Source organism: Cognatundibacterium griseum (genome assembly GCF_014284195.1).
GTDB lineage: Bacteria > Pseudomonadota > Gammaproteobacteria > Burkholderiales > Burkholderiaceae_D > Undibacterium > Undibacterium griseum.
On record NZ_JACOGC010000001.1, the window covers coordinates 571,748 to 802,433 of the forward strand.

At 53.2% G+C, this 230,686-nt stretch carries 201 protein-coding genes, 1 tRNA gene, 1 other RNA gene and 2 pseudogenes (1 of these 205 only partly in view); 105 read left to right on the plus strand and 100 right to left on the minus strand.

Annotated elements, in window-relative coordinates; all coding sequences use genetic code 11:
- The first annotated feature begins 33 nt into the window (after positions 1–33).
- From H8K27_RS02570 to H8K27_RS02580, 3 genes are all read left to right on the plus strand, one after another.
- Entirely contained in the window at positions 34–375 is a 342-nt protein-coding gene (locus tag H8K27_RS02570; RefSeq protein WP_186861628.1) for a phage holin family protein, read from the plus strand.
- Positions 375–1,202: a methylenetetrahydrofolate reductase [NAD(P)H] gene (gene metF, locus H8K27_RS02575; protein WP_186861629.1), complete on the plus strand. Its 828-nt coding sequence runs from the start codon at positions 375–377 to the stop codon at positions 1,200–1,202. Before H8K27_RS02570 ends, metF begins: the two co-directional genes overlap by 1 nt.
- A gap of 159 nt (positions 1,203–1,361) precedes the next feature.
- Positions 1,362–2,144, plus strand: coding sequence for an oxygen-binding di-iron domain-containing protein (locus H8K27_RS02580; RefSeq protein ID WP_230418827.1), 783 nt, complete (start codon positions 1,362–1,364; stop codon positions 2,142–2,144).
- Between the two features lie 34 nt (positions 2,145–2,178).
- On the opposite strand, the gene H8K27_RS02585 is transcribed toward H8K27_RS02580, so the two are convergent.
- On the minus strand, positions 2,179–2,658 hold the full coding sequence (locus H8K27_RS02585; RefSeq protein WP_186861631.1) for an Lrp/AsnC family transcriptional regulator: 480 nt from the start codon (positions 2,656–2,658) through the stop codon (positions 2,179–2,181).
- 147 nt (positions 2,659–2,805) lie between these two features.
- Here H8K27_RS02585 and metC point away from each other — a divergent pair, with 147 nt between their 5' ends.
- Positions 2,806–4,020 carry a cystathionine beta-lyase gene (metC, locus tag H8K27_RS02590; protein ID WP_186861632.1) on the plus strand — a complete coding sequence of 405 codons (1,215 nt, stop codon included), beginning with the start codon at positions 2,806–2,808 and terminating at the stop codon, positions 4,018–4,020.
- Positions 4,021–4,142: 122 nt separating this feature from the next.
- On the opposite strand, the gene H8K27_RS02595 is transcribed toward metC, so the two are convergent.
- From H8K27_RS02595 to metK, 13 genes are all read right to left on the minus strand, one after another.
- Complete coding sequence (locus H8K27_RS02595) at positions 4,143–4,745, minus strand: energy transducer TonB (protein WP_186861633.1); 603 nt, start codon at positions 4,743–4,745, stop codon at positions 4,143–4,145.
- Between the two features lie 251 nt (positions 4,746–4,996).
- Positions 4,997–8,116: a pilus assembly protein gene (locus H8K27_RS02600; protein WP_186861634.1), complete on the minus strand. Its 3,120-nt coding sequence runs from the start codon at positions 8,114–8,116 to the stop codon at positions 4,997–4,999.
- Positions 8,117–8,221: 105 nt separating this feature from the next.
- Positions 8,222–8,692: a pilus assembly PilX family protein gene (locus H8K27_RS02605; protein ID WP_186861635.1), complete on the minus strand. Its 471-nt coding sequence runs from the start codon at positions 8,690–8,692 to the stop codon at positions 8,222–8,224.
- Complete coding sequence (locus tag H8K27_RS02610; protein WP_230418835.1) at positions 8,693–9,736, minus strand: PilW family protein; 1,044 nt, start codon at positions 9,734–9,736, stop codon at positions 8,693–8,695. It abuts the gene before it with no gap.
- Between the two features lie 2 nt (positions 9,737–9,738).
- Positions 9,739–10,326, minus strand: a complete 588-nt coding sequence (gene pilV / locus H8K27_RS02615) for a type IV pilus modification protein PilV (protein WP_186861636.1) — start codon at positions 10,324–10,326, stop codon at positions 9,739–9,741.
- Entirely contained in the window at positions 10,323–10,811 is a 489-nt protein-coding gene (locus H8K27_RS02620; RefSeq protein ID WP_186861637.1) for a GspH/FimT family pseudopilin, read from the minus strand. Before H8K27_RS02620 ends, pilV begins: the two co-directional genes overlap by 4 nt.
- A gap of 21 nt (positions 10,812–10,832) precedes the next feature.
- Entirely contained in the window at positions 10,833–11,270 is a 438-nt protein-coding gene (locus H8K27_RS02625; protein WP_186861638.1) for a type IV pilin protein, read from the minus strand.
- 559 nt (positions 11,271–11,829) lie between these two features.
- Positions 11,830–14,064 carry a penicillin-binding protein 1A gene (locus H8K27_RS02630; protein ID WP_186861639.1) on the minus strand — a complete coding sequence of 745 codons (2,235 nt, stop codon included), beginning with the start codon at positions 14,062–14,064 and terminating at the stop codon, positions 11,830–11,832.
- A 9-nt stretch (positions 14,065–14,073) separates the two neighbouring features.
- The gene (locus H8K27_RS02635; protein WP_186861640.1) at positions 14,074–15,831 is read right to left on the minus strand and encodes an ABC transporter ATP-binding protein; all 1,758 of its coding nucleotides are present in this window, start codon (positions 15,829–15,831) and stop codon (positions 14,074–14,076) included.
- On the minus strand, positions 15,821–17,572 hold the full coding sequence (locus H8K27_RS02640) for an ABC transporter ATP-binding protein (protein WP_186861641.1): 1,752 nt from the start codon (positions 17,570–17,572) through the stop codon (positions 15,821–15,823). The genes H8K27_RS02635 and H8K27_RS02640 overlap by 11 nt, the downstream gene beginning before the upstream one ends.
- A gap of 160 nt (positions 17,573–17,732) precedes the next feature.
- Positions 17,733–19,844 (minus strand): prolyl oligopeptidase family serine peptidase, encoded by a 2,112-nt coding sequence (locus H8K27_RS02645; protein ID WP_186861642.1) that lies wholly within the window; start codon positions 19,842–19,844, stop codon positions 17,733–17,735.
- Positions 19,845–20,026: 182 nt separating this feature from the next.
- The gene (locus tag H8K27_RS02650) at positions 20,027–20,902 is read right to left on the minus strand and encodes a M14 family zinc carboxypeptidase (RefSeq protein ID WP_186861643.1); all 876 of its coding nucleotides are present in this window, start codon (positions 20,900–20,902) and stop codon (positions 20,027–20,029) included.
- 73 nt (positions 20,903–20,975) lie between these two features.
- Positions 20,976–22,157, minus strand: a complete 1,182-nt coding sequence (metK, locus tag H8K27_RS02655) for a methionine adenosyltransferase (protein ID WP_186861644.1) — start codon at positions 22,155–22,157, stop codon at positions 20,976–20,978.
- A gap of 232 nt (positions 22,158–22,389) precedes the next feature.
- Between metK and H8K27_RS02660 the strand changes: the two genes are divergently transcribed.
- A complete protein-coding gene (locus H8K27_RS02660; RefSeq protein WP_186861645.1) occupies positions 22,390–23,247 on the plus strand; it encodes a lysophospholipid acyltransferase family protein in 858 nt (285 codons plus the stop codon).
- Positions 23,244–24,107, plus strand: coding sequence for an LpxL/LpxP family acyltransferase (locus H8K27_RS02665; protein WP_186861646.1), 864 nt, complete (start codon positions 23,244–23,246; stop codon positions 24,105–24,107). Before H8K27_RS02660 ends, H8K27_RS02665 begins: the two co-directional genes overlap by 4 nt.
- On the opposite strand, the gene H8K27_RS16650 is transcribed toward H8K27_RS02665, so the two are convergent.
- From H8K27_RS16650 to hppD, 3 genes are all read right to left on the minus strand, one after another.
- Positions 24,108–25,763: a methyl-accepting chemotaxis protein gene (locus H8K27_RS16650; protein ID WP_186861647.1), complete on the minus strand. Its 1,656-nt coding sequence runs from the start codon at positions 25,761–25,763 to the stop codon at positions 24,108–24,110.
- A gap of 409 nt (positions 25,764–26,172) precedes the next feature.
- Positions 26,173–27,051, minus strand: a complete 879-nt coding sequence (gene phhA, locus H8K27_RS02675; RefSeq protein WP_186861648.1) for a phenylalanine 4-monooxygenase — start codon at positions 27,049–27,051, stop codon at positions 26,173–26,175.
- An 81-nt stretch (positions 27,052–27,132) separates the two neighbouring features.
- Complete coding sequence (hppD, locus tag H8K27_RS02680) at positions 27,133–28,248, minus strand: 4-hydroxyphenylpyruvate dioxygenase (RefSeq protein WP_186861649.1); 1,116 nt, start codon at positions 28,246–28,248, stop codon at positions 27,133–27,135.
- Positions 28,249–28,447: 199 nt separating this feature from the next.
- On the opposite strand from hppD, the gene H8K27_RS02685 reads away from it, so the two are divergent.
- Entirely contained in the window at positions 28,448–28,960 is a 513-nt protein-coding gene (locus tag H8K27_RS02685; RefSeq protein ID WP_186861650.1) for an Lrp/AsnC family transcriptional regulator, read from the plus strand.
- Positions 28,961–28,972: 12 nt separating this feature from the next.
- Here the strand turns inward: H8K27_RS02685 and H8K27_RS02690 are convergent, their stop codons facing one another.
- The 4 genes from H8K27_RS02690 to H8K27_RS02705 form a co-directional block, all read right to left on the minus strand.
- Positions 28,973–29,650, minus strand: coding sequence for a GNAT family N-acetyltransferase (locus H8K27_RS02690; RefSeq protein WP_186861651.1), 678 nt, complete (start codon positions 29,648–29,650; stop codon positions 28,973–28,975).
- Between the two features lie 96 nt (positions 29,651–29,746).
- Positions 29,747–30,979, minus strand: coding sequence for a multifunctional CCA addition/repair protein (locus H8K27_RS02695; protein WP_186861652.1), 1,233 nt, complete (start codon positions 30,977–30,979; stop codon positions 29,747–29,749).
- A 2-nt stretch (positions 30,980–30,981) separates the two neighbouring features.
- Positions 30,982–31,695, minus strand: a complete 714-nt coding sequence (locus tag H8K27_RS02700) for a glutathione S-transferase family protein (protein WP_186861653.1) — start codon at positions 31,693–31,695, stop codon at positions 30,982–30,984.
- Complete coding sequence (locus H8K27_RS02705; protein ID WP_186861654.1) at positions 31,682–33,664, minus strand: lytic transglycosylase domain-containing protein; 1,983 nt, start codon at positions 33,662–33,664, stop codon at positions 31,682–31,684. Before H8K27_RS02705 ends, H8K27_RS02700 begins: the two co-directional genes overlap by 14 nt.
- 34 nt (positions 33,665–33,698) lie before the next feature.
- Here H8K27_RS02705 and H8K27_RS02710 point away from each other — a divergent pair, with 34 nt between their 5' ends.
- On the plus strand, positions 33,699–34,313 hold the full coding sequence (locus H8K27_RS02710; protein WP_230418838.1) for a 5-formyltetrahydrofolate cyclo-ligase: 615 nt from the start codon (positions 33,699–33,701) through the stop codon (positions 34,311–34,313).
- A 111-nt stretch (positions 34,314–34,424) separates the two neighbouring features.
- Here the strand turns inward: H8K27_RS02710 and ggt are convergent, their stop codons facing one another.
- The 7 genes from ggt to H8K27_RS02745 all read right to left on the minus strand — a co-directional run bounded on the left by ggt (position 34,425) and on the right by H8K27_RS02745 (position 41,705).
- Entirely contained in the window at positions 34,425–36,164 is a 1,740-nt protein-coding gene (gene ggt / locus H8K27_RS02715; protein WP_186861655.1) for a gamma-glutamyltransferase, read from the minus strand.
- A 155-nt stretch (positions 36,165–36,319) separates the two neighbouring features.
- Complete coding sequence (locus H8K27_RS02720) at positions 36,320–36,913, minus strand: 50S ribosomal protein L25/general stress protein Ctc (RefSeq protein WP_186861656.1); 594 nt, start codon at positions 36,911–36,913, stop codon at positions 36,320–36,322.
- 112 nt (positions 36,914–37,025) lie between these two features.
- Positions 37,026–37,988, minus strand: a complete 963-nt coding sequence (locus H8K27_RS02725; protein WP_186861657.1) for a ribose-phosphate pyrophosphokinase — start codon at positions 37,986–37,988, stop codon at positions 37,026–37,028.
- Positions 37,989–38,109: 121 nt separating this feature from the next.
- Positions 38,110–38,186 (minus strand) — tRNA-Gln (locus H8K27_RS02730).
- 53 nt (positions 38,187–38,239) lie between these two features.
- Positions 38,240–39,109 carry a 4-(cytidine 5'-diphospho)-2-C-methyl-D-erythritol kinase gene (gene ispE, locus H8K27_RS02735; RefSeq protein WP_186861658.1) on the minus strand — a complete coding sequence of 290 codons (870 nt, stop codon included), beginning with the start codon at positions 39,107–39,109 and terminating at the stop codon, positions 38,240–38,242.
- Positions 39,106–39,762 carry a lipoprotein insertase outer membrane protein LolB gene (lolB, locus tag H8K27_RS02740; protein ID WP_186861659.1) on the minus strand — a complete coding sequence of 219 codons (657 nt, stop codon included), beginning with the start codon at positions 39,760–39,762 and terminating at the stop codon, positions 39,106–39,108. Before lolB ends, ispE begins: the two co-directional genes overlap by 4 nt.
- 80 nt (positions 39,763–39,842) lie before the next feature.
- Positions 39,843–41,705, minus strand: coding sequence for a tetratricopeptide repeat protein (locus tag H8K27_RS02745; protein WP_186861660.1), 1,863 nt, complete (start codon positions 41,703–41,705; stop codon positions 39,843–39,845).
- A gap of 218 nt (positions 41,706–41,923) precedes the next feature.
- Here H8K27_RS02745 and mutM point away from each other — a divergent pair, with 218 nt between their 5' ends.
- From mutM to H8K27_RS02775, 6 genes are all read left to right on the plus strand, one after another.
- Positions 41,924–42,745: a bifunctional DNA-formamidopyrimidine glycosylase/DNA-(apurinic or apyrimidinic site) lyase gene (gene mutM / locus H8K27_RS02750; protein WP_186861661.1), complete on the plus strand. Its 822-nt coding sequence runs from the start codon at positions 41,924–41,926 to the stop codon at positions 42,743–42,745.
- Positions 42,746–42,859: 114 nt separating this feature from the next.
- A complete protein-coding gene (locus H8K27_RS02755) occupies positions 42,860–44,797 on the plus strand; it encodes a dynamin family protein (RefSeq protein WP_186861662.1) in 1,938 nt (645 codons plus the stop codon).
- Positions 44,798–44,841: 44 nt separating this feature from the next.
- Complete coding sequence (mutY, locus tag H8K27_RS02760; RefSeq protein WP_186861663.1) at positions 44,842–46,008, plus strand: A/G-specific adenine glycosylase; 1,167 nt, start codon at positions 44,842–44,844, stop codon at positions 46,006–46,008.
- A 187-nt stretch (positions 46,009–46,195) separates the two neighbouring features.
- A complete protein-coding gene (locus H8K27_RS02765; protein ID WP_186861664.1) occupies positions 46,196–47,701 on the plus strand; it encodes an alpha/beta hydrolase in 1,506 nt (501 codons plus the stop codon).
- Positions 47,698–48,528 carry an ABC transporter ATP-binding protein gene (locus tag H8K27_RS02770; protein ID WP_186861665.1) on the plus strand — a complete coding sequence of 277 codons (831 nt, stop codon included), beginning with the start codon at positions 47,698–47,700 and terminating at the stop codon, positions 48,526–48,528. Before H8K27_RS02765 ends, H8K27_RS02770 begins: the two co-directional genes overlap by 4 nt.
- Positions 48,528–49,691 (plus strand): ABC transporter permease, encoded by a 1,164-nt coding sequence (locus H8K27_RS02775; RefSeq protein ID WP_186861666.1) that lies wholly within the window; start codon positions 48,528–48,530, stop codon positions 49,689–49,691. The genes H8K27_RS02770 and H8K27_RS02775 overlap by 1 nt, the downstream gene beginning before the upstream one ends.
- A gap of 273 nt (positions 49,692–49,964) precedes the next feature.
- Here H8K27_RS02775 and H8K27_RS02780 read toward each other — a convergent pair whose 3' ends face one another.
- From H8K27_RS02780 to H8K27_RS02810, 7 genes are all read right to left on the minus strand, one after another.
- Positions 49,965–50,393, minus strand: a complete 429-nt coding sequence (locus H8K27_RS02780) for a lysozyme inhibitor LprI family protein (protein WP_186861667.1) — start codon at positions 50,391–50,393, stop codon at positions 49,965–49,967.
- 248 nt (positions 50,394–50,641) lie between these two features.
- The gene (rapZ, locus tag H8K27_RS02785) at positions 50,642–51,505 is read right to left on the minus strand and encodes an RNase adapter RapZ (RefSeq protein WP_186861668.1); all 864 of its coding nucleotides are present in this window, start codon (positions 51,503–51,505) and stop codon (positions 50,642–50,644) included.
- Between the two features lies 1 nt (position 51,506).
- Complete coding sequence (hprK, locus tag H8K27_RS02790) at positions 51,507–52,448, minus strand: HPr(Ser) kinase/phosphatase (protein WP_186861669.1); 942 nt, start codon at positions 52,446–52,448, stop codon at positions 51,507–51,509.
- A 41-nt stretch (positions 52,449–52,489) separates the two neighbouring features.
- Positions 52,490–52,963 (minus strand): PTS sugar transporter subunit IIA, encoded by a 474-nt coding sequence (locus H8K27_RS02795; RefSeq protein WP_186861670.1) that lies wholly within the window; start codon positions 52,961–52,963, stop codon positions 52,490–52,492.
- Positions 52,964–53,062: 99 nt separating this feature from the next.
- Positions 53,063–53,515: an EAL domain-containing protein gene (locus tag H8K27_RS02800; protein ID WP_186861671.1), complete on the minus strand. Its 453-nt coding sequence runs from the start codon at positions 53,513–53,515 to the stop codon at positions 53,063–53,065.
- Between the two features lie 288 nt (positions 53,516–53,803).
- Entirely contained in the window at positions 53,804–55,000 is a 1,197-nt protein-coding gene (locus H8K27_RS02805; protein WP_186861672.1) for a toxin-antitoxin system YwqK family antitoxin, read from the minus strand.
- Positions 55,001–55,019: 19 nt separating this feature from the next.
- Positions 55,020–55,244, minus strand: coding sequence for a hypothetical protein (locus tag H8K27_RS02810; RefSeq protein WP_186861673.1), 225 nt, complete (start codon positions 55,242–55,244; stop codon positions 55,020–55,022).
- 318 nt (positions 55,245–55,562) lie between these two features.
- Here H8K27_RS02810 and H8K27_RS02815 point away from each other — a divergent pair, with 318 nt between their 5' ends.
- Positions 55,563–55,808 carry a helix-turn-helix domain-containing protein gene (locus tag H8K27_RS02815; protein ID WP_186861674.1) on the plus strand — a complete coding sequence of 82 codons (246 nt, stop codon included), beginning with the start codon at positions 55,563–55,565 and terminating at the stop codon, positions 55,806–55,808.
- Here the strand turns inward: H8K27_RS02815 and H8K27_RS02820 are convergent.
- From H8K27_RS02820 to H8K27_RS02830, 3 genes are all read right to left on the minus strand, one after another.
- The gene (locus tag H8K27_RS02820; protein WP_186861675.1) at positions 55,779–56,759 is read right to left on the minus strand and encodes a recombination directionality factor; all 981 of its coding nucleotides are present in this window, start codon (positions 56,757–56,759) and stop codon (positions 55,779–55,781) included. The two genes, H8K27_RS02815 and H8K27_RS02820, sit on opposite strands and share 30 nt — an antisense overlap.
- Positions 56,760–56,892: 133 nt before the next feature.
- On the minus strand, positions 56,893–57,909 hold the full coding sequence (locus H8K27_RS02825; RefSeq protein WP_186861676.1) for a YqaJ viral recombinase family nuclease: 1,017 nt from the start codon (positions 57,907–57,909) through the stop codon (positions 56,893–56,895).
- A gap of 90 nt (positions 57,910–57,999) precedes the next feature.
- A complete protein-coding gene (locus H8K27_RS02830) occupies positions 58,000–58,959 on the minus strand; it encodes a DUF932 domain-containing protein (protein WP_186861677.1) in 960 nt (319 codons plus the stop codon).
- 40 nt (positions 58,960–58,999) lie between these two features.
- Between H8K27_RS02830 and H8K27_RS02835 the strand changes: the two genes are divergently transcribed.
- On the plus strand, positions 59,000–59,140 hold the full coding sequence (locus H8K27_RS02835) for a hypothetical protein (RefSeq protein WP_186861678.1): 141 nt from the start codon (positions 59,000–59,002) through the stop codon (positions 59,138–59,140).
- A gap of 60 nt (positions 59,141–59,200) precedes the next feature.
- Here the strand turns inward: H8K27_RS02835 and H8K27_RS02840 are convergent, their stop codons facing one another.
- Both H8K27_RS02840 and mtnP read right to left on the minus strand, forming a co-directional pair.
- Complete coding sequence (locus tag H8K27_RS02840) at positions 59,201–59,533, minus strand: hypothetical protein (protein ID WP_186861679.1); 333 nt, start codon at positions 59,531–59,533, stop codon at positions 59,201–59,203.
- 317 nt (positions 59,534–59,850) lie between these two features.
- On the minus strand, positions 59,851–60,717 hold the full coding sequence (mtnP, locus tag H8K27_RS02845; RefSeq protein ID WP_186861680.1) for an S-methyl-5'-thioadenosine phosphorylase: 867 nt from the start codon (positions 60,715–60,717) through the stop codon (positions 59,851–59,853).
- Between the two features lie 140 nt (positions 60,718–60,857).
- On the opposite strand from mtnP, the gene H8K27_RS02850 reads away from it, so the two are divergent.
- The 16 genes from H8K27_RS02850 to H8K27_RS02920 all read left to right on the plus strand — a co-directional run bounded on the left by H8K27_RS02850 (position 60,858) and on the right by H8K27_RS02920 (position 75,141).
- A complete protein-coding gene (locus H8K27_RS02850; protein ID WP_186861681.1) occupies positions 60,858–61,313 on the plus strand; it encodes a hypothetical protein in 456 nt (151 codons plus the stop codon).
- Positions 61,314–61,324: 11 nt separating this feature from the next.
- Positions 61,325–62,467, plus strand: a complete 1,143-nt coding sequence (locus H8K27_RS02855) for an FAD-dependent oxidoreductase (RefSeq protein ID WP_186861682.1) — start codon at positions 61,325–61,327, stop codon at positions 62,465–62,467.
- Positions 62,464–63,417: an HD-GYP domain-containing protein gene (locus H8K27_RS02860; protein ID WP_186861683.1), complete on the plus strand. Its 954-nt coding sequence runs from the start codon at positions 62,464–62,466 to the stop codon at positions 63,415–63,417. The genes H8K27_RS02855 and H8K27_RS02860 overlap by 4 nt, the downstream gene beginning before the upstream one ends.
- Positions 63,414–63,638: a nitrate/nitrite transporter NrtS gene (gene nrtS / locus H8K27_RS02865; RefSeq protein WP_186861684.1), complete on the plus strand. Its 225-nt coding sequence runs from the start codon at positions 63,414–63,416 to the stop codon at positions 63,636–63,638. The genes H8K27_RS02860 and nrtS overlap by 4 nt, the downstream gene beginning before the upstream one ends.
- Entirely contained in the window at positions 63,631–64,272 is a 642-nt protein-coding gene (locus tag H8K27_RS02870; protein WP_186861685.1) for an RNA polymerase factor sigma-70, read from the plus strand. The genes nrtS and H8K27_RS02870 overlap by 8 nt, the downstream gene beginning before the upstream one ends.
- On the plus strand, positions 64,266–64,469 hold the full coding sequence (locus H8K27_RS16655) for a zf-HC2 domain-containing protein (RefSeq protein ID WP_329604330.1): 204 nt from the start codon (positions 64,266–64,268) through the stop codon (positions 64,467–64,469). Before H8K27_RS02870 ends, H8K27_RS16655 begins: the two co-directional genes overlap by 7 nt.
- 839 nt (positions 64,470–65,308) lie before the next feature.
- The gene (locus H8K27_RS16435) at positions 65,309–65,590 is read left to right on the plus strand and encodes a carboxymuconolactone decarboxylase family protein (RefSeq protein WP_329604331.1); all 282 of its coding nucleotides are present in this window, start codon (positions 65,309–65,311) and stop codon (positions 65,588–65,590) included.
- 627 nt (positions 65,591–66,217) lie between these two features.
- Positions 66,218–67,192, plus strand: a complete 975-nt coding sequence (arsS, locus tag H8K27_RS02880; RefSeq protein ID WP_186861686.1) for an arsenosugar biosynthesis radical SAM (seleno)protein ArsS — start codon at positions 66,218–66,220, stop codon at positions 67,190–67,192.
- Entirely contained in the window at positions 67,189–69,339 is a 2,151-nt protein-coding gene (locus tag H8K27_RS02885; RefSeq protein ID WP_186861687.1) for an FAD-dependent oxidoreductase, read from the plus strand. Before arsS ends, H8K27_RS02885 begins: the two co-directional genes overlap by 4 nt.
- Positions 69,340–69,485: 146 nt before the next feature.
- Positions 69,486–70,160 carry a TIGR04283 family arsenosugar biosynthesis glycosyltransferase gene (locus H8K27_RS02890; protein ID WP_186861688.1) on the plus strand — a complete coding sequence of 225 codons (675 nt, stop codon included), beginning with the start codon at positions 69,486–69,488 and terminating at the stop codon, positions 70,158–70,160.
- Positions 70,073–70,780 (plus strand): TIGR04282 family arsenosugar biosynthesis glycosyltransferase, encoded by a 708-nt coding sequence (locus H8K27_RS02895; RefSeq protein ID WP_329604332.1) that lies wholly within the window; start codon positions 70,073–70,075, stop codon positions 70,778–70,780. The genes H8K27_RS02890 and H8K27_RS02895 overlap by 88 nt, the downstream gene beginning before the upstream one ends.
- A gap of 352 nt (positions 70,781–71,132) precedes the next feature.
- On the plus strand, positions 71,133–71,513 hold the full coding sequence (locus H8K27_RS02900) for a thioredoxin family protein (RefSeq protein WP_186861689.1): 381 nt from the start codon (positions 71,133–71,135) through the stop codon (positions 71,511–71,513).
- A gap of 13 nt (positions 71,514–71,526) precedes the next feature.
- Positions 71,527–72,261, plus strand: coding sequence for a cytochrome c biogenesis CcdA family protein (locus tag H8K27_RS02905; RefSeq protein ID WP_186861690.1), 735 nt, complete (start codon positions 71,527–71,529; stop codon positions 72,259–72,261).
- A 386-nt stretch (positions 72,262–72,647) separates the two neighbouring features.
- The gene (locus H8K27_RS02910) at positions 72,648–73,685 is read left to right on the plus strand and encodes a methyltransferase domain-containing protein (RefSeq protein WP_186861691.1); all 1,038 of its coding nucleotides are present in this window, start codon (positions 72,648–72,650) and stop codon (positions 73,683–73,685) included.
- Positions 73,686–73,705: 20 nt separating this feature from the next.
- Positions 73,706–74,785, plus strand: a complete 1,080-nt coding sequence (locus H8K27_RS02915) for an inorganic phosphate transporter (RefSeq protein ID WP_186861692.1) — start codon at positions 73,706–73,708, stop codon at positions 74,783–74,785.
- Positions 74,786–74,850: 65 nt separating this feature from the next.
- Positions 74,851–75,141, plus strand: a complete 291-nt coding sequence (locus tag H8K27_RS02920) for a DUF427 domain-containing protein (RefSeq protein WP_186861693.1) — start codon at positions 74,851–74,853, stop codon at positions 75,139–75,141.
- 828 nt (positions 75,142–75,969) lie between these two features.
- On the opposite strand, the gene H8K27_RS02925 is transcribed toward H8K27_RS02920, so the two are convergent.
- From H8K27_RS02925 to merT, 13 genes and pseudogenes are all read right to left on the minus strand, one after another.
- Positions 75,970–76,665 (minus strand): cytochrome c biogenesis CcdA family protein, encoded by a 696-nt coding sequence (locus tag H8K27_RS02925; RefSeq protein WP_186861694.1) that lies wholly within the window; start codon positions 76,663–76,665, stop codon positions 75,970–75,972.
- Entirely contained in the window at positions 76,665–76,931 is a 267-nt protein-coding gene (locus tag H8K27_RS02930) for a thioredoxin family protein (protein WP_186861695.1), read from the minus strand. Before H8K27_RS02930 ends, H8K27_RS02925 begins: the two co-directional genes overlap by 1 nt.
- Positions 76,928–77,344, minus strand: coding sequence for a heavy metal-responsive transcriptional regulator (locus H8K27_RS02935; RefSeq protein WP_186861696.1), 417 nt, complete (start codon positions 77,342–77,344; stop codon positions 76,928–76,930). The genes H8K27_RS02930 and H8K27_RS02935 overlap by 4 nt, the downstream gene beginning before the upstream one ends.
- 52 nt (positions 77,345–77,396) lie before the next feature.
- Positions 77,397–78,380 (minus strand): NHL repeat-containing protein, encoded by a 984-nt coding sequence (locus H8K27_RS02940; protein ID WP_186861697.1) that lies wholly within the window; start codon positions 78,378–78,380, stop codon positions 77,397–77,399.
- Between the two features lie 9 nt (positions 78,381–78,389).
- The gene (locus tag H8K27_RS02945) at positions 78,390–79,283 is read right to left on the minus strand and encodes a transporter (RefSeq protein WP_186861698.1); all 894 of its coding nucleotides are present in this window, start codon (positions 79,281–79,283) and stop codon (positions 78,390–78,392) included.
- Positions 79,280–79,609, minus strand: a complete 330-nt coding sequence (locus tag H8K27_RS02950) for a heavy-metal-associated domain-containing protein (RefSeq protein ID WP_222610569.1) — start codon at positions 79,607–79,609, stop codon at positions 79,280–79,282. The genes H8K27_RS02945 and H8K27_RS02950 overlap by 4 nt, the downstream gene beginning before the upstream one ends.
- Positions 79,610–79,755: 146 nt before the next feature.
- Positions 79,756–80,019 (minus strand): thioredoxin family protein, encoded by a 264-nt coding sequence (locus H8K27_RS02955; RefSeq protein WP_186861699.1) that lies wholly within the window; start codon positions 80,017–80,019, stop codon positions 79,756–79,758.
- A gap of 250 nt (positions 80,020–80,269) precedes the next feature.
- Positions 80,270–80,485: a DUF3330 domain-containing protein gene (locus tag H8K27_RS16440; RefSeq protein WP_329604338.1), complete on the minus strand. Its 216-nt coding sequence runs from the start codon at positions 80,483–80,485 to the stop codon at positions 80,270–80,272.
- Between the two features lie 12 nt (positions 80,486–80,497).
- Positions 80,498–81,139, minus strand: a pseudogene (gene merD / locus H8K27_RS02960) (mercuric resistance transcriptional repressor MerD); the annotation flags it as partial.
- 10 nt (positions 81,140–81,149) lie between these two features.
- Positions 81,150–82,802: a mercury(II) reductase gene (gene merA, locus H8K27_RS02970; RefSeq protein WP_186861700.1), complete on the minus strand. Its 1,653-nt coding sequence runs from the start codon at positions 82,800–82,802 to the stop codon at positions 81,150–81,152.
- Positions 82,799–83,044, minus strand: coding sequence for a mercury resistance system transport protein MerF (gene merF / locus H8K27_RS02975; RefSeq protein ID WP_186861701.1), 246 nt, complete (start codon positions 83,042–83,044; stop codon positions 82,799–82,801). Before merF ends, merA begins: the two co-directional genes overlap by 4 nt.
- A gap of 2 nt (positions 83,045–83,046) precedes the next feature.
- Positions 83,047–83,325: a mercury resistance system periplasmic binding protein MerP gene (gene merP / locus H8K27_RS02980; RefSeq protein ID WP_186861702.1), complete on the minus strand. Its 279-nt coding sequence runs from the start codon at positions 83,323–83,325 to the stop codon at positions 83,047–83,049.
- Positions 83,326–83,338: 13 nt separating this feature from the next.
- Positions 83,339–83,689: a mercuric ion transporter MerT gene (gene merT, locus H8K27_RS02985; protein ID WP_186861703.1), complete on the minus strand. Its 351-nt coding sequence runs from the start codon at positions 83,687–83,689 to the stop codon at positions 83,339–83,341.
- A gap of 330 nt (positions 83,690–84,019) precedes the next feature.
- Here merT and merR point away from each other — a divergent pair, with 330 nt between their 5' ends.
- Positions 84,020–84,445: an Hg(II)-responsive transcriptional regulator gene (gene merR, locus H8K27_RS02990; protein WP_186861704.1), complete on the plus strand. Its 426-nt coding sequence runs from the start codon at positions 84,020–84,022 to the stop codon at positions 84,443–84,445.
- 675 nt (positions 84,446–85,120) lie between these two features.
- Here the strand turns inward: merR and H8K27_RS02995 are convergent.
- The 5 genes from H8K27_RS02995 to H8K27_RS03015 all read right to left on the minus strand — a co-directional run bounded on the left by H8K27_RS02995 (position 85,121) and on the right by H8K27_RS03015 (position 94,610).
- Positions 85,121–88,291: an efflux RND transporter permease subunit gene (locus tag H8K27_RS02995; protein ID WP_186861705.1), complete on the minus strand. Its 3,171-nt coding sequence runs from the start codon at positions 88,289–88,291 to the stop codon at positions 85,121–85,123.
- Positions 88,288–89,868 carry an efflux RND transporter periplasmic adaptor subunit gene (locus tag H8K27_RS03000; RefSeq protein WP_186861706.1) on the minus strand — a complete coding sequence of 527 codons (1,581 nt, stop codon included), beginning with the start codon at positions 89,866–89,868 and terminating at the stop codon, positions 88,288–88,290. The genes H8K27_RS02995 and H8K27_RS03000 overlap by 4 nt, the downstream gene beginning before the upstream one ends.
- Positions 89,865–91,211 carry a TolC family protein gene (locus H8K27_RS03005; RefSeq protein WP_186861707.1) on the minus strand — a complete coding sequence of 449 codons (1,347 nt, stop codon included), beginning with the start codon at positions 91,209–91,211 and terminating at the stop codon, positions 89,865–89,867. Before H8K27_RS03005 ends, H8K27_RS03000 begins: the two co-directional genes overlap by 4 nt.
- Positions 91,212–92,001: 790 nt before the next feature.
- The gene (locus tag H8K27_RS03010) at positions 92,002–92,763 is read right to left on the minus strand and encodes a YiiX/YebB-like N1pC/P60 family cysteine hydrolase (RefSeq protein WP_186861708.1); all 762 of its coding nucleotides are present in this window, start codon (positions 92,761–92,763) and stop codon (positions 92,002–92,004) included.
- 833 nt (positions 92,764–93,596) lie between these two features.
- Complete coding sequence (locus H8K27_RS03015; protein ID WP_186861709.1) at positions 93,597–94,610, minus strand: site-specific integrase; 1,014 nt, start codon at positions 94,608–94,610, stop codon at positions 93,597–93,599.
- Between the two features lie 184 nt (positions 94,611–94,794).
- Between H8K27_RS03015 and H8K27_RS03020 the strand changes: the two genes are divergently transcribed.
- From H8K27_RS03020 to H8K27_RS03040, 5 genes are all read left to right on the plus strand, one after another.
- Positions 94,795–95,832: a DNA-binding protein gene (locus tag H8K27_RS03020; protein WP_186861710.1), complete on the plus strand. Its 1,038-nt coding sequence runs from the start codon at positions 94,795–94,797 to the stop codon at positions 95,830–95,832.
- A gap of 93 nt (positions 95,833–95,925) precedes the next feature.
- Complete coding sequence (locus H8K27_RS03025) at positions 95,926–97,188, plus strand: N-6 DNA methylase (protein WP_186861711.1); 1,263 nt, start codon at positions 95,926–95,928, stop codon at positions 97,186–97,188.
- A gap of 52 nt (positions 97,189–97,240) precedes the next feature.
- Entirely contained in the window at positions 97,241–98,926 is a 1,686-nt protein-coding gene (locus H8K27_RS03030) for a hypothetical protein (RefSeq protein ID WP_186861712.1), read from the plus strand.
- 3 nt (positions 98,927–98,929) lie between these two features.
- Positions 98,930–99,775 carry a hypothetical protein gene (locus H8K27_RS03035; protein WP_230418842.1) on the plus strand — a complete coding sequence of 282 codons (846 nt, stop codon included), beginning with the start codon at positions 98,930–98,932 and terminating at the stop codon, positions 99,773–99,775.
- Between the two features lie 10 nt (positions 99,776–99,785).
- Positions 99,786–100,400: an HAD family hydrolase gene (locus tag H8K27_RS03040; RefSeq protein WP_186861713.1), complete on the plus strand. Its 615-nt coding sequence runs from the start codon at positions 99,786–99,788 to the stop codon at positions 100,398–100,400.
- Positions 100,401–100,698: 298 nt separating this feature from the next.
- Here the strand turns inward: H8K27_RS03040 and H8K27_RS16690 are convergent, their stop codons facing one another.
- The 6 genes from H8K27_RS16690 to H8K27_RS03070 all read right to left on the minus strand — a co-directional run bounded on the left by H8K27_RS16690 (position 100,699) and on the right by H8K27_RS03070 (position 108,928).
- The gene (locus H8K27_RS16690) at positions 100,699–101,295 is read right to left on the minus strand and encodes a flagellar basal body rod protein FlgB (RefSeq protein ID WP_186861714.1); all 597 of its coding nucleotides are present in this window, start codon (positions 101,293–101,295) and stop codon (positions 100,699–100,701) included.
- A gap of 114 nt (positions 101,296–101,409) precedes the next feature.
- Positions 101,410–104,586 (minus strand): efflux RND transporter permease subunit, encoded by a 3,177-nt coding sequence (locus H8K27_RS03050; RefSeq protein WP_186861715.1) that lies wholly within the window; start codon positions 104,584–104,586, stop codon positions 101,410–101,412.
- Positions 104,587–104,600: 14 nt separating this feature from the next.
- Positions 104,601–105,863 (minus strand): efflux RND transporter periplasmic adaptor subunit, encoded by a 1,263-nt coding sequence (locus tag H8K27_RS03055; RefSeq protein ID WP_186861716.1) that lies wholly within the window; start codon positions 105,861–105,863, stop codon positions 104,601–104,603.
- Between the two features lie 8 nt (positions 105,864–105,871).
- Positions 105,872–107,176 (minus strand): TolC family protein, encoded by a 1,305-nt coding sequence (locus tag H8K27_RS03060; RefSeq protein WP_230418901.1) that lies wholly within the window; start codon positions 107,174–107,176, stop codon positions 105,872–105,874.
- A gap of 120 nt (positions 107,177–107,296) precedes the next feature.
- Positions 107,297–107,650 (minus strand): hypothetical protein, encoded by a 354-nt coding sequence (locus tag H8K27_RS03065; RefSeq protein ID WP_186861718.1) that lies wholly within the window; start codon positions 107,648–107,650, stop codon positions 107,297–107,299.
- Between the two features lie 147 nt (positions 107,651–107,797).
- The gene (locus H8K27_RS03070) at positions 107,798–108,928 is read right to left on the minus strand and encodes an MFS transporter (RefSeq protein ID WP_186862007.1); all 1,131 of its coding nucleotides are present in this window, start codon (positions 108,926–108,928) and stop codon (positions 107,798–107,800) included.
- A 299-nt stretch (positions 108,929–109,227) separates the two neighbouring features.
- On the opposite strand from H8K27_RS03070, the gene H8K27_RS03075 reads away from it, so the two are divergent.
- From H8K27_RS03075 to H8K27_RS03095, 5 genes and pseudogenes are all read left to right on the plus strand, one after another.
- A complete protein-coding gene (locus H8K27_RS03075) occupies positions 109,228–110,277 on the plus strand; it encodes a hypothetical protein (protein WP_186861719.1) in 1,050 nt (349 codons plus the stop codon).
- A 267-nt stretch (positions 110,278–110,544) separates the two neighbouring features.
- Positions 110,545–113,523, plus strand: a complete 2,979-nt coding sequence (locus H8K27_RS03080; RefSeq protein WP_186861720.1) for a Tn3 family transposase — start codon at positions 110,545–110,547, stop codon at positions 113,521–113,523.
- Between the two features lie 47 nt (positions 113,524–113,570).
- Positions 113,571–114,113, plus strand: a complete 543-nt coding sequence (locus H8K27_RS03085) for a hypothetical protein (RefSeq protein ID WP_186861721.1) — start codon at positions 113,571–113,573, stop codon at positions 114,111–114,113.
- Between the two features lie 22 nt (positions 114,114–114,135).
- Entirely contained in the window at positions 114,136–114,834 is a 699-nt protein-coding gene (locus H8K27_RS03090) for an adenylate/guanylate cyclase domain-containing protein (protein WP_186861722.1), read from the plus strand.
- A gap of 215 nt (positions 114,835–115,049) precedes the next feature.
- Positions 115,050–116,998 (plus strand): annotated as a pseudogene (locus H8K27_RS03095) (conjugal transfer protein TraG).
- A 426-nt stretch (positions 116,999–117,424) separates the two neighbouring features.
- On the opposite strand, the gene H8K27_RS03100 reads toward H8K27_RS03095, so the two are convergent.
- Both H8K27_RS03100 and H8K27_RS03105 read right to left on the minus strand, forming a co-directional pair.
- Positions 117,425–118,441: a YagK/YfjJ domain-containing protein gene (locus tag H8K27_RS03100; RefSeq protein WP_186861723.1), complete on the minus strand. Its 1,017-nt coding sequence runs from the start codon at positions 118,439–118,441 to the stop codon at positions 117,425–117,427.
- Positions 118,442–119,122: 681 nt separating this feature from the next.
- On the minus strand, positions 119,123–119,368 hold the full coding sequence (locus H8K27_RS03105) for a helix-turn-helix transcriptional regulator (protein WP_186861724.1): 246 nt from the start codon (positions 119,366–119,368) through the stop codon (positions 119,123–119,125).
- A gap of 605 nt (positions 119,369–119,973) precedes the next feature.
- Here H8K27_RS03105 and H8K27_RS03110 point away from each other — a divergent pair.
- Complete coding sequence (locus H8K27_RS03110) at positions 119,974–120,825, plus strand: ribbon-helix-helix domain-containing protein (protein ID WP_186861725.1); 852 nt, start codon at positions 119,974–119,976, stop codon at positions 120,823–120,825.
- A gap of 398 nt (positions 120,826–121,223) precedes the next feature.
- Here the strand turns inward: H8K27_RS03110 and H8K27_RS16695 are convergent, their stop codons facing one another.
- The 8 genes from H8K27_RS16695 to H8K27_RS03150 form a co-directional block, all read right to left on the minus strand.
- On the minus strand, positions 121,224–121,442 hold the full coding sequence (locus tag H8K27_RS16695) for a YeeE/YedE thiosulfate transporter family protein (RefSeq protein ID WP_186861726.1): 219 nt from the start codon (positions 121,440–121,442) through the stop codon (positions 121,224–121,226).
- 324 nt (positions 121,443–121,766) lie between these two features.
- Positions 121,767–122,087 (minus strand): c-type cytochrome, encoded by a 321-nt coding sequence (locus tag H8K27_RS03120; RefSeq protein WP_186861727.1) that lies wholly within the window; start codon positions 122,085–122,087, stop codon positions 121,767–121,769.
- A gap of 55 nt (positions 122,088–122,142) precedes the next feature.
- A complete protein-coding gene (locus H8K27_RS03125; protein WP_186861728.1) occupies positions 122,143–124,821 on the minus strand; it encodes an arsenate reductase (azurin) large subunit in 2,679 nt (892 codons plus the stop codon).
- A 10-nt stretch (positions 124,822–124,831) separates the two neighbouring features.
- Positions 124,832–125,410, minus strand: a complete 579-nt coding sequence (locus H8K27_RS03130) for an arsenate reductase (azurin) small subunit (protein ID WP_222610570.1) — start codon at positions 125,408–125,410, stop codon at positions 124,832–124,834.
- 12 nt (positions 125,411–125,422) lie between these two features.
- Positions 125,423–126,562, minus strand: a complete 1,140-nt coding sequence (locus H8K27_RS03135; RefSeq protein WP_186861729.1) for a cytochrome-c peroxidase — start codon at positions 126,560–126,562, stop codon at positions 125,423–125,425.
- A gap of 10 nt (positions 126,563–126,572) precedes the next feature.
- Positions 126,573–127,691, minus strand: coding sequence for a cytochrome-c peroxidase (locus H8K27_RS03140; protein ID WP_186861730.1), 1,119 nt, complete (start codon positions 127,689–127,691; stop codon positions 126,573–126,575).
- A gap of 178 nt (positions 127,692–127,869) precedes the next feature.
- On the minus strand, positions 127,870–129,237 hold the full coding sequence (locus tag H8K27_RS03145; RefSeq protein ID WP_186861731.1) for a sigma-54-dependent transcriptional regulator: 1,368 nt from the start codon (positions 129,235–129,237) through the stop codon (positions 127,870–127,872).
- On the minus strand, positions 129,230–131,515 hold the full coding sequence (locus H8K27_RS03150) for a PAS domain-containing sensor histidine kinase (protein WP_186861732.1): 2,286 nt from the start codon (positions 131,513–131,515) through the stop codon (positions 129,230–129,232). Before H8K27_RS03150 ends, H8K27_RS03145 begins: the two co-directional genes overlap by 8 nt.
- Before the next feature lie 507 nt (positions 131,516–132,022).
- On the opposite strand from H8K27_RS03150, the gene H8K27_RS03155 reads away from it, so the two are divergent.
- Entirely contained in the window at positions 132,023–132,160 is a 138-nt protein-coding gene (locus H8K27_RS03155) for a hypothetical protein (RefSeq protein WP_186861733.1), read from the plus strand.
- 309 nt (positions 132,161–132,469) lie between these two features.
- Here the strand turns inward: H8K27_RS03155 and H8K27_RS03160 are convergent, their stop codons facing one another.
- The 5 genes from H8K27_RS03160 to ilvA form a co-directional block, all read right to left on the minus strand.
- Positions 132,470–133,666, minus strand: a complete 1,197-nt coding sequence (locus H8K27_RS03160; RefSeq protein ID WP_186861734.1) for a tyrosine-type recombinase/integrase — start codon at positions 133,664–133,666, stop codon at positions 132,470–132,472.
- 166 nt (positions 133,667–133,832) lie between these two features.
- Positions 133,833–136,076: a diguanylate cyclase domain-containing protein gene (locus H8K27_RS03165; RefSeq protein ID WP_186861735.1), complete on the minus strand. Its 2,244-nt coding sequence runs from the start codon at positions 136,074–136,076 to the stop codon at positions 133,833–133,835.
- 125 nt (positions 136,077–136,201) lie between these two features.
- Positions 136,202–136,783 (minus strand): hypothetical protein, encoded by a 582-nt coding sequence (locus H8K27_RS03170; RefSeq protein ID WP_186861736.1) that lies wholly within the window; start codon positions 136,781–136,783, stop codon positions 136,202–136,204.
- 58 nt (positions 136,784–136,841) lie between these two features.
- On the minus strand, positions 136,842–137,690 hold the full coding sequence (gene queF, locus H8K27_RS03175) for an NADPH-dependent 7-cyano-7-deazaguanine reductase QueF (RefSeq protein ID WP_186861737.1): 849 nt from the start codon (positions 137,688–137,690) through the stop codon (positions 136,842–136,844).
- A gap of 15 nt (positions 137,691–137,705) precedes the next feature.
- Positions 137,706–139,241 (minus strand): threonine ammonia-lyase, biosynthetic, encoded by a 1,536-nt coding sequence (gene ilvA / locus H8K27_RS03180; RefSeq protein ID WP_186861738.1) that lies wholly within the window; start codon positions 139,239–139,241, stop codon positions 137,706–137,708.
- Between the two features lie 93 nt (positions 139,242–139,334).
- Between ilvA and H8K27_RS03185 the strand changes: the two genes are divergently transcribed.
- Positions 139,335–139,826 carry a YqaA family protein gene (locus H8K27_RS03185; RefSeq protein ID WP_186861739.1) on the plus strand — a complete coding sequence of 164 codons (492 nt, stop codon included), beginning with the start codon at positions 139,335–139,337 and terminating at the stop codon, positions 139,824–139,826.
- 244 nt (positions 139,827–140,070) lie between these two features.
- Positions 140,071–141,357, plus strand: a complete 1,287-nt coding sequence (locus tag H8K27_RS03190; RefSeq protein ID WP_230418844.1) for a haloacid dehalogenase-like hydrolase — start codon at positions 140,071–140,073, stop codon at positions 141,355–141,357.
- A 45-nt stretch (positions 141,358–141,402) separates the two neighbouring features.
- Here the strand turns inward: H8K27_RS03190 and H8K27_RS03195 are convergent, their stop codons facing one another.
- Entirely contained in the window at positions 141,403–142,191 is a 789-nt protein-coding gene (locus tag H8K27_RS03195; protein WP_186861741.1) for an SDR family NAD(P)-dependent oxidoreductase, read from the minus strand.
- Positions 142,192–142,468: 277 nt separating this feature from the next.
- Here H8K27_RS03195 and H8K27_RS03200 point away from each other — a divergent pair, with 277 nt between their 5' ends.
- The 10 genes from H8K27_RS03200 to pssA all read left to right on the plus strand — a co-directional run bounded on the left by H8K27_RS03200 (position 142,469) and on the right by pssA (position 154,231).
- On the plus strand, positions 142,469–146,446 hold the full coding sequence (locus tag H8K27_RS03200) for a DUF3683 domain-containing protein (RefSeq protein WP_186861742.1): 3,978 nt from the start codon (positions 142,469–142,471) through the stop codon (positions 146,444–146,446).
- Positions 146,443–146,877: an HIT family protein gene (locus H8K27_RS03205; protein ID WP_186861743.1), complete on the plus strand. Its 435-nt coding sequence runs from the start codon at positions 146,443–146,445 to the stop codon at positions 146,875–146,877. Before H8K27_RS03200 ends, H8K27_RS03205 begins: the two co-directional genes overlap by 4 nt.
- Positions 146,874–147,293: a gamma-butyrobetaine hydroxylase family protein gene (locus tag H8K27_RS03210; protein ID WP_186861744.1), complete on the plus strand. Its 420-nt coding sequence runs from the start codon at positions 146,874–146,876 to the stop codon at positions 147,291–147,293. Before H8K27_RS03205 ends, H8K27_RS03210 begins: the two co-directional genes overlap by 4 nt.
- Before the next feature lie 133 nt (positions 147,294–147,426).
- A complete protein-coding gene (locus H8K27_RS03215) occupies positions 147,427–147,900 on the plus strand; it encodes an energy transducer TonB (protein ID WP_186861745.1) in 474 nt (157 codons plus the stop codon).
- Positions 147,901–148,103: 203 nt separating this feature from the next.
- Entirely contained in the window at positions 148,104–148,838 is a 735-nt protein-coding gene (gene ubiE / locus H8K27_RS03220; RefSeq protein ID WP_186861746.1) for a bifunctional demethylmenaquinone methyltransferase/2-methoxy-6-polyprenyl-1,4-benzoquinol methylase UbiE, read from the plus strand.
- Positions 148,839–148,866: 28 nt separating this feature from the next.
- Positions 148,867–149,787, plus strand: coding sequence for a Tim44 domain-containing protein (locus tag H8K27_RS03225; RefSeq protein WP_186861747.1), 921 nt, complete (start codon positions 148,867–148,869; stop codon positions 149,785–149,787).
- Between the two features lie 208 nt (positions 149,788–149,995).
- Complete coding sequence (locus H8K27_RS03230; RefSeq protein WP_186861748.1) at positions 149,996–150,577, plus strand: ubiquinone biosynthesis accessory factor UbiJ; 582 nt, start codon at positions 149,996–149,998, stop codon at positions 150,575–150,577.
- Entirely contained in the window at positions 150,574–152,139 is a 1,566-nt protein-coding gene (gene ubiB, locus H8K27_RS03235; RefSeq protein ID WP_186861749.1) for a ubiquinone biosynthesis regulatory protein kinase UbiB, read from the plus strand. The genes H8K27_RS03230 and ubiB overlap by 4 nt, the downstream gene beginning before the upstream one ends.
- Positions 152,140–152,158: 19 nt before the next feature.
- Entirely contained in the window at positions 152,159–152,776 is a 618-nt protein-coding gene (locus H8K27_RS03240) for a methyltransferase domain-containing protein (RefSeq protein ID WP_186861750.1), read from the plus strand.
- Between the two features lie 96 nt (positions 152,777–152,872).
- Positions 152,873–154,231 carry a CDP-diacylglycerol--serine O-phosphatidyltransferase gene (gene pssA / locus H8K27_RS03245; protein ID WP_186861751.1) on the plus strand — a complete coding sequence of 453 codons (1,359 nt, stop codon included), beginning with the start codon at positions 152,873–152,875 and terminating at the stop codon, positions 154,229–154,231.
- 20 nt (positions 154,232–154,251) lie between these two features.
- On the opposite strand, the gene H8K27_RS03250 is transcribed toward pssA, so the two are convergent.
- The 3 genes from H8K27_RS03250 to H8K27_RS03260 all read right to left on the minus strand — a co-directional run bounded on the left by H8K27_RS03250 (position 154,252) and on the right by H8K27_RS03260 (position 157,329).
- Entirely contained in the window at positions 154,252–155,070 is an 819-nt protein-coding gene (locus H8K27_RS03250) for a substrate-binding periplasmic protein (RefSeq protein WP_222610571.1), read from the minus strand.
- Positions 155,071–155,223: 153 nt separating this feature from the next.
- Positions 155,224–156,387: a GNAT family N-acetyltransferase gene (locus H8K27_RS03255; protein ID WP_186861752.1), complete on the minus strand. Its 1,164-nt coding sequence runs from the start codon at positions 156,385–156,387 to the stop codon at positions 155,224–155,226.
- Between the two features lie 168 nt (positions 156,388–156,555).
- Positions 156,556–157,329, minus strand: a complete 774-nt coding sequence (locus H8K27_RS03260) for a substrate-binding periplasmic protein (RefSeq protein WP_186861753.1) — start codon at positions 157,327–157,329, stop codon at positions 156,556–156,558.
- A 357-nt stretch (positions 157,330–157,686) separates the two neighbouring features.
- On the opposite strand from H8K27_RS03260, the gene H8K27_RS03265 reads away from it, so the two are divergent.
- Positions 157,687–159,564, plus strand: a complete 1,878-nt coding sequence (locus tag H8K27_RS03265; protein ID WP_186861754.1) for a potassium transporter Kup — start codon at positions 157,687–157,689, stop codon at positions 159,562–159,564.
- Positions 159,565–159,659: 95 nt separating this feature from the next.
- Here the strand turns inward: H8K27_RS03265 and H8K27_RS03270 are convergent, their stop codons facing one another.
- On the minus strand, positions 159,660–159,968 hold the full coding sequence (locus H8K27_RS03270) for a single-stranded DNA-binding protein (RefSeq protein ID WP_186861755.1): 309 nt from the start codon (positions 159,966–159,968) through the stop codon (positions 159,660–159,662).
- Between the two features lie 125 nt (positions 159,969–160,093).
- On the opposite strand from H8K27_RS03270, the gene H8K27_RS03275 reads away from it, so the two are divergent.
- Positions 160,094–161,314 (plus strand): hypothetical protein, encoded by a 1,221-nt coding sequence (locus tag H8K27_RS03275; protein ID WP_186861756.1) that lies wholly within the window; start codon positions 160,094–160,096, stop codon positions 161,312–161,314.
- A 107-nt stretch (positions 161,315–161,421) separates the two neighbouring features.
- On the opposite strand, the gene H8K27_RS03280 is transcribed toward H8K27_RS03275, so the two are convergent.
- Together H8K27_RS03280 and H8K27_RS03285 are read right to left on the minus strand one after the other, a co-directional pair.
- Entirely contained in the window at positions 161,422–161,751 is a 330-nt protein-coding gene (locus H8K27_RS03280; RefSeq protein ID WP_186861757.1) for a DUF2322 family protein, read from the minus strand.
- 543 nt (positions 161,752–162,294) lie between these two features.
- Entirely contained in the window at positions 162,295–162,585 is a 291-nt protein-coding gene (locus H8K27_RS03285; RefSeq protein ID WP_186861758.1) for a DUF4148 domain-containing protein, read from the minus strand.
- A 262-nt stretch (positions 162,586–162,847) separates the two neighbouring features.
- On the opposite strand from H8K27_RS03285, the gene H8K27_RS03290 reads away from it, so the two are divergent.
- The 11 genes from H8K27_RS03290 to H8K27_RS03340 all read left to right on the plus strand — a co-directional run bounded on the left by H8K27_RS03290 (position 162,848) and on the right by H8K27_RS03340 (position 173,803).
- Positions 162,848–163,777, plus strand: a complete 930-nt coding sequence (locus tag H8K27_RS03290; RefSeq protein ID WP_186861759.1) for a LysR family transcriptional regulator — start codon at positions 162,848–162,850, stop codon at positions 163,775–163,777.
- A gap of 331 nt (positions 163,778–164,108) precedes the next feature.
- On the plus strand, positions 164,109–165,533 hold the full coding sequence (locus H8K27_RS03295) for a high affinity choline transporter 1 (RefSeq protein ID WP_186861760.1): 1,425 nt from the start codon (positions 164,109–164,111) through the stop codon (positions 165,531–165,533).
- 79 nt (positions 165,534–165,612) lie between these two features.
- A complete protein-coding gene (locus H8K27_RS03300) occupies positions 165,613–165,906 on the plus strand; it encodes an FmdB family zinc ribbon protein (RefSeq protein WP_186861761.1) in 294 nt (97 codons plus the stop codon).
- 42 nt (positions 165,907–165,948) lie between these two features.
- A complete protein-coding gene (locus H8K27_RS03305) occupies positions 165,949–166,557 on the plus strand; it encodes a DUF502 domain-containing protein (protein WP_186862010.1) in 609 nt (202 codons plus the stop codon).
- Positions 166,558–166,624: 67 nt separating this feature from the next.
- The gene (aspS, locus tag H8K27_RS03310) at positions 166,625–168,430 is read left to right on the plus strand and encodes an aspartate--tRNA ligase (RefSeq protein ID WP_186861762.1); all 1,806 of its coding nucleotides are present in this window, start codon (positions 166,625–166,627) and stop codon (positions 168,428–168,430) included.
- A gap of 318 nt (positions 168,431–168,748) precedes the next feature.
- Positions 168,749–169,540, plus strand: coding sequence for a CsgG/HfaB family protein (locus tag H8K27_RS03315; protein ID WP_408058411.1), 792 nt, complete (start codon positions 168,749–168,751; stop codon positions 169,538–169,540).
- 273 nt (positions 169,541–169,813) lie between these two features.
- The gene (locus H8K27_RS03320) at positions 169,814–170,293 is read left to right on the plus strand and encodes a cache domain-containing protein (protein WP_186861763.1); all 480 of its coding nucleotides are present in this window, start codon (positions 169,814–169,816) and stop codon (positions 170,291–170,293) included.
- A gap of 267 nt (positions 170,294–170,560) precedes the next feature.
- On the plus strand, positions 170,561–171,007 hold the full coding sequence (gene nudB, locus H8K27_RS03325) for a dihydroneopterin triphosphate diphosphatase (RefSeq protein ID WP_186861764.1): 447 nt from the start codon (positions 170,561–170,563) through the stop codon (positions 171,005–171,007).
- 7 nt (positions 171,008–171,014) lie between these two features.
- The gene (locus H8K27_RS03330; protein WP_186861765.1) at positions 171,015–171,821 is read left to right on the plus strand and encodes an endonuclease/exonuclease/phosphatase family protein; all 807 of its coding nucleotides are present in this window, start codon (positions 171,015–171,017) and stop codon (positions 171,819–171,821) included.
- A 3-nt stretch (positions 171,822–171,824) separates the two neighbouring features.
- A complete protein-coding gene (gene clsB / locus H8K27_RS03335; protein ID WP_186861766.1) occupies positions 171,825–172,988 on the plus strand; it encodes a cardiolipin synthase ClsB in 1,164 nt (387 codons plus the stop codon).
- On the plus strand, positions 172,985–173,803 hold the full coding sequence (locus H8K27_RS03340; RefSeq protein WP_186861767.1) for a DUF429 domain-containing protein: 819 nt from the start codon (positions 172,985–172,987) through the stop codon (positions 173,801–173,803). The genes clsB and H8K27_RS03340 overlap by 4 nt, the downstream gene beginning before the upstream one ends.
- 317 nt (positions 173,804–174,120) lie before the next feature.
- On the opposite strand, the gene H8K27_RS03345 is transcribed toward H8K27_RS03340, so the two are convergent.
- Entirely contained in the window at positions 174,121–174,750 is a 630-nt protein-coding gene (locus H8K27_RS03345) for a TetR/AcrR family transcriptional regulator (protein ID WP_186861768.1), read from the minus strand.
- A 264-nt stretch (positions 174,751–175,014) separates the two neighbouring features.
- On the opposite strand from H8K27_RS03345, the gene H8K27_RS03350 reads away from it, so the two are divergent.
- The 9 genes from H8K27_RS03350 to H8K27_RS03390 all read left to right on the plus strand — a co-directional run bounded on the left by H8K27_RS03350 (position 175,015) and on the right by H8K27_RS03390 (position 184,574).
- On the plus strand, positions 175,015–175,392 hold the full coding sequence (locus tag H8K27_RS03350; RefSeq protein ID WP_186861769.1) for an RNA-binding S4 domain-containing protein: 378 nt from the start codon (positions 175,015–175,017) through the stop codon (positions 175,390–175,392).
- Between the two features lie 309 nt (positions 175,393–175,701).
- Entirely contained in the window at positions 175,702–176,304 is a 603-nt protein-coding gene (locus tag H8K27_RS03355) for a TetR/AcrR family transcriptional regulator (RefSeq protein WP_176804307.1), read from the plus strand.
- Between the two features lie 105 nt (positions 176,305–176,409).
- Complete coding sequence (locus tag H8K27_RS03360; RefSeq protein ID WP_186861770.1) at positions 176,410–178,200, plus strand: acyl-CoA dehydrogenase C-terminal domain-containing protein; 1,791 nt, start codon at positions 176,410–176,412, stop codon at positions 178,198–178,200.
- A 211-nt stretch (positions 178,201–178,411) separates the two neighbouring features.
- The gene (locus tag H8K27_RS03365) at positions 178,412–180,799 is read left to right on the plus strand and encodes a 3-hydroxyacyl-CoA dehydrogenase/enoyl-CoA hydratase family protein (protein ID WP_186861771.1); all 2,388 of its coding nucleotides are present in this window, start codon (positions 178,412–178,414) and stop codon (positions 180,797–180,799) included.
- Positions 180,800–180,813: 14 nt separating this feature from the next.
- Positions 180,814–182,010: an acetyl-CoA C-acyltransferase gene (locus tag H8K27_RS03370; RefSeq protein WP_186861772.1), complete on the plus strand. Its 1,197-nt coding sequence runs from the start codon at positions 180,814–180,816 to the stop codon at positions 182,008–182,010.
- An 80-nt stretch (positions 182,011–182,090) separates the two neighbouring features.
- Positions 182,091–182,969 carry an alpha/beta hydrolase family protein gene (locus H8K27_RS03375; protein ID WP_186861773.1) on the plus strand — a complete coding sequence of 293 codons (879 nt, stop codon included), beginning with the start codon at positions 182,091–182,093 and terminating at the stop codon, positions 182,967–182,969.
- Positions 182,970–182,986: 17 nt separating this feature from the next.
- Complete coding sequence (locus tag H8K27_RS03380; RefSeq protein WP_186861774.1) at positions 182,987–183,763, plus strand: enoyl-CoA hydratase; 777 nt, start codon at positions 182,987–182,989, stop codon at positions 183,761–183,763.
- Between the two features lie 132 nt (positions 183,764–183,895).
- On the plus strand, positions 183,896–184,327 hold the full coding sequence (locus H8K27_RS03385; protein ID WP_222610592.1) for a DUF1801 domain-containing protein: 432 nt from the start codon (positions 183,896–183,898) through the stop codon (positions 184,325–184,327).
- Between the two features lie 73 nt (positions 184,328–184,400).
- Positions 184,401–184,574, plus strand: coding sequence for a hypothetical protein (locus H8K27_RS03390; RefSeq protein WP_186861776.1), 174 nt, complete (start codon positions 184,401–184,403; stop codon positions 184,572–184,574).
- Positions 184,575–184,588: 14 nt separating this feature from the next.
- On the opposite strand, the gene H8K27_RS03395 is transcribed toward H8K27_RS03390, so the two are convergent.
- Both H8K27_RS03395 and H8K27_RS03400 read right to left on the minus strand, forming a co-directional pair.
- On the minus strand, positions 184,589–185,773 hold the full coding sequence (locus H8K27_RS03395) for an MFS transporter (protein ID WP_186861777.1): 1,185 nt from the start codon (positions 185,771–185,773) through the stop codon (positions 184,589–184,591).
- Between the two features lie 46 nt (positions 185,774–185,819).
- Entirely contained in the window at positions 185,820–187,532 is a 1,713-nt protein-coding gene (locus H8K27_RS03400) for a thiamine pyrophosphate-binding protein (RefSeq protein ID WP_186861778.1), read from the minus strand.
- A 114-nt stretch (positions 187,533–187,646) separates the two neighbouring features.
- Between H8K27_RS03400 and rnpB the strand changes: the two genes are divergently transcribed.
- The 19 genes from rnpB (at position 187,647) to lpxC (ending at position 210,792) form a co-directional block, all read left to right on the plus strand.
- Positions 187,647–188,017: RNase P RNA component class A (gene rnpB / locus H8K27_RS03405), an RNA gene on the plus strand.
- Between the two features lie 253 nt (positions 188,018–188,270).
- Positions 188,271–191,462 (plus strand): EAL domain-containing protein, encoded by a 3,192-nt coding sequence (locus H8K27_RS03410; RefSeq protein ID WP_186861779.1) that lies wholly within the window; start codon positions 188,271–188,273, stop codon positions 191,460–191,462.
- A gap of 358 nt (positions 191,463–191,820) precedes the next feature.
- A complete protein-coding gene (mraZ, locus tag H8K27_RS03415; protein ID WP_186861780.1) occupies positions 191,821–192,249 on the plus strand; it encodes a division/cell wall cluster transcriptional repressor MraZ in 429 nt (142 codons plus the stop codon).
- Between the two features lie 9 nt (positions 192,250–192,258).
- Positions 192,259–193,218: a 16S rRNA (cytosine(1402)-N(4))-methyltransferase RsmH gene (gene rsmH / locus H8K27_RS03420; RefSeq protein WP_186861781.1), complete on the plus strand. Its 960-nt coding sequence runs from the start codon at positions 192,259–192,261 to the stop codon at positions 193,216–193,218.
- Positions 193,215–193,490, plus strand: coding sequence for a cell division protein FtsL (ftsL, locus tag H8K27_RS03425; protein WP_186861782.1), 276 nt, complete (start codon positions 193,215–193,217; stop codon positions 193,488–193,490). Before rsmH ends, ftsL begins: the two co-directional genes overlap by 4 nt.
- Positions 193,487–195,250: a peptidoglycan D,D-transpeptidase FtsI family protein gene (locus tag H8K27_RS03430; RefSeq protein WP_186861783.1), complete on the plus strand. Its 1,764-nt coding sequence runs from the start codon at positions 193,487–193,489 to the stop codon at positions 195,248–195,250. The genes ftsL and H8K27_RS03430 overlap by 4 nt, the downstream gene beginning before the upstream one ends.
- Positions 195,250–196,776: a UDP-N-acetylmuramoyl-L-alanyl-D-glutamate--2,6-diaminopimelate ligase gene (locus tag H8K27_RS03435; RefSeq protein WP_186861784.1), complete on the plus strand. Its 1,527-nt coding sequence runs from the start codon at positions 195,250–195,252 to the stop codon at positions 196,774–196,776. Before H8K27_RS03430 ends, H8K27_RS03435 begins: the two co-directional genes overlap by 1 nt.
- A complete protein-coding gene (locus H8K27_RS03440; RefSeq protein WP_186861785.1) occupies positions 196,776–198,173 on the plus strand; it encodes a UDP-N-acetylmuramoyl-tripeptide--D-alanyl-D-alanine ligase in 1,398 nt (465 codons plus the stop codon). The genes H8K27_RS03435 and H8K27_RS03440 overlap by 1 nt, the downstream gene beginning before the upstream one ends.
- 1 nt (position 198,174) lies before the next feature.
- Entirely contained in the window at positions 198,175–199,344 is a 1,170-nt protein-coding gene (gene mraY / locus H8K27_RS03445; protein WP_186861786.1) for a phospho-N-acetylmuramoyl-pentapeptide-transferase, read from the plus strand.
- Positions 199,345–199,398: 54 nt separating this feature from the next.
- Positions 199,399–200,901 (plus strand): UDP-N-acetylmuramoyl-L-alanine--D-glutamate ligase, encoded by a 1,503-nt coding sequence (murD, locus tag H8K27_RS03450; RefSeq protein ID WP_186861787.1) that lies wholly within the window; start codon positions 199,399–199,401, stop codon positions 200,899–200,901.
- Between the two features lie 83 nt (positions 200,902–200,984).
- A complete protein-coding gene (gene ftsW / locus H8K27_RS03455) occupies positions 200,985–202,118 on the plus strand; it encodes a putative lipid II flippase FtsW (protein ID WP_408058414.1) in 1,134 nt (377 codons plus the stop codon).
- Positions 202,115–203,197, plus strand: a complete 1,083-nt coding sequence (gene murG, locus H8K27_RS03460) for an undecaprenyldiphospho-muramoylpentapeptide beta-N-acetylglucosaminyltransferase (protein WP_230418846.1) — start codon at positions 202,115–202,117, stop codon at positions 203,195–203,197. The genes ftsW and murG overlap by 4 nt, the downstream gene beginning before the upstream one ends.
- Positions 203,194–204,579, plus strand: a complete 1,386-nt coding sequence (murC, locus tag H8K27_RS03465; protein WP_186861789.1) for a UDP-N-acetylmuramate--L-alanine ligase — start codon at positions 203,194–203,196, stop codon at positions 204,577–204,579. Before murG ends, murC begins: the two co-directional genes overlap by 4 nt.
- 21 nt (positions 204,580–204,600) lie before the next feature.
- On the plus strand, positions 204,601–205,560 hold the full coding sequence (locus tag H8K27_RS03470; protein ID WP_186861790.1) for a D-alanine--D-alanine ligase: 960 nt from the start codon (positions 204,601–204,603) through the stop codon (positions 205,558–205,560).
- 41 nt (positions 205,561–205,601) lie between these two features.
- A complete protein-coding gene (locus H8K27_RS03475) occupies positions 205,602–206,384 on the plus strand; it encodes a cell division protein FtsQ/DivIB (protein ID WP_186861791.1) in 783 nt (260 codons plus the stop codon).
- Entirely contained in the window at positions 206,381–207,613 is a 1,233-nt protein-coding gene (ftsA, locus tag H8K27_RS03480) for a cell division protein FtsA (RefSeq protein WP_176804120.1), read from the plus strand. The genes H8K27_RS03475 and ftsA overlap by 4 nt, the downstream gene beginning before the upstream one ends.
- 123 nt (positions 207,614–207,736) lie before the next feature.
- The gene (ftsZ, locus tag H8K27_RS03485; protein ID WP_186862013.1) at positions 207,737–208,936 is read left to right on the plus strand and encodes a cell division protein FtsZ; all 1,200 of its coding nucleotides are present in this window, start codon (positions 207,737–207,739) and stop codon (positions 208,934–208,936) included.
- A 229-nt stretch (positions 208,937–209,165) separates the two neighbouring features.
- The gene (locus H8K27_RS03490) at positions 209,166–209,672 is read left to right on the plus strand and encodes a peroxiredoxin (protein WP_186862014.1); all 507 of its coding nucleotides are present in this window, start codon (positions 209,166–209,168) and stop codon (positions 209,670–209,672) included.
- 184 nt (positions 209,673–209,856) lie between these two features.
- The gene (lpxC, locus tag H8K27_RS03495; protein WP_186861792.1) at positions 209,857–210,792 is read left to right on the plus strand and encodes a UDP-3-O-acyl-N-acetylglucosamine deacetylase; all 936 of its coding nucleotides are present in this window, start codon (positions 209,857–209,859) and stop codon (positions 210,790–210,792) included.
- Positions 210,793–210,854: 62 nt separating this feature from the next.
- On the opposite strand, the gene H8K27_RS03500 is transcribed toward lpxC, so the two are convergent.
- From H8K27_RS03500 to H8K27_RS03515, 4 genes are all read right to left on the minus strand, one after another.
- Positions 210,855–211,466 carry a class I SAM-dependent methyltransferase gene (locus tag H8K27_RS03500; RefSeq protein ID WP_186861793.1) on the minus strand — a complete coding sequence of 204 codons (612 nt, stop codon included), beginning with the start codon at positions 211,464–211,466 and terminating at the stop codon, positions 210,855–210,857.
- Positions 211,467–211,599: 133 nt separating this feature from the next.
- Positions 211,600–213,477, minus strand: a complete 1,878-nt coding sequence (gene dxs / locus H8K27_RS03505) for a 1-deoxy-D-xylulose-5-phosphate synthase (protein ID WP_186861794.1) — start codon at positions 213,475–213,477, stop codon at positions 211,600–211,602.
- A gap of 12 nt (positions 213,478–213,489) precedes the next feature.
- Positions 213,490–214,377 carry a polyprenyl synthetase family protein gene (locus H8K27_RS03510; RefSeq protein WP_186861795.1) on the minus strand — a complete coding sequence of 296 codons (888 nt, stop codon included), beginning with the start codon at positions 214,375–214,377 and terminating at the stop codon, positions 213,490–213,492.
- Positions 214,374–214,640: an exodeoxyribonuclease VII small subunit gene (locus tag H8K27_RS03515; protein ID WP_186861796.1), complete on the minus strand. Its 267-nt coding sequence runs from the start codon at positions 214,638–214,640 to the stop codon at positions 214,374–214,376. The genes H8K27_RS03510 and H8K27_RS03515 overlap by 4 nt, the downstream gene beginning before the upstream one ends.
- Positions 214,641–215,050: 410 nt before the next feature.
- On the opposite strand from H8K27_RS03515, the gene H8K27_RS03520 reads away from it, so the two are divergent.
- Positions 215,051–217,342, plus strand: coding sequence for a DUF1631 family protein (locus H8K27_RS03520; protein ID WP_186861797.1), 2,292 nt, complete (start codon positions 215,051–215,053; stop codon positions 217,340–217,342).
- Between the two features lie 9 nt (positions 217,343–217,351).
- Here H8K27_RS03520 and H8K27_RS03525 read toward each other — a convergent pair whose 3' ends face one another.
- Together H8K27_RS03525 and H8K27_RS03530 are read right to left on the minus strand one after the other, a co-directional pair.
- Positions 217,352–218,320, minus strand: coding sequence for a lipase secretion chaperone (locus H8K27_RS03525; RefSeq protein WP_186861798.1), 969 nt, complete (start codon positions 218,318–218,320; stop codon positions 217,352–217,354).
- 56 nt (positions 218,321–218,376) lie between these two features.
- Positions 218,377–219,321 carry a lipase family alpha/beta hydrolase gene (locus H8K27_RS03530; RefSeq protein ID WP_186861799.1) on the minus strand — a complete coding sequence of 315 codons (945 nt, stop codon included), beginning with the start codon at positions 219,319–219,321 and terminating at the stop codon, positions 218,377–218,379.
- A gap of 11 nt (positions 219,322–219,332) precedes the next feature.
- Between H8K27_RS03530 and H8K27_RS03535 the strand changes: the two genes are divergently transcribed.
- The 4 genes from H8K27_RS03535 to H8K27_RS03550 all read left to right on the plus strand — a co-directional run bounded on the left by H8K27_RS03535 (position 219,333) and on the right by H8K27_RS03550 (position 222,839).
- On the plus strand, positions 219,333–219,641 hold the full coding sequence (locus tag H8K27_RS03535) for a hypothetical protein (protein ID WP_186861800.1): 309 nt from the start codon (positions 219,333–219,335) through the stop codon (positions 219,639–219,641).
- A gap of 253 nt (positions 219,642–219,894) precedes the next feature.
- Positions 219,895–220,995: an aromatic ring-hydroxylating oxygenase subunit alpha gene (locus H8K27_RS03540; protein ID WP_186861801.1), complete on the plus strand. Its 1,101-nt coding sequence runs from the start codon at positions 219,895–219,897 to the stop codon at positions 220,993–220,995.
- A gap of 73 nt (positions 220,996–221,068) precedes the next feature.
- Positions 221,069–221,980, plus strand: coding sequence for a DMT family transporter (locus H8K27_RS03545; protein ID WP_186861802.1), 912 nt, complete (start codon positions 221,069–221,071; stop codon positions 221,978–221,980).
- Between the two features lie 13 nt (positions 221,981–221,993).
- Positions 221,994–222,839 (plus strand): sulfurtransferase, encoded by an 846-nt coding sequence (locus H8K27_RS03550; RefSeq protein WP_186861803.1) that lies wholly within the window; start codon positions 221,994–221,996, stop codon positions 222,837–222,839.
- Positions 222,840–222,918: 79 nt separating this feature from the next.
- Here the strand turns inward: H8K27_RS03550 and H8K27_RS03555 are convergent, their stop codons facing one another.
- Positions 222,919–223,692 carry a ZIP family metal transporter gene (locus tag H8K27_RS03555; RefSeq protein ID WP_408058415.1) on the minus strand — a complete coding sequence of 258 codons (774 nt, stop codon included), beginning with the start codon at positions 223,690–223,692 and terminating at the stop codon, positions 222,919–222,921.
- Between the two features lie 130 nt (positions 223,693–223,822).
- Positions 223,823–224,704 (minus strand): dienelactone hydrolase family protein, encoded by an 882-nt coding sequence (locus H8K27_RS03560; protein ID WP_186861804.1) that lies wholly within the window; start codon positions 224,702–224,704, stop codon positions 223,823–223,825.
- Positions 224,705–225,033: 329 nt separating this feature from the next.
- Between H8K27_RS03560 and H8K27_RS03565 the strand changes: the two genes are divergently transcribed.
- Entirely contained in the window at positions 225,034–226,731 is a 1,698-nt protein-coding gene (locus tag H8K27_RS03565; protein ID WP_186861805.1) for an L-lactate permease, read from the plus strand.
- Between the two features lie 84 nt (positions 226,732–226,815).
- On the opposite strand, the gene H8K27_RS03570 is transcribed toward H8K27_RS03565, so the two are convergent.
- Entirely contained in the window at positions 226,816–228,237 is a 1,422-nt protein-coding gene (locus H8K27_RS03570; RefSeq protein ID WP_186861806.1) for an MBL fold metallo-hydrolase RNA specificity domain-containing protein, read from the minus strand.
- Between the two features lie 498 nt (positions 228,238–228,735).
- Here H8K27_RS03570 and H8K27_RS03575 point away from each other — a divergent pair, with 498 nt between their 5' ends.
- On the plus strand, positions 228,736–229,524 hold the full coding sequence (locus tag H8K27_RS03575) for a hypothetical protein (RefSeq protein WP_186861807.1): 789 nt from the start codon (positions 228,736–228,738) through the stop codon (positions 229,522–229,524).
- A 207-nt stretch (positions 229,525–229,731) separates the two neighbouring features.
- Here H8K27_RS03575 and H8K27_RS03580 read toward each other — a convergent pair whose 3' ends face one another.
- The gene (locus H8K27_RS03580) at positions 229,732–230,130 is read right to left on the minus strand and encodes a cytidine deaminase (RefSeq protein WP_186861808.1); all 399 of its coding nucleotides are present in this window, start codon (positions 230,128–230,130) and stop codon (positions 229,732–229,734) included.
- Between the two features lie 232 nt (positions 230,131–230,362).
- Positions 230,363–230,686, minus strand: partial view of an isopenicillin N synthase family dioxygenase gene (locus tag H8K27_RS03585; protein ID WP_186861809.1) — the end only. Its footprint extends 516 nt past the window's final position; 324 of the gene's 840 nt are visible here — the last part of the coding sequence; the start codon falls outside the window, past its right edge; its stop codon occupies positions 230,363–230,365.

The window sequence follows — 230,686 nt, forward strand, 5'->3', positions numbered from 1 at the left end:
GGGAGTGTCCGGTCATTCTGAAGGAGAAAGTTGATGCGTCTGCTTGCAACCTGGCTGGTCAATGCGCTGGCATTACTCACGATTCCATATCTGATGCATTCTGTCTCCATTGACAGTTTTGGGACAGCTTTGCTGGTGGCGCTGGTACTGGGGCTGGTAAATACCATTCTGCGTCCGGTGCTGGTGATCCTCACTTTACCGGTAACTGTGATGACGATGGGGCTGTTTATTTTTATTATTAACGGGCTGCTGTTCTGGGCTGTTGCCAATCTGGTGCAGGGATTTCATGTTGCCGGATTCTGGTCGGCGGTTGGCGGTGCGTTGTTGTATAGCGTGATTTCCTGGACGCTCTCGACTCTTCTTTTACAAAAATAATGACTACGCATAATTTCAGCATTGAGTTTTTTCCGCCCAAAACTGAAGAGGGTGCAGAGAAGCTCCGGGTAACCCGTGCGAAACTGGGGGAACTCAAGCCTAAATATTTTTCCGTCACGTTTGGCGCCGGTGGAACGACGCAGCAAGGAACCCTCGATACCGTGATTGAAATCAGGCGTGAAGGTTATGATGCTGCCCCGCATCTGTCCTGTGTTGGCGGAACCCGGGATTCGATCCGCCAGATCCTGCAGCAGTATCAGGCGCATGATATCCGCCGGCTGGTGGCGCTGCGCGGCGATTTGCCAAGCGGTTATGGTATGGGCGGTGAATTCCGGCATGCCAGCGATCTGGTGGAATTTATCCGCGCCGAAACCGGTGACTGGTTCCATATCGAAGTGGCGGCTTATCCTGAAATGCATCCTCAGGCGCGTTCTCCGCAGGACGACCTGAATCATTTTGTCCGCAAAATGCAGGCCGGTGCCAATGCAGCCATCACGCAGTATTTTTATAATGCCGATGCCTATTTCCGGTTTGCGGATGAGGCCAGAAAAGCCGGCGTCAGCGCGCCGATTGTTGCAGGTATTATGCCGATCACGAACAGCAGCCAGCTGCAGCGTTTTTCGGAAATGTGCGGCGCAGAAATTCCGCGCTGGATACGTCTGAAGCTCAACAGCTACGGGGACGACAGCGCTTCGATCAAGGCGTTTGGGCTGGATGTGGTCACGCAGATGTGTGAACGGCTGTTGCAGGGCGGCGCGCCCGGTCTCCATTTCTACTCTCTGAATCAGGCTGCCGCCACTACAGCGATCTGGCAGCGCCTGCTCTGATTTTGCTGGTGATGCAAGCGGCAGGCGAAGCGTCTGCTGCTCGGTGATCACGCACCTATATCCTGATACCTTGAAATTGATGTAAGTCAATAATCAATACATAATTTTGATTACAATCAATTTATCCTTTTTGGGATGGCATCGGTTTCAGGAGATAAATTGGCGATCGAACTTTATAACGACGGTAAACACATCTGCGTGATGTTTAATGATCTGGTGAAAGATGCCGGAGATCATGCCGTACAGGCCAATCAGTTCCTGGTGGTGTCAGATGGTGAAGGCGCTCTGATCGATCCTTCCGGTCATCTGACTTATAACTCGCTGGTGCTGGCGATGCATAAATATTTGCCTAAGCAACAGCTGAAATATCTGTTTGCGTCACATCAGGATCCTGACATTATCGGTGCACTCGACAAATGGCTGTTCAGCACCGGGTGCAATTTATACGTTTCCAAACTATGGTCGCGTTTTGTCCCGCATTTCTGCAACCTGAACCGTGCCGATGGCCGGATTATCGGTATCCCCGATGAGGGAATGCCGGTGCATCTGCCAGACACCACGATCTATGCCGTGCCTGCCCATTTTTTACATGCGGAAGGTAATTTTCAGTTCTACGACAGCAAATCTAAAATCCTGTTTTCAGGTGACGTCGGTGCATCTATGGTGGATCCGGATGATATTCAGCGCCCAATCCGGACGAAGGATGATTTTTACCAGGAGCTGCATACCATGAGCGGTTTTCATAAGCGCTACATGGTTTCCAACAAAGTATGCCGTTTGTGGGCGAATATGGTCAGAAATATGGATGTCGAGATGATGGTTCCGCAACATGGGCGCTATTTTGTCGGTAAAGAAGCGATCCATGCTTTTCTGGACTGGATTGAAAATCTGCAATGCGGCATTGATCTGTTCACTCAGGAGCATTACCGCTTCCGGGTCTGATCGCTTGCGCTTCACAATTGACGAAGCGGGGCTATCAGTTTTTGCCGGACTTCAGAATGGCATAATCGAGCGGCAGTGCTGTGGTGCTTTTGATGACTTCCATCACAAAGCTGGAACTGACGTCCTGCAGGTCGGCAACTTTCACCAGTTTCTTATAGACCAGATCAAAGCCAGCCATGTCCGGCACATGCACTTTGAGTAAGTAATCAATATCCCCGCTCATGCGCAGAATTTCCACAATTTCCGGAATATCTTTGACGCCGGTAATAAATTTCTGCATCCATTTTTCATTATGCTGTGCCGCTTTCAACGTGACCATGACCGTCAGGCCAAGATTGAGCCGGGCTGGATCACACAACACAACATGCTGACGGATAACTCCCTCTTCCTGCAGTTTCTGCAAACGCCGCCAGCATGGTGTCGTGGACAAATGCACCGCCTGTGCCAGATCGCTGAGTGGGACGGATGCATCTTTTTGCAGTATTTGCAGAATTTCTAAATCTTTTTTATCCATTTTTAATAATTAGTAGAAAAATTTTCTGATTTATATATTCTACGTTGAAAAGTTTGGTAAAAAATTCTGACGCAGGATTGTTAGGATAATGCCTTCTTGGCCTGAGCCGGATTAAAGAATCCGGGGCCTGATATTGATGGAGTATTCATGCGCACACATACCAGCGATCTGCAAACTGCCACCCGCCTGACCCATGCCGGGCGTAAGGGAAAATCACACCATGGACCAGTCAATCCGCCGCTGGTGCGTGCTTCTACAATGCTGTTTCCCGATTGTGCTGCACTGAAGGAGGCGAACGGTACCCGCCGTTCCTACGGCCGTCATGCGACCGAGACCACGCTGGCGCTGGAGGAAGCGCTGTGCGCCGCTGAGGGGGCAGCAGCCTGCATGCTGACTTCTTCGGGATTATCCGCTATTACCACGACTTTGCTGGCCTTGCTCAATCCCGGAGATCATTTGCTGATGGCGGATACGGTATACGACCCGACGCGCCAGTTTTGCGATGGCCTGTTAAAACAGCATGGAATTCGCACCACCTACTACGACCCTTTGATCGGTGCCGGGATTGCCGCGCTGATTGAGCCGGAAACCCGTGTTGTATTTGTGGAGTCTCCCGGCTCTCTGACATTTGAAGTTCAGGATATTCCGGCGATTGCTGCGGCAGCGCATGCAGCGGGGGCGGTGGTCGTTTCTGACAGCACCTGGGCAACGCCGATTGGCTGGGCTTCTTTTAAGCTGGGTGTGGATGTGTCGATTCACGCAGCGACGAAATACATCGTCGGTCATTCCGATGCGCTGATGGGGGCAATTCTGACCAATGAGGCTTTGCATCAGCGTATCCGTGATACCTACCGGCAGCTGGGAATGTCTGTTGGTGGTGATGATGCAGCGCTGGCTTTGCGTGGCCTGCGGACGATGGCAGCAAGGCTGGCCGTGCACCGTGACAGCGCGCAGCAGATTGCCCGCTGGTTACAGCAGCAACCGGAGGTGGCGGAGATCCTGTATCCGCCACTGGAAGGGACGGCCGGTCACGCATTATGGAAACGCGATTTCCGGCCTGAATATGCCTGCGGTCTGATGGGCGTGGTATTCCGGCAGGATATTACGGAATCGCAGGTGGCGGCACTGATTGACCGGACGCAGTTATTCGGCATCGGTTTCAGTTGGGGAGGATATGAGAGCCTGATACTGCCGACCCGGCCAGCGAATTACCGTACAGTTAACGCAGAAAGCTGGCAGTCGCCGATGCTGCGTCTGCATGTCGGTCTGGAAGCGGTGCCGGATCTGATTGCCGATCTGCGGGCAGGTTTCAGTGCCATGCGCGAACTGCATGGCGAGGAAACGCTGTCAGTTGCCGGTTGAGTAGATGCAGCGGTGGTTCATTTTTATCCAAGCTGGTCTTGCCGCTGTTGATGGCAGGGGAATGCTGGTGTCAACATATCGGATGTTACTGCGCGACGCTGACTTTGCATGGTGTTGCGCCGTTAATCACCCGGTTTGACACTGGGCTCGCTGATCACGGTGATTTTTAATACGGCCTTCACCGCCTTGCCATTGATTTCCCCCGGTGTAAAGCGGGCATTCCGGAAACGCTGTGCGATCAGCCCGGAAAATGCGCGCGCATCCTCGCCCTCAACAGATTCCAGAACGTCGGCGACGGTACCGTCGCTATCAATCAGCAGCGTCAGTTCTGCTTTTCCTGCCACAGCCACTTCGTCGATCGCAGTGGTATTCAAGTCGATATCGGTGATGGGTTCCGGTAAGCGGGTCAGACTGCCCGCCGGGAAATAGTTTCCGGATAATGCGTTGTCAGTCAGCGGCTTTGCCTGTTCGCTGGACTTCTTTATGTTGGCAGCTGAGTTGTGCGTCTCTATCGGTTCTTCTTTCCCGGGTTGCACCGGTACGGCTGGATTCTGATTTTTATTGCTCGTCACAATGCGTATCCTCAGCCCTGACGATGTTGCTCCTTTGCCTGGCAGAGTTCTGATGGTGCCATAGGACGCGAAGTCTCCTCGCCAGAAAATCCACAGACATGCCAGATGCAAGGCCAGGGAGCACAATAAAAATTTCAGCAGACGTGCGTTCATGTGTGTGGCGGGGGTATTCGTTTGAACGCCTATTTTTTCACAAAATGCTGTTCCGGTGCCCGCTCAAAACGGGTGCGTACAACGAATGAGCGGCTGCAATGGTTTGATATGAATGGTGAGGCAGGTGTGGCGGGCTCAGGAGATGTCGTTGAACTGGGATTCATCCTGTTGTGAAACGCCCTGACAATGACGCCCTCAATGGCGATTGCTCATCGCATGAGGGCGTCAGCCGGGTAGCTTCTTCAGGAGGGTTAATCGATATTTCGCTGCCAGTATGTCCGGTAGCGGCGACCAAGTGTCGGTGCCGGTGGTGTAATGACTTTGGTGCCGCTGATCACACCCTGATAGGTCTTACCGTTAATCTGCACAGAGATCGGAACCGGGGTCGGAGGATATCCGCCGCCGGCACGGACGGAGTAGCGATCAGTAATGGTCAGTGTATGGCTCTGATTCACATCGAAGGTCGAAGCACCGTTCAGATAGTTCAGCATATAGATGCGTGCTTCACCAAGATTACCGGTACAGGTGTTGGTTGCTGCTGTCGCAGGTAAATTGGTGGCGAAAACAACGGTTCCTGCCAGAGTGGTTGAGCCACTTACCACTTTTTCGCCAGGACTCAGGGTGACATACCATCCGCTCGCCGCGGTCAGCGCAGTATTGGTGGCGGCAACCTGAGCTGTGGTGCCCATCTGCACGGTATCTGCGGTGACGTCATACAACTGGCCAGAGACGCCGGTGGTTGATCCTGCCACACCTTCAATAATCGGGGTGGCCCTGACTGCATTGAGGCTGTGATCATCCTTGATCATGTAATAGCGGTTCTGGATGGTGGTATCAAAAGGATGTTCACGATCACCGGAGCCGATCAGCAAAGAGTCGAAGTTGTTGCTAGAAGTGGCGGGGATAATATCCGGCGGATAAAGGAATTTCCGTGCATTGATGCCAGTGCCGCCGAGTGAGGCCAGTTGCGTGACGGTCCAGTTGGCAGGCATGGCGTCATTGACGTTGATGCGCCAGACGTTGCCGCCGGTGTCGGCCGCATAAATTCGGTCGATATTGCCGTCACCATCGGAGTCATACAGTGACACATTAGATGGAATGGCGTAACTCATGCCGGGTACAGTCAGATTGTAGAGTGCGCCTGATACGGAGGCGCCTGCCTGCCAGATCAGGGCACCAGTTGTTGCATCGAGCACCATCACACCGCGCCCCATGGTGGCAGTACTTTGTATGATAGTGTCATTTGCTGCCGGGTCATACCCCATTCCGAAAATCAGAACCGGATTTGCCTGATAACGCAGTTTTGCAACTCTCATGTCGGACCAGGTCTGGCCGAGTTCGGTGAATCCCGTATCGGAATTACTGTGCTTCCACAGGAATTTCGGTGCTGCCGGGTTGCTGACATCCAGTGCGTAAACAAAGCGGCCGCCACGTCGCATGGTGACAAACAGATAAGCCTTGTCGCCACGGGTGTAATCGATCTTGCCATCGCCGGCAGAAGAGTAGGTATATACCGTTGCTGACCCATCCATAAAGTACGGCTTGGGATTGGTTGGCGAAATCAGCGGAGAGTGATCTCGCATCCGTTTGAATTGCGGGAAATGCTCGGATGCGATGAAGCCCCATAGTTCACTGCCGTCATTATTGGAGGTATTCTGACCGCCTTTGACTGCATGCAGAATACCGTCATTGCCGCCGTAAAACAGCATGACGTCATCCGGAGTGCGGTTGTAGTTCACTACCGCCGGACGTGAATGCAATACGTCGCCATGATTAAAGCCGCGGATGTAAGCTGTTGTTGCAGCCGGGTCCGGATTGTCGTCCAGTTGCGTATTGCCGCCACGAACCCAGTTGATGATGGAATCATGGTCTGCCGTGCTTGCTGCACCCAGCATGGTATTGGTGATTGCGTTGTTACTGGTATTGAAAGGAGTGGCGGACAATAATGATCCGCCGGTGCAGTTCCCTGTACAGGTATAGATGTTGCGGCTGGCCTGGCTGGTTGCGTAGGTCGTGCGCAAGTATTGTGCTGCCGCTCCTTTTTCAACCAGATCACCATCCGGCGAGTCGGAGTTGCCGCCGACACCTTGCGAATTGACATAATAAGACGGATCCCAGAAGGTCGAAGCCTGGGTCCAGAAACTGACCGCACTGGGGTTGATAAATCCGGTAGTCTGGTTTTCGACCGGTGCACCAAGGCTGTCTGCGAGGAACAAGGTCGGTGGAGTGGTTGCGGTATCGACGCCGAGCTGATATTGCTTCAGATTGCCCACCCAGTTCGGGGCTGCCATCGCATCAGGGCGGAAAACACCCAGATATACCTGATTCAGATAGCTGCCGCGCACACTGACGGATACCGGCAGAGACGCGGATGCAAATACAGAGTTGACCGCCTGAATCTGGGCCAGAATATTTTGCAATGCAGTTGCCAGAGCCTGATCGCTGCCAGCCTGAAAGTATTGACCGCCGCCATTCTTGGCCATGTTTTTCATCATGGTTGTAAATGCCGGATTCTGCTGCGCATTGTAGGCATCAATCGTGTAAGTGGTGACAGAGCCATTGGTGGCGGCGACACTGCCGGGTGTCAGATCCGGACGAAGATGCAGGAAACGTGCCCAGGCAGACTGTACATCGGGAGTGGATGTGTAGTGGTAGGCCGTGAGCGTTGTCGCTGCCGGGTCACTGGCACTGGGTGTAGGAGGCAGTTGTCCCTGACGGTTGTTACCGATAAAAATAATGTAGGTTTTGGCGCAGCCGTTGGTATTAATGGGTGTGTTGTAGGCAGAACCATTCGCAGAACCTTTGTAAGCAAAGTTGCTGCTTAACCCTTCTCCTGCCGGAGTATAGGGCACGGAATTACCCGCATAGTCGGCATTTGCTGCCATACCGGCCCAGCTATTGGCGCCAGTCAGGTAAAGCCAGGTTTCGTATAAGGCATTGGCATAATCACCGGAGGACTGATTAATTTTTTCACTCGGCGAATTCACGTTTGCAGAGATATAGGAAACGATGTCCTGCAATGCGGCATTGTTGTTGCTGACACTCATGCTGCGCACACCGTAACGCACATAACCGCCATCTTTGGTGCTGACGTCAAACATCATCAGACCGACGTTGGCTGGCTGTTTGAGGCCGGCAACAAAATTTTTGATCGCAATCAGTTCAGCCTGTCCCTGTGTGGGTGAGCCAGACCATTTTTGGGATGCTTTGGACCAGTTCGCCGTGTTATCCAGGATGAAAATGATGTTCGGCGCTGGCGGTGTCACGCCGGGCGGCTGGTTAAAAATGTCTGTATCGGCAGCCTGGCTGGCAAGGGTGCTCAGTGCCATCGCAGCAAGCAATACCGTGTGGAAGAATCTTGGAAATTTCATCGCAAACTCCTGATGATGCGTTTCTGTATCGGTTCAAAATACGGGTGGCGGCATTGTTTGACGGTCAGTTCTGCCGCTCTGTCCTGCAGGTCACCCGTCAAATTCCTATGTGCAGGTTGCTGTTGCATCCATACGTACTTTGGCCCCCTGATGCAAGGTGACCGATGCACCGGTCCGGTTGTCGGTGACGACGGCTTTGATATCCCAGTAGGTGTCTTTTGGTGCCGACTGTGCAAAATCAACACTGTAACCTTCTACGGGGATCATTTTCAGGCAAACCGGTGCAGACGTATTGACGGTGTAATCAGGCACGCCGTCGTTATTAATATCAACACTGATCGTCTGAGCAACCGGTGCGTAAAAACTGTTCAGGTTACCCATGATGGTTTCAATCGCCTGTTGCGCCGCCGCTGCGGCTTCGTTCTTGGCCTGCATGTTGCCGACTGTCTTCAGGTTGGCATTACCCATCCGGATCGCCGACACCACCAGCAAAGTCAGGACAATCAGCATCACCAGGCTGACCAGAAAAGTCGCTCCGCGCTGATGCTTCTTTTGATAGATTGCTTCAGGGATCATTTATTCTCTCCGTCCACTGGGATTGACGGCGCGTACAGCGGCGGTATAGATGTGGCGCTTGTACGCATCGGAAAATGGCCCGACTGCACCGGCAAGCCCCATGCTGTACGTTCTGCTATCTACGTAACCAGTCGTTGCGTCACTGTTTCGCGCCAGCAGATTAACCTGTATCTCCATCACGTTGGGCCAGTCAGCCACACTGGGTGCGGTGACAAACGGTAATGCCGGAATACCTGAGCCTGTATTATCAATCCCATAGTCAAGCTGCATATTCTGGATGCCATCTACCAGTGGTGTCACGACGAGCGTGGCCGCACCTGAAGTGACGGACATTTCCAGCCGTTTGAGCGTTGGCACCGGATATCCATCATCTGCTGCGCCTGTGCAGGTGGTGGCGCCGGGGGCATAGACATTGCATGGACTGATGAAATAAATATGCTCCACGTATTTGCGTAATTCAGCCGGCGTAGTGGCATCTTTTTGTGTCAGGTTAAACACGCTGGTATCGCTGCCGGAGCCGGTCACTTTACCGTTCGGGGTCGTTTGTATGTAAATCTGGCCGGGAACTGCGGTGGAAATGGTGGGAAGCGTGTCATCTGCTTCCAGTCTGCGCACCACGAGGATATCGGTTCCGCTGACGTGATTGGCATCCGGCAGGCAGGTGGACAGCGGGTCGGGAACCGTTGTCGGCGCATCGTAACCCTGCAGCGGCATTGCCAGGGACGCATCAATGCTGGCGATATCGGTGGCGCAGGGGTTAGGTAGTGCGGTCAGGGCAGTAAGTGCACCTGAATACTGCCCGTAATATCCTGCATGCTGGATATCATCCTGCAGCAGCGTTAATGCGTAGCGCCCATTTTCGATCTGCCGTCCTGACTTATCGATTTCTGTGCGGCTACTGCTTTGTTGAGTGATCAGTATGGCAATTCCCGTCAGCAGCAACAGCCCGATGGTGATGGAAATCATTAATTCCACCAGCGACAGGCCAGCCTGAGAATGGGCGGTATAAGGTCGCGAAAGCGGGGAGGCGGTCGTATTCATCATAATCAATTCAGGTTGGCGATCTGCAAAGGCATACTGACAACACGCCGCATGGTTTCATCGCCATACAGGCCTTTACCGCAGGAAAGTCCGGAACCGGGTGCGGCAGTTTTTCCATTTCCTTGCCAGGCGATGCTGACCAGATAAGTGCCGCTCGCCGAGTCAAAACTGATGCAGCCGCGGGCGCCGATCATTGCTCCCAGATTTGCTGTGCCGCTTTGCTCTGCCGTACCGGTGAGTAAATTATTCCAGGCCGTCAAGTCATTATTGGCAAGGGTATAGGCTTCGACTGAACCTGACGAACACGAGGGTGTGACGCTGGAGCTCACCCCGAGGTATGGTGTGCCATTGACGGTATCAGTCGTGATTGCATAGCATGGCGCAGCGGTACGGTTGGCATTGATGCGGCCTGCCAGATCCTGCAGCAACACCAGCGCCTGGGCGCGCTGGTAAGACTCCATTTCGGAGCGTTGGCTCAACAGCATCAGGCCTACCAACCCCAAAAGACCCAGCATCAGAATCACCAGTGTCACCAGCACTTCGATCATGCTGTAACCGGCTTGAAGAGGGCGGGTTTTTTGATATAAGTTCATGAACAGGCCCCTTTTTTGGTATTCGGTAGCCCGCTCAGATTAATCGTGATGCAGCGCTGAGCCGCATTGGAGCTGGTGTTGCTGCTGATGCTGAATGTCTGATTGGCGGTTGCCTGAATGCGTCCGTTCGAGCTGTAAATAATGCTGGCACTCTGGCCGGCAATCGTCAGTCCGGGGACTGATTCATGCTGGTTCAGATTCACCGTCCCTGCATTGACTGCCCAGCCATTTTGCCAGCCACCGCTGGCTGCTGCGATGGTGACATTGCTGTTGCGCTTGATTGCTTCACTGCGTGCGAAAGTGAGTGTGTAAGACAGATCATAGGCCGCCGTTTTAATCTTTTGACCAGCAATAAAATCTCTGAACGCCGGGGCAGCGAGCGCCGACAGAATGGCTACGATGGCTATGGTGGTCAGCATTTCAACCAGTGTAAATCCATAGCTGCCGTAGTGTTGAGGTGGTCTTGAAGGATCTGGATTACACATGATTGAACTTTTCAATAATTTTTACCAGCAACTGGATACAGTACCTGTTCCGGTGATTCCCTTATTCCCCACCTGATCGATTGTTAAACTTCCGCACAGCGTATCCATGCTCAGCTGATTATCGATCGGCGTGGCCGTAATCGTATATGTCGGAGGCGTTGCCGAGTTATTGGCCGCTATCGTGACGTTATAATTTTTCGATACTTCGGTCGGAATATTGGTCAAGCCAAGCAGCGTCATCGTGGTCGCGTATTGCCGCGCATCCAGGTTGTATTGCTCCTGCTTATTGGCAGCACTCAGAATGAAACTTTGGGCGGCGGAGCGGTTTGTCTTGATGATGTGCTGGATGTAGGACGGATAAGCAATGGCTGCGAGTATTCCGACGATCGCCAACACGGTTAAGAGTTCGATCAGGGTAAAGCCTTGTATTCTGTCTGCTGCAGAACGATCTCTGTTCATTGCCGTCATCTCCGGTTATTCCATCATCCGCGCTGTTGGCGCAGAATGTTCCTGTGTAGATTATAGGAACAGATTGTAATGCTTTACAGCAATAATCTGACCAATGGCAGGTTTTGATGGATAAGTGGTTTGCTCAAGTAGACGTCTTTGTACAACAGCGGTATTCAGACATCCTGGCGACGATACCACTGCCTGATGCAGTAACAATAGTGAAAATTTTGATTTAAAAAAGCGGAATATTTTTTTGTAACATTTTATATCGGCTAATACACGACAATACCCGGACAGATAAGCGCTGTTGATGTTGATCTGTGGTCAACTCCGGCATATTTCTGAAAAATTCCAGGTTGCAGGAATCAGACGTTTGCGATGAGCCCACTATGCAGACCAGTATGCGGTGTGGTCCGGATATGCGAGGGATAGAAAATCAGAGGTTTCCCAACTGTCATTATCTTGTCATCGGGAATGTTTACAATTTGACCTATCCTACTGCTTCTCCTCCAAAGGTCAGGATGTTTGCCCGCAATGCGTATGTCATTGCGGGCATTTTTTTGATGCTTCAGGGTGGGCTGATACTGACTGTGTCCATGTCCAGTGTTTTGACTCCTGCACCGTTCAGGAATTCGGTATACATCCAGTCACCTTCGGCGTTGCTGACGCCGTCAGGCACAGGGCGCTGTAATTCCGGTTTGCCGTTCAGGCTGGCGCGCATGCTGTCTATCCAGATTGGCAGCGCGAGCGTGGCACCGAATTCCCGGCTGCCCAGAGATTTCGGATCGTCGTAACCCATCCAGGCGACAGCAACAATATTCGCCGCATAGCCGGCGAACCAGCCATCCACTGCTTCACTGGAGGTACCGGTTTTACCTGCCAGATCATGACGGCTCAGACGCACGCTCGCTGCCGCACCGGTACCGCTGCGGGTCACTTCGCGCAGCATGCTGTCGGTCACGAATGCATTGCGGGCATCAATGACACGCGTTTCATCGGCACCAACCGGTGGAACCGGGAACTCCTTTAGTACTTTGCCTTTGGCATCTGTGATTTTACTGATCAGCCAAGGTGTGATCTGATAACCGCCGTTCGCAAATACCGCATAGGCGGACGCCAGCTGCAACGGTGTGACTGATCCGGTGCCCAGTGCCATGGTCAGGTTATCCGGCTGTTTGTCTTTTGAGAATCCAAAGCGCGGCAGCCACTGATAAGCGGTGTTAATGCCGATGCACTTCAGAATGCGGACAGACACCACGTTTTTCGATTGCGCCAGGGCTGTGCGCATCGTGATCGGGCCATCGTATTTGCCATCGTCATTTCTCGGATCCCAGCGCAAGGCTTCTTCGCTGGTGGCCGAGAGCTGGACATCGTTAATCAGCGTTGCCGGGGTGAAGCCTTTTTCCAGTGCCGCAGAATAAATGAACGGTTTGATGCTGGACCCCGGCTGACGCCAGCCGCTGGTTACATGATTGAATTTCTTACGATTAAAATCAAAACCGCCGACCAGCGCCCGGTATGCGCCAGTGCCAGCATCCAGCGCCACATAGGCACCTTCTACTTCAGGTAACTGGGTAATGCCCCAATGTTTTTTGTTATCCTGAATGACGCGGATCACGGCTCCCGGAACAATTTTCAGATCTGACCTGGCATTGTTTTGCAAAGCGCCGGCGGCAAAGCGCAGGCCGTCGCCACTGATCTCAATACTCTCACCGGAAGCCAGCTCGGCCTTGATCAGCCTGGGACTGGCGTCGGTGACCACCGCTGCCAGTAATTTGTCGTTGGCGGGATGCTGGCGCAATACCTCATCAATCGCGTCATCTCTTTCATCCTCGTTCTGAGGCAGGCGGATAAAAACTTCCGGCCCGCGGTAGCCATGACGCTGATCGTAAATCATGATGTTTTTGCGCACGGCATCATAAGCCGCATCCTGGTCTGCTTTCAGCAGAGTGGTATAGACCTTGATGCCCGAGGTATAGGCGGCTTCCTTATATTCCGCAACGATCTGCTGGCGCACCATCTCCGCAACGTAATCTGCATGAGCGTCAAATTGCTGCCTGCCAGTGATCGTCAGATGTTCTTTGCTGGCCTGATCGTATTGCGCCTCCGTGATGACGCCTTTTTTCAGCATACTTTTTAAAACTAAAATCTGCCGTTCTTTGGCCCGTTGCGGATTGACGGCCGGATTGTGCCGGACCGGATTTTGCGGAATCCCTGCCAGCATGGCCGCCTCGGCAATCGTCAGCTGATCCAGTGACTTACCAAAGTAAGTACGGGCGGCACTGGAAAATCCGTGCGTGCGCTGGCCCAGATAAATCTGGTTCATATACAGTTCCAGAATCTGATCCTTGGTCAGCGCAGATTCAATGCGGAAAGTCAGCAGGATTTCCTTTGCCTTGCGGTTCAGGGTTTTTTCCTGTGTCAGAAAAAAATTCCTGGCGACCTGCATCGTGATCGTCGAGGCTCCCTGATGGAAGCCGCCACCCAGATCCGCCAGCAGCGCGCGTGTTGCACCGATAAAATCGACACCGTGATGCTCATAAAAGCGGGCATCTTCAATCGACAGCAGGGCATTTTTCATTACCGCAGGGATGTCTTTGATCGGCACAAAATCCCGGTGTTCTTCGCCGAATTCTCCGATCAGGGCATTATCCGCGGTATAAATCCGCAGCGGAATTTTAGGCTGGTAATCGGTCACGGCATCGAGTGCAGGCAAGCCGGGAGCCAGCACCAGAAACACATAAGCCAGTATGCCTGCGATCAGTACCCCTGCGGCAGCAGCCAGCGCCAGTATCCATTTCATTTTTTTTCCTTAATCTTCCAGCGTCTGCAATAAATACAGCTTCTGATAAATACCCTGTTCCAGCTGCATCAGTTCCTGATGGGTGCCCTGTTCAGCGAGCTTGCCGTGATTCAGGACAATGATGCTGTCGGCTTCACGAATCGTGGATAAACGGTGCGCAATGGCAATGATCGTGACCTTGCCCCGCAATTCGTTTAATGCCAGTTGCACGATCTGTTCAGTCTCGCTGTCAATATGCGATGTGGCTTCGTCCAGAAACAGGATGCGCGGCTTTCCTGCCAGTGCCCTGGCAATGGCAATCAACTGCTTTTGCCCGGTAGAGAGGCGGGCGCCGCCTTCGCCCAGCGATGTGTCATAACCATTTTCAAGCTGCAAAATAAAATCATGGACATGCGCTGCTTTTGCCGCCGCCGTGATGTCTGCATCGGACAGCGGCCGGCCCATTGCGATATTGTCCCGCGCATTGGCTGCCAGCAGAAAAGGCTCTTGCGGTACCAGCCCCACATGACTGCGGAAATAGGCATCCGAAAAATCGGATAGGCGATGACCGTCAATACGGATCTGACCGGACTGGGCTGCATAAAAGCGCAGCAACAGACTCATCAGCGTGGATTTACCGCTGCCGGTATGGCCGACGACACCAAAGAAGCTGCCGGCTGGAATCCGCAGGTGAATATCCTGCAGTACCGGATGCGCCGGATCATAGCCAAAATTCAGATGTTCAATCTCCACTTCGCCGCTATGCATGGCGGCGTTCCGGCTGGTATCCGGGGTGCGTGTTTCATGCAGCAGGGTATTGACTCGGGCGGCAGAAACAACTGCCTGCTGTATCTGTCCGAATTGCAAAGTAATCTGAATCAGCGGATCGACCACGCGGGCAATATAACTGACAAAGGCGTACAGGATGCCGATTTCAACACCGGAAAAATTCCGTTGGCCAAAGCAGAAAATCACGACGACCAATAATACGGAATTCAAAAAATCCAGCGCAGGCCGCAGCAGCCAGGCGTTGGCCCGCAATTCGTCAAGCCGCGCCTGGTAATGCTGCTGGTTGGTGCTGGCAAAGCGCTCCCCGAAACGCTGTGCCGCATTGCTGGCCTGCAGCGTGCTCATGCCGCTGATGCTTTCTGCAACCTGGGCATTGATCTCGCTGCGCAGCTGACGCGCCTTGCTGACGGCTGGTGCGCTCCAGCGCTGATAAAACCAGACAATAATCACCACCGCCGGAATCAGCATGGTGACAATCAGCATCAGCCGCCATTCCAGCCATGCCATGGCGGCCAAGGCGCCAAGAACGACAATCGAACTGTCGAGCATGACGAACAGCACCTGGACGTACAGGTTTTTGACGGCTTCGGTGTCATTGGTCACGCGGCTCACCAGCTGTCCGGTAATGGCTTTGTCAAAAAAAGACATGGGCAGGCGCAGCACATGACCATAAACCTGTTCCCGCAGCCGCCGGACGGAACGCATGGCCACACCGGCCAGACGCGTGAGCTGCAGATAGCGCAGCCAGGTGGCGCCCCAGCCGGTCAATACATAGGCTGCCAGCAGCAAGAGCACGATTGGCCAGTCGATCTGATGAGGCAACAGATAGCGGTCAATAAATGCCTTGCCCAGCAAAGGGCCGACGGCCTCCAGTCCGGCAGCGGTCAGCAGGAAGAAAATGCCTGCCAGCACGTGACTTTTTTCCGGTTGTGCCGCTTGCAACAGTAATTGCACCGCGAGTTTTTTTTCAGACGGGCGGGTATTCAATTCATGCTGCATCTAAACTTGCCTCCAGTTGCTGATAGCGCCACTGCGTGGCATACCAGTGACCTGCTTCCACCAGTTCCTGATGTTTTCCCTGCTCGGCGATTTTTCCGTCACGCAACACAAGAATATGATCGGCCTCTGCGACAGCGCTGAGACGATGACTGACAATGATGGCACAACGCTGGGTTTGCCGGCGCTGCAAATGATGCAGATGCTGGAGGATACGGGTTTCAGTATCGGTATCCACCGCCGACAACGCATCATCCAGTAATAGCAGCGGACTGTCTGTCAGCAGCGCGCGTGCAATGGCGACCCGTTGCCGCTGCCCGCCGGATAAGGTAACGCCCCGTTCACCGACCGGCGTGTCATAGCCTTGTGGAAAGCGCATGATGTCGTCATGTACCGCAGCGAGGGTCGCGGCATGCATGATCTGCTCCCGGCTGACGGCCGGATTGGCCAGTGCGATATTTTCTGCAATCGGGGCTGAAAACAGAAATGGTTCCTGAGGCACCCAGTTCATTGCCGACCGCAGACTCTGCAGGGAGTAATCTGCAAGAGGACGCTGACCCCAGAGAATGTCGCCCTGTCTGGTTTCAATCTGGCGCAGCAACAGGCGGATGATGGTTGATTTGCCGGAACCGGTCGGACCAACGATGCCCAGGGTTTTGCCCGGTTCCAGCTGCAGGTCAATTTCTGCCAGCGCGGCGTGAGTCTGACCGGGATAAAGATAGCCCACCTGACGGAACAGGATGCTGCCTGCCGGCGGATCGCGCAATACCCCATTGTCCTGCACGGAGACTTCCATGCTGAGCACCGGTTCCAGCCTGGCCCAGGCCGCTTTTCCCCGTTCCATCAGCGACAGAACCCAGCCAGCAGCAAACATCGGCCAGATCAGCTGTCCCAGATACATGGAAAAACTGGTCAGTGCGCCAATCGTCATTTCATTGTGCCAGACCAGATAGCCGCCAACGCCCAGTGTCAATGCACCGGCACTGGTCAGGGTAATGCCGACGGCGGGCTCGTAGGCAGCCTCCCAGCGCTGCGCCGACAGGCTGGCATCCGAGGCATTTTCTGCCAGCTCAGCGAATTGCGCGGCACTTTGTTGCTCCAGGCCCAGGGCGCGCAAAGTCCTCACGCCGGCCAGCGTTTCCTGTACCTGATCGTTGAGCTGACTGAAACGTTCCAGCGAAAGGCGGGAAGCCTCATGCACATGATGCGTAATTTTTTTGAATGCCCATGCCATAAAAGGGAAGGGCAGCAGCGCTGCAACTGCCAGCCGCCAGTCCACCCCCAGCAGCATCATGCCGATCACCAGTGCGAATGTCAGCGAACCGTCGAATCCTGCCAGCGCCGCCTCGCCAGCTGCCAGCTCAATCGCATCGGCATCGTTGGTGCCCAGCGCCATCAGATCGCCGGTACGCTGTTTCTGGAAAAAATCCTGCCCTTGCAAACTCAGCCTCTGATACAAACGGGTACGCAATTCGACACCGAGCTGATACGAGGCGGTGAATAACTGCATACGCCAGCCGACCCGCAGAAAATAGATCGCCCCGCCCATCAGCAGCAGAATCGCCAGCTCCTTCAGCATACCTTGCTGATCCAGCTGATGTCTCACCATGCCGTCGATCACACTGCCGACTCTGCGTGGTATCAGGACCGTCAGCACTGCAACCGAAAACAGCATGGCAGCAGCAGCAACATATTGTTGCCAGTGACGGGAAATAAATTGCTTGAGTAATTGAGCCAGTGTCATGCCGATTCTGAAAATAAAAATCCGTTATCCGAAGAGGGATAACGGATGGTAAATGGCATTGTAAACGGGTTTTAAAATCGTCATCCGGCGGAATCGATAAAATCCGCACCAGTCCGGCCATTCATTCAATGGTACTGCCAGACGCTACCGGATTGTCCGTTTAATGCACCGCATAGGCGCTGTTCGCCGGTTGCAGCATATTCCACAGGAAGGCATAGGTAATCGCACTCATGTCAGCGCGTTGCTCATTGTTTGCTGCGCCGCCGTGCCCACCTTCGGTGTTTTCGTAGTACCACACATTTTTGTGACCCTGATCCAGCATTTTTGCCGCCATTTTTCTGGCATGACCCGGGTGAACGCGGTCATCACGGGTGGACGTGATGAACAGGACATTCGGATACTGGACCCCGGCTTTCACGTTCTGATAAGGTGAATAGCGCCGGATATAAGCCCATTCCGCCGGAATATCCGGATTGCCGTATTCGCCCATCCACGATGCGCCTGCCAGCAGCTGGTTAAAACGCTGCATATCGAGCAGGGGAACCTGGCTCACAACTGCATTAAACAGGTCAGGACGCTGAGTCAGCGCAACACCTGCCAGCAGACCGCCGTTGCTGCCGCCCATGGCGCCAAGATGCCGCGGCGAGGTGACTTTGGTGCTGATCAGGTCTTCCGCAACAGCGGCAAAGTCATCGTAGGCGCGCTGACGGTTTTCTTTGAGCGCCGCCTGATGCCAGCGTGGGCCAAATTCACCGCCACCGCGGATATTTGCTACGACATAGACACCGCCTTTTTCCAGCCAGGTTTTTCCCAGACCGCCGGAATAGGACGGTGTCAGGGAAATCTGGAATCCGCCATAGCCGTACAGCAGAGTCGGATTCTGACCGTCGTAAGGCATATCTTTACGTTTGACGATGAAATAAGGCACTTTGGTGCCATCTTTTGAGGTGGCAAACTGTTGTGCGATTTCATAAGGGGAAGCATCAAAAAAAGCCGGGGCAGATTTTAACGGTTCACGCAGATCATTGCCGGCATGTGCCATCAGCAAGACATCGGGAGTCAGATAATCGGAATAACGCAGCAGGTAATCGTCGCTGTTGGTATCATCAACTGGTCTGACAGAGACTGTCCCCATCGTTGGCAGGCTGACCTGACGGGAAGTCCATTTTCCGTCAGCGAATTTCCATTCCACGAGATGGCTTTTGACATTGTCCAGCGATTGCAGCAACAGGTAATTCTGCGTTGAAGCCGAATCGGTATAAGAAGTGCCGGGAGCTGGTTCAAACAGGGTGGTGAACGCTCGGCTGCCTTTACGGAAAGCATCGAAATCCACCGCCAGCACGCTGCCCGACTTATAGGTCTTGTCTCCGGTATTCCAGTCTTCACGCGGCGTAACCAGCATCTGGGTATTAAAGAAGCCGACATCGGCTTTGGATGGGATATCGAGTTTGCTTAATTTGCCATCTTCCAGCAAATAAGTTTCCGAAGTGTAGAACGTGATCTGGCGGTGCACCAGATGATGCTCAATCCCATGATGCAGACTGTTCTGGGCGCTGACACTCATGTCTGTCTTTTTCCCTTCCAGGAGCGCGTCGGCACTCTCCAGCGGGGTGCCGCGTTTCCAGGTTTTCACGATGCGTGCATATCCTGAGTCGGTCAGTGAACCGGAACCAAAATCCGTGGCCACATACAGGCTGTCCCTGTCACGCCAGTCAACGGTCATTTTGGCTTCCGGCAGTGTGAAACCGTCTTTGACGAAGCTTTTGCTGTTCAGATCGAATTCCCGCAATACCACAGCATCGGCGCCTCCGCGTGATAGCTGGATCAGACAACGGTCAAATACGGGTTCACGGCAGTCGCTGCCTTTGTAGACCCAGTTTTCTTTCTCTGTTTTGGCCAGCGCATCCACATCCAGCACGGTTTCCCAGACAGGCTGATTTTTCCGGTATTCCTCCAGCGATGTTTTGCGCCATACGCCGCGCGGATGGTCGGCATCTGTCCAGAAGTTATAAACTGCGTTTCCCATTTTGCGGATGCCGGGAATCCGGTCTTTGGAGTTCAGCACGACCAGTAAATCCTGGCGCAGTTGCCGGTAACCGGCATCCTGTTTTAATTTGTCGCGGGTAATCTGGTTCTGCTCCCTGACCCAGTGCAAAGCTTTGTCGCCGGAGACGTCCTCCAGCCATTGGTAGGGATCATTGCTTTGTGCAGCGGCGATACCTGCCAGTCCAAGCAAATAGATTGTCGAAATAATTTTGAAAGTTGGGCGCATTTTTCAGTTTTCTGATGGGATTTTTTGTAATGTCCGGATCAGTGCTGATCGCGGATGGCGTCTCCTCAACGGGAATCTGTATCGACCATTTTGTGGCCGATAAGTTCAGTGGCGACAAGGTTCAATGGTGAAGGGCGTCATCACACTGAGGAGCTGCGGTGCGCGTGAATGCAATAAATTTCTTAGCGCTCAACACCGGCAGAGGCGTTTTTGGCTGTTCTGACCGGTGTAGCGACATGCAGCCGTATCCATTTCTGCATATCAAGCCAGATGCGTTGAATTTCTGCTTCCGGGGGCATTTGCGTAGCGTTGGGTAATTCGATGGTCACGACCGGAATATCTTTGTGCACACCGCTGTAATTGCCGAGTGACCCAGGATAGACGCCGACCCGGTTATATACCAGCCTGCCAAAACGGCTGGGCGGCGTTGTCGGGCCGTCGAAATCGAGTACCCCGAAAGGGGCATGCACCGAAATAATCACATCGGGCTTGTATTTTTCGATCAGGTCATAGACCCAGCGGCTTTCCGGTTCTGAAATCGGTGCTTTGCCGGGGTAGCGGCGCGGGTCTTTACGGGTCACGCGGGCCCAGTAGCCGGGTGCTTCCTTTTGCCAGTCAGGTGTTGGGAAATTGCGGTTCAGATCGATGCCGCGCGCATTCACACGCACCGGTTTCGGCGCCAGCAGGCCGTCAGGATTGACGACGGGAGCGATTTTCCATTGAAATTCCGGCGCGCCGGACTGAAGATTGCCCAGCCACTTGAATACGATGGCCGAAGATGTTTGCTCGTCGCCATGAATACCACCCAGCAAAAGCACTCTGATTGCCGGAGTGTGTCTGGCATCCGCCGGCAGATCACGTATCAGCAGCGGGAAGCCATTGAGCGAGGAAGCGCCGGCGGGTGACAGTTTGCTGCCGAGACACTCATGTAGACTGATCTTGGGCAGTCTGGCAACCAGCGGTGTGCACCAGTCGGTGATCTTTGATGGTCGCGGCGTATAAGCTGCTGCACTGGTTTCAGCGATCAGAAAAAACGACAGCAGAACTGCCCGCGGCATTCGAAAAGCACACGATGCAATGAAATAACGGTACCACGAACTCCATTGCATCGTGCGACTGACCTTTCAAGCGTTACAGACCGGCAGCCGTCCGCAGCACGGCTGCTTTGTCGGTGCGTTCCCAGCTGAATTCAGGTTCTTCACGGCCGAAATGACCATAGGCAGCTGTTTTGGAGTAAATCGGACGCAGCAGATCCAGCATTTGGATGATGCCTTTCGGGCGCAGGTCAAAGTGGGCATTCACCAGTGCGGCGATCTGCTCATCCGGAATCACGCCCGTCCCTTCGGTATACACCGTGACGTTCATCGGACGTGCCACGCCAATGGCGTACGCGACCTGAATCTGGCACTGGCGCGCCAGACCGGCAGCGACGATGTTTTTGGCGACGTAGCGTGCCGCGTAGGCGGCGGAACGGTCAACCTTCGTTGGGTCTTTGCCGGAAAACGCACCGCCGCCGTGCGGGCAGGCGCCACCGTAAGTATCGACGATGATTTTACGGCCAGTCAGACCGCAATCGCCTTGCGGGCCGCCGATGACAAAGCGACCGGTCGGATTAATCAGATATTTGGTGTCTTGCAGCCATTCTTTCGGCAGTACCGGCTTGATGATTTCCTCAATCACGGCGTCGATGAAGGATTGCTTCATCTTGCTCGATGTTTCGCTTTGATCCGGGCTGTGCTGGGTCGACAGCACAACGGTATCAATACTGTGCGGCTTACCATCGACATAGCGCATGGTGACCTGGGATTTGGCGTCCGGGCGCAGGAAAGGCAGGCGGCCGTCCTTGCGCAATTGTGCCTGACGTTCGACCAGACGGTGCGCGTAGTAAATCGGTGCCGGCATCAGTTCCGGTGTTTCGTCGCAGGCATAGCCAAACATCAGGCCCTGATCACCCGCGCCGATATTCAGATAATCGTCGCTGGCGCGATCCACGCCCTGGGCGATATCGTTGGATTGCTTGTCATACGCGACCAGTACGGCGCAGCCTTTGTAATCGATGCCGTACTCCGTATTGTCGTAGCCGATGCGCTTGATGGTGTCGCGTGCGACCTGAATGTAATCCACGTTGGCCTGCGTGGTGATTTCACCGGCCAGCACGACCAGACCAGTATTGGTCAGGGTTTCGGCCGCAACGCGGGAGTAGGGATCTTGTTCCAGAATTGCATCCAGAATTGCATCGGAAATCTGGTCCGCGACTTTATCCGGATGTCCTTCGGAGACGGATTCTGAGGTGAAGAGAAAATCATTTGCCATCGCAGGCTCCTGTAAAAAATGACCGAAAAAAATGTGCCGCAGTCGAATAGAGATCCTGCGACGCTTTAGCGAGTTTTATAAACCGCCTCGCAAGTTGTCTGTTAACTCGGCGGTGGCAGGTTGTCGTTTGCTCAATGAGCAGCCAACGGTTTGCCAATGTGTGCTATTTTACGCCTTCTGCTTTAACTATGTCGAATACCCCTCCACATTTCATGAATTCTTGAGCAGCGTCATGCTTGTCACTTTATTCCGTTTTTTATCGCTGCTTCCGCTTTCAGTGCTGCATTTCACTGGGAGTGTTCTGGGCTGGCTGGTCTATCTGTTATCTGTTTCATATCGTCGTCGTCTGCAGGAAAATCTGGGAAGAGCCGGTTTTTCCCGGCATTTACGGGCCGCCGTGCAGGAAGCGGGTAAAAATGTACTGGAGCTTCCGTTTATCTGGTGCGCCAGACCTGAGCGGGTGTTGAAAACCGCTGAAATGGAGAACTGGGAGCTTGTGCAGCAGGCGCTGGATCAGAAAAAAGGTGTCATCTTCCTGACGCCGCATCTCGGCTGTTTTGAAATTGTGGCGCAGAAAATTGCAGCCCGGACCCGGCTGACGGTGTTGTACCGGCCGCCACGCAAGGACGCACTCAAGCCGCTGATCGAGGGCGCGCGCGCCAGAGAGAATCTGCTGCTGGCACCGACCAATTTGTCCGGCGTCCGGATTATGGCGAAAGCGCTTAAAAAAGGCGAGGCAATCGGTTTATTGCCGGATCAGGTGCCGCAACAGGGTGAAGGTGTCTGGGCCAGGTTTTTTGGCAAACCAGCGTACACCATGACATTGTCCGCCAAACTGCATAGTATGACGGGTTCTCCCATCATTCTGACCTACGCAGAACGTTTGCCGGGCGGACGCGGATATGTAGTGCGCTTCGTCGCATTTGATGAGGAACTGGGTGAGGATGCCGTGACCCAGGCAGAGGCGATTAACCGGGCCATGGAAAAACTGATTGCACGTTCTCCGGCGCAGTATTTCTGGAGCTATAACCGTTATAAAACGCCGCAAGGCGTTGCCGGACCGGATGCTGTGCAGCCGGAGCAGCCATGAGACTGGTGCTGGCGCTGATGTGGCTGCTGCACTGGCTGCCTTTGCCGGTGCTTGGACGCATGGGAGAAGGAGTGGGTAACCTCCTGTTTTTTGTTATCAGGAAGCGACGCCATATTACCCTGACGAATCTTCGTTTATGCCTGCCGGATCGCAGTGAAGAAGAACGGCGGCAGATTGCACGGCGTCATTTTCAGCTGTATGCGCGCAGTGTTCTGGAGCGGGGCATTCTGTGGTGGGCATCTGAAACGCGTCTGAAAAAACTGATTCAGGTTGAACCTGCCGTGCCGCTGACGCTGATTCAGTCCGGCCCGACTATTTTGCTTTGTCCGCATTTTGTGTGTCTCGATGTCGCCGGGGTTGCGGTGATGCTGGAGTCATCGCTGTGCTCCATCTATACCGAGCAACGCAATAAGGTTTTCGATCAGGCACTGCGGCGGGGACGGTCGCGGTTTCGTCCGGTGAAACTGTTTTCCCGTGCCGAAGGTGTGAAGCCGATTATCCGGGCGATGCAGGAAAAACTGCCTTACTTCATGTTACCGGATATGGATTTTGGCGCCAAAAATGCAGAATTCATTCCTTTTTTCGGCGTTCCCGCTGCCACGCTGACAGCCATGCCGCGTCTGGCCGCCAGCACGCAGGCCAAAGTCGTACCGGTGATTGCCACGATGCTGCCGGATTATCGCGGCTGGAAGGTCTGTTTTCATGCTCCCTGGGATAATTATCCGGGTGACGATATCACGATGGCGACCCGCCAGATGAATGCGTTTATTGAACAGGAAGTGCTGAAAGCACCGGCAGAATATTTCTGGGCTCACAAGCGGTTTAAGACACAGCCACCCGGTGAGCCCGGCGTATATTAACTAAGCGGCATAGGACAGTGACTGACGCCGCACAGACTGTGAATTGCTAGCTTGTGACTTATTCAGCAGCCGGACAGGCCTGGATGTGACGGATTGCTCCATCCCGTGCAGTTTGAAAATACTGACCAGACCCGATAATTCAATGGCCTGCTCGCGCAGGCTTTCTGCTGCTGCAGCAGACTCTTCGACCAGTGCCGCATTTTGCTGTGTCACTTCATCCATGCTGGTGATTGCCTGATTCACTTGCTGGATACCGCTGCTCTGTTCATGGCTGGCATTGGAAATATGATGAATGATATCGCTGACCCGCTGCACACTTGTTACTAATTCCCGGATGGTGCTGCCGGCTTCCTGTACCAGTGTGCTGCCATGCGATACCTCTTCCGCAGAAGCCTGAATCAGCGTCTTGATTTCACGTGCAGCATTGGCGCTGCGTTGCGCTAGATTGCGCACTTCTGCCGCCACAACGGCGAATCCTCGGCCCTGCTCACCGGCGCGTGCCGCTTCTACGGCGGCATTCAGCGCCAGAATATTGGTTTGAAATGCAATACCGTCAATCACGCCGATAATGTCCACAATTTTTCCTGAGGACGAATGAATGGTGTGCATGGACTGCACCACTTCCTGGACAATCTGCCCGCCTTTGATCGCAACCGAGGATGCGTTGGCAGCCAGCTGACTGGCCTGGGAGGCATGTGCGGCATTTTGCCCGACCGTGGCAGTCAGTTCTTCCATGGATGAAGCGGTTTCTTCCAGCGATCCTGCCTGTTGCTCTGTGCGGTCAGAGAGATCCTGATTGCCTGATGCAATCTGTGTCGCGGCCGTGACGATAGCATCCGTACCGGAACGTACGCCGCCGACGATGTCTGCCAGTCTGTCCCGCATCAGCCTGATGGTGTAGAGCATGCTGCCGTGATCCGACGGATGTAATTCAATCGGTGTTGTCAGATCGCCGTGAGCGATCAGATTGGCAATTTCAGCAGCATACGCCGGCTCACCGCCCAGTTGCTTTACCAGGCTGCGCGTGAGTGTGTAAGCGATTCCGGCGGCCAGTATCAGCGCAATTCCGCCGATACACAGCATCAGCCAGCGAGCGTTGGCATAATCCGCTTTTGCCGTGCTGTTACGGGCATCAGTCAGATCCTTTTGAAAAACAACCATCTCTGCGAGCGACTGTTTATAGCGGGCGAGAATCGGACGCAGTTCGTTGTTCAGGTTGGCGCGCGCCTGTTCCGGCGTACCTTCATTGATCAGTTTCAGCAGTTTTTCCTGGCCTGCCAGATATTGCATACCTGCTTCCTGCATCCGGTGAAAAATCGGCAGCGCGGCAGGCAGGATGATGATACGTTCGAACAGCGCCTCATTTTCACGGATGACCTGTCGTGCCTGCAATATCCGGTCCATCTGTTTCTGGCGGTCAGCCTGGTCTTCGTTGAGCATCATATTGCGCAACGAAATCGCGATGCTGTCGATTTCGCTTTGTGTTTCGTAGGTCTTGATGATTTTGGGAAGCCGGTCGCTGGCGATATCGTTGGTGCTTGCATTGACCCGGCCCAGCATGACGATCGCGATTGTCATGATGACCGCCATCAGAATGCAGACAGTTGCGAAACTCAGGGCCAGTCTGCGCCCCAGGGTAAGAGTAGGAATTTTCATCTGTTGTCCGTCAAAATAAATTGAACCTGATTACCGGGTAATTGGTTGATTTTCAGCGCTTACCGGGAAGATCAATGCGTCAGCTTGGAGTTGATGTGAAATGCATTGAGAACAGTGAGATTCTTGCAGGGATGGCGCAGGAAAATTGTTGAATAACGTTGAATCTTGCGCTTCATCAAGCAGCGTTACCCCGTGTGCATCAGCATGCGCTTGCTTGTACAGGATATGATCTAAATCAATACGGGCTGCAACGGTATGACTGCTCTATGAAGAGGTAATCCAGAGTTGCTCAAGATTGAAAAAACGGAGTAATCATCAACCGATCTGAACCGTGAAAATAAAAAAAGCACATGGATATGATGTCCATGTGCCTGATTGGTGATGCAGCAAATGCTGATCTCGGAGGGGATCAGGGTAGCAGTTCTGTTTCCTGCGGCAGCAGCGTGTTGGCAGGAAATGGTTCTGCAGATCTGAGCCTTTCATAATATGGCGCGAAGTCTGGCGCCGTGCCATCAAACAGTTCCTGAAAATTCTGAATCACGAAATAGGTTTCCTGATAGGTATCGATTTTGTACAAAGTATTCAGGCAGCGTTCTATCTGTAAATGGATATGGCGCGAGGCGGTTCCGGGAGTCAGGCAATATTCGACTTCACCGCCGGAAGATAAAATACCGGCGCCGTAAATGCGCATTCCCTGCGGCGTATTGATGAGCCCGAATTCCACGGTGTACCAGTACAGACGGGCCAGCTGATCCAGTCCGCCCAGTTTCATGGCCTTGAGTCCGCCCTGACCATAGCGCTGCATATAATCGGCAAATACCGGATTGAACAGCATCGGCACGTGACCGAAGAAATCGTGGAACACATCGGGTTCGACGATGTAGTTGAATTCTTCTGGTTTGCGCAGCCAGACCGTCACTGGAAAGCGGCGGTTGGCGAGATGTTCAAAAAATGTCAGCTCCGGAATAAGACCCGGCACCGCGACAATTTTCCATCCGGTTGCGGCAAATAATTCTGCCGAAGTTTTTTCAAATTCCGGAATGCCGCCGGCGGCATCCATCTTATGCAGGGCATCGATGAATTCATCGCATGCACGCCCCGGCAATAACGCCATCTGGCGCTGGTACAGCTTGCGCCAGAGTTCGTGTTCCGCTTCCGTGTAGGCGGCCCAGTCCTGCTGTACGACGTAATGGGCATCGGCGTGTTCATAATCGCCGCGTAAAGCGGCGCCGTGCGATTTTTCAGCGACGGTCGCCAGAAAATCTTCATTGCTGACTGTGGTATCCATTTTTTTCTTTGCTGTATAAGAAAAGGCCGACATGGTCAGTCAGCCTTTTGGTTTGTCTCCGTTACCTGCCTGCTTTCCGTATCAGGCTGGTGTTTTGTCGTCTTTCAGCACGCCACGGCGAATCTGATCAAGTTCGATCGATTCAAACAGGGCGCGGAAATTACCTTCACCAAATCCCTGATCGCCTTTACGCTGAATGATTTCAAAGAAAATCGGACCGATGACCGTCGTGGTGAAAATCTGCAACAGCAATTCGCGCGAAGTTTCTGTGCTCTTGCCGTCGATCAGGATGCGCAGTTTGCGCAGTTCTTCGAGGTTTTCACCGTGACCCGGCAGACGGCGGTCCACCAGATCGTAGTAGGTTTCTATCGTGTCCTGGAATACCACGCCGGCGGCTTTCATGTCGCTGACCGTTTTGTAGACATTGTCGGTGCCCATCGCGATATGCTGCACGCCTTCGCCGTGATACAGGTCGAGATATTCGGCGATCTGGGATTTGTCATCCGATGATTCGTTGATCGGAATGCGGATTTTGCCGCAAGGCGAAGTCATCGCTTTCGACTTCAACCCAGTGTGTTTGCCGGCGATATCGAAGTAACGGATTTCACGGAAATTGAACAGAGTTTCATAGAAATCTGCCCATTCTTTCATGCGGCCGCGATGCACGTTATGTGTCAGGTGATCGATGTAGGTCAGACCGTTGCCGACCGGGTTGGATGCAACGCCGGGAATCGCCACGAAATCGGCGTCATAGATGCTGATATTGCCGATGGCACCGGCTTCTGCGCCGTCTTTGCCTTGCCAGCGGTCAACGAAATAAATCAGCGAGTCACCGATGCCTTTGATGGCTGGAATGTTCAGTTCCATCGGACCGGTTTTGTTATCGAAACCCCAGGCGCCCAGTTCCAGAGCGCGTTTGTAGGCAGCGTTGGCATCTTTGACGCGGAATGCAAATGCGCAGACGCAAGGGCCGTGTTTGCGGGCGAATTTCTGGGCGAAAGAATCCGGTTCGGCGTTGATGATGAAATTCACACCGCCTTGACGGTACAGTGTCACATCCTTGGTACGGTGTCTGGCAATCGCCGTAAAACCCATGCTGATGAATAATTCGCCCATCGCTTTCGGATCGGGTGCAGCGTATTCGATAAACTCAAAACCATCAGTACCCATCGGGTTTTCCCAAGTCTGGAAAGTCATGCCTGTCTCCTGTGTGAAATCATGAAAAATCCGTTCAAACCAGTTGAATGCTGCCCGCGCATTTTTTATCTGTAGCTGATTTGATGCAGATCAAACTCACAGTATAGTCCGCGCCATGCGCGATTAAATTTCAAAATAAGCCAATGATGATTTAATTTGAGCAATAATATTGCGTGTAATTTTAAATTTAAGGTGGATTATGGCTTCAGTTGTATTGGATAAAATCGACCGGAAGATACTCGCGATCCTGCAGGCAGACGGGCGACTGACGAATCAGGAAATTGCGGAACGGATCAGCCTCTCGCCCTCGCCCTGCCTGCGCCGCATCAAACGGCTGGAAGAAACTGGCGTGATCCGTCAGTATGTCGCTTTGCTCGAACCGGCAAAAATCGGACTGGGCCTGCTGGCTTACGTTAATGTCCGGCTGGAAAAGCACAGTGATCAGCCTGGGAAGGTAGGATCGGGGGTATCGCGCTCTCCGCGGGAAGATTTTTCGGCGTCTGTCGGACAATGGCCGGAAGTCATGGCCTGTTATGCAATGACCGGGGAAATGGATTACCTGCTTCGGGTGCATGTGGAAGATATGGATCATTTCTCCCGGTTCATGATGGAAACGCTGTTGCGTCACCCGGCAGTGCTGGATGTCAAATCCAGCTTCGCTTTACAGCAGATCAAGGACACCACGGCATTACCCGTGCTGGGAATAGCTTAGCTCTGGTGCAGTTTATTTGTTTTTGCCGATATCACTCACGCCGGGCAAATGCCTGAGCCATTTGGCTGCCGCCCGGGCATTGGCTTTGATGGTGTAGTCGATTGCCGCGACCTGTTCCTGGACGGCTTCTCTCAGGACGCTGACCGCATCGGCAGGAAGCAGCTTCAGGTAAGCATCCGCTTCGCCGTATTCGCGGTGAATTTCCATGCCTGCTTTTTTTGCGATATGGATCATGGTCTGGTTGGAGGACAGACAGTGCATGTACAGGGTGTCGACATCGGCATTGCGGCAATGGATTGCGCCGCGTTCAAACAGTTTGGCGCCCACACCTTTGCCGCGGGCATCTTTGGAAACTGACACACCGAATTCTGCCACCGTATCCTTGTCGGTGGCTTCATCTTTTTCGCTGCGGGGCGCAAAAGCCAGATGTCCGACGCCGACCAGGCGGAAATGATGACTCATGACGCCGAACACCTTATCGCGGGAGAAGTCGAGGCCTTCCACGTATTTCTCTATCATGGCATCCGGCAAATAGGTGCCGAAACGCAATAAACGGTCACTTTCTTCCAGCGCAAGGAAGTGCCTCAGTATCCTGTGCCGGTCTTTTTCTGACAATTCTTTGACGTAAACCGTCGGCTTGGCAGGCGAATGGGAGTTGAAACTGGTCGGAAAGATATCGGCAGGATTCATGATGTGTCCTTACTGCAAGTAAATTGGTGCAGTGCACAATCGCATTGTAGGCGATGTTAGCCGATTATTCCAGAAAACATTCCCTCTGTGATGAGATCAGTCTGCTTTCATTTGTTGCGCCGCAAGAATCCTGGCTTCCCTGATGGCTTCAGGAATTCGTTGCGGACGGTCCTGATACTGGCGGGCGATTGCTCCGGCATCGATATGTTGCATTGCAGTCAGGATTTGTTTCAGATACGCCGCTTGCGGGAAACGGATATGATCCAGTCCGCTGCGCCCAAAGCAATCGCATTCTGTCGCCGTCAGCATATCCAGAAAGCGCTGGGGTTTGCGGAATGCGTCATTCCGGCTCAGCAGATCGACCAGCGTTGATGCCCGCATCTCGAGTGCCTTGCCGATATTGCCGTGATCGCGTGCGGTCATGTAGGCCAGATCGCGGCATTCTGACGGCGCTTTCAGGCGCAGGCAGACCTGATTCACCAGTCTGGCGCTGTGTTCTTCATGGCCATGATGCGCCGGCCACAGGGCAGAGGGCGTAACACCCTTACCGAGGTCATGCAGCAGGGCGGCAAACCGGATTGGCAGGGAGTAAGCTTGCGCAGCCGCGTAGTCAATGGCGAGCATCACATGAATACCGGTATCGATTTCCGGATGATATTTCGCTGGCTGGGGTACTCCCCACAGGGCATCCAGCTCGGGCAGGATGCGTCGCAGAGCACCACATTCACGCAAGACTTCAAACATGCGTGACGGTTTGATTTCCATCAGGCCGCGCGACAGTTCCTGCCAGATCCGTTCCGGCACCAGCGCATCCACTTCGCCAGCTTCGACCATTTCCTGCATCAGACGCATGGTTTCCGGTGCGACCGAAAACGCATGCGGTTCAACGGAAAAGCGGGCGGCAAAGCGCGCCACGCGCAGTATCCGCACCGGGTCTTCGGCAAAGGCTGGCGAAACGTGGCGAAACAGGCGTTGCTGCAAGTCGGCCTGACCGCCGAACGGATCAGTCAGAACACCATTCTGATCCTGGGCGATTGCGTTGACCGTCAGATCGCGCCGGATCAGATCCTGCTCAAGCGTGACGTGTGGATCGGTGTGGAAAACAAAGCCTTTATAGCCTGTGGCTGTTTTTCTTTCGGTGCGGGCAAGAGCGTATTCTTCATGTGTTTTGGGGTGCAGGAATACCGGAAAATCTTTGCCGACCGGCAGGAAGCCCTGTGCCAGCATTTGCTCCGGCGAGCTGCCGACGACGACATAATCCTTGTCCTGTACCGGTAATCCCAGCAGGGAATCCCTGACTGCACCGCCGACGACATAGGTGCAGCTCATCGTCAGCCTTCAGAACGTGCATCATGCCATGGCACACTTTCGGTTTCTGCATTAGCCTCCTGCATCCATTGCGCGACGGCAGGATGAGCGCAGACGCGGTCTGCATAGGCTTGCAGCGCCGGTGCCAGGGAAACGCCGTAGGTGCGGAAACGCATGACAACCGGTGCAAAGTAGGCATCAGCAATCGAGAAATCACCAAATAAAAATGCATTCGGTCCAAAACGGGCCAGGCAGTCTTCCCAGATTTCGCTGATGCGGCCAATGTCTGCCTGGGCGCCCAGTGTCCTGCCTTTTCCATGCAGTTCAGCGCGGATATTCATCGGCATATCAAAGCGTAAGGAGGAGAAGCCGGAGTGCATCTCCGCACAGATGCTGCGTGCATGGGCGCGGGCTGCAATGTCTTCCGGCCACAGATTCAGGATCGAGAACTGGTCTGCCAGAAATTCGCAGATGGCCATAGAATCCCAGACCGTAATGTCGTCAGCAACCAGAATGGGTACTTTGCCGGCTGCGGAGTAGGCGCTAATTCTGGAGGTGGTATCTGGCTGCCCTAAGGGGATGCGGACTTCTTCAAACGGAATGCCGAATGCCTTCATGACAACCCACGGACGCATAGACCAGGAGGAGTAATTTTTATTTCCGATGACCAGCAACAGATGCGAGCGGTGCTCGCGTAACAATGCGGCGAGTGCAGGGTGAATTTCAGTATCTTGCATTGGTGTTCGATTCGTCAGGTATTTCGGCATCACTGGCGGACATGCCTTTCGGTACGACCGTACCCAGACGGGCTTTCAGTGACTGTGGTTTTTTCTCAAACAACGCGGCGTAATAAGTCGCGTTCGACAGGACGTTTTTTACATAATTGCGCGTCTCATTGAATGGGATGGTTTCTGTAAAAATGGCGCCTTCCACGGGATGCGTCAGTTTGGCGCGCCAGGCACGCGGCCGTCCCGGTCCGGCATTATAGGCGGCGGATGCCAGAGCCTGCGAACCACCCAGGTCGGTCAGCACCATGTTCAGATAGTTGGTGCCGAGCGCGATATTGGTTTCGACGTCATTGACCTGTTCCGGAACAAAATTTCCCAGTCCCATTTTTTTTGCCACGTAACGCGCGGTCGCAGGCATGATCTGCATCAGCCCCGATGCGCCGACATGCGATCTGGCGGTCATGATAAAGCGGGATTCCTGACGGATGAGGCCATATACCCATGCCATATCGAGCCCTAATGCCTGCGTGGTCTTGTACATGCTGTCATTAAACGGTGTCGGAAAACGCTGACTGAAATCCATTTCTTCCCGGGTGCGGTCGGAGGTATTCACCATGCGGTCGAGCAGATTGTTTTTGCGAGCCAGTTCAGCAGCCACAATATGCTGACGTTCGTTCATTTTGCGCAATTCCCAATTCCATTCGCGGGTGCCTTCCAGCCGCAGATTCATCGCGTAAAAACGCAGGGCGCGCTGCAGATTCTGGTTTTTCTCAATAGCAGACAGTTCTTCCGCCGTGACTGGTCTGACCGATACCGGCACACCGATCTTCTGACCATTTTCTTCCAGAGCCAGTTGCCCGTAGAAATGTATCTGATCAGTGATGCTGCTGAAAATCTGCCGGGCTTCTTCGGTTTTTCCATCCGCTTTTAATGCGCGACCATACCAGTATAGCCATGCAGGCTCATTACGCAATCTGGGCGGGAGCTGTGTAATCGCATTCTTTACCAGCTTCCAGTCGCCTTCACGCAAGGCGGTTCTGATCCGCCATTGCAGTGCTTCACTGGAGAGCGTGGCATTGCCGGTGCGGGTCCAGTAACCGAGCGCATCAGGCTCCAGTTTGAGGGCGGACTGGAGCGCAATCAGCGCCCAGGCATTGGCGCGCTCACTGTCATTCAGGCGTGCACCGAAGCGAGACAGTTTTTCCGCCGCATCCTCTGTGTCGGTTCTAGCCATGCGTCCCAATGCCAGCACATATAATTCCCTGGCCGTGCGCGCATTGTCCGGTCCTTTTTTCAGCAAGCGTGCAGGTTTGTCGAATGCTTCGGTCAGGCGCTTTTCATTTAGATCCAGCAATTTTCCTAAACGCAATGCCAGCGGCAGGGAATTATTTTCTGCTGCCATGCGCATTTGTGCCCATAAATCGTCCTGGTTCAATTGCTTGTTGGCATACAAATAACTGACAAGCGCATAGCATCCTTCGCCATAATCGCGCGGTGTATTCAGCAGATTTTTGGCGTCACTGGCGACGTTCTGCTGACGGCTTGCTTTGGACAGCAGGGCGTAGCAGCGCAACTGATTGTCGTCGGCCACCACAAACAACGGATATTGCTGATCGAACAGATCCCACTCGCCGCGTTTCGCTAACAGCAGCAGCCAGTCGTTACGCATTCTGTCGGCAATGGCGCTGCCGTCGTAGCGGCTGATAAAGTCGCGGATTTCGGTATTGGAAGCCCGGTACAGATGTGAGCGGATGCGGTAATAATCGACGTAGGATGGGATATCGTAATTCGCCAGTGCTGCCGCGTGTTGTTCTGCATTCGCCGGATCATCGTGCAAACCGGCATCGCGCAAGGCCATGAAGCGGTCATCGTCCGTGATGAATCCCTTTTTAGGTGTAGCAGCGGCTGCGCCTGACAGTATGCCAAAACCTGCTAAGATCACCAGGCTAAGACTGATTAAGTTTTTTTTCAGAAACATCTTTGCATCGTTATCAGAAACTATAGCTGACAGTATGACACAGCCACCTCCTACCGAACACCTGCCAGTGATGCAAGCCTCAGGTGAACGCAACGCCTTGCGCCGGCGGCTCCTGCAGCAGAGGCTTCAGACCGCCCCTTCGTTACGGCAACAATGGGATGCTGTGCTGATGCAACAACTGCTGGACTGGTGCCATCAACAGCAGCCATCCAGTCTGGCGGTTTATTGGCCGATTCAGGCTGAACCTGATTTACGTGCCTGTTATCCGCAGCTGGTGTCGATGGGGATATCGCTGGCACTACCCTGGGTGGTGCAGGCGGATGCACCATTGCAGTTCCTGGCCTGGCAGCCCGGTGATGCGATGGAAGCAGACAGATACGGCATTCCATTACCGGCACAGCGCACGCATTTGCTGATGCCAGAGGTCGTGCTGGTGCCTTGCGTCGGTTTTAATGCAGATGCTTACCGGCTCGGATATGGCGGTGGATTTTATGACCGTACGCTGGCAGCGTTTCCTTCGATCCGGGCACTGGGCGTGGCTTATCGCTGTGCGCAGGCGGATTTTTTGCCCGGGGAGCATGATATCCCGATGCAATGGATGCTGACGGAAGATCAGGCTGATGCCTGTACTGGTGGCCATCAGTCCTGATTTGTCGGGCTGCCAATGCGGCCGGATACTGGTGTATCAGATTTTGTCTGCTGCCACCGGTATCCTGCGGCGATGTTGATCGTTCCGGCTGCCTTAACCGTTTGAAGAGCCTCAGTAACCGATTGCCTTGCCATCCGGATTTCTCGGGTCGGAAAAACCGTCGAAGCCCTCGGCTGAGATTTGTATGGTCTGGGTTTTTCCCATGACCGGGCTGGCAACCAGATGTTGCCCTTTTTGCTCCAGTATGCGCAGGGTGTCGGCGCTGATTCCCTTTTCGTAACGCAGCTGATCTGGCATCCATTGCTGATGGACGCGTGGCGTCAGTGCGGCTTCAGCGACATTCATGCCATGGTCGATGACGTTCAGAATGGTTTGCAGGGTGGTGGTGATAATCCGGCTGCCGCCCGGACTACCTGTCACCAGAAAAGGTTTGCCTTGTTTCAGCACGATGGTGGGCGACATCGAACTTAAAGGCCGTTTCCCGGCGCGGACGGAGTTGGCTTCCCCGCCGACCAGGCCGAAGGCATTGGGAACACCTGCCTTGACCGAAAAATCATCCATTTCATTATTCAGCAAAATGCCGGTACCGCTGGCGACAATCCCGCTGCCGAAATTCAGATTCAGGGTGTAAGTCGTTGCCACGACGTTGCCTTTCTGGTCCGCCACGCTGTAGTGCGTGGTCTGATCGCTTTCGTATGGTTGCGGTTTGCCGGGACGTATTGCCGCCGATGGCGTGGCATGGTCGGGATTGATTGTCTGAATCAGCTGGCCGGCATAAGCTTTGGAGGTCAGCCCCCTGAGCGGTACCTGATAAAAAGCAGGGTCTCCCAGATATTCGGAACGGTCTGCATAAGCGAGTTTCATCACTTCGCTCATCTGGTGCAGGGTTTGCGCACTGTTGACACCCTGTTCACGCAGCGGATAGTGTTCCAGCATGTTGAGCATCTGAATGATATGCACACCGCCGGAACTGGGGGGCGGCATGGAGATGACTTCGTAGCCGCGGTAGCTTCCGCGAACAGGCTGGCGCTCAATGGCTTTGTAGTCTTTCAGATCCTGTAAAGAGATCATGCCGTGGTGCTGCTGCATTTCTGCCGCGATTTTCTGCGCAATCTCACCCTGGTAGAAGGCTTTGCTCCCCTGTGTTGCGATCAGCCGCAGGGAATGTGCCAGATCTTTTTGTATCAGCCTGTCACCGCTGAGCAATGGCTGCCCGTTTTTAAAAAAAATCGCCCTGCTTGATGGCCACTGTCCCAGATGTTTTTGCTCCGTCTGCAGCATCGCCGCCAGATGCGGGCTGACCTCGAATCCCTGCTCGGCATAACGGATTGCCGGTGCCATCACGTCTTTCAACGGCAGTGTGCCGTATTTGCGCAGCGCCAGCTCCAGGCCAGCGACTGTGCCGGGAATGCCAATTGCCAGATGACTGAAGGTCGAGCTGTCTGGAATGACATTGCCGCCTGCATCGAGATACATATCCCGGTGTGCCCGGGCTGGTGCGCTTTCGCGGAAATCGAGTGCAATATCCTGACCTGATCCTGCATCGTGAATCAACATGAAACCGCCGCCGCCGATATTGCCGGCATTGGGTAAGACCACGGCAAGCGCAAAGCCGGTGGCAACGGCCGCATCCACCGCATTGCCGCCCCGTTGCAGCATCGCCAGTCCGGCTTCGCTTGCCAGTGCGTGTTCGCTGGAAACCATGCCGTGCTGACTGTGAACCGGACTGATGATGGGATCACTGGTGTCGTACTGGATATTCGGTGCAATCTGCGCCTGTACTGATGGGGTGCCGAATGTCAGGGCGCACAACACGGTCATCAGCAGGGGATGTTTGTTTTTCAGCAGCATGAGTTCTCCGATGTGGCGTCAATTCCGCATTGTAATCAATCTCATCATGCAAGGTGTTTTCTGAAAAACAAAAAGCCATCCCGGAGGATGGCTTTTGATGACTGACCCGGAGAGCCTGAACGTGAGGCTCAGGCGCTCAGGCAGTACCGGTGCAATTATTTTGCTTCAGCTTGCGCTTCGGCAGCAGTTGCACCTGCTGGAACAACGGCGATTGCCACTGTTGCGTCATCACCGTGCACAACAGCTGTCACGCCTTTTGGCAATGGCAGCTGAGATACGTGGATAGACTGACCAGCTTCCAGTGTGGACAGGTCAACTTCAACGAACTCAGGCAGGTCTGCTGGCAGGCAGGATACGTCCAGTTCAACAGCAACGTGGCTGATGACGGCGGATGCCAGTTTGACTGCAGGAGAAACGTCAGCGTTTACGAAGTGCAGAGGCACTTTAACGTGAATCTTCTTGTTTGGATCAACGCGCTGGAAATCAGCATGCAGAACCAGTTGCTTGTAAGCGTGAACCTGGAAGTCGCGCAGCAGGACTTTCTCAGATTTGCCATCTACTTCCAGATCAAGAATGGAAGAGTGGAATGCTTCTTTTTTCAATGCATGGTACAGCGCATTGTGATCCAGGCTGATCGCTACCGGGGCTTCTGTGCCGCCGTAGATGATGCCAGGTGTCTGGCCAGCATTGCGCAGGCGGCGGCTCGCTCCGGTCCCCTGTTCTTTGCGTGCAAATGCGATAACTTTCATGGTGTTACTCCAAAAAATGCAAGAATGAACTTGCGGTTTTGCACCCCCGCGACCAGGGGCACATCAAAAGTCTCCCGGTGATTTACCGGAGGACGGAAAACTTGCCGTTCAATCAGTCAGTGAACAAAGACATCACGGATTCACCCTTGGTGATCCGGCGGAAGGTCTCAGCCAGCAGGCTGTCACAGGACAGTTGACGGATTTTGCTACATGCTTTGGCGGCATCAGACAGCGGGATGGTGTCGGTTACGACCAGTTCATCCAGCGGCGACTGGGAAATGCGCTGAATGGCCGGGCCGGACAAAACCGGGTGCGTACAATAAGCCAGCACTTTTTTGGCGCCACGCTCTTTCAGCACTTCAGCGGCTTTCGTCAGCGTACCGGCAGTATCGACCATGTCATCCATGATCACGCAGTTACGGCCATCGACTTCACCGATGATGTTCATGACTTCCGACACGTTGGCTTTCGGGCGGCGCTTATCAATGATGGCCAGATCACAGCCCAGACGTTTGGCCAGCGCACGTGCGCGCACCACACCGCCGACGTCAGGAGAGACAACCAGCAGATCTTCGTAATTTTTAGAAACCAGATCACCCAGCAGGATCGGTGATGCGTAAATATTATCAACCGGAATATCAAAGAAACCCTGAATCTGATCGGCGTGCAGATCCATGATCAGCACGCGGTCAACACCGGCTTCTTCCAGCATATTGGCGACGACTTTGGCTGAAATCGCAACGCGGGCTGAACGCGGGCGACGGTCCTGGCGGGCATAACCAAAATAGGGGATGGCAGCGGTAATGCGGCCGGCAGAGGCACGTTTCAGCGCATCGACCATCAGCATGATTTCCATCAGATTGTCATTGGTCGGAGCGCAGGTGGATTGCAGCACGAAAATATCTTTGCCGCGGACGTTTTCATTGATCTCGACAGCGACTTCGCCGTCAGAAAATTTCGAGACGTCTGCTTTGCCGAGCGGTATCCCCAATTGTTTGACCACTCCGGCTGCCAATGCAGGGTTTGCATTGCCAGTGAAGACCATCATGTTGTCATTGACGCGCGCGTTTGCCATGGCGGAACCTATCGGCTGAATTTTTTGGAAGATCTGATCATTTTGCATAGACTTTTTGCAAAAAAATCAAAGACAAAAACTGAAAAGCCGCCGCACTGTCATGCGGCGGCTTTAAATTTAATGGCAGGGGAAGAAGGATTCGAACCTTCGCATGCCGGAATCAAAATCCGGTGCCTTAACCAGCTTGGCGATTCCCCTACACAACCGTTTATCTGCTGCTCAGAATAGGGCGCTATTTTAGCGCTAAACTGTCAGCAAACCAAATTTTCCTTCTGCAGTAATTCTGTCATCGGATGACGAATTAAACTTTTTGCCTTCCATGCAGCCCAGCGATCAGGTATCTGCCTGATTACCCGTGAAGCGCTGGCTTCATCCGGGAATGCGCAGAATACGCAGGATCCTGAACCGGTCATCTTCGCGTTTCCAAACTGAGACAGCCACCGTATGGCGTTTTCAACTTCTGGAAAGAGTGCGCAGGCAACTGTTTGCAGATCATTTTTCCAGTGCATTTCTGCGTTGCTGGAAAAGTCCGCTATTCTGACGGGCTTGGTGTCTCTTGTCAACTCTTTTGCGGAAAATATTGCCGGTGTCGGGATGTGCACACCGGGTTCGATCACGACAAACCAGCATTCCGGCGTTTGAATGGCCTGCAGTTTTTCGCCCACGCCTTCGGCAAAAGCATTTTCACCGAAGATGAAAAAAGGGACGTCAGCACCCAGCTGCAGGCCGAGTTCCATGAGTTGCTGGCGGCTCAGGCCAGTGTGCCAAAGATGATTCAGTGCCATGAGGGTCGTGGCAGCATCCGAGGAGCCGCCGCCCAGACCACCGCCCATCGGTAATATTTTATGCAAGGTCAGATTGGCACCGGACGGGCACCCAGTTGCCTGCTGCAGTAACTGTGCCGCCCTGACAATCAAATCGCTTGCGGCGGGAACGCCGGGAATGTCATTGGAACGCACGATCTTTCCATCGGTGCGGATTTCAACATCAAGCATGTCTGAGCGGTCTATCAGTTGGAACGCAGTCTGGAGCAGGTGATAACCATCTGCGCGTCTTCCTGTGACGTGTAAAAACAGATTCAGCTTGGCTGGCGCCGGGCAGTGCATCAATGTGGAGCTCATGGATTCTGAAGCGGGTCAAGATACGGTTCAAGGTAAATGCTCAGGCTGACTTCACCGGCGGTCTGGCTGTAGCGGCTCAGATCAATGCGTTTGGGCTGAACGGGGCTCTGGTGCCAGCTGGCGTAGCGGATTTTCCAGCCATCGGCTTCCAGTGTCTGGTCTGCCGGCAGCAAGGCGAGCGGGTGACCATCCTTGGTCCGGACAAAGCCTTGCAGCCAGTCGCGCAGGCCGGATACCGGCAATGGCCAGTGCAGCGTATCGCTGATCAGCTGATCCAGATTATTCGCCTGGTGCGGCATTTTCCCTTCCTGTTCCAGCATTGCGCCCTGTGCGTTCTGTGTAATTCTCGCCAGCGTCTGACCCAGAGGAGAAGAGAGCAATATCTGTAAGCGGTCGTCCTGTTGATCCCATTCAAAATTTCCGGTCAGATTTTGCGGCTTACCATTCTGTTCATAGCGGACCGATATCTTGCCGCTGAGCTGAATTTGGTTCTGATACAGCCGCGCCGGTGTTTCCGGGGCGCTGACACCGGAAGCAGCGTGCGTCGCCGGTGTTTGTAAGGCGGTTGTGGTGGTGCAGCCGCTGCCGAGGACGGCACAGCAGTAAAGTGCAAGCGAGCTGGCGATCTGCGGCAGGGGAAGGGATCTGAACATGATGCGTCGTGGCTTCTGATGAGCGGAAAAACGGTGGGCACGATATTCCCGGACAGATACGGCATCCGGGAGCATGCGTTTTACAGTCTGACGTTCAGGCGTTCCAGGGTGCTTTTCAGAGAGCTGTTGCCGGGATCTTTGGCCCGCCCTTCGCGCCAGATTTTACGTGCGGCGTCTTTGTGTCCCATGGTCCACAGCAGTTCGCCGTAATGCGCTGCAATGTCTGCGTCCGGGCGCAGTTCGTAGGCGTGACGCAGCGCTTTTTCGGCCTCCTCAAATTGCTTCATGCGGAATTTGACCCAGCCCAGGCTGTCAAGAATAAACGGATCATCCGGTGCCAGCTGATCAGCCTTCGTGATTAAAGTCAGTGCTTCCTCCAGCTGTATATTCCGGTCTGCGAAAGAATAACCCAGAGCATTGTAGGCATGCTGGCTGTTGGGCGCGAGCGTGATAATGCGCCGTAATGCGATTTCCATCTCGGCGTACTGGTTCTGAGACTCCAGCAGCATCGCGTAGTCATACAGCAGATCGGCATTATCCGGATGCGCTTTATTTCCGTCCTGCAGAACCTGCAATGCCTGTTCCGGCTGCCCGTTATCGCGCAGGATTTGCGCCTCGGTCTGGATGACCTGTAATTGCTCGCTCTCATTGGCGGGTTTTAAGTTCTTCAGAAACTGCAGACCCTCCGCCAGTTTCCCCATTTTTGCGTACAGGTGGGCGCGCCGCATCTGCACATTGAACCAGGAAGGATTGCGTCCATCCTGAGACTCCACTTTGGCCAGCCAGTCTTGTGCTGCCTGATAATCCTTGCGCTCAAAGGCGATGCGGGACAGGTTCAGCAGAACAGGCGTGGTATCCGGTTCTTCGGATTTTTCTGCAGAAATTTTCAGATGCCGTATGAAATAGTCTTCTGCCTCCTGCCATTTGTTTCTTTCCATCGCCAGCACACCAAGGGTATACAGCGTGCTCAGGTCTTCCGGCTTTTCCTTGAGCAGATGCTCAAATTCTGCGGTGGCTTTATCAAACTGTTTCTGATCGATCAGGATGCTGGCATAGGCCAGCCGGACGTCGCGCGCTTTCGGATTTTTCGAGATGAACGCATTCAGCGCCTTCAGTGCTTCCGGCTGGGAGGATGCCTGGGCAATGGTCAGAATCGCGAGCTGGGAATCGCTCTGGGCCGTCAGAACCTGCTGCGCTTCTTTGACCGCACGCGGATTATCCCCTTTGCTGTAGGCGCCCTGGGCCAGCGCCAGATGGGCTTCCGGTAAGGTTTTATACGGTATCAGAATTTCTTCCAACACATCAAAAGCAGCATTTTTATCCCGGGCGCGCGACAGCAGACGCTGCGCCTGCAACATGATCACGCCATATTGTTTGGGTTCGGCTTCGGCGAGTTTTTCCGAAAAGACTTTCTGGATTTCCGCCAGATTATTGTTCATCACCATGAAACCGAGGTAATACTGGGTGGCCTCATTGGAATGCGGTGCCAGTTCGCGCCACAGGCGAATCGCAGACAAGGCTTCACCCGGCTGCTTCACACTCAGGGCAATTTCCGCCGAGCGTTTGGCAAGCCGCGGGTCGCCGGTTTTCTGGGCGGTGCTCATCAGGGTGACGTAGGCTGCCTGCCAGCTGCCGCGCTGATAGGCAATTTCGGCTGTCAGAATTTTATAAAATAATTCATCGGTCAGCACTACCGAAGGCAGCTTGTCACGGCTGTCGATGATCGGGGATGACTGACCGTTCAGATCTTTTTCTGCCGACAAGGCCGCCTGAGCCGCATCTCTGGCATGATGTGCGTCTTCCGATTGCAGCGTATGCCCGCCACCCAGCCCGGCACAGGCCGACAGCAGAGCAGCTCCGCCAAGCAGAATGGCCGGGCGGAATGCAGATACGAGTGCAGATACAATAGACGAAGTAAAAACAGTGGCAGAAAAAGTTTTCAAGACAGATCCGTATGAACAAGGGATGATTGATTTTACGCTGAACTGGGTGAAACGTGGGATACCGGCGCAGTGTCCCGTGTGTCAAATTGTATGGTGTCAGGGCACAGGCCGTCCGGCTCCGGTGTTTTTTTCCGATATGTCATCAACCTTGACTATGACTGTGTCCCTGCTGTTTTTATCCCTGAACCGAATGATTTATTTTTCCGTCTGAGCTGACCATGCCTGAATTACCCGAAGTTGAAGTTACGCGGCGCGGCGTTGAGCCTCACCTGACCGGACAGCGTGTGACCGACGTGATCATGCGCCGGGAAGGATTGCGCTGGCCTTTTCCGCCGAATCTGCCTGCGCTGTTGCGCGGGCAGCTTGTACAGTCAGCCGGGCGGCGGGGAAAATACCTGTTGCTGCATTTTGCACATGGCACCGTACTGATTCACTTGGGCATGTCGGGTCATCTGCGCGTGCTGCCAGCGGCAACTCCGGTGCGCAAGCATGAGCATATCGATATCGTAATGGGTGAGACGGCGCTGCGCATGACGGATCCGCGCCGTTTTGGCGCTGTGCTCTGGCATGATGCCGGTGCGGGCGACGTCGGCGGACATCCGTTGTTGCATAAGTTGGGGGTGGAGCCGCTGGAGCCGGAATTTGACGCCGGTTTGCTGCACCGGCAGACGCGCAAGCGGAGCGCCAGTATCAAACAGATATTGCTGGCGGGAGATATCGTGGTGGGTGTCGGGAATATTTATGCGTCGGAGAGTTTGTTTAAGGCCAGGATTCATCCTGAAACACCGGCCAATAAAATCAGCCTCGCACGTTACCGCTTGCTGGTGCCGGCAATCCGGGACACGCTGGCAGAGGCGATCCGGCAGGGCGGCAGCACGCTGAAAGATTTTACCGGGGTGGATGGACAGACCGGCTACTTCCAGCAAACTTACTTTGTTTATGACCGGGCTGAAGCGCCTTGCCGCCTGTGCGGGCATCCGGTCAGGCAGATCCGGCAGGGACAGCGTAGCACTTTTTATTGCCCGCATTGTCAGAAATAGACCGCATTCCCCTTTAAATCCGTACTGGTTTTGTTGGTCAAAACACATTTTATGCGTATTTTCCTGTTCATCCATATATACTTGAATGAATAAGAAAGATTAACTGAGGGAAATATGAGCAATCTGGTTCAAAAATTCCAAGAGTACAGCGAATGGCGCAAGGGAGTCGCCCGGGCGCTGACGCAATACCGTGCCTGGATAAGCGGATCAGACATGGCTGACCCCACCACTGACCAGCGTCTGGCGCGTCTGCTGGAGCGGCTGGTGGATGACAAATTATCGATTGCTTTTGTCGCTGAATTTTCACGCGGCAAATCAGAACTGATCAACGCCATTTTCTTCGCCGATTATGGCCAGCGCATTCTGCCGTCGTCTGCGGGTCGCACCACGATGTGTCCGACCGAATTATTGTATGACGACACCATTCCGCCATGCATCCGCCTGCTGCCGATCGAAACCCGTTCTGAAGCGCAGTCAACCAGCGAATACAAAGGCCAGAGCCATGTGTGGCAGGTATTGCCTCTCAATATCAGTTCCGGTGATGGCATGTTGGAAGCCTTCAAGCAGGTCAGCCTGACCAAGAAGGTCAGCGTGGAAGTTGCCAAGCAATATGGCTTGTTTGACGAAGAAGATCCGGATGCGGCATTGGAAATCGACGAGGATGGTCTGGTCGAGATTTCACAGTGGCGCCATGCGATTGTGAATTTTCCGCACCCCTTGCTGAAAGAAGGCCTCATCATCGTGGATACCCCGGGACTGAATGCGATCGGTACCGAACCGGAGCTGACGCTGAACCTGATTCCGAACGCGCATGCCGTGCTGTTTATTCTTGCCGCAGATACCGGCGTGACCAAGAGTGATATTGATGTCTGGCGCAACCACATCGGCAGCGGACCGGGCCGCATGGTGGTGCTGAACAAGATCGACAGCATGTGGGATGAATTGCGCACTCCAGAAGAAATCGAACAGCAGCTCGAACGTCAGGTAGCAACGGTGGCGCATACGCTGGCGATCGATGCAAAACAGATTTTTCCGGTTTCTGCGCAAAAAGGCCTGGTTGCGAAAATTAACAAGGATGCGCCATTGCTGGCACGTAGCCGTCTGCCGCCGCTGGAGTATTCACTGTCGCGGGAACTGATTCCGGCCAAGCAGGATATCATCCGCGCGCAGCTCGAATCCGAGGTTCACGAAGTCACGACCGCCCAGCATGCAGTGATGTCGGCGCGCAGCCGGAATGTGGTTGAGCAGTTGCTGGAGCTCAAAAGCCTGCGCGGAAAAAATATGAATGTGATCGAACACATGATGAAGCGTGTCGATGCAGAGAAAAAAGAATTTGATGCCAGCCTGATCCGGATGCAGGGCACGCGGGCCGTATTTACCCGCCTGTCGATGGAGGTGTATACCAGTCTTGGCATGGATATTTTGCGCGAAGAAATCCGCAAGACACGTGAGTCGATGGAAAAGAGTTACCTGTCTTTGGGCTTGCTCGATTCGATCAAGCATTTCTTTGCCCAGGTCAGACTGAATTTGCTGACATCGAATCAAAAAACCGATGAGATTTCTGAAATGATGGTGGTGATGTACCGGAAATTTTCTACCGAACATGGACTGGCGTTGTCGGCACCGATGCCTTTCTCGCTGGAGAAATACATCAAGGAGCTCGATACGATCGAGACTGTTTATCACAAACAGTTTAATGCGGCGACCATGATGACGAATACCCGGGTTGCTCTCATGCGTAAATTTTTTGATTCCGTTGCGGCGCGGGTCAAGCAGAATTTTTTACAGGCAAACAAAGATGTCGAAGCCTGGCAGAAAGTGGTGATGACTCCTCTGGAAGCACAGATACGCGAGCACAAAAATCAGCTGAAAAACCGGATGCAGTCGATACAGCGGATTCACGTGGCAACCGATAGTCTGGAAGATAAAATTGCCTCCTTCGAGGCGATGCAGACAGAAGTCGAAGCGCAGAAACAGGCATTGCAGCAGCTGGAGCAGCAGCTTCACAGCGCACTGCATGCGGATTTGTCTGCCTTGAAAGCCGCCGCCTGAACCAATGGCGACGCACTGGCTGTAACCCACTGCAACGAGATTTCATGACACTCCGTACCCCGGCGGCTGCGGCCGCCCATGCATTGCATTCTTCATTGCAGGACCCTGCTTTTTCAGCGTCGGTCATCGACTGGCAGCGACAACATGGACGGCACAAGCTGCCGTGGCAGCAAAGCCGCGACGCTTACCGTATCTGGCTCTCAGAAATCATGCTGCAACAGACGCAGGTGAGCGCGGTGATTCCGTATTACCAGAAATTTTTACAGCGTTTTCCAACCGTCTTTGATCTGGCCAGCGCGCCGGTCGAACTGGTCATGGAACACTGGAGCGGACTGGGTTATTACACCCGGGCCCGCAATTTGCACCGTTGCGCAAAACAGGTGGTGGAGCAGTATCAGGGGCAGTTTCCTGCTGATCCGGCGCATCTTGCAGAATTACCTGGCATTGGCCGCTCAACTGCAGCAGCGATCACGGCATTTGCCTACGGTACGGTGGCCGCTATTCTCGATGGCAATGTGAAGCGGGTATTTGCCCGTGTTTTTGGCATAGACGGTTATCCGGGCAGCAAACCTGTTGAGGATGCCATGTGGCAGCGCGCCGTTGCCCTGCTGCCTGCGCAGGGTATTGAAGCATATACCCAGGGACTGATGGACCTGGGCGCCACAGTCTGCACCCGTAGCAAGCCCGACTGTGGGCATTGTCCGCTACAGCAGCGCTGTGTGGCGTTTGCACAGAACCGCGTGGCGGAGCTGCCGGTGCGCAAACCAAAAACACAGCAAAGGCAGAAGCAGGCTGTCATGCTGATTCTGTTGCATGAAGGCCGCGTCCTGCTGGAACGGCGGCCGGATAGTGGCATCTGGGGCGGATTGCTGTCATTACCCGAACTGGATGGCATGCAGCCGCTGGCGCCTGAACAGGATACGCCGCCGCGGGCCGCAACTCCAGAGCGCGACGTACTGACGCCTGAGCTGCATGCGTGGATAGCCAGGTTTGGTGCGGCCCGCAGCGTACAGGTGTTGCCGTCGCTGCAGCATGTTTTCACCCATTTCCGCCTGCATATCCAGCCGGTTCTGGCGCAACTGGAGCAGCGTGTTGCGGGTGTCGGGCAAGATGCAGAAATCTGGCTGCCGCTCGACAGTGCTGATCAGGCAGCCTTGCCCGCACCAGTGAAAACCCTGCTGCAATCGCTGACGCAACCCTTGCTATTCTGAATGGCTGCTGGCGGAAACCCGCGCTGCGTTTGCTGGCCGGGGATGGGGCTGGCTGTTCTTCATGACGATGGACTCTGTCGCAAAATTCCTGTCTTTATCGCATCTGTTGCCGTTTCATCGCAGAAATGACACTTTTGTCATTGTTAGCTTTACACTACGTTTCTCAAAAATCATTCAGGAGACTATTTTGCGAACCGATGTTTTGCGCGGACTCATGGGGTGGATGGTGGGAATCACGTCGCTGTATGCCAGCGCTGAAACCAGTCCCTGCCGTGTGCCGGATTTTCCGCAGGAACTGCGTTGCGGCGTGGTGCAGCGACCTCTGAATCCCGCCGACCCGGCCGGGAAGAAAATTGATGTGCATTATATGGTGTTGCCGTCGCAGGATAAAAACAAGCTGCACGACGCCGTCTTTTTACTGGCTGGCGGGCCGGGGCAAAGTGGGGTCAGTCTTGCCGGTTTTGGACAGACGATGCTGGGCCGCCTGAACAAGCGGCGCGATCTGGTGTTTGTCGATCAGCGCGGCACGGGCCGCAGCGCTTCATTGTCTTGTCCGGAACTGGAACGCAGCGAAGATGTGGACGAGGACGAGCAATTACTCAGGAAATCAGCAATCTGTCTGAACCGGCTGCAAACCCTGCCACATGGCGACCTGCGTTTTTACAGCACCAGTATTGCCGTGCAGGATCTGGAAGCGGTGCGTCAGACGCAAGGGTACGGACGCATCAATCTGGTGGGTGCATCGTACGGCACCCGGGTTGGACTGGAATATCTGCGCCAGTTTCCGAATTCCGTCAAACGGCTGGTGCTCGATGGCGTGGTGCCGCCGGATATGAATTTGCCGGCCGAAGATGCACAGGCGGCATTGGATGGTCTGTTTCAGGATTGCCAGAAAGAACCTGGCTGCCACGCCGCCTATCCTGATCTGGCAACCCGCTGGCAGCAATTGCTGGCGATGGCGCCCAGACAGGTCAGTGTGACGCATCCGCGCCTGGGAACGCCATTCAGCTTCCGTATGTCGCACGATATTTTGCTGGGAATGGTGCACAAAACTTTATATTCCCCGGTCAGCGTTTCAGGTTTGCCGTATGCGTTGACGCAGGCGGGTCAGGGTAATTACCAGCCGCTGGTAACGCTCAGCGGTGCGACCAATGCACCCGGTCCTGCAGGCATTAACTATGGCATGCATTTTTCTGTCTGGTGTTCTGAAATGTTTGCCCGGCCTTTACCTGCCCCGCGCGATGAATTTGAAAAACTGATGAACAATCAGTATCAGAAAGTGTGTAAAAACTGGCCGCGTGCCGCTATTCCACCGGATTTTTTCACGATACCGCCGGCCCGCGTGCCAGTGTTGTTGCTGAGCGGCGGCATTGACCCGGTGACGCCGATACGTCACGGCAAGACCGTGGCGCAGGCTCTGGGGCCGCAGGCATTGCATGTGACCGTGGATCATGCCGGGCACGGCTTGCTGGCACAAGGGTGTGTCCGCGAGGTGGTCAACCGTTTCCTGAGCGCCAGAGAAGATACTGAGGCGCTCAAAACAGATATCAGCTGCGTACGGCAGATTCCGCGGCCCCTGGCGTGGCAGCCTTTGCAGCCAGCGATCAAACCGGAGGCCGGCTCGCAGGTAACGACTCAGGAGCGCAACGCTATGCCAGCGTCATCCATCAATCAGGCAGGAGGACGGTCATGATTATCGTGAATGATCTGCACAAGCAGTTTGTCCGTACCGGAAAACCTGCTGCAAAAGACTGGCGCGATATCGCCAGAATGCTCGGTGTGCTGAAGAAAAAAACGGAAGTGGTGTCTGCGGTCAATGGCGTCAGTTTCCGCGCTGAAGATGGCGCCATTACCGGGCTGCTCGGTGCGAATGGCGCCGGTAAGACCACCACATTGCGCATGATCGCCGCGCTGTTGCAGCCGGATCAGGGCGGGATCATGGTCGATGGCGTGCCTGTCGTGGCCGGAACCTCATCCACCCAGTCGCAGATGGGGGTGCTGTCCGATGCACGCGGCCTGTATCCACGCCTGACGGCGCGGGAAAATATCGCTTACTACGGATTACTGCATGGCATGTCTGCCGCACAGGTCGCGCAGAGAACGGATCAGCTGGCGCACTGGCTCGGCATGTCTGCCTTGCTGGACCGCCGTACCGATGGTTTCAGTCAGGGGGAAAGAATGAAAACGGCTCTGGCCAGGGCTCTGGTGCATGATCCGAAAAATATCATCCTGGATGAGCCGACCAATGGACTGGATGTGGTTGCGACCAGGGCTTTGCGGGAATTCCTGCGCTGGCTGCGTTCACCGGAAGGTGGCGGCAAATGCATCGTGGTCTCAACACACATCATGCAGGAAGTGGAGCGCTTGTGTGACGAGGTCGTGATTGTGGCGCAGGGAAAAAATGTGGCGCGCGGTTCAGTGGATGAATTACTGCAGCAGGCGCAGGAAATTAATTTTGAAGACGCCTTTGTCAAGCTGGCGTTTTTACAGACGGCTCCGACCATGAAAGAGGTGAACTGATGCATGCGGTATTCAGTATTTTCCGGAAAGAGATCAAGGATGCGCTGCGCGACCGGCGTACCCTGATGACGGCACTGATCAGCTCTTTGCTGGGTGTGCCATTGATGTTGCTGATTTTTTCAATCGTACTGTCCCAGGTTGAATCCCAGGAAGAAAAACGGACAGTACTCGCCGTTGGCATGGAGCATGCGCCGCGGCTGGAAAATTTCATCTTGCGGCAGGGCTATCAGGTCAAGGCAGCCCCGGCTGACTATGAAGCCAAATCCCGCAGCAAGGAACTCGATCAGCCGGTACTGCTGGTGCCGGCTGATTTCGAGCGCAAACTGCAGCAAGGGGAAAAAGTCACGCTGGAAGTCGCCTATGACACCAACAACCGGCCGGCAGAGTTTGGCCTGCGTCCACTGAAGCGGCTGCTGGAAGCCTACGTGCAGGAAACGGCAGTGATGGAACTGACGATGCGGGGCGTATCGGCCGAGCTGCTGCAGCTGGTTGATATCAAAGAGCGGCATTTGCAAAAGCCCGATCAGCGCAAGGCATCGATTACTGAAATGCTGCCGATGATGGTGCTGATGGCGATTGTGATCGGCGGCATGTATGCAGCGATTGATACCACTGCTGGTGAGCGGGAACGCGGTTCGCTTGAGCCGCTGATGATGAATCCGGTCAGCGGCTGGCAGCTGACGGTCGGCAAATGGAGTGCTGTCGCGCTGGTCGGCATGGGTGTGGTGATGCTGACGATTTTCAGTTTTTTTCCTTCACAGTGGCTGATTAAAAACGATACGCTGCGGGCTGAATTTCAGTTTGGCATCCGTGATGCCATGGCATTCCTGCTGATCCTGCTGCCGCTGGCTGCAAGCATGGCGGCGCTGCAGGTCGCGGTGGCATTGGATTGCAAGAGCTATAAAGAAGCCCAGGTCAGAAATCAGATCGTGACCATGTTCATTCCGTTTGTGTCCCTGATCCCGATTGCGTTTCCCGGGCGCGAACCTTCGTGGTTCCGCTGGGTGCCGGTGCTGGCGCAGAATCAGATGATGAATCAGGTACTGAAAGGCGAATTGCTCAGTCCGGCAGCGGTCGGCATCGCCTCTGTGATTTGTCTGGCCATCACCCTGATTTGCCTGACCTATATCGCGCAGAAAATGCGCCAGGTAGTGATGTCCTGACGGTGACGTTACCCGGTCTTGGCTGACCGGTGCAGTTGGTACAAATTTTTACCACGGGTCAAGCGCCATTCTTTGATATACCTGATCACGGTACTGAAGACACATGGCGCTTGTCTCTGTGAGACTATTCACTTATGAATAGCGCACTACCGCACCACCGTTTGCAAAACAGGGTCGTTTAAGGTACTCGTTGAAATAAGTAGAACGCATTTCATTAATACAATTGGGAGTAATACATTTTTTGCGGCACCAGGTTGAACTGAATTCAAAAAATTACTTTTTAGGATCAGGTAGTACTGGTGCAGTTGAATCATAGTAAGTCAGATAAGCAATCCAGATTTCGTAAATACGATCATCGTAGAGCCGTAACTGACATTCAGCCGAATCGCGATAGCGGGCGCTTCCATTTTGGCGACTATAGATGTAGCTACAATGTTTATTTACGTATGTGTCCCAAATTTTTTGCGTTTCAATCAATTCATCGTCGGTCCCAAAATCCTGTCTTTCCTGTTTTTGTGCGGCCGAGAGGTATTTCTGAAGTTTTTCGACTTTTTTTCCGATTTCAGCAGAGAGGCAATTCGTGTCCTCAACGGTGTTTTTGGAATTTGCACACACGGGTTCGTGTTGGGCGGACCATGCGGCATGATTCGCTAAAACAAAAATGGATACGCAAAGATATTTTGCAAGAATTGTTTTTTTCATACACAGTCGGATTACATATTGAAAATTTTTTGGAGTCTGGACGTTTGATATTTTATGAGCCCCATGATGGTGATTTCCGGGCGGGAGTTCGGCAGGACATGGTCAGATCGGCATCACAGCGGGGTCAGTTGCTATGTCATTGAAAGTGGATACTCCCCCCTGTTTTTTCTAAAACCACCTCGTATTTAATCATAAATAAAGGGTGTTCGAATATACTGGGGTGAGTATATTTTCTGATAACGGAGGAGTCAGCCCAGACGCCGGTGACGCACCAATACCTGCTCGGCAGAACGAAAGTGCTGCGTCAGTTTTTCCACCATATAGACTGAGCGGTGCTGACCGCCGGTGCAGCCGATTGCAATGGTGAGGTAGCTGCGGTTGTCTTCTTTAAATGCCGGTATCCATTTGCTTAAAAACTGCAGGATGTCGGCATACATATCCTGCACAACCGGCTGTGCTTCCAGATACCGGATGACCGGCTCGTCGCGTCCCGTCAATGGCCGTAAATCGAGGTCGTAATGCGGATTCGGCAACATGCGCACATCAAACACGAAATCCGCATCCAGCGGTACCCCGCGTTTGAAGGCAAATGATTCAAACATCAGCGTCAGTGGCGCATGCTGAATTTCGATCACATCTTTTAACCAGGCTCGCAGCTGATTTGCGCGCAGATCGGTGGTGTCGATGACATGGGCCAGCGTCTGGATTTCCGCCAGAATCTCGCGTTCTTCTTCAATGCACTCGGTCAGCGTCATGTGGGTGTCGAGCGATTGCTCCAATGCCAGCCAGTGCGATAGCGGGTGGCTGCGCCGGGTTTCCGAAAAACGGGCGACCAGCGATTCGGTGCTGGCAGTCAGAAACAACACCTTGACGGCATGACCTGCCTGACGTAGCGCCTGCACCGTTTCCGGCATGCCCGTCAGTAAGTGCGCGCTGCGTGAGTCGATCGCGATCGCAACCTGCGGATAGTGCTGGGCGGACAGGGTGGCGATCAGTTCCGGCAGCAGGCTGGGCGGAAGATTATCGACGCAGTAATAGCCGGCATCTTCCACCACATTCAGCGCGACTGATTTCCCTGAGCCGGAAATGCCGGAGATTACCAGAATCTGCATTTCAGTCTCCTGCTTCCATCGCGCGGCGCTGTCTTTCCATGAAGTCTTCCAGCGTGTTGATGCCGCGTAGCTGCAGGATAGTGTTGCGCACGGCAGCTTCCAGCAAAACCGCGATATTGCGTCCGGCAGCCACCGGGATCACGACTTTGCGGATCGGCAGGCCGAGCACTTCTTCTGTCTGCGAATCCATCGGCAGGCGTTCGTAATTTTCTTCCAGCGTACTGCGGCGGACCAGATGCACAATCAGTTTCAGCCGCATTTTCCGGCGTACCGCAGTCTCACCGAAAATGGTCTTGATATCCAGCAGACCCAGTCCGCGCACTTCGAGCAGGTTTTGCAGTAAATCGGGGCAGCGGCCCTCGATCATATTCGGCGCGATGCGGGAAAACTCGACCGCATCATCGGCCACCAGGCCGTGACTGCGGGAAATCAGTTCCAGCCCCAGTTCGCTTTTACCAAGCCCGGATTCGCCGGTAATCAGCACGCCGACGCCGAGCACATCCATGAATACACCATGCATGGTGGTGCGTTGCGCCAGTTTTTTCGACAGATAAACCCGCAGATAATCGATGACCTGGGCGGAGGGATAGGGGGTGGAGAAGAGCGGAATATTATTGTCGTCGCAGGTAGTCAGAAATGCCGGCGGCGAATCCAGCCCCTGTGCCACAATCAGCGCTGGTGGCCCGCCTGCCACCAGTTCGCGGATCAGGTTAGCGCGCGAGGCATTCGACAGACGGTTGTAGTAAGCCAGTTCCTGATGCCCCAGCACCTGTATCCGGCCGGGGTGGATCAGATTCAGGTGGCCGACCTGATCTGCGGAGGAAGCGGCATCACCGGTAATCTGTTTGTCTGCTCCGGCAAAGCCTGCAAACCAGCCCAGCTGCATGATGTCACGGTTGTCATCATAGATTTTCTGTATCGTTAATTCTGTCAGTAAGGGCATGGTCAGGAAAAGAAAGTCAGGCGATAACAAACGATACCATGTCAGGAAACTGCCGTCATATCCGGGCGCCAGGCCAGGATTTTTTCATAGACAACCTGGGCTTCGGTTTCTGCCAGGAGTTCCTGGCGGAATATTTCGTTCGACAGCATTTCTGCGATTTCAGACAGGATTTCCAGATGCTGCTGCGTCACGTTGTCGGGCATCAGCAGAAAAATCAGCAGGCTGACCGGTTCGCCGTCCGGCGATTCAAACGGAATGCCGTCTTTCAGCCGGACCAGGGCGGCGATCGGCGCCTTCAGGCCCTTGATGCGGCCATGCGGAACCGCCACACCATGACCCAGCCCGGTGGAACCCAGCCGTTCGCGTGCAAACAGGTTATCGGAAACGGTGGAGCGGGCAATGCTGCAATTATTTTCAAACAACAGGCCAGCCTGTTCAAAAGCCCGCTTTTTACTGGAAATTTCGAGGTCCAGCAGGACATTGGCAAGCGGCAGAATTTTGGCGATATTCGTCATGATGCAAGATCGGGATACAGCAAGATAGATGGAAATACAGGGATAACGCGGTGCAAATTATAGGCTTCTTTTACCGGACTGGTGAAAATTCGCACGCGTTCAGGATTCCCTGTTGTTCGCCAGTAATTTTTCGAATCCAGCGGCGGGCAAGGGCCTGCTGAAATAGAATCCCTGCATTTCCTGGCAGCCGGAATCAGTCAGGAACAGCATCTGTTCGGCATTTTCCACACCTTCTGCCGTGATGCTCATTCCCAGTGCGTTCGCCATCGCAATGATGGCGTGCGTCAGCACGACGGAATCCTGATTTTCAGGAATTTTATGGATAAAGGATCGGTCGATTTTCAGATTATCAATCGGGAAGCGCTGCAGATACGACAAGGAGGAAAAGCCGGTGCCAAAATCATCCAGTGAAATCGTAATACCCAGATTTCTGAGTGATTCAAAGACCGGCAGCAATAATTCAATATCGCCCATCAGCAAGCCCTCGGTAATTTCCAGCTGCAAGGCGCAGGGCGGCAGATTGCTCTCCGCCAAGATATATAGGTAAGTCATTGATTTTCAATGGATTTTTCTTTTATTTTTTTTGTTAGTATGCCATTCGGTATGCCATTTCCTGTTGGCTTCCATTGGCAAAGATTGGAATTCCTCAGCTTGAACCTGCACAGCTTTCAATTCCAGTTTGTGCAAACAATTTTGATACTTCTTAAGCTTTGTTTGAATGCGTCGTTGCTATAAAAAAACATAACCCGCATACACAAAAAAATCACAACCAGAACGCATCCGGGTCGTGACCCTGTTCAAGCATAGCTAAAACAATTTCTGCTTACTCTAAAGCAATTGTTACTTCCCCGTCTTACAGTCCTTCTCCCATTCATCCAGTACATCCTGACTGATCGGTTCGTCCGGTGAAATTTTTCTTGTCGCCGCAATTTTGGCGTCCAGACAAGCGCCGACAGAATTTCCCGCTGCCTGTGCTTGTGCTGAAACCGGTGTCGTTTTACCTGCAGCACATTCTTTTTCCCACTGAATGATATTGCTGCTTGTGACCATCCCGTATTGAAAGCTCATCGGATCCGCCTTGTAGGCTGCTTCTTTGTCATTTACGCAAGTCTGCAAGGCGGGAGCCGGCTTATGTATCCCATTCACTAATTCTTCATCGATGCTGACAATCATTCCCGGTAAATCCCCCGCAAAACTGCTGCCACCCTCAAGCAATTCCTGTTGATGACTAATTTCTAAAATTTGGTTATTTAATTTGTTGAACGCCATTTGCTGGTCTGCCGGAGTGACATAAATAATGTGCCTTCCATTGAGAATATTATCTTTGTAAGTTTCAAGCATCACACCGAAGCGAACTACGCCGTTTTTCTTTCCATCGACCCAATTCAAATCCGTACGAAGAATCTTGCCTGTGAGATCCCAGATTTTTTCATTCCCCGACTTTTTACCATCGACCCAATTCAGACTGGAGATCAGCGCTTCGTTCTCAAACGGATTATGTACTTCCTCCAGACCATTTTTCTGGTCATTTTCATAGTGAGTTAATTTCCAGAATTTACCTGTAGTCAGCTCCCAGCGTTTCTCGACACCATGTCGTTTACCCTCGCGCCATTCCGACTCCTCCAGCTTGACGCCTTTCATGGAACTGCAAATGCGTTTGCCATCTCGTAATCCGTCTTTGAATTCATCTGTACAAGTGCCATAGGTTGCGGTTGGCAGGGCAGTACTCCACTGCTCATTCTTGATCGTACCGGTAAATGGCGTCGTCTCGTGCGCCCGATAGACCAGACCACGTTGAGTCTCCACTTCCCGATAATCGATTTGTTTACCGCAGGCAGTGAGTAACACTGTAGTGGCAATGACAGCAAACGCTGTTTTATATTGAGGGTAGTTCGTTTTCAAAATAAACTCCAAATATTGATTAATAGTTAATTGTTCGTGTAAATAAAAACCACCGCTCAGTGTTGATGCGGTGGTTGTGTAAGAGAAATCAACTTTGCACAGCAGACACAGTACAAAGGCGATGCCTGAAATCATGAGAAATGGAAATGCGTAATTACTTTCCGGATTTGGCCTTGTCGATCTCTTTCTGGGCGCGGTTGTTAAATTCCGGAATTGCTTCCTTAAACGTAAACCGGGTGAGGTTATACAAGCCTTTACCAACGAGCTTGAGTCCCGCCACTGTTTTGCCGGTTTTACCCACGGCGTCATAACGTAATTCGTCAAGCGCATCGGACATTTTGTAATAAGGGTCTTTTTCTTTCTCTTTCTGATCGCTCATGGAATCTTCCTTTCAGCGTGAAAAGCGATGTGATTAATTAGTCAACTTTGATATTACCGGTACCGTCGCAACGAGGGCATTCCACGTGGACGTGACGGTCGCCAGCACAGCCTGGGCAATTTGCTGGATGAGGATGCTCGTCATACTCGATTGGACAAGGAATTTCGCCTTTACCTTTACATTCCGGACATTTGATTTGTTTGCTCATGGGGATTTCCTTTCATTTAGTGGATAAAGCCAGCTTTCAAAGATGATTAGCAGGTATTTGGGTCGTAAATACCGTGGCTGTTTAAGCATCATAGCGCGACCATTTACGGTATGGCAAGAGTCTCCGCAAAATTAGATAAAGATCAATTTTTGGTGCAATTAGGGGCGGCTGTTCGTGCGCGCCGGGTTTTGATGAATCTGTCGCAAGAAGCGCTGGCTGATTTCGCGGAGATTGACCGGTCTCACATGGGTAAAATTGAACGTGGAGAGCGAAATGTCACATTTCTGAACATCGTTCGGATAGCGAAAGCAATTCAATGCAAACCATCAGACCTGTTGATTGAAGCGGGTTTGTGAGTTGATTGATGCTGGCAACCGAGCCACCTTTCCATTCAGCTTCTCCTTCAGACCCGGTCGCTCGGATGTTGCCGCCGTTATAGCCGATTCTGCAGAGGTGACTCTGTCCGCTGAAGTACTTTGCATGGGTGCGGCATTCTCGCCATCGGCCGCGTTGTAAAACTCCTCCACAATCCCGACACTGTCTTCCGGGCTATCCTCAAACTCCCCGTTCTGAAACCCGAGCCCGCCCGCCTGATCCAAACTGTTCTGATCATAGCCGGCAGTCTGTCGCCGCTGGTGCAGTTCGATGGCAGCCGCGATACTGGCTTCCATCGTCATGCCGTCACGCAAAGTCAGATCGACGTAGTAAATCGGTGCCCGATGAGACTGCGTCGTGCTTTTGCTTCGGAGTCGCAATTCCAGGGGCATACAGGCCAGCAGGTTTCCCGAGACCGCGCGGTAATAATGCAAACGTGCCGACAGACAGCGGATGCTGTTATAGCCAGTCGTTCTAAAGATAAAGCTACCCAGATCATCGGTGCCATGAATACTGACGTTCAGCCGCCCATACGGTTTGCAGGCCCCGCCTTTCGCCAGTTCACAGACATCGGGTGAAGGGCAGGGATGCGACTGTATGCCGTTATCAGTAAAGCGCCGGCAGGTTTCCCCATTGCCGACACACAGCGGACGTCCCGTCTTGTGATCGAACAGACTGTATTCGGCACGCAGATTCAGATCCGGATCGTTAAACAGCATTTGAACCGGAATCGCCCGTAATTTAGCTTGTTGACTGTCCTTGCGAATTGCTTCGTCATACGGGTGCAGTATCCAGCCGTCATGCCCTTGTAACTGAGTTGTAATGGTGAACTGATCGTCTTTCTCTGGAAGTCGCTTGCCATTCTTTTCGACGATACGACCGATGGAAATGCGACCTAAAACGGGTGGCGTTAAAGCCAGACCTTTAATCATGATGAACTCCTTGATGATGAATAGAATGGGATAATGAGGTCATCGCAGAATGACATTTGCCATTCTGCGAAGATCCGGTTGAATGGACACGTCCGTACTGCCACAGACGTGTCACTGCTATACCAGCAGCGTGTCAATCCTGATCGGGCTGAACCAGAAAGCGCCGGCTACCCGGTTTTGTCATCGCATACTGTTGCTGAATAGCAGGCTGCTCTTCGAGTAATTTCTGCAGATCGATGCCGGTATTGTCCTTGCTGCGCTTCCACGAAATCCGGCCGGTCTCAAACAGCGCCAGACTGGCGTCACCCATCCGTTCCTGCAGACGCTGGCGTAACTGCGCTTCGATCTGTTCGCAACTACTGATGTCGGCACGCACTGCGACCAGATCGGCAAACAAGGCGGACATCGCACGGTCATCGCGCCAGTCCATGCGTTCTCCACTGTCTTTCGGATACAGACAACGCAAAGCCTGATCTGCGGAATCACTGCCGTCTGTCGGAGGTGGGGTGTCCGTTTCCACGTAATGCCAGAACTGACGCTCCAGTTCGATTAGACGTGCAATCAGTTCATCGTCACGCTGTATCCGATGAATCCGGATTTCCTGACCACAGACCAGTACGCACACATCGGCGGTTTGCTTACCGGTCACCGCCAGTTGATGCTGTACCTGTAATTGCACATATTCCGGTACCCCATCGCGCCAGAGACGGGAACCGAACTCTCCTGCCGTTTTGCATTCGAGAATCTGCACATCAGGCGCGCCCATCACTTCCCGGTCGATATTCGCCAGCATCCACGCCTTATCGGGATCCGGATGCTGAAGCACCGCATTAATTCGTCTGACCCGGTTGCCGGATAGACGGGTATAGTGCGCCGCGACAATCGGTTCCAATAAACTTCCCCAGTACATCGGACTGGTTTCATCCTGTGGATCGACCACCGGTAATCCCGCATCGCGTCCGGTTTTAATCAACCACAGCTCCAGCTGAGACTGATACGGATTCAGACCCACCGCCGCAGCGGCATCTGAACTGCCGATACCGGTCTTTCTGACAGATAACCAGTCTTCCCGACTCATTGCATTTGTTTTAACCAGCCGTAATGCTGGTGGAGAAGTTCTTGGTTTGCTTGATACGACTGCATGATGCATGATGAGCTCCATTCATAAAAAAACACCCGGTACACAACAAACGTGTCCAGGTGGCAGATCAACAATTTGAAATACATCCAAGCCATGCTGTTAAGCCACCATCAGTAATGCCTGATCGAGTGCCTTCTGTTTCAGGCTGGCACCGGGACCGAACCATGCCGATTCGAGACGATGATCGGTACTGCGCGCACGACGTTCATGATCAACAAACTGCGTAACCGCATTCAGCAAACCGAAAGCCGTTCCTTTGGACGAAGCCAGTTCCGCACCTTTACCCTGACCGTCATACAAGGACTGCACTGCTTTCATCGCCCGTTCATTGGCCAGCGCACCCGAGGTATCGGTCGGATCCGTAAAGACCCGCAGAAAGAAATTCATCGCTTCATGGGTTTTAACCTTGCGTTCCGATAAGGTCTTCATCCGGTACATAAAACTGTCCCATGCTGCGACAGAAACACCGAGTTGCTTCTTCACGGCCTGCGGATCGAACTGCGTGCTGTGTGGCACCTTCACTGCACCGCTGCCGTTTTGCAATGCCACCGCAAGCGTGTTATTGCAGACGACGCGGATACTGGTGAACTGTGCCGTGGTTGCCAGCGTCCCGTCACAGGCGGTTGCCAGTAACAGATAACCATTGACCACATCATTCCCCTTGAAGGTTGCGGATTGGTTCGTCTTGGCAAGTGCCCAGACTTTACGGCCTTCTTTAAGAACGCCCGCCGTTTCCAGTTCAAACCCGGAAATCTCGGTCAGATCGCGGTAAAACTCCAGAATCTCGCGCGGCTGCACCACCCGGTATCGTTGCGATACCACCGACAAGGCGGCCTTGGTATCGGAACGGTAGAGCACCTTTTGTTCGGGGAATGTCATGATCGCGCCGAGCGCACCGATACTGTCTGCCATGAAACGCACAGGCGACTCGCGGATTTCAAACGCCATACCGGATTGCTGCGCCCAGACGTCAATCGGTTGTTTGGCCGTGAGCTGGTTACCTAAACCATGCCAGGGAACATCATTAACGTAAGCCATTGATTCGAGTAAATGTGCCATGAGTAAAACTCCTTGAAATAGAAAATAGGGAAGTCCCAAATTGGGAAATACGAAAATAGAAAAACGGATTCACCAGTCAGATGAAAGCAGATCAACTGATGTAGAAATTGAAGCTGATGAAATGGTGAAAGACAGAGAAAAACTACAAATGAAACAGAGAGAAGCGGAGGGGGAATGGTAAAAGAGAGCTAAAAGGTAGCTAAAGGAGAAGCAATCAGTACAGAGGGAGAGAAGGGGAAATTCAATCTGACGGCATACTGAAGGTATAACCACAGTCGAGACAGACGTGGTTATCAAACAAATTACCGTCAAAGCTTTCACCCACTTTGGCACCAGCGATACAGCCGGCAGAGCCACCGACCAGCCCTCCGAAAATGGCACCTGTCAATCCGCCGATCAGTACGCCAGCCGGGCCAGCGAAAGTGCCGATACTCGCACCAATTTCTGCACCAGCAGAGATGCTGGACACACCAGCTAGAGTGCCAGCAACAGTACCGATGGCACTGCCAGTTCTTTTACCTGTGTGTTTGACAGCAATGCGCGCAGAGTCGCATTGAGGACAACGATAGTTCATGGGAATTACCTCTTAGTTGAGATGAAGAAATCGACTGAAGAAAGTCGAGTCACTAAGCGGGATTTGCTTGGTCACATATTAGTGATATATGGGTGGAATTTTTTAAGAAGGTACCGGAGAACGAATGAAGAGTATTTGTCTTTTTGAGTTGAGGTATGGAGTAGGTCGCTGAAGTGAATAAGTAGCATCGTTGGTTTATCGATGCATTCGGTGCTTAAAAAGAAAAACTCGCTTATGATGCGTAGGGCAAGCGTTGCACCTTTGACAGTGTTATGTTGAACGGCTCAGTCACTCCAGACAGTTTAGACTACATACATTTACATTATTATCTTGTATAACCGCTCATGAGTCTCCGCCATCATCTCCTCTAATGGGGTAATGAGCGCGCTTGCCAGTGCGTCGTGTGCGATCGATGATGGACGTTCAGTTCCGATTATCCGGATTGCGGCAGCAGCGATCTGCTGTGCCCGCTCAGTATTTTTCATCAGATTGGTAATGGCCATCTCCGCCGTGACGTAGGCTTCGCGCGGGTGCCAGCAATCGAAATCGGTCACCATGGCCAGTGTAGCGTAGGCTATTTGTGCTTCTCGTGCCAGTTTTGCCTCTGGCATATTACTCATGCCGATGACGCTTGCACCCATGCTGCGGTACCAATGTGATTCTGCCTGGGTCGAAAACTGAGGCCCTTCGATACAGACATAGGTGCCATGACGATGCAATGTAATGGATTGAGTCAGATTGATTTCATTCACCGCACGTGCCAGTGCATCTGTGATGCTTGCGCAGACAGGTTGTGCCATGGATATGTGAGCAACTGCACCATTGCCAAAGAAGGTACTGTCACGCCGTCGGGTCAGATCAATAAACTGATCAGGCAATACCATATCGAGAGGTTTCAGTTCCTCTTGAAGCGAACCTACGGCTGACATCGAAATCAGATAACGGACACCTAACTGCTTAAGCGCGTAAATATTGGCACGATATGGTATTTCTGATGGAATCAACCGATGCCCACGTCCATGACGTGCTAGAAAGGCAACGGGTATGTCATGTACAAGTCCAGTGACGATGGCATCAGAAGGTTTGCCATAAGGTGTATCAAATACGTGTTCGGTTCCATTTTGCAGCGCTGGCATGTGATAGAGACCGCTACCGCCAATAACGCCGATTAGTGCTTGTTGCATGAATGACTCCTTTGTTTGTATGACCGATGCAGTATGGTCGTCGCTGGTAATCGATTTATTACAGCCTGGGCGGGAAGGTGTAATAAATCATGCGATAACGCCGACTGAGTCTTTATATTTAACAAAACCGGAGACCGAACATGATCAAGTCTGTATTGCTGGCGCGCCCGCACCCTTTTATCTCTTCTGAAATGAAGCCTTTTCTTGAGTACAGTGGATATGCTGCTGTTAAACTGGAAAATCTGGCCGATTTTACAACGCAGGCAAAAAGCAGTTCCGGAGTGGTGATCTCGATGGCTGTCTCGTCCTCGCTGGGAAAATCGGCAGCCGAGACTTTTATTCAATTGCGACAGGAAATTTCCCGTGTTCCCGTCATGTTCGCCTCCATATTGCCATTTGATGAGAGTTTGGCGGGATTAAAACGACTTGCAGAGCATGCGGGTATTCAGGCGACGATAGTTGGCGTATCTGCAGGAAATGAAAACGCCGCGGCACTCGGAAAGCCAGATACTTTTCTGTACATCAGTAAAGATGATTTGGCCGACCCGGCACGTAGAGCAATTGCATCGCGCATGACTCAACGCCATTTTCGTTAGACGAGGAACTGATGAAGCGCTTGGTTCTGGTCGGCGGCGGGCACGCCCATCTTTCGGTGCTAAGAGCTTTGGCACGTGATAAACCGGCTGATGTTGAAGTTGTGCTGGTGACACCAAATACGCATCAGAATTATTCTGGCATGTTGCCAGGTTACATGGCCGGCCATTACACACAAACTCAGTGTCAGATCGATTTGCAACCACTGACGCAGGCAGCACGTGTATGTATGGTACTGGACAGCATCGTCGGCATGGATGCGAACCGACGTTGTGTGGGTTTACCGGATGGCAGGCATATTGAATACGACTTACTGTCCTTGGATGTTGGGAGTGAAATTGACTCGTCATGGCTGGAGATGGCAGGTGCCAGACTGTTGCCGGTCAAGCCGCTGGATGATTTTTTTCGAACCTGGCCTGCGATACTGGAATCGGCGGCTGAGCGGTCGGGTTACCGCCTGATTGTCGTAGGTGGTGGCGCTGCTGGCGTGGAGCTTGCTTTGGCTGCTCGCCATGCATTTAATTGTGCGAAGAGTGATGGGTGCGTGGATTTGGTGGTTTCCGAATCTGGTTTGCTGACCGGACATGCACCTGGCGTGCAGCGTCGGGCAGCCAGTTCTCTGGATCATGCAGGAATTCCGGTGCATCGACTGCGGGCAGTTGGTGCAGAAGAAGGTGTGATGTTGTCCGATGGGAGCCTGTTGCCAGCTGACTGCGTGATTGCGGCGACCGGCGCGCGCGCGCCGTGCTGGCTGCAATTATCCAGACTACTGCTGGACGAGAAAGGTTACATAGCTGTCGATAAGTATCATCGCAGCCTCTCGCATCCGAATGTGTTTGCTGTAGGCGACGTTTGCGCCCGGCAGGACATGGTGATGGCGCGTTCGGGCGTGCATGCGGTACATGCTGGTCCGGTGTTGGCCCGGAACCTGTTTGCCGCGCTAACTGACGGGCAACTGGGTGCTTATCGACCTAAATCCAGATCATTGTACTTACTGGCATGCGGTCCTCAGTATGCTATTGCATCCTGGGGGCGTTTCAGTGCAGAAGGCAAATGGGTTTGGCGCTGGAAAGACTATATTGACCAGTCTTTTATTCAGCGATTTTCAAAAGAAAGTCGGTCATCTGAATCAATCGCTGCAAAGGAGGTTGTATGAACGTGCTCAGGCAATTGAGTCACTGGCTGGTGCCAGATGCGCACAACGAACCTGTTGATGCAAACGTCCATTCCGGTCATTTATTGGCCAGTTTGCTGACTATGGCTTGGTTTGTCGAAGCACGTGATCCTTACACCGGCGGACATTTATGGCGCGTATCGCGCTATGCCCGGTTGCTGGCAGAAAGTGCCGGTTACAGCAATGTTGACGCCACCCGGATCAGTCTTGGCGGGTTTCTGCACGATCTAGGTAAAGTGGGGGTGCCTGACGCGATCTTACGCAAAGCGGATCGACTGACTGACGATGAATATGCGGTCATTAAGACTCACCCGGATATTGGCATGCGCATGCTGTCCGGACATCCACTAGCCAAACTGGTCAGCGACGCGGTACTGCACCACCACGAGCGTCCAGACGGATTAGGTTATCCATATGGCTTGGCTGGCGACAGGATTCCCGATATAGCGCGTATTGTCGGTATCTGTGATGCGTTTGACGCCATGACCAGCCATCGCCCTTACCGGTTAGGGATGCCGCGCGACAAGGCGATTGCCATCATTCGCGAGCATCAAGGTACTCAGTTTGATACTCACTTTTCCGATATTTTCATCGCGCTGGCCACTGCAGGTAGTCTCGACCATGTCATTGGTCATAGTGATGCGGGCATACCGCTACAGTCGTGTCCCATGTGTGGGCCCACTCTGGTTGTACAACGCGAACACCAAAAGGGGGATCACATTTATTGTCGCAACTGTGGGGGAGAATTCACGATGGAAGAAAAAGAGCACTGCCTGATGGCGATGCCAACCGGAAAACAGGGAAGTGCTGCCGATCTGGAGCCGGAGACAGATACGGCATTGATTGCACGTACGGTATACGACGCCGCACAAGCGTTGCCAATTGCAGACTTGCTCAGAGCATCAGCTATGCCTACTGGGAATGTGCGATGAAAGATTTTTTACAGTTAGCCTGCTCTGCCGGGATTGCGCGAAGTGCATTACGCGTTGCTTTGGTGGTGGGGACTGCACTAAATGTGATCAATCAAGGGGGGGACATTCTGGTAGGAGACAACATCGCGTGGTTTCATCTGCTGTTGAATTATTTGGTACCTTACTGCGTTGCCAGCTATAGTGCTGCCAGAAACCAGATAATGAGGAGCGAGGATGAGTAACGCGGAAGCAAAGCCATCAATCACTGACATATCTGCATCGGTGCATACTTCTTTACTGGCCGATACGGAATTTCTAAATAATTTGCAACGTCAGATGCATAAGTTTGCAACTCTGCAACTTGCCGACGCCCATCTTGCAGAAGATGCTGTGCAAGAGGCTTTAATTGGCGCACTCAAGAATGCCGGCGCATTTGGCGGTCGCTCAGCGTTAAAGACTTGGGTTTTTGCTATCCTCAAAAACAAAATTGTAGATATATTGAGGCAAAAGCAACGTATGGTCGAAGTCAGTGCTCTTATGCATGAAGACGAAGAAGAGGATGAAGATTTTTCGGAATTGTTTGATAAAAAGGGGTACTGGCAGGCAGATGAACGTCCGGCGGCTTGGGGAAATCCTGAGGCTTCACTGCGAGAGGGACAGTTCTGGCGGGTGTTTGAAGCCTGTCTGGAAAATTTGCCAGGTCATCAGGCGCGAGTATTTATGATGAGGGAATTCATTGAACTCGATTCTCACGAAATCTGCACTGCTGTTGGTATTACCGTCAGCAATCTGAATGTGATGTTGCACCGTAGCCGTATTCGGTTACGAAAATGTCTGGAAAGTCATTGGTTCGTCAAAGGAGAGTCATTATGTTGAATTGTCAAAATGTGACGCGCCTATACTCGGAGTCGCAAGAGCGCCCGCTTACTTTGCAAGAGCGCATGTCCGTCAAAATGCATGTCATGATGTGTTCTGGTTGCCGTAATTTTGGCGAGCAAATGCATATCCTTCGTCAAGCTGCACGCACTTACGTCCAAGGGGCCGATGGGCACGCTGACAAAACGGATGAATAGACTTTGTCGTGCCGCTGTACGTCACAGCGGCATTTGTATTGAGTAGGCCATGGATGGGTTAACGATTTTATTGTCCCCCTTTACATTGCGCGCCGGTGTTTTCTACACGGGTAATATTTGCGGGATTCACGATTCTCAGTAGGATGCACTGCAAGGTCACATCCATCTGTTCAAAATTGTCAGGCATGTGGTGTGCACGCTTTGCGATTCGCTTTCGCGATATCACTGGCGATACACCTGTCTGCTACTTGCATCATGGTGGCGCAACGGTTCTTTGCAGCTCAAGCATGTTGCCTATGACGTCGGATACGGCAATGCCAGCGCACTGACCCGTGCCTTTATTGCAAGCTAGGCTGCTCTTCTATCGAATGGCTCAATCAGCGGCAGCAGACCCATCGTCTGTCTGTCCTGATAAGCTGAAACGTTGGGGCAGTAAAACGAGATGCATGGTTCACAGTTGAAGTCGCTATCGAAATAGCATTCGTCAATGCGCAATGAGGCCGATGGAATGTACCTTCGGTGATTTGCTCTTACGCTATTTTTAAGGAGAACTGTCCATGTTACACGCCATCATTCACCATCTTCCACCAGTCGATCATGCCAGTGTCAATGACAATCAAAAAGAAATTCTGGATGTCGCACTATGCAGGTGGGACTTTTCTCCAATATATACGCCAACATGACCAATGCACCAGGTGTGTTGAGTACATATTTGCATGGTTATGCTTTTTCGCAATGAATCTAGTCTGTTGTCTGCTTAGCAGAAAGTCGTATTTCTTGTCATCAGCCAATATAACGGCTGCAATTACTGCGCTGCTGCCCACAGTATGATTGTCGACATGATGTCGAATGTGCCAAAGGATGTGCTGGAGGCGATTCGTAGTCATCAACCGATTTCGGATACAAAACTGGCTGCTCTAGCAGCCATGGCAATAGAGATGGTTGCCAAGCATGGCCAGCCGTCTCCTGCGATTGTCAAAACTTTTCTGGAAAACGGATACCAGGAGCGCGACCCGTTATATATCGTATTGGCTGCAGCGGTGAAAGTGCTGAGTAATTACAGTAATCAGGCGTTTGGTACTCAGGTTGACGATAAATTTAGCGCCTACAAGGTAGATTGATCGAATTGACAAATAATGGTGCCGGTCTGCTGTTTGCTCCGGGGAGGCGTGCACCTGCAGCCTTTCTCCGATACCGTCAGAACAATCTGACGATATTTGATTTAAGTCTATGAAAGAGACATTAGCTGCCGGGGGTAATTTAATCAATGGATATGGTCAGTCAATCTGCCTTCATAGCGCTGTAACTGGAGTAACAATCGGCTTGATCGCGGCAGTACATAAGTTGATTAACTAGGTGTGATTCATCTCTTTAAGCTATCTTCTTCTGGTAACAGGGTAGCCAAATCCAGTCAATATGATACCTGCCAGCATCAACCCAAGATGTAAGGGTTCGACTCGACCGATAATCAGGCAAGACACTAGGCTCCCCGCAAGAATTGAAGTTCCGATTCGGGAAAGTGTGTCGAAGATAAACCGCAGCGCATTAGTCATGTTTACTCCTCGTCATGTTTGTGATGTATTTGTCTTTTTGTCCTGTTCAATTCTTACAGTCGCAAGTGTTGTTTGTAGCTTTACATATGCTTGCCACAGAAAAAGCGATGCGTGGTGTAATAATCTGCGGGTCGTTTCCGACAGTAGATGCAATACATGGCCATTTGGCCGTCATTGCAACTATCAAGGACTGTTATGCATGCGACACTGCCATTACTGCGAATAACTGAATTTCCGCAATTGAAGCGCCAGCAACTGACAACTCTGCAAGTCAATTTAGGCTATCGCTGCAATATGACGTGCGTACATTGTCATGTAAATGCCGGGCCGAATCGGACCGAAATGATGGATCACGTAACCATGTCGCTGATTCCACCGGTGCTGACTGCGCGGAAAATCACGACATTGGACTTGACCGGTGGTGCCCCCGAATTACATCAGGGGTTCAGGCAGCTGGTACGAAAGGCAAACACCTTGGGGGTGAAGGTCATTGATCGTTGTAATCTGACTATTCTGTTTGAGCAGGGACAAGATGATCTGGCCGAATTTTTGGCTCAGCAGCGGGTCGAGATTGTCGCATCGCTGCCATGTTATTCCCTTGCAAACGTGGACAAACAACGTGGCGACGGTGTGTTCAGTAAAAGCATCGCAGCACTGCAAAAACTCAATACTTTGGGTTATGGCCGGGAAGATTCTGGACTGGTGCTTAATCTGGTCTACAACCCGCAAGGTGCGGCACTGCCACCAGATCAAGTCAGGCTGGAGATCGACTATAAACGCGAGCTGTTTAAACATTTCGGTATTGTGTTCAACCAGCTTTTTGCTATCGTGAATATGCCGATTCAGCGCTTTGGCTCGACCCTGATTTCTAAGGGTAAGTTCAATGACTACATGCGCTTGTTAAAAGAAAATTTTGCTGCAGCTAATCTCGACCATGTCATGTGCCGCAATCTTATCAGCGTGGATTGGCAAGGATATCTTTACGATTGCGATTTCAACCAGCAATTGGGCTTGCGCTTGCCATCCGGACCAAATCTACAATTGCGCGAGGGACCTCCGCACTTGCGCCATTTGTTGCGTGAGGATACTGAGGGATACACGATTCGCGTGGCCGACCATTGCTACGGTTGTACTGCCGGACAGGGTAGCAGTTGCGGCGGTGCTCTATGAAAAAAGTCATCATTCTGACTTTTATTGCACTGATTATTTTCACCTATGTTGCGCTGGATTTAGATAATCATTTGACGCTCGACGGACTCAAGGTCGGTCTAGGACAATTCGAGACATGGCGTGCAACTTCACCGCTTTTGGTTGGATTAGCATTCTTCGCAAGCTACATCCTTGTCACGGCGCTTTCGTTGCCCGGTGCGGTCATCATGACGCTGGCGGCAGGTGCACTATTCGGCCTGTTCGGCGGTACATTGATTGTGTCGTTCGCTTCAACGATAGGTGGGACACTGGCATTTCTGACTTCACGCTATCTGCTACGTGATTTAATTCAACAACGATTCGGCGACCGGCTCAAAGCCATCAACGACGGTGTGATCCGCGATGGTGCACTTTATTTATTCACGCTGCGCCTGGTGCCTGTCTTTCCCTTTTTTCTGGTGAATTTTTTGATGGGGCTGACGCCGATCAGTACTCGTATTTACTACGTGGTCAGTCAGCTTGGGATGATGGCCGGCACGCTGGTATACGTTAATGCAGGTACGCAATTGGCAAAGTTGAAGAGCTTGTCGGGTATTCTGTCACCCGGCTTGTTGCTGTCTTTTGGATTGCTCGGAATATTCCCATTGCTTGCAAAGCAAATTATGTATTTTATGCAGCGCCGCCGTGTGTATGCCAAATGGCGGCGTCCTCGACAGTTTGATCGCAATCTGGTGGTGATCGGTGCCGGCGCTGCCGGACTGGTTACTTCCTATATTGCTGCCGCTGTGAAAGCAAAAGTGACACTGATCGAGGCGCATAAAATGGGTGGTGATTGCTTAAATTATGGCTGTGTACCGAGTAAGGCAATCATCAAGTCGGCGCGCATTGTGCATCAAATGCGGCATGGTGAGAATTATGGCTTGGATAATACAATACTGACATTCAGCTTTCGCAAGGTTATGTCACGAGTGCATGAAGTTATCCGCACTGTGGAGCCGCACGACAGTGTGGAACGCTACAGCAAGCTTGGTGTCGAAGTATTTCAGGGGTACGCACGGATACGCGATCCCTGGACTGTTGAGGTTATGCATGATAGCGGCAGTATCAAGTTATTGACCACACGCAGCATAGTCATTGCTACCGGGGCGCAACCGTTCATACCACCACTACCTGGGCTGGACGATGTGGGCTACGTCACCAGTGATACCTTGTGGGAGGAGTTTGCCAAACTGGAAGTGCCTCCGGCTCGCTTTGTTGTGCTCGGTGGCGGACCGATTGGGTGTGAACTGGCGCAGAGTTTTGCACACCTTGGTTCCCAAGTGACGCAAATTGAAAAGGGATCGCGCATCATGGCGCGCGAGGATGAGGACGTTTCCGCATTAGCGCGTGATTCTCTTGAGCGAGACGGTGTGCTTGTCCTCACTGGTCACACTGCATTGCGTTGTGAACGGGAAGGTGAGCGCAAGTTAATCGTAGTTGAACATGACGGTGTGGAGCAGCGCATCGAATTTGACGCATTATTATGTGCGGTCGGTCGTGTGGCACGTCTTTCCGGTTATGGCCTGGAAGACCTCGGTATTGAAACAACACGCACAGTGGTGACTAACGATTATCTCGAGACACTTTATCCGAATATCTACGCAGCCGGTGATGTGGCGGGGCCTTATCAGTTCACTCATACCGCTGCACATCAGGCATGGTATGCGGCTGTCAACGCCCTGTTCGGGAATGTTAAAAAATTCAAGGTGGATTATTCGGTCGTGCCATGGGCGACATTCATTGAACCGGAAGTAGCCCGTGTAGGACTCAATGAACAGGATGCCAGAAAAAAAGGTATTGCCTACGAAGTCACAAAATTTGGCATTGATGATCTCGACCGTGCTATTGCTGACGGCAATGCGCATGGTTTCGTCAAGGTATTGACTGTTCCGGGCAAGGACAAGATTCTGGGGGTGACCATTATGGGTGAACACGCAGGTGATTTACTGGCGGAGTTTGTGCTCGCGATGAAGCATGGTCTTGGTCTAAACAAAGTGTTGGGTACGATTCACACCTATCCAACCATGGCAGAAGCGAACAAATATGTTGCTGGCGAATGGAAGCGTGCCCATGCACCACAGCGCTTACTGGCTCTGTTAGAACGTTATCACTCGTGGATGAGGGGATAATGACCCGGTACTTTATGTTTTCCCGGAGCGAGGCATTGAAACTGTCTTTCGGGATTATTAATTCATTTTTTATAGAAAAAATTGAATGTCGATTTTGTCGAGCACAGTCTGTCATTCAATCCCGTCAGCGACCAAGGTGATAAGTGATGAAGCTCTCGATCATCATACCGATTCTCAATGAAGCGCAGCAGTTACCGCTGCTTCTCGAGCAATTGTTGCCGTTGCAAAGGCATGGCTGCGAAGTCATCATCGTTGATGGCGGTAGTGTGGATGGTTCTGCTGATATCGCTAAATACGCCGGTTTCACAGTGATACGATCTTCGCGAGGCCGTGCCAGTCAAATGAATGCTGGTGTGGAGTACGCTACCGGCACGGTGTTCTTGTTTTTGCATGCTGATACCCAATTGCCAGATGGTGTGGGAGTGCTGGTTGAGCAGGCACTTGCAGAAGGTAATCATTCTTGGGGACGCTTTGACGTCTGCATCTCAGGGCGGCCTGTTATGTTGCGGATAGTCGCGCATATGATGAATTGGCGTTCGCGCCTGACTGGAATCGCCACTGGTGACCAGGCGATATTTGTGTCGCGCGCGGCATTCGATATGGCGGGGGGCTTCCCAAATCAGCCGTTGATGGAAGATATTGAATTATCCAAAAGTTTGCGCAAGATTTCCCGTCCGGCCTGCATTGCCCGCTGTGTTACCACTTCTGGACGACGTTGGGAGAAGTATGGCGTGTGGCGTACGATTTTTCTGATGTGGTATTTACGCTGGCGATACTGGTGCGGCGTTTCAGCCACCGAATTGGCACGGATTTACCGATGAAATCGGTGCGGATTGTAATTTTTGCCAAGGCGCCACAACCGGGATTTGCCAAGACGCGCCTGATTCCTGCGCTGAGTGTCCAGGGAGCGGCTGACCTCGCACGACGCATGTTCGTGCACACGCTGGAAACAGCGATTGCTGCCGATGTCGGCTCGGTCGAGTTGTGTGTGACCCCATCGGTAAAAGACGCAGTATGGCAAACACTGGCGATACCAGATACGGTGCGTTGGTCGGATCAGGGGAAGGGTGATTTGGGCGAACGGATGGCACGTGCGGCGCAAGGCACTATCGACTCAGGTGAATCGGTTGTACTGATAGGGACTGATTGCCCAGAACTCAGCGTGTATCACATACGGCATGCTGCATCTGTATTGCAACACAGTGATTCCGTATTGTTTCCTACCTTTGATGGCGGCTATGCGTTACTTGGCCTGAACGGATTCAGCCAGTTGCTATTCACGGATATTGCTTGGAGCACGAACACGGTCGCTTTCGAAACACTGTTTCGTTTGAAGCAACTGGGCTGGACGGTACGTACCCATCGGATGTTGCACGATATCGACGAACCTGCTGATTTAAGGTGGCTACCAACAACATGGTTGATGAAGGCCAAGCAGTAACTGGGGGCACCTCACGATTCATGTGCGTCTAATTTATTGATGAAAACCTGCTGATCGCCGTTTTTTAATGAATCGTTATTAACGACGGCTTTTGATTATCGGGAGCAGTGTAAGAAATTGATGTGTCCTTCCGACTATTTACCACGAAGAATGTGATTAGCAGCAGCTTTGAGGTGGCCACTACCTCAGTTTGCGTCGAGCACTTCAGGATCGACGATTGGAGTTGTTAAGCTTTGGGTCCTTCGACCGGATCACAAATCTGAATGCGTTGGAAGTTGAGACGATGTGGCACGGTCTGTTAAATCCAATCAAGGCAGATTGAGTATGTAAAAATCTATGAAAGAAATACATCATGCAAATTAAAAAAATCATCCTGTCAATGCTACTTATTTTCGCTGCAGCATTGGCACATGCACTCGAAATTCAGCCTTACTCGGCTGCTGCATTGGACGTTGCGCAAAAAGCCGATAAGCCAATTGCATTGCATTTCCATGCCGACTGGTGTCCGACTTGTCGTGCGCAAACGGCAGTGTTGCAGGAATTGAAGTCCGAGAAGGGATTAGAGCTAACCGTGTTGGTAGTGAACTATGACAAAGAGAAGGCACTCAAGCGTCGTTTTAAGGTCAATGCGCAATCGACCCTGATTGTATTCAGAGGGCAGAAGGAAGTGGGGAGGCTGGTGGGGGATGCCTCGACGGAAGGCATCCGTACTACACTGAAATCGGCGCTGTGACAGGGAGGCATTGATGTCGATCGCGTTATCCGTTCCGCAACTCGGTTTAAGCTTGTTTGCTGGTAGCCTGACTACCTTATCGCCTTGTGTATTTCCACTGTTGCCATTAGTGCTTGGTGGTGCTTTGCAAGGCAATCGTTTTTCGCCCGTCGCCATGGGGTTGGGTATGGTCGTTTCGTTTTCTGGTATCGGTATGTTACTGGGTTCGCTGGGCCCTGTGCTGGGTATCGATGCTGACAGGGTGCGTACCGGCGGCGCGGTGATGCTTATTGTGTTCGCGCTTGTCATGTTGATTCCGATGCTGGGTACGCGTTTCACACAATGGATGCTTCCCATTGCCAATACAGCCAGTGCTGCCTCCACAAAACTGGATGGCGGCTCTCTGACTGGAGCCTTGTTGCTCGGAGCCGTATTGGGCCTGGTATGGAGTCCGTGCTCTGGTCCCTTGCTGGGTTCCGCATTGACATTGGTAGCCAGCGAAGGTGGCATGCTGCGCGGCGGTGTTGTTCTTGGCATATTCGGTCTCGGTGCCGCCGTGCCACTGGTGGCGGTTGCTTACACTTCCCGCAGCGGCTTTGTGCGCGTGCGTGATTGGGTACTCGCGCGAATTGAGTCTGTACGCTATGGCTTCGCGTTACTGCTCGGTGTAATGGGGATTGCTATCCTGATCGGTGCTGATAAATGGCTTGAAGCTCGGATTTTGAATTGGTTACCAGATGCATGGATTAATCTGACCGTAGGCATCTGACTTCATTGGATGATACATGGTGATTACACAAAAAAAATTGAGCTTAGGTACAAATTGGAAAATATGTACGATTACGCCACTCATCCGGATTGATACGAAGCCCGCAAATTACAACGGGCTGACGGCAAGTTAAACGCAACATCATCCCTTAATCTGTTTTGGGCCGGAGTTAACAGAGCATGTTGGGAAGCCGCTTGTTCAAAAGATAAAACAGTTAAATTTTTGTCGAGCTTGAGTAGAGGTATCGATCAGCAAATCATTTGATAGCCGAATGATGAGCGCACGACAGATCGTTGATCGCAACGCGAAATTTATTCTGTGAGTGTAATGAATACAGTGATGGCAACGACTGATTCATAACTCCATTTTAAAAATCGGGATCTATCATGCATGATATCGTTCAAGACTATTACGGTCGGCAATTGCAACATACCGGCGATCTTAAGACCAGTGCCTGTTGCGACATCAGTGAAATTCCTGCTTGGCTGAAACCCTTGCTTGCACGCATCCATCCGGAGGTACTCTCGCGTTATTACGGTTGCGGTCTGGTTTGTCCACCACTATTGGAGGGATGCCGCGTACTTGATCTCGGTTGCGGCTCGGGGCGCGATGTCTACGCGCTAGCGCAGTTGGTGGGGCCAACTGGTGAGGTGGTCGGTGTCGACATGACCGACGAACAACTTGCTGTCGCGGAGAGGCACAAGGCGTTTCATGCCGATGCATTCGGTTTTTCCAATGTCCGTTTTTTGCATGGCTATATTGAACGTCTGGATGAACTCGGATTGGAGCCGGGCAGCTTTGACGTAATCGTATCTAACTGCGTGGTCAACCTGTCACCCGATAAAGATGCTGTGCTGCGCGGCGTACAACGCTTGCTCAAGGATGGCGGAGAATTTTATTTTTCTGACGTGTATGCCGACAGGCGTGTGCCGGATGCGGTACGTAATGACCCCGTGTTATACGGTGAATGCTTGGGCGGTGCATTGTATTGGAACGATTTTTTACGCTTGGCGCATCGTCAGGGTTTTATCGACCCACGTCTGTTAGAAGATCGACCGCTGGCAATTACTGATCCGGAACTGGTACCGCGTGTCGGGAATGTTCGCTTTTTTTCGGCTACCTATCGGTTGTTCAAACTGAGTACGCTTGAAACTGCCTGTGAAGACTATGGTCAGGCGGTTATTTATCGAGGCAGTATTCCTGCACATCCTGATCGCTTTCCACTCGACAAGCATCATGACATCCAATCCGGGAAGGTGTTTTCAGTATGCGGCAATACCTGGCGCATGTTGCAGGATACGCGCTTCGCTCCACATTTCGATTTCATCGGTGATTTCAATCGTCATTTCGGTATTTTTGAAGGCTGCGGCAGCGGTCTACCTTTTGATAATGAAAACAACATCACAAGCAGCGCCTGCTGCTGAATAGAACAAGGAGAACAAAGATGGAGTTTCTATTGATAGGTATTGCCCTATTTCTGTCTTTCGGCAATGGCGCGAATGACAATTTCAAAGGCTTTGCGACCGTGTGGGGATCGGAAACCTTGAGCTACCGCTCGGCTTTAATGTTGGCAACGGTAGCCACCGTTGCAGGTAGCTTGGCTTCATTATTCCTTGCTGAAAACCTCGTGCAGCAATTTTCCGGCAAGGGTTTGCTGCCCGATGTGATCGTCAGTACACCGCATTTCATCCTGAGCATCGGTATAGGCGCGACGATCACCGTCATCATGGCCACCCGTGTTGGATTGCCGATTTCCACAACCCATGCCTTGATTGGTGGCCTGATCGGTGCAGGATTGGCATCTAACCCCAGCGAAGTGCAATTCGCGAAGCTCTGGAATACCTTTATGTTGCCGCTCTTGTTCAGTCCCATAGCGGCAGCCATGTTAGGTTTCATTGCGTACCGCTTGCTGCGTTTGCAACCTACTACCAACGACTGCGCTTGTGTTCTGCCTGCGGAACTAATCTTGGTGTCAGAGTCAGGCGTCGCCACGCTGCAATTCAGCGCACCACGGCTGGTCATTAACAACGATAAAGCATGCAACATGCAAATGCGGGCTGGTGCTCGCTTTTCCATCACGCATTTGTTGGATCAGCTCCACATTCTTTCAGCCGGCTTGATCTGTTTTGCACGCGGCGTCAACGACACACCAAAACTGGCTGCTCTGCTGATCGCAGCGCATCTGCTCGACGTTCGCGTGTCGATCATGTTGATTGCCATCGTGATGGCGCTGGGCGGCTTGATGTTCGCCAGACACGTCGCCGAAACGATGAGTCAACGCGTAACACGGATGGAACACACGCAAGGTGTGGTCGCAAATCTGATCACTGCCGCACTTGTACTGAGCGCCAGCAAACTGGGCTTGCCTGTCTCTACTACTCACGTATCAGTAGGTTCGATCGCAGGTGTTGGCGCGGGATCCCAATCATTGAATTGGAACACATTACGCAATATCCTGTGGTCATGGGTTGCGACCTTGCCAATGGCCGCAGGCATTGCGTGGATTGCTCTGAAATTAATTTAAATGGCCACGTCATGATTACCAATGCGTGTCACCTGTGTCATCTTATCAATTGACTGGAGGAGTATATGCCTAAAGCCATCTGGAACGGCGTCGTTATTGCGGAAGCATCGGACAGTGCCGTTGAAATCGTCGAAGGAAATGTTTATTTCCCGTTAGTAGCCGTGCATCAGGAATACCTGCAATCAAGCGATAAAGTCACACAATGCCACTGGAAAGGTTCGGCAAGTTATTTCAACATAGTCGTCAACGGCCAAACAAACGGGGATGCCGCATGGACGTACCGCCGACCACTGGATGCGGCCAAACAGATTGCGAACTACATCGCATTCTGGCGTGGCGTCAAGATTGAAAATTGATTGCACTCATCACATCGTTTGCATGATTTTGATCTGCTGCAATGAAAATCGATCCGGGCGACGCGAGCATGTCGTTAGAATCGTGTTTTGCTGACGATTGCTTAACGAAATGAAGGAGCATCGCATGGGTCAATGGCATGGTTGGGATTAGGCATATGGCCCAGGAAGATTGATGAGCTTTGGAATGTTGCTGGTATGAATTGTGCCAACTGGTTTGATTGTTGCGGTTGTGATGTTGGTCGATCGCAGGAACTTAGTGCCAGCGCAATCGGATTGACTGATCAACATTCTGGAGAAAACTTACGCGCGCGGGGAAATCAGTCGCGATGATTTTCTCGCCAAACGCAATGACCTATATGGAAAAAGCGAAACATCGTCATAATCGCAATCAATGGTTTTACCTGAGTGGCCGTGTCTGGGTATACCTCCGGTCGACTCATCAACAAACGATGAGTGGCACGATGACCAATTGCGCCAATGGTGCAAATCCTGCATCGATCCTGGGCAGTAACGGCATTCATTTCGAATACGACCAATTTCCTTGATACAGGTTGACGCGCTTGCTAAACAGAGTGTAGATGACTGTAATAACAACTCATATTATGCCGACTTTTGTTCTATTTCAGTTGGTCGGTTTGCCTGATGGTAAGGAAAAAATCAATGCGATCGTTCCGATCATCATGTCGCCCACAGTGTAGTGCACGACCACAAAAGCGATCGACTCCCAGTCGTACTTCCATTCACAGTGTATAAAGTAGTCACTGGACAAATATCTGCTAAATATGAATCGACCAGGCTTCCGGGTATGCGTACCAGTTCATGATGATCTTATGCCGCTAGTGCAGGAATGATGATGAAGTAGGCATTGAGCATATAGAGGCCGGATGCGACCAGCAAAATCCCGCCGATAATTTCAAATATCGCGTGAAATTTTCTCATTCCGGACAGGCTTTCCAGCCAACCGACGGCAATTGCGCCAAGCAAGATCGGAATCGCGCGGCCCAAAGCGAAGGCCAGCAGCAGTGCTACGCCGAAAACGGGTGAGCCGATGCCGGCTGCGATACCGAGCAATACTAGCAACGCCGGTGTGCAAAACGGGCAGATCGCTACAGAGAATGGGACGCCCAATGCTAAGGCACCCCATGCTCCTGTAACTGGTTTAGCTCGTAACTTCAACGCCGGTAGTGGAAGATGCAACCATCCCGGCCAAATCAGACCCAGTCCAATCAGGAGCGGGCCAAGTACTACGCCCCATGTACGACCAAGCAAGTGTTGCACCCAGCCGCCGCCTAGACTGGCTGCCACACCCAAAGCGACGTGGGTCAAGATCATGCTAAGGACAAAGAGACCTCCATAGAGAGTCGCTTGGCGTGGACTGTGCGATTTCGTCACGTAGGCGAGCGAAACTGGTATAGCAGCTAATGCGACCGGATTGAAGCTGAATACAAAGCCTGTCACGAATCCGACCCACAATGCCCCGAAGCTGGCGTGAGCCACCGTCTGACGCAGTGCTTCGGCATCCATCAGCAAGACTCCAGATTGGTTAGCATGATACGGAATTGCTCAGGGGTAGGCAGCGATGAAAACTTCAATTCGCCATTTACAGCAATGGCAGGCATGCTCAGTACGCCGAGCGAGAGCGCGTAATCGAATTCTTTAAGCACGTTGACCTCGCGCCAAACGACCTCGTTGTTACCGAACACGGCGGTTGCAATGGCACGGAGCTGCTGTTGCGCGGCTACGCATTTGCCGCATCCCGGCGCGGCAATGAGTTCAATTTTGATGCTCATCGGGCCGCCTCGGCGAGACTGTTTTCTAGCGCCGCCAGGATGGGGCATTCATCGGTCGCGGTCTCGCCGCCGGTGCAGCGCTCGATTAGTTCATCGATTGCGTGTGACATAGTTTGTAGGACCTGGAGCTTGTGTGCTATACGCAGCTTTTTTTCGATAGCTACGCTGCGCACGTCCTCGCAGCAGGCACTATCGGTCTGCTTCAACGTTAGAAGCTCGTGAATGTCTGACAGCGTGAACCCGCAGTGCTGTGCCGTTTTGATAAAGCGAATGCGGCGCACGGCTTCATCGTCATATAGACGGTAGCCTGCATCGGTTTTCGATGCAGGCTTGATCAGATTTTCTTTTTCGTAGTAGCGCAGCGTATCGGGACTAACTCCCGCCAGTACGGCTACCTTACCAATAGTATACATGGCATCCTCCAAATCGTAAGTATCAGAATAAACCTTAGAGTAGGCACCATGGTCAAGCGTTTCTTGAAATCCACTTCTCGATTCGGTTATTGGCGAAATCAACCACAAATATCGTCCCGTTGCCTGCTACGGCAATGGTGATGGCATGATCAAACTGCCCTGGTCCGCTGCCTTTGCCACCGAAGTTTGTCAGGAAGGTTCCGTCGGCCCTGAATTTCTGAAATCGATGATTATAGAAATCAGCAGCGAAGATATCGCCTTGTGGCCCGACGGCGATGCCGGTGACGACTTTGAACCAGCCATTGAATGAACCGGGAATGCCCATGGCGAAAGGGCCACCCCATTTCTTGATCGGCTTTCCCTCAGTATCGAAAACCTGGACGCGATTGGCGTAGCCGTCCGCGACGTAGAGCGCGCCATTTTTATCGAGCGCGACATCAGTCGGATAGATAAATGCACCAGCGGTGTGTCCCTTTTCACCGGTGATACCCCATTGACGCACAAAAACACCATTTGCTTTAAGCTGTTCCACGCGGTGATTGTAGAAGTCTGGGACATACAAGTCGCCGTTGGGTGCCACCGCTACACCACCTGGTCCATTAAACTCGCCTGGACCACTACCTGATTTTCCAATGATCCGCTTCGGAGCGCCATCGAGCCCGAATACCTGAATCCGGTCGTTGAAGTACTCGGCGACGTAAAGCTCGCCGTTGTGGATTGTGAGATTCATGGGGCGGCCGAGCTGACCGACACCTTTGCCTGGCGTTCCGAACTGACGTTTGAAATGGCCGTCGAGGTCGAAGACCTGGATACGGCTGTTGCGCGAGTCGGAAACAAACACTTCGTCGCCGGAGACAGCGATCCCGGTCGGATCATTCAATTGTCCTGGCGCGCTGCCTTTCTCGCCCCACGCAGCCACAAAGGTGTAAGGTGGCTCCTTGGCCGACGGTACGAAGGCCAGCCAACTAACAGTGAGTAGTGCTATCAGTGCGATTACGATATTTTTAGCCCACTTGGCTATTGCTTGAAGTTGCATAGTTTGGCCTCAGAAGTTAATTCGGAAGCCAGTGGTAAAAACGTAATCGTTCTTCAGTGTCGTACCGTGAAGATGCTGGCTGACGGGTATCTGAACGCCGGCCTCGACGATCCATTTCTGGCTGACATATTGCAATCCGGGCGTTATGAACAGGGTGGTCCCCCCCGAATTCGGATCCTCAGCTCCACCGCTGCGATCCTTTGCGGAATGCACGAGATTGGCCTCGAGCACACCATAGAGAAAAGCGGGAACGCCAGCGCCCAGGTTATGTGGCCATATCCGGTACTGAAGTGAGGAGTCAAGGCTAGCAACATTACCAGCCTGAAAACCGTTGGCTTCCCGGCTGGCCTTGTAGTTCACCTGACTGTCGATCTGAAAATCCAGCTTCTGATAGGTGAGCACAATGCCACCGAGCACATCCCATGAGCCGGAGCCGGGCTGGAGGGGAGGCGGCAGGCGTCCCATGCCGTCGTGGGCATGATCTTCCCCGGTGGGCGCCTTGATGCCCAGGAAAGGCGCAACGCGCAATGTTTGCCCGGGAGCGTTGTATTCGTAGGCGGTGTAACGACCCAGTAAGGTCAGATCGCCAAAACCACTCTGGCTTCGCGAAATGTCCTGCCCCCCCATTCGCACGTCGAGCCGTTTGTCGAAGTAAGGCAGCATGCCGAACAGTGCGAAATCCCGGGTTACGCCATAGCCCAGCACCGACACCAAGCCTATTGCTTCCATGTTGCGCCCAACTGACGTCGAGTCGTCGACGTTCTTCATGAAGACGAACTGTTCGCGTAGCAGGTAGCCGCCCTCGTGCACCGGCAGCGCCGTGTTGAAGGTGATCGGCGCGCTCCATGCGGTTCCAGCCGCTAGACAAAAGGTCGCGAACCCTGTCTTCAGCACGGCCTTCATTTCGTCTGTGCCGCTGGGGCGGATTGAACCGGTTCGAGTCTGCGCAGGCTGAAACCGGCAGCTTTTATCGCCTGTTTGGCTGTGGTCTCACTAAGTGGTGTGCCGTCCTTCATAGTGACGGTCACGATGCCTTCCTTGATGTTGGTTTCGAGGCTCTGGACGCCATCTACCTCACCAAGTTTCTTTTCCAGGCCATAGGCACAAAACGGACAGGACAGGCCGTCTACGTGTAACCGGTACAAGGGTGGTGCAGCCAGTACGCCGGTTGCCATCAGTGCGAGGGCCATTGTGAGAAACATACGCTGTGTTAATGTTCTGAAATTCATAGCATTTCCTGTCATTTAAAGTCAATAGGTATATAAATGAGAATGATAGACCTTGAAGTAAGTGCCAAGGTCAAGTGCTTATTCAAAGAAATTGCTGGTGCGCGGCATCCAGGGAGCGGCGGGAGCCCCTCCCTGGGCCATGCTGCCTAGGCTTGACCGAGGCCTGCAGCGCGAAGCGCCTGCTTCTCGATACCTACATTCGAACAACACGATGCCAACTGTCCATTGATGGCGACAGCCGGCACCGAGTACACACCCATATCACGCGCGCGTTTCGCGATATTGATGTCGTTCATGTCGAGGATCGAAATTTCGCACGAACTGCATGCGAGGCGATTGACTAGTTCGATGGCGGTCTGGCAGGCGGGACAGCCTGCGCTAAACACTTCGACTTTACGTTTGGTAGTCATGATATTTCTCCAAGTTAATGAGATAACGGTGCGCGAGGGCAAGCGACCATAAGAAGCCTATCTATCCCGCGTATCATTACGATAGACCTTGGTCGCCACTCCAAAGTCAAGCGTTAATTGGGACTGCGTGACTTCGCTGCAGCGAAGTAACCAAATTTCAAGTATGGCTCGGTTTGGTTTCTGCCTTACCACTGCAATGACCGGGTTAGCCTATCGGCTCGTTGATCGCCTTGTTGCCATCGGAAAATTGCTATCTTGATCCTGCTTCAGCCTTGGCACGTGCCTGAAAGCGTACATAGCAATCAAGTCCGCAGAAATGCTCGACGTATTCGGTCCCTTCCGGGGTGAAGGCAGCATCGAGAGGAATTTCTTTGCAGCACACGCAGCAACTGGTGATCGGTTCATCGACGTTCATGGCGGTTTTCGTCCATTGCTTGACGAAGGCGACGAATGCCGTCACCGGCATTGGTTTGGCGAACAGGAAACCTTGTCCTGAGTCGCAGTCTACCTGTCGCAACAGATCAAGACTCGCCGATGTTTCCGCGCCCTCGGCCACTACTTCCATGCCCAGCACATGCGCAAGCTGAATTACGTTGTGTACGATGGTCTGGCCGCGGTGGTCATTGGCGAGTCCGGCGATGAACGACTGGTCGATCTTGAGCGTGGTAATGGGGCAGCATTTCAGGTGTTGCAGGCAAGAATAGCCGATGCCGAAGTCGTCGGCGACGAAGCGTACACCGATCCGACGCAAGGCTTCCAGGGCGGGGAAGATCGTCGGATCGCCGAACGCGACCGATTCAGTCAGATCAATTTCAAGATGCTCAGCGGCCAACGCTTCGTGCCGACGTTCGACTAACTGGCGCAGCACGCCAAGCTGCGCGACCGCCTGATCTCCGTCCGCCGCACCCAGCGCCCGGCACAGCCGCGCCAGCGCATCCAGGCCGATACCCGCCTCGAAGGCGGCCCACACAAAGCACAGCCGTTGAAAGGCGGCGTCATCAAACAGGCCGTAGCCGCCCATGGTGCAAGCAACCGGTCGCAGCAATCCACGCAGCTGGTAGTCGCGCACGATATATACGCTCACCCCGGCCAGGACATTGTGTAAGCGTTCATCGAACACCTCCTTTTCTTCATCCCGCGCAACAGGAAAGCTGTTTCACATCCTTGCTGAAGGTTTGCGCCGCGAGCTTCAATCCCTCGACCATCGTCAGGTAGGGGAACAACTGGTCGGCCAGTTCCTGCACCGTCATGCGGTTGCGTATGGCAAGTACCGCCGTCTGGATTAGTTCGCCGGCTTCCGGAGCCACCGCCTGTACGCCGATGAGCTGTCCGCTACCTTCTTCGATGACCAGCTTGATAAAGCCGCGCGTGTCGAAGTTGGCAAGCGCGCGCGGCACGTTGTCGAGTGTCAGCGTACGGCTGTCGGTCTCGATGTTTTGTGCATGTGCTTCGGCCTCGGTCAGGCCCACCGTAGCAACTTGCGGATCGGTGAACACCACCGCTGGCATTGCGCTCAGATTGAGGGCAGCATCCCCGCCTGTCATATTGATCGCCGCACGGGTGCCGGCGGCCGCTGCGACATAAACGAATTGCGGCTGGTCAGTACAGTCGCCGGCAGCATAAATGTGCGGCGTACTGGTGCGCATGCCTTTGTCGATGACGATGGCTCCCTGCGCGTTGACGGCTACCCCCGCCACTTCCAATGCCAAGCTGCGCGTGTTCGGTGTCCGGCCGGTTGCGATTAGTAGCTTGTCGACGCGTATTTCACCATACCCCGTGGTCAGAACAAATTCTCCTTCCATATGGGCGACTTGGCTGGCTTGCGTGTGTTCGAGTACCTTGATCCCTTCGGCACGGAAAGCAGCCGTGACGGCTTCGCCGATGGCCGGGTCTTCGCGGAAGAACAACGTGCTGCGTGCCAGGATCGTAACCTGGCTGCCGAGCCGGGCAAAGGCTTGAGCCAGTTCCAACGCCACCACCGATGAGCCGATCACGGCCAGGCGTTCGGGAATGGTGTCGCTGACCAGGGCTTCGGTCGAAGTCCAGTAGGGTGACTCTTTCAAGCCCGTAATCGGCGGCACGGCCGGGCTGGTCCCCGTGGCGATCAGGCAGCGGTCGAACCTCACTTCACGCTCGCCGCCATCGTTTAAACGCACGACAAGGCGGTTGCCGTCCTTAAAGTGAGCCTCGCCGTGCAGCACCGTGATGGCCGGATTGCCGTCCAGGATGTCCTCGTACTTGGCGTGGCGCAGTTCCTCGACGCGCGCCTGCTGCTGGGCCAGCAGCTTGCTGCGCTGGATCACTGGCGCGGTCGCCGCCATGCCATCGTCGAACGGGCTTTCACGGCGCAGATGGGCGATATGGGCAGCGCGGATCATGATCTTGGACGGCACGCAGCCGATATTGACGCAGGTGCCACCGATGGTGCCGCGTTCGATCAGCGTGACCGTCGCGCCTTGCTCGACGGCCTTCAGCGCCGCCGCCATTGCGGCTCCGCCGCTACCGATGATGGCGATGTGCAGGCCGCTGCCGCTTTTTTCAGATGCGGCAATTTTTCCGGAGTCGCGTTTGTTGTCACCTTCCTCGAAAGCGCCTCGGTAGCCCAGCGCTGCGATAGCGGCAAGCATCTGGTCGCGACTGGCGCCAGCGTCTGCCAGTACCTGTGCTCGGCTCTCGGGATAGGAAACCGACGCCTTGTTTACGCCGGGAATTTTTTCCAGCGCATCTTTGACGTGTGTGGAGCAGGACGAGCAGGTCATGCCGTCTACGGTTATTTCAATCATTTTTTTCCTCTGATTCCAGTTGGTGGGCAGCAAGCGTCAGCCTTTTGTTTGCGCCATACAGCGTAAATGGTCAATCCGATGAACGCTATAAGCGCGGGCAGCAGCACATAGTCGAGATAGCCGGTTAGGGCGGACAAGCCGACCACCCCGAGCAGAATCACCAGTACCGGGGTGAAACAGCATAGCACCACCAGCACTGCGCCAATCACGCCGGCGCGCATCAGTGTTTTCGGGTTTTGCATGATCAGTTCTTGAGTGTGGATGGATAGCCGGCGTTGCCGGTTGCCTTCATCAGTGCCTGGACGCTGGTCTTGGCGTCGTTAAAGGTCACCTTGGCTTCACGCTTGTCAAAAATCACGTCGGCCTTGCTCACGCCGTCGACCTTGGAGAGCGCCGCCTTGACCGTGAACGGACAGGCGGCACAGGTCATGCCCGGCACTGACAGGGTAACGGTCTTCGTGGCCGCCCAGGCTGGTGCGGCGATGAGTGTGGCAAATGCGAACAACGCTAACAGTTTTTTCATGATGAGCTCCGGGTTAATAGAACAAGGGAAGGAGGTAGGGAAAGGCGAGCGCGACCAATACCAGCGCGGAGACGACCCAGAAAATGAGCTTGTAGGTGCTGCGCACCTGCGGGATCGCGCACACCTCACCTGGCGTGCAGGCTTGCGCCGGCCGGAAGATGCGCCGGTAGGCAAATAACAGTGCCACCAGCGCCGCGCCGATAAAGATTGGGCGATACTGCTCCAACACCGTTAGGTTGCCGATCCAGGCGCCGCTAAAACCCAAAGTGACCAAGATCAGCGGCCCAAGGCAGCAGGTGGAGGCTAAGATGGCGGCCAGCCCTCCGGCGACGAGAGTCCCGCGTCCATTTTGCGGTTCAGACATATTTTTCTCCTTTCGATTATTGAGTGGATAGCATCAGCTTACTTCCGTAGTCATGTACGGAGTCAAGCGATAAATGAAACAACTTTGAGAGTCTGACCATCGGCACCTTACCGTCGCTGTGCTCCCATGCATGCGGCTTGGTATTCGGAGTTCTGCTCCGGGATCCAATCTGTCATTGCACTTCCTTTGAGCCGTGAAGACGACCGACCTCCGTGCATCGCCAGCACTTGCGGTGCGTCCGTTTTCTTGCATCAAACACGCGTTTTTTCTATCAAAACTAAAATGAATAGCGTAACCTTACTTCCGTAGTAATGTACGGAGTCAAGCGATATGCAAGCTTTTTTTGAGAATCTAACCATTGGCGTCTTCGCCAAGGCGGCCGGGGTCAATGTGGAGACCATCCGGTTTTATCAGCGCAAGGGCTTGTTGCCTGAGCCGGACAAGCCTTATGGCAGCATTCGGCGGTATGGCGAAGCAGATGTGACGCGGGTGCGGTTTGTAAAATCTGCCCAACGTCTTGGCTTCAGTCTCGACGAGATCGCAGAGCTATTGAGGTTGGACGACGGCACCCACTGTGAGGAAGCAAGCAATTTAGCGGAACGCAAGCTCAAAGACGTACGTGAGAAGATGGCCAACTTGGCACGTATGGAATCGGTGCTGTCCGAACTAGTGTGCGCCTGCCACTTGCGACAAGGAAATGTTTCCTGCCCGTTGATTTCGTCACTACAAGGTGATGGAAGCCCAGCTATGCCATAGCGCACGATTTTTACGTTTCGTGACAGTTCTCATCACTTGACATCGTCTGGATGTACTGCAAATAATGGAGGAAACAAGTTTAATATTTAAAATAACCGGACTCATTGTTTCGGCTTTCGCCGAAATCGTCGCGTGCTTTTTGCCCTATCTATGGCTTAGATAGAGAAAGGGGCTCTTTTTGTGTAGCTATTGATATCGCATCCAGCCGCAAGTGGCAAGGTTTATGCTGCCTTCAGCAGATTAACTCTTACGCATTACCTATAACTATGCTCCAGCCAGCCCTTTGTATGGAGGCTGACAAAACCACATATTCTACACCGACTTGATATTCCGCCTTTCGACACATTCCATGAGGCGCTTTATATCCCAACCATCAGGTGCTGCCCGGTTAGCAAATCCTCGGCGTAGCCAATAGCCACCCGTAAGCATCGCCCAAAGCCAGCCCTACATTTTGTAGAATTACTCTTAATAGACGGGCGATGCTATCGATAGGTAATTCATTTTCTCCGACATGCCTCCAGTCATCGATTGTGCGGCACCAATCCAATCAAGATAGGCCTCAACCGAACATAAACGGGACAACATGCGCAGAGATTTTGTCGATCATTGATCGTCACAAAAAGGTAAGTAATGCCCACGACCACTCTGACGTCCACATGTTTGGTACGAAGTCAGTTAGACTCGCCGTTTCGAAATCTCTGTATTTGGTTCTAATGCCTTTTCATAGATTTTTCTTCGTCGTAGTAACAAATACACTACCGGTACAACAAACATTGAAAGTAACGGTGCAGTGATCATGCCTCCCACCATGGGTGCAGCGATACGCTTCATCACTTCCGAGCCAGTACCCGTACCAAGCATGATGGGCACCAGACCTGCAATGATGACGGCGACCGTCATTGCTTTTGGCCTCACCCGCAGTGCAGCACCTTCCAGAATGGCGTCAAGCAAATCTTGTTCATCGACTTTTCCGATGGCGATACGCGCTTCCCAGGCATGTTTCAGGTACAACAGCATAATCACACCGAATTCGGCGGAGACGCCCGCCAGCGCGATAAAACCGACGCCACTGGCGACCGACAAATTATGTCCAAGTGCCCACAGCAACCAGATGCCACCGACCAGTGCAAACGGCAAAGTCGCCATGATCAATATAGCTTCGTCGACACGTTTGAAGGTCATGTACAACAGCACGAAGATGATCATCAAGGTTGCGGGGACAACGACTTTTAGTTTGGTAGTCGCGCGCTCCAAATACTCAAACTGTCCAGACCATGCAATCGAATAACCTGCCGGTAGCTGCACTTCTTTGGCAACGACTTTCTGCATATCAAGCACCACTGAATTCAGGTCCCGGTCGCGGATATCGACAAACACCCATCCTGACAAGCGCGCATTTTCACTCTTGAGCATTGGGGGGCCATCATTGATGCGAATTTCTGCCACATCGCCCAGTCGGATTTGTGCTCCCCGCTCGGTCAGTACAGGTAGTTGTCGTAGTTTCTCGACTGAATCGCGTACTTCCCGTGGATAGCGAACATTGATCGGAAACCGTTGTAAACCTTCGATGGTTTCTCCGATATTATCCCCGCCAATCGCTGCAGATATGACGCTTTGTACATCTGCAATATTGAGGCCATAACGTGCGGCGGCATCGCGGTTGATATCGATATCAATATAACGCCCCCCATTGAGTCTTTCTGCTAATGCCGAAGAAACTCCAGGAAGGTTTTTAATGGCGCGTTCAATATCGCTCGTAATCCGGTCTATTTCTTTCAGGTTGGAGCCCGCGACTTTCACACCCACCGGACTTTTTATACCGGTTGCCAGCATATCAATACGATTGCGAATAGGTGGCACCCAGATATTGGATAGCCCGGGTACTTTGACAATGCGATCTAATTCTTCTACCAGCTTATCGGTTGTCATACCCGGCCGCCATTGGTCGCGGGGCTTGAACTGTATCGTGGTCTCAAACATCTCTAATGGTGCCGGATCAGTTGCACTTTCTGCTCGCCCAGCTTTGCCGAATACGCTTTTTACCTCTGGTACCGTTTTAATCAATCGGTCAGTTTGCTGAAGCAATTCCGAAACTTTACCTGCGCCTATGCCCGGCAGTGCGGATGGCATATACAGTAAATCACCTTCGTCCAGTGGTGGCATGAATTCACCGCCGAGGCGGGACAGTGGCCACAGCGTTACTGCGGCAATAAGTCCGGCGATCAGCAAGGTGGTTTTGGGGAAGCGCAAGACCGCATTCAGTAAAGGCCGGTATATCGCAATCAGGAAGCGGTTGAGAGGATTTTTTTGTTCATCAGGAATCTTGCCTCGGATCAGGTAACCCATTAATACTGGTATCAAGGTAACAGCCAGACCGGCTGCAGCCGCCATGGTATAGGTCTTGGTGAATGCAAGTGGAGAGAATAGTCGTCCTTCCTGTGCTTCCAGCGTAAAGACCGGGATAAAAGATAAAACAATGATCAGCAATGAGAAAAACAGCGCAGGTCCCACCTCAGCAGCAGCGTCGCCGATCACTTGCCAATGGGGCTCTCCATGAAGTGTTTCGCCGGGATGTGCATGGTTCCATGCTTCGATGTGTTTGTGGACATTTTCTATCATGACCACCGCCGCATCAACCATTGCGCCAACGGCGATAGCAATGCCACCCAAGGACATGATATTAGCGTTCACCCCTTGGTAATACATGACGATGAAGGCAATCAGGATGCCGATGGGTAAAGTGACAATAGCGACTAAGGCTGAGCGAAGATGAAATAAAAAGATGGCGCAGACAATGGCGACTACAATGAATTCTTCGATTAATTTCTCTTGCAGGTTTTTGACTGCGCGATTGATTAGATTGGATCTATCATAGGTAGTGACGATTTCCACGCCGGCAGGCAAACTGGTTTTGAGTTTTTCCAGTTTGGCTTTGACTGCATTGATGGTTTCCAACGCATTTTTTCCTGAGCGCATGACAATGACGCCCCCAGCAACTTCACCTTCACCATTCAGGTCAGCAATACCACGCCGCATTTCAGGCCCGATCTGAACACGTGCCACGTCCCCCAGGCGTACGGAAACTCCTGCATCGGTTGTCATCAAAGGTATTTTACGGAAATCATCGAGTGATTTCAGATAGCCGGAGGCACGCACCATGTACTCGGCTTCCCCTAGTTCTAAGACTGAGCCACCGATTTCCTGATTGGCCTTTTGTACCGCTTCAATGATTTTGCCATGTGGGATGTTATAAGCACGCATTTTGTCCGGGTCGAGCTGTATCTGGTACTGGCGCACCATGCCGCCTATACTGGCTACCTCAGACACATTCGGTACTGATTTCAGTTCGTACTTAAGAAACCAGTCCTGGAATGCGCGCAGTTGGGATAAATCCATCTTGCCACTGCGGTCCACCAAGGCATATTCATATACCCAACCAACACCGGTCGCATCCGGACCCAGCGACGCCTTGGCTTGAGGCGGCAATCGAGACTGCACCTGGTTCAGATATTCCAGTACGCGGGAACGTGCCCAGTACATATCCGTGCCATCTTCAAACAAGACATAGACAAATGAATCACCGAAGAAAGAATAGCCGCGTACCGTCTTGGCACCGGGTACCGACAACATGGTGGTTGTCAGAGGGTAAGTGATCTGGTTTTCGACGATTTGCGGCGCCTGACCTGGGTAACTGGTACGGATAATGACTTGTACATCTGACAGATCTGGAATTGCATCTAGCGGGGTGCGTGATAAAGACCAGACACCCCAGGTGGTCATCATCAGGGTAACAAGTAGAACCAGGAAACGGTTGGTGATGGACCAACGTATTAGTTTGGACATCATTTTTTTACTCCGGTCGATGAAGAAGGGGACTTCATCGCATCATTCACTGCTTTAGATGCCTGACTGGATTTAGGTGTTTCTGGTTGTGGTGAGATGGCAGTGATTTGATATGTGCCATCCGTGGTTTGGCGGAGGTCAAAAATTACCATGTCACCGACATTGATGTTTGCAGGCAAACCATGTTGGGGCAGCTTGAACCCCATGGTCATCGCTTTCCATTCCAGTGATGGAATAGGGCGATGAGATAGTGTGATTTCATTTTTATCTATCTTTTCAACTTTGCCACTACCATGGTGTGTCGCTGGCGCAGCTTTATTGGTGTTGATTCCAGGTGTATCACCCATACGGGTTGCTGTGCCTCTCAGGCTAGCTTCGGAATCAATCAAAAATTGACCGGACACCACGACTTTTTGTCCGACTTCCAGACCTTTACGGATTTCGGTCTGTCCATTTGCCTCAGCGCCTGCTTCAACATCAACAGAATTGAATTTCCCGTCGCCCTGAGCAACCATCACCACGGTACGATTACCCGTCTGGATCACAGCTTCGGTCGGCACTTGCAAAATATCTTTGCGAGTTTCAGGATTGAAACTCAAATTGGCAAACATGCCTGGTACTAATTGACCAGATGGATTCGCCAGTTCGATACGCGCTTTCAGCGTGCGGGTAGTGACGTCGATCTGGGGAAGAATGGCATTGACCTTACCTTTGAAGGTGATACCTGACAACGATGGAGTGCTTGCCTCTACCGCAGTCCCTATATGTATCCTGGCGGATTGATTTTCAGGAATGTCGGCATTAACCCAGATCGCACCAAGAGCATTGATCCGAAATAAAGGTGTACTGGTTATCACTGTCATGCCTTCACGCGCAGACAACTCTGTGACGACACCGCTGATCGGCGCAGTGATAACAATGCGTGAATTTACCTTCCCGCTAGCCTCGACTGCATGAATTTGATCATCGCTCATCCCTGCCAAGCGCATACGTTGCTTTGCCCCATCTATTAAACCTGCAATGCCACTCGCCTGCATGCGCTTCGCTGTCAGATATTCTTCCTGGGCAGCAACCCAATCTGGCACATACAGTTCAGCCAGTGCTTGTCCTTTCTTGAGCGTATCAAGTGGTGCGCGTACGTAGAGTTTTTCGACAAAGCCATTACTACGTGCCTGCACAAGAGCGACGTCACGTTCGTTATACGCCACACTACCAACTGCCACCATCGCTGACGACAGGTTACTGCGCGTCACTTCTGCCATACGTACACCAAGGTTTTGTTGTACACGTGGACTGATGTTGACTGAACCCTCATCACCACTATCGGCATAGACAGGCACTAGTGGCATGTCCATAAAGGGAGATTTGCCCGGTTTATCAAATTTCTGACCAGGAACCATGGGGTCATGCCAGTACAATACTTTTTTTTCGCCAGCGACGGCGCTTGTTATTGACGCATGTGAGTGTAATCCACCAGCCTCAAGCTTCCCTTGCTTGAGTCCCAATTGATAAAAACCATACCCACTGAAAGTCACCATTCCAGTAGCAATCAGTGCGGCGAGAATTTTCTTATTGTTCATGGCATATCCTTGTTCAAGGATGGCGTTGTATGCGTTGCTTGCACGTCGGCAGGAAACATGAAATTGAGTTGTGCCCATAACCGGGCTGTATCTGATTGCAGTTGCAGTGCTTGCAGCTGTATCTCTATTTCATTACGGCGTGCTGCCAGCAATTCGGTCAGACTGGACTTACCTCCTCGATACGAACCTAAGATCGCTTGAATACGTTCTTTTGCGAGTGGTATTAATTCGCGCTTATAGCGAGCACTGCGTTCAAGATCACTTTGCCACTCTTCTATCATTGCTCTCGTTTCAGTGACGCGCGCACGTAGTATTTCATCTCTTTCTGCCTTGACCTGTTCGACAGTTGCCAGTTTGGAGGACAATTCACGATCCTGGCGATTCTTTTGATCCCATTGGAAGGGTAGTGATATGCCGATCGAGACCATATTGGAATAAGCTGAACCGCGCTGCTGGAATGCGACTTCAATACTCCAGTCAGATTGTTGATTGGCTTTCGCCAATCGGGCATCTGCCTCTGCAATTTCCGTTTCTCTGGTGAGCACAGCGATTTGGGGATGATGTGCCAGCGACTTGTCCAGTGCTGCTATCTCCAGGTGAATGTTTTCGATATCGGGCACACCTGATAGTGGAAGTTCTGAATCTCCCCCAGTCCAACGATTTAACAGCGTCTTGGCAGTGCGAACTTTGCGTAAGATTTCACTGTAACGGTCGTCGACCATACTGAGTGTACTGCGAGCCGCGAAGATGTCCGCCTGGCTGCCGCGACCCGAGCGATAACTACTCTCAGCGGCCTCAATTTCGAGTTTCGCCTGGTTTGTTTGTTCGGCGATCAGAATTGCCATACGTTCAAAATAGTATCTGTCGAGCCACGCGCTAGCAGTGTCACGCAGAATAGCTGCAATCGTACTCGCTTTCTCTGCCACGATTTTGTTCGCTTCTCGATCATAACGATCCGCGCGTAACTGGCGTTTATCGCTTCTGATCAGCTCTTGCATGATGCCGATGCGGCGCATAGTCATGAAATCATTGGTCAGGCTACCTCGGTCAGGACCACTGATTGGCAGATTGTCGATTCCAGCCTTGATTACTGGATCAGGTAATTGACCAGCTGCAACTGCCATTTCGCGGGAAGCAGTCGCGGCCATATCCTGTGCGATCAATTGACGTGAACGAGAGATTGCGAGTTGCTGAGCGTTACTCAAAGTTAGCGAGGACTCTGCCGCGTAAGCGTAGGGCGATGCAATTCCAAGAAATATCTGTACAGTAACTGCGGTTAGAAACTGAAAATAATGATTTAATTTAAGATGCACAATCAAATGTGCATAGAATGAGAAAGACATGGAGCCTCCAGATAGCCAGAACAGCACTTTGATCGATAGAACTCAAAGTGACCGATTGAAACGGATCTGGGACGGATTAAATACGGAAGCAGCAGTTGCGGATAGAAATGGGCGGAGATGTGGAGCGCGTCAAATATAACGGATACTCTTGCTGAGTTCCCTGAATACCATCAACATAAATCAGGTCTAGCGTTAGCGTCAACCCAGTAAATACAAATGGCTGCACAACAGGGACTTGCGGCTTGTCTAGCGATTGCTTCGCATACGTATTCTCGGCATGCATATGGCACAATGCAGGTTGTTCTTTATCCATTCCTACACAGTCGATCATATTAGAAGATCTGACGAGTGCGGATAATCCAGACACTGCTATACCCATCGTTTGTCCTGGACACACGTATGACGCTGCAGCAAGCTGCATAAACAGCATGCTGCAGAATATGATCAACGCAGTGAATAAACGATGTGTCCGAGATAATTTCACGTAATTATCTTTATAGTGTCAAAAAAAACGAATTAAATAGTCAATATGGTAAATTAATTTTACCCTTATCTCGGGAAAATTCCCGAATATTTCTTTGATTCCTTAGCTCGGTTGCTACTATTCTATTTTACAACCTATATTAACCAAACCATGAAGAACATTCAGTTCTGGCTGGAGCACTAAATTTGCTTTGATCGGTTGCTCGATAACAGGTGTGCGTTTACATGGTGCCGACATATATAAAAACGCGATTCAGATGAAATTTCCACTCGCCCAATGTCTTACGTCGACCGGAAGTAACCGCTATCAGGGCTGGTCTAGCCAATGCAATGACGTGAAGTCAAATCCGGCCGCCAAAGTGGGCTTGATGATCTCAAAGTAGGGCGAGACGTCGAAATCACGCGGCGCGAACAGACTGTGATGGCGCACCTGCAGAATTTCCTCTATGCATCCTAAGCATTCGGGGCGGTCGGCGTTACGAAATTCGGTTATGGGCAAGATCGGGTATCGAATAGACTGGAATGCCTGGGCGATCAGGGTAGAGCAGATGGCACGAGTGGGATCTCCACTGCCCAAAGCCAGCATACGACGCCTGAAGCGCAACGGGACCGGCGGTGTGGGCAGCAGATAGCGCGCTAGGTCGACCACGTTACGCAGATCGTATTTGTTGCCGATACGAGCGATGGCGAACGCGGTTATCTTCCGGCAGTCGGATTCATTTAAGCCTACTGGACGGCAAATACGGGCATGCAAACCTGTGAATTCTTGTATCCCGATGCTGCGCACCCCCTCGACAATATCCGCTTCGATGAAACAATGCCCGGATTGCCCTCCTGCTTCCGTCAGGTGAGCCCCCACAAATAACGCCGCATGCGACCAGGTCGATTGCGTCAAGTACTTGATCGCGTTGCTGATGCGGCTATTACCTTCAACCAGAAGTACGTCCCCAGGTTGCAGACATGCGAGCAAGTGGACCGGTTCGTTAGCCGGCCCGATACCATGTACATGCGTCGTTCTTGCAAGGAAACGCGCCAGTCGCAAACCGAGCCAGCTAAACGTCAGGGTCATCGTTACACTCCGGTTCGAATGGAAAATTGGTTCATAGTCGGCTAATTGGGTGGAATGAAAACAAGTTAAATGTAAACTTTCTAAACCCTAGCAATCATAATTATTCGTGGTAGGCATGCTAATGCTACTAGTGATAGTCGACGCAGTACTCGGTTTTCTTACATATCCAACATTTCTCCAGGAATAACAATAATTTTCCAACCGGAAGAGAGAGTCTATGCGGGAAAGTATGTCGAAAGGAAAATATAGACAGAACAATATATCTATTAATTTATAAAATAAGATAGATTAAGAGGGTCGGCCGGGATTCCTTAAAATTCCGCAGGAATGTATTTAACTCACTGATTTAATTGAGATATTTCGACTTTTTCAAATGCCGATTAAATGGACGATTCACTATTGCTTCCCTAGTCCAGTCCGATCTTGTCTCGATATGCATATTCAATCAGGTCTTGTATCAACTCGATCTGACCGGGCCAAGACAACAACCCGCGAGCCCCGAACATGTTTAGTGAACGGGGACTCGCCTGTTTTCGGCCCGTTGATTATTTAGCCAGCCTGTATCGGTAGCGCAATTGAACGATATAGGGCCGAATGAAATCAGCGGCCGCCTCCCAGTCGTCATCCCTGGCAATAGAAATACTCCAGTTGCAACCGACGTCATCTAGGTAGCCCAAATGGAATACGCGACCCAGTTTGATATTTTTGTGATCTTTGTATTGTTTGTATTTGGCTCTGATTAACTTCTGTAGTTCTTTTCTTTTTATCGTAGCCCGCTTCATTTTCCGTTCTCCATCAGATCGTCATAGTCCAGCTTTAGATTCGAAGATTGCCTATTGATTGTTTGAATTGCGGCGCAATAGGCTTCCAGCGGCGTTCTCTTCGAACCGGCTTGCTTCTTCAATGTAGCCTTGCACGGTTCCGTCATGGCGCCAGCCGCCCTGGCGCTTGATGTCGCGGAAGTCGGCGCCAGCGCGGTGCGCACTGGTGGCCATGCCGCGGCGCAGGCTATGGCTGCTGAGCTCGGGCACGTAATCCAACTGCGCCTGCTTGGCGCACTCAGCCAAGATAGTATTCACGCTGGATTCATGCAATGCGTCGGCACCGATCTTGCCCCATTTATCGACGCGGCGGAAGATCGGGCCGGACGTAATACCGGCGGCGGCGAGCCAGATTCTGAGGGCGGTTGCCGGGCAGCAGACGTCGTCGCCATATGGGATAGCCTTCACGATACCTTCCCCCTCCTGGTCCGTCTTGGAGCGCGGCAAGGTGATCGCGATGCCTTCCGCTTGCCATTTGATGAATTCCACCTCCAGGCTCGCCACCTCGCTACGGCGGAATCCGCCAAAAAAACCGATCTGCAGCAACGCGCTATCGCGTTTAGCTTTGACGGTGTCGAACTGCTCCAGCGCAACGATGATGCGCTCCAGGTCTTCCACCGGCAGGGCTTTGGCCTTCTTTTTTGGCTTACCGTGGACCCGGGAGATCCCGGTCAGCGTTTTACGGACCGTCGGGAGCGATGCCGGGTCCGGAAAGCCCTGATGCACGTGCCACTGGGACAGCGCCGTCAGACGCAGCGCCAGCGTGCGGGGATTCAACGCGGCCGCATGGGCCAGCAGGTAGTGGATGATGGCCGGTTCATCCGTCGGCAGCGCCCCACCCCAGGCCAGGAAGTGCTGGATAGCGGAGCGGTAGGCGCGGCGCGTATTGTCGGATGTGGCGGCCGCGAGCAGTGTGGCATGCTGCTGCAGTTCCACAGTAGAAGGCGTACCGACGTTACGCAATTGTGGCGGCTTGCCCAATTGACTTGGAGCGCTTGTAATTTCCGGGATGGTATTTTCTGGCATGGGATGTCGCTCAGAATTGGGTTTTGTAATGGTGATTTTTCAGCATAGCACAAACCTTAACCCAATAACACGCGATAAACAACCTTATCGAGTGTGTGAATTATGATTTTCTTGAATTTAATTAATTCATTATATATAGTTATATTACGTAATACGTAACACATAATTTTATTCGAGGCTCACTATGGCGCGTGCAGGCATTCTCTATTCCGATGTTGTTAGAGCAGCATCTTTATTGGTCGAACAGGGTAAATCGGTCACGGTCGACAATGTGCGCGAAGCGATGGGCGGCACCGGCAGCAAAAGTACCATCGCACCGATGCTGAAGCGCTGGAAACTGGAGCACCAAGAACAGGTCGAGGCATCTACTGCAGGCCTCTCTGCAACGCTGATACAGGCGGTCAAAGTTGTCTACGACCATCTGCAAGCTGAGGCGGGACAACAAATCGAATTGGCGCAGCAACGCCATCGGGATGAGCTCCAAGCGATGCATAAACAGGGACAGCTCCTGCTGGACGAAAAGACGGCGCTAGCCCGAAGGAGCGATGCACTCGCGGCAGAAGTGAAAAACGCAGATCAGGCAATCGCTAAACTGCAATCGGAAAAACAAGTAATGAGCGTATCGCTGGCGACACTGGAAAGCGACCGATCCGGGCTTCAGCTTCGTTTGGCGGATAGGTCGGCCGAAGTCGCCGCGCTCAATCAACAGTTGACGCTGGCACGGGCTCAATTCGATCATTATCAGGAAGCGACCGCCGCGCAGCGCGCCGAAGAAAAGCAGGCCTATGAACATCGTACCGCACGGTTAGAGCTTGATCTCGCCGCCAGCCACCAGAGATTGCTCGGGCAGCAGTCGACTCTCGCAGTCCAGGAAACGCAAATTTCGCATTTGAACGCAGAAAACGACCGCTTGCAGGAACTGAATAGCACTATAAACGACGAGGTGGCACTGCTGCGCTCTGAACGGAATGTCTTGGCGCATGAGTTAAAGGTAATGTCATCGACGTGCAAAATAGCGACTGAACGCGAAGCCTCCAGCCAGCACACTCTGGCGTCGAATGAGCAGCTTCTCGCCGTTCGGACGCGAGAAACATACCTGCTTTCGGAACAGTTGACGAAGGCCGAATTGCTGTCAGAACGCCTGAATCAGGAAAAGATCGAGCTCTTGCAGCGTTGCGCCACACTAGAAGCCACCGGAAAAGGTATCGGCACTTCGCAGTAAATAGGTACAATAGCAACAATGCTTCCGCCAGAGATCAATGATCAATCGGCCATCGAAGCCATCTTGACAATCAATGCAAATTAAACAACATACATGACTCAGATCGCACCTGCAATTGTCAAACGAAATGAGGGCTCGGATAGCCTGGGGCGCTACTACACCAAGACGGATATTGGCGGACTCTTAATTGATCAAATGGCAGGACTTTCCCCAAATCGAGTCCTTGACCTGGGCGCTGGCGCCGGCACATTATCGAGGGCAGCATTACAGCGTTGGAAAAATATCGAGCTACTGACCGTAGACGTCGACACCGCGGCGCGCACTCACCTTCGAAAGCTTTTTAAGTCTACACACGGTGTCAAGCACAGCCACATTCATGCGGACGCTCTAAGCGATCGACTACCGAAACTCATCTCGGCGAGAGCTAACTCAATCGATGCTGCAGTTTGCAATCCTCCTTTTATCATTCCGAAATGGCGAAAAGGTTTTGCTCAGATTGTTGAAGATGCAGGCTTTAGTGGTTGTCTGCCCGTTTTATCTGAAGTCGACGCTGCGTTGCTTTTCCTTGCTCAAAACTTGCGCCTGATGAGCGCCAACGCTACATTGGGCATCATCGTTCCGGACAGTCTGATTTCCGCATCAAAATATCGACTGTTCCGCCAAGAGCTCCTGCAAAGATACGCTATCCGAAAGGCGATTCGATTGCCGCGGCATTCGTTTCAAGGCACCGACGCTCAGGCTTATATCCTAGTTATTAGCAAGGACAGCGCAGCAACCCAGCAAATCCCTCTCCAAAAATTTGATGTCGGCTCCGATATGAGCTCCGAACTCCTGGTGGATGTAGATGCAGCGATTGATCGCCTAGATTTTGATTATCACGCGCACAGAGGGAAAACGCGTTCTTCCAAAAAATCTCACATCACACTTGGCTCCATTGCATTGGACATCAAGCGAGGTTCGCTGACAAGTTCAGAAACTAGAGCATTTAATTTTCCTGTTTTTCACACCACCGATATGCCAGTCGATCTCGCAGGTGAATGGTGTGACCTTCGGCAGTTCGGAAAGTCGCAATACCACGCTTCGACGGATAGACATATCGTTTGTGCGGAGCCGGGAGACATTTTGTTAGCGAGAGTAGGCAGAAATCTGGAACATAAGGTTCTCGGTGTGGCCAGTGGATATCCGGTTTTAACAGATTGCGTCTATAGGATCAGAGTTCCGGAAAAGGCTCAGCAAAAAATACTTAAACAACTCATTTCATCTGATGGGCAAGCGTGGTTAGCATCCCGCTGTTACGGCGTCAGCGCAAAGCAGTTGTCAAAGGCTGACTTGCTTACTTTTCCCGTTTCAGTTTGATATTGCCCCAAAAAAAAGAAATGATACTTTTTTGACTCAGGATTAACTCTAAATGGCAGAATTTGAAGAGCGCGCAGATCAACTTTCGTTAAACTTGATAGACACGACCCTAGCTGACGGGGAAATATTTAAAAACGCGAGACGAAAGCTTCTTAGCACTGGAGCAAAGCTATTGGTTGGGCCGCGGGGAACCGGAAAAACTCATGTAATGCGGTACACCTATTTGCATGCTATGCAAACGGACTCTGCACCGCTCGTGCTATATGCTAATTTTAGCCGCTACCTCAATTTGGAACCATTGCTAAAAAAAGCCCCCGATGCCCTGAAACGCTTTCATTCCTGGGTAGTGGCCAAGCTGCTGTTGAGTTGTTTCGATTTCCTCAGTGACAAAAAAGAGGCCTCGTTATTTTTGACCGGCAAGAACCCTTTATTTGACGAGATCAAGCTGCGGGAGCTTGTTTCATTGCTGGAGCGCGGAAGCGGTACCGAGCAATATGAAACTTATGGTCAAAACCTAACCGTTGACCATGTGTTAGACGCTGTCGATTTATTACGGAAGAAATTCTCGCGCAAGCGCGTCGTGCTACTACTTGACGATGCAGCCCTCAGCTTAGCAGATCAGTATCTGATTGCTTTTTTTGAGATATACCGTCTGCTCAAGACTGAATTTGTTGCACCCAAGGCGTCGGTCTATCCTGGATCAACACAATACGGCCCCACATTCCATGCGTCGCATGAATCGGAGGAGGTTCCACTTTGGCTTTCCGTTGAAGACGCCGAGTATTCCCAGATTATGGGGGATATTGCAACGCGCCGCCTTACGTCGACCGAACTCGCCGGCATCAATTCGGACACACTCGAATCTTTCAAATTTGCTGCTTTCGGCATACCCAGGGCTTACTTGCGCTTATTGCGTGAATACTTGGACGTTCAAGCCGGCACATCGCAGCAAAAAATAAATAAGATTATTGAGCGCCAAACAGAGCTGATTGGTGCGGAATACGATTCGTTAGGAATTAAACTTAAGCAGTTTTCGTCACTGGTTGCAACCGGCCGAAAATTTTTCGAACGGGCCGTTGCCAGCGTTGCCGCTGCAAAAGGGCTTGAGCCGTCCGCGCGCAATATTATTTTCGCGCTCAAGCAGGACAGCGATCGAAATCCTCTAGCGGAGCGCATGCTACGGTTTTTAATCGAAGTTGGCATGCTGTATCCGCTGCAAGCGGTGTCTCACGGCGTCAACAGAAAATATGATCGATTCATTCCCCACCTCGCCTTTTTACATGCGCAGGGTGTTTTTCGGGAAGGCAGAGGATCATCGTCGAAAGATGTACCCCAATATATGCAGCGACCGCTAGCGAAACAGCCCATTAGGCGAACTCTGTCCACTGTGCTGGATCCCGACGAACTGGCAAGCCTGAAGCTGGACCTGCCACCATGTCAGGCATGCAATACTGCCCGCATCAATGAGTCTCAAAGATTTTGTCACAACTGCGGGACAGAACTGGTTGGCTCTTCATTGTTTGAAGAATGCATGAAGCTTCCTTTGGAGGAAGTCCCCGGCATTAGCGACACCTTGATTGCGCGAATCCATCAGTCGACCAAGCTGCGGACAGTCGGGCACGTCTATGCGGCACAGAATGCATCTGCGGATCTGCAACAAGCAAGTTATGTAGGGCCTGTGCGCGCCGGCGAAATTATTGGCAAAGTAACCCTGACGGTAAACGAATTTCTTTCCTGACCTATGGCTACTACTTTCCGCTGCCGCCTAACACTTAGTGTCTCGCCCGCCAATCCGCCTTTGATTACCGAGCAGCTTTTTGACCAGCAATATAAAGAATCCACTGATTCACCGATCGATGAATTTCTCACCCGACTGCAAGCAATTAATAGGCTTGCACCGCAACCAACGAATTTCGATCCATTTCAAGGCCAGTTGGTTCTGCTAGGAGTCATCGCCGCCGTAGAAAGTTATTTCCGCACCTTATTCAGACGCTTAATCGCTTTCGATTCAATTTGCCAGGAAAGCGTACACGAGCGGGACGTGTCTTACGGCGCAGCTATCCATTTGCCAAAGGACATGCTTCCCGAGGCAATGTTAGAGCGTATTTCATTCGTGAGTAGCGAAAACATCACGAAAGCAATTCGGGAGATGCTAGCAATAAAAGGAAATTTGCCACCGGATTTGGATACCGCTATCAAAGATTACGCCCGAGTCTGCCAGTTAAGGCATTGCGCGGTACATCGGTTCGGAAAATTAGGCGTCAGCAACGCTATTTCACTAGGTTTGACTGGGCATAAATCGCTGTTGGAAAAACCCTTGAAGCTGGATTATGTCGCTCTTCAAAACACGATTGCCATCTCGACCGGTTTGGTAAAGACATTGAATAATTTCTTGTTCAACGAGATGCTTTCTCGCCTTCCAGCGGCAAATTGGTCAACTCAATACGTGCGAGATAAGCCTCTGTTTTTGAGCTACTACAAATTATTTTCTGACAAAGTAAGTACGAATCGTTCGGCACAACCCAGCCAAATCTACAAACAATTCCTGAAGCAACGTGCACTGTTTGCCGCTGGGAACAGGTTATAGAATACGTCATATGAAACCAATTATCGCCTTGGACGCAGATGGCGTACCTCTCGACTACCACGAAGCCTATCGATATGCCTGGAACAAAGCATTTGACGTGATGCCGGCAATACGTGATCCTCAGGCCTATTGGCCTATCGACCGCTGGAATGTACGTCGACTGGTAGGAGAGGAACTGGCTCATTTTCGAGCGAGTTTCGACCAGGATTTTTGGTCAACGATTCCCGCGATTAATGGTGCGGTCGACGCCTGTCTGCGACTTCACGATGCCGGCTATGAATTGGTTTGTGTCAGCGCGATTGAATCGCAGTTCCAAGCCGCGCGCCTACAAAACTTGCGAGATTGTGGCTTCCCAATTCAGCGCGTCATAGCTACCGCTAGTACAGGCACCCACACGAGCCCTAAGGCCGCAGCACTACAGGAATTACATCCGATAGCGTTCGTCGACGACTACTTGCCCTATTTACGAGGTATCCCAAGCCACATACATTCCGCCCTCGTGCTACGCGAACCGAATGGAAGTCCGAACATCGGAGAGGACCAGGCGGTGGTCCATTCGCGACATGCCGATCTTGCTGAATTCGCAACCTGGTGGCTTGGGGCCGAACGCCGATGCAGGCCGTAATGGAGGAACGTTGGTTTATCTCAGCCGAGGTTTGACGGTGTCGGTGACTAAGCATGCCAAGATACTTGACTTCCTACAGCAATCGGCCCGTCAAAAGGGAATGGGTTTCAGTTGCCTCCACGCTGGGCTGCGTCCATGGGGTTTCGCTACGAGCTTTAATTGGCAAACGTATGTTGCTTGAAATAAACCCTCACGGCGACCATGAGGGTTTAAGGCGTACAAATTCCATTCGCCGACGCGGGTCTTCGCGGGTAATTGGTTCGGCATCGTCCTCCTTGTAATGAACCATTTTTGCTATTTAGTAGGGAGTGCCCTTTAAGAGATCCTCCATTTTCTTATGGTGTCCTTTCACTCGGTCCACTTCATATTCATACATCAGCGCATTTGCCGCAAATTTAACGCGCTCCACATCCATATCAACGGTGTTGCCGTCAACACTCCCTTGACTTGGAACGGCGTACTTGACTTCGACTAATTCGACCGTCTTTCCTGTACGAAGTGCTTCTTGGATATCGATGTCGACCGCCTTGTAGCCCGGCGTGTCGGCGTTCGCGATGTTTGACGCCAACAGCTGCTGGCGATAGGCACGAAGCGCTAACGCACGTTCGTGGAAAGCGTGGCCTCCGGCCTCGTTTTGCGATCCGGTCAATTGAAAATGCGCGGGCGGCGCGTTGGTCAGCGATTGCAATCCTGGCGTTACCGGCGACGTGTTTTTTACATTCTGCACCCCAACCGAAGGTGCCGGTGTGGCAATGGTTGTCGCAGCTTTCTCTTTGACGCGAGCCAAGGCCTCTGAAAAGGTTCCGTTAGAAATCGTAAGCGGTTTCTGCTCTCCTTTTGCGGGAGAGACGGTGCTATTCAAAGGCAAAATGGGAGTTCCTGAGAGGCGTTCCATGTAAGTCTCCAGTGAATGACGAATCCATCAAACAGGTCTATTTACTGCAATCATCAAGTTATCCAGGCCAGGTGAGTTACTCGCTCCGAGCAACTGCTCCTGGCCAAGCATTTTTTACGGAGTGACTTCTCTGGATTGCTCGGCGATTAAATCCTCTTCTTCGGCCTCGCTCCGATATGCGCGTCGGTACAGCAGTGGCAACACCAGTAAGGTCAGTGCGGTCGACGAGAGAATTCCTCCGATCACGACGGTGGCCAATGGGCGCTGCACTTCGGCGCCTGTACCGGTCGCGATCGCCATCGGTATGAACCCCAGCGACGCGACCAACGCCGTCATCAAGACAGGTCGCAGTCGAGTCAGCGCCCCGGTATGGATCGCCTGATCCAGCGACATACCTTGCTCGCGCAGGGTGCGGATAAAGGAAATCATCACCAGGCCATTCAGCACAGCGACTCCCGACAGCGCAATGAAGCCGACCGCAGCGGAAATGGAGATTGGTATCCCCCGCAACCAGAGCGCCAGGATGCCGCCGGTGAGCGCAAACGGAATGCCGCTAAACACCAGCAGCCCATCCTTCATATTGCCGAACATGATAAATAACAGCGTGAACACCAACAGCAGCGCCACCGGCACAACGACTTTCAGCCGTTCAATGGCCGACTGTAATTGCTCGAATTGGCCGCCCCATTTGATCCAATAGCCGGCCGGGATGTTGACTTGCTGCGACAAAGCCTTTTCGGCGTCGGCAACATAGGAACCGATATCGCGGCCACGCACGTTGGCGCTGACGATCACGAGACGCTTGCCATCTTCCCGACTGATCTGGTTCGGCCCCGGCGCTAGATTCAAGCTGGCCACTTCGGAGAGCGGAACGAAGTAAGCTTTGCCGTCGTTGCCGGCCGTCTTCGGCAACGCAATTGGCAATCGCTTGATCGCTTCCAGGTCAGTGCGTGCAATCTCCGGCAGCCGCACCACGATATTGAAGCGGCGATCTCCCTGGAACAGGATGCCGGCGTCTTTGCCCCCGACCGCCGTGGTGATACTGTCTTGTATGTCGGAGATATTCAAGCCATAGCGAACTGCTTTGCTGCGGTCGATATCGACCGTCAGCATCGGCAGCCCGGTCGTCTGCTCTACCTTGACGTCGGCGGCGCCGGGCGTCTTCTGCAGCGCAGCGGCGATTTTGTCGGCGGTATCGTTCAATACGGCCATATCGTCCCCGAATACTTTGACGGCGACGTCGCTGCGTACGCCGGAAATCAATTCATTGAAACGCAATTGAATCGGCTGCGAGAATTCATAGTTGCTGCCCGGAATTTTGGCTACCGCGGCAGACATCGCCGCCAGCAGTTCCTCCCGCGACTTCCTGGGCTTGGGCCACTGGTCTTCCGGTTTCAACATGACGAAGCCGTCGGAAATATTCGGCCCCTGGGCGTCCGTCGCGATTTCCGAGGTGCCGATCCGGGTGAAGACGCGCTCGATCTCCGGAAATTGCTGCACCAGCGCCGCTTCGATCTTCTGCTGCATGGCGACCGACTGCGTCAGGTTGGTGCCGGGGATGCGTAGCGCCAGCAGCGCAAAGTCGCCCTCATTCAGGCTAGGCACGAATTCGCTGCCCAATCGGGTCGTTAATAGACCGGATAACAACACCAGTGCCACTGCGGCCGTGATCACCACCAGCTTGTTCTGCATTCCTTTGGTCAGCAAAGGCCGGTAGAACTGTTTCGCCTTGCGCATCAAGACGTTTTCGGTTTCAGTGATCTTGTCGCCGATCAGCAGCGCGACTGCGGCAGGGATGAAGGTGATCGACAGAATCATGGCACCGACCAGTGCAATCACGACGGTCAGGGCCATGGGATGAAACATCTTGCCTTCCACGCCAGCGAGCGCGAAGATCGGCAGATAGACGATCATGATGATCAATTGCCCAAACAGGAGCGGCCGGCGGGCCTCCGCGGAAGCCTGAAACACCAGATGCAATCGCTCGCTGCGGCTCAACGCTGCGCCTTTCGTCTGCTGCGCGTGCGCAAGGTGTCGCACGCAGTTTTCGACAATCACGACCGCGCCGTCAATGATGATGCCGAAATCCAGCGCACCCAGGCTCAATAGATTGGCACTGACTTTGTACGTCACCATGCCGGTGAAGGTAAACAGCATTGCCAAAGGAATCACCAGGGCGGTGACGATCGCCGCGCGGATATTGCCCAGGAATAAAAAGAGAACTGCAATGACCAGCACCGCGCCTTCCACCAGGTTCTTTTTGACGGTACTGATCGCTTTATCAACCAAGACCGTGCGATCGTAGACGGTCACGGCATGGACCCCCTCTGGCAGGGTTCGATTGACCTCCGCCAGTTTCTTGCCAACTGCCTGGGATACCGCACGACTATTCTCTCCCATCAGCATGAAGACGGTTCCCAGTACCACTTCATGGCCATTTTCGGTCGCGGCGCCGGTACGCAATTCCTGGCCCAGTCCTATGGTCCCGATATCCCGCAGCCGAATCGGCACGCCCTGCACGTTAGCCAGTGCAATGTTGCCGATCTCGTCCAGCGACCGGACTTGCCCCGGCGCGCGCACCAGCAGCTGCTCGCCGCGTCTTTCAATGTAGCCGGCGCCGACATTAGTATTGTTGCGCTCCAGCGCCACCACGATGTCTTGCAAGGTTAAGCCATAGGAGGCCAGTTTCTCCAGGCTTGGAGCGACCTGGTACTCCTTGACGTAACCACCTATCGTATTGATTTCCGTCACGCCAGGAACATTGCGCAACTGCGGCTTGATGACCCAGTCCTGGATCTCGCGCAGATCGGTCGGGCTATAAGGCGTGCCGTCCGGCTTCTTGGCGCCTTGTTGCGCCTCCACCGTCCAGTAATAGATCTCGCCGAGCCCGGTAGAGATGGGGCCCAGCGCTGCGTTCACTCCTACAGGCAGACTGTCTTTGGCCTGCTGAAGGCGTTCGCTGATCAATTGCCGGGCGAAATAGATATCGGTCCCTTCCTTGAAGATAACCGTGACCTGGGACAGCCCATAGCGCGACGTCGACCTGGTCTGCTCCAGGCGCGGCAAGCCAGCCATGGCAGTCTCAACCGGATAGGTAAGCCGCTGCTCGACCTCCAGCGGAGAATAGCCTGGTGCCGCGGTATTGATCTGGACCTGGACGTTGGTGATGTCAGGCACCGCGTCAATCGGTAATTTTTGATAGCTGTAGAGGCCGAAGGCTGCCATGCCGAATACGGCCAGCAAGACCAACCAGCGCTGCTCAACGGCGAAACGGAGGATGCGTTCAAACATGATAGGGTCTCCGCTTAATCGTTGTCTTTAGCCGTGTTCTTGCCGAGATCGGCCTTCAGCACGAAGCTGCCATTGCCGGCATAGGCGCTGCCGGCTTTGAGGCCGCTGACAATCTCGGTTAGCCGGCCATCCGTTCTGCCAAGGATGACCGGTTGCGCAATAAAGCCTTGCGGCGTCCTGAGAAACACGGTCGGCTTGCCATTGAGGTCTTGCACCGCCTCTGCCGAGACGGCCACCGGTACCTCAATTTCGCTTGCCGTGACTTCGATACTGACGTAGAGGCCCGGCCGCCAAGCCATGTTGGGATTGGCGAGGGTTATCCTGGCCTTGGCGGCTCTGGTTTGGTCGCCGACGAGGGCACTGACATAGGAAACAGTGCCGCTGGCCTTGCCATCGAAAGCACTCGCTTTGACGGTGACTGATTGACCTACTCGAATCAGGTTCAGGCTATTGGCGGGTACCGTGCTGTCGGCCCAGACGGTGGAAAGATCGGAAATTGTGAAGATGTTGGCATCCTCCTTGACCGCGTCCCCCAAGGTGATATGTTTTTCAATCAGCATGCCGTCAAATGGTGCCCGGACGGCGTAGAGGTTAAGTGCGTCTGCATGGTCCTGCGTAACCCCTAGGGCATTGAGTTTTTGCTGGATATTGTGAACGCTGATCTGGGCTTCGCGCATCGCTTGTTGCGCCTGCAAGTAATCTTGTTCGGCAGAGATTTTTTCTTCCCACAGTTTCATTTCGCGCTCGTAAGTGGTGGCCGCCAGCGCCAGGCGTTTCTGCGCAGTCAGCAACTCGCTGCGCAAATCGGACAATCCCACGCTGGCGATCACCGCCAGAACCTGGCCTTTCCGTACTTGCTGCCCAAGGCTGGCCGGCACACTCTGCACCACGCCGGCAAATCGCGGCACAATGTGGCCGGTCTTGTCTTCGTTGAAATGGATCTCCCCGGGCAAGATCAGTACATCCTTAATGCGTGCCGGTCCGGCTTTCAGAATCGAGATGGCGGCCGCCTTGATTTGGGCGTCGGTCAATTCAATTTTGTTATCGTCGGATAAGGATTTCTGCGGCGCCTTATTATCAGCATCCTTGCCTGGATTTTTAGGTTTGTCGCTGTTGGCGGGGGTGACGGACTCTTTCGCCGGTTTTGTCGCGGCAGGCATGTCATCGTCGTCTACGGCGATTTGCTTGCTTCCCACAATAAGAGCGCCCAATAGGACGGTGACAACGACAATGGCGGCAATCGCGATTGCCTGCTTTTTATTCAGATTAGTTTTCATTGGGAATCTCACGGTGCGGCAAAGTGTTCAATGAGGGAGTCATCGCCCAAAATACGGTCGATCTCGGCAGCGGCATGATAGGCGTCGAGGAGTGCCCGCACATATTGGGATTTGGCTTGTAAATAGGTGCGTTGCGCGTCCAACACGTCAAGAAAGCCAAACTTGCCGAATTTGAAACCTTTGGTGGCGGCGTCATAGGCCGTTTGCGCGCCTGGCAAAATCTCTTGGCGCAAGGCTTCCGCCTCCTGGCGTGCGTTCGCGTAACGTTCGTAGGCTTGTGCGGTGTCGGTATCCACCCTTAGCCTGGATGCGGATAGTTCGTCGCGTGCCTTGTCGGTACGCCGCAACGCTTCGAACAAGTTGCCCTGGTTGCGGTCAAATAGCGGCAGCGGAACCGATACCCCTAGTACCGCCTGATTCCGCCCCAAATCTTCCGCCCGCTTGACGCCGACGCTGAGCGTCAGGTCGGGAGTGCGCTTACTCTGTTCCACCTGGACCAGCGCGATGCGCCGCTCGACCTCTATCTGGGCCCGCATCAATGCGGGGGCCTGGCCGGCGCGCGCCTGCAGTTCCGTGAGGGCTGGTAATATGGGGAGTGCCTCAAATTGGCTTTCTGCACGATCAAACCTGGGCGATGGATTGCCCCAGAGAGCGGTGAGGCGCTTGCGTGCCGTCGTCAATTCACCGTTGGCTTGATTCAATTCCAGCCGCACAGTGGCTTCTGCCACCCGCGCCTTGGTTTCGTCGACCGGCGAGATCTTGCCGGCGGCGACCCGATGGGCGGCGGCCGTCGTCGCGTGCTGCGCGAGTTCGAGCGACACCTGGCTAAGTCGTAGACGTTCCTGGGCGGCGGCGACGTCGAAAAATGCAGAAATGACGGCGGCGCGGATCTCGGCGCGTTTGGCTGCCAGGTCCGCCTGTGCCGCGTCCCGGCCGCGTTCGGCCGCTGTGATCCTCGCGTTGCGCTTGCCGCCCAGTTCCAGCGCCTGATTGACTAGGAGTGTCGTAGTGCGCGTATCCTTGCGCAGGTCTTCAACCTGGAGTGACAAGTCCGGATTAGGGCTGGCGCCGGCTTGCATGACCTGTCCCTCCGCTGCAGCGGTCTCTTGCCTGGCCGCCGACAGGTCGGGATTCGCCTGCAATGCCAGCCTCAGTGCCGCCGTCAGAGTCAGTGGCGCAGCCGGTTCAATGACATTAGGGGTAAGCGCTTGGGGGGCAGCCGCAAACGATGCTGCCTGGACATTAGATAATGAAACGAAGATGACGGTGGCTACGGCTAAGACGCTACAGGCAGCCGGCACCAGTGGACGCAGCGACCCCAATAGAGGTCGGGCGTCCCGAAAAAATGCTAGGGACATGGTTATTCTCTGTCAAAATTCAAAATGACGTGACAATACGAGCGCAATGCGCTCAATTCACGGGAAAATTTGAAACTAGGACAAAGAAAGGGGCGGAGGACGTTCGGCGGGGATCGCAGTTACGGACACAAAGGATGGCTCCTCTGCGAAATAGGCGGTGCGCTCGCTGGCAACGGCGACGACTAAATTATGCCGGGGCATGTCGACAAAATTCGTCAACGATTGGTAGATGCTGCCTGAGGAGTGGCTGACGAGAGACTCTTGTTTCAACCGCGTGGATTCTGCATCTGCTTGTGCCGTGTCCAGGGTGCTAATCATACTCTGGAGTGCCGCTTGCTCCTCCAGAATCTCGTCGACAAACGGCCAATCGCCAATGCTGAGGATGAAACTCAGCAAAAGGATGTAATTGGCGATGCGGAAGATTTTCATGATTGGCGGAGTATAACATGCGTAAAAAAATGGATCAATTGAAAATATTCTACGCATCCGCCGATTCCGAACGGGCGATATTTCTTGATCAGGCCTATTTTACGGCTGTGTCGGTCGGGAGCCACCCGTCTTCGCAGAATTAGCCGTCTACCTTTTGGGTATGGCGGTATTGGCCGACCATCCCAGGCCGACGAGGGCAACCGCGCAAAAGGCAGCGCCTGCATAAAACGTGAACGACGCCCCGAGCCTATCCCATAACAGGCCGGCCAACACGCTCGCCAGCAACATGGCTAGGCCACTGACCAGATTAAAGAATCCATACGCGGTACCGCGTAAGTCGGCCGGAGCTGTATCGGCAACCATGGTCGCCAATAAGCCTTGTGTCATGCCCATATGGACGCCCCACAGTGCGACGCCGGCCAACAGAATTCCCCAGTGATTGTTGGCTGCCAAGACCAGATCGGCTGCAATCAGGACGACCAGGCCGAGCGCCAGCAGCCTGGTATGACTCATCCGGTCGGAGAGCTTGCCGAATGGGTACGCCGATACCGCGTAGACCAGATTCATTGCCACCATCACCAGCGGCACCAAGGCGATGGGGATGCCAGCTTGTTGCGCGCGCAGCACTAGGAATGCTTCGCTGAACCGGGCCAGCGTGAACACAGCGCCGACGCCGACTACCCGCCAATATGGTGCCCCGAGCCTCGCCAGGTTCCTGCGATGTATAGGATTGGTCCGTTTGTGATCCTGGCGGGGTTCTGGCTCCTGCACGCCGAACCACAGCAGCGCGACCGCCATCAGCCCGGGAATTACGGCCACCCAAAACACCGCACGGAAATCGTTGGCCCATAACAGCATCAGGCCGACCGCCAACAGCGGCCCAAGGAAGGCTCCTATCGTGTCAATGGATTGCCGCAAGCCAAACGCGGCGCCACGCAAATGCGCGGGTGCGATGTCCGCGACCAGCGCATCCCTTGGTGCCCCGCGTATGCCTTTGCCGACTCGGTCCAGCAGGCGCGCGGTCAACACGATGCCGGTCGTGGACGCTATGGCAAACAGCGGTTTGGTAAGAGCACCCATCGCGTAGCCGAATATGGCCAAGCCTTTGCGCTTGCCGAGATAGTCACTGAGTGAGCCGGAGAATACTTTGACGATCAAGGCCGTGGATTCGGCCAATCCTTCCACCAGGCCCACTGCCAGAGCGCTGGCCCCCAAAGCCGTGACCATGAATAAGGGTAGCAGGCTGTGAATCATTTCCGAGGAAATGTCCATCAGCATGCTGACAAAGCCGAGTACCCAGACGCCGGGGGGAATCTGACCTAATGTGGACTTCGCTGTAGTGAGTTTTCCCAACTGAATGCCTCCACGGCGTAAAGATACTGCAATTATGAACCATGACGCACATCACCCCAGCACTAAACTGCTTTTCCTGGAGCGATGGCCTGACGAAGAGTGCACTAAATGACCTTGAACTGAAATTGTGTGACGTTGTGCTGGGCAAATTAAAGTCGGTTGCATAGACGTAGTGAAGACCCCTAAAATTGGGTCTAGCCAGCCCCGGACCCGAAACAATAGACATGATCTACCAACTAGATAAAATTTTTTTGGAAAACAGGTTTCAGCAAGACTTGAACGACGTGGCCACGGAGTTAGTCGGCCTATTTTCTCTGCGGCACGCCAGGGAGGTGGCCCATCTGGACAATCCACTCCTTCGATGGCTCGATTTCCGGTTAAGGTACGTTGACCCCATCCCGAGAAAGGTAGTGTATTCGGATAAATTTCCCAAGCGCCTGCCGGTAAGCGCCAGGAAGGCGCTCAAGAATTTGGAAAGATTGATTTGTCACGGCAAGGACATCAACTGCTACCAGGGCAAAGGTTTGATCAAACATCACGATGTCAGCGGCGCAAAGCGTCAATTCAGGACTGATTTTCTGTGGGCCGACTGGAATATTTTGCACTTTCACCTCAGCGACGAGCCGATCCCTCGGGGGGAGTTTTTCTCTCAACCAGCCGACTGGATTCTTTTTTGCATAGTAGGAGGCGATGCCGTCGCCTTCGTCGATGTGTTACCGCACCCCAAAGGAGACGGCTTTGCCGATCCAGACTTACTGCACACCGTCGCCCGGAGTTGGCCAAGGTATTTTGATCAGTTCCGCGTGAAAGGGATTCATGCGGACACGCCTCTATCTGCCCAGCGAATTCATCAAGCCCGTAAAGGCGGGGTGGCGCAATTTTTCTCGATTGGAAAATCTGCCTATATAGGACCTGGCATGGGCATCACATCCGCCTCGACCGCACTAAAGACAACGCTTGCACTCGATCGTGCGCGCGACCATGTTCGCTCATTGGCGGAATTGGTGTGCCTGGAAGGTAGTCAATTTCAATCTGAAACGCTGGCCTCCAGTGTGCAGAACCCAGAATTTTCTCTCTGCATGACGATACAGGGGCTTGCTGTTTTTGAGGCGGTTTCCAGTCGGGCTTTCCTGCTGCCAACATCAAGGCCAGAGATACCGCTGAGTTTTCTGACTGAGCTGAGAGAGTTACTGATGCCCGACTGGGTACTTCACTTTATCAAGACGATAGAGCCCTTAAAAGTCGCAACATCAGTCTTTCAGGCGCCAGCCTGAGTGGCCGTGCTTCATTCCCGCTGAAGAAAAAGGCGGGTACGCCTGATAAAGGTGTTCCTGAGGTGCATCTTGGCTTCCATTCTGCTGATCATCGTAGCGGGCTCACTGCCGCACCGCCCCCCAAATTGCATGGCTGGGAGTAGCTCGATCTGAGTTTAGTTGCTCAGCATCACCTTGGGATCATTTCTTTATTGACAGGAAACTTATCTTTGGTGCAATGTTCTTGTCTAGCAAAATTCAACACATTGCCGATAAAGGGGAAATGTAGTGAGCAGCTTGCATGAAACGGCCTATCCGCGTCTTAATGCTGAGATTACAGAGCGGGAGCTGTTAACGTTATTTACGCCCACACCGGCAGAGATTGCCTTTGTCTCTGAACGGTACCGTCAGGCGCCAACCCGCGCGATGCTGTTGATTCTCTTAAAACTGCTGCAGCGCCTCGGAAACTTTATTCCCGCGACCGAGATACCTGCGCCAATTATTGAGCATGTTTGCAATCACCTAGGCGTCCGTCCGATCTTGAAACGCGCCGTTGTCAAATACGAGCAATCAGGCAGTAAATGGCTGCATCAGAAATTCCTGCGAACCTACGTCGATATCCGGCAGTTTGAAGTGACCGACCACGAGTGGATGGATGGCATCGCTCTACAGGCCGCGCATACCAAGCAAGAATTATCCGATATTATCAATGTGATGATCGAAGAGTTGGCGCACCATCGCTTTGAACTGCCCAGCTTCGCGTTTCTACTGCGCGTTGCCACCCGGATGCGCAAAACCTACAACGACCAGGTATACAAGCGCCTAGCTGGCGAACTCTCCGAGGAACAACGCTTCCGGATTGACGAGTTGCTTTCCCATAGAGGGGCTCGTACTCGGTGGGATCGATTAAAGCGCGAACCAAAACAACCCGGTGTGCGAGAGATCGCAAGCTTCCTGCAGCATATCCAGGACCTAACGATGTTGGGCGAGGGCCTTCCAGCCGGCGACTTCCTATCAGTCCCGAAACGCACGCAGTTGGTTACCGAGGCCAGAGCACTGGATATTTCTGAAATGCTCGAACTCAAGCCTGCCAAACGCTATTCGCTCACGGTATTGCTCATCCAAGCCCAGTTGCAAAAGGCGATGGATGATATCGCCGAAATATTCGTCAAGGCGGTGCGCAACATGCATCACGTCGCAGAAGATAGGCTACGTGAGTACCGGCTGCAGCACGCCGAACAAACAGAACGCCTCATCAGCCAGTTTCGAGATGTGCTGACTGCGTTGCAAAATGAGGCGCCTGACAAGGAGCGCCTGGCACTAATAGAGCAAGTGCTGGATGGCGATCCCGAGCCCTGGATTATTCGTTGCGACGAACACATGGCCTATGCAGGCAATAACTATTATCCCTTCATATTGCAGCCATATCGCGCTAAGCGGGCGCTGTTATTTCAATGCCTGGATGTATTGGCCTTGAAGTCTAGCTCACAAGACGAATCGCTGTTGCGGGCATTGCAATGGATGCGCCAGTTCCGGTCAAGCCATCGTGAATATGTCTTGGTGAACGCCGACGAGTTGGACATCGCATCGCTGGACTGGATTTCGGAGAAGTGGCAACGCCTGATTGTTGGCAAAGAACAGCCGTCAGGTGCTGACAAGATCATTCATCGGAAATATTTCGAGCTCTGTGTGTTTTCTCAGATTATGCAAGAGCTTAAGTCCGGCGACGTGTATGTTGAGCACAGTGACCAATATGACGACTATCGCGTACACCTTATTAGTTGGGAGGAGTGCCGCAAGGAGATTATGAACTATGGCAAGTTAGTGGACCTGCCGATGGACTCAGAAAAATTCGTCGATAAATTACGTGACGACTTGAGCGAGATTGCCCGCCAGGTAGATGAGCGCTTCCCAGACAATGAGCACGTGGATTTTTCTGAGTCTGGCTTGATCATCCGCCGCACCGAGCGTCAGCAACCGCCTCCAAACCTGGAAGTCATTGACCAGGCCATTACTGAGCATATGGAGCCGGCGAGTATCCTGGATATTTTGACCGAGACCGAACAATGGCTGGATCTGCATAGCATTTTTGGCCCGCTGTCCGGGTTCGAGTCAAAGATTGACGATCCACGTAAGCGCTTCATCTCAACACTTTTCTGTTACGGCTGCAACCTGGGGCCCACGCAAACCGCCCGTTCCTTGAAGGGCTTGAGCCGAAAACAGGTCGCGTGGCTAAATTTGCGCCATGTGACGGAGGAGCGGCTGGAGAAGGCTTTGGTGAAAGTCATCAACTCTTACAATCGTTTCGCCTTGCCGCGCTACTGGGGCACTGGAAAGAGTGTATCGGCTGACGGCACCAAATGGAACGTGTACGAGCAAAACTTGCTGTCGGAATATCATATCCGCTATGGCGGGTATGGTGGCATTGGTTACTACCATGTGTCCGACATGTACATTGCTCTGTTCAGTCACTTCATTCCGTGTGGTGTCTACGAAGCAGTGCATATCTTAGACGGCCTGATCAAGAACGAATCCGATGTCCAACCTGATACAGTCCACGGCGATACGCAGGCGCAAAGTGCTCCGGTATTCGGCTTGGCCTATCTGCTAGGAATCAACCTGATGCCACGGATCCGGAATATTAAGGAACTTACGTTCTTCCGGCCGGACAAACAAGAGCAGTATCCCCACATTAACGGTCTGTTCCGCGGTAATATCGATTGGGAACTGATCGAATTGCATTATCCTGACATGCTGCGTGTCGCTATCTCGATCAAGGCCGGCAAAATCACACCTTCCATGATATTGAGGCGACTTGGTACCTATAGCCGCAAGAACAAATTGTATTTCGCCTTTCGTGAGCTTGGGCGCGTCATCAGAACGCAGTTTTTGCTCAAGTACATCAACGACGTAGAACTCAGGCGCACTATCCATGCAGCTACCAATAAGAGCGAGGAGTTCAATAATTTTACGAAATGGCTATTCTTTGGCGGCGATGGCATTATCGCGGAAAATATCCGCCATGAGCAGCGCAAGGTGATCAAATACAATCATCTGGTCGCCAATATGGTGATCCTCAATAATGTGCAATGGATGTCCCGTAAATTGAAGGACATGCAATCCAAAGGCTATCCAGTCGACGAGGACGTACTGAAGGGATTGTCGCCTTACCGTTTCAGCCATATCAATCGATACGGTGATTACACGCTCGATCTGAATAAAAAAGGTGCGCCGATCGATTACAAGATAGACTTTAGGCGGCACTAGCCAGCGCGGGTGGCAGTCTGCACCGCGAATCAAGAAAAGGGGAAAAAGTGGACGAATGGAAAGACGAAGACCGTTTAAAAATGTACGTCGCCATCGCCGAAACTTCGCGCAAATGGGTCTCCGTTATGGATACAAAGGCTGGATTCCTGTCGGCGTTGAATGCGGCTTTGCTGGCGTTTATCTGGACTGGCGCACGCTTGCTAGAGTGTGGTCCGTGGTCGAAAGGGTTCGCCTTGACTGCTTCGTCACTGGCCATCTTATCCTTGCTCTTTTCCTTATTAACGGTTATCCCGCGCGGGTCGCTTGCCCAGATTTTTGGTGCTGAGTCCCGCTACATCAACGATTTCAAACCGATTTCGTTTTACGGTTACGTGGCAGAATATTATCCTAAGGGCCACGAAAACAAATTTATTGAGGACGTCCTGGCACTTAGCCCCACAAAACTGTGCCACGAGGTGCTGGAGCAGCACTACACTATCAGCCACGGGTTGAAAATTAAATCTAACTGGGTGGAGCGTGCAGGGTGGCTTTTGGTCGGCGGTTTAGCGCTGACCGCACTGGCGCTGCTGGCTAAATTTGCTGATTTCTGATCCGAACTTTTAAGGAGTTCCCTTGGCGTTACGAGACGATTTACACGCACAAGTCGCCAAAATCTTTCGCGAGGTCTGGACTATGCGCGATGGCCAAGTGGTACCGGCCAATGCAGATGTTGGCCTCGGCAACGACGCCGTCAAGCTCAATGCAACCGTTCTCTATGCCGACTTGGCCGATTCTACGTTGCTTGTAGACAGACATATACCCGCATTTGCGGCCGAGGTATATAAGACTTTTCTGCACTGTGCGGCAAAAATCATCGTCAATGAGGGTGGTGAAATCACAGCGTATGACGGCGATCGCGTCATGGCTGTTTTTCTGGGGCATGGGAAGAATGTTGCGGCCATACGAGCTGCGATGCAAATCAACTTTGTGGTCAAAAATGTGATTGCCCCAACGATGGCGGTGCAATACAACACTACCAATTACACGTTGAAACACGTGATCGGGGTCGATACCAGCGACTTATTCGTGGCGCGCACCGGCGTGCGCGGGGCCAACGATCTGGTCTGGGTTGGGCGAGCTGCAAATCACGCTGCAAAGTTAGCAGCACTTCCGGACACCTATCAGACTTACGTTACAAAAGCCGTATTTGACCAAGTCCCAGATTTTTTTAAATATTCTGAGGTAGGGGCTGCTATCTGGGAACCAGCAACATGGAACACATTCGATAACAGTATCGTCTATCGGACCACATGGGGCCAGATAGTCTTGTAGCAGGGTAGCTGGGAATGAAGTTGCTGCGGCAAAAAAATAGAAATTCCCAAATTAAATCATATAGTTAAGCCAGTTTCTGCGGAATTTTAAGGAATCCCGGCCGACCCTCTTTTTGTCCCAATAACGGTCTTTGACCGACCTTGTTCCACCTCCGATCCTGACGGTTACGGCACGTTTTCGTACCACTTGCTGCATGGGAGAAGTTGGAGGTCTGAATACAAGGTCAAGGTGTGCTGTTCGGGCAGATCGTTGCTGTTTTCAGCATCGTGATTGCCGGTGTGTGGGGAGCCACACAATGGACAGCCGCCGCCCTGAGCTACCAGCTACGCCTTGGCTCGCCCTGGTTCGATTTCTTGGCACACCGGTCTATTACCCCTGGCGGCTGTTCGATTGGTGGTTCTTCTTCGATGCCTACGCGCCACATGTCTTCGACATCGGCGGTGCGATCGCAGGCGGCAGCGGTTTGGTCGCCGTCCTAGTTGCCATCGGCATGTCGGTGTGGCGTTCGCGTCAATCGAAGCTGGTCACGACCTACGGCTCAGCGCGCTGGGCCGATGCCACCGACATCCGCAAAGCTGGCCTGAACCAGCCTGCCGGTGTTTTTCTCGGGTTGCATGACGGGCAGTGCCTGCGACACGAAGGACCGGAACACGTTCTGACCTTTGCCCCGACATGATCCGGCAAGGGCGTCGGCCTCGTGGTGCCGACACTTCTTTCCTGGCCCGCGTCTGCCGTCGTTCACGACATCAAAGGCGAGAACTGGCAGATCACCGCCAGCTGGCGCGCACGCTTTTCGCACTGCCTGCTGTTCAATCCCACAGATGCGAAGTCAGCGGCCTACAACCCGCTACTGGAGGTCCGGCGCGGTGCGCATGAAGTACGAGACGTGTAGAACATCGCCGACATTCTGGTCGATCCCGAAGGCGCACTGGAGCGCCGCAACCATTGGGAAAAGACTTCGCACGCGCTGCTGGTCGGCGCCATCCTGCATGTGCTCTATGCGGGTGAAGACAAGACGCTGCGCGGCGTCGCCAACTTCCTGTCCGACCCGGCATGTCCGTTCGAGCTGACGTTGCATCGGATGATGACAACGTGGCACCTCGGCGATGCCCCACATCCCGTTGTCGCCTCGGCCGCGCGCGAAGTGCTCAACAAGAGCGACAACGAGCGTTTGGGCGTGCTGTCCACGGCCATGTCTTTTCTCGGCCTGTACCGCGACCCCACGGTGGCCGAAGTCACCTCGCGCTGCGATTGGCGCATCGCCGACCTGATTTCATCAGCGCATCCGGTGTCGCTGTACCTGGTTGTGCCGCCGTCCGACATCAGGCGCACCAAGCCACTGGTGCGCCTGATCCTCAACCAGATTGGCCGTCGGCTCACCGAATCGCTCCACGGTAGTGATGGCATCGTGCGCCGCCACAAGCTGCTGCTGATACTCGATGAGTTTCCGGCGCTGGCATTCATTGCCGGTTACGGCATTCGCAGCTTCCTGATCGCCCAGTCGCTCAACCAGATCGACAAAGCCTGCGGCCAGAACCATTCCATCCTCGACAACTGCCATGTCCGGGTGACGTTCGCCACCAACGACGAACGCACCGCCAAGCGCATCTCCGAAACCTTGGGTACCGCGACCGAGCTACGCGCGTAGCGCAACTACGCCGACCACCGGCTCGCGCCGTGGCTGGGGCACCTGATGGTGTCGCGGAAGGAAACAGCACGGTCACTGCTCACCCCTGGCGAGGTGATGCAGCTTCCACCCGATGAGGCCGTGGTGATGGTGTCCAGCGTGGCACCGATCAAGGCGAAGAAGCTGCGCTACTACGCCGACGTGAACTTCAAGCAGCGCGTACTGCCGCCGCCCGTGCTCGCAGCCAGTCGCTACGCCGATGCACCGCCGTTGCGGCCCGACGACTGGAGTGGTCTGGTAATCCCCTCCGTACCAACCGCACCCGCCGCCGCGGCCCTGGCCGACAGCGAAGCCAGCGCCGCCGATGACGGTGGACCGCGCCGTCAGCCAGAGCTGTCCGAAGTCGCCGAGTACCACCCTGAACAGGAGTCATCGAGCAACGACTTGCCGCTGCCGCTTCCCCGCCAGCTCGACCCGGCCATGCAGCGCACGGCCCGGCTGGCATCCCTCGATCCTGACGACGGAATCCAGCTATGAGCCAATACCGCCTCAACCTGTTCATTCCGCCAGAACATGAAGTGAGTTGGTCATGAGCTGACCCGCCCGCTGCAGTGCTCTCAGGCTTGCTGTCGCGATGCACCTATGTGGCGTTTGGTCCGTAGGGCGCCAAGTACGCACGGCGGCTGGAATCTAGCCTAACTCATTGCCCCATATAGCCTTTAGCGTTGCTGTCCGGCTGCACAATAAGCTTGACAGCGGACATTTTTTATTTGGATATGCGAATTTCTTATTTACTTGGGCTGTATTGAAAATGCTAAAAAACTTAATCTATATTATTCTCATTTGCCTTATTTTCTCTGTCCAATTTAGATAAAAATAAATGTCATAATTCAAAATTAGAAAATAACAACAAGACCGTTGTGATATACATCCAAGCACCGAACACACACTACAGCGCCGGTTTTATTTTATATTTCTCGGACGCCCAAGCCGAATTTGTTGTTCAAATGGAAATCCCCCGCGCCGTATCATTCTGGTTTTTGAAGACTGCCGCGGTTTAAAAGACTGCCCAAGCTTGCACAAATACGCCAAAACATAATCCTGCAGATGACGACGCAAGTCTGTCTCACTCCAGTGGATCACCCCGATCCCACATATCCCCCTGATTTTGAACTCCTCGATATTCTGGTTGCAATTCCAATAACTTCCTTGTCCCATCGTCACTTCATTGCACCAGTATTCCCCGATCTGTTGAGCATGATGCACATGCGACGTCCCTCGCCGCAGAGAGCCATTAAAAAACAGCAGAACATGAAAATGAATTCCCCGTTCTATGCCGTATTCTGTTTTGAGGATATAACCGATGTTGCTCTTGAATAACTGGTTGTTCCGCCGATTATTCAAGAAGCGCTCCATATCCGACATGGCCTTTGATAAGGTAATTTGTCGTGTATAGATCTTCTGATAACTGAGATCCAGCCTTAACACAATAATCCGGTCATTTCTGTCAAATAGCGCATCGATATACCGGGCGTAATCCCGGTAACGCTTGTCTGCCTCCCGTTGAGCGATACGTACGGCTTCTCTAAAGTGTTCCGTTTGACAATACTGCCTGAGTCGAACAAGGAGTTCATTACATTGCTGAATGGTGCTCAAAAAACAAGCTGGTAACAGACGGACTTCCTGACTGCATACGATGAATGCCTCAATACAAGGGCTATAGACGTATTCATTGGGTAATTTAGCGATCACATCCAGATACCGATCGATATCGACTCGAACCATAGCCATATCGGAATCAGTCATCGATTCTTTTTTAGCAAGTGCTTGTACCCATGCCTGCAAATCGTCAAGACACTCAGAATCAAGACTGAGTCCTTGGTAGCCATTACTGACATTCGTCACTGGTTCTTGATCGTCAAATGATCCGTTACCTTGTTGCTGTAAAGAATCAAGTTGGAATGGTTTACGGGATTGCATAGTGTTGTTTCTTTCAAAAAATAACCTGCTGCCCATAACAGGCGCGCAGGCAATATCCTCATCCTCGACAACAAGTCATGGATAAGTGAGATGTACAGGGTTGTGAAATGCCCGGTCGTCAGTACCGAGCTGGATGGCTTGTTGTGAGAGCGTCAGACAAAGAAGGCATGCGTGCTTCACTGCCTGCTATGCTGCAGTCGTCAATGGCGAATTGCTGTGCTTTGCTGCGAGAGCGTTTATTCGACTTGGGTAAAACGAGAAAGAGATGATGAAGCGAGTGAGAGGAGGGACTTAGCTGTTTGATTGGTTTATGTCAGATCATGGATAGTCAGGACTCCTTCATTGTTATTTCATTTCTATCGGATGGATGCTCTCATGTGTTTATGTCTTATCGGATACTGCATATTGCAGAGTCGTCTGCTAATTGACAGCTAAACACGATGTGTATTGCCTTCACTTTATTCCCTTCAATTTAATTGGCTTCACTTTAATTAATTCCATTTAAATTAACTTATTTTAATCCTATTTAAATAACATAAATAACCGAAATTCTTACCCGTAAGAAATCATCGCTAGATTGGCTTAGCGAGTCAATTTGTGGGAGCTAGTACGGGTTATCTTGTGAAACGCGTTATACAAAGTTATTTCCGAAAAAAAACAGCAAAAGATGTCCGGAGATTCCTAATTCGAGCCGTGAGAAGACAATCGGCTTGCTGCAATCCGTCCGGCAATCCAGGCATCGATTTCAGACGCAATCCAGGCAACGCTGCCTTTACCGGCGGCAGACAACGAGACCGGCTTCGGAAAGCTCGGGTCGTATTGCTTGCATTGCGGATTCATTCTGCCGTAAATGCTGCTGCGTTTCAGGCCGGTCATCAGCTCAACTTGTTGACGACGAAGTAATTGAGGGTGGGGTAAATTTTGCATGGTGTCATTTCCTTGTAGGGGTGAGAAATGCAGCGGACAACAGTCATCTGCACACCATGAACTGAACCAATAATTTTTTACTGGAAGTGGTTGGTTATCAATCCTGAAAGACCAGACTGCAAAGATCCACACCTAAGAACCGACCCGGAATTGCCTGAACAGCAGCACCAAGACAATTCCAACAACGAATTGCAGGCGTAACGATATCCGCCGCCTGCGATTTCTCCCCGGTCAAATAGACTTGCGCTAAACTCCCCGATACAGCAATGACATGAGTTGTTTAGTGAATGTGTTTGGCAATTTACCCCTTGGCTCGCCGAGCATGTGCACACGTCCTGCATGAAGATCTTGCTTAAGGAATGGCTGGTGGCATTACGCGCTGATCACATACCTTGCGCTATTATCCGGACGATCCTCATCGCCAGAGCCAAACACCACAGTAATTCACTCTGAACTACTATCTATAATTATTCTAAAAATACTCTAGAATAAATCTATAACTAATCTTGAATAACTCTATAAATTATCTTAAATTGATTGATAAGAAATTGCTTTATTGGATGAATGCGATAAATTTAATTGTTTTTTAATTAATCTAGGATCGAATGATGGCCGTTACCATTGACAGAAAAATCATTGACTCCAAGTACAAAGACCCTGAGGAAAGACGAAGGGATATCTGGTTGTGGCTTTGGTTGGATGGCCGGAGGGGGCAGCTCGATGACGAGCGGCAAATCGGAGAATGTTTGAGTCCTTGCATGAAATCGGAATTGAAAGATGTGCTTGAACAAAATCCTAGGCTGAATAGTCGAGCCGCAACAGCTCAGGGAGCATCTTTGCTTCCGGTCGAGGTTCTGGAGTGGATATCCGCTAATAAAAGGCAGCTAGCCTGGATAGCAACATATTTACGGCGGAATTATCAATGTCAATTTGAGAAATCTCCAGCCCAATTACAAGGTCGTGATTTAATCATTGCGGCGATCGATATTTGGGATATTTCCTTAGAAACCAAATTGAAAGAAGTCCATCGCATTGAGCGAGACTGGAAAAAACATTGTGAAGCAGATGATATTTTTGAATGGTTCAATGACAAGGATGCAGTGATCCGGTGTGAAGTGGCGTGGGAATGGCTAAAAGAAAAAGAGAGAGGGTTTTATAGAAGTCAGTCAGAAACCCCCAATCTTGAAAACTTACTCATGTTTTACGATGAGTCGGGATACAGTGATTCCAAAAAGAAACTCGATGTGATAGCCATTAAGCAACGATATACGCAGCGAAGATACCGGGAGAAACATGATGGTAAGAAACAATGTAATTTATTGCTATCAGTGCAAGGAATACGTACGTTAGATCATTTGGCTGAGAAGTATGCGTTGAGCAAGTCACAGCTCATCGAGAGTTTGATTAAAATGGAGGTTGAGCAAGGTCTGCTTTCGTCCAAAAAAATAAACGGATAAATTCTCGTTCTTTGACTTACTGGGTGCCATGCGGCAAGTACTTAGAGAAAGGCAGCCGAGAAGAGTCTGTCAAAGGCGTGGACATTATCGGCTTACCTAGCGGGTTATTGGAAATCACGCGACCTCGTTCCTAACTCCCCACGTAGATGGCTGAGGTCAACCAGACGCTCCGCAACTAGGTGACACACATTGTTCCGACTGCCAAGTGCCATAGAGGCCAAGAAGCTGTGCTCCCATTACCCAGTCAGCTGAATGTTGGGTTCATCGCTACACTCCCTCTATGCCGGAACGAGAAGATCCGTTCGGGCTTATTGTTTGCAATCCGCATCTGTCTTGATAGTAATAGTGGAAAACGAGCTCCTAGTTCGCTAGTCGAAGCCACGGCCGCAATCTGATCCTCAGCAGTTTCCCGGCAAAGCGGCAGCGATCCACAGCCAGCCGTGCAGGCTGGTCGAAGCCACGCCTGAGAAAAACGCGCCGACGTTGCAACTGTAGGCGCAGCGTGCGGTTTTCTTATACCGCTCCCTGACTTGTAGGCGGCTTGCCTTTCTCGTGCAGGGAAAACTGCCTAGTGAGGGGAGATAGTCGAGGCCGCTCAGGGCTGTACCTGTCAACATCAGTATGATGTCCAGAGGCTAAAGCCTAGCACCAGACATGACACTATGTTCCGGGCCAGTATGGACGAGCCTATCCGGGAAAGTGTGTCGAGAGAAAAGCGCAGTATCGCATTCATAGGCAGCTACCTGCTGTAGTGCTTGATATGGTCTTGGTCGTTACGGAGTGCCGGATTCTTACAGTTTGATATTTTCTGATTGGCTTTGGATGAGCGATTGTGGTTTATGCGGCGACCCAGGTGTCGATTGGCATCGCAGCATATTTTCACAAAAACCGGTGCAGATTGCTCGGGACCGTATTCGGTAAGGATGGAATTCGTGATCCTGTTATTTCAGCGTCAGGATAAATTCCACCATGGATTTAATGTCGGCATCTTTCACGGTAACATTCGGCGGCATGGGAATCGGCCCCCAGGTGCTTTTCGTCCCTTTTTTTACCTTTAGTGCGAGTTGCTCAGCCGCTGCAGGGTCTCCGGCATATTTTTTTCCTATATCTTTCCAGGCTGGGCCAACCAATTTTTTGTCGATGGAGTGGCAGGTGAGACAGTTGTTTTTCTTGGCGAGATCCATGGCCGTCGCCTCGTCGGCGGCAAGCGCCGGAATGGAAAAGCTTACGGCTATTACGACCAGGGTAAACATTTTTTTCATAAAATTCTCCAAAGTGGAATGAAGGCGGCACGCGGAGAGTACCGCCACGATGTGTTTATACGATATTGCGCTGCTTCAGACTCATTTGCGTAAAGCTGTGCTTATAAGGCGACTCGCCGACCTTGGTCACCGTCCCGCGGCCGAGCTTGTAGCGGTAATTATTGGTCATCGGGTCCGGTACTGCCGAAACGACAGCGTTTGCCGGCGACTTGGGAAAATTAAAGTTGGCCTTGCAAACTCCCGGACGCATTTCATCGGAAACGATGGCAACCGTCTGGAACCTACCTACTGTGGTCTTGATGTGACCGTCCTTCATCAATTGCTTGAAAGTCAGGTCGGCGTCCTCGACCCCTTGCGGCTGACCGGTCTGGATATACACCGTGTCATTGACGATTTCCACGTAATCGCCGGACTCGATGTCGCGTTTCCTGGCGTCGTCTGGATGGATAAACAGGAAGGCTTCTGGCCAGCGTTGTGAGAGATAGGGCTTGCGCAAGTCGTCGAAACCGGATTGCCAGGTTTCATTGACGCGACCATTGGTAATCCACAGCTCGTTTTTTTCTGCGCGCGGCTTGATCGCTTCGTAGAATTGTATCCAGCCGGAATATTTCCACGGCGACTTCAGCAAAATCGCTTTGCCGCTCTGGGTATTGAAGGCGCTCATGATCTTGAGCGGCACGGTGGCGCCTTCCAGTTCCCCCCAGTCGTTGTTGGGGTCGTGCAGGCGCAGGGTGCCGACCAGCTTGCCGTCGCGCACGCGTATCGGCGTCTGGATGCCGGTGGTGCCGTAGGTGCGCAGTAGTTCCTGCGCCTTAATCCCTTGTTCCTTGGCTTGCATCGCCAGCGGATGGTAATTCAGGACGCCGCCACGCGAAGCGCGCGCCGCTTCTTCAAAAACATCGTTGGAATCCTTCCAGGCGTAACTGCCATCCTTGTCGTAGCCCATTTTTTGGGCGAACTTCTGGACTATCCACCAGTCCGGCTTGGCTTCGCCCGGCGCATCGTAGAACTTGCTGTACAGGCGCAGCCGCCGTTCTGAGTTGCATCGCGTGAAATTGTCTTCGCCCCAAGAGGAAACCGGGAACACGATGTCGGCGAAATCGGTGCCGATGGGCGCCACCGGGTACAGGTCGGAGTTGGCTATGACCATGCCGCCGGAATCTACCCGCGCTTTCAAAGTCGTGAAAATTGCCTCGCGTTCCAGGCTGGTGATCTGGTAAGGATTATCCACCGTCAGTTCACGCATCTTGCGCGCCAGTTCGTTGGAGCCCATCATCGCGGCTACCCAGGTCGTTCCTATGACCCAGGCAAAGCGCATGTTGCCTTCGTGCAGCCAGAGGTCAAGGTTAAAGCTCTTCTTGCGCCGCCCCGGATACTTTTCCGGGGAAAGCCAACCGGAGCCGCCGCCGGCCGAGAGACCGCCGCGTTGGTGGCCGCCGCCGCGCGAGATCATGCGCCCCGGCCGATTGCCGGCGCCGCAGATCAAGCCTAGCGACGCGAAGGAGGTGGTATTCATGTAGTTGTTGGACCAGTAATTTCCCTTTTCACACATGAACGAAGCTTTCGGATGCGACCCGTCGGACTTAGGTTTGGCGATCCACTCGGCTGCCTTTTTGATGTCGTCTTGATTTAGACCGGTGATCTGGGCAGCTACCTCGAGGTTGGATTCCTCTTGCGACAGGATAAATTTCTGGTAATCGCCCCAATCGGACTGCCACATACCCCAGGTGGTGCGCCACTGCCAACCGGTGTTGCGGGTGCCGCGCCCGTAGCCTTCATCGACTTCCCATGAATTGGCGATCCACTTGTCGATGAAGTCCTGATCCTGCCACTTATTCTCGATGATGATGCGCGCCAACGCCATGTGCAGCACGGTGTCGGTGCCTGGAATGATCGGCAGCCACAGGCCACGCCCTTCTTTGACCGACCACGCGACACCCATGGTCTTATGCGGGGTGACGAAGATGAATTTCTTATCGCCCGGCATCATGTGCGAGGTAAACAGCGTGGTCTTGGTTTCGTAAGGGTCGACGCCGGAAAGGAAGGCGACTTCGCAGTCGGCCCAGTCCTGATAACTGGAAGCGAAGGAGTCGATGCCCGCATCGTCGAGGCCGGTCGCGTCGTTGGTGTTCGAACACTTGTCGTGCCATGCGAAGGCCGGCGTGCCTATGGTGGTCATCGCCAGTTTGGTGATCGCGTAAACGTTCTCGAAATACTGGTAAGAGTGCGATTTGATGGCCCAGGCATGTTCGCCGTACGTGGCTATGATGTACTTCGAGATATCGGCCATGACCTCGGTAGCCAGATCCCAGCTCACCGGAACCAGGGTGTCGTTGACTCGTATCATAGGATGTAGCAAACGTTCTCGGGTGCGGTTGTCCGGATTGAAGCATTTTTCGGCCAGCGTGCCGCCACGGATAGAGTGATTGCCACCGACATTGACCACAGTCGCATCTTTGTCGGGCACCACGATGACATGGTGCGGTTTACCTTTGAAACTGACCACATTGTGCTGGGCCGGGCTAACCCAGGAACTCATTATCTGCTGATGCGGAAAATCCGCTTTGAGTGCATTCTGCGTCGCCTTGGCGCCGCCCGCCTTGTCCACCGGCCAGCGATAGACTTTGTAACCGCAGGCCACCGTACAGTAATCGCAAGCCGTGGTCAGGACATCGGCGTCCTTAGGCGGCAGCGGAATAAAATCTCTGGGGACATTGCTATCATGTTTGCTCATGTTGTTCTCCTTAGACTGTGCGCTGGCTAGTCATGGCGCTGTAGCCATACACCAACCCCATGACGCCGACCGCGTAGATATCGTCGTCCTGTATTTCGAGTACGATCTGCGGCAGGCTCTCGGTCGCATGCCCGGAGGTGACCATGCCGTGATGGGTCAGGTCGAAGACGGTCAGGTGCAGCGGGCAGGGGCCAAGTACCTGATGTTCTTGCTTATAGGTACCGTCCAGTGGGCCGCCCATGTGAGTGCATTGCTGATTGAAGGCCACGATGTCCTTCTGCACTCCGACACCGCCGCCAGCTTCGACGCCGAGCTTGACGAGGATGTTGCGCACATCTGGATAGGGATAGTTGAAGTCGAGCGGAACGCCGGTTTTCAATGCCGGCAAACTACCGATTTTCTGGCGCGGATAACTAGCTTTCAGCAACTGGGCGGCCTGGACCATGCCGGGCAAGCTGCCGAGACCGATCAGCGCGATAGTTACCCCGCCGCTGAGCAAAAACTGGCGTCGGCTCATGCATAGCCGTTCCCCTTCGTGCTGATGCGAGTGTTCCGGCGTCAAACGGACTGGAATGGTTTTCTGATTCATGGTCGGTACTCCTTATTTATGCGGTGCCGGCAATGGCTGATAGTCGCCGGGCAGCCTGGGATCGTCGTGAATCAGCGGTTCGCTCATGGACAGGGCTTCGAGGAAGGCGATTAAATCCTTCTTTTCCAGCGCCGTCAGCTTCAATGGCTTGATGAGCGAAGTCTTGTTTGTGCCCTGGTCGCCGCCTCGGTCATAAAAATCGACGACTTCCTGCAGCGTGGTGAAGACGCCGTTATGCATATATGGTGCGGTGTATTTCACTTCACGTAGCGATGGCGTGCGGAATTTACCTATATCTTTCTGATTCTTGGTCATGTAATAGAGCCCGTAGTCCATGTCGGCACGACGATACTTATCTTCACTGACGCCTTTCTGATAATGCTCCCAGCGATGCGTAACTTGAGATAGCGGATCGTCCTTGAAACCGGGGAAATCCGGCAGACCGAGGGCATAGAATTTCTGATCCGAGGCCAGCGGGCCGTTGTGACACTGAATGCAGGCTGCCTTGCCGTTAAACAGCGCCATGCCGCGTTTTTGCGATTCATTCAAAGCCGTTTTATCACCTTTCAGATAGCGATCGAAAGGAACCTTGCTGGTATCCGATACCACGGTGCGTTCATAGGAGGCGATAGCACGGTAGGCGTCATTCATGCGCGGCCACTCGCCGCCGAATACTTTTTTGAAGATTGCCACGTACTCGGGAATAAAGCGCAGGCGCATCTCCATTACCGAGGGGTCGCCATTTCCTGCGACCCCTCCTTCTGCTGCAGATGGCGCCTGGCTTTCCAGGCTGGTCACGCTGCCTTCCCAAAACAGTTTATTGTAGTAGGCGGCATTGAGCACCGTTTGCGAATTGCGCCAGTGCTTACTGCCTGGGTAGCCGCGCGAAATTTGCCCGCCATCGCCCCAGCCCAGCCCCGGCACGTGGCAGGAAACGCAGGGCATGGAACCGTCGCCCGAGAGGCGGCCGTCCCAGAATAACTGTTTTCCGAGAGCGATTTTTTCTTTGGTCTGTGGGTTGTCCTTGGGGACAGGGGGCGGCGGAAGCGGCACCAGCGGCGGATAGGTGTCACGGCTCGCTGCGTTCGCCGCAATTGCAACCGCAAAGGCCGCTACCAGGGGAGAGAGCTTGAGTAAGTTATGGTTTTTCATGGTATCTCCCTCAGTTCTTGCCGAAAGTGCGGACTTGCATGTCGGGCTGTCCAGGATCCTCGACGCTGACCTGATCGCCGGACAGCGTCAGCAGGAAAGCCGCTAGGGCTTTCTGCTCATCGGCCGAGAGGTTCAGTGGCTTGAGCTCCGAGCCTTTGCCGCCGCCCTGGTTGTAGAATGCGATTACTTCATCGAGGGTGTTGAATATGCCGTTATGCATATAGGGGGCGGTGTATTTCAGGTCGCGCAGTTGAGCGGTCTGGAACTTGCCGATATCTTTGGCGTCCTTGCTTATTACGTAGGCTCCGACGTCGCTGCGTGCGCTCATGTAATTCGGCATGCCGTTGCTGGCATAGTGGCGAAGCATAGTGATGGTGCGCAGCGGATTTTTGAGAACGTCAGGGTGTTCCGGGACGCCAGTGCGATGCAGCTTGCCATCGGAGCCGATGGCGCCGTTATGGCAAGAAATGCAGTTGGCCTTGCCCTTGAACAGCTTGTAACCCTCCCTTGATTCGACACTGATGGCGCTGTTGTCGCCCTTGACGAACTTGTCGAACGGTGCGTTGGTGGTTTCCAGACTGCGTATGAATTCGCCGATCACATTGAAGACGCGCATGCCGTTGATGTCATCGTTGCGCCACTTCTTCCACAGAGTGTCATATTCAGGTACCTGTTTCAGACGTTCCTGCATCAGGCGGGCATCCATGTTCATGGTATGGGTCTCGGTTATCATGTCGCGCACCACGGTGCCAGCGTCGGAACCGTCGAGGCGACCATCCCACATGAAACGAGCGCGGTGCTTACTGTTCAGCAGTGTCGGTGCATTACGGAAATACTCCATCGATGGATAGCCGGCGGACAGCGCCTGTCCATCGCCCCAGCCTTTCTTGGGGTTGTGGCAGGATGCGCAGGAAACGCCCCAGTCGCCAGAAAGGCGATTGTCGAAAAAGAAGCGCTTGCCCAATTCAATCATGTCCGCATTGCCTGGTTTGACGGCAGGCATGGGCGCAAGATCTGCTACGCTATTCTGGGCGTAGGCGGCTTGTATACCGGCCGCCAGCGTTACAGCGACGGTCAGCCAGACAGCGTCCCCTGTGCGCGTAAAGTGCTTGCGATGCTGAGTTTTCATATTCCTCCCTGTGTAATGGCGATCTGTAGGAACAGCCCCACTATGGAAAGGAATAGGCAATCTTTGTGCCAGAGCAGGATGTTACTGATTCACTGGTAATTCCCGCAGGAAATCAATGTTTTTCCGGTCAAAAACTATCCGCGTGGCTAATTATTGACCGGCTATTTCCCAATCGCAATCAGGTGTCGGGGGTCTCTCCGTGTTCTCGCAATTTATTGCGCAGCGTCAGGCGGGTAATGCCGAGTAACTCTGCTGCCTGCGTCTTGTTGCCGTGACAGAGGCTCAGGACATGGCTGATGTAGTTGACTTCGAACTCTGCCAGTGGCCGAATGCCGGTGTCGGATTCGCCATTTTCCACGAGCTGTTGCGAGCCGTGACCAATCATCTCTTTCGGTAAATGCTGAACCGAGATCGTTTGCCCCATGGAGAGAATTGCGGCGCGTTCGATCACATTGCGCAGTTCCCGCACATTGCCGGGCCAACGGTAGGTTTTCAGGAGTGGCTCTATCGCGACATCGATACCGTGCGAGTTGATGCCAATCACAGGTGCTGTTTTTTCCAGGAAATGCTGAGCCAGCGCCATGATGTCTTCCTGGCGTTCGCGCAGGGGAGGGATGTCGATGGCGCCGACATTCAGACGGTAATAGAGATCTTCGCGGAACTGGCCGGCTTGCACCATGTTAGGCAAATCGCGATGGGTTGCCGAGACAAAGCGCACATCGACACTGATTTCCTTCTGTCCACCCAGGCGCCGGAAGGTCTGGGTTTCCAGTACCCGCAGCAGTTTTGGTTGCAGAGCGAGTGCCAGATCGCCGATCTCGTCGAGAAATAGCGTGCCGCCGTCGGCCAGCTCAAGCAGGCCTCGCTTCATCTGCCTGGCGTCGGTAAACGCTCCGCGCTCGTGTCCGAACATCTCCGATTCCAGCAAGCCTTCAGGCAATGCCGAGCAGTTCAGCGTTACCCATGGTCCTCCGGCCCGCGCTGAACGCTGATGGATAGCTTGCGCCACACCTTCCTTGCCGGTGCCCGATTCGCCACGGATGAGTACCGGGACCTTTCCCGCCGAAGCGATCCTGGCAGTCGTTTCCAGCATGTTTTTGAAAGTTGAGCTAGATCCTATCAAACCTTCGATCACGCAGTTGGCGGACTGGGCGCGTAGCCAGGCAATCTCGCGCCGCAGTCGCTGGGTCTCTTGAGCACGACCTATCAGTTCCAGCAAGTCTTCCAGATCGAACGGCTTGTTGATGTAATCGTAAGCCCCGGCCTTCAGGGCCGCCACTGCCGTGCGCACTTCGGGGAAAGCGGTCATGATAACGACCAGGGGCGGGTCGTCCGACTCTCTGAGTTTGGCCAGAGCGTCCAGGCCATTCATGTCCGGCAAGCGTAGGTCAAGCAATACCAGGCTGAAGCCTCGCTTTTTCAGCAAGGCCAACGCTTGTTCTCCATTTTCGGCGAGTTCGACATCAAAGCCTTGACGCGATAAAAAGTTGCCCACGGTCACACGGATGGTGTGATCGTCTTCGACGATGAGTATAGTTTCAGACATATTGGTTTCCAGTAAGAGGCCAGGTAATCGAGAAGCAGGTTTCATACCCAGGCGTACTGCGCGCATCGATGGTGCCGCCATGTTGCTCGACGATCTTGCGTACGATGGCTAAGCCCAGACCGGTGCCTTCGCGGCGGGTGGTGAAAAATGGCTCGAAGATACGGTTCAGAACCGGAGGTTCGATACCGACACCCGTATCGCAGATCTGGATACGGGCGGAGTTTTCCGCTATCGATGCCTTGACTGTCACGACGCCTCCTTCCGGCATCGCATGCACGGCATTCATTAGAAGGTTGAGAAAAACCTGTTTAAGCTGTTGCGGGTCTGCCGCCAGCGCCGGCAAGCTATCGAAGCTCTCCAATTTGAAGGAGATGCCGCGGTTCATCGCATCTTTGCGCGTCCAGAACAGCACGTCGTCAAGAATATGGGCCAGGTCGCAGGGGATGGTGTGTATGGCATGGGGCGTCGCAAAGCCATGGAAGCTGCGCAAGAAGTCGGAAAGGCGGTCAACTTCAGCCTCCATGCGCTTAAGCGCTTCGATCAAGCCTGGAGGGATGTCTTCCTCGTACTGCATGGCCTGCGCTACGGCCTTCATGCCGGCCAGCGGGTTACCGATTTCGTGGGCCATGCCCATGGCCAGTTCACCCAGGGTGGTAAGTTTTTCCATCTGGAACATCTGGCGATCCAATTCCCGGCGTTCTTCCTGAATCGCACGTTCACGACTGACGTCGCGTGCCACGACGATGAAGCCGGCAGAGGTCGGTGTTACGGCCAAGGATATGATTTGTTGCGGCAGTTGCACATCGCAACGGAGCGAAGTGTTCATGGCATCGCGAACGATATCGGGCCACTGCGGCCAGAACAGCGTGAGACTGACGCCGGGCCGGGCCGGCTGGCCGCCGAGCAAACAGATAGCCGCAGGGTTGAGCAAACAGATATCGCTCTGATTGTCGATCGCGAGTATGCCGTCTGCTGTGTGTTCGATCACCGCCGCGAGCGAGGCTCTTTCGTGCTCAAGCTCTTGCGTTCGCGTGCGGACTTCTTGCTCGAGTCGATCGCGATTGGCATTGATGGCCAATGATGATTCATATAGACGGCCGGCCATGCTGTTGAACTTGTTACCCAGCGCAGCGATTTCGTCGTTGCCGGAAACGGAAACCCTGCGCGTGAAGTCTCCTCTGATGATGGCGTCCGTTTCTTTGGATAAGTCTTCAAGCGGTCGCAGTAGTCGTCTGGAAAGTGCGTAGCCGCCTAAGGCGGTAACTACCAGTGCGGCGAACAGAACAGCGTACAGCAAATATAAATTGAAAACCGCCAAAAATAGTTGTCGCTCTGGGAAGACTAGCGCGATGCGCCACTTTCCTTTTGAATTCTCCGCTATCGCCTGTCGAGCGTAATTTATCGGTGCGTGCGCAATAATCCAACCGTCTCCGAGCTTGGGTGAAGAACCGCTTTCGATCAGGTTTTTGGTGATTGCCGCCGGAAAGATGGTGTTCAGCTTTCCGACCTCTTCCATGGAGAACTCGCCGGTTTTGCTGTCGGCCGAACGACTGACATAATGGCCCTGATTGTCGAGCAAATAAGCCACTCCCTGACGGGCATTGGCCATTTGCTGTATCTGTTCCATCAGTATGTCCGCATGCAAATTGATGATCAAGACGCCGATCTTCTGGCCGTTTGCCCCAGCCACGGGTGTGGCGACGCGAATAACAGGGCGCTCCGGCCACTCTATCTTGCCGAATTCCACATTCAGATCGAGCGGAGATACATAAATCTGACCAAGCTTGACCTCCATGGCTTCGCGGAAATAGTAGCGATCGCCTTTGGATTGAAGCGCCGCACGTGGCACAACATAGACATTATCCCACTTGCGGTCGATCCGTACCCATTCCTGGCCGTCAGCGGCGATCAGCCGGATTTGGTAAATGTGCGGATACAGACGGGCCAGGGCCGCATAGTCGCTCTCCAGCCGTGACGTGGAAATCTGGAGTAGGGTAATGTTTTTTGCTTGTCTTGCAGCAATAACATCGATCAAGCCGCGCTCATTGGCTAAATACAGCAGCTCGGAAGATAACTGGTCAAAAAAGCGGCCTATTCCTTGCGAGCGGACGCTCACCTCTTGATCGAGGTTCCGCAGGGTTTCGTTCTTTAAGGTTTGTAGGGACAAGTAGACGCCAATCGCGCCGGCCAATGCGGTGGGTACGACAGTGGCAAACAGAAACGCCGAGTAAATCCGGCGTGAGAGCCTGCCTAAAGCGCTGAAGTGAGAGAAATTCATGGCTGGTCTTATGAGGGAGACGTCAGTGTAATGGGTTTTCCCGCATCGATATTGAGCACCATTAAGACTGCGTCAAACTGTTGACTAGCGGCCGACAAGCAAGATCACCGTGAAAACCCAAGGGAAGTGTAATAAGCGGCGCGCCTGCGCCGACTCTACACGACGCTGACACGGTTAAAAAAGGAATAGAAATACGCACCGGCACGGCCACCGTCGCGAATGCTCAGCTCAGTGCGAAAATTAGTGTAGTTAACTCGGGAGTAGGGCATTATTTCTCGACTTATGTTACGCCCAAGGTAGTGGTGCATTGATACCAGCAAGACGCCGCCGGCCGTAAACTGGAGGATATGAAACAGTTATTTGTCATCAGTCGCTAAGTGAGTTTGGACATTACTAAGGAGATCGCCGACACCTGCATCGCTCCGGACGCCGATGCGAGTTTCGATTACCACGCGCCTCGTCATCCATCTGCGACCACGCTGATGTAGCAAGTCGAGATACAACCGGATGTTCTATCTGGAGTTTTACCGCGAATTATTGGAATATCCGACGAAGGATGAGGGCAAACGTTTGATTGCCAAGGCGCGCGACCATGCCAGTGCCTCGCCGTATATCGTGTTCTCCAAGAGCCTGGCATTACCGTGATACGGCCGTGCTGCGCGGTTCATCTCGACTTGGTGGCGGGAAACGACAGTCGGTCTGCCCAAACCTGTGCAGCGAACGGTTTTATCCATTCGTCATATGGGCCCGAAGCAATGCTCAGTGGAGCAGATTTGGAGCAGATGCCGACCAGAATGCAAAAAGGCCAGCGTTTGCTGGACTTTTTTCCCTTGATTTACAAAGTAATTTTGGTCGGGCTGAGAGGATTCGAACCTCCGGCCTCTACGTCCCGAAAGCAAAATTCAATGGGACTGCCAGATTCAGTGCCCCCAATTTTGCCGAACTAACATTTAGTCACATATTTATAATAAATCGCGACCATGCCTCCATCAACGGTCTCCTCTGTTCAAGCAAATCAGTGCGGTGATAAGCCGCTTCCACCTTATTTTGCACCATATGTGCCAGTGAGCGTTCTGCTAGATCGCGCGGATAACCCTGTTCACTACACCAGTCCCTGAAGCTGGAGCGGAAACCGTGAGCAGTGGCAAAACGGCCGGCCGTATCACTCTTTGCTTCAGCCCTGCGTAAGAAACTGGTCAGTGTCATATCCGAGAGTTCCTTTTGATCGCGCGGGGAAGGGAACACCAGTTGCTTATGTCGTCCTCGCTGATTTCTTAGAATCGCCACCGAACGTTCTGACAAGGGAACACGATGCTGTAACTGTGCTTTCATACGCTCTGCCGGAATGGTCCAGATCGCATTCTCCAAGTCGACTTCCGCCCAGGTCATACCACGCACTTCACCAGATCGCGCTGCCGTCAGAATCAGAAACTCCAACATAGGACGCGTGACATCATATTGTCCTTCCGTATGCAATACCGTCTTAACGAAAGCCGGCATCTCTTTCCACGGCATTGCCGGCTGATGTTGAGTCCGTACTGATTTCCCTGGTTGTTGCGGCAATAACCGGGCCACCACATCAACTGGATTCGAACGGCAGAACTCATGCGCCCAACCCCAGGCCATCACCGCATGAATCCGTTGTTTTAAACGACTGGCCGTTTCTGCCTTATCCAGCCAGATAGGGCGTAAAACATCCGCAATATGGCGCGGTTGAATCTGATCCAGTGGGTATTTTCCGATAACAGGCAAAGCATACTGCGTCAGCGTATTAATCCATTGCTGACCATGCTTCGCATTCTTCCAGCTAGGCAGTAATTCCCTGTGCAGTAAGGCCGCAGCCTCCTGAAACGTCGGAATTGTTGGTCCACGTAACTCCTTCGCTTTTTCCTCCAAAGGATCGACACCTTGTGCAAGCTGTTCGCGCAGAGAAGCCGCCGCTTTGCCGACCTGAGCAATACCGGTTTCCGGATAGCTACCGAGACCAGCATTTCTGCGTTTGCCAGTAATGGGACTGACATAGCGTAAAACCCACTTGCCTGATCCTTTTGAATTCGAAGGAATTAAAGAGAGTCCAACAACGCCGCCGTGAGGCAGGACTCCTGAATCAGGTTTGATATTACGTGCTTTAGCATCAGTAAGAATGGCCATAATTGGTAGTAGTCTAAGTGAAAACAGTATACCGTTCAGTATGCCATCTGGTATGCCATTTGTGGTGAGAAATGGATGGTTCTAGTTAGATTGTATTGGAATTGAAGTTGTTGTAGCTATTTGATTTATAATTGGAAAATCAATTTAATTGAAATGAATTGGATCGTTATGGGGCGGTCCCCCTCTCCGCCAGTGTCTGTTCGATAAACCGGCACAGGCCGGGGTCCTGAAACTGCTTGGGTGAGATGTTGACGCTCACTACCAGATCCGGCGTGAAGTGGGCGCGCCAGTAACTGGTTTGCCGGCAGACCTGTTGCAACACCCAGCGCCCGATGGGCAGAATCAGACCGATTTCTTCTGAGATCGGGATGAACTCGTCAGGTGGAATCAGCCCTATGCCGGGCATTTGCCAGCGGATCAGCGCTTCCGCACCGACGATGCGGGAAGTCTGCAGGCTGATTTTAGGCTGGTAATACACCAGGAATTCCTGTTCGGTCAGCGCACGGCGCAGATTGGTTTCCAGCGCATATCGGTGCTGGGCGCGGATATTGAGTTCGGTGGTGAAAAACTGGTAGTTATTGCGTCCCGATTCCTTGGCGTGATACATCGCCGAATCAGCGCAGCGCATGAGTGTGGAAGCATCTTCGCCGTCATGCGGAAACACACTGATGCCAATCGATGTGCCCAGATGGTATTCATTGCCTTGAATAAGGAACGGTGCCCGCATTTTTTCGAGTATCCGTTCTCCCAGATTCCGCAGATAAACGATATCCTCAAAATGATCGACCACCACCACAAATTCATCACCGCCGAGCCGCGCCAGCAGGTCGCTGCTGCGTACGCACTGGCTGAGTCGTTCAGACACATCACGCAACAGGGTATCGCCGGCAGAATGACCCGCTGTGTCGTTGACGTATTTAAAACGGTCGAGATCGAGGAACAGCAATGCAATATTCTGCTGGTTCTGACGTGCATCAGCCAGCGCCCTGGTCAGACGCAGATTCAGCTGATGCCGGTTCGGTAATCCGGTCAGCGCATCGTAGGAGGCCATGAACCGCAGCTGGCGCTGGGTTTCACGCACTTCGGTGGTGTCGGTGAAGGAGACCAGGACGGAAGACACGGCAGTGTGTCTTTTTTTCCGGATCGGCAGGCAGTTAATCAGCAGCCAGACGACCGAGCCGTCACGCAGTTCAACACCAGTTGATAAATTCAGAACCGGCGTTCCCGTTCTGAATACGGACGAGGCCGGGTCATCGCCGATCCGCACAGCTTGCCCATCTTCGCCAAAAATACGCCGGAAGTAGCGGTGGCGGCGACCCACCAGATTAATGTCGTCGATTTTCAGAATGCGCACGGCGCTCGGATTGCTGGTGACGATCTGCCCGCCGGGGGCGATCACCATGATGCCTTCTGACAGGTTAGTGACTACCGAACGGTAACGTTCTTCACTTTCCTCCAGGCTTTGTTCCATGTTCTTTTTATCGATCGCCAGCCCGATCAGATCGCAGGCATCGATAATCATGGCCTGTTCGTCCTGATCCGGATTGTGCACATGACGATGATAGACATCGACAGTTCCCAGTACATGGTGAAAAGCGGTCGTGATCGGATGCGACCAGCAGGAGCGCAGCCCGTGCTTCAGCGCGCTGTCCCTGAATTGTTCCCACAAGGGGCTGACCGCAATATCCTGAACGATGGTGAGCCGGTTGAAATGAATGGCTGCAGCCGCGCTGCAACTGTCCGTACCCGTAGGAATATTCACGAATTGCGATGAAAATTCTTCCGGCAGGGATGGCGCTGCTCCCAGCGTCAATTGCTGGGTCGCCGTATCAAACAGGGTAATGGCGCAGAGCGCCTGATTATCGAGCAGACGCTCCATGCGGTCGCAGACATCTTCGAGAATGTGCGACAGCGGTTTGTCCATCGCAATCATTTCGAGTATTTCTTTTTCGTGATGCAGAGCCTCGTGAATCCTGCTGGTTTGCGGTCTGACGAGCGCAACCGGCACGGTTTGCATTGCGGGAGCCGCTTTTCGCGCATTCAGCAGCAGGGCGCTGTGTCCCTGGTAATGCAGTGTGGCGCTGGTGATTTCAATATCAACCTGCTTGCCGTCAAGGCGCAGACACTGGAGCTGCTGAGGCGGTGTTTTGGGACCGGGAGGTTTTTGCAGCAGTTCGCGCAGCATGTCGTGCTGTTGGGTCTGCAAAAATACTTCAGGATGCAAACCCAGCAGCTGATGCAGATGATCCGCTCCCATCAATGTCAGTCCGGCTTGATTGGCATAGGCGAGTCGCTCGCCAATCAGTACATAGACCGCATCCGGCAGATGTTCCAGCAATGCAGTATGCCAGTCGTCATCGACAGTCACGCTGACAGCATGTGTATTGGGAAAGGGAATTGGCGATATCACGACAACAGTCTGGAAGGCGAATCGATATATCCGGTTAATGGTAAGTGCTTAAGCAATCATGATCTGGCACGCAAAATATCGTTCATCATGGCAACAGTGTTGCACTTCGTCAATTGCCATATCAATTAATTCAGATCAAAGCGGACGAACAGCAACAGTACATCGCCATTTCCTTTATTTTTTGAAAACCGTGGCACGTATGCCGCCATCAGCTTGCTGCTGCGCGTGCCAATAGATGCGACCGGCAGAACCGCAGGAAAAGGGAAACCTGAAAAATAATCAGTACGGCTGATCAGTAAGCCTGTCACCCCGGCACCGACTTCAATTTTTTCGGTCACCGGCTTCATCCACTGATAGGCATAACCCGCCATCGGTTGCGGTTTGAAATGCGAATCCGAAATCAGCATGGCATAAATGGACTCTTCATTGTCCTTTTCATTCCGGATCGCCTTGCTGAAGCCCATGCCCCAGGCGCGCTCGTTGAGCTCGGCAATCCGTTCTGCCGTGTACGTATTGCGGCCATGATGCGCATAACCGGACAGCATGATGGAGAGAGAGCCTTCATCCAGGATTTTTTCCACCCGGGCTTTGCTGCTGTCCCACCAGCCGGCAGATGTGTCGTTTTGCTGTGCCTGTGCCGATAAACAGCACAACAGTGCGGACAGACATAGGAAAATGCGTGCAGGTAAATAATTCAGGATCAACATGGTAGGTTTTGATAAAAAATTGAGTAATAAATCTTCAAACTGAAAGCGTCTGTGCGGGTTACTGGCGGGCATTCCGCGCATTGGATGGTTTTTGAGCGGTGGAAAAATTACTGCGCCACGGATTGATATCCAGACCGCCACGGCGCGTATAACGCGCATAAACGGACAGCTTCTGCGGTTTGCACTGGCGCATGATGTCGACAAAAATCCGTTCGACGCATTGCTCGTGAAATTCATTATGATTCCGGAAGCCGATCAGGTAGCGCAGCAATCCCTCCTGGTCGATCTGAGCGCCGACATAGTGAATCTGCACGCTACCCCAGTCTGGCTGCCCCGTGACCAGACAATTCGATTTCAGCAGATGCGATACCAGGGTTTCCTCTACCGGCGCCTCGGTATGGTCCGCATGCAGCAATCCCGGGTCGGGCGTGTAGGAATCCACCTCAATGTCGAGCCGGTCAAGCAGTGTGCCAGACAGTTCCTGCATCTGTTGCTGGCCGAACTGGTCCGGCATTGTCAGGTTCACCTGGACATGGGCGCCTGCTGCAGCAGACAGGTCTTGCTGCAGCAGGCGCAGCAAGGCCCCGGTGTCGTCCAGCCGGGTCTGATTGAAGGAGTTCAGATATAGCTTGAACGACTTGGATTCGATGATATTCGGTGAATCGGCCGGAACCAGTATGCTGGCCAGCGCCACCTGTGGTTTGCCGCGCAGGTTCAGCCATGATATTTCATAAGCGTTCCAGATGTCCATGCCAAAAAAGGGCAGGGCGGACACAATGCCGATCTCCGTACGCTTGCCCTGGCGGGAGATCGGAAACAGCAGAGAGGAATCGTATTCTGCCTTATAAGCTGCGGATTTTCCGAGCAGGGACTGCTCAGGCGTATTGCTGGAAACGGGATCGGTCATTGCTCAAAAAGCTGATCAGCCTAAAAATAATTGATAAACAGGGTTTTTACTTTCATCCCAGTAGCGGTAACCAAGGGTGGATAAAAACTCGCGGAATGCTTTCATTTCTTTCTTTGGAACCTGTAAACCCACTAAAGTTCTGCCGTAATCGGCACCGTGATTGCGATAGTGGAACAGGCTGATATTCCAGTTCGGCGCCATGCTGTTTAAGAAGCGCATCAGCGCGCCCGGACGTTCAGGAAACTCAAAGCGATACAGCAATTCATTTTCTGCGAGTGCGCTTTTACCGCCGACGAGGTGACGGATATGCAGTTTGGCCAGTTCGTCATGCGTCAGGTCCAGGGTCGGAAAACCGTGTTTCTCAAAATTTCTGGCAATTTTTCCGGATTCAGTCCGGTCATGTACCTGGATGCCGACAAAGATATGGGCGGACTTTTCATCACTGATGCGATAGTTGAATTCCGTCACATTGCGCGCCCCCACCAGTTCGCAGAAACGGCGGAAGCTGCCGCGTTCTTCGGGGATGGTGACGGCAAACACGGCTTCGCGAGCCTCACCGACTTCGGCGCGTTCCGCCACAAAGCGCAGGCGGTCAAAATTCATGTTGGCGCCGCAGGCGATCGTTACCAGGGTTTCATTTTTCAACGGCTTTTTATCGGCTTTGGCCCGTTCGATATAGGCTTTGCAACCGGCTACCGCGAGCGCGCCTGCCGGCTCCAGAATGCTGCGGGTATCCTGGAACACATCCTTGATCGCGGCGCAGACGGCATCGGTATCGACAGTGATGATTTCATCGACATACATTTTGGCCAGGCGGAATGTTTCTTCACCGACCAGCTTGACCGCAGTCCCGTCGGAAAACAGGCCGACATCGGCAAGCGCTACGCGTTTGCCCGCTTTCAGGCTGCGCGCCATCGCATCGGAATCCGTGGTCTGGACGCCGATGATTTTGATTTCCGGGCGGATCGCTTTGACATAAGCCGCAACGCCGGAGATCAAACCGCCACCGCCAATCGCGACAAAAATAGCGTGGATCGGACCGGAATGCTGACGCAGGATTTCCATGCCGACCGTGCCTTGTCCGGCAATGACGTCAGGATCGTCAAACGGATGCACGAAAGTCAGCTTGCGCTTTTTCTCCAGCTCGCTCGCATGTCCTGCGGCGTCGGAATAGGATTCGCCGTGCAGCACGATTTCCACGTGCTCGCCGCCATGCGCCCTGACCGCATCAATTTTGACCGGCGGCGTGGTGGTTGGCATCACGATCACGGCTTTGCAGCCTACCCGGCGCGCACTGAGGGCCACGCCCTGCGCATGGTTGCCAGCCGAAGCGCAGATCACGCCGCGTTTGAGTTGTGCCGGCGACAGATGGGCGATCTTGTTATAAGCACCCCGGATCTTGAAGCTGAAGACACTCTGCATGTCTTCGCGTTTGAACATAATTCGATTATCCATCCGTGCCGACAGGCTGGAAGCATGTTCCAGCGGTGTTTCAAATGCGACATCATAGACGCGCGCGGTCAGGATTTTTTTCAGATAATCGGTGCTCATAAGCTTCGGAAGTTGGTTAAAAAATAGGATAACGCCGTGACGCGAAAGCCACCCTATTATAATGGATGCCCTTTCTTTCGACCCTGAACACCCATGATAGAAGCCGGAGTGCATTGGCTGCTGAGCGTATTGGCAGTGCCGGAAATCGGCCTGACATCCGTTTTCCTGATCAGTTTTATCTCTGCCACGCTGATACCGATGGGCTCTGAGCCTGCCGTATTCGCCGTCATCAAAGCAAATCCTGACCTGTTCTGGCCGGTGCTGGTGGTGGCGACCATCGGCAACACGCTGGGTGGCGTGGTTGATTATCTGATGGGTTACGCGGCGCAGCGTGCATTTCAGCGCGAGCGCCGCACTTTCTGGTTTCACTGGCTGGAGCGCTTCGGCGCCAAGACCATGCTGCTGTCGTGGCTGCCGGTCATTGGTGATCCGATCTGCACGCTGGCTGGCTGGCTGAAGCTGCCGTTCTGGCCCAGCGTGTATTACATGGCGGTGGGAAAATTCCTGCGCTATCTGACCATCAGCCTGCTGTTGCTGAAGCTGCCGGACGGTTTCTGGCACCGGATTGCCGAATGGCTGGCCTGATAGCAAACGATACGCTGACTGCCTGTGCGCCGACGGCTGATGTTGTTGCATGAAATGTTGTCGTCATCCTGTAGTAATTGCTCTTTATACTCCGCTGGAAGCTGCTTTAACCTGCGCCAGTGGCGCCTGCCCGGGCATCGCCGGTTCGATGCCTCAAGCCGGTTAAATGCAGAAAAGACAGGTAATGCCGGCAGACTGCACACCATCTTCCGGCATTGATTTTTCTCCAGCAGAGGATATGAAAATGCAAAAAAACAATACCCCACGCCGTGGATTTCTTCAGGGAATGCTTGTTACCGCAGCCGGCAGCGCACTGGCATTGCCAGCACTTGCCAAGCCTGCTGCAGCGCCGGCTGTGATGCTGGATGCCGCCAAGTGGTCGCCGCGTAACCGCCAACTGGTAGCGGAACTGGTTGCACGTCACGGACAGGCCAGCAAATCTTATAACGCCAAGCGCCGTCCTTATGCTGTCTTCGACTGGGATAACACCAGCATCATGAATGATTGCGAAGAAGCCTTGCTGATGTATCAGATCAACCAGCTAGCGTTCAAACTGACACCGGCCGAATTTTCAGCGATTATCCGTCAGAATGTACCGGCAGGAAATTTTGCACCTGACTACAAAAATGCCGCCGGCAAAATTGTTGATCTCGACAGCATTTGTGCCGATCTGGACAGCGACTATGCTTTCCTGCACGCCAATTACAAAGGACTCGCCGGCAGCCGCAGTCTGGAAGAGATCACTGCAACCGAGCAGTTCCAGGATTTTCGTGCCAAGCTGTATTTCCTGTACGAAGCGGTCAACGATACACATGGCGTGAATGTCGGCTATCCGTGGGTGATTTACTTTTTCACCAACATGACGGTCAGCGAAGTCAGCCAGCTCGCGGAAGCATCAAACGATGCCAATCTGGGCATGGGACTGACCAAAACCAAATACACCAGCCCAGCCAGCTTGCCGGGCAAGGCTGGCGTAATTACGACAGCACACTTCCACGGCATTCGCCTGTGCACTGAAATCGCGACACTGATGGACACCTTCCGCAACAACGGTTTTGATGTGTATGTCAGCACGGCTTCGCTGGAAGACGTGGTGGCCGTATTCGCGACGAATCCTAAATACGGTTATCACGTCAAGCGCGAAAACGTGCTGGGCCTGCGTCTGGAACAGGATGGTGAAAAATTTAAAAATGCCTACCGCAAAAACTGGCCTCTGAACTGGGGACCGGGAAAATCCGAAGTCATCCGTAAAGAGCTGGTAGCGAAAAAAGGCTATGGCCCGGTCTTTGTTGCCGGTGACAGCGATGGTGACTATGACATGCTGCGTGATTTCCCGGAAACCGAAGTCGGCCTGATCGTGAACCGTCTGAAAAAAGGCAAGATTGGTGAATTATCCAAAGCCGCTGCTGAGGCTATCCAGAACCCGCATCCACGCTTCGTGTTGCAGGGACGTCAGGAATCGACTGGTAACTGGCTGCCGGTGGAAACGACACTGAAATACGGCAAAACAGCGCCGACGCTGCTGGGCTGATAACAGCGCATTCAGTGTGAAAAAGCGCCTGCGGGCGCTTTTTTTTCAGCCCTGCATGGCTTTGCCGGCGATCTTGCTTTGCCAGTGACGGGGCAGGAAGCGGAACAGAAATACCGTCAGTTGATTCATCCATCCAGGCAGAACGCTGGATTTTCCCGCAAACAGCGCATCCAGTCCGGCGGCAGCCACAGTGCGTGATTTCATCTTCACGAGCCGGTGATACCAGGTATCCTTCTGCCCGGCGACTTCGAAAAAAGCTGTGGCGGAAATACCGGGTGCGAGTACCGTCAGATGTACGCCGGAGGGTTTCAGCTCTTCATGCAGGGCTTCGCCGAACAGCAAAATATAGGCTTTACTGCCGCTGTAGGCGGCATAGCCGGGCAGCGGCTGGAAAGCGGCAATGCTTGATACCAGTAAAATATGTCCGGCCCGGCGCTGCTGCATTTGCTGTGCATAAAGATAGGTGAGTTCGGTGACGCACACCATATTCAGTTGCAGCATCTCCAGTGTTTTGCTGAGTGTCTGATCGGTAAATTTTCCAAACAGGCCGGCACCGGCATTATTAATCAAGATGTCAATGCGGATACCGGCAGCTTCAGTTTGTCTGAACAGCTCGGCTGCTGCGCCTGCCTGAGTCAGATCGGTGGGGATGATTTCGATGCTGATGCCGTATTGCGCCCGCAGTGTGCTGGCCAGGATCTGCATAGCCTCTGCCCGCCGCGCCACCATCACCAGATGGCAGCCGCGTGCAGCCAGCAGATGACAGTAATCATTGCCGAAACCGCTGGAAGCGCCTGTCACGAGCGCCCAGCATCCTTGCAAATTTGCTCTCATTGTTTTTCCATTCTGTTCTGGCCGGGTTTCATGTCTGAAGGGTGCCTCAATCCTGTTAAAAAAAGCCAACATATTTGCAGAGTGTTTGTTCGGCGTCAGTTGGTGTAATCTTGTAAAGATAAGCCGGTTTTCGAAAAAAAATGTGATTTTCACCAAATTCTGTTTGGGAAATTGCAAGAAGTACCATGCATTGCCGTACAAACTTCAAGGCTGTTGCCGCGTGGTGCAGCGCAATAAGCTAGAATAAGCCTTTAAAAATCCGTCTAACCACCCTCTGATGAACGCTCCAGTCCAGATACCCGCATTACATGCAGATTCGCCAGCCGGCGCTGCGCCAACCCGTGTCCGGGAAATTCCTTATAACTACACCTCTTTTTCCGACCGCGAGATTGTGATCCGTTTGCTGGGTGAAGACGCCTGGAAACTGCTCGACCAGCTGCGCGGCAAACGCCAGACCGGCCGTTCTGCCCGCATGCTGTATGAAGTCCTGGGCGATATCTGGGTGGTGCGCCGCAATCCCTATCTGCAGGACGACATGCTGGATAACCCCAGACGCCGTCAGGATCTGATCGACGCCCTGAATCATCGTCTGGCGGAGGTTGAAAAACGCCGCGTCAGCACGCAAAACGATGACGACGCGGAACGCAGCAACAGCGTGGAAACGCTGGTGCAGGCGGCGCGTCAGGCGGTTTCTGATTTTTCCAGGGAATTCCGTGCAACCTATGATCTGCGCAAAAAAGCCAGCAAGCTGCTGGCGCGCTACACCGCCAAAGACAATATCAAATTCGATGGACTCTCCCGCGTCTCGCATGTGACCGATGCAACCGACTGGCGCGTCGAATATCCGTTCGTCGTACTGACGCCGGACACCGAAGATGAAATGGCGGGGCTGGTAAAAACCTGTATCGAACTCGGCCTGACCATCATCCCGCGCGGCGGCGGCACCGGCTACACCGGCGGTGCGATCCCGCTGACGCCTTTGTCGGCCGTGATCAATACCGAAAAACTGGAAACGCTGGGCGAAGTCGAAATGACCCGTCTGCCCGGCGTGGAACGCGATTACGCGACGATTTATTCCGGTGCCGGTGTGGTGACCAAGCGGGTTTCCGATGCGGCCGAAAAAGCCGGTTTTGTGTTTGCAGTTGACCCGACCTCGGCCGAAGCTTCCTGCGTCGGCGGCAATGTTGCGATGAATGCGGGCGGTAAAAAAGCCGTACTGTGGGGCACTGCGCTCGACAACCTGGCATCGTGGAAAATGGTTGACCCGAATGGCGACTGGCTGGAAGTCACCCGTCTTGAGCATAATCTCGGCAAGATTCACGATGTCGAAGTTGCTAAATTCAGGCTCGAATGGACCCATCCCGGCGAGAAAAAACCGTTCAAGACCGAGCAGCTCGATATCAAAGGACGAGTTTTCCGCAAGGAAGGACTGGGCAAGGACGTCACCGATAAATTCCTTGCCGGTTTGCCCGGTGTGCAGAAAGAAGGTTGCGATGGCCTGATTACTTCGGCGCGCTGGATTTTGCACAAGATGCCGAAATACGCCCGTACTGTTTGCCTGGAATTTTTCGGTCAGGCGCGCGATGCGATACCGAGCATCGTCGAGATCAAGGATTATCTCGACGCCGAGACCAAAAAAGGCGGCGCGATTCTGGCGGGCCTGGAACATCTGGATGAGCGTTACCTGCGCGCGGTCGGCTACACCACCAAATCGAAACGCGGCGTGCTGCCCAAGATGGCGCTGTTCGGCGATATCGTCGGCGACGATGAAAACGCGGTCGCACAGGCAGCATCCGAAGTGATACGGATCGCCAATACCCGTGTCGGTGAAGGCTTCGTGGCGGTGAGCCCGGAAGCGCGGAAAAAATTCTGGCTCGATCGTGCGAAAACGGCCGCGATTTCCAAGCATACGAACGCGTTCAAGATCAATGAAGACGTGGTGATTCCGTTGAATCGCATGGGCGAATACACCGACGGTATCGAACGCATCAATATCGAATTATCGATCCAGAACAAGCTGGCGCTGCTTGATCAGCTGATCGGGTTTTTCGCGAGCGGCAATCTGCCTCTGGGCAAGAGTGAAGATGCCGACGGTGACGATATTCCGGCAGCCGAATTGCTGGAAGACCGCGTCAATCAGACCGAGACCCTGCTGCAGCAAACCAGAGCACGCTGGACGTATCTGCAGACGCATCTGGATGCACGCCTGAGCGATGTCTTGCCGGATTTGCAGACGCTTGGCCTGGACCGGATGAATGAAGTGTTTTCTGCACGTTTGCAAACCCAGCCGGATGTGACACTGTTTTCCATCGTGCAGGACCGGACTGTGCGGGTTTCGTGGAAAGCCGAATTGCGTGCGCCTTTACGTCAGATATTCAGTGGTTCGGCGTTCAGGCTGATTCTTGATGAGTGCGTCGCCTTGCATAAAAAGGTATTGCGCAGCCGCGTATTCGTTGCCTTGCACATGCATGCTGGCGACGGCAATGTGCATACTAATCTGCCGGTAAATTCCGATGATTATGCAATGCTGCAGGTCGCACATCATGCAGTCGCACGCATCATGGTGCTGGCGCGTTCGCTGGACGGCGTGATCTCCGGTGAACACGGTATCGGTATTACCAAGCTGGAGTTTCTGACCGAAGATGAAATCAGGGATTTCCGTTCGTACAAGCAGCGCATTGATCCCGAAGGGCGCTTCAATAAGGGCAAGCTGCTGAACCTGCCGGAATTCGCCGCCGACCTGCGCAATGCCTATACGCCGTCGTTTGGTCTGATGGGACATGAGTCGCTGATTATGCAGCAAAGCGATATCGGCGCGATTGCCAACAGCGTCAAGGATTGCCTGCGCTGCGGCAAATGCAAACCGGTGTGCGCAACCCATGTGCCGCGTGCCAATCTGCTGTATTCGCCACGCAATAAAATTCTTGCGACTTCGCTGCTGGTTGAGGCTTTCCTGTATGAAGAGCAGACCCGTCGCGGCGTGTCGATCAAGCACTGGGATGAGTTCTCCGATGTCGCTGATCACTGCACGGTATGCCATAAATGTGTGAATCCTTGCCCGGTCGATATCGACTTTGGTGACGTGTCGATGAATATGCGCAATCTGCTGCGCAAGATGGGACAGAAGAAATTCAATCCCGGTACTGCCGCATCTATGTTCTTCCTGAATGCGACCGATCCGGCGACGATTAATGCAACGCGTCAGGTGATGATCGGCTGGGGTTACAAGGCCCAGCGGCTCGGTAACGACATCCTGAAAAAATTTGCAAAGAAACAGACCAAGGCACCGCCTGCGACAGTCGGCAAGGCGCCGGTCAAAGAGCAGGTGATCCACTTCATCAACAAGAAGATGCCGGGCAATCTGCCGAAGAAGACTGCCCGAGCGCTGCTCGATATCGAAGACGACAAGATCGTGCCGATTATCCGTAATCCGCAAGCCACGACTGCCGATACCGAAGCGGTGTTTTATTTCCCCGGTTGCGGCTCCGAACGCCTGTTCTCGCAGGTTGGACTGGCGACGCAGGCGATGCTGTGGCATGTCGGTGTGCAGACCGTGCTGCCGCCCGGCTATCTGTGCTGCGGCTACCCTCAGCGTGGTAACGGGCAGTACGACAAAGCCGAAAAAATGATGACCGATAATCGCGTGCTGTTCCATCGCATGGCCAATACGCTGAATTATCTCGACATTAAAACCGTCGTGGTGTCCTGCGGTACCTGTTACGATCAGCTGGCCACCTATGAGTTCGATAAGATTTTTCCTGGTTGCCGCATCATCGATATTCATGAATACCTGATGGAAAAAAATGTGAAACTGGAAGGCGTGACAGGAACCCGTTACATGTATCACGATCCTTGTCATACGCCGATGAAAATCCAGGACCCGCTGAAAACGGTGAATGCGCTGATTACCGGTGTCAATGATCAGCAGAAAATCGAGAAAAACGAACGTTGCTGTGGTGAATCCGGTACGCTGGCGGTCAGCCGCCCAGACATCTCCACCCAGGTGCGCTTCCGGAAAGAAATCGAGATGAAGAAGAGCGCTGACAAGCTGCGTGCCGACGGTTTTACCGGCGATGTCAAAATTCTCACCTCATGCCCGTCCTGTCTGCAGGGATTGTCTCGTTATAACGAAGACAGTGATACGACAGCCGATTACATCGTGATCGAAATGGCGCGTCATTTACTGGGCGAAAACTGGCTGCCGGAATATGTCGCCAAAGCCAATCAGGGCGGCATTGAACGGGTGCTGGTATGAGTCTGTCATGTGAGCTGTGTGATGTTAACCTTGGCGACGTCATCATCGCTTCCCCGCAGTGGCGCGTGATTCTGGTCGATGATCCGGATTACCCGGGGTTTTGCCGGGTGATCTGGAATGCGCACGTGAAAGAGATGACGGATTTAAGTGATGCAGATAAAGTCGCCCTGATGCAGGTTGTCTGGCAGGTGGAAGCAGCACAGCGGGAAGTGTTGCAGCCACATAAAATCAATCTCGCCAGTTTCGGCAATATGGTGCCGCATCTGCACTGGCATGTGATTCCACGCTACACCGGCGACGCGCATTTCCCGCATCCGGTCTGGGCTGCAGCCCGGACGGATAATGTGGATGCAGCCGGATTACAGGCACGCAGGGCATTGCTGCCACGACTGCGTGAAACGATTTCTTCCCGTCTGACGGATTTGTTATGAGTAATGCGAAACCCCAACCCGTGGCATTGAATGCCCGTACCCAGTCGCGTGTGCTGGACATCAGTTTTGACGATGGCAAGGCGTTTTCATTGCCGTTTGAATTACTGCGGGTTTATTCCCCCTCCGCCGAAGTCCGTGGTCATGGTGCTGGCCAGGAGGTGCTGCAGACTGGAAAACGCACCGTTGGTCTGAGCGGTATCGAGCCTGTCGGCAATTATGCGATCAAACCGATCTTCGACGATCAGCACAGTTCGGGTATTTTTACCTGGGAATATCTGTACTGGCTGGGTGAAAATCAGCCGGAGTTATGGCAGGATTATCTGGGCCGATTACAGGCAGCCGGTCATCCCGGCGACAGCGGTCGCGACGCACCGATGGCCGTCAAGTCCGGCGGTGCCTGCGGCCACCATCATTGATGGACAGCAGTACAGGACTGTCGCCGCACAATGACGGAGACAGTTTTTACGTTTGCTTACGATAAAAAAATGATGCCTCGCTCTGCCTGCAGTAAGCTGAACTCCGGTGGAATAGACAATCAGGCGAGGCGCTATGTATCAACGTTCAGGAATTATCATTGCGGCAGTGTTGCTGACTGCCTGCAGCACGGTCAGCACTGACCGGCAGCCAGCTCCTCCGGCAAATGCAGCACGGACCGCTTCCCCGGCGGTTTCCAGTGCATCCAGTACCGATGCCTACAAACGCGATATTGCCCGCCAGATCACCGCATTGCATCAGCAACAAGTTTACGCCGAGCAGCCGCAAGCGCTGTTGCGTGCAGTCATTGTGCTCCGATATGCCATTGATGCGGATGGCAGGCTGATTAAAGCGGAAATTCTCAGAAGTAACAAAGATCAGTTTGCTGAAAAGACAGCACTTGCCAGTCTGCGTAACAGCGCACCGTTTCCTGTCCCACAGGAAAAATTGCTACGCGGCGGCAAGCTGGAAGCTTCTGAAACCTGGTTGTTTAACGATGACGGGCGTTTTCAAATCAGGAGTATTGCTCTGCCGCAACGCGGCGAGTAAATATTGTAACGCTTCAGGATAATTTTTTTACCTTGCGCTGCATTTTCTTCCCCCACCTTTTCCCAGCCTCATTTTTTTGAGCTTGCCGGATAGCGCCGGTATCTGGCGACCGGCACCAGATTTTTCTCCGGATTTGCTCCTGATCAGGTGTCAGTTAAAGACACATCCCCTATAATGCGGCTTCCCACAGGAGCCTTGAGATCATGAGCAATACTACCCATTTTGGTTACACCACTGTCGAAGAAGACCAGAAAGTCCATAAAGTCGCTGAAGTGTTTCACTCAGTGGCAGCCAAGTACGACATCATGAATGACGTGATGTCTGCCGGATTGCACCGGCTCTGGAAGGTCTTCACGATCGCGCAGGCAGGTGTCCGGCCTGGTTTCAAGGTGCTCGATATTGCGGGAGGAACCGGTGACCTGACCAAGGAATTTGTGAGACAGGCCGGTAAAACTGGGGAGGTCTGGCATACCGATATCAATGAATCCATGTTGCGGGTTGGCCGGGACCGGCTCTTGAATAAAGGCCTGATCACCCCCACTTTGCTCTGTGATGCGGAAAAATTGCCATTTCCGGACAATTACTTTGATCGTGTGACGGTCGCATTCGGTTTGCGCAATATGACGCACAAGGATCAGGCGTTGGCAGAAATGCAGCGGGTACTGAAACCGGGCGGGAAGTTGCTGGTACTGGAATTTTCCAAAGTACCAGAAATATTGCAAAAGCCATACGATGTTTACTCGTTCAAGGTATTGCCATGGATGGGGCAAAAAATTGCCGGTGATGCCGACAGTTATCGCTACCTGGCGGAATCGATCCGGATGCATCCCGATCAGGAAACCCTGAAAGGCATGCTGGAGACGGCAGGTCTGGAAAATGTACAGTATTTCAATCTGACCGCAGGCGTAGCAGCCTTGCATACAGGTATTAAACTTTAATTCGCTGATGAAGCAACAAGGAGTGTGAATGAAAAAATTTCTGATCGCGGTGATCATGCTGGCAAGTATGCTGAGCATGACCATGCATGATGCTGATGCCAAGCGTCTGGGTGGCGGCGGTTCGGTTGGTCGCCAGTCTACCAATGTGTCACGCCAGGCCACACAGCCTTCCGGCATGAACAATACGAATCAGGCACGCCCGGCAGCTGCGCCGCAGCCAGCGGTGCAACCGGCACCCGTTCCGGCACCGGTGACCGCCAAGCCAGCCAGCCCATGGAAGGGCGTGGTCGGTGGACTGATCGGCGGTGCCTTGCTGGGTGCAGCCTTGTCCCATTTTGGCCTGGGTGGCGCTGCTGCCAGCATGCTGGGTTCATTGCTGACATTTGCGCTGATCGCTTTTGCGATCATGTTTATCATTCGTCTGTTCCGTGGCAATAAAACTGCAGACGATGCACCGTCTGCATTTGCACAGCCGGCTTATGCCGGCGGCACAATGCAGGCAACGCCTGAAATTGGCGCCCGTCTGGAGCCGCAGTCTTTCCAGGGCAGCGCAGCGGCACCGGCGACCACCTGGGGGATTCCGGCAGATTTTGATGTTCCCGGCTTTTTGCGGAATGCCAAAACCTATTTCATCCGTCTGCAGGCGGCATGGGATAAGGCAGACATTAATGATCTGCGCGAATTCACTACGCCGGAAATGTACGCAGAATTAAAACTGGAAATCCAGGAACGCGGCCCGGCTCCGAATGTGACAGACGTTGTTTCGATCGATGCTGAATTGCTGGGTATTGAAACCGTGGGGCCTGATCATCTGGCAAGCGTTAAATTTACCGGCATGATCAAAGAGGCGCAGAATGCGCCGGCAGAAGCGTTCAATGAAGTCTGGAATTTGTCCAAACCTGTGAATGGCCAGGGTGGATGGGTGCTGGCAGGCATTCAGCAAATGTGATGCTGTCTTTATCTGGGTCAAGCCGGATGCCGGGCATCGCTTGATTCCGCAGATAAACTGTTAAACTGGAGACCGTCCGCTATATTGCCGGACGGTTTTTCATTTGAGGTGTGCGTGTTGCCGGTAACCGTTACGTCAAGGCTTCTTCTTATGGTGCGCGTCATTTCTGCATAATCAGCGCATCGGTTGCCGCCTTTTATTTATTCCTATGATTTCAATTGCTCCTTTTATCAATCATTTGCTTGCGCAGGAATCCTGGGCCAGGAAATTGCTGCTTCCGCATGCCGGGGAAATCGCCTGTATCGATGCTGAAATCATCCGGATACGCTTGCTGGTTGGTGCAGATGGCCTGCTGATCAACGCAGATGCATCCGCTCCGGCAAATGTGACGATCCGTATCCGTCCAGCAGATATTCCTTTGATTCTGCAACATCGTGAACAGGCGTTTTCTTATGTGCGGATTGACGGCGATGCAGATTTCGCCAATACGATTTCGACGCTGAGCCAGCAATTGCGGTGGGAAGCCGAGACCGATCTGAGCCGCATCGTCGGTGATATCGCGGCTGTGCGCATGGTGGGCGGCGCCCGTTCAGCCATGACTTATGTACAGCAGACCCATCAGAAATTACAGGAAAATCTGGCGGAGTATTTTCTGGATGAAAATCCTCTGCTGGTGCGTCCTGCTGAGGTGCAGGAGTTTGCAGCGGGAGTCAATAAAACACGCGATGATGTGGAGCGTCTGCTCAAACGCATGGATAAAATAGAAAAACAACAAAAGGTACGTTCATGATTTTGAAATTTTTGCGTTTGCTGAAAATTATCCGCGTCACCCTGCGCTATGGCATTGATGAAATCGTGATTTCCGGTTTTCAGGTTCCGCGTATTGCCCGGTGGCTGGAGACCGTACTATTCTGGCGTGATTTATCTGCGCCGCGCGGAGAACGGTTGCGCAAGGCGCTGGAAGACTTGGGGCCTATCTTTGTGAAACTGGGTCAGGTGCTCTCTACCAGACGCGATCTGATGCCGGCAGACATTGCCGATGAGCTGGCGAAGTTGCAGGACAGGGTTCCGTCGTTTGATCCTGATCTGGCAATTGCCCAGATCCAGAAATCGCTGGGTGCGCATCCTGATCAGTTATTTGCGGATTTTGAACGGATACCGGTGGCTTCCGCGTCGATCGCGCAAGTGCACTTTGCCACGCTGAAAGATGGACGGGAAGTGGCAGTGAAAGTCTTGCGTCCCGGTATGAAAGAAACCATCGATAAAGATGTCGCGCTGATGCAGATTGCAGCCGGGTGGCTGGAAACGCTATGGGCCGATGGCAAGCGTCTCAAGGCACGCGAAGTCGTGGCCGAATTTGATAAGTACTTGCACGATGAACTTGATCTGATGCGCGAGGCGGCGAATGCCAGCCAGTTACGCCGCAATTTCCATGACTCGGATTTGTTGCTGGTACCGGAAATGCACTGGGATTATTGCTCCTCTTCCGTGATCGTGATGGAGCGCATGAAAGGGATTCCGGTTTCGCAGATCGATCAGTTGCGTGAGGCAGGTGTGGATTTGTCGAAACTGTCACGCGATGGCGTCACGATATTTTTCACCCAGATTTTCCGGGATGGTTTTTTTCATGCCGATATGCATCCGGGGAATATCCTGGTCTCGACCGACCCTGCATCCTTTGGCCGTTATATCGCGCTGGATTTCGGTATCGTCGGCACGCTCAATGATTTCGACAAGGACTATCTGTCGCAGAATTTTCTGGCATTTTTTCAGCGGGATTATAAGCGGGTGGCCGAAGCGCATATTGAATCCGGATGGGCTCCGAAAGAAACACGGGTCGATGAACTGGAGGCTGCGGTCCGGGCGTGCTGTGAACCGATCTTTGACCGGCCGCTGAAAGATATCTCGTTTGGTCAGGTGCTGTTGCGTCTGTTCCAGACCTCGCGCCGTTTTAATGTGGAAGTGCAGCCGCAGCTGGTGCTGTTGCAAAAGACCTTGCTGAATATTGAAGGACTGGGGCGTCAGCTCGATCCTGAGCTCGACTTATGGAAAACCGCCAAACCTTATCTGGAACGCTGGATGAGCGAGCAGGTCGGCTGGCGTGGCCTGATCGATAAACTGAAAACGGAAGCGCCGCGATATAGTCATATCTTTCCACAATTGCCGAGGCTGGCGCATCAGGCTTTGCTGCGCGCCGGTGATGGCAACCCGCAGCAGGAAATGCTGGCGGCATTGCTGGCTGAGCAGCGCAGCACCAATAATCTCTTGCGGGTGATCGTGTATTTTGGCGGTGGATTGTGCGCCGGTATTCTTGCTGCGCAACTGCTGCTGCATTTTTACTGGATAGATTAAGCAGGGAAGGGCAGGCAGCATGGCAGATTTTATACACCGCGACCCGACCCATCCGGAATTCTGGAATGAGCGCTTTCGTAAGGATTTTACGCCCTGGGATAAAGGCGACGTGCCTGCTGCCCTGCAGGAATTTGTTGCACAATCAGCGCGTCCGTTATCAACGCTGATTCCTGGCTGCGGTAATGGATATGAAGCGGCACTTCTGGCGCAGGCAGGATGGCCTGTGGTGGCGATTGATTTTTCTGCCGCTGCGGTGCAAAGCGCACGGGCCATGATCGGTACATGGGGACATCATGTGCAAGAGGCGGATTTTTTCACATACCAGCCTCAGGTGCCGCTGGAGCTGATTTATGAACGTGCATTTTTTTGTGCCTTGCCACCTGCCCGCAGGCCGGACATTACCCGTCGCTGGTCAGCGTTGCTGCCAGCCGGAGGATTGCTGGCAGGATTTATTTATCTGGATGATGCGCCAGAAGCAAGTCAGAAAGGCCCGCCGTTCTCAGTGCATCCGGCTGACTGGCAGGCGCTGATGACACCGTATTTTGAATTGATTGCTGAGGCTGCGGTGGCAGATTCCTTGCCGGTGTTTGCAGGCAAAGAACGCTGGCAGATATGGCGGCGTCTGGCTCATGAATAGTTTTCTGCCCAGACTTTTTAGAGTATTTTCCGGTCCAGACTGCATATCCTGCATCCTTCTTTGATATCGATATCGCCTTTCAACAACTGACTTTCTATGCGCCTGATCCGACATCTTTCTCCGCTTGAGCAAATACCGGGCATTCCGCTACAGGCTGAACAGGTCAGAACTTTACTGAGTGCGGCTGAGTACCGGCAGGCGCTGATGACTGCGATTGCTCAGGCCAAGCACCGGATCTATCTGTGCAGTCTGTATCTGCAGAATGATGAAGCCGGCGCGCTGGTGATGGCGGCTTTGTATGCGGCAAAAGCGAGACGGCCCGCGATTGATATCGTGGTGCTGGTTGACTGGCACCGGGCGCAGCGGGGGTTAATCGGAGAGGCACGTGTACCGGGCAAGGTGGCAGGCAACGCAGCCTGGTATCAGGAACTCAGCCGCTCGCAGGCAGAACAGATTCCCGTCTATGGCGTTCCGGTGCAGACAAGAGAGTTATTTGGCGTGTTGCATCTGAAGGGCTTCATCATTGATGATACGGTGATCTACAGCGGTGCCAGCATTAACAATGTGTATCTGCATCAGCAGGATAAATACCGGCATGACCGTTACCTGTTGATTGACAATGCCATGCTCGCGACTACGATGGTGAATTTCATTCGCCGGCATTTGCTGTCAGCATCTGCTGTGCACCGGCTGGATAAGCCGGATATTCCGCCAACCGGCAGTTTGCGCCATGAAATCCGCGAGTTCCGGGCTCAGCTGAAAAAAGCGAGATACCAGTTTGATGCCGGCTATTCTGAATCTCAGTCTGGTCTCAGCGTGACTCCGCTGGTGGGTGTCGGGAAAAATAATCCGCTGAACCGGGTGATTTGCCAGCTGTTTGCAGCCAGCCGTCATCAGATCACGATCTGCACACCGTATTTTAATTTTCCGCTGGCAGTTACCCGGGAGATCAACCGTGCCTTAAAGCGAGGCGTGCGGGTCGATATCATCGTTGGCGATAAAACGGCGAATGATTTTTTTATTGATCCGGCCCAGCCATTCAAAGTCATTTCTGCTTTACCTTATTTATATGAAATGAATCTGCGGCGTTTCGTGAAGGTACATCAGGCCGATATCGTCAGGGGACAGCTGGGAGTGCATCTGTGGTGCGAAGGCGAGAATACTTATCATCTCAAGGGAATCTGGGCAGACCAGCAGTATGCACTGATGACGGGTAATAATCTGAATCCACGCGCTTTCCGGCTGGATCTGGAAAATGCCTTGCTGATTCGCGATCCTGTGCGGGCGTTGCAGCAGCAGTGGAGTGCTGAATTATCCAGTATCCGTCAGCACACAAAGACGATCCTGCATTACCGGGAAATTCAGGAAATCAGAGATTACCCGGAACAGGTACGACGGTTGTTGGCCCGGCTAAGCACGATCCGGCTCGACCGGCTGGCTTATCGCGTGCTGTAATTCCCTAGTGGGCGCGGCAGTCAGCGTATGAGGCTGGCTGACGGATCGAGGCGAATGACTTGTAGCGGAGCGACTTCGTTCGGAAGCCATTTCTGGTAAATGCGGGTGAAGCTGCCATCTTTTTTGATCGCCCGCAGCGCATCTTCCCAGAGCCTGACCGTCGCTTGGGCTGTCTGGCTTGAAAATGCCAGATACAGCTCCAGGCTGTCCAGCACTTTGACCTTTTCGACGTCATCCGGGGAATGCCCGGTTTCTTTCATGATGGACGGCACCACCAGGCTGCCTTCAACCCAGAGGTCAAAACGTTTTGCCATCAGCATATTGGCGATGATGTGTGGAGTTCCTGCCAGTTCGAGATTGTAATATCCTTTTTTTCGGGCAGTGTCTGCAAAAATACTGGAGCGGTAGGCACCGACCTTCATCTTTTGTAAGTCATCCCCCAGGTTTTGCAAGTAGGCTGCATTACCTTTCCGGGTATACAGTGCTGTGCTCGAAACGGCAACGGGTCCGAGCAAGATCATTAGTTTTTCACGCTCTTCGGAACGGCCGACTGTAAAGAGCAGCACGTTGGGTTCTTCCAGCACCGCTTTGTAACCGCGCGCCCAGGGAACAACCTGAATCGGGTGATGGCTGCCTATCCTTGCCTGTATCGCCTGAACGATATCAACGGCGAGCCCTTCCGCATGCATTCCCTGACCAAAGCTGACCGGCGGCCAGTCTTCGGTATAAATCTGGAGTTCTTGTGCATTGACGGACATTGCAGACAGCCAGCCGCACAGGAGTGCTGCGCACTGGAGCAGGCGTATCCGGGAAAATCGCAGCGCGCTGGATCTGATCATGGTGGAAACCGATACCCTTTGAAAAGAGATCACTCAGTATTAACATTTGCAGATACATTTGCCGTATGAATCAATTTACTTGATTTGGATTTAATCTGCCAAGTTATTTTTATGCTATGTCGCCAGTAGGGTTTTACTTTCAGCAAAAAAAAACTATTTCACAGGCGACTGTTCCACAGGCCTTAACTGAGGACGCAGATTTTTTTTGAGCTGACGCAAATGAAAAATCTGCTCACCCGCATAGCGCCGCCACCACGAGTTGCGCACACATTGGTATTCGGTGTAACGAATGACCTCAGGATTCCAGCGGGTTTTTGAAATATCTTCACCTACCGAGAGATTGATCCGGCGTATGTCCTGTTGAAACGCCCATTGTATGGTTTCTGCCACGACGGTCGTCATGACGCTGTACCGCGCGTAGGCCAGATCGTAACCGGAGTAATACAGATAGAGCTCGTCATTCATCCGGAAACCAAGGCGGAGTGCAACGATGTTCTGATTCAGCTTCAGACAGAATAGATACATCCGGCTGGCAAAGGGAGAGTCCAGCAACAACGATAGAAATGCCTGGTGCCTCGGATGGGAAAAATAATCAGGGTGTTCCACCGTATTGGCAGCAGCAGCGCGGTGACGGTGCAGGGCATAAAAAGCAGGCAGATGCTTCTGAACCTGCTCCCGCCCCTGAAAGGCGATGAATTCCATCTGCAGCGAATCCCGCTTTAACGAGTTATAGCATCGTCTTAAAGATTCCTTGATATTGCGTTTGAGCTGGCTTTTAAATGACGGCCAGTCGCCATTCAGATGCAGGACGTAATTGGGGATGCTGCGTTCCGTCAGCGGGCATAGCGCATGATTGTTGCGTAAAAACTGTTCGGCCTGATGGGTCTGATGGATGATCTGGAATTCGGTCAGACCAAACATTTCATGTTGCGTCAGTTGTTCCCACATACCGAGTATTACCTGTTCGTAACCGGGTAGCGTTAAAGGGACGCGCAGCTCGGTCAGATTCGGGTCGGCGCCGAAGGGCCGTACATAACGGTATAAGAATATTCTCTGAAAACCGATATGGCTATTGGTCAGCGGCATGACAGCAACCAGTTCGTCACCGTTGAAAATGGCCGCAATCGCCGGAAGGTTCCGGTGCAGCAGGGAATTATCGTTAAAGATTTTCCACCAGCATAAATTCCAGTCGTAGGTCTGAAAAGGCAGGATATGACACACTTTCTGTTCCAAAGCGCGCCATGCGTTTGCCAGCCCGGTCAGTCCTGCCTCATCTGTGATGATGATTTTCTTGAGGGTGGGAGGCAATCCGGGCATAAGGTTTCAGAGTAGTGATGAGAAGAATACAGGCCTGCAACAGAGTGTTACAAATGGGCAGCCTGAATGTATCGTAAGTATCGATACCTGACAAGCTATCCGGCAGCAAGTGGAATTGTGGTTCTATCTCGCCGGGATGTGTGATCGGTGGTGTCGTCAACGAACGGACTACTCCCGCAGATAGCTGCGCAGGATCAGGGCATAGCTGCCATTTTCCCGGATGGTTTTGAGACCTTTGTTGAACAGGTCACGCTGCTCTTTCCGGTGAAAGGCGAGCGCTCTGGGGACGGGGCGGAACAAGCGATGAATCTGATAGCGTTCTCTCGCCTGCTGTACACCATACTGCAGGATGGCGAAGTACAGGAAAGTCCGCTTATCCAGTACGATAACGTCACCGCGCCCGGCATCCAGCATCGGAATCTGGGAACGCTGTTCACCGGCCTCAAAATAAGACGGGCTTGTTTTGATAACCGCAGCGAATTCGGGTCCCAGAATACCGGTCGCATTCCGGAAGGCGATTACCCGCTTATCAGCCAGATCAGACAATGTTCGCAATGACCAGTGCTGATCGCTGAGTGTGACGGCGACATTTTCAAATTCCAGTACCGGATCAGAAAAAAAGACGTTGGGTGTTCCGGCAGGTATTCCCGCAAAACCCGCATCGGCATTGCCGCTCCGTACATCGATTTCCATACGCTTGTTATTGGAGCGTATAAATTGTGTCTGTACCCCCTGTGTCGCCAGCGCTTGTGCGATCAGGTCACAGGCAATGCCTTGGCGCGGGCCATCCAGAACATAAGGTGGAATCGAAGTGACCTGTATGATGAACTCTTCTGCCCGCGCACTGAAGCATGACAAGCTGCAAAGCAGCGTCGCAATGAAATAACAAAGATGTTGAATCTGCGAACGGAAAAACCGCATATCGATAAAATGTAAGGCCAAACCTGATTTGATGATTAACGGAAGAATGTTTACACCAAGCTGTGCCGGATCTGGTAACGCCAGCAGGAAGCATGTTTTCTAAATCAGCATTTCAGATAGACAGTTTCTGAAGATTGCGCAGCTTGCCTGCCTGCGATCTTATGTTGAGCAATTTAACGCTGAATTGCAAGCAATCTGCAACGGCCACCAGTTTTCTTTGAATTTGTCAGGCTTCTGTGTTGAAATCACGGGCAAAGAAGAGATAAATGCAACCTCCTGTTGCGCAAAGTGTACACCTCGGGATAATCGTGAATCGTCCTTGAAAAATTCAGACACTTCACCTATTGTGCAATGCACCAATAATTACAGAGCAAAAAATTGGCTAATCAACATACAAAAAGCAGCCTGATCGGGCTGACGCTGGCTGCCATCGGTATCGTGTATGGCGACATAGGTACCAGTCCTCTCTATACCATGAAAGAGGTTTTTTCCGCGGAACACGGGCTTCCGCTCACCGAAGCGAATATTTTTGGTGTCGTTTCCCTGATTTTATGGGGGCTGTTCATCATCGTTGCCGTCAAGTACGTGACTCTGATACTGCGGGCAGATAACCGCGGCGAAGGCGGGATCATGGCGTTGACGGCACTGGCACTGGAATCCGTGGGCAAATCTTCCCGCTGGCAATTTCTTTTGCTGATACTCGGTTTATTCGGCGCCGCCTTGTTTTACGGAGACGGCGTGATCACGCCGGCTATTTCCGTGCTTTCTGCTATCGAGGGTCTGGAAGTTGCGACCCCCGCATTTAATCCGTATGTCGTGCCGATCACGCTGGTTGTGCTGATTGGCCTGTATTCCGTGCAGTCAAAAGGGACTGCCGGCATCGGTAAATGGTTCGGCCCTATCATGCTGATCTGGTTTTTCGCATTGGCGGCAATGGGTTTGTATAACATCATCCGTTCACCGGTGATTCTCGGGGCGCTTAATCCCTGGCATGCCGTACATTTTCTGATGGAATACCGCTGGCTGGCTTTTCTTGCGCTGGGCGCAGTGGTGCTTGCTTTCACTGGTGCAGAGGCATTGTATGCAGACATGGGGCATTTCGGCAGCAAGCCGATCCGTGTTGCCTGGTTCATGATTGTATTTCCTGCTCTGGGTCTGAATTATCTGGGGCAGGGCGCATTGCTGCTGACAAACCCCGCAGCCGTCAGCAACCCGTTTTATCAGCAACTGGGGGCATGGAGCGTATATCCGCTGGTGGTGTTGTCCGCCGTTGCGACGGTGATCGCTTCCCAGGCAACGATTTCCGGCACGTTCTCAATGACAAAACAGGCAATATCGCTGGGGCTGTTGCCACGTATGAATATTGTGCATACCTCATCCAATGAGATCGGCCAGATTTACATTCCTGCAGTCAACTGGCTGCAATTGGCGGTGGTGATTGCAGCCGTGGTCGGATTCAGTTCTTCCTCGAATCTGGCCTCTGCTTACGGTATTGCTGTGACTGGCACGATGCTGGTGACGTCGCTGCTGACTTTCTTTGTCATCCGCTACGGCTGGAAGCTGAATCCTGTACTGTGTTTTGTCGCAACGGGATTTTTCCTGACGATTGATTTTGCTTTCTTTTCGGCCAACGTCCTTAAAATTATCCACGGTGGCTGGTTCCCGCTGGTACTGGGCATCACGATGTTCACCGTTATGGTGACCTGGAAACGCGGACGTGAGCTGGTATTTGAAAATCTTAAGAAGCATGCGATTCCGTTAGAAGATTTCCTGTCTTCCCTGTTCATTTCATTGCCCACCCGAGTTGCAGGAACCGCGATCTTCCTGCGCGGTGAGGCCGACGGGGTGCCGCACGCCTTGTTGCATAACCTGTCGCACAACAAGATCATTCATGACCGCGTAGTGTTTCTGACCCTGCATAACAAGGAAATTCCCTGGGTTCCGATGGCAGACCGGATCAAGATCACCGACCTCAGCCACGAGTGCTATCAGATTGATGTGAACTATGGTTTCAAGGATGAACCGGACATTCCCAAAGTGCTGGAACAATGTGCCGCGCAAGGACTGAAGTTTGAACCGATGGAAACTTCCTACTTCATCGCCCGGCAGACTATTATTTCCCGTCCTGGCAGTGGCATGGCTTTCTGGCGTGAAATGCTGTTTGTGGCGATGTCACGCAATGCCAGCGATGCGGCGGATTATTATCAGATTCCACCGAACCGTGTGATTGAGGTGGGCTCTCAGGTCGAGATCTGAGTATTACCTTACCATCCTGAACGTCGGCATCCGAACGAAAAAAACCTGCAGCGGCAATACGGCAGGTTTTTTTCAATGATGGGCAGATGACAGATTCACTCTTCTCCTGAACGCACGCGATGCAGAATTGCGTGCGCCAGCATATCGAGCACAGGCCGCACTTTTCCCTGCTTATCCGTCCAGACTTTCGGTGTCAGCGCACCGGATAGCGCGACACTGTCGCCATCCGTTAATGTCAGCAGCGTATTCCTGACAAGATCGTTAAAGGCAATGACATTACAAATCACGGTCTCACCGTGATCGGTCACTGCTTTGACTTTGCAGGTCACATACACGGAGCCGGCGCTGCCGCTACGCTCCTCTGCATAACCGTACATACGGCCTGCGATCAGACCATCAATCATTATGCTTCCTCAATATGAATATAATTATTAAAACAGCATGATATATTGACGCACATTAGACGCCGGATTACGTTATTTTGCAAACAGGCGTCGGCGCTCAAGTTTTGTGAAGATGAAAGGTGAATATGGGATTGAATGAGATTGCGGAAGCGTATGTCCGTCTGGTACTGGCCGTCGGAAAGCACGATCCTGATTATGTGGACGCCTATATCGGACCTGCGGCCTGGCGGGACGAGGCGCAGTTATTGCCGCTGCCGGAATTGCAGGACATCGCCAATGTTCTGGTGCAGCAGGCAGAAAATCTGACGCAACCTCCGGCGGAACAGGTCGAGCGACAAGCTTTTTTAATCAGACAGCTGCAAGCTGCCAGCACGTTCATCGCGCATCTGGCCGGACGTCGCTTACCGTTTGATGAAGAGTCACGCGCTTTGTATGACGCCGTGTCGCCTGCTGTGACGCCGGCTGATCTCGACATCACACTCGCTGAACTGGCAAATCTGTTGCCGGCAGAAATACAAGGCAGCGATCTGAATGCGCGCTTGTCGATTTATAACAAAGCTTTTGAAATTCCACGCGATAAGCTCGACGCTGTTTTCACCGCCGCCATCAACGAAGCCCGTCGCCGCACCCGGCGCTATATCACCTTACCTGAGAATGAAAGTTTCCAGGTCGCCTATGTCAGTAATAAAGTCTGGAGTGCATATAACTGGTACAAAGGCAACAGCCACAGCCTGATCGAAGTCAACACGGATTTTCCGATGTTCATCAGCCGGGCAATTGACCTCGCCAGCCATGAAGCCTATCCCGGTCACCATGTTTTTAATGTGCTCATTGAGAACGGGCTGGTCAAAGAAAAAGGCTGGATTGAATATGCGATTTATCCGCTGTATTCACCGATGTCATTTCTGGCTGAAGGCAGCGCCAATTATGGTATTGAGGTCGCATTTCCACATGCAGAGCGCATGCAGTTTGAAAAGGAAGTTCTGTTCCCGCTGGCCGGCATCGATCCTGCCAAAGCCGACCGCTATTATCAGATACAGGCGGTGCTGCAAAAACTGTCCTATGCCGGCAATATGGTGGCAAAGCAATATCTCGATGGCGAGATAGGGCGCGATGCAGCGATCGCCATGTTGATGAAATACAACCTGTCTGATGCCGACCGTTCGGCACAGCGTCTGCGTTTTATCGAACATCTGCGCTCGTATGTGATCAACTACAACCTGGGTCAGGATGTCGTCCAGGTTTATATAGAAAATCGCGCCGGAAAAACAGATCAGGATTTACGCTGGCAGGTGCTGACTGATCTGCTACGCCACCCGAAAAGCGCGTCGATGATGGCGCTCTGATGCTGTCGGAATAGGTGGGTCTGGTGGTAGAACAGGAGCAGAATGACTCTGGTTGTGCGCAGAGAATATTTTTCTGTTTTGAAGCGCTGAATGGCTATATCGCAGAGTTATCGTGTAATCAGTCTGACGGATAATGACTGATTATCCGCATTCACCGATGTGGTTGCGCTCAATGCCAGCAGGCGGTCGATATTCGGATGCTTGCCCGGAAATGCTTTGGCATCCGCCGTATGTTCCGCATATAACGTCAGCCCCTTGGTCGCTGCTGCTGCATTAATGCGGCCGAATTCCTGTGTCAGCGCGTGATAGACGCGCACACTGCCTGCGGTGCCAGGCTTGTTTTCCAGGCGGGTGACCAGTCCTTCATCGTTCGATAATTCCAGCGCAGCAATATGATCGATGGCAGGCAGGGTGGCTAAAATCTCAGTGAATTGCATTCTGTTTTCCTTTAACATAACAGAGTGATCGCATCGAAAAATTGTGCATGGCGATGCCGTCAGCTGATCTGAAAATGCTTAAAAAGCAGGTTCCATCATCATCATCATGGACAGTTCTTTTTCTTATCAATTTGCCGCTTGATCAAGGATACGAAAAGTTGAAATATGAAGAACAAACCACCAGATTTTAATGTTTCATTCATCGTGTATGGACTGCCTGTGAATAGCGCAATGCCATGGACGATGAGAATCGCGACGATGGTTGTTAATACACAGTTGATGAATATTTTTAACATTTAAAAAAACTTTACTGACGCATGAACTCACGCAGGGCAAGGCGAGTAAACGCTTTAAATTGTACCTGCTATTTTACAAAGGCAGATTTTGTGGTGTTTTTTAAATTGACAAATGAGTGTACTGCTTTGCTCTGTGCACGATAAAGTGAGATTGATCCGTGCTACTTGAAGAGTTTGCTGTTCTGAAATACAAAAAGCGCATCCACGGTGGATGCGCTTTTTATATGGGTGAAGCTATTGGCGCAGATCAGTTCTGCTGAGTTTTCTGCGTATTCACTGCAGTGACTTTATTGTCCGCACCAGTTTTTGCTGCGGCCAGCCGGGCTTCTTCATTGGCTTTGGCACGGGCAGCTTTTTGTGCCGGATACCAGATGAAGCTTTCGCTGCCAATTTCTTCACCGTCAGCGCGTGCCTGTACCAGTTCGGCAATGATTTCTGCACGGGTTTTAGCGGCGGGAACCGGTGTTTCGGCAGCAATTGCAGCGCTGCTGCCAAAAGCGATCAGGGCGAATGTCAGTATGATTTGTTTGAGTGTCATGATAATTCCTGTCTGTATGAATCAATCTATAGAGACTGCCATGCATGCGTCGTTTTCAATCATTATGAGAAGTGGTGCGCACTTCCGATAATGACTGCAACAACGTCGTTGCAGAATTTGCGGCAGTTCGGTGTATGCGGGCTGCATCCATTCAGATGTCGCCTTGAGCCGACGGATGCAGTGTAGGCTTTCCTGTGCAAGCAATAAAGTGGCTTATTGGGAATATACTATTGCTGAATTGGGAATAATCAGGGGCTTGAAAATGGACAGATTGCAATCAATGCGACTTTTTTCAAAAGTGGTCGAACTCGGTAGTTTTGCCCGTGCGGGTCAGGCGCTGGAAATGTCGAATGCGGTCGTGACACGCTATATTGCAGACCTTGAAAATCATCTGGGAACCCGGTTACTGAACCGCTCAACGCGGCGCCTGTCACTGACGGAAACTGGGCATGTGTATCTGGAGCGGGTGCGCCAGATTCTGGCTGACATTGATGATGCCGAGGCAGTTGCTTCGTATGCGTCCAGAAAGCCGGGCGGGACGCTGCGACTGTATTCTGTGCCGCATTTTGGCAAAGCCCAACTGGCACCGCTGCTGCCGGAATTCGCCAGGGAATTTCCGGATGTGGTTCTGGATATCAAAATCACGGATCGCCATGTTGATCTGGTGGAAGAAGGAATCGATGTCGGGTTTTTTCTGAATCTGCAAAAAGTCGATGCCAATATGATTTCTCGCAAGCTGGCGACATCTGAAGTACTGGTCTGCGCTGCTCCGGCCTATCTGGAAAAATATGGTACCCCGGCGACGCCGGACGATATAAGTCAGCACCGTTGTCTGAATTTCAGTTATGAATTTTTGCGTGATCACTGGCCTGTGCGCGAGCGCTGTCAGGATCCGTCTTCAATGCGTCAGATTCCGATACAAAGCAGTCTGATTTCCAATAATGCCGATGTGCTGCGTGCCTGCGCTCTGGCTGGAATGGGGCTGGTATTACGCACTTCATTTCAGCAGGGGGACGATATTGAGCAGGGGCGGCTGATCCGTCTGTTTCCTGAACATTGCTTTGGCACGGTATCTATTTCCATGGTGTATCCGAGCCGGCGCCAGCTTTCTGCGAAAGTGCGCAGCTTTGTTGACTTTATCGCTGCCCGCTTTCCGCATCCGGAACAGGATATCTGGCAGCAGAATGTCTGAAGGTTTTTACCGTGACCGCATGGCGGTTTTCTGAAAAAAAAGCAGCCCGCAGGCTGCTTAAAAGGATTTTTCATCCGGGAGACGCTCACATGTCTGCCGCAGATCATAATCGGGCTGAATGACGCAGTGATGACACGGGCCTTTTGGGACGTCATCCGGCCCGACGCCTGCATCTGGATTGCCGGATAGCCAAAATCACTGCGAAACCGCTTTTTCCGATGGATTTCTCTATGTAAACGGTGAATATTCACGGTGGATTGTCTATATAATGCCCGCAGAAAATTAGCGGGTTTTTTATTGACATGATTGACATCCTTGTACAAGCATCTTCATGAATACACTTATCTGGTTCGTTATTTTGTATTGGGTTATTTCTGTAGGTATCGGCCTGTATGCGGCCCGCTATGTCAGTAACTCCAGGGATTTCGCCGTTGCAGGGCGTTCATTGCCGATGTATGTCGTGACGGCGACGGTGTTTGCCACCTGGTTCGGCTCGGAAGCGGTGCTCGGAATTTCCTCGACTTTTGTCAAGGAAGGACTCAAGGGGGTGGTGGCTGATCCGTTCGGATCGTCGCTGTGCCTGATCATGGTGGGGCTGTTTTTCGCCAAACCTTTGTACCGGATGAATTTGCTGACCATCGGAGATTATTACCGCAACAAATTTGGTCGCATCGTGGAAATTCTGGTGACCCTGTGTATTGTGATTTCCTATCTGGGCTGGGTTGCAGCGCAGATCAAGGCGCTTGGGCTGGTGTTTAATGTCGTCTCCGGCGGTTATATCACGATGAATACCGGCATGATGATCGGTGCTGCCAGCGTGCTCATCTACACTCTGATGGGCGGCATGTGGTCGGTGGCGATTACTGATTTTCTGCAGATGATCATTATTGTGGTTGGCATGATTTATATCGGCTGGGAAGTGTCGGGCATGGTCGGTGGTGCCGGCATGGTGATCGAACATGCGGCAAGCGCAGGCAAGTTTGAATTCTGGCCCGCACCGACGGCCCGCGAAACATTATGGTTTTTTGCTGCCTGGATCACGATGATGCTGGGTTCCATTCCGCAACAGGACGTCTTCCAGCGTGTGGCTTCTTCAAAAAATGAAGCGATCGCCGGCCGCGCCTCGATTCTCGGCGGCGTTCTCTATTTCTGTTTCGCCTTCATTCCCATGTTTCTAGCGTACTCCGCAACGCTGATTGATCCTGGTATGGTCGCCAGTCTGATCGATAAGGATTCGCAACTGATTCTGCCGACCCTGATCATGACCAAAGTGCCAATGCTGGCGCAGGTGATGTTTTTCGGTGCGTTGCTGTCGGCGATTAAAAGCTGTGCCAGTGCGACTTTGCTCGCGCCTTCCGTCACATTTTCCGAAAACATCCTGAAGCCGTTTTTCCCCAGACAGAACGACAAGCAATTCCTGCTGATGATGCGTATTGTCGTGCTGGCATTTACGGCAGTGGTGACCCTGTTTGCCATGAATACCGAATCCAGTATTTATAAAATGGTGGAAAATGCCTACAAGGTCACGCTGGTGGCGGCCTTTGTCCCGCTTGCGTTCGGCCTGTACTGGAAGCGTGCCACTGCACAGGGCGGGCTGGTTTCGATTCTTCTCGGTATCGGATGCTGGGTGGCGCTGGAAATCACTGCGCCGGAAGGATTCTGGCCGCCTCAGCTGGTGGGTGTGCTCATGAGTATGGTCGGCATGGTATTGGGTTCATTGTTGCCTCAGGTATCACAGGGTAAGGCGGCAATCTGAGCGCTTCTTGACGCAATGCGCAAATTCTTGCTGAAAACCTTTATAATTCAGGGTTTTATCAGTTTTTTGGGGCAAGAGTATGCCGATTTACGCTTATCGTTGTGAAGAATGCGGTTTTGCAAAAGATGTCTTGCAAAAAATTTCCGACGCGCCGCTGAATGATTGTCCTGCGTGCGGTAAGGCTGCGTTTAAAAAACAGGTCACTGCGGCCGGTTTCCAGCTTAAAGGTTCTGGCTGGTATGTCACCGATTTCCGTGGTGGTTCGGGCGGCGCTGCCGGCACATCAGCGCCTGCTGTGGCGCAGGATGCCGCTACTGCTGTGACGGAAACCGCAGCACCGGCTCCGGCGGCGGGCGAAACAGCCTCCGCCTGATTTTCCCTTAACCAGTCGTCTTCACGTTTTTCACTGACCATGCTGAGAAAATATTTTATTACCGGCCTGCTGATCCTGGTTCCGCTGGCGATCACCTTCTGGGTTCTGCACGCCATTATCAGCACCATGGATCAGTCCCTGTTGCTGCTTCCCGAGCAATGGCGGCCAGAAGCGGTGTTCGGCTTCCGGGTACCGGGTTTGGGCGCCGTGCTGACTGTGCTGATTATTTTTGTCACAGGTTTGCTGACCAGGAATTTCATTGGCAATTATGTGGTGAAAGCATGGGAAGGACTGCTGAACCGCATCCCGATTGTGAATTCGATTTATTCGAGTGTGAAACAGGTATCGGATACCCTGTTTTCGTCATCCGGCAATGCATTCCGCAAGGCCGTGCTGATCGAGTATCCGCGCCAGGGTTCATGGTCGATCGGTTTCCTGACCGGCGTGCCGGGTGGCGATGTTGTGAATCACCTGCAGGGCGACTACGTGAGCGTCTATGTGCCGACAACGCCGAACCCGACGTCCGGTTTTTTCCTGATGGTGCCGAAAAAAGACGCCATTGAACTGGATATGAGTGTCGATGCGGCACTGAAATATATCGTCTCCATGGGTGTGGTGGCTCCCGAACATCTCCCCACCGACAAGAAATAAACGGCCAGGCAGCCAAAAGCTGCCGGCTGACTCATTTTTAATTTTGAATACAGACAGGTAAGAAATTATGTCCATGCGTACCCATTACTGCGGCCTCACTACTGAGGAATTACTCGGCCAAACCGTCAGCCTGTGCGGCTGGGTGCATCGTCGTCGCGATCACGGCGGCGTGATTTTTATCGATCTGCGCGACCGGGAAGGTCTGGTGCAGGTGGTATGTGACCCTGACCGTGCAGATGTGTTCAAGGCTGCCGAAACAGTCCGTAATGAATTCTGCCTGCGGATTACCGGTCTGGTGCGCGCACGTCCTGAAGGCACAGGTAACGTCAACCTGAAGTCCGGCAAAATCGAAGTGCTCGCGCACCAGGTTGAAATCCTGAATGCATCCGTTACGCCGCCATTTCAGCTGGATGACGACAACCTGTCTGAAACTACCCGTCTGACGCACCGCGTACTGGATCTGCGTCGCCCGCAGATGCAGAACAACCTGCGCCTGCGCTACAAGGTTGCGATGGAAATGCGTAAGTTCCTCGATGCGAACGGTTTCATCGATATTGAAACACCGATGCTGACCAAATCGACCCCGGAAGGCGCACGTGACTATCTGGTGCCATCGCGCGTGAATGCCGGCGAATTCTTCGCCTTGCCGCAATCGCCGCAATTGTTTAAGCAATTGCTGATGGTGGCTAACTTCGACCGTTATTACCAGATCACCAAGTGTTTCCGCGACGAAGACCTGCGCGCTGACCGCCAGCCTGAATTCACCCAAATCGACTGCGAAACCTCGTTCATGTCCGAGCAGGAAATCCGTGACATGTTTGAAGGCATGATCCGTCTGGTGTTCAAGAACACGCTCGATATTGATCTGCCTGATCCATTCCCGGTCATGGAATTTGCTGAAGCCATGGGCCTGTATGGTTCCGACAAACCGGATATGCGCGTCAAGCTGAAGTTCACAGAACTGACCGACGTGATGAAGGATGTCGATTTCAAAGTGTTCTCTGGTGCCGCGAATATGCACAATGGCCGCGTGGTCGGCCTGCTGGTGCCGGGCGGCGCGAACATGCCGCGTTCCGAGATTGATGCCTACACCCAGTTTGTCGCGATTTACGGCGCTAAAGGTCTGGCGTATATCAAGGTCAATGAGCTGGCAAAAGGCCGCGATGGTCTGCAATCTCCGATCGTTAAAAACATCCACGATGCGGCACTGACGCAGATTCTGGAGCGTACTGGCGCGAAAGACGGTGATCTGATTTTCTTCGGCGCCGACAAGGCAAAAGTCGTCAACGATGCGATCGGCGCGTTGCGCGTGAAGATCGGCCACAGCGAATTCGGCAAGGCAAATGGCTTGTTTGAAGACGTGTGGAAACCATTGTGGGTGATCGATTTCCCGATGTTTGAATACGATGAGGAAAACGATCGCTGGACAGCAACCCATCATCCGTTCACTTCTCCGAAAGATGGTCATGAAGATTACATGGCAACCGATCCGGGCAAGTGTGTGGCGAAAGCTTACGATATGGTGCTGAACGGCTGGGAATTGGGTGGCGGCTCTGTCCGTATCCATCGTGCTGACGTGCAGGCAAAGGTATTTGATGCACTGAAGATCGGCCCGGACGAGCAGCGCCTGAAGTTCGGCTTCCTGCTGGATGCATTGCAATACGGTGCGCCACCACACGGCGGCCTGGCATTTGGTCTGGACCGTATCGTGACCATGATGACGGGCGCGGAATCGATCCGTGACGTGATTGCTTTCCCAAAAACCCAGCGCGCACAGTGCCTGCTGACGCAGGCGCCATCAGCGGTGGACGAGAAGCAATTGCGCGAACTGCATATCCGTTTGCGTGCCACGGAGCCGGCGATCAAAGCCTGATACTGCTGACAGCCCGGTGCAACACTGACGGGTATCACAAAAAAGCGCGGACCTGGTTCCGCGCTTTTTTTGTTCATTTTTATTCAAATGCGAAGATTGCCGCCACATCGGCTGATAAGTTAATGATGAATGCTGCCTCATCGCATGCGGCATCAAGAAAAGTATTCGCGGCAGCATTTCCTGAGTGCGCAAAACAGAGTTATGTGTGCAGCATGGTAATAATGTTACATATTTTACATGTTAAATTAACTACATTAATCGATAACTGGTGTAAATTTTCCGGTTTTCTGACTTTTGAATCTGATCACGACATTCCGTTTGAGATATTCTCGCCAGGCAGGTGCACTGGCATTGATGGTGGCTGCGCTGGCATTAACCGCATGCGGTGAAAAGAAAACCGAGCTGGGTCAGGGGAGCTCGGAAGTGACGGGTTCTGCCGGACCGGCAGGGGCGAAAGACGCGAGCAAGTCACTGACGCGGTGTGGCGCACCGGTTGCGACGCTGGCGCTGGTCGAAAATCCGAATGGCTACACTATGCAGAGTTCCTATAATCTGCCGACCTCGCCGGTGCCGCTGATCCGCCTGCTGGCGCAGCAAAGCGGATGCTTCCGCGTGGTCGATCGCGCTTCGGGTCTGAAGGCGGTGATTCAGGAGCAGAATTTGCAGGAGCAGGGCATACTCCGCAAAAATACGACCGTGCACAAAGGCAAGGGTTATGAAGCGCAATACACCATTACGCCAAGTCTGACATTTTCAGAAAGCCATGCCGGCGGCGGAATCAGCGCCATCATGGGTATGATTCCTTTCCTCAAAAATTTTACCGGCTACGCTGAGAAAGTCAGTTTCAAAGAAGCGCAGGTGGCTTTGCTGCTGACCGATAACGAGACGACAGAGCAGATCGCCGCATCTACCGGCGCTGCCAAATCGACCGATCTGGGGATGGGCGGACTCAGTTTTGGCGCGGGTGCCGGTGGCTTTGGCGCTGGCTGGAGCAACACCAATGAAGCGAAAGTCATTGTGGCGGCTTTCCTCGATGCGCATAACAAACTGGTGGCACAGGTGCAGCAATTGCAGGGCAAGGAACTGCCGCCAGCAGTGCCGGTGAAGTAAGGTCCGCGAAATGTGGATTCCGCCACGGCTGACAGACTGATCTGTCAGCCGTGGTCATTTTCCGGTACGGCGCATTGATGTGCTTGTCGTATTGACGCAGGGCGCTTTGCTTGCGTGACACCGGTCTCCTCTGGCGTGTCTCAGAATAAGTTATTGCGCTGTATTAAGTTAAGTATTGTCAATTCCTGACGGCAACGAAATTTGGCGTCACAGACATGCTATAAAGATGACTCACTCCCGAATTGTTCGGCAAGTGCATTACAAGGAGTCGCTATGAAGCTGAGTTCTGTCTATCTTGCTGCCAGCCTGACTGGCGCTGCGGTTTTGTTGTCCGCCCCGGTGTTTGCTGCCGAACATGGCAGCGAAGCCGAGGCGCAGAAAATGGTGAAAGAGGGCGTCGCGCTGGTGAAATCAGCCGGGGCTGAAAAAGCCTATAAGGCCTTTACCGAGCATCCTGATGGCGCGTTCAAGGAGAAAGACCTGTACGTGTTCGCGTATGACTTTGAAGGAAATTGCCTGGCGCAGGGCGCCAACCCGAAGATGGTTGGTAAAAATCTCATCGGGATGAAAGACGTGGATGGCAATGCTTTCATCAAAGGCATGATTGACATGGTCAAGACCGCATCCAAAGGCTGGTACGGCCCTTACAAGTTCAATAACCCGGCAACACAGAGTTACGAACTGAAAAAATCCTATTGCGAACGTGGTGCCGGCGACAGCATGATTTGCGTTGGCGCGTATTCCGGCAAATAAATGCCGCTATCTGGCCGGATCATGCGGATGGTGAGTGTTTAAAAAACGGTCGCCATGCGCGGCAGACCGTCACAACTGCCTGCTGCCGCTGAACAGCGCCACGGACAGCAGTCGCAGTATTCGCGTTGCACCTGCAAGGACAAAAAAGCCTCAGCTTGCTGAGGCTTTTTTGTGGGGCGCCAGAAACCGTCAGCATACCGTTCTGCGAAGAAAAAGTGCGTAAAGATGCGATAATGAAGACCGTTTCCTTCCGCATTTTTGCATGACATGAATTTTAAAATTCCAGAATCGGTGCTGGTCGTTATTTACACTCCGGAAAAAGAGGTGCTGTTGATGGAGCGTGCCGACCGGCCCGGCTTCTGGCAATCCGTGACCGGCTCCAGAGACACGGTGGATGAGCCTTTGCGGGCCACCGCCCTCCGTGAAGTGAGGGAGGAAACCGGGATCGACGCAGCGCAGTATGCGCTGACCGACTGGCAACTGTCGAATGTGTATGAGATTTATCCGGTCTGGCGCCACCGTTATGCGCCGGGTGTGACGCATAATACGGAGCATGTATTCGGTTTGTGCCTGCCAGCGCCGCAGCCGGTGATGCTGGCACCCAGAGAACACTTGCAGTATCAGTGGCTGCCGTGGCAAGAGGCGGCGGACCGCTGTTTCTCAGCGTCGAATGCAGAAGCCATCTTATTGTTGCCTGATTTTATTCCTGCCTGAACCTGCGATGAAACTCAGCATTGCGACTTACAACATCCATAAAGGTGTCAGCGCCTTCGGGCGGCAGGCACGCATACACCGGATTAAAGAGGCGATTTCCGCGCTGAATGCCGATCTTATTTTTCTGCAGGAAGTGCAGGGACAACACGATCACCATGCCCGGCGTCATGCGCAATGGCCGCAGGAAGCACAGCATGAGTTTCTGGCAGGAGAGTCGCATCATGCGGCATACGGCATGAATGCGGTGTATGAGCATGGGCATCATGGCAATGCCCTGCTGAGCCGTTTTCCGATTGCGGCGTATGCGAATCACGATGTTTCCGATCATGCTTATGAACAGCGCGGTATCCTGCATGCCGTGGTGCATACCGGCGCTCATGAGTTGCATTGTTTTGTGATTCATCTGGGCTTGTTTGCTGCCAGCAGGCGGCGTCAGATTCAGGCACTGATCGACACGATACGCCGCGATACGCCGGCGGATGCGCCGTTGATCATTGCCGGTGATTTCAATGACTGGAATCAACGCCTGAGCGCCGCGCTGTATGAGCAGCTGGGCGTGGTTGAGGCGTTTGACCATCGCGCGCCGCATGATGCTTCCCGCCTGTCGCGCAGCGGGCTGGGACATCTGTTCCGCCAGTCGCAGAATCTGCACGCCCGCACCTTTCCCGCCGGATTTCCCTGGCTATGTCTGGACCGGGTCTATGTCCGTGGTTTTGATGTCCGCCAGGCCCATGTGATGAAAGGTGCGCCGTGGAAGGATTTGTCGGATCATGTTCCCCTCTGGGCCCATCTGGAGTTGCGCCCAGAGCGTTAAACCATGCGAAAAATTGAATACATCGACGGCAATCAGGTGCATTTACTGCACTGCGGCGGCGAGTATTTTTCGGCATTGCTGGCAGCGATCAGTCATGCCCGGCATGAAGTGTATCTGGAAACCTATATTTTTTCGGACGATGCCGTTGCTGCGCAAATCCGCGATGCCCTGATCGGCGCGGCGCGGCGCGGGGTGGTGGTCAGGGTGGTAATTGACTGGCTGGGCAGCGGCCGCGATCTGGCAGTAAAGCTGATGCGGCAGTTGATCGCGCACGGCGTGGAATGCCGCTGTTTCAATCCGTGGTTCCGGCGCGGGCTGGCCCGCACGCACCGCAAAATCTGCGTCACCGATCAGCAATCTGCGTTGCTGGGCGGGCTCAACATCATCGACGATTATGTGTCGGATGATGGAAAAAAACAGGTACTGCCTTTTCCGCGCTGGGATTTTGCCGTCCGGATTCATGGCCCGCTGGTGACCCACATTCATCTGGAAGCCGAGGCGCAATGGTTGCGCATCGGCAGCCTGAAGCTGCGTTCCCGCATCGACCTGATGCGCGATCTGCGGGCGGATGCCCGGGTTGCCAGCACGCCGCGCAGCCGGGCAGCGCTGGTCGTGCGGGACAATCTGCGCAATCGCGCAACAATACAGAAAGCCTACTTGCATGCACTGGGCAATGCGCACCGGCGCGCCGTTCTGGTCACGCCGTATTTTGCGCCCGGCCGCAAGTTCCGCCGTGCCCTGATTTCGGCAGCTGGCCGCGGGGTGGAGGTGATTTTGCTGATCGGGGTCGAACAGTTTGCGCTGCAGGATGCGGTCGCTCACTCTTATTACCCGAAACTGCTGAGCAAGGGGGTGCGGATTATTGAGTATCGCAAAACCCAGCTGCATGCCAAAGTGGCGGTGATTGATGACGACTGGGCGACGGTCGGTTCCAGCAATTTTGACGGTCTGAGCCTGTTTGTGAATCACGAAGCCAATATCGTGATCCGTGATCCGCAGTTCAACCGGCTGCTGACTGCCGAACTGGAACAGGGGATTGCCGATGGCGTCGAGGTGGATATTGCTGCTTATCAGCATCATCCCTGGTATCAGCGTGCCTGGTATGGGCTGGCCTACCTGCTGTACCGCGGTGTGATGCGGATTGCGACGCTGGGAAATTACGGATGAAGCTGTTTGGCGTGGACTTCACATCGGCACCGTCGCGCAGGAAAGCCATCACGATTGCCGGGGGCATCTGGGAACAAGAGGTTTTGCAGGTGCAGGAATTACACAGGCTGACGGATTTCGGCAGTTTTGAACAATGGCTGCGGCAGGATGGCCCGTGGCTGGCCGGTTTTGACCTGCCATTTTCGCTGCCGCGTGAACTGGTGCAGACACTGGCGTGGCCTTTGCAATGGGCGGCGCTGATGCGGCATCTCCAGACTGTGCCGCGTGCTGAGCTGCGGGCGCAGTGCAAGGCGTTTTGTGATGCCCGTCCCGCCGGACAGAAATTCGCCCACCGCCAGACCGACCGGCCTGCCGGATCATCGCCTTCGATGAAATGGGTCAATCCGCCGGTTGCTTACATGCTGCATGCCGGTGCGCCCCGGTTGCTGCAGGCTGGCGTCAGCATTCCGGGCATGGTGACCGGTGATCCGCAGCGCATTGCCGTCGAGGCTTATCCCGGCATGGTGGCGCGCAGTGTGACAAAAAATTCCTATAAAAGCGATGATCCTGCCAAACACACCATTGCCAGACGAGATGCGAGGATGCAGATCATCGCCGCGCTGGAAGCCGGCACGACGCCCTGGCGCATTCGCGTCGACTGCTCTGCCGTCAGGGAGTCGCTGATTGAAGATGGCAGCGCCGATTTGCTCGATGCGGTGTTGTGCCAGATGCTCGCCGCATGGTCGTGGCAGCGCCGGGAGCAGCAGTTTGGCATGCCGCTGTTTGATCCGCTCGAAGGCTGGATTGCAGGCTGCGATGTGCTGATGCCCGCCTGAAGAGGCAGATGCTGAAAGAATTATCTGCGCTTTGCTTGTTCCGAGCAGATACCTTTTTCAACTGCCGGCTGCCATATCAGTAGTGAGATCACCCAGGTAATAAAAATATACTCCCAGGGAGTATGTTGAAATTCCCAATAAATTCCAGGGCTACAGACTGCTTTTATTAAAAATCAGGGGGAGTATATTGAGTTGACCCTGCTGACACAGATGCAATGCTTTGTCGCTGACGAGTGTGCTACTGGATTACTGGATGTTTGCGCTGTCTTTGCGTGGTATTCGCTTCGTATTTGCAGGATTGTCCGGATTGAGGCGGCTTACTGTTCTGCTGTGGCAGCGCGGATGCCGTGACTGATGAAGCGCAGCAGATAAGGGGTGGCGTGCTGCAACGGGGCATCGTGTTCATCCAGATGCGACAGACGGGTATCGACCACGTGATGCAACAAGGCGCCCAGCATGAACTGATAGCTCCAGCGGATGCTGTCGTTGCTGGCATGCGGCAGTGCGTCGCGTAATGCCGCAATGCATTCCCGCGCCATCGGATCGTAAAAATCTCTGGCCACGCGCTCGCTGGCTTCGTGCTGGTCAATCGCGCCGCGCATCACCACACGGCAGAAATACTGGCCCTCGGGATGCTGATTCAGCTCCAGCGTGGGCAGCACAAACGCGGCGATGACGGCATCGAGCATATTCCCGCCGGTATGCTGCCGCCGCGCATCCCGCAGCTGGTTCAGGCGGTTGCCCAGATAACTGCTGTGGTATTCAAAAATTGCATGATACAGCTCATTTTTAGCGCCGAAATAATAGCCGACCAGTGCGATCGGCACCGCCGCTTCATGCGCAATATCGCGGATCGACACGCCTTCGTAGCTCTGCGCGGCAAAGCATTTCTCCGCCGCAATCAGGATCGCGCGCTTTCTTCCGTTTAAATCTTCCACTGAACGCATGTCCGGTTCTCCGCTCCGCGCGTATGCGGCAACTCACTTGACTGAATTGTACGATCGTTCGAAAAACTGTCTATGCGCGCCGCAGCATGGGATGTTCTGTGCCGATCATGTTTTCGTGGCATAAATGCCTTGTATTTGCCTGCGGGCTGCAATACATTGCATCAAAATAGAATGGACGTACGGAACAGCCGCTGATCACGCGATCTGCAATCTGATGCAGCGTGCCGCCGGCAACAGTTTTCCCGCAATAGGAATGAGAACTACATGAGCGACACCACCCGTATTGATAAATGGCTTTGGGCGGCCCGTTTTTTCAAAACCCGCAGCCTCGCCACCCATGCCGTCGAACTGGGACGGGTGCAGCAGAACGGCCAGCGCGTGAAACCGGCGCACAACGTTAAAACCGGCGATCTGATTGAAGTGCAGCAGGGAGAGCAGCACTGGCAGGTCAGGGTGTTGCGCATACTCGACATGCGCGGTCCGGCCGCTGTGGCGCAGACCATGTACGAAGAAACACCCGACAGCCTGGAAAAACGGACCCGGGCGACAGAAAACAGAAAATATTTCCGTGAACCTGCCGCCGCCATGCAGGGGCGCCCGACTAAACGCGACCGCCGGCAAATCGATCTGGCGCGTGGCTAACGCAGCGCCCGCAGCAGATAGCAATGTGGCGCAATCAGACAGGAGACGCTTACTCAACATCAAGACCAATAACCAGACCGCAAACTGTCACGGGCTGCCGTGCCGGGAAATTCAGGTGCAGACCGGAATGCCGTGTCTGAGAGGGGAAAACATAATAGATACTCTCCTCTAAAGGCGGATTCCGGTTTGACTTTTCATGCGCTGTGCACAATAGTACGAGCGTTCGATTAATTCACTGATTTGCATGATGTATGCGGAAGTGAAATATTTCAACATAAACAATACAATATGAATATGACATCGAAATTCATGCGTAAGGGAGAATTGACCCGTGCTGCCATTCTGGATGTAGCGCTCGACGCCGCCAGCCGTGATGGTATCGAAGGTCTGACGATCGGCCTGCTGGCTGACAAGATGAACATGAGTAAATCCGGCGTGTTTGCCCATTTTGGCTCACGCGAGGATTTGCAGATCGAAGTGCTGAAACTGTATCACCATCACTTTGAACAGGAAGTGTTCTACCCGAGCATGAAAGAAGAGCGCGGTCTGCCGCGTCTGCAATCGATGTATGCGTTGTGGATCAAGCGCGTCACGGTGGAAATTGCGTCGGGCTGCATTTATATCAGCGGTGCAGCGGAATACGATGACCGCCCCGGCCCGATCCGCGACGAACTGGTCGGCATGGTGCGTGCGTGGCAGGGCGCCCTGCACCGGGCGGCCACTCAGGCGATACAGCTGGGGCATTTGCGTGCCGATGTTGATCCCGACCAGATTGTGTATGAAATGTACGGCCTGATACTCGCCTTGCACCACGATGCCAGATTCCTGCGCAAGCCGGGCAGCGTGGACAGAGCCCAGGCCGGCTTTGAGCGAATGATCGAATATTACGCACCGGTCGCCGCATCCGTCTGACAAGGGCGGGCGCAGCGCAGTGCAACAGGTTTTATCCAGTCAAGCAGTATAAAAATTTTTTAGTATTTCAATCTACAGTTCCAACTTTGCCGTCAGGAGAAAATTATGGGTCAATATATCGCTCCATTGCGTGATATGCAGTTTGTGTTGCACGAATTATTGAATGTGGAGTCCGAGCTCAAACAGCTGCCGGCGCACGCTGAAGTCGATGCTGACATCATCAACCAGATTCTGGAAGAAGGCGGCAAATTTACGTCTGAAGTGCTGTTTCCGCTGAATCATTCCGGCGACCGCGAAGGCTGCCATCACGACAAGGCTACCCACACCGTCACCACACCAAAGGGCTTCAAAGAAGCCTATGACCAGTACATCACTGCTGGCTGGCCTGCCTTGTCCTGTGACCCGGAATACGGTGGCCAGGGCTTGCCACTGGTCGTCAATAATTCTTTCTACGAGATGCTGAACTCGGCGAACCAGGCATGGACCATGTATCCTGGCCTGTCGCACGGCGCTTACGAGTGCATCCATGAACACGGCACAGCAGAGCAGAAAGCCCTGTACCTGCCTAAGCTGATTTCCGGCGAATGGACCGGCACCATGTGCCTGACCGAGCCACACTGCGGTACTGATCTGGGTCTGCTGCGTTCCAAAGCAGAGCCACAGGCAGACGGTACTTACAAAATCACCGGCGCCAAGATTTTCATCTCTGCAGGTGAACACGATATGTCCAAAAACATCGTCCATCTGGTGCTGGCACGTCTGCCAGGCGCACCGGAAGGCTCGAAAGGCATTTCCCTGTTCATCGTACCGAAATTCCTGCCAAACGCCGATGGTTCCAACGGCGCGCGCAATCCGATTTTCTGCGGTGCAATCGAAGAAAAAATGGGCATCCACGCCAACTCCACCTGCCAGATGAATCTGGACGGCGCAACCGGCTGGCTGATCGGCGGTCCGCACAAAGGTCTGAACGCGATGTTCGTATTCATGAATGCGGCACGTCTGGGCGTCGGCATGCAAGGTCTGGGCCTGACTGAAGTCGCTTACCAGAACGCACTGGTGTATGCGAAAGACCGCATCCAGATGCGCAGCCTGTCCGGCCCGAAAGCACCGGACAAGCCAGCTGACCCGATCATCGTGCACGCTGACGTGCGCCGTATGTTGCTGACCGCGAAAGCCTATGCAGAAGGCGCGCGCGCTTTCTGTTCCTACGTTGCGTTGCAGCTCGACAAAGAACTGAATCACCCTGACGAAGAAGTCCGTAAAGACTGCGCAGATGAAGTCGCGTTGCTGACACCGGTCATCAAAGCCTTCATCACTGACAACGCATGGACTGCGACTTCCGAGTGCCTGCAAGTGTATGGCGGCCACGGCTTCATCGCTGAATGGGGCATGGAACAATATGTGCGCGACGCCCGTATCAACATGATCTACGAAGGCACCAACACCGTACAGTCGCTCGATTTGCTGGGTCGTAAGATTCTGATGGACAACGGCGCCAAACTGCGCAAATTCGGCGCCAAAGTACAGGCGTTTGTCGAGGCGAACGGCACGAATGAAGCGATGGCTGAATTCGTAACACCGCTGGCGGAGCTGGGCGACAAAGTCACCAAGCTGACAATGGAAATCGGCATGAAAGCCTTCCAGAATCCGGATGAAGTGGGCGCGGCGGCCGTTCCTTACCTGCGCGTGGTTGGCCACATGGTGTACAGCTACTTCTTCGCCCAGATGGCAAAAATCGCACTGGAAAAAGAAGCCTCCGGCGACACCTTCTACAAGGCAAAACTGGCGACTATCCGTTTCTACTTCGCCCGTCTGTATCCTGAAACAGCCATGCTGATCCGCCAGGCACGCTCCGGCTCGGCCAACCTGTTGTCGCTCGAAGCAGATTTGTTCTGATGTCAATGGGCTCTCTTCCTGCAGGGGAAGAGAGCAGAATCAGAGGGGCGGCATGAACCGATGTCATCAGATTGAAGTGCTTGCGTAGCAAAATAGTGCAGGCAGCACCGGATGCGTCACCCCATTTCGTTTTCTGTCACTCCGCTGAAGAAAACGGGAGTCCAAAGATAATTTGCTTTTCGTTGTTTTACGAATTTAACCGAGGTTAAAAATGACCAATTTCATCGTTAAAAAAGTCGCTGTTCTCGGCGCTGGCGTGATGGGTGCGCAGATCGCCGCACATTGCGTGAATGCCAAAGTACCAGTCGTTCTGTTTGACCTGCCCGCCAAAGAAGGCCCGAAAAACGGCATCGTGCTGCGTGCGATTGAAAACCTGAAGAAACTCAATCCGGCACCGCTCGGCAATAAAGACGACGCCGCGCTGATCGAAGTGGCAAACTACGAAGACAACCTCGACGTGCTGGCTGGCTGCGATTTGATCATCGAAGCAATTGCAGAACGCATGGACTGGAAACACGATCTGTATAAAAAGGTTGCGCCACACATTGCGCCGAACGCGATCTTCGCATCGAACACCTCCGGCCTGTCGATCACTGCCTTGTCCGAAGGTTTTGACGCCGAACTGAAAGCACGTTTCTGTGGCGTGCACTTTTTCAACCCACCACGCTACATGCATCTGGTGGAACTGATCCCGACCGTTGCGACCCGTCCTGAAATCATCGACCAGCTGGAAGGCTTCCTGACAACCACGCTGGGTAAAGGTGTGGTCCGCGCTAAAGATACGCCGAACTTCATCGCCAACCGCGTGGGTATTTTCGGTATGCTGGCAACGATTTACGAAGCCGAAAAATTCGGTCTGACCGTCGATGTGGTGGATGATCTGACCGGCAAGAAACTGGGTCGCGCTTCGTCTGGCACTTTCCGTACCGCCGACGTGGTTGGTCTGGACACCATGGGTCATGTCATCAAAACTATGCAGGACAATCTGGCCGACGATCCTTTCTTCGCCGTCTACAAAACACCGGAAGTGCTCGCCAAGCTGGTGGCTGCCGGTGCGCTCGGTTCCAAAACCGGCGCCGGTTTCTATAAAAAGGTAGGCAAAGACATTCAGCGTCTGGACTTCGCGACAGCACAGTACGTGACTGGCGGCGCGAAGGCTGATGACGTTGTCGCGCGTATGCTGAAAGAAAAAGATCCGGTCAAGAAAATGAAGACTCTGCGTGAATCGACCAATGTACAGGCGCAGTTCCTGTGGGCGATTTTCCGCGATGCTTTCCATTACATCGCTGTGCACGGCGCAACGATCGCTGACAATGCACGCGACATCGACTTTGCAATGCGCTGGGGCTTCGGCTGGAATGTCGGCCCGTTTGAAACATGGCAGGCATCCGGCTGGCAGGAAGTGGCTGGCTGGGTCAAGGAAGATATCGATGCAGGTAAGGCGCTGTGCAACGCACCGCTGCCAGCCTGGGTATTCGACGGCCGTACCGGCGTGCATAGCGCTGAAGGCTCCTGGTCGCCAGGCGGCAACCGCTATGTACCGCGTTCTGACCTGAAGGTTTACGCCCGCCAGGCATTCCGCGCTCCGGTACTCGGCACAGGCGCAGCGACTGGCGCGACAGCCGGTATGACATTCTTCGAAGATGACTCGGTCCGTATCTGGCATCAGAACGACGACGTGCTGATCCTGTCGATGAAAACCAAGATGCACGTGATTGGCCCAGGCGTGATCGAAGGTATGGAAAAAGCGATTGCCGAAGCTGAGAAAAATTTCAAAGGTCTGGTGATCTGGAGTGCAGACGCAGCGGATGGCGGCGCCTTCTCCGCAGGTGCCGACTTGCAGGCGATGCTGCCATTGTTCATGTCCGGCGGTATCAAGGCGATTGAGCCTGCGATTTCCCGTCTGCAAAATGCGCATCAGGCACTGAAATACGCGAACATCCCGGTGGTGGCTGCGGTGTCCGGTCTGGCGCTGGGCGGTGGCTGCGAACTGATGATGCACGCAGCAAAACGTGTGGCATCAATCGAGTCCTATATCGGACTGGTCGAAGTCGGTGTCGGCCTGGTGCCGGGCGGCGGTGGTCTGAAAGAAGCGGCAGTACGTGCCGCAGCGGATGCCAAAGGCACAGACTTGCTGCAATTCCTGAAAAATTACTTCACCAATGCAGCGACTGCAGCGGTATCCAAATCGGCGCTGGAAGCGCAGAAAATGGGTTACCTGTCGGACAGCGATGTGATCGTGTTCAATCCTTATGAATTGCTGCATGTGGCGAAAGTCGAAGCACGTGCGATGTTTGACGCCGGCTATCGTGCGCCAATGAAAAAACTGGTGCCGGTCACTGGCCGTCACGGTATCGCCACGATTGCTGCACAACTGATCAATATGCGTGACGGCGGCTTTATCTCTGCGCATGATTTCAAACTCGGCAAGATGATTGCAGAAGTCGTTTGCGGCGGCGACGTCGACAACGGCAGCCTGGTCAGCGAACAATGGTTGCTGGACATGGAACGTAAGGCGTTTATGGAATTGCTGAATCATCCAAAAACACAGGAACGTATCATGGGCATGATGCAAACTGGCAAACCAGTACGTAACTAATCGGAGTACATAACATGACTAAACAACTTCAAGACGCATACATCGTCTCTGCTACCCGTACCCCGATCGGTAAATCTGGCCGCGGTATGTTCCGTAACACCCGTCCGGACGATCTGCTGGTGCGCGTATTGCAATCGGCAATGGCACAAGTACCGAACCTGGATCCGAAACTGGTGGAAGACGCGATCGTCGGCTGCTCTTTCCCGGAAGGTGCGCAAGGTTTGAATCTGGCACGGATGGGCGTATTGCTGGCTGGCTTGCCGAATACCATCGGTGGCGTGACCATCAACCGTTACTGCGCTTCCGGCATTACCGCGGTAGCGATGGCGGCTGACCGTATCCGTGTCGGCCAGGCTGACGTGATGATCGCGGCGGGTGTTGAATCGATGTCCATGGTACCGATGATGGGCAATAATCCATCAATGAACATGGCGATTCTGAAAGATGAAAATGTCGGCATGGCATACGGCATGGGTCTGACCGCAGAAAAAGTCGCACAGCAATGGAAAGTATCGCGTGAAGCGCAGGATGCATTTGCACTGCAGTCTCACCAGCGCGCTATCGCTGCTCAGAACGCTGGTTACTTCGATGCAGAGACAACTTCTGTCGACATCATCGACCGTGTACCGAATCTGGCAACCGGCGAAATCGAACTGAAAACCCGTACTGTGACACGCGATGAAGGCGCACGTCCTGACACATCGCTGGAAGGTCTGGCCAAACTGAAACCGGTATTCGCTGCCAAAGGCAGCGTTACTGCCGGTAACAGCTCGCAGACTTCCGACGGCGCAGGCGCTTTGCTGATCGTGAGCGAAAAAATCCTGAAGCAGTTCAACCTGACGCCGCTGGCACGTTTCGCGTCTTTCGCAGTACGTGGCGTACCACCGGAAATCATGGGTATCGGCCCGAAAGAAGCGATCCCGGCTGCTTGCCGTGCCGCTGGCATCACGCAAGACCAGATCGACTGGTTCGAGCTGAATGAGGCATTTGCTGCGCAATCGCTGGCAGTGGTTCAGGATCTGGGTCTCGATCCAGCCAAAGTGAACCCGATGGGCGGTGCGATTGCGCTAGGCCATCCACTGGGAGCAACCGGTGCGATCCGTTCTGCAACCACGATCCACGCACTGCACCGTAACAACCTGAAATACGGTATGGTCACGATGTGTGTTGGTACCGGTATGGGTGCAGCAGGTATCTTCGAACGCTGCTGATTATCAGGTTCAACCGATATTTGCAGGTATCCGGTAAAACCGCACAAATCTGATTTGTGCGGTTTTTTTTAGGAGGCGAGATGGAGACCATACAGATTCTGACGACAGATCAGAAAATACTGACCGCTAAACGATATACCCCTGCAACAGCGGCAACCGCCGTAGTGCTGATTCCGGCAGCAATGGGTGTCAAGCAGCAATTCTATGCCCCGTTTGCGCAATTCCTGTGCGAGCACGGCATGGCGGTGCTGAGTTTCGATTACCGTGGCATGGGTGAGTCGCTGCCTGCTGAATATCAGAAATCCCTGCGCGGATTTAACGCCACACTGAACGACTGGGCCGAGCTCGACTATAACGCTGCCTTACTGGCTGCACGAGCCTGGCAGCCAGACGTGCCTCTGCTAGTGATCGGTCATTCGCTGGGTGGCCAGCTGGCAGGCCTGACGCCGGACAATCACCTGATCGATGGTTTGCTGACAGTCGGCTGCGGCACTGGCTACTGGCGTTATAACGCGCCGCAACTCAAGCGTCACGTCTGGCTGTTGTGGTATTTTCTGGTACCGTTTTACACATCGGTTTGCGGCTATTTCCCCGGCAAGAAACTGCGCAAGGTCGGTAACCTGCCGAAGGGCGTGATTTATCAGTGGGCGCGCTGGTGTCGCGATCACCGGTATTTTGTCGATCAGTCAGGTCAGGCGATGCAGACTTATCATCACCAGATGCGCGCTCCGGTGCTGTGCATGAGCTTCACCGACGACGAGATGATGGGGCGGAAAAATATCGACAGCCTGCATGATTATTTCCGTCATGCGCCGGTCGAGCGCCGTTATATCCGGCCGCAGGATGTCAATGCAAAAAGGATAGGACATTTCGGATTTTTCCGTACCGAGTTCCGCGACAGCCTTTGGCAACAGGCTTTACAATGGCTGTCTGCCACTTCAGCTCAACCTTCAATTTAAAATAAGAGAAACACACGATGGATATCCTGACTCACAAAGAAAACGGCATTCTGACGATCAGCTTCAATCGTCCGGAAAAGAAAAACGCCATTACCCAGGCGATGTATCAGGCGATGGCTGACGCCTTGCGTGCCGCGCAAAGCGACACAGCCGTGCGCGCCATCCTGCTGACTGGCAAACCAGAAATCTTTACAGCGGGTAACGACCTGGAGGATTTCATGAAAAATGCAGGTGGGCTGGCGAAACCTGAGTCAGTTCCTCCGGTGTACCAGTTCATGCAGGCCTTGAATGAAGCGGAAAAACCGGTGATTGCGGCTGTGTCTGGTGCCGCCGTCGGCATCGGCACGACCCTGCTGATGCACTGTGATCTGATTTATCTGGCAGATAATGCCAGATTGTCGATGCCGTTCACGCAACTGGGGTTGTGTCCGGAATTCGCTTCCAGCATGGTATTCCAGCAAATCGTGGGCTATCAGCGCGCCGCCGAAAAACTGATGCTGGGAGAGGCATTCAGCGCGCAGGAAGCGTTTGAAATGGGTTTCGTCAATAAAGTTCTGCCGCTTGATGACCTGCTGCCTTATGCTCAACAGGTTGCCGCTAAGCTGGCTGCTTTGCCCGCCGCTTCTATCCGCGTCACCAAGCGTCTGATGAAAGCCAGCCAGCCTGCAGCTGTCAGCGAAAAAATGCGCGAAGAAAATCAGCATTTCTCGGCAATGCTGAATGCCCCTGAAGCCAAGGAAGCATTCATGGCATTTTTCCAGAAACGCAAACCGGATTTCAGTCAGTTCCATTGAGGCAGACAGAGCAGAAGATCACCGGAATTCCTGATTATTGATGCAATGAATTCCGGAAATTCTTGCTTGTCCCGGTACGAATTCAGATGCTGTCCGCTGCCGTGCGGCGGCATCCAGTAAGGAGTCAGGATGATGACAAAACCGGTACTCGCAACATCTGCGGACAGTGGGACAGATTCTCCTTCCCGGCTGATCGATGCAAAAATCAGGAAGCTGGATGACTGGCGCGGGGAGATGCTGGCGCAGCTGCGGGACATCATCAGGCTGGCTGACCCTGGCGTGCTGGAAGAATGGAAGTGGCGAGGCGTACCGGTATGGTCGCACGCAGGCATCATCTGTACCGGTGAAACTTACATGCATGTCGTGAAAATGACCTTTGCCAAACGCGCTGCGCTGGAGGACCCTGCCAGCCTGTTTAATGCCAGTCTGGAAGGAAATACCAGGCGTGCCATTGATTTCCATGAAGGCGACACGATTAACAGCGACGCGCTGCAACAACTGATTCGCGCGGCGGTGGCGCTGAATCTGAGTGCAAAAGCAAAGAAACCGGCAGCGCAGCGATGAGATGCCAGTCAGTTTGTGCGGCATGATCCCGGTTGGGGTAATGTTGGCCGCATTCCGCAGTAAAGGAACTTGAATGAAGATTCAGGGAAAACTCCCCAAACCCCGTAATCCGCTTGCGCTCGCCGCCCGGCAGCGTCAGGCGGGGGAACACGGTGGCCATCAGCCGCAGCGTGCTGAGCGCAGGAAATACAAAATGCGCTTGCAGAAACTGCTGTCCGGACGGCTCAAAGAGGGTGATGAGTCCTGAGTGTCTGCACCATCTCAGGAACGGCTAATCAGACCATAGCCTGAGGACAACAGCAGTGCCAGTAAGCTCAGCCCCGCAAACACGGCACCTGTATAAAAAGTAAAAGCAGCGCCAAATTCCTGCCACAGCAGACCGGCGATCACGCTGGCGAGTAACAAGCCCACACCGCTGGCCAGATTAAAAAATCCAAATGCCGTTCCCCGCAAATCAGCTGGCGCGCTGGCTGCAACCATGCTGGCAAGCAGTCCCTGCGTCATGCCCATATGAACGCCCCACAAGGCAATGCCACCCAGCAGACCGGCCCATTGCGTGCTGTAGCCCAGCATCAGGTCAGAAGCGATCAGGACTGCGAGTCCGGCAGCCAGTAATTTCTGATGCGAGATACGATCGGACAGTTTTCCAAACGGATAAGCCGATGCGGAATAAACCAGATTCATGGCGACCATCACCAGCGGCACCAGCGCAACCGGAATCGCCAGTTGCTGCGCGCGCAGTACCAGAAAGGCTTCACTGAAGCGTGCCAGCGTGAAGATGCTGCCCATGATCACTACCCACCAGTAGCTGCGTCCCATGCGCCGCAGATTGTGCAGGCTGACCGGATTACCCGGGTTCCGGATGGCGACCGTTGCCGGTTCGTGAACGCCGAAAAAGAGCAACAGCATGGCGGCCAGACCGGGGATCACGGCCAGCCAGAATATCTGCCGGAAATCATTCGCCCACAGCAGCATCAGACCGCTTGCCAGCAACGGGCCGGCAACCGCCCCAATAGTGTCGAGCGATTGCCGCAAACCGAACGCCTCACCGCGTATGGATGGCGGTGTGATGTCGGCGATCAGGGCATCGCGCGGTGCGCCACGAATACCTTTGCCGACACGGTCCATCAGACGGGCAGTCAGGAGCATGCCCATACCCTGGGAGATGGCAAACAGCGGCTTGGTGAATGCACTCATGCCATAACCGAACACCGCAAGGGCTTTGCGTTTGCCCAGCCTGTCGCTGAGTGCGCCGGAAAATACTTTGACCAGCAAGGTCGTGGATTCTGCGATACCGTCGATCAGGCCAACGGCAAAGACGCTGATGCCCAGTGTCCCGACCATGAACATCGGCAACAGGCTGTGAATCATTTCAGACGAAATGTCCATCAGCATGCTGACAAATCCGAGAACCCAGATGCTTTTTGGGAGGCTTGCTTTACTCATGCTGCTCCATTTAAATACTGTCCGGCTGCGCTCAGGCTGAGTGCAATCAAGTGCCGCTGATCTCCTTGCCGGCATCCAGCGCCGCCTGACGCAGCGTGTTCAGTGTCGCTCCGGGCGTGATCAGGTTTCCATCGTAACGCAATTCAATCAATGCAGGCAGTTGTTGTGTCTTGGTGTGTTCGATCGCACGTTGCAGGGCAGGAGCGAAATCCGCGGTGTGCTCCACCGTTTCACCGTGCGCCCCGAAGGCGCGGGCGAGGGCGGCAAAGTCCGGATTTTGCAATACTGTGCCGGACACCCGCTGAGGAAAGGTTTTTTCCTGATGCATGCGGATGGTGCCGTACATGCCGTTGTTGAATACGATGATGATGACGCCCGCTTTGTACTGCACAGCGGTGGCGAGTTCTTGTCCATTCATGAGATATTCACCGTCACCGGCAAAGGTGATGACCGTGCGTTCCGGGGCAATCAGTTTGGCCGCCACGCCTGACGGGACGCTGTAACCCATGGCACCCGAGGTCGGCGCCAGCTGGGTGCGGAAGCCGCCATAGCGGAAATAGCGGTGTGCCCAGGTGGCGTAATTACCGGCGCCATTGGTGATGATGGTATCTGCCGGTGTTTGCTGCATGACGTCCTGCACGACCTGCCATAAATTCAGCGGGGCATTTTCTTTTGCAAAAATCGCCGGCTCCTGTTGCCATGTTTGTAGCTCAGCTCTTGCTTCGCTGACTTGATTCTGCCATGTTGTGTCTGCATCGAATGCCGCCATGTCTGCCAGCGCCTGTGTTATTTCTTTCATGCCGCTGTTGATCATCAGATCGGCCTGATAGACACGGCCAAGCTCGCCTGCATCGCTGTGAATGTGAATCAGTTTTTGTTTGGGCAGCGGTGCTTCCAGCAGCGTATAGCCACCGGTCGTCATCTCGCCAAGGCGCGGACCGATGGCGACAACCAGATCGGCATTCTGAATGCGTTGCGCCAGTTTGGGGTTGATGCCGATGCCGACATCGCCAATGTAATTCGGATGCGCATTGTCGATCAGATCCTGAAAGCGGAAGGTGCAGGCCAGCGGAATATGGTGGCGCTCTGCAAAATCGGCGATGCGTTTGCAGGCATGGCTGTCCCAGCCGCTGCCACCGAGCAGGAAAACCGGACGTGTCGCCGCTGACAACATCGCACGCAGCTGCGTGATCTGGGCGGGCGAGGGGGCAGCCTGTACCGGTGTGTAGCGGCGGGTGTCTGCGACGGCAGCCTGCTGCACCAGCATATCTTCCGGTAATGCCAGCACGACCGGACCCGGGCGGCCGCTGGTGGCGACCTGAAAAGCATGGGCGATGTATTCCGGTATCCGGTCGGCACGGTCGATCTGCGCCACCCATTTCGCCATCTGCCCAAACATGCGGCGATAATCGATTTCCTGAAAAGCCTCCCGCTCCACAAAATCATTGCCGACCTGTCCGATGAACAGAATCATCGGCGTCGAATCCTGATGAGCCGTATGCACGCCGATGGATGCGTTGGTCGCACCAGGGCCGCGGGTTACAAAGCAGATGCCCGGCTGGCCGGTCATTTTCCCATAGGCGTCGGCCATGAATGCTGCCCCGCCTTCCTGGCGGTTGATAATGAAACGGATGCTGCTGTCATGCAGCGCATCCAGTACCGCCAGATAGCTTTCGCCTGGAACACCGAAAATGGTATCGACGCCATGAACTTCCAAAGCATCCACAATCAATTGACCACCGGAACGTGACTTCAGCATGATAGGTAAACCGGAAAAAAAGAAAATCAGTACGCTACCAGAAAGCTTGCCGAATTTGCAGCGCTTCTGCAGAGAATCAGCGGAAACTGTGGCGACTAGGGTAAAATGATGCCTGAAGCAGGCCAGACAATCGCTGGTTGCTGTGTTTTGCACAGTGACGGGAGGAAGGTCCGGACTCCACAGAGCAGGGTGACGGCTAACGGCCGTACGCTGAAAGCCGCAAGGTATAAGGCGAGGAATAGGGCCACAGAGACGAGTCTTTGGGGAGTAGCGGGCGCAAGCCTGTGCTAAACCACAAAGGGTGAAACGCGGTAACCTCCACCCGGAGCAATTTCAAATAGGCACGCGTTGAGGTGGCTCGCGGAGCGTGCGGGTAGAAAGCTTGAGCGACGGAGCAATCCGTCGCCTAGAGGAATGATTGTCATAGCGGGCTGCAGCAATGCAGCGTGCCGTAACAGAATCCGGCCTACCGGCCTGCTTTATTTTTTCCGTTTTCCTCATACTGCCGGCAATTCTTACTATTACCAGCGCTGAATTGCGAAAAACGTGCTGCTGCATACTCGCGCCGTTGTTTTCGCATCATTTCCATTTTCCCGTTTTTTATCTTTCGCATGCTAAACTGAGCCGCGCAGAGCGTGGTGGCGGAGGTAATGGCGGCTGAAACATCAGTCATCCTGACTCGTGCGAATCTATAAATCAATTCCCTTACCTCGGTCAGATTGAGAAAATTCCGGATACATGGAAATTCAGGGCTCAAAAAAACAAAGAAAGGTGCCGCTGGCTGTATTTGCAGGTGGCATTGCCCTGATCGTGCTGATCATTATTGGGCAGACATGGTGGGCGGCGCTGGAAGACCGCCACCAGACCTTATCTGAAGCACAGCGTCACAGCTATTTCACGGTACGTATTCTGGAAGAGCAGGCCAGTCATGAACTCGCCGAAGCCGTTCAGGTCATCACCGAGCTGGAAAATATGCTGAGAGAGACGACGGACATCTCTCGATTACAAAAACAAAATTTCAACGACATACTGGCAGAGCAGCGCCAGGACTCCTCATATCTTTGCAGTATGACGGTGTTCAGTCCGGACGGGACTTTGCTGTTTTCCAGTCATACCCGTTATCAGGACAAACAGCCGCTGCCAGAATATCTCAGGAAACTGCTTGCACGACCGGCGCAGAAACAGATGGTGACCGGACCTGTCATCTGGACGCCCGATAATAAAGGCATTCTGCCAGTCGCAAAAAATATTTATGATGCGCAAGGACAGCTGCTGGCGCTGATTGAGGCCGATATCAGCCTGAGTTATTTTCAGGAATTTTATGAGATGGTTGCACGCGGCAGTGCCGCCGTCATTTCCCTGCACGATCAGTCAGGAAATCTGCTGACCAGTTCTCCTTTCGATCAGGCATTGATCCAGCATTTTGTGCCTTCAGCTCCCTTGCTGCCCGCACTGACTGCGGCTGCCAGAGAAGGTGCTTTGTATGCACCGGGATTGTTCAGTGAAACGGGGGAATTTCAGTACACATACCGGAAGATTACCGGCTTTCCGCTGACGCTGATGTATGCCAGAAGCACGGCGACTATTTTGTCGGACTGGAGTACCAGATTAAAGTACAAGCTGATGTTTTCTGCCGTGACTGCGTTGTTCATCCTGGTCCTGACGATGCTGCTGCTCTGGCAGATACGACGTCTGCAGATATCCCAGCAACAGGTTAAAGCCAGTGAAAAGCGCTACAGACTGATTTTTACCGGTGCTCAGGATCCGATCTTTCTGGTGAACCGCCAATGGCGTTATGTGGACTGTAACCGCGCAGCGCTGGCTTTGCTGAATGTGCAGGAGTTAAGTGACGTGATCGGACATTCGGTGATGGAATTTATCACTTCACAGCAGCAGTTTTCTGATTTTCACATCAGCAGCGAACAGCAGATGACGACCTTGATGAACAACATCATGGAAGGCGGTGTGCAACGTTCAGAATGGGTAACGGTAAGAGATGGCCAGCCTTTTTACAGCGAAATTTCCTTGAGCCGGGTCGAGTTGAATGGCGAGATGCTGTTGTTTTGCGTCGCACGCGACATTAATGGCCAGAAATATTCAGAGCGTTTGCTGGAAGGGCAGAACCGTTTGCTGCAATTGATTGGTGCGAATGAGGAACCGGTATATATCCTGAATGCGATCTGCGATTTTGTGGAGGAGCTGCGTCCAGGGTGGCGGGTCGGGATTCAGCTGCTGGATGACGATCAGAGAATTTTTGTGCAGTCTGTCGGCCGCCATTTCCCGGAAATCCTGACGCAGCAGATGACAGGCGCGCCGGTATCTCACGGCAGCGGTCTGTGGAGCGAAGCGATCCTGCAGGCGTGCCCTGTGCAGGCTGAATCATTGCAGCAGGCTGCCTGCATGCAGTTTGTGAATGGATTGGAGCAGCTGACTCAATACAGTTCCGGCAGCGCCTGGCCGCTGATGGATAAACATGGGCAGGTCTTGGGTAGTTTTACCGTACTGCTGCCGTCCGGGTTGTCGCTGAGTATGGATGATCAGCGGCTGGTCGGTGCCATGATTGAACTGGCAGGCATTGCGATCGAAGGCCGCCGTTCAGAGAAAAAAATTCTCCAGCTGGCGCATTACGATGAACTGACCGGTTTGCCAAACCGTTTTCTGTATAACCAGCATCTGGCGAAAGCCTTGCTGCTGGCCGAACGTAACAGCCGTTGCCTGGCGGTGTTATTTCTGGATCTCGACCGGTTTAAAAACATTAACGATACCTTTGGTCATGATGAAGGGGATAAGGTCTTGCGCCGTGTTGCGCAGCGTTTCCGTCATACCTTGCGTGAATCAGATATTGTTGCCAGGGTTGGCGGCGACGAATTCATCCTGCTGGTCGATCAGTTCAATGAACCGCGTGATCTGGGGGATATCGCTGGAAAATTGCTCTACGAGGCCGCGCAGCCTTTTGAAATCGGCGGCCAGGAATATCAGCTCAGCGCAAGTATCGGCATCGCGACCTTTCCCAATGATGGACGCGACGCACAGACATTGCTGAAGAATGCAGATATCGCCATGTACCGGGCTAAAAACAAGGGAAAAGACAATTACCAGTTTTATGCCTCGGAAATGAATATCCACACCATCGAGCGCCTTGCCTTTGAAGCCCGTTTGCGTAAAGCACTTGAACGACGCGAATTTATCGTTTATTACCAGCCTAAAATTTCCCTGACAACCGGAAAGATTGTGGGGGCAGAGGCATTGGTCCGGTGGAATCATCCAGAGCAGGGAATTCTGTATCCGAATGATTTCATCATGCTGGCAGAAGAGGCCGGCCTGATCGGGCGCATGGGCATGCTGGTGCTGGACATCGCCTGTAAGGATATCCTGAGCTTCCGCCAGATGGATGGACAGTTTGGACGGATTGCAATTAACTTGTCCGGCTCCCAGTTTAACGATCATCAGCTGCTGGAAGAGATCCGGAGTGTGATTGATTTCTGGCGCGTACCGCCAAGTGCGATTGAATTTGAAATTACCGAAAGCATGGTGATGCATAACCGTGAACAGGCAATGGTATTGATGGATGGCTTCAAGGATGCCGGCTTCAGCCTGTCGATTGATGATTTCGGAACAGGCTATTCCTCGTTGGCCTACCTGAAACGCTTTCCGGTGGACAGTGTCAAAATTGACCGGTCTTTTATTAAAGACATTCCTGCTGATCCGAATGATACGGCGATTGTCCAGGCCATTATCGTCATGGCGCATACGCTGGGATTGAAGGTCATTGCTGAAGGTGTGGATGCCGCGGACCAACTGGCGTCGCTGACGGATTTTTCCTGCGATGAATATCAGGGCTTTTATTTCAGCAAAGCTGTGCCGGTCAAAGAATTTTTGCATTTACTGCAAACGCAGATGACGAATACCAAGTCAGTGCTTGCTCACTGAAATTTTCCTGTTGTTTTCCCCTTCCGTTACACCTTCTCGCATACATCCCAACTTACTTTTGGGAAATAAAGGGCGTTCCCACCCACCAGTCTGCTGACAAGCTACTTTCAGATTCGTTTGTAAGTACTTCATTTATAGAGCTATTTTGAAAATAAAATTTTGAAGTAGTTGCGCTAAGTCATTGACTTCATTAAAGAAATTCTGTTTTTTGTCTTTAATTTCGCTTGACCACGGTTATTGCATCCTCTAAAGTGGGAAACAGTGTGAAAAAGTGTAATTTTGTGGGATAAATCTCTTTGGTTCGATTATCTTCACAAAGCACCCCATTTCAATTCCAATCCAGGTTAAAGGTATCAGCGTGTTTCAGGGTCCATCCGCACTCAGTCTCGATGCGAAAGGCAGAATGTCTATTCCTGCCCGCTATCGTGATGCCCTGAGCAACCAGTATCAGGGACAACTGACGCTGACCCGCCACCCCGACGGCTGCCTTCTGTTGTTTCCCCGCCCAACCTGGGAAAACCACCGTGAACAAATTGCTGCATGGCCGATTCAGGCACGGGACTGGAAACGGATTTTCCTTGGTAATGCGTTTGATGTGGACATGGACAGTGCCGGCCGTATTTTGCTGGCGCCGGAATTGCGCCAGGCAACCGGCATCCAGCGCGACATCATGATGCTGGGAATGGGTAGTCATTTCGAGATTTGGGATGCTGGCCGTCTGGCAGAGAATGAGGCAAATGCCAAAGCATCCGGTGCGCCGGATGTGCTCAACAATTTTTCTTTCTGATCGCAGGCAATGACAACACAGCAAGCGACAGAATTCATACATCAGACCGTGCTTCTGCAGGAAGCCGTGGATGCGCTCGGAATCACGGATGAACGCAGCAACGGGATTTTCATCGACGGTACTTTCGGACGCGGCGGGCATAGCCGGCTTATTCTCGAGCGTCTGGGGCCGCGCGGCAGGCTAATTGCATTTGATAAGGATACGCAGGCCATCGCCTGCGCGAGTCAGATCACCGATCCGCGCTTTCAGATCGTGCATGACAGTTTTGCGACGGTCGCGCAGGCCTTGCAGGAATTGCATATTGAACAGGTGGACGGCGTATTGCTGGATTTGGGCATATCGTCGCCTCAGGTTGACGATGCTGCACGGGGCTTCAGTTTTCGCGCCGATGGTCCGCTGGACATGCGCATGGATACTACGCGCGGTATGTCGGCTGCCGAATGGCTGGCAGTGGCGGAAGAAGAAAAAATCAGGGAGGTCATTAAAAATTATGGGGAAGAACGGTTTGCTTTTCAGATTGCAAAGGCGATTGTTGCTCGCCGGCAGGCGGAGCCCATTACTGGAACCCGACAGCTCGCAGAACTTGTCGCACACGCCGTCAAAACTCGCGAGAAGGGTAAGGACCCGGCAACTCGCACCTTTCAGGCTATACGGATTTTCATCAATCAGGAGCTTGAAGATCTCGAAGTAGGGCTGGCCGCGGCTTACAGTGTGCTGGCACCTCATGGCCGGATGTCCGTAATCAGCTTTCATTCGCTGGAAGACCGTATCGTCAAACAGTTTTTTGCCGCCAGAGTCAGGGTCGCACAGCCGGACCGGCGTCTGCCGATACGGCAGGCAGATTTACCGCAACCGCAAATGCGGCTCCTGAACCGGTTGAAACCTTCTGACGCCGAGGTGCAGCGGAATCCCCGTGCCCGTTCCGCAATTTTGCGGGTGGCGGAGCGCCTGCCGGGAGACTCGGCATGATTACCCGGATCAATATTGCGTTGATGATCGCGCTGATCGGCTGTGCGCTGTCGCTGATCAACGCACAATATCAGGCACGTCGCCTGTTCATTGAACTGGAGCGTGAGCAAAGCCTCAGCAAGCAATATGATTTGCAATGGACCCAGCTGCGGCTGGATCAGTCCACCTACGGCAAACATTCACGGATTGAAGCTGTGGCGACACAGGAACTCAATATGGTGCCTGTCACACCGGAGCGGACGCAATACCTGACAGCGGCGGAGATCAGATGAGCCGCCCCGGAAACATGTCCCGTACTGCCGCATCCCGCGGGGTTTCGTTTTCTTCCAACCCTGTGCTGGAAGTGAAACTCCCGACCTGGCGTTCCCGTCTGGTGCTCTTTCTGCTGTTCGGTGCCTTCGTTGCGCTGATTGCCAGAGCGTTGTGGCTGCAGGGCATGACAACCGAATTTCTGCAAAAACAGGGCGCCAGCCGTTATGCCCGGACATTGGAATTACCGGCAACGCGCGGCAAGATTACTGACCGCAATGGACAGGTGCTGGCTTCCTCTGTGCCGGTCAAGGCGATCTGGGCCATTCCTGACGATGTCCTGGAAGCACCGAAAGAAAAAATCCAGCAACTGGCGAAGCTGCTCGATATGAGCGAAGCGGAGTTGCGCAAAAAGCTCGATTCGGACCGCCAGTTCGTTTATCTGAAACGGCAGGTGGAACCGGCAGTGTCTGACCAGATTCAGGCATTGGGCATTTCCGGCGTGGAAACCCGCAAGGAATACAAACGCTTTTATCCCGAAGGGGAAGTCATGGCGCATGTCGTCGGCTTTACCAGCGTGGAAGATATCGGTCAGGAAGGCATTGAACTGGCATCTGAAAAAAATCTGGCTGGAAAAACCGGTAGCCGTCGCGTCATCAAGGATCGGCTGGGGCGCATTGTTGAAGATATTCAGGCCATCCGCGAACCGCATGATGGAAAAGATCTGACGCTGTCAGTGGACAGCAAGATTCAGTACATTGCCTTTACCCACCTGAAAGAAGCCGTCGAAAAGCACAAGGCCAAAGCCGGTGCGGCAGTGGTGCTGGACGTCAAGACGGGTGAAGTGCTGGCACTGGTCAATTTGCCGGCCTATAACCCGAATGACCGTTCGGTGCTGACCGGCGCCCAGTTGCGTAACCGTGTGATGACCGATACTTTTGAACCGGGTTCAACGATGAAACCTTTCACCGTTGCGCTGGCGCTTGAAACTGGCCGCGTTACACCGGATACCGTGATCCAGACCGCGCCGGGCACCATGACGATTGGCCCGGATACCATCCACGATGCGCATAAACAGGGTGCACTGACTGTTGCGCAAGTGATTCAGAAATCATCGAATATCGGCACCGTCAAAATGGCGTTGCAAATGCCGCCGAAAGAAATGTGGGAGATGTTTACCACCGTGGGTTTCGGTCAGCAGCCAAAATTCGGCTTTCCCGGAGCGGTGGCCGGCAGGTTGCGCAATTATAAAAACTGGCGCCCGATTGAGCAGGCCACCATGAGTTACGGACACGGTGTTTCGGTGTCGCTGATTCAGATGGCGCGGGCATACATGATATTTGCGCGGGATGGCGATCTGATTCCTTTGACCTTTGAGAAATCCAGTGAGCGTCCGGCGGGGCATCGCGTCATTTCAGAAAAGACGGCACAGCAGATGCGCCTGATGATGGAAGCGGTGACTGAGCCGGGCGGTACGGCTACGCAGGCACGCATTGCCGGTTATCGCGTTGCCGGTAAAACTGGGACCGCTCATAAACTCGAAGGTGGGCGCTATGTAAAGAAATACGTTGGCGATTTTGTCGGCTTTGCGCCGGTCTCCAATCCGCGTGTCATCGTTGCTGTGATGATTGACGAGCCAACTGCCGGCGGCTATTACGGTGGTACCGTAGCGGCGCCGGTATTCGCTGCCATCACAGCGAATGTTCTGCGTTCGCTGAATGTACCGCCAGATTCTACTGTCACCAGCATCATTCCTGATACCAGTGTTCAGGAGAGCATGTGATGACACACTCTATCATTTCAATGAACGACATTATTCAATGGCTCAGACAATACGCGCCCGACGCGCAACTGAGCTCCAATTCACGCCAGATTCAGTCTGGCGACGTATTTCTGGCGGCACCCGGTCATCATAGTGACGGGCGTGACTATATCCGCCATGCGGTCGAACAGGGTGCGATTGCCGTGCTGTACGAACCGGAAAATTATGTCTGGGATGCGTCGCCCGATATTCCGCATCTGGCCGTCCCCGGACTGGCCCGCCAGTGGGGCATGATCGCCAATCACTGGTATCAGCAGCCGGATCGCTCCATGCTGACTGTTGCCGTTACCGGAACCAATGGGAAAACCTCCTGTACGCAGTGGCTTGCCAAGGCATTTTCCTTAGACAAAGTGACTGCAGGAGTCATCGGCACTCTGGGTAACGGAATTTATCAGCAGGGTATGGCCGGCGAGCTGCAGGAAACCGGATTAACCACGCCGGACGCCATCAGCCTGCAAAAAGAATTGCACCGGATGCAGGAAGCGGGCGTCGCGGTCCTGGCGATTGAGGCTTCTTCGATCGGGCTGGAGCAGGGGCGCTTAAATGGCATGCATATCGACATCGGATTGTTCACCAATCTGACGCGGGATCATCTTGATTACCACGGCGATATGGCACAGTACGGCGCTGCCAAGCAAAGATTGTTTGACTGGGATACGTTATCCGTCGCGGTCATTAACCTGGATGATGATTTCGGTATTCAGCTGGTTCAGCATTTGCGTGCGAACCGTCCGGCAGTCCGGATTCTGGCGTACAGCCTGAATGGTGTTGAAGCAGATGGATGTGAAATCCTGAGCGCCTCGCATTGCCGCTCCGGATATGCCGGAACCAGCTTCCATCTTGAATCGCCATTTGGTTCCGGACTGGTGAAAACACAGCTGATCGGCAGATTTAATGTCAGCAATATGCTGGCAGTGCTGGCGGTGCTGCTCAGCAGGGAAATCCCTTTTACCAGGGCGCTTGGCCTGATCGAAAAACTCACACCAGTACCGGGCCGGATGCAATTACTGGGCACTGCCGGTCATGTGATGGTGGTTGTGGATTACGCGCACACACCGGATGCGCTGGAAAAAACCCTGGAAACCCTGAGTGCCGTCGCCGCAGAGCGGGGGGGCGAATTGTGGTGTGTATTCGGCTGCGGCGGAGACCGTGATCCGGGTAAGCGCCCGCAAATGGGGCGAGTCGCTGAAATTGCGCAGCATGTGATCGTCACCAGCGACAATCCGCGTACCGAACGCCCTGCCGCAATTATTCAGGATATTTTGCGCGGTATGAAAAATCCTCCTCATGTGATTGAGGACAGAGCAAATGCGATTCTGTTTGCGATCAAACATGCCGGTGATCATGACGTGGTCCTGCTGGCGGGTAAAGGGCATGAAACCTATCAGGACATCAACGGTAAAAAATGGCCATTTTCTGATGAAGAACATGCTTCGCTGGCACTGGCGACAGTCGCAACCAGCGGCAACCTGAAGAGGGCCAATTGATGCATACCACGCTTCAGCAATTGCAACAGGCACTCAGCTCCGCCGTGATGACTGAGGATGTTGCCATCACGGGATTAACCACAGATAGTCGCAAAATCCAGCCGGGCGATGTGTTTGTCGCATTGCGCGGGGAACATTTTGATGCCCACGATTTCTTGCTGCAGGTCGCGCAGTCCGGTGCGGCTGCAGTGATTGCAGAACAGTTGCCACCGGCATTCAATTTACCTGCCCTGATTGTGCCCGATACCAAGAAAGCACTGGCAGAAGCCGGACGCTACTGGCGTCAGCAATTTACTTTGCCTGTCATCGGCGTCACCGGCAGTAACGGGAAGACAACCGTCAAGGAAATGATCTCCGCCATACTGGCCGAGGCTTTCGGTGCTTCGCACCGTTTGGCCACCACAGGCAACCTGAATAATGAAATCGGCGTTCCCCTGACAATGAAAGAACTCAGCGCGGAGCATCGGGCTGCGGTGATTGAAATGGGGATGAATCATCCCGGAGAGATTGCGGTGCTGGCCTCTATCGCATTGCCGACTGTTGTGCTGGTCAACAATGCTCAGCGTGAGCATCAGGAATTTATGCAAAATGTCCGTGCTGTGGCTGAGGAAAATGGCGCGGCGATCCGGGCTTTGCCTGCAGACGGCACAGCCGTTTTTCCGCTGGCGGATGATTATGCAGATTTGTGGCGTGCTTATGCGCGTGAATCCGGGCAGCGCACAGTGCTGACATTCGGTTTAACACCGGATGCCAACGTCAGTGCGACTTTCAGCCCCGGTGTATTTGACAGCCGTATTCAGTTAAACATCAATGGCAGCAGCGCAGATGTGCTTTTGCAGGCAGCCGGACAGCACAATGTGCTGAATGCACTGGCGGCGGCAGCCTGTTGCCATGCGATCGGGCTTGCCATGCCGGTGATCGTGCGCGGACTGGAAAATTTTCATCCTGTGAATGGCAGATTGCAGCGTAAAGCCGCTGCCTGTGGTGCGGCGCTGATCGACGATACCTATAACGCCAATCCTGACTCGGTACGCGCTGCGATTGATGTATTGCACCAGATCGGCGGCTCCACGGTGCTGGTGCTGGGGGATATGGGCGAAGTGGGCGAGAACGGTGCGGATTTTCATGCTGAAATCGGTAGTTATGCAAAAGCCCGGGGCGTGCAGGAAATGTTTTTACTGGGCGATCTGGTGCGTCATACCGCCAAGACTTTCAGTGGCGCGCGGCACTTTGATAACCTGAATGATTTACTGCTGGCGCTGGATGCCAGCCTGAAACGGGATCAGACCGTACTGATCAAAGGTTCCCGTTTCATGAAGATGGAACGTGTCGTTGCACACTTGCAGGGTGGCAGCGACCAGATTTTTACTGCACCCAATACAATAGGAATTCATTAGCATGTTGCTCTGGCTGGCAGAATATTTTAAACAGGATCTGGGGCTGCTGCGCGTCTTCGGTTTTATTACCTTTCGCGCGGTATTCGCTACCATGACGGCACTGGCGATCGGGATTTTCGCCGGTCCGGCCGTGATCCGCATGCTGACCCGGATGAAGGTAGGGCAAGCCGTGCGTTCCTATGGCATGGAAACGCATCTGGTGAAATCCGGCACGCCGACCATGGGAGGCGTGCTGATTCTGATTGCGATTGCGATATCGACAATATTGTGGGCAGATCTGAGCAATCGTTTTATCTGGGTTGTGATGATTGTGACGCTGGGATATGGCGCGGTCGGCTGGGCGGACGATTATCGCAAGGTGGTGCATAAAGATCCGGAAGGAATGCGTTCCCGCGAAAAATATTTCTGGCAGTCGCTGGTCGGCATTGCTGCCGCTTTCTATCTCGCATTCTCTGTTTCTGCGCCGTCCAATTCGCAGATTCTGGATTTGCTGTTTGCCTGGGTGCGTTCCGGTTTCAGCATGGACTTGCCGCCGAAGGCTGATTTGATCGTGCCTTTTTTTAAAACCGTCAGCTATCCGCTGGGCGTGTGGGGGTTCATTGCCCTGACCTATTGCGTGATTGTCGGCACCAGTAATGCCGTGAATTTTACCGACGGTCTTGATGGCCTGGCGATTATGCCCATCATCATGGTGGGAACGGCGCTCGGTTTATTTGCCTATTTATCCGGACACGTCGGCTATTCGAAATATCTGCTGATTCCGCATATTCCGGGAGCCGGTGAATTGCTCATTTTTTGCGGCGCGCTGACCGGAGCAGGCCTGGCCTTTCTGTGGTTCAACGCACATCCTGCCCAGGTTTTCATGGGAGACGTCGGCGCGCTGGCGCTGGGCGGTGCACTGGGGACGATTGCCGTCATTGTGCGCCAGGAAATCGTGCTGTTCATCATGGGCGGCATTTTTGTGGCAGAGACCTTGTCAATCATTCTGCAGGTTTCCTATTTTAAATACACCAGAAAACGTTACGGCGAAGGGCGCCGCTTGTTCTTGATGGCACCGCTGCACCATCATTTTGAAAAGAAGGGCTGGAAAGAAACGCAGGTCGTGGTCCGTTTCTGGATCATTACCATGCTTCTGGTGTTGATTGGTTTGTCCTCGCTGAAACTGCGCTGAATCAGGCGCACTTAAGCAGAAATTGATATTGAAGTGCTGATTGGATTACCGGGTATGAATTATTCTGACAAACGTGTATTGGTGCTGGGACTGGGAGAGTCCGGTCTGGCAATGGCGCAGTGGTTATTGCGCGCCGGTGCACGCTTACGTGTTGCAGATACCCGCGCTCATCCGGAACGGTTGGATCAGCTGTTGCAACTGGAACCGCAGACAGAATTTATTTCCGGTGAATTCAGCGAAGCTTTGCTGGAAGATGTGGATCTGGTTGCCGTCAGTCCGGGATTATCGCCGTTGCGTGAACTGGAAAAAATCATTCCGGCAGCCGGTGCGCGTCAGATACCGCTCTGGGGCGAAATGGAATTTTTTGCACAGGCACTGGCTGCCCTGCGCGCAGAAAACGGATACCAGCCGAAAGTGATTGCGATTACCGGCACCAACGGCAAAACGACCGTCACCAGCCTGGTTGGTTTGCTGTGCGAGCGGGCCGGCCTGACAGTCCGGGTCGCCGGAAATATCAGCCCGGCCGTGATGGATGTCATGCGAACAGTGCTGGAACAAAACACCTTGCCTCAGGTCTGGGTGCTGGAATTGTCGAGTTTCCAGCTGCATTCGACAATCAGCTTGCAGGCAGACGTGGCTACCGTACTCAATGTCACACAGGATCATCTGGACTGGCATGGCAGCATGCAGGCGTATTGTGCAGATAAAGCGCGGATTTTCGGCGAGCAGACTGTACAGGTGCTCAACCGTGACGATGCGCTGGTGATGGCGATGGCAAAGCCCGCTGCCACAGTGTTCAGTTTTGGTACGGACGCACCGGAACACGCCGGAGATCTGGGTCTGGTCAACGAACATGGTATGAGCTGGCTGGCAACAGCGACGGCGGCAGACGATGCTCCCGTCGCTTCTGGCCGGCGCAAGAAAAAAGAGACGGAAGAAATCCCTGTCACGCTGACCCGGCTGATGCCATCCGATGCCCTGCAGATCCGTGGCCAGCATAATGCAGCAAATGCATTGGCAGCACTGGCGCTGTGTCGTGGTATCGGCTTGCCGTTCGCTCCTTTGCTGCATGGTCTGCGTGAATATAAAGGTGAAGCGCACCGGGTTGAACTCATCAGTACCGTCAGCGGCGTTGACTATATCGATGACAGCAAGGGAACGAACGTCGGTGCAACCGTCGCTGCGCTGAAAGGTCTTGGGCAGCAATTTGCAGCATCGGAAAAACGGATACTGCTGATCGCAGGCGGTGAAGGTAAGGGGCAGGATTTTTCACCTCTCGCAGAGGTTGTTCAGCGTTATGCCAGAAAGGTGCTGCTGATCGGCCGGGCGCGTCCGGAAATCCGTGCAGCGCTGACTGCCAGCCAGACAGAGATGCAGGATTGCAATTCGCTTGAGGAAGCCGTGCAACAGGCGGCAGCGATCGCCACGGAGGGGGATGTGGTTTTGCTGTCTCCGGCCTGTGCCAGTCTCGATATGTTTCGCAATTATGCGCACCGCGCCCAGGTATTTGCCGATGCGGTGCGTGAGCTGGCGCTTGATCGTGGGGAGATCTGCTGATGAAACAGTTGCTACTCCCTTTGCAGCGCTGGTCGCCGTTCGCTGCACCTGGTCCAGAGACCAGACTGGTGAATCGTTCCCGGATGATGAATTACGATCAGCCGCTGGTCTGGGTCACGATGATTCTGATGCTGTTCGGTATGGTCATGGTGTATTCCGCCTCGATTTCCTTGCCTGATTCACCGAAATATGCGAATTACAAAAACGCGCATTTCCTGATTCGCCAGGCGATGTTTGTTCTGGTGTCCGTCATCATGGCGGCGCTGGTTTTCCGGATACCGGTTTTGAACTGGCAAAAGCTGGCGCCTTATCTGTTCGTGTTCACACTGATTTTACTGGTTGCTGTCCTGATCCCGGGATTGGGTAAAGGGGTGAACGGTGCAAAGCGCTGGCTGTCATTCAAGGTATTCAACCTGCAGCCTTCCGAATTCATGAAACTGTTCATGGTGCTGTATGCCGCTGACTATACGGTACGCAAACAAGAATACATGCATAAGCTGACCAAAGGATTTGTGCCCATGCTGGCCGCAGTCGGCGTGGTCGGGTTGCTCCTGCTGCTGGAACCTGATCTCGGCGCCTTCGGTGTGATTGTCTGTATCGCGATGGGAATTTTGTTTTTAGGCGGAATCAACGGTATCTGGTTCGGTGGTATTGCAGCGACACTGGTCGGTATTTTTACACTGGTGATCGTCTTGTCTCCCTGGCGGCGGGAGCGGATTTTCGCTTACCTGAGTCCGTTTGATGATGACCATGCGCTGGGCAAGGCTTATCAGCTGACGCATTCGCTGATTGCATTTGGGCGCGGGGAGTTGTTTGGCGTGGGGCTCGGCGGCAGCGTTGAAAAACTGCATTATCTGCCGGAAGCGCATACCGATTTTTTGCTGGCGGTGATAGGTGAAGAACTGGGATTTGCCGGCGTGATGGTGGTGGTGTTGCTGTTCTACTGGATTATCAAGCGGGCATTTGAAATAGGCAGGCAGGCGATTGCGCTTGATCAGACGTTTGCCGGATTGACCGCCAAAGGAATTGGCATCTGGATTGGCGTGCAGGCATTCATCAACATGGGGGTGAATCTTGGTTTGCTGCCGACCAAGGGCCTGACTTTGCCATTAATGAGTTATGGCGGTTCCGGCGTCATGATTAATTGTATCGGGCTGGCAATCCTGCTCCGTGTCGATTATGAAAACCGTGTGCTGATGCGGGGAGGCCGCGCATGAAATCTGGGCAGACCAAAAAACTGATGATTATGGCGGCCGGCACAGGGGGGCATATTTTCCCCGGATTGGCCATTGCTGAAATCATGCGTGAACGGGGCTGGGAAATCAGCTGGCTGGGCACTAGTACCGGCATGGAAGGGCAGATCGTTCCGGGACACGGCATTCCGATGGATAAACTGGCATTCACCGGTTTGCGCGGCAAGGGTTGGAAGCACAGTGTGAGCGGCGCCTGGAAACTGCTGATCAGTTTTCTGACCTGCTTCCGCTTAATCGGCCAGCGGAATCCCGATGTGGTGCTGGGCATGGGCGGCTATGTCACGGTTCCCGGTGGTTTGATGGCGTTTTTGCGAGGCCGGCCGCTGGTGCTGATGAATGCAGATGCCGCCTTGCTGTTATCGAATAAGGCTTTACGCCCGTTTGCCAGCCGGTTGTTGTTTGGCTTGCCGGCCAAGCATTTGCCGGCAGATCAGAAGATACAGATTACCGGTAATCCGGTTCGTCAGGAAATCTGCGCATTACCTGAGCCACAGCTTCGTTACGGCCAGCGACAAGGCGCCTTACGGATACTGGTGGTCGGCGGCAGTCTGGGTGCGCGGGCGTTGAATGACTGCCTGCCGCAGGCGCTGGCGCTGATTCCGGAACAATTACGGCCGGTAGTGACGCACCAGTCCGGAAAACAGAATATCGCAGCACTGCAAAAAAACTATGCTGCTGCCGGCGTGCAGGCCGAAATACTGGATTTTATTGACGATATGCCGCGCCGTTATGCACAGGCTGATCTGGTGATCTGCCGTGCCGGTGCGATCACGGTGTCCGAGCTGACGGCTGCCGGTGTGGCGAGCATCCTGGTGCCTTTCATGGCATCGAGCACATCCCATCAGCAGGAAAACGCGGTCTGGATGGCCGGGCAGCAGGCAGCACTGCACCTGCCGCAGGCAAAACTGACGCCGACCGCACTGGCAGAACAATTGCAACTGCTGGACCGGACAGCGTGCCAGAAAATGGCGGAACGTGCCTACGCATTGGGGCAGCGCGGGGCGAGTCAGCATATCGCCGGGATTTTGGAATCATTAACATGAAACATAAAGTTAAAAACATACATTTTGTTGGTATCGGCGGCTCGGGGATGAGCGGTATTGCCGAGGTCTTGCTGAATCTCGGATACACCGTCTCCGGTTCTGATCTCAGCAGCAATGCCGCCTCGCAGCGTTTATCCGGCCTCGGGGCGCAGATCAGCATTGGTCATGATGCACAACATATTGAGGGCGCCGATGCTGTCGTGACGTCCACCGCCGTCAAGGGTGACAATCCGGAAGTCGTCGCGGCACGCGCACGGCATATCCCGATTGTGCCGCGGGCATTGATGCTGGCAGAGCTGATGCGTCTGAAAAGCGGTATCGCTATTGCCGGCACACATGGCAAAACCACGACTACCAGTCTGGTGGCAAGCGTGCTGGCGCAGGGCGGGCTGGACCCGACCTTTGTGATCGGCGGCAGGCTCAACAGCGCGGGGGCCAATGCCAAATTAGGCAGCGGTGATTTCATCGTGGCGGAAGCGGATGAATCCGATGCCTCATTCCTGAATCTGTTGCCGGTGATCGAAGTCATTACGAATATCGATGCCGATCACATGGAAACTTACGGGCACGATTTTGCCCGTCTGAAGCAGGCGTTCATTGAATTTACCCAGCGCTTGCCGTTTTACGGCGTTGCTGTGCTGTGCCTGGATGATGCCAATGTGCGCGAGATCATGCCATTTGTGTCAAAGCCGGTGGTGACGTATGGTTTTCATCCTGACGCCGATGTACATGCGGTCGATGCCCGGGCTGCAGAGGGCAAGATGCATTTCACCGTTGTACAGGATGGTTATGCCGACATGCCGGTCAGCCTGAATCAGCCCGGTATGCACAATGTGCAGAATGCCTGCGCCGCAATTGCGATTGCACGTGAAGTCGGTGTCGCCGATGTCGCCACACAAAAGGCGCTCAGCGAATTCAACGGCGTGGGCAGACGTTTTACCCGTTATGGCGATATTCCTCTGGCTGCGGGCGGTCATTTCACCCTGGTGGATGATTACGGACATCATCCGGTAGAGATGGCGGCTACCTTAGCTGCTGCACGCGGCGCTTATCCGGGGCGCAGGCTGGTGCTGGCATTTCAGCCGCACCGCTATACCCGGACCCGCGATTTGTTTGAGGATTTTGTCAAAGTTATTTCCACGGCAGATGCTGTCGTGCTGGCCGAAGTTTATGCAGCTGGGGAAGCCGCGATTCTGGCGGCAGACGGCCGCGCCCTGACGCGCGCGCTGCGGGTCACAGGAAAGGTCGAGCCGGTGTTTGTCGAAGATATTCAGGACATGCCGGAGAGTTTGCTGCGGGTATTGAAAAATGACGACGTGCTGATCGTCATGGGAGCAGGTTCTATCAGTGCAGTGCCGGCAAAACTGGCGCAGGCAAAATAAAATTTTTACGGTCAGATCATCATGAGTGAATTGAATAGTCAGTCTCTGGGTAAAGTGGGTGTGCTGTTTGGCGGACGTTCTGCCGAGCGCGACGTGTCTGTCATGTCAGGCAATGGCGTACTGGCAGCTCTGAAGAGCAAAGGGGTGGATGCGCATGCCTTTGATCCTGCCGAGCGCAGTATGGCAGAACTGGCAACTGAAAAATTTGACCGCGTTTTTATTGCCTTGCATGGACGTTATGGCGAGGACGGCAGTCTGCAGGGTGTTCTGGAGCAGCTGAATATTCCTTATACCGGCAGCGGCGTCATGGCCTCTGCGATTGCGATGGACAAGATATTCACCAAACGTATCTGGCAGACACATGGTCTGAGCACGCCGAAATACGCAGTGCTGACACCGCAGACACAATTGCGCACCGTGCCGGATGATCTGGGTCTGCCGCTGATTATCAAACCGCCACATGAAGGATCGACGATAGGCATTACTAAAGTCAGGGGATATTCCGAGATGTCGGAAGCCTATGCGCTGGCAGCGCAATTTGATGACGTGGTGCTGGCAGAAGAGTTTATCGAGGGCAGGGAGCTGACTGTTGCTGTGCTTGGCCAGGGCGAGCAGGCATATGCGTTGCCGATCATCGAAATCGTGGCGCCGGACGGCAATTACGATTATCAGAATAAATACTTTACCGATGACACCCGATACCTGTGTCCGGCACCTTTGGATCCGGCACTGACGCAGCAGATTCAGGAGATGGCGGTAGATGCCTATCGCGCTCTTGACTGCGAAGGCTGGGCGAGACTCGATGTGCTGTTGCGTAAGTCTGATAACCGGCCATTTTTGCTGGAAATTAATACCTCGCCGGGGATGACCGGTCACTCGCTGGTTCCGATGGCGGCGAAGGCAACGGGGATGAGTTATGAAGATCTGTGTATGGAAATTTTGAAAACGGCGCGTTTGAAAATCCGGACTGAAGTGAAATAAATCACGAATTAACCGGGAACTCTGGAAAAAGGATTGCAGCCATGTGGCATGACATCAGATGGATGAACATCACCGCGAATGCCCTGTTCGGCATGGTGCTGCTTGCCCTGATGGCGTCCGGAGTCTGGTGGGTGATCCAGCGGCCGATGTTTACGCTGGCTGCAATCCGGGTAGAGGCGATGAATACGGAGCCATTAAGGCACGTGGATGCGCTGACGATCCGTAATGCGGCGATTCCTAAAATCCGGGGGAATTTTTTTACCGCCAATCTGGATGCAGTCCGTGCTGCTTTTGAAAGCGTTCCGTGGGTCAGGCGGGCCAGTGTGCAGCGTGAATGGCCGAATAAGCTGACTGTCAGGCTGGAGGAACATGCCGTGTTAGGAACATGGGGTGAGGATGGCCGCCTGATTTCTGTGCGTGGCGATGTGTTTACCGCGAATCTGGCCGAGGCGGAAGAAGATGCCGAACTGATTTCATTGAGTGGCCCGGACGGCAGTGAAAAAGAAGTGCTGGCGCAGTACCAGTTATTTCAGCAATGGTTTTCCAGGATCAATCTGGCGCCGGAGGCGGTCCGGTACTCCAGTCGCTACGCATGGAGTGTCAGGCTGAACAACGGTATGCAGGTGGAGCTGGGGCGGGTGCAGGACGGTACTACTCTGGAGTCGAGGGTGAATCAGCTGATGACGGTGTATCCGCAGCTGATTGCCAGTCTGCAGGATAGTATTCAAAGTGTGGATATGCGTTATCCGAATGGTCTGGCGCTGAAATCCAGCCATGGTGCTATCGGGTTGAAAAAGCAAACAAAGGCAAGTGGGAAGACATGACAAAAGACGCAAAAAATCTGATCGTAGGTCTCGATATCGGCACATCTAAAATTGTGGCGGTCGTTGCTGAAGTCATGCCGGACGGCAGACATGAAGTGATTGGTCTGGGACAGCATGAATCCAAAGGGCTGAAAAAAGGCGTGGTGGTGAATATTGAGGCCACCGTCGAATCCATACAGCGCGCGCTCGAAGAAGCGGAGCTGATGGCCGACTGCAAAATCAGCCGGGTATATACCGGCATTGCAGGCAGCCATATCCGCAGCTTTAATTCCAGCGGCATGGTGGCGATTAAAGATAAAGAAGTCACCGCAGCGGACGTTTCGCGCGTGATAGAAACGGCGAAGGCGGTGAATATTCCGACCGATCAGCAATTGCTGCATACATTGCCGCAGGAATTCATCGTTGACAGCCAGGATGATGTGCGCGAGCCCATCGGCATGAGCGGTATTCGCCTGGAAGTCAAAGTACATATCGTGACCGGTGCGGTGTCTGCGGTGCAGAACATCGTGAAATGCGTGCGCCGCTGCGGGCTGGAAGTGTCCGACCTGATTCTGCAGCCGATGGCTTCTGCAGAGGCGGTACTGACACGGGATGAAAAAGAGCTGGGTGTCGTCTTGATTGATATCGGCGGTGGTACGACGGATGTGGCGGTATTTTCCGAAGGATCGATTCGCCATACGGCGGTGATTCCGATTGCCGGTGATCAGATCACGAATGATATTGCGATGGCCTTGCGGACACCGACATCGGAAGCAGAAGAAATCAAGGTTCGTTTCGGAGTTGCCAAGCAGGTGCTGGCAGATCCTGCCGATACGCTGGAGGTGCCCGGCCTGGGTGACCGCGGTCCGCGCTCTTTGTCGCGTCAGGCGTTAGCGGCAGTGATTGAACCGCGTGTCGAAGAATTGTTTGCGCTGGTGCATCAGGTGGTACGCGAATCCGGTTATGAGGATGTACTGTCGTCAGGCATCGTGCTGACCGGCGGTTCGGCAGCGATGCCCGGCATGGTTGAAATGGCGGAAGATATTTTTCTGAAGCCGACCAGACTCGGCATGCCCGCTTATACCGGACAGCTGGCTGATGTGGTGCGCAGCCCGCGTTATGCAACGGTTCTTGGTTTGTTGTTGGAAGCAAAGAAGCAGTATCTGCGTGGTCATCTGGTGACGCGGCAGGAAGGGTCTGCCAAAGCAGTCTGGCAGCGTATGAAAGAGTGGTTTTTGGGAAATTTTTAATTAGCTTTTTACACCATTACAGGTGTACTCATTTTATAATGGTCTGATCTACAGTTATTAGTCGCTAGTCGTCTCATCGTGTGATGATTAGCGACTGATAACTGCCTACCTGGAGGAGTCATGATGGAGTTCGATATGGTTGATAACGCCACACAAGGCACCGTAATTAAGGTTGTCGGCGTAGGTGGCGCAGGCGGTAATGCAGTTCAGCATATGATCAACAAAGGCGTGTCCGGTGTTGAATTCATTGCTGCCAATACCGATGCACAGGCATTGCTGCAATCCAAAGCGCATAACGTGATTCAGATCGGTGAAACCGGTCTGGGTGCAGGGATGAAACCGGAAGTCGGTCGCAAACTGGCAGAGGATTCCCGTTCCCGGATCGAAGACGCTTTGCGTGGCGCACACATGGTGTTTATCGCAGCTGGTATGGGCGGCGGCACCGGCACCGGTGCTGCTCCTGTAGTGGCACAGGTTGCAAAAGAACTCGGTGCGCTGACCGTTGCCGTGGTATCCAAACCCTTCTCTTACGAAGGCAAGAAGTGCATGGATATCGCCGACGAAGGTCTGGATGCGTTGACCCAGCATGTGGATTCACTCATTATTATCCTCAATGAAAAGCTGGAAGAAATTTACGAAGACGACAGCATGATCGAATGGCTGCAGCATGCCGACGATGTATTGAATAATGCGGTTGCCGGTATCGCTGAAATTATCAATGTGCCTGGCCACATCAATGTCGATTTCAATGACGTTAAAACGATCATGGGCGAACAAGGTAAAGCCATGATGGGGACGGCGACTGCTTCCGGCGTTGACCGTGCGCGTATCGCTGCAGAACAGGCAGTGGCATCGCCACTGCTGGATGGTATCGATTTGTCCGGCGCACGCGGTGTGCTGGTGAATGTAACGGCCAGCCGCAGCCTGAAAGGTAAGGAAATCAAAGAAGTGATGTCGGCTGTCCGCGCATTCGCCGCACCGGACGCTTCGATCGCCCAGGGTATTGCTTACGATGAAAACATGGGTGATGAAATCCGTGTCACCGTTGTTGCGACAGGCCTGGGCCGTGGCAAGAAAAATATCCAGCTGGTGCAAACTCCGATGCTGCGGACAGGTACCAATAATGAACCCGTCATGGCAGCGGCAGCAATGAGTTCCACCACGGTGTCAAACGGCATGGCAACTGCAGCACCGGCATTTGATGGTCTGAGCAAACCTGCTGTCTGGCGTCGTGAATCGGCTTCGGATACTGTCCGTGCGCTGGAAAAAAACGGAATGGAGACTTATGACATTCCTGCATTCCTGCGCAAACAGGCTGACTGACACACTGACAACAGCCTGCAGGCTGAATAAACAGGCAGACTGATGCTTGTTTAAACCCGTCCATCAGCAGCTTCGCTTAAAACAGCACAAGTTTTCTTGTGCTGTTTTTTTTGTGCATTCTGCAGATTTTTTTCAACTCAGGCATACTGCGCCCAGTACGCAGCTTTCACGGGAAAGCTGACGCGGTGCCAGTGGGCAATTTATTTTGAATCAATTGAAAGGAAACATGATGAGCATACAGATTGGCGAACATTTACCTGCCGGCAGCCTGGCAGAATTCATTGAAGTGGAAGGCGAAGGCTGCACTCTCGGCCCGAATACTTTTCAGGTCGCCGATCTGGTCAAGGGCAAGACGATTGCCATTTTTGGATTGCCAGGCGCTTACACGCCGACCTGCTCTGCCAAGCATGTACCGGGCTATATTCAGCACGCCGCTGCGTTGAAAGCCAAAGGTGTGGATGAAATCTGGTGTATTTCAGTAAACGATGCGTTTGTGATGGGTGCCTGGGGACGCGATCAGAAAGCTACCGGTATCGTGCGTATGATGGCTGACGGTAATGCCGCATACAGCAAGGCGCTCGGACTGGACGCCGATTTCAGCCAGTTCGGCATGGGAACACGGTCTCAGCGTTATTCTTTGCTGGTGGTCGATGGTATCGTCAAACAGGTCAATGTTGAGGCTCCTGGTAAGTTTGAAGTGTCAAACGCGGAAACATTGCTGGCTCAGTTGGGCTGATCATTTCCGATCTGCAGTAAAAGAAGCGCAGTGCCGGTTGGCCTTGCGCTTTTTTTTTGATGATTTTCGGTGCTGGCGATAGCCCGCTGAGCTTGTACGCATCTGATGTTGTCTTTTTGTCTGACCCAAGCACTGCAGTGGGCTGACTTACATCGCTTATCCGGCGAATCGCTATAATAGCGGGATGTTAAAGCAAACCACTATCCAACAAACAGTCAAAACAATCGGTGTTGGCCTGCATTCAGGCACCAAGGTTGAACTGGTCATGCGTCCGGCTCCGGTTGATACGGGCATCGTGTTTACCCGCACCGATCTTGTTCCTCCGCTGGTGTTTCCCGCCAGTGCAACCGGGGTCGGCGATACCCGCATGGCATCCACGCTGTCAAACAATGGTGAACGGGTTTCCACGGTTGAACATCTGTTATCTGCCTGCGCTGGTCTTGGAATCGATAATCTCTATATCGATGTCAGCGCTGAGGAAATTCCAATCATGGATGGTTCTGCCTCGTCTTTTGTCTATCTGTTGCAGCAGGCCGGGATGCAGGAGCAGGACGCCGCCAAGAAATTTATCCGCGTATTAAAACCGGTGGAGATTCGTGAAGGCAAAGGGGCTGCAGAGAAATGGGCTCGCCTGGAGCCGTATAACGGATTCAAACTGCATTTTTTTATTGAATTTAATCATCCTGCGGTCGATGGCACTGTGCAGACAGCAGAGGTCGATTTTGAAAAAGTGTCGTTTGTTAAGGACGTGGCAAGAGCGCGCACTTTCGGTTTCATGCAGGATGTGGAAATGCTGCGTGGCATTGGCCTTGCCCGCGGTGGCTCCATGGAAAATGCCATCGTGATGGACGAATACCGGATACTGAATTCAGATGGCCTGCGTTTTGATGATGAGTTTGTGCGTCATAAAATACTCGACGCCATCGGCGATCTCTACCTGATCGGGCATCCATTGCTGGCCAGTTATACGGCACATAAATCCGGGCATGGATTGAATAATCAGCTGTTGCGGGTATTGTTATCCCAGCCGGATGCTTATGAAATCGTCACGTTTGACGATGTGCGACAGGCGCCGGTCAGTTACGCAGGGCAGGCTGACAGGGAATGGGCATTTGCCTGAGATGACGGTGTGTCGGCTGCGGATAGTTTTTATCCTGTTAGCCGATCTCTACCTGCACTGCCTTATTCGATTTTGCAATAGCAATACAAAAATTGCTGGGTCGTACCAAACGGTGTTTCATGCAGATCGATGGTGCTGTCCACCCGTCTGAAGCGGGTTCCGAATTGCTCATGCAGTGCGTCTGCATTGTAGCGCACCACCTCCAGCCCGCTGCATTTTTCCGGTCCTTGCGGGCCAAATGTCGCCACAATGATATGGCCACCGGGCTTCATCGCCTGGCTGACTTGCCGGACGTACGCCTGCCTTTGTTCCGGACTGGTCAGAAAATGGAATACCGCACGGTCATGCCAGACATCAAAATATTGCACGGGAAGCGCTACCTGCGTGATGTCGCCTGTAATCCATTGCACATCGCTGGCTTTGGCACCCAGCCTTCGGCGGGTGCCGTCAATCGCTGCCTGCGAAATATCCAGCACGCTGACGTGCGCATAACCGCGCTCCAGTAAATCATCGACCAGCGTGGATTCGCCTCCGCCAACATCAATGATGCGATCTGACTTGCCGGCGATACGTTCTATGAAAGACAGTGACTGATACAGATGCGGGGCATACCAGCTGACGGCATCCGGTGCCTTGGTCTGGTAAACCTGTTCCCAATGTTGACGTTTACTCATCAATAATCCTGTATATCAATGTGCCGGCGCGGAAAGAATGGAGAAATTTAGTTGGCAGCAGGGAAAGAACCATAAAAAATGCCTCCGGTCAGGAGGCATTGTAGAACAGAATGGGAAGACCTGAGCCCGTCGATTACTGATTGACCGCCAGTTTTGCGGCAGGCTTAACGACAAGATTAAATCGTTGGCGGATAGAGGTTTCAATGCCGGGAGCATCGAGCCCGCATTGTTTCAGCAATAGACCGGGATCGCCGTGGTCAATAAATTTATCCGGCAGGCCGAGCAGCAGCAGCGGCTTACTGATGCATGCCGCGGCCATGGCTTCCGCAACGGCGGAGCCGGCGCCTCCCATCACACAACCTTCTTCGACGGTCACCAGCATGTCGTGGCTGGCTGCCAGCTGCTCTACCATCTCCTGATCAAGCGGTTTGATAAAGCGCATATTCACGACGGTCGCATCCAGGGCTTCCGCTGCTTTCAATGCAGGCTGCAGCATGGAGCCGAAAGCCATGATGGCAATGTTGCTGCCCTGACGCCGGAGTTCAGCCTTACCGAGCGGAATACTGCTCAATGCCGTGTCCGGCGTGACACCAATACCCGTACCGCGCGGATAACGTATCGCCGCCGGGCCGGGATGGTGATAGCCGGTGGTCAGCATCTGGCGGCATTCATTTTCATCCGAGGCGGCCATGACAACCATATTCGGGATGCAGCGCAGATAAGCCAGGTCGTAATTGCCGGCATGGGTCGCACCATCGGCACCGACCAGACCAGCGCGGTCCAGCGCAAAGGTCACGTCCAGATTTTGCAGAGCGACATCATGAATCAGCTGATCGTAAGCGCGCTGCAGGAAGGTGGAGTAAATCGCCACCACGGGTTTCAGACCTTCGCAGGCGAGGCCGGCCGCAAAGGTGACGGAATGTTGTTCCGCGATGCCTACGTCGTAATAACGCTGGGGAAATTGCTTTTCAAACTCGACCATACCAGAGCCCTCGCGCATGGCAGGTGTAATACCGATCAGTTTCTGGTCGGCGGCGGCCATATCGCACAGCCATTGCCCGAAAACCTGGGTATAAGTCTGCTTCGTGGATGCGCTGGGCTTGATGCCTTCCGCCGGATTGAATTTTCCGGGACCGTGATACAGCACAGGGTCGGCTTCCGCCAGTTTATATCCCTGACCCTTTTTGGTGACCACGTGCAGGAACTGCGGCCCTTTGAGCTGCTTGATATTTTGCAGTGTCGGGATCAGGGAGTCGAGATCGTGGCCATCAATCGGGCCGATGTAATTGAAACCGAATTCTTCAAACATGGTCGCCGGCACCAGCATACCTTTGGCATGTTCTTCAAAGCGCTTGGCGAGTTCGAGTACAGGCGACGGCAAGACGGATTTGCCGACATTGCGGGCCGCCGCATAAAACTTGCCGGACATCAGTCGTGCCAGATAGCGGTTCAGTGCGCCGACTGGCGGGGAAATCGACATGTCATTATCGTTCAGCACCACCAGCAGGTTGATATCGTCGTAGACGCCTGCATTGTTCAGGGCTTCAAATGCCATACCCGCCGTCATCGAGCCGTCGCCGATGATGGCGACCGCGTGCCGGTCCTTGCCTTGCGTGCGTGCGGCCAGCGCCATACCGAGCGCTGCCGAAATCGAGGTCGATGAATGCGCGGTGCCGAAAGTATCGTATTCGCTCTCGTCCCGGCGCGGAAATCCGGAAATGCCTTCCCATTGACGCAGCGTATGCATCTGGTCACGCCGGCCAGTCAGGATTTTGTGCGGATACGTCTGATGGCCGACATCCCAGACCAGACGGTCTTCCGGGGTATTAAACACGTAATGTAAAGCCAGCGTCAGCTCAACTGTGCCGAGATTGGACGACAGATGCCCGCCTGTTTTGGAGACGGAATCCAGCACGTACTGGCGCAATTCATCGGCCAATGGCTTGAGCTGATGACGTGACATGAGCCGTAAATCGGTCGGGGAATTGATTTTTTGAAGTAGATTCGTCATAGAAATAGCCAGTTATGCTTGTCGCTGCACGATCAGATCGGCCAGATCATGCAGGAATTGTGCGTTTGTGCCGAACAACTGCAAAGCTTCGTGGGCTTTCTGGCAGAGTTGAATGGCTAATTGCCGGGACGCCTCCAGCCCGAGCAGGCTGACATAAGTAGGTTTATTGTCTGCGGCATCTTTTCCTGCTGTTTTGCCCAGTGTGGCAGAATCTGCGGTGGCATCCAGCACATCGTCCACCACCTGGAACGCCAGCCCGATGGCCGCGGCATAAGTATCCAGCGCGGCGGTTTCCTCAGTGTTCAGTAATTTACCGCTCATGGCGCCGAGCAATACCGACGCGCGCAATAAGGCACCGGTTTTGAGGCGATGCATCTGCTCCAGCTGTTCCCTGCTCAGCGCCATTCCGACACTGGCCAGGTCAATCGCCTGCCCGCCGCACATGCCCACGGAACCTGCTGCATGCGCTAATACCCGAACCATTGCCAGTTTGGCAGCCGGGTCGCCGTCACCTTCCGACAGCACGAGAAAGGCCTGCGCCTGCAAGGCATCTCCCACCAGCAAGGCGGTGGCTTCATCGTATTTCACGTGAACGGTTGGTTTGCCGCGCCGCAAAGCATCATCATCCATGCAGGGCATGTCATCATGTACCAGTGAATAAGCATGGATCATTTCGGTAGCGGCGGCAGCGCGCCGCAACAGATCTTCAGATGCCTGAAACAGCCTGCCTGCCGCAAATACCAGCAGCGGCCGGATGCGCTTGCCGCCATCCAGCGCCGCATAGCGCATGGCATCGTGCAAATGGGCGGGAACGGTGGATGGCGCAGGAATGAATTCCGACAGGTCGGCTTCGCAACGCTCCTGGGTCTGCTTCATCCAGCTGCGGAATGTATCGTTCATGCAGCGTCCCCATCATCAATCTGGAACGATTTCAACATTCCTGCGTCCAGAATTTTCACCTGCTGCTCAACCTGTTCGAGTTGCGCAGCACAGAACCGGATTAATTCTGAACCGCGCTGATATGCCGTCACAGAAGCTTCGATCGGCAGATCGCCGGCTTCCATTCTTGTTACCAGTTCACTTAACTCTTTCATCGCCGCCTCGAAGGAAGCAGGGGGAGGGGTGACCTCTGACAGGGGAGTGTCAGCGTGTTTTTTAGGCATACCAGTTATTGTCCATCGTTGTTCAAACGTTGCGTAGAAACACGCAAAATGCGTCTAGCCCGCTATTTTAGAGTAATCCGGAAACCTTGAGCGGAAATTGGCGGATATGGAAAGTTGATTCTGTTACAAATGGAAATTATTGTTTCAATCAGGAAAATGTTTCTTAAGGACGGAGCATTTTATACTTAAAGAATAGGACAAATTGTGTTCTGAACATTTCCATGTGGAAATTCTTTGTATATAGTGCAGACAAGTCTACTTTATCAGTTTAGGTGAGGCTCTGTAAGAAGGCTCCGATCCTGCCGGTTACGCGCAGAGGCGCACAGGAAATTGATCTGTTAGTGGTTAGTGATTTGATTTCCAAGAATGCAACATTGTAACCATTTTTCTGAAACTTTTAGTTCATCATCATGATCAGCTCTAAAAAGCAACAAACCTCATCTGCAGCGGCTTCTGCTGCCAATGGTGAGTTGCTGTCCGGGCTGATCCCCGTGGCCGTCCAGCCGGTATTGGCGCAGCTGGATGCATTTTCTGGCAGATTATCAAATGCAATGCTGGCTGTGTCTGAACACAGTATGGATTCGCGTGAAGCCATGTTGTGCTTTCATGCCGGACAATTGCTGAAAAAGCATGCTTACGCTTTTTATCATATCGCGACAAAAGAAATAGAGACCGTTTTTCGTCACGAAATGCGGAATTTATTGCAGACTGGGGAACTGACGCGTACCCGTGACGAAAGTGACGATCAGGATCTGAGTCTGGTCAGTTATGAGGAAATGGACAAGAAGCTGGCGCTCAGCCGCATCAGCCGCGCCATCGAGCTCGAAAATGCAGAACAATATGCTGCGCTGAATATGCGTTTATCCCACGTGCTGGGCAGAGACACGCTCAGCATTACTCAAAATCCGTTCCGCCCTGACAACGTATTGCAGGCTTTGTACAATTCCTGGTGTCAGTTTGATCCGGAAGAAAATACGCATGAGCTGATTCTGCCTTTACTGAGTGCCGATATCCTGTTTGATCTTGCCCCGGTTTTGTATGAACTGAACTCGGTTCTGGCTGGCAAGGGCATATTGCCCGATTTGCAGGAGTCTTACCGGATCAGGCAGGCCTCCGCCAAAAAAGCGCATCCGGCGCCGTCGCCTGAACGGGAAAAACGTCAGCCGGACAGCAAGGGCGATGGTTTTGGTTTACAGCAAAAGCTGAATCGTTATTTTTCCGCAGGGCAGCCCCCTGCTCCGCAGGCAGTTTATGCAGCAACCGGCCAGGAGGCACAGGCCAGTCCGCAGCCGTTCGCACAGGCCATGCAAACTGCAGGTTATCCGTCATCTGCAGCGCCGGCATATCCCGCGCAATCGCCGTTTTTTCAGCATCTGGCAGGTTTGCAGCACAGTCTGAAGCTGAATCAGCTGATGGCCGAAGCGAAAGATATCCTGCGGCTGTCGCAAATCCGCGAGCATTTTCCGGAGATGGCCAGCAGCGGTGTGGAAAAACATACCTTCGATCTGCTGGCGCAGGTCTTTGATAATGTCTTTCGGAATAACGCAATTCCGCAACCGGTCAAGGAATTGATTTCAGTGCTGCAGGTGCCGGTATTAAAAGTCGCGCTGATCGATCAGGACTTCTTTTTCAAGGAACAACATCCTGCGCGCCGGTTAATTGATTTGCTGTCGCGTTACAGCCCGGCACTGGATCAGGATAAGGCGCAGGATGATCCGCTGTTCCAGGCGATGCAGAAGAATGTGCAGCGGGTTTCCAAAGAATTTAATCAGGAAATCGCCTTATTTGATGAGGTGGTGACGGATCTCGAAAGCTTTATTGCAAAAGAAGAGACCGCAGATGCAGAGGCTTTGCAGACGCCGATCCAGCAAGCCTTGCGTAACGAAAAAATCAAACAGGCCAATATTGCAGCAAACCATGAGGTGGCATTACGCATTGGTACTGGAGAGGTGGTTGCTTTTGTTGAGGCATTTCTGGAAAACCGCTGGATCAAGGTACTGACGCTGGCATACAGCATACAGGAAGAGAAACCGCATGCTGCCGAGGATGCGCTGCGCACCATGGATGACCTGATCTGGAGCGTCAAGCCGAAAATCACCCTGCAGGAAAGACAGGCGCTACTGAATCGTTTGCCTGCGATTCTGGCGCGGCTGAATAAATGGCTGAGCCTGATTAAGTGGCAGGATGAAGACCGTGTGCGCTTTTTTGCCGAGCTGGCGGAGTGTCATGCGTCCATTGTCCGCGCTCCGCTGGAATTATCCCCTGATAAACAGCTGGAGCTGGCGGTGGAAGCGGCGCAGCAGGCTGCCGAACGGCGGCTGGAAAAACGTGCGGAAGCAGAGAAAAAAGCAGCACATCAAGTCAGTGAAGACAATGACGAGTCGAGCAGACAGGTTCATCAGCTCGAACGCGGTATCTGGATTAATTACATGCCAGTGGCAGGGCAAGAGTTAATCCGGGTGCGGCTGGCGTGGGTCAGCCCGATGCGCAGCCTGTATATTTTCACTTCCAGCCAGAAAGAGAAAAGTTTTTCTATCCCTGTTAAAGCACTGGAGCAGGCTTTCCGTGAGCAGCGGGCACAGGTGCTGAATCTGGATAAAGTGATGAATCAGGCTCTGCTGGAAGCGCTTGAAACCATGCCAGAGGCCGTGCCGGATGCGGCTGAGCCAGTCACAGACGAGCAGGTTGCCAGCGCAGCCTGACCTGCCCGGTTATTGCGAATTTCCTTCATACGCCGCCAGACGGCGCTGCTCCTGCGGACTGAAATACCGGTCCCGTATTTGTTGCAGACCGGACAGTTGTGCCGAATCTGCCGTGTTTCCGGCATGGCTGAGCAATAGCTGACGCTGCTCAAGATACATGCGGATCCGGTCTTTCCATTCAGCCTGTTCCCTATCGACTGCCGCCAGACGTTCCGCTGCCTCAGGTGACGTATTTTGCGCACGCCAGCGATAGATATCGTCTTCACTGGCTCCCTGACTGCGCATTTGCTGCACCTGCTCTTCCAGGCGGATAACCTGATAAGGCGCTTGTCTGGATGCCCGCATTTCGGGATTCATCGCATCGTCCAGCGCCTGCAGACGTGCTTTTTTCTGTTCAGGACTTAATGTGGCATCCTGGCTGATTTCCAGCCTTGCCAGCGCATCCTGATCGTACGCGTCATCAAAACTGAATAAGGCCTGATTTTCCGCCGAGCTGAAATATTCCAATCGCAAAGCCTGCATTTTTTGCCAGCGCTGGCGGATGGCGGCCAGCTGATTGCCTGCCTTAAGGGTGTCGCCAGAACCATGCAGCTCAAAGTCAGCCAGCGCCTGTTTATAGGCAAGGTAATGATCGAGCAAGTGCATGGCTTGCCCTGCTGCATGCGCGGACAATTTCTGCCGCAGCACCTGCTCAATCTGCTTCCGGATCTCGGGTAATTCTTTTTCGCCGATCGCAGACAGATAGTAATCAAACAGCAGCCGTAAATCCTGTGTAATAACCAGATCGCCCTGATCAGTCTGCGTGGCGCCGCCGTCCGTGCTGCTGCCGGTCATGGACCGGACAAAAGAAAAAGAAGTGTCTCCGGCAGTGAGCCTGACCGGAGTGTGGGTGTCCTGCAATGGCAGGCTGTTTGTTAAGAAAAAAGCGCAGATAAAACCTGAGAGCACGCATGCAACAGCCACATTTTTCTTTTTCATCTGACCGGTCTCCGACTTTGACAGACAAGTTATGCTGAGAATGAAATCATGCGGTTTCAGAGACCGCTGTTTTTCAGGCGGTTTGCATGTTGCCTGAAAATGGTCACCGGATTGGTTTCAAAAATATTGACCAGCCCGATGGTCTGATTGACTTCATCCAGATGATTCATGGCGTAGTCATCACGAATCACCTGGCCCAGATGCGTTGAGCAACTCGATACCAGTCCGTCATTTTTCTGCCCGCCAAATGCCAGAGACGTCAGCGCGAGTGCCGGATCGGCAATGTCGAACAGATTGGTATAGGCCTGTGCACCGCTCCACGAGTAATAGGCCACGCCATTCACCTGATATGCACCTTCGCCGCAGGCAGTGGTTGGAATACCTTCGGGATGGGCGCTGTTGAATTTGAGCGAGCCGGCGGTGCTCAGCGAGTTAGCTGCGGCCAGCGCATCCTGCGACAGACCGGGCTGCCCGGACAGAAAGCTGATCAGTTGTGCCAGACCATTGCTGACTGCAACCAGTATGCTGTTCGACAAAGATCCTGGCGGCGCAATGCCCAACAAAACATCGGCCACGCTGGAGCCGCGGTTCACGCCACCGACGGAAGTGACAGAGGCAACCAGATCAGGCCGGACCGAGGCGACATACCGCGCCGTCGGACCACCGTGGCTGTGGCCGATCAGATTGACTTTGGTCGCGCCGGTGACCGCGAGTATCTGCTGAATCTGCGTCAGCAGCTGTTCGCCGCGCACTTCGGTGCTGTTGGCGGCGGCAACCTGTGTCACATACACGCTGGCACCATCAGCACGCAAGGCAGAAGGAATGCCGTACCAGTATTCAACCGGTCCGATATTGTCAAAGCCGAATAAGCCATGTACCAGCACAATCGGATAGCGGGTCTGTGTATAGCCGACGGCGGATGCCGTGCCGGTGCAGATAAAGCAGGTGAGCCATATCGCCAGGAGTTGCCTGAGCAATTGCCTGATTCTGGTTTGGTTCATTGTGATTCCTTATGAAAGAAGTTAAGTCAAATGAAGCAGAGATCAATCAGAAATGCGTCAAGGAGGATGTCGATGAGGGCGCCGGCAACCTGTCAACTTGTGGTTCGTCAGATGCGCTGGCCAGATGCAGGCTAGTGATTGTCATCCACAGTGGCAAGCTGCTGTGCAACATAAAAAAGCACGGATCTGAGACCGTGATGAGCGGAAATTTCTGGTTCAAAAACAGAAATTTTCCATCTGTCAGAGGAGAGATGGCGATTTTCCAAAAAGAAGCTGAAAACAGAATAAATCAGATAAATGAATTAGATGATTTTTACTAAAATGCAGAACTGTTGTTTGTGCGTGTCTGGTGCAAGATGCTAAAAATCGCCTAAGGAATTGATTTTTCTCAGTAATTATCCTTTTTTAAGGCGAAATTTGAGGGAGTCGGGTATAATTCGCGGTTCTGTCCAAAATTTCCTCTTCAAGGCGTTTGATCGTTTGAATTTCCGGCCACCGGGTTTTACTGGCTGGAAACAGGTTTTTGTGGATTCTTTCTCTCTTAGGTTGGTGCAAATTAATTTGGGGGTGGAGATGTCCGATCTGGCTTCTTTGTCTACACTGGCGCGTTCTGACGCGCAACTTCCGGTTCAGGTTTATTTTGATGAAGCGTTATTAGAACGCGAAATAAAAGACCTGTTCCAGGCTGGCCCTCGCTATGTGGGTCATGAACTGATGGTGCCGAATGTGGGGGATTTCGCCACACTGGCTTCCGAAAATGAAGGCCGCATGCTGGTTCGCAGCGCTCAGGGAATTGAGCTGATGTCGAACGTCTGTCGCCATCGTCAGGCTTTAATGTTTAATGGCCGCGGCAATGCGAATAACATCGTATGCCCGCTGCATCGCTGGACGTATGATCTGAAAGGCGAACTGATCGGCGCACCGCACTTTGCCGATACGCCTTGCATGAATCTGAAGCGCACGCCGTTGCAAAACTGGAATGGCCTGCTATTCGAGCAGAATGGTTACAACGTCATGGAGCGCATGTCGCAACTGACCGTGACCCGCGATCTCGACTTTACGGGATACATGCTCGATCACGTTGAAGTGCATGACTGCGATTACAACTGGAAAACCTTTATTGAGGTTTATCTGGAGGATTATCACGTCGAGCCTTTCCATCCGGGTCTGGGCAGCTTCGTCACATGCGACGATCTGCGCTGGGAATTCGGCGAGGATTACAGCGTCCAGACCGTCGGCGTCAATCACGGTTTGCTGAAGTCCGGTTCGGAAAAATACCGACACTGGCAGGAACAGGTGTTGAAATTCCGCAATGGCGAACCGCCTAAATACGGCGCGATCTGGCTGACCTTGTATCCGAATATCATGGTGGAGTGGTATCCGCATGTGCTGGTGGTATCGACCTTATGGCCGACTGAAACTGGCAAGACCCGCAATGTGGTCGAATTTTATTATCCGGAAGAAATCGTGCTGTTTGAACGTGAATTCATCGAGGCCGAGCGCGCTGCCTACATGGAAACCTGCATTGAGGATGATGAGATTGGCATGCGTATGGATGCTGGCCGCAAAATCCTGCTGGACCGTGGCGAGAATGAAGTGGGCCCGTATCAGTCGCCGATGGAAGATGGCATGCAGCATTTTCATGAATGGTACCGGCGCAGAATGGTATTCTGATCCGGTCTGTTCAGATCACGCAGGGGAGGCAGATGGCCTCCCTTCTTTTTGGAATTTTGGATTGGAAGTGCTGATGCAGTCTTTGTGGATGCTGGTTGCGAGTTTTCTGTTTTCGATCATGGGTGTCTGCGTCAAGCTGGCATCGGTTGATTATTCAACTTCCGAAATCGTCGCCTACCGTGGCGTGATCGGTATGCTGATGATACTGGTGCTCATAAGGTGGCAAGGTGGCAGTCTGAAAACCGGAATGGCAGGCCATCACCTGTGGCGCGGCAGTGTCGGTGTCAGTGCCTTATGGCTGTGGTTTTATGCGATTGGGCAATTGCCGCTGGCAATGGCGGTGACGCTGAACTATATGTCGCCGATCTGGATCGCCGCTATTTTGCTGGTGAGCGCCTGGTGGCGCAGGCAGCGCAGTATGGACTGGCGCCTGATGGCCGCGATTATCATGGGGTTTGGCGGTGTGGTCTTGTTGCTGCGGCCGAGTATACATGCTGATCAGTGGATCGGCGGGGTGGTTGCTTTGGTGTCCGGCATGCTGGCAGCGCTGGCTTATTTGCAGGTACGGCAGATGGGATTGATGGGAGAGCCGGAATACCGCGTGGTGTTTTATTTCTCCATGAGTTGTGCGGTCGCCGGCGTGATCGGAACGAAGCTGTTTCCTGCCACGCTGGCGGGTCAGCCTGCCTGGCATCCGGTGAATCTGCATGGCGCGCTGCTGTTGCTGACGATCGGGTTGACGGCAGCCAGTGCGCAGATGGCAATGACACGCGCCTACCGGCTGGGAAACACCTTGCTGACGGCGAACCTGCAATATGCGGGGATTGTATTTTCCAGTTTCTGGGATATTTTCTTATGGGACGAACATCTTGCCTGGCTGAGCTGGTGCGGGATCGCCATCATTATATTGAGCGGACTGATTGCCAGCTTTTATAATGCCAGAAGCCAGCAACAACCCGTTTCTGATCCGATCGCTTCCGAATAAACAGGAGATAAGCATGTGGACTACATTAATCAGCGTCGCCGACCTGGTGCAGCATCAGCAGGATAATAATCAGGTGATTCTGGATTGCCGGCATGATCTGGGCAATCCGCAGGCAGGCAGGGAGGCTTATGCGCAAGGGCATTTGCCGGGCGCTTTGTTCGTGCATCTGGATGAGCAGCTGTCTGCCAGCAGCCTGGACAATGACGGTGTATTCCGTGGCCGCCATCCTTTGCCTGATCAGCAGACGTTTATCCAGACTCTGCGTGCGCTGGGAATCAGCGATGACACGCAGGTGGTTGCCTATGATGCGCATGGCGGCATGTTTGCGGCGCGCCTGTGGTGGATGTTGCGCTGGATCGGGCATGAGGCGGTTGCGGTACTCGATGGCGGTATTGCCGCCTGGACCGCGGCAGGACAGCCGCTGTCAACGGACGTCAGCATCCCTTCAGCCGGAACGATTTCACAGCATCCGCCCCTGACCGCGCAGGTCAGCATCGCACAGGTGCTGGAGAACCTGTCCAGTGCCGCCATGACGCTGGTCGATGCGCGGGCGGCGGACCGTTATCGCGGAGAAAATGAAACAATTGATCCGGTGGGCGGCCATATTCCCGGTGCACTGAACCGGTTTTTCAAAGACAATCTGCAGCCAGACGGCACCTTCAAATCGCCGCTCCAGCTTAGCCAGGAATGGTCACAACTGGTGGCAGATCCGGCCAGAGCGATCATGCAATGCGGTTCCGGCGTGACAGCCTGTCACAACCTCCTGGCGCTGGAAGTGGCCGGTTTATGCGGCGCAGCCCTGTATCCCGGGTCATGGAGCGAGTGGTGCGCTGATCCAGCGCGTCCGGTTGCACGATAAGCGTCTGCCTGTCGAAATCTGAATGCCAGCGGATGGTCAGCACAGCATTGCGCCGTATTGTCTTGATTTTGGCTGCGGCTTAATGATGTCGTGTGACGAACAGCACCAGCACGATACCGAGTGCGATCAGCAGGATTTGCGGCACCGTTTCCCGCAGGGTGGCGCGTCGCTGCATTTGCGGCATCAGATCGCTGACGGCGATGTAAATAAAGCCGGATGAGGCAAACACCAGCACATACGGAATCATGCCGCTGGCTTTTTCGAGTGTGAAATATCCCAGAATACCGCCGATGACTCCCAGCAGGCTGCAGGCCAGGTTGTACAGATAGGCGCGCATACGGCTGAACCCGGCATTCAGCAGCACAATAAAATCACCGATTTCCTGCGGGATTTCATGCGCAATGATCGCCAGCGCCGTGACCAGTCCGAGTTCAGGATTGGCGAGAAAGGCTGCTGCAATCAGGATGCCGTCGGTGAAATTGTGCATGCCATCACCGACCAGAATCATCCATCCGGCTTTACCCGCTTCATGCGCATCATGACCATGTTCATGATGATGGCCGTCGCCCTCATGATGATGAGAGTGCCGTAGAATCGCCATCTTTTCCAGCAGGAAGAATGCCAGCAGCCCGCCCAGCAGGCAGGCAAACAGGGTGCGGGTATCTGCCTGCGATTCAAAAGCTTCCGGCAAAGCGTGCAGTAACGAAGTCGACAGCATGATGCCGACCGACAGGCTGACCATGCGTTCGACAATGCGCGTCAGGAAGGAATAGGAAAAGATAGCCGCAGCAGAAATGCTGAGTACACCCGCGATGGCGGTGGTAAAGATAATGGACAGCAGCGTGGAGTGAATTTTGAAACCTCAAATTTGCAACATGGTTGCAAATTAAAACATATTGCCGGGTTTTCTGCAAACTGCCTTTATGTCTGACCGTATCCCGTCGGGATTTTTGCGCCGGACGAATACGGTCAGGGGAGCGGGTTCAGATGACCTGATGTGCTTTAAACCATGCCAGACAGCGCGCCCAGCCGTCTTTGGCATCTGCTTCGACATAGCTGGGGCGGTAATCGGCATGGAATGCGTGGCCTGAGTTTTCATAAATCTTGAACTCGGAATGGCTGTTGCCCTGCGCCAGCGCTGCCTGCATCTTCAGGACGGAGTCAACGCTGATACCGGTGTCTTTGGCGCCGTACAAGCCGAGCACGGGCACAGTCAGGGTCGGTGCGATATCGATCGGATTGCTCGGAGACAAGGCATTCGGCTGATCGGTCAGCCGGCCATACCAGGCCACACCGGCTTTGACCGAGGGATTATGCGCAGCATACATCCAGGTGATGCGTCCACCCCAGCAGAATCCGGTAATGCCCAGACGTGTGATATCGCCGCCGTGCTGACCGGCCCAGGCGACGACAGCATCCAGATCACTCATCACCTGCGCATCAGGTACTTTGGAAATCACTTCTTTGATCAGTTCTGCAATCGACGTATATTTACCGGCATCCCCCTGACGGATAAATAACTCCGGTGCCAGTGCCAGATAACCCTGTTTCGCAAAGCGACGCGCCACGTCAGCGATATGCTCATGGACGCCAAATATTTCCGAGATCACCAGAATCACCGGCAGATTGCTTTTACCTTCCGGCTGCGCATAGTAGAGCGGCACTTTCTGACCATGAATGTCCAGCGAGACCACACCGGCGGTTAAGCCGGCGGCATCGGTTTTGACTACATTTTGCGCAAATATAGGAAGTGTTGCTGCAGCAAAGCCGACGCCGACCGCTGTCTGGATAAAATTTCTGCGATTGATGCCTTCGTCGGCATCTGAATGGCCGATCAGGCTGCGGCAGTCTTTCTCAAGTTGCATGGTTTTCTCCGTAGGGATGGGTGGGGAGTGAAAGCTGCAAACAGGCTGGCAGCCTCGGAAAATATATTAACCTGAAAAAGAGAATTATTCTGCCGCTGCTAAGATGCAGCTGGATCGCGTTTGAATGAGCTGAAGGCGGATAATGTGGCGGCATCAAAAAATGAGTTTTAACTAAAGCGGAATTCTGTTTTAAGGAAAGTATCGAATTATTCAACAATAGTTGAAAATCATTTCATCCGAGCGCCATGAAAACTGCCTCGCTTCCTGTCGTACTATCGCCGCCATAGCTGCCACTGCGCGCACAAGGTTTTAAAACAAAGGAGATAGAAATGGTCTGGAGTCAGGTTTATGACCCGCTAGGCAATATATGGTTATCGGCACTCATGGCGGCGATACCTGTGGTTGTGATGCTGGGATGTATTGCATTTGGTCATATGAAGGCGCATTACGCCGCCGGGCTGGGGCTCGCGAGCGCGCTGGCGGTGTCGATTTTTGGCTTTGGCATGCCTGCAGGGCTGGCGTGGAATGCGGCGGGTTTTGGCGCGGCATTTGGTTTGCTGCCCATTGGCTGGATCGTGTTGAATATTATTTTCTTGCACCAGCTGACCATAGAAAACGGTTCATTCTCTGTATTACAGGACAGCCTGACCGGCATCACCGAAGATCGCCGCATACAGTTATTGCTGATCGCCTTCTGTTTCGGCGCTTTCTTTGAAGGCGCTGCGGGCTTCGGTACGCCGGTTGCCGTGACAGCAGCGATCATGATCGGCCTCGGATTTTCTCCGCTGGCGGCATCGGGTCTGTGCCTGATCGCGAATACTGCGCCAGTGGCATACGGTGCGCTGGGCACGCCTGTGATTGCATTGGCGGCAGTGACAGGCATCGATCTGATGCAGTTGTCCGGCATGATCGGTCGCCAACTACCCTTATTCTCTTTGCTGGTGCCGTTCTGGCTGATCTGGGCGTTTGCCGGTTTCCGCGGCATGCTGCAAATCTGGCCGGCGATTCTGGTCGCCGGTCTGAGCTTTGCGGTTCCGCAATATCTGGTGTCCAATTATCACGGCCCATGGCTGGTGGATGTGGTCGCGGCGATTGTGTCCATGATCAGCCTCATCCTGTTCCTGAAAGTCTGGAAACCGAAAAAAATCTGGACCTCCACTTCCCTCAAAGGCCATGAAACCGATTCCGGCGAACCCGATCTGGAAAGTGAAAAACCGCATGGTCATGAAGCCGATGCTGCCGCAGCAATTTTCAAAAAACACGATACCCGTGCACTGGTGATGGCATGGATGCCGTGGGTGATCTTAACGGCGCTGGTGTTTATCTGGGGCATTCCGGAATTTAAAAAATGGGTTGATGGTATTTCTGTGTTCAAGATTCCATTTGCCGGTCTGCATAATCTGGTGGAAAAAGTCGCCCCGGTCGTCACCAAGCCGCATACAGAACCAGCGGTGTACACACTGAACTGGTTGTCGGCTACCGGTTCCGGGATTTTCCTCGCCTCGGTGATCAGCGGTTTGATGATGAAGTACAAGCTGACTGATCTGGTCAAAATTTATTTCCGCACGATCTGGCTGGTACGTTATTCGTTGCTAACCATCGTGCTGATGCTGGCGCTGGGCTATCTGACACGCTATTCCGGCACCGATGCCACGCTGGGTCTGGTGTTTGCGCATACCGGTGCTTTCTATCCTATCTTCGGCACCTTACTCGGTTGGCTGGGTGTGGCGCTGACGGGGTCGGACACGGCAGCTAATGTGCTGTTTGGCGGGCTGCAAAAAACCACGGCAGAGCAATTGGGTTTAAGCCCTGTGCTGATGGCGGCTGCCAACAGTTCGGGCGGCGTGATGGGCAAGATGGTCGATGCGCAGAGTATCGTGGTCGCCAGTACAGCCACACGCTGGTATGGACATGAAGGCACGATTCTGCGCTTCGTGTTTTTCCACAGCCTGGCGCTGGCGGTGCTGGTTGGCTTCTTCGTGTTTATGCAAGCTTACGTTGCGCCATTTACTTCACTGGTACATTAAAGCCGCATTGCAAAGAATGGAGATGACAATCCCTGTCGTATAAAAAAATCCCTGCCACAGCGCGCTGTGCGCAGGGATTTTTTTTCAGTGCTTCGCTGTTTTCTTAGGATGGCAATACGGTGTCAGATCAATGCTGTCAGCCGTCTGTGGCAGGCTGACAGCATCGGCTGGCAGCAAGCGCGCAAAGCTGCGCATAACTTCTTCTTCGCCATGCACCAGAAACGTCTGCGTGGCATGCGTATGCTGATGCCAGGCCAGTAATTCATCGCGGTCGGCATGCGCTGAAAAACCGTTAATGGTATGAATGCCGGCTCTGACTGCGATCTCTTCACCAAGTACACGCACTGTACGCGCACCGTCGATAATTTCCCTTGCCAGCGTTCCTTTCGCCGCAAAACCAACGAACACGATACTGGCATTTTGCCGCCATAAATGATGCTTCAGATGATGCTGGATGCGCCCGCCGGTACACATGCCTGAGCCCGCCATGATGACTGCACCACCGGAAAAACGGTTGATCGCCATACTGTCCGCCACGTCCCGCGTGAAATGCAGACCAGGCAAATCGAAGGGATCACCTGCATCGCAAAACAGTGCTGCCGTCCCGGCGTCATAACAACCTGTATGCTGGCGGAAAATTTCGGTCGCCGAGATCGCCATCGGCGAATCCAGAAATACCTGCATAGAACGTGGTAAACGATGCTGCTGCACACCTTCGCGCAGGTAATACAGCAACTCCTGCGCACGTTCCAGCGCAAAGGTCGGGATTACGACATTGCCGCCATGCCGGAAGGTATCGGTAATCACCTGATACAGCTCTTCTATCGACAGATCCAGCGGTTTGTGCAGACGGTCGCCATACGTGGTTTCCATCACCACAACATCGGCTTTCGGTGGCGTGGCCGGATCGCGCAGCAGTTTTCTGCCGTTGCTGCCGATATCGCCGGAAAAAACGATGCGGCATTTTTTCTCATCTTCCGTCAGGTTCAGCACGACAGAGGATGAGCCCAGAATATGACCGGCATCGATAAACGTCGCGGTGATGCCGGGCGCGATCAGCAGCTCCTGATCGTAATGAACCGTCTGGGTAAAGTGATCCAGCGTATGCAGCACATCATGCGTGTTGTACAGCGCTTCCATGTGCTTGTCGTTACCGCGCCGCGCATTTTTTTTGTTCTGATATTCGGCCTCTGATTCCTGCAGATGCGCAGAATCGAGCAGCACGATGCGCGCCAGATCGCGGGTCGCAGCGGTGGCAATGATATTGCCACGGAACCCGCGTCGCACCAGCAAGGGCAGGCGGCCGCAATGATCCAGATGCGCATGGGTCAGTAACACATAGTCGATCGACGCCGCATCGAAACCGAACGGGCCGGCATTCTCCTCATTCAGATTACGGCTGCCCTGATACATGCCGCAGTCAATCAGTATGCGCACACCATCGCATTCCAGCAGATGGCAGGAGCCGGTCACGCCGAGATCGGCACCATGAAATGACAGTTTCAATTGAATTTCCTCGCTGAATAATCAGGGCACCGCGCTTACCTCTGCGCTGCCCGAGGCAGGAAGTATAGCAACAGTGTAATGCGGTTCAGATAGCGGACACCTTACCATCTTCGGTGAATGTCGCAATGAATGCACGCATGCTGCGTTAGCGCAAACTTCATGCGTCGCGTGAGCCGCTTTTGCGTGGAGTATAGCTGTACCTTTTGGACGCCGCATACTCAGAAAACAAGATACTCCCCCCATATTTCATGAAAATCGTCATCATCTTAGCAAGAATAAAGGGGCTTAAAACATACTGGGGGGAGTATATATTGGGCTGTTTGAGGGGTTTGTGACGCCGAATGCAGCGATGAAGCGAACAGCGGAAACCTTGGTGTTGCTGGCTTACAGGTAAATCGAACATACCAGGCTGTTGAGAAGCTTGGAATAGTGTGGCTAATTTTGCACTGGTATGTTAGCTTCGAGCTCTTTAATTTGAAAATAAGTTAGCAACCTAAAATGCCGTTATGCGCTTATTGTAAACAAGAAGGCTCAATTACTCGGGAACATATCATTCCTGCGTTCATATACGCATTTCAGAAAAATATTGAGTCCTCAGTTATTGGTTGGAGCGAAATAGCCGGAAAAATGGTGAGAAGTGAATTCAAAGTTAAAGATGTTTGTAAAAAGTGCAATAATGGACCACTGTCAGATCTTGATGCGTTTGGAAAGCGCTTTCTTACGTGTTCTGGAGTCATGGTTCCAAACTATACAAAGCTAAGCGTCAATCTTTCATTCGATTTTGATTTACTTGCTCGCTGGTTACTCAAAATTTCCTTCAACTCAGCAAGAACTAATGGTGAACATGCTTGGTTGTTTGATGGCTTTGAGTCTTACATCCTTGGCACTTCTAAAGTGTATCCTCCGGCAAGATTTGCGATCATTTCTTATCTTGCTAGACCTGAGCAACTAGATGAATTACAACGTAATCGCCCGCCGTATGTGGGGCTTACCGATAAGAATGGTCGATTCAACCCATTTATTGTGCGAATTAGCAAAGGAACTGTGCCTTGGCGATCGAGCTATACACTTCGGAGCGTCATTCTTGGGCCACTTGTATTCTATATAGTAATGTTTCCTCCGAGCGTTTTGCCTGGGCATGCAGCTTCGGCCGTTCGAAATTTGATCAAGTGTATCCCTGGTGGAAAATTGCTTAAGTCGACGGAGCGATTTGTAGAATTGAGATCTGGCCTAAAGACTTGGCTTGATCTATACGAGAACCAGGTTATACGCATGTTAGCGATTTAAGGATGACGCTAATGACTATGCTCCGGCGGAATCGAAGGGGCGTGGTCAGAACTTAAATATAGACGCTGTATAAAAGTAAGCTGATTGCGTTTGATCCTTTTAAATTCCCAAGAGTTATCGGTGATAACAACAGCCCGATACATCCTAGAAGTAAAAATCCCCGACAAATCAGGCGATCTGTCGGGGATTTTTTTATTGGGTAAAAACTTATTCCGGTTGCAGATAAAACGCGTCCGGCAATTGTGCGCCGGCGGTGGTGGTTTTGATGTCGCCTTTGGTGTTGGTCAGCACGACTTCGAGTTCCGGGCCGCCGAGTTCGATGATGACCTGGCGGCAGGCGCCGCAAGGGGCGATAGGGCCGTCGGTGTCGCCGGTGACGGCAATTTGTTGAAAATCACCGGGGCGATAGCCAGCGGCGACGGCGCTGAATAAGGCGGTGCGCTCGGCGCAGTTGCACAGGCCGTACGACGCATTTTCCACATTGCAGCCGTGGAAAACCTTGCCATCTTTGGTTAGCACGGCCGCGCCGACTTTGAATTTGGAATACGGTGCATACGCACGTTCGCGCGCCAGTTTGGCTTCAATGATCAGTTGCTGCGTGTTCATTATTTTTCTCCATTAGGACTTACGCAAAGCCGCACCAGCGGCGTTATGGCTCCTCGCCGTACTATTCGTACTGTCTTCGTCCCCCTGCCTTGCTGGTACAACTTTGCGTAAGTCCTGTTAATCTAAAGAGGCATGCCAGTCAGCATGCCTCTTTGTTGTTCAGGTTCATCCCTTATATCTGCCGTGCCTTTCAGCGCATTGTTGCCCTGAAAGGCGCAGCAGGTTTGGGCGTTTATTTTTTTACGCCCAGTTCGCGCAAACGTTCCTGCAGATAGCTGCCGGACGTGTGACGTTCAGACAGCACGACATCTGGACGCGGATGCAGGAACAGTGGCAGCGAAATACGGGATTTTTTCGCTTCTTCGCCAGTCGGATTCAGCACGCGGTGAATCGTCGAAGGGTAATACCCTTGCGAGGCTTCATCGAGCATGTCACCGATGTTGACGATCAGCATGCCGAAGTCGCACGGCACATCGTGCCAGGCATTGTCTTTGCCCAGCACCTGCAGGCCAGCCTGGGTGGCGGCTGGCAGCACAGTCAGTAAGTTGATGTCACC

What these genes read in the sequence shown, in the direction of transcription:
- ftsW (WP_408058414.1), top strand. Translation starts at nt 200,985, where the DNA reads ATGATGAATTACGATCAGCCGCTGGTCTGGGTCACGATGATTCTGATG.
- merF (WP_186861701.1), bottom strand. Translation starts at nt 83,044, where the DNA reads ATGCAAAACCCGAAAACACTGATGCGCGCCGGCGTGATTGGCGCAGTG.
- H8K27_RS03070 (WP_186862007.1), bottom strand. Translation starts at nt 108,928, where the DNA reads ATGCTGATGGACATTTCCTCGGAAATGATTCACAGCCTGCTACCCTTA.
- H8K27_RS03195 (WP_186861741.1), bottom strand. Translation starts at nt 142,191, where the DNA reads ATGAGAGCAAATTTGCAAGGATGCTGGGCGCTCGTGACAGGCGCTTCC.
- H8K27_RS03475 (WP_186861791.1), top strand. Translation starts at nt 205,602, where the DNA reads ATGTGGCATGACATCAGATGGATGAACATCACCGCGAATGCCCTGTTC.
- H8K27_RS03535 (WP_186861800.1), top strand. Translation starts at nt 219,333, where the DNA reads ATGAAAGAAGTTAAGTCAAATGAAGCAGAGATCAATCAGAAATGCGTC.
- lpxC (WP_186861792.1), top strand. Translation starts at nt 209,857, where the DNA reads ATGTTAAAGCAAACCACTATCCAACAAACAGTCAAAACAATCGGTGTT.
- H8K27_RS02650 (WP_186861643.1), bottom strand. Translation starts at nt 20,902, where the DNA reads ATGCCGCGGGCAGTTCTGCTGTCGTTTTTTCTGATCGCTGAAACCAGT.
- H8K27_RS03370 (WP_186861772.1), top strand. Translation starts at nt 180,814, where the DNA reads ATGACTAAACAACTTCAAGACGCATACATCGTCTCTGCTACCCGTACC.
- H8K27_RS03510 (WP_186861795.1), bottom strand. Translation starts at nt 214,377, where the DNA reads ATGAACGATACATTCCGCAGCTGGATGAAGCAGACCCAGGAGCGTTGC.
- H8K27_RS03515 (WP_186861796.1), bottom strand. Translation starts at nt 214,640, where the DNA reads ATGCCTAAAAAACACGCTGACACTCCCCTGTCAGAGGTCACCCCTCCC.
- H8K27_RS16695 (WP_186861726.1), bottom strand. Translation starts at nt 121,442, where the DNA reads ATGTTGACAGGTACAGCCCTGAGCGGCCTCGACTATCTCCCCTCACTA.
- H8K27_RS03125 (WP_186861728.1), bottom strand. Translation starts at nt 124,821, where the DNA reads ATGAGCAAACATGATAGCAATGTCCCCAGAGATTTTATTCCGCTGCCG.
- H8K27_RS03215 (WP_186861745.1), top strand. Translation starts at nt 147,427, where the DNA reads ATGTATCAACGTTCAGGAATTATCATTGCGGCAGTGTTGCTGACTGCC.
- H8K27_RS16650 (WP_186861647.1), bottom strand. Translation starts at nt 25,763, where the DNA reads ATGAAAATTCCTACTCTTACCCTGGGGCGCAGACTGGCCCTGAGTTTC.
- H8K27_RS03065 (WP_186861718.1), bottom strand. Translation starts at nt 107,650, where the DNA reads ATGAAAATCTTCCGCATCGCCAATTACATCCTTTTGCTGAGTTTCATC.
- H8K27_RS03135 (WP_186861729.1), bottom strand. Translation starts at nt 126,562, where the DNA reads ATGAAAAACCATAACTTACTCAAGCTCTCTCCCCTGGTAGCGGCCTTT.
- H8K27_RS02720 (WP_186861656.1), bottom strand. Translation starts at nt 36,913, where the DNA reads ATGAAAGTTATCGCATTTGCACGCAAAGAACAGGGGACCGGAGCGAGC.
- hprK (WP_186861669.1), bottom strand. Translation starts at nt 52,448, where the DNA reads ATGCCCTTACTGACAGAATTAACGATACAGAAAATCTATGATGACAAC.
- H8K27_RS02935 (WP_186861696.1), bottom strand. Translation starts at nt 77,344, where the DNA reads ATGTATACTATTGGTAAGGTAGCCGTACTGGCGGGAGTTAGTCCCGAT.
- ftsA (WP_176804120.1), top strand. Translation starts at nt 206,381, where the DNA reads ATGACAAAAGACGCAAAAAATCTGATCGTAGGTCTCGATATCGGCACA.
- mutM (WP_186861661.1), top strand. Translation starts at nt 41,924, where the DNA reads ATGCCTGAATTACCCGAAGTTGAAGTTACGCGGCGCGGCGTTGAGCCT.
- H8K27_RS02585 (WP_186861631.1), bottom strand. Translation starts at nt 2,658, where the DNA reads ATGGATAAAAAAGATTTAGAAATTCTGCAAATACTGCAAAAAGATGCA.
- H8K27_RS02915 (WP_186861692.1), top strand. Translation starts at nt 73,706, where the DNA reads ATGGAGTTTCTATTGATAGGTATTGCCCTATTTCTGTCTTTCGGCAAT.
- H8K27_RS03340 (WP_186861767.1), top strand. Translation starts at nt 172,985, where the DNA reads ATGAAGCTGTTTGGCGTGGACTTCACATCGGCACCGTCGCGCAGGAAA.
- H8K27_RS02850 (WP_186861681.1), top strand. Translation starts at nt 60,858, where the DNA reads ATGATCAAGTCTGTATTGCTGGCGCGCCCGCACCCTTTTATCTCTTCT.
- ubiB (WP_186861749.1), top strand. Translation starts at nt 150,574, where the DNA reads ATGATTTTGAAATTTTTGCGTTTGCTGAAAATTATCCGCGTCACCCTG.
- H8K27_RS02920 (WP_186861693.1), top strand. Translation starts at nt 74,851, where the DNA reads ATGCCTAAAGCCATCTGGAACGGCGTCGTTATTGCGGAAGCATCGGAC.
- pssA (WP_186861751.1), top strand. Translation starts at nt 152,873, where the DNA reads ATGCGCCTGATCCGACATCTTTCTCCGCTTGAGCAAATACCGGGCATT.
- murD (WP_186861787.1), top strand. Translation starts at nt 199,399, where the DNA reads ATGAATTATTCTGACAAACGTGTATTGGTGCTGGGACTGGGAGAGTCC.
- H8K27_RS02820 (WP_186861675.1), bottom strand. Translation starts at nt 56,759, where the DNA reads ATGATTAAAGGTCTGGCTTTAACGCCACCCGTTTTAGGTCGCATTTCC.
- H8K27_RS03380 (WP_186861774.1), top strand. Translation starts at nt 182,987, where the DNA reads ATGGATATCCTGACTCACAAAGAAAACGGCATTCTGACGATCAGCTTC.
- H8K27_RS03050 (WP_186861715.1), bottom strand. Translation starts at nt 104,586, where the DNA reads ATGTTTGAACGCATCCTCCGTTTCGCCGTTGAGCAGCGCTGGTTGGTC.
- H8K27_RS03435 (WP_186861784.1), top strand. Translation starts at nt 195,250, where the DNA reads ATGACACACTCTATCATTTCAATGAACGACATTATTCAATGGCTCAGA.
- aspS (WP_186861762.1), top strand. Translation starts at nt 166,625, where the DNA reads ATGTCCATGCGTACCCATTACTGCGGCCTCACTACTGAGGAATTACTC.
- H8K27_RS03250 (WP_222610571.1), bottom strand. Translation starts at nt 155,070, where the DNA reads ATGATCAGATCCAGCGCGCTGCGATTTTCCCGGATACGCCTGCTCCAG.
- rsmH (WP_186861781.1), top strand. Translation starts at nt 192,259, where the DNA reads ATGACAACACAGCAAGCGACAGAATTCATACATCAGACCGTGCTTCTG.
- H8K27_RS02605 (WP_186861635.1), bottom strand. Translation starts at nt 8,692, where the DNA reads ATGATCCCTGAAGCAATCTATCAAAAGAAGCATCAGCGCGGAGCGACT.
- H8K27_RS03270 (WP_186861755.1), bottom strand. Translation starts at nt 159,968, where the DNA reads ATGATTGATGGTCTGATCGCAGGCCGTATGTACGGTTATGCAGAGGAG.
- H8K27_RS03155 (WP_186861733.1), top strand. Translation starts at nt 132,023, where the DNA reads ATGTTCTATCTGGAGTTTTACCGCGAATTATTGGAATATCCGACGAAG.
- H8K27_RS03110 (WP_186861725.1), top strand. Translation starts at nt 119,974, where the DNA reads ATGATGGCCGTTACCATTGACAGAAAAATCATTGACTCCAAGTACAAA.
- H8K27_RS03575 (WP_186861807.1), top strand. Translation starts at nt 228,736, where the DNA reads ATGCCGTTATGCGCTTATTGTAAACAAGAAGGCTCAATTACTCGGGAA.
- H8K27_RS03285 (WP_186861758.1), bottom strand. Translation starts at nt 162,585, where the DNA reads ATGACACTCAAACAAATCATACTGACATTCGCCCTGATCGCTTTTGGC.
- H8K27_RS02640 (WP_186861641.1), bottom strand. Translation starts at nt 17,572, where the DNA reads ATGACACTGGCTCAATTACTCAAGCAATTTATTTCCCGTCACTGGCAA.
- H8K27_RS03230 (WP_186861748.1), top strand. Translation starts at nt 149,996, where the DNA reads ATGATTTCAATTGCTCCTTTTATCAATCATTTGCTTGCGCAGGAATCC.
- H8K27_RS03360 (WP_186861770.1), top strand. Translation starts at nt 176,410, where the DNA reads ATGGGTCAATATATCGCTCCATTGCGTGATATGCAGTTTGTGTTGCAC.
- ubiE (WP_186861746.1), top strand. Translation starts at nt 148,104, where the DNA reads ATGAGCAATACTACCCATTTTGGTTACACCACTGTCGAAGAAGACCAG.
- H8K27_RS02630 (WP_186861639.1), bottom strand. Translation starts at nt 14,064, where the DNA reads ATGAAATGGATACTGGCGCTGGCTGCTGCCGCAGGGGTACTGATCGCA.
- H8K27_RS03145 (WP_186861731.1), bottom strand. Translation starts at nt 129,237, where the DNA reads ATGTCTGAAACTATACTCATCGTCGAAGACGATCACACCATCCGTGTG.
- H8K27_RS03470 (WP_186861790.1), top strand. Translation starts at nt 204,601, where the DNA reads ATGAGTGAATTGAATAGTCAGTCTCTGGGTAAAGTGGGTGTGCTGTTT.
- H8K27_RS03410 (WP_186861779.1), top strand. Translation starts at nt 188,271, where the DNA reads ATGGAAATTCAGGGCTCAAAAAAACAAAGAAAGGTGCCGCTGGCTGTA.
- H8K27_RS02620 (WP_186861637.1), bottom strand. Translation starts at nt 10,811, where the DNA reads ATGTGTAATCCAGATCCTTCAAGACCACCTCAACACTACGGCAGCTAT.
- nrtS (WP_186861684.1), top strand. Translation starts at nt 63,414, where the DNA reads ATGAAAGATTTTTTACAGTTAGCCTGCTCTGCCGGGATTGCGCGAAGT.
- H8K27_RS03500 (WP_186861793.1), bottom strand. Translation starts at nt 211,466, where the DNA reads ATGAGTAAACGTCAACATTGGGAACAGGTTTACCAGACCAAGGCACCG.
- H8K27_RS03375 (WP_186861773.1), top strand. Translation starts at nt 182,091, where the DNA reads ATGGAGACCATACAGATTCTGACGACAGATCAGAAAATACTGACCGCT.
- phhA (WP_186861648.1), bottom strand. Translation starts at nt 27,051, where the DNA reads ATGGATACCACAGTCAGCAATGAAGATTTTCTGGCGACCGTCGCTGAA.
- H8K27_RS03390 (WP_186861776.1), top strand. Translation starts at nt 184,401, where the DNA reads ATGAAGATTCAGGGAAAACTCCCCAAACCCCGTAATCCGCTTGCGCTC.
- ilvA (WP_186861738.1), bottom strand. Translation starts at nt 139,241, where the DNA reads ATGAGCACCGATTATCTGAAAAAAATCCTGACCGCGCGCGTCTATGAT.
- H8K27_RS02800 (WP_186861671.1), bottom strand. Translation starts at nt 53,515, where the DNA reads ATGACTTACCTATATATCTTGGCGGAGAGCAATCTGCCGCCCTGCGCC.
- H8K27_RS03000 (WP_186861706.1), bottom strand. Translation starts at nt 89,868, where the DNA reads ATGAACAATAAGAAAATTCTCGCCGCACTGATTGCTACTGGAATGGTG.
- clsB (WP_186861766.1), top strand. Translation starts at nt 171,825, where the DNA reads ATGCGAAAAATTGAATACATCGACGGCAATCAGGTGCATTTACTGCAC.
- H8K27_RS03355 (WP_176804307.1), top strand. Translation starts at nt 175,702, where the DNA reads ATGCGTAAGGGAGAATTGACCCGTGCTGCCATTCTGGATGTAGCGCTC.
- queF (WP_186861737.1), bottom strand. Translation starts at nt 137,690, where the DNA reads ATGACCGATCCCGTTTCCAGCAATACGCCTGAGCAGTCCCTGCTCGGA.
- nudB (WP_186861764.1), top strand. Translation starts at nt 170,561, where the DNA reads ATGAATTTTAAAATTCCAGAATCGGTGCTGGTCGTTATTTACACTCCG.
- H8K27_RS03550 (WP_186861803.1), top strand. Translation starts at nt 221,994, where the DNA reads ATGTGGACTACATTAATCAGCGTCGCCGACCTGGTGCAGCATCAGCAG.
- H8K27_RS03005 (WP_186861707.1), bottom strand. Translation starts at nt 91,211, where the DNA reads ATGTCTTTCTCATTCTATGCACATTTGATTGTGCATCTTAAATTAAAT.
- hppD (WP_186861649.1), bottom strand. Translation starts at nt 28,248, where the DNA reads ATGACTTTCCAGACTTGGGAAAACCCGATGGGTACTGATGGTTTTGAG.
- H8K27_RS02610 (WP_230418835.1), bottom strand. Translation starts at nt 9,736, where the DNA reads ATGATGAATACGACCGCCTCCCCGCTTTCGCGACCTTATACCGCCCAT.
- H8K27_RS03300 (WP_186861761.1), top strand. Translation starts at nt 165,613, where the DNA reads ATGCCGATTTACGCTTATCGTTGTGAAGAATGCGGTTTTGCAAAAGAT.
- H8K27_RS03365 (WP_186861771.1), top strand. Translation starts at nt 178,412, where the DNA reads ATGACCAATTTCATCGTTAAAAAAGTCGCTGTTCTCGGCGCTGGCGTG.
- H8K27_RS03490 (WP_186862014.1), top strand. Translation starts at nt 209,166, where the DNA reads ATGAGCATACAGATTGGCGAACATTTACCTGCCGGCAGCCTGGCAGAA.
- pilV (WP_186861636.1), bottom strand. Translation starts at nt 10,326, where the DNA reads ATGAACTTATATCAAAAAACCCGCCCTCTTCAAGCCGGTTACAGCATG.
- merP (WP_186861702.1), bottom strand. Translation starts at nt 83,325, where the DNA reads ATGAAAAAACTGTTAGCGTTGTTCGCATTTGCCACACTCATCGCCGCA.
- lolB (WP_186861659.1), bottom strand. Translation starts at nt 39,762, where the DNA reads ATGTTCAGATCCCTTCCCCTGCCGCAGATCGCCAGCTCGCTTGCACTT.
- H8K27_RS02600 (WP_186861634.1), bottom strand. Translation starts at nt 8,116, where the DNA reads ATGAAATTTCCAAGATTCTTCCACACGGTATTGCTTGCTGCGATGGCA.
- H8K27_RS03015 (WP_186861709.1), bottom strand. Translation starts at nt 94,610, where the DNA reads ATGCCAGAAAATACCATCCCGGAAATTACAAGCGCTCCAAGTCAATTG.
- H8K27_RS02700 (WP_186861653.1), bottom strand. Translation starts at nt 31,695, where the DNA reads ATGCAAGATACTGAAATTCACCCTGCACTCGCCGCATTGTTACGCGAG.
- H8K27_RS03025 (WP_186861711.1), top strand. Translation starts at nt 95,926, where the DNA reads ATGACTCAGATCGCACCTGCAATTGTCAAACGAAATGAGGGCTCGGAT.
- metC (WP_186861632.1), top strand. Translation starts at nt 2,806, where the DNA reads ATGCGCACACATACCAGCGATCTGCAAACTGCCACCCGCCTGACCCAT.
- ggt (WP_186861655.1), bottom strand. Translation starts at nt 36,164, where the DNA reads ATGCTGCTGAAAAACAAACATCCCCTGCTGATGACCGTGTTGTGCGCC.
- H8K27_RS02825 (WP_186861676.1), bottom strand. Translation starts at nt 57,909, where the DNA reads ATGCATCATGCAGTCGTATCAAGCAAACCAAGAACTTCTCCACCAGCA.
- H8K27_RS03105 (WP_186861724.1), bottom strand. Translation starts at nt 119,368, where the DNA reads ATGCAAAATTTACCCCACCCTCAATTACTTCGTCGTCAACAAGTTGAG.
- H8K27_RS02805 (WP_186861672.1), bottom strand. Translation starts at nt 55,000, where the DNA reads ATGATTTCAGGCATCGCCTTTGTACTGTGTCTGCTGTGCAAAGTTGAT.
- H8K27_RS16435 (WP_329604331.1), top strand. Translation starts at nt 65,309, where the DNA reads ATGATGTCGAATGTGCCAAAGGATGTGCTGGAGGCGATTCGTAGTCAT.
- H8K27_RS02955 (WP_186861699.1), bottom strand. Translation starts at nt 80,019, where the DNA reads ATGACTACCAAACGTAAAGTCGAAGTGTTTAGCGCAGGCTGTCCCGCC.
- murC (WP_186861789.1), top strand. Translation starts at nt 203,194, where the DNA reads ATGAAACATAAAGTTAAAAACATACATTTTGTTGGTATCGGCGGCTCG.
- H8K27_RS03055 (WP_186861716.1), bottom strand. Translation starts at nt 105,863, where the DNA reads ATGAAAACTAATCTGAATAAAAAGCAGGCAATCGCGATTGCCGCCATT.
- H8K27_RS02885 (WP_186861687.1), top strand. Translation starts at nt 67,189, where the DNA reads ATGAAAAAAGTCATCATTCTGACTTTTATTGCACTGATTATTTTCACC.
- H8K27_RS02905 (WP_186861690.1), top strand. Translation starts at nt 71,527, where the DNA reads ATGTCGATCGCGTTATCCGTTCCGCAACTCGGTTTAAGCTTGTTTGCT.
- H8K27_RS03430 (WP_186861783.1), top strand. Translation starts at nt 193,487, where the DNA reads ATGAGCCGCCCCGGAAACATGTCCCGTACTGCCGCATCCCGCGGGGTT.
- H8K27_RS03100 (WP_186861723.1), bottom strand. Translation starts at nt 118,441, where the DNA reads ATGCAATCCCGTAAACCATTCCAACTTGATTCTTTACAGCAACAAGGT.
- rapZ (WP_186861668.1), bottom strand. Translation starts at nt 51,505, where the DNA reads ATGCAGATTCTGGTAATCTCCGGCATTTCCGGCTCAGGGAAATCAGTC.
- H8K27_RS03120 (WP_186861727.1), bottom strand. Translation starts at nt 122,087, where the DNA reads ATGAAAAAAATGTTTACCCTGGTCGTAATAGCCGTAAGCTTTTCCATT.
- H8K27_RS03075 (WP_186861719.1), top strand. Translation starts at nt 109,228, where the DNA reads ATGATCTACCAACTAGATAAAATTTTTTTGGAAAACAGGTTTCAGCAA.
- H8K27_RS03010 (WP_186861708.1), bottom strand. Translation starts at nt 92,763, where the DNA reads ATGACCCTGACGTTTAGCTGGCTCGGTTTGCGACTGGCGCGTTTCCTT.
- dxs (WP_186861794.1), bottom strand. Translation starts at nt 213,477, where the DNA reads ATGACGAATCTACTTCAAAAAATCAATTCCCCGACCGATTTACGGCTC.
- merT (WP_186861703.1), bottom strand. Translation starts at nt 83,689, where the DNA reads ATGTCTGAACCGCAAAATGGACGCGGGACTCTCGTCGCCGGAGGGCTG.
- H8K27_RS03295 (WP_186861760.1), top strand. Translation starts at nt 164,109, where the DNA reads ATGAATACACTTATCTGGTTCGTTATTTTGTATTGGGTTATTTCTGTA.
- H8K27_RS03540 (WP_186861801.1), top strand. Translation starts at nt 219,895, where the DNA reads ATGTCCGATCTGGCTTCTTTGTCTACACTGGCGCGTTCTGACGCGCAA.
- H8K27_RS03530 (WP_186861799.1), bottom strand. Translation starts at nt 219,321, where the DNA reads ATGAACCAAACCAGAATCAGGCAATTGCTCAGGCAACTCCTGGCGATA.
- H8K27_RS03350 (WP_186861769.1), top strand. Translation starts at nt 175,015, where the DNA reads ATGAGCGACACCACCCGTATTGATAAATGGCTTTGGGCGGCCCGTTTT.
- H8K27_RS02830 (WP_186861677.1), bottom strand. Translation starts at nt 58,959, where the DNA reads ATGGCACATTTACTCGAATCAATGGCTTACGTTAATGATGTTCCCTGG.
- H8K27_RS02855 (WP_186861682.1), top strand. Translation starts at nt 61,325, where the DNA reads ATGAAGCGCTTGGTTCTGGTCGGCGGCGGGCACGCCCATCTTTCGGTG.
- H8K27_RS03330 (WP_186861765.1), top strand. Translation starts at nt 171,015, where the DNA reads ATGAAACTCAGCATTGCGACTTACAACATCCATAAAGGTGTCAGCGCC.
- H8K27_RS03035 (WP_230418842.1), top strand. Translation starts at nt 98,930, where the DNA reads ATGGCTACTACTTTCCGCTGCCGCCTAACACTTAGTGTCTCGCCCGCC.
- H8K27_RS03545 (WP_186861802.1), top strand. Translation starts at nt 221,069, where the DNA reads ATGCAGTCTTTGTGGATGCTGGTTGCGAGTTTTCTGTTTTCGATCATG.
- H8K27_RS02725 (WP_186861657.1), bottom strand. Translation starts at nt 37,988, where the DNA reads ATGGCAAACGCGCGCGTCAATGACAACATGATGGTCTTCACTGGCAAT.
- H8K27_RS03255 (WP_186861752.1), bottom strand. Translation starts at nt 156,387, where the DNA reads ATGCCCGGATTGCCTCCCACCCTCAAGAAAATCATCATCACAGATGAG.
- H8K27_RS03320 (WP_186861763.1), top strand. Translation starts at nt 169,814, where the DNA reads ATGAAGCTGAGTTCTGTCTATCTTGCTGCCAGCCTGACTGGCGCTGCG.
- H8K27_RS02770 (WP_186861665.1), top strand. Translation starts at nt 47,698, where the DNA reads ATGATTATCGTGAATGATCTGCACAAGCAGTTTGTCCGTACCGGAAAA.
- H8K27_RS02795 (WP_186861670.1), bottom strand. Translation starts at nt 52,963, where the DNA reads ATGACGAATATCGCCAAAATTCTGCCGCTTGCCAATGTCCTGCTGGAC.
- H8K27_RS02780 (WP_186861667.1), bottom strand. Translation starts at nt 50,393, where the DNA reads ATGAAAAAAACAATTCTTGCAAAATATCTTTGCGTATCCATTTTTGTT.
- H8K27_RS03225 (WP_186861747.1), top strand. Translation starts at nt 148,867, where the DNA reads ATGAAAAAATTTCTGATCGCGGTGATCATGCTGGCAAGTATGCTGAGC.
- H8K27_RS02710 (WP_230418838.1), top strand. Translation starts at nt 33,699, where the DNA reads ATGACACAGCCACCTCCTACCGAACACCTGCCAGTGATGCAAGCCTCA.
- H8K27_RS02840 (WP_186861679.1), bottom strand. Translation starts at nt 59,533, where the DNA reads ATGAACTATCGTTGTCCTCAATGCGACTCTGCGCGCATTGCTGTCAAA.
- mutY (WP_186861663.1), top strand. Translation starts at nt 44,842, where the DNA reads ATGACACTCCGTACCCCGGCGGCTGCGGCCGCCCATGCATTGCATTCT.
- H8K27_RS02910 (WP_186861691.1), top strand. Translation starts at nt 72,648, where the DNA reads ATGCATGATATCGTTCAAGACTATTACGGTCGGCAATTGCAACATACC.
- H8K27_RS02690 (WP_186861651.1), bottom strand. Translation starts at nt 29,650, where the DNA reads ATGAATCCTGCCGATATCTTTCCGACCAGTTTCAACTCCCATTCGCCT.
- H8K27_RS02570 (WP_186861628.1), top strand. Translation starts at nt 34, where the DNA reads ATGCGTCTGCTTGCAACCTGGCTGGTCAATGCGCTGGCATTACTCACG.
- H8K27_RS03150 (WP_186861732.1), bottom strand. Translation starts at nt 131,515, where the DNA reads ATGAATTTCTCTCACTTCAGCGCTTTAGGCAGGCTCTCACGCCGGATT.
- H8K27_RS02635 (WP_186861640.1), bottom strand. Translation starts at nt 15,831, where the DNA reads ATGCAGCATGAATTGAATACCCGCCCGTCTGAAAAAAAACTCGCGGTG.
- H8K27_RS02900 (WP_186861689.1), top strand. Translation starts at nt 71,133, where the DNA reads ATGCAAATTAAAAAAATCATCCTGTCAATGCTACTTATTTTCGCTGCA.
- H8K27_RS02775 (WP_186861666.1), top strand. Translation starts at nt 48,528, where the DNA reads ATGCATGCGGTATTCAGTATTTTCCGGAAAGAGATCAAGGATGCGCTG.
- H8K27_RS03525 (WP_186861798.1), bottom strand. Translation starts at nt 218,320, where the DNA reads ATGAAAAAGAAAAATGTGGCTGTTGCATGCGTGCTCTCAGGTTTTATC.
- H8K27_RS02870 (WP_186861685.1), top strand. Translation starts at nt 63,631, where the DNA reads ATGAGTAACGCGGAAGCAAAGCCATCAATCACTGACATATCTGCATCG.
- H8K27_RS16690 (WP_186861714.1), bottom strand. Translation starts at nt 101,295, where the DNA reads ATGGAACGCCTCTCAGGAACTCCCATTTTGCCTTTGAATAGCACCGTC.
- metK (WP_186861644.1), bottom strand. Translation starts at nt 22,157, where the DNA reads ATGGCAAATGATTTTCTCTTCACCTCAGAATCCGTCTCCGAAGGACAT.
- H8K27_RS02890 (WP_186861688.1), top strand. Translation starts at nt 69,486, where the DNA reads ATGAAGCTCTCGATCATCATACCGATTCTCAATGAAGCGCAGCAGTTA.
- murG (WP_230418846.1), top strand. Translation starts at nt 202,115, where the DNA reads ATGAAATCTGGGCAGACCAAAAAACTGATGATTATGGCGGCCGGCACA.
- arsS (WP_186861686.1), top strand. Translation starts at nt 66,218, where the DNA reads ATGCATGCGACACTGCCATTACTGCGAATAACTGAATTTCCGCAATTG.
- H8K27_RS02645 (WP_186861642.1), bottom strand. Translation starts at nt 19,844, where the DNA reads ATGCGCCCAACTTTCAAAATTATTTCGACAATCTATTTGCTTGGACTG.
- H8K27_RS03170 (WP_186861736.1), bottom strand. Translation starts at nt 136,783, where the DNA reads ATGTTGATCCTGAATTATTTACCTGCACGCATTTTCCTATGTCTGTCC.
- metF (WP_186861629.1), top strand. Translation starts at nt 375, where the DNA reads ATGACTACGCATAATTTCAGCATTGAGTTTTTTCCGCCCAAAACTGAA.
- H8K27_RS03210 (WP_186861744.1), top strand. Translation starts at nt 146,874, where the DNA reads ATGAGTAATGCGAAACCCCAACCCGTGGCATTGAATGCCCGTACCCAG.
- H8K27_RS02705 (WP_186861654.1), bottom strand. Translation starts at nt 33,664, where the DNA reads ATGTTTCTGAAAAAAAACTTAATCAGTCTTAGCCTGGTGATCTTAGCA.
- H8K27_RS02950 (WP_222610569.1), bottom strand. Translation starts at nt 79,609, where the DNA reads ATGAATTTCAGAACATTAACACAGCGTATGTTTCTCACAATGGCCCTC.
- mtnP (WP_186861680.1), bottom strand. Translation starts at nt 60,717, where the DNA reads ATGCAACAAGCACTAATCGGCGTTATTGGCGGTAGCGGTCTCTATCAC.
- H8K27_RS02665 (WP_186861646.1), top strand. Translation starts at nt 23,244, where the DNA reads ATGAGACTGGTGCTGGCGCTGATGTGGCTGCTGCACTGGCTGCCTTTG.
- ftsL (WP_186861782.1), top strand. Translation starts at nt 193,215, where the DNA reads ATGATTACCCGGATCAATATTGCGTTGATGATCGCGCTGATCGGCTGT.
- ispE (WP_186861658.1), bottom strand. Translation starts at nt 39,109, where the DNA reads ATGAGCTCCACATTGATGCACTGCCCGGCGCCAGCCAAGCTGAATCTG.
- merR (WP_186861704.1), top strand. Translation starts at nt 84,020, where the DNA reads ATGCAAGCTTTTTTTGAGAATCTAACCATTGGCGTCTTCGCCAAGGCG.
- H8K27_RS16655 (WP_329604330.1), top strand. Translation starts at nt 64,266, where the DNA reads ATGTTGAATTGTCAAAATGTGACGCGCCTATACTCGGAGTCGCAAGAG.
- H8K27_RS02940 (WP_186861697.1), bottom strand. Translation starts at nt 78,380, where the DNA reads ATGCAACTTCAAGCAATAGCCAAGTGGGCTAAAAATATCGTAATCGCA.
- mraY (WP_186861786.1), top strand. Translation starts at nt 198,175, where the DNA reads ATGTTGCTCTGGCTGGCAGAATATTTTAAACAGGATCTGGGGCTGCTG.
- H8K27_RS16440 (WP_329604338.1), bottom strand. Translation starts at nt 80,485, where the DNA reads ATGCCGGTGACGGCATTCGTCGCCTTCGTCAAGCAATGGACGAAAACC.
- H8K27_RS03160 (WP_186861734.1), bottom strand. Translation starts at nt 133,666, where the DNA reads ATGGCCATTCTTACTGATGCTAAAGCACGTAATATCAAACCTGATTCA.
- H8K27_RS03280 (WP_186861757.1), bottom strand. Translation starts at nt 161,751, where the DNA reads ATGCAATTCACTGAGATTTTAGCCACCCTGCCTGCCATCGATCATATT.
- H8K27_RS03020 (WP_186861710.1), top strand. Translation starts at nt 94,795, where the DNA reads ATGGCGCGTGCAGGCATTCTCTATTCCGATGTTGTTAGAGCAGCATCT.
- H8K27_RS03345 (WP_186861768.1), bottom strand. Translation starts at nt 174,750, where the DNA reads ATGCGTTCAGTGGAAGATTTAAACGGAAGAAAGCGCGCGATCCTGATT.
- H8K27_RS03385 (WP_222610592.1), top strand. Translation starts at nt 183,896, where the DNA reads ATGACAAAACCGGTACTCGCAACATCTGCGGACAGTGGGACAGATTCT.
- H8K27_RS02685 (WP_186861650.1), top strand. Translation starts at nt 28,448, where the DNA reads ATGGCTTCAGTTGTATTGGATAAAATCGACCGGAAGATACTCGCGATC.
- H8K27_RS03190 (WP_230418844.1), top strand. Translation starts at nt 140,071, where the DNA reads ATGCAAAAAAACAATACCCCACGCCGTGGATTTCTTCAGGGAATGCTT.
- H8K27_RS03200 (WP_186861742.1), top strand. Translation starts at nt 142,469, where the DNA reads ATGAACGCTCCAGTCCAGATACCCGCATTACATGCAGATTCGCCAGCC.
- H8K27_RS02945 (WP_186861698.1), bottom strand. Translation starts at nt 79,283, where the DNA reads ATGAAGGCCGTGCTGAAGACAGGGTTCGCGACCTTTTGTCTAGCGGCT.
- H8K27_RS02695 (WP_186861652.1), bottom strand. Translation starts at nt 30,979, where the DNA reads ATGAGCTGCACCTATGTCGTCGGCGGTGCAGTCAGGGATTCCCTGCTG.
- H8K27_RS03565 (WP_186861805.1), top strand. Translation starts at nt 225,034, where the DNA reads ATGGTCTGGAGTCAGGTTTATGACCCGCTAGGCAATATATGGTTATCG.
- H8K27_RS03205 (WP_186861743.1), top strand. Translation starts at nt 146,443, where the DNA reads ATGAGTCTGTCATGTGAGCTGTGTGATGTTAACCTTGGCGACGTCATC.
- H8K27_RS02660 (WP_186861645.1), top strand. Translation starts at nt 22,390, where the DNA reads ATGCTTGTCACTTTATTCCGTTTTTTATCGCTGCTTCCGCTTTCAGTG.
- H8K27_RS03030 (WP_186861712.1), top strand. Translation starts at nt 97,241, where the DNA reads ATGGCAGAATTTGAAGAGCGCGCAGATCAACTTTCGTTAAACTTGATA.
- H8K27_RS03400 (WP_186861778.1), bottom strand. Translation starts at nt 187,532, where the DNA reads ATGCTGAAGTCACGTTCCGGTGGTCAATTGATTGTGGATGCTTTGGAA.
- merA (WP_186861700.1), bottom strand. Translation starts at nt 82,802, where the DNA reads ATGATTGAAATAACCGTAGACGGCATGACCTGCTCGTCCTGCTCCACA.
- H8K27_RS02810 (WP_186861673.1), bottom strand. Translation starts at nt 55,244, where the DNA reads ATGAGCGATCAGAAAGAGAAAGAAAAAGACCCTTATTACAAAATGTCC.
- H8K27_RS03240 (WP_186861750.1), top strand. Translation starts at nt 152,159, where the DNA reads ATGGCAGATTTTATACACCGCGACCCGACCCATCCGGAATTCTGGAAT.
- H8K27_RS03560 (WP_186861804.1), bottom strand. Translation starts at nt 224,704, where the DNA reads ATGCAACTTGAGAAAGACTGCCGCAGCCTGATCGGCCATTCAGATGCC.
- H8K27_RS03395 (WP_186861777.1), bottom strand. Translation starts at nt 185,773, where the DNA reads ATGAGTAAAGCAAGCCTCCCAAAAAGCATCTGGGTTCTCGGATTTGTC.
- H8K27_RS03580 (WP_186861808.1), bottom strand. Translation starts at nt 230,130, where the DNA reads ATGAACACGCAGCAACTGATCATTGAAGCCAAACTGGCGCGCGAACGT.
- ftsZ (WP_186862013.1), top strand. Translation starts at nt 207,737, where the DNA reads ATGGAGTTCGATATGGTTGATAACGCCACACAAGGCACCGTAATTAAG.
- H8K27_RS02925 (WP_186861694.1), bottom strand. Translation starts at nt 76,665, where the DNA reads ATGGATGCCGAAGCACTGCGTCAGACGGTGGCTCACGCCAGCTTCGGG.
- H8K27_RS03520 (WP_186861797.1), top strand. Translation starts at nt 215,051, where the DNA reads ATGATCAGCTCTAAAAAGCAACAAACCTCATCTGCAGCGGCTTCTGCT.
- H8K27_RS02995 (WP_186861705.1), bottom strand. Translation starts at nt 88,291, where the DNA reads ATGATGTCCAAACTAATACGTTGGTCCATCACCAACCGTTTCCTGGTT.
- H8K27_RS03185 (WP_186861739.1), top strand. Translation starts at nt 139,335, where the DNA reads ATGATAGAAGCCGGAGTGCATTGGCTGCTGAGCGTATTGGCAGTGCCG.
- H8K27_RS03130 (WP_222610570.1), bottom strand. Translation starts at nt 125,410, where the DNA reads ATGAATCAGAAAACCATTCCAGTCCGTTTGACGCCGGAACACTCGCAT.
- H8K27_RS03140 (WP_186861730.1), bottom strand. Translation starts at nt 127,691, where the DNA reads ATGAAAACTCAGCATCGCAAGCACTTTACGCGCACAGGGGACGCTGTC.
- H8K27_RS03440 (WP_186861785.1), top strand. Translation starts at nt 196,776, where the DNA reads ATGCATACCACGCTTCAGCAATTGCAACAGGCACTCAGCTCCGCCGTG.
- H8K27_RS03275 (WP_186861756.1), top strand. Translation starts at nt 160,094, where the DNA reads ATGGGATTGAATGAGATTGCGGAAGCGTATGTCCGTCTGGTACTGGCC.
- H8K27_RS02755 (WP_186861662.1), top strand. Translation starts at nt 42,860, where the DNA reads ATGAGCAATCTGGTTCAAAAATTCCAAGAGTACAGCGAATGGCGCAAG.
- H8K27_RS03040 (WP_186861713.1), top strand. Translation starts at nt 99,786, where the DNA reads ATGAAACCAATTATCGCCTTGGACGCAGATGGCGTACCTCTCGACTAC.
- H8K27_RS03290 (WP_186861759.1), top strand. Translation starts at nt 162,848, where the DNA reads ATGGACAGATTGCAATCAATGCGACTTTTTTCAAAAGTGGTCGAACTC.
- H8K27_RS02625 (WP_186861638.1), bottom strand. Translation starts at nt 11,270, where the DNA reads ATGAACAGAGATCGTTCTGCAGCAGACAGAATACAAGGCTTTACCCTG.
- H8K27_RS02595 (WP_186861633.1), bottom strand. Translation starts at nt 4,745, where the DNA reads ATGAACGCACGTCTGCTGAAATTTTTATTGTGCTCCCTGGCCTTGCAT.
- H8K27_RS02815 (WP_186861674.1), top strand. Translation starts at nt 55,563, where the DNA reads ATGGCAAGAGTCTCCGCAAAATTAGATAAAGATCAATTTTTGGTGCAA.
- H8K27_RS02860 (WP_186861683.1), top strand. Translation starts at nt 62,464, where the DNA reads ATGAACGTGCTCAGGCAATTGAGTCACTGGCTGGTGCCAGATGCGCAC.
- H8K27_RS02930 (WP_186861695.1), bottom strand. Translation starts at nt 76,931, where the DNA reads ATGAGCATCAAAATTGAACTCATTGCCGCGCCGGGATGCGGCAAATGC.